The organism is Glaciecola sp. G7-5 (genome assembly GCF_055808975.1).
In genome coordinates, this window is record NZ_CM147892.1 from 1,960,833 (window position 1) to 2,191,518 (window position 230,686).

At 42.0% G+C, this 230,686-nt stretch carries 214 protein-coding genes, 2 tRNA genes, 3 rRNA genes and 7 pseudogenes (1 of these 226 running past the window's edge); 132 read left to right on the top strand and 94 right to left on the bottom strand.

The window, feature by feature from the left end; genetic code table 11:
- Window positions 1-1,341, top strand: the 3' portion of a protein-coding gene (locus AC0L6H_RS08435; RefSeq protein WP_473393752.1) for a two-component regulator propeller domain-containing protein. The gene continues 3,219 nt to the left of window position 1, outside the view; the window shows 1,341 of its 4,560 coding nt (coding positions 3,220-4,560); the start codon falls outside the window, past its left edge; the stop codon is at window positions 1,339-1,341.
- 68 nt (window positions 1,342-1,409) lie between these two features.
- On the opposite strand, the gene AC0L6H_RS08440 is transcribed toward AC0L6H_RS08435, so the two are convergent.
- Window positions 1,410-2,612, bottom strand: a complete 1,203-nt coding sequence (locus tag AC0L6H_RS08440; RefSeq protein WP_473393753.1) for an Nramp family divalent metal transporter — start codon at window positions 2,610-2,612, stop codon at window positions 1,410-1,412.
- Between the two features lie 101 nt (window positions 2,613-2,713).
- Here AC0L6H_RS08440 and AC0L6H_RS08445 point away from each other — a divergent pair, with 101 nt between their 5' ends.
- Entirely contained in the window at window positions 2,714-3,361 is a 648-nt protein-coding gene (locus AC0L6H_RS08445) for a UPF0149 family protein (protein ID WP_473393755.1), read from the top strand.
- Here AC0L6H_RS08445 and AC0L6H_RS08450 read toward each other — a convergent pair.
- Together AC0L6H_RS08450 and AC0L6H_RS08455 are read right to left on the bottom strand one after the other, a co-directional pair.
- Window positions 3,358-3,783 (bottom strand): CopD family protein, encoded by a 426-nt coding sequence (locus AC0L6H_RS08450; protein WP_473393756.1) that lies wholly within the window; start codon window positions 3,781-3,783, stop codon window positions 3,358-3,360. The two genes, AC0L6H_RS08445 and AC0L6H_RS08450, sit on opposite strands and share 4 nt — an antisense overlap.
- 78 nt (window positions 3,784-3,861) lie before the next feature.
- On the bottom strand, window positions 3,862-5,556 hold the full coding sequence (locus AC0L6H_RS08455) for a chloride channel protein (RefSeq protein ID WP_473393757.1): 1,695 nt from the start codon (window positions 5,554-5,556) through the stop codon (window positions 3,862-3,864).
- A gap of 126 nt (window positions 5,557-5,682) precedes the next feature.
- Here AC0L6H_RS08455 and AC0L6H_RS08460 point away from each other — a divergent pair, with 126 nt between their 5' ends.
- The 3 genes from AC0L6H_RS08460 (at window position 5,683) to AC0L6H_RS08470 (ending at window position 7,501) form a co-directional block, all read left to right on the top strand.
- Window positions 5,683-6,393 carry a DUF6776 family protein gene (locus AC0L6H_RS08460; RefSeq protein WP_473393759.1) on the top strand — a complete coding sequence of 237 codons (711 nt, stop codon included), beginning with the start codon at window positions 5,683-5,685 and terminating at the stop codon, window positions 6,391-6,393.
- A 145-nt stretch (window positions 6,394-6,538) separates the two neighbouring features.
- Window positions 6,539-6,883, top strand: coding sequence for an iron-sulfur cluster insertion protein ErpA (erpA, locus tag AC0L6H_RS08465; RefSeq protein ID WP_473393760.1), 345 nt, complete (start codon window positions 6,539-6,541; stop codon window positions 6,881-6,883).
- Window positions 6,884-6,928: 45 nt separating this feature from the next.
- Window positions 6,929-7,501, top strand: coding sequence for a glutathione S-transferase family protein (locus AC0L6H_RS08470; RefSeq protein ID WP_473393761.1), 573 nt, complete (start codon window positions 6,929-6,931; stop codon window positions 7,499-7,501).
- Window positions 7,502-7,547: 46 nt separating this feature from the next.
- On the opposite strand, the gene AC0L6H_RS08475 is transcribed toward AC0L6H_RS08470, so the two are convergent.
- Entirely contained in the window at window positions 7,548-8,513 is a 966-nt protein-coding gene (locus AC0L6H_RS08475) for a hypothetical protein (RefSeq protein WP_473393763.1), read from the bottom strand.
- Window positions 8,514-8,700: 187 nt separating this feature from the next.
- On the opposite strand from AC0L6H_RS08475, the gene tatA reads away from it, so the two are divergent.
- The 10 genes and pseudogenes from tatA (at window position 8,701) to AC0L6H_RS08525 (ending at window position 17,171) form a co-directional block, all read left to right on the top strand.
- Window positions 8,701-8,976: a Sec-independent protein translocase subunit TatA gene (gene tatA, locus AC0L6H_RS08480; protein WP_473393764.1), complete on the top strand. Its 276-nt coding sequence runs from the start codon at window positions 8,701-8,703 to the stop codon at window positions 8,974-8,976.
- Window positions 8,977-8,979: 3 nt separating this feature from the next.
- Window positions 8,980-9,276 (top strand): annotated as a pseudogene (gene tatB / locus AC0L6H_RS08485) (Sec-independent protein translocase protein TatB); the annotation flags it as partial.
- Window positions 9,277-9,385: 109 nt separating this feature from the next.
- Window positions 9,386-10,132 (top strand): annotated as a pseudogene (gene tatC / locus AC0L6H_RS08490) (twin-arginine translocase subunit TatC); the annotation flags it as partial.
- A 167-nt stretch (window positions 10,133-10,299) separates the two neighbouring features.
- Entirely contained in the window at window positions 10,300-11,136 is an 837-nt protein-coding gene (locus AC0L6H_RS08495; protein ID WP_473393765.1) for a TatD family hydrolase, read from the top strand.
- Window positions 11,137-11,165: 29 nt separating this feature from the next.
- Window positions 11,166-12,920: a sensor domain-containing diguanylate cyclase gene (locus tag AC0L6H_RS08500; RefSeq protein ID WP_473393767.1), complete on the top strand. Its 1,755-nt coding sequence runs from the start codon at window positions 11,166-11,168 to the stop codon at window positions 12,918-12,920.
- Complete coding sequence (locus AC0L6H_RS08505; RefSeq protein ID WP_473393768.1) at window positions 12,917-13,054, top strand: hypothetical protein; 138 nt, start codon at window positions 12,917-12,919, stop codon at window positions 13,052-13,054. The genes AC0L6H_RS08500 and AC0L6H_RS08505 overlap by 4 nt, the downstream gene beginning before the upstream one ends.
- Window positions 13,051-14,973: a sensor domain-containing diguanylate cyclase gene (locus tag AC0L6H_RS08510; RefSeq protein WP_473393769.1), complete on the top strand. Its 1,923-nt coding sequence runs from the start codon at window positions 13,051-13,053 to the stop codon at window positions 14,971-14,973. Before AC0L6H_RS08505 ends, AC0L6H_RS08510 begins: the two co-directional genes overlap by 4 nt.
- A gap of 41 nt (window positions 14,974-15,014) precedes the next feature.
- A complete protein-coding gene (gene hemB, locus AC0L6H_RS08515) occupies window positions 15,015-16,013 on the top strand; it encodes a porphobilinogen synthase (protein WP_473393771.1) in 999 nt (332 codons plus the stop codon).
- Window positions 16,014-16,032: 19 nt separating this feature from the next.
- Window positions 16,033-16,239 carry a hypothetical protein gene (locus tag AC0L6H_RS08520; protein ID WP_473393772.1) on the top strand — a complete coding sequence of 69 codons (207 nt, stop codon included), beginning with the start codon at window positions 16,033-16,035 and terminating at the stop codon, window positions 16,237-16,239.
- Window positions 16,240-16,289: 50 nt separating this feature from the next.
- Window positions 16,290-17,171 (top strand): hypothetical protein, encoded by an 882-nt coding sequence (locus tag AC0L6H_RS08525; protein WP_473393773.1) that lies wholly within the window; start codon window positions 16,290-16,292, stop codon window positions 17,169-17,171.
- 27 nt (window positions 17,172-17,198) lie between these two features.
- Here the strand turns inward: AC0L6H_RS08525 and panC are convergent, their stop codons facing one another.
- The 7 genes from panC to sfsA all read right to left on the bottom strand — a co-directional run bounded on the left by panC (window position 17,199) and on the right by sfsA (window position 23,285).
- On the bottom strand, window positions 17,199-18,047 hold the full coding sequence (gene panC, locus AC0L6H_RS08530; protein WP_473393775.1) for a pantoate--beta-alanine ligase: 849 nt from the start codon (window positions 18,045-18,047) through the stop codon (window positions 17,199-17,201).
- A gap of 25 nt (window positions 18,048-18,072) precedes the next feature.
- Window positions 18,073-18,867 (bottom strand): 3-methyl-2-oxobutanoate hydroxymethyltransferase, encoded by a 795-nt coding sequence (gene panB / locus AC0L6H_RS08535; protein WP_473393776.1) that lies wholly within the window; start codon window positions 18,865-18,867, stop codon window positions 18,073-18,075.
- Window positions 18,868-18,905: 38 nt separating this feature from the next.
- Entirely contained in the window at window positions 18,906-19,430 is a 525-nt protein-coding gene (gene folK, locus AC0L6H_RS08540) for a 2-amino-4-hydroxy-6-hydroxymethyldihydropteridine diphosphokinase (protein ID WP_473393777.1), read from the bottom strand.
- Window positions 19,427-20,755, bottom strand: coding sequence for a polynucleotide adenylyltransferase PcnB (gene pcnB / locus AC0L6H_RS08545; RefSeq protein WP_473394499.1), 1,329 nt, complete (start codon window positions 20,753-20,755; stop codon window positions 19,427-19,429). Before pcnB ends, folK begins: the two co-directional genes overlap by 4 nt.
- Before the next feature lie 90 nt (window positions 20,756-20,845).
- Window positions 20,846-21,847 (bottom strand): tRNA glutamyl-Q(34) synthetase GluQRS, encoded by a 1,002-nt coding sequence (gene gluQRS / locus AC0L6H_RS08550; RefSeq protein ID WP_473393779.1) that lies wholly within the window; start codon window positions 21,845-21,847, stop codon window positions 20,846-20,848.
- 104 nt (window positions 21,848-21,951) lie between these two features.
- A complete protein-coding gene (gene dksA, locus AC0L6H_RS08555; RefSeq protein ID WP_473393780.1) occupies window positions 21,952-22,398 on the bottom strand; it encodes an RNA polymerase-binding protein DksA in 447 nt (148 codons plus the stop codon).
- 185 nt (window positions 22,399-22,583) lie between these two features.
- Window positions 22,584-23,285 (bottom strand): DNA/RNA nuclease SfsA, encoded by a 702-nt coding sequence (gene sfsA, locus AC0L6H_RS08560; RefSeq protein ID WP_473393781.1) that lies wholly within the window; start codon window positions 23,283-23,285, stop codon window positions 22,584-22,586.
- A 50-nt stretch (window positions 23,286-23,335) separates the two neighbouring features.
- On the opposite strand from sfsA, the gene pepB reads away from it, so the two are divergent.
- Window positions 23,336-24,619 carry an aminopeptidase PepB gene (pepB, locus tag AC0L6H_RS08565; RefSeq protein WP_473393783.1) on the top strand — a complete coding sequence of 428 codons (1,284 nt, stop codon included), beginning with the start codon at window positions 23,336-23,338 and terminating at the stop codon, window positions 24,617-24,619.
- Window positions 24,620-24,632: 13 nt separating this feature from the next.
- On the opposite strand, the gene AC0L6H_RS08570 is transcribed toward pepB, so the two are convergent.
- Window positions 24,633-24,815, bottom strand: coding sequence for a helix-turn-helix domain-containing protein (locus AC0L6H_RS08570; RefSeq protein WP_473393784.1), 183 nt, complete (start codon window positions 24,813-24,815; stop codon window positions 24,633-24,635).
- A gap of 109 nt (window positions 24,816-24,924) precedes the next feature.
- Between AC0L6H_RS08570 and AC0L6H_RS08575 the strand changes: the two genes are divergently transcribed.
- Together AC0L6H_RS08575 and AC0L6H_RS08580 are read left to right on the top strand one after the other, a co-directional pair.
- Window positions 24,925-25,524 carry a YhgN family NAAT transporter gene (locus AC0L6H_RS08575; protein WP_473393786.1) on the top strand — a complete coding sequence of 200 codons (600 nt, stop codon included), beginning with the start codon at window positions 24,925-24,927 and terminating at the stop codon, window positions 25,522-25,524.
- Between the two features lie 49 nt (window positions 25,525-25,573).
- Window positions 25,574-26,179: a YjaG family protein gene (locus tag AC0L6H_RS08580; protein ID WP_473393787.1), complete on the top strand. Its 606-nt coding sequence runs from the start codon at window positions 25,574-25,576 to the stop codon at window positions 26,177-26,179.
- A gap of 30 nt (window positions 26,180-26,209) precedes the next feature.
- Here AC0L6H_RS08580 and AC0L6H_RS08585 read toward each other — a convergent pair whose 3' ends face one another.
- Window positions 26,210-27,313: a glutathione S-transferase family protein gene (locus AC0L6H_RS08585; protein ID WP_473393788.1), complete on the bottom strand. Its 1,104-nt coding sequence runs from the start codon at window positions 27,311-27,313 to the stop codon at window positions 26,210-26,212.
- Window positions 27,314-27,572: 259 nt separating this feature from the next.
- Here AC0L6H_RS08585 and AC0L6H_RS08590 point away from each other — a divergent pair, with 259 nt between their 5' ends.
- Together AC0L6H_RS08590 and AC0L6H_RS08595 are read left to right on the top strand one after the other, a co-directional pair.
- Complete coding sequence (locus AC0L6H_RS08590; RefSeq protein WP_473393789.1) at window positions 27,573-29,819, top strand: heparinase II/III domain-containing protein; 2,247 nt, start codon at window positions 27,573-27,575, stop codon at window positions 29,817-29,819.
- A gap of 608 nt (window positions 29,820-30,427) precedes the next feature.
- Entirely contained in the window at window positions 30,428-30,847 is a 420-nt protein-coding gene (locus tag AC0L6H_RS08595; RefSeq protein WP_473393791.1) for a YcxB family protein, read from the top strand.
- A 377-nt stretch (window positions 30,848-31,224) separates the two neighbouring features.
- On the opposite strand, the gene AC0L6H_RS08600 is transcribed toward AC0L6H_RS08595, so the two are convergent.
- Window positions 31,225-32,379, bottom strand: coding sequence for an IS110 family RNA-guided transposase (locus AC0L6H_RS08600; RefSeq protein WP_473391525.1), 1,155 nt, complete (start codon window positions 32,377-32,379; stop codon window positions 31,225-31,227).
- Between the two features lie 139 nt (window positions 32,380-32,518).
- Here AC0L6H_RS08600 and AC0L6H_RS08605 point away from each other — a divergent pair, with 139 nt between their 5' ends.
- The 9 genes from AC0L6H_RS08605 to AC0L6H_RS08645 all read left to right on the top strand — a co-directional run bounded on the left by AC0L6H_RS08605 (window position 32,519) and on the right by AC0L6H_RS08645 (window position 38,175).
- Entirely contained in the window at window positions 32,519-33,703 is a 1,185-nt protein-coding gene (locus tag AC0L6H_RS08605; RefSeq protein WP_473393792.1) for a DUF4062 domain-containing protein, read from the top strand.
- A 96-nt stretch (window positions 33,704-33,799) separates the two neighbouring features.
- Window positions 33,800-34,168: a VOC family protein gene (locus tag AC0L6H_RS08610; protein ID WP_473393793.1), complete on the top strand. Its 369-nt coding sequence runs from the start codon at window positions 33,800-33,802 to the stop codon at window positions 34,166-34,168.
- 659 nt (window positions 34,169-34,827) lie between these two features.
- Window positions 34,828-35,166 (top strand): hypothetical protein, encoded by a 339-nt coding sequence (locus AC0L6H_RS08615; protein WP_473393794.1) that lies wholly within the window; start codon window positions 34,828-34,830, stop codon window positions 35,164-35,166.
- Between the two features lie 121 nt (window positions 35,167-35,287).
- On the top strand, window positions 35,288-35,572 hold the full coding sequence (locus AC0L6H_RS08620; RefSeq protein ID WP_473393795.1) for a hypothetical protein: 285 nt from the start codon (window positions 35,288-35,290) through the stop codon (window positions 35,570-35,572).
- Window positions 35,573-35,695: 123 nt separating this feature from the next.
- Window positions 35,696-36,559 (top strand): hypothetical protein, encoded by an 864-nt coding sequence (locus tag AC0L6H_RS08625; RefSeq protein WP_473393796.1) that lies wholly within the window; start codon window positions 35,696-35,698, stop codon window positions 36,557-36,559.
- Between the two features lie 84 nt (window positions 36,560-36,643).
- Window positions 36,644-36,877 carry a ribbon-helix-helix domain-containing protein gene (locus AC0L6H_RS08630; RefSeq protein WP_473393797.1) on the top strand — a complete coding sequence of 78 codons (234 nt, stop codon included), beginning with the start codon at window positions 36,644-36,646 and terminating at the stop codon, window positions 36,875-36,877.
- Window positions 36,864-37,127, top strand: coding sequence for a type II toxin-antitoxin system RelE family toxin (locus AC0L6H_RS08635; protein ID WP_473393798.1), 264 nt, complete (start codon window positions 36,864-36,866; stop codon window positions 37,125-37,127). Before AC0L6H_RS08630 ends, AC0L6H_RS08635 begins: the two co-directional genes overlap by 14 nt.
- 63 nt (window positions 37,128-37,190) lie before the next feature.
- Window positions 37,191-37,697 carry a hypothetical protein gene (locus tag AC0L6H_RS08640; protein ID WP_473393799.1) on the top strand — a complete coding sequence of 169 codons (507 nt, stop codon included), beginning with the start codon at window positions 37,191-37,193 and terminating at the stop codon, window positions 37,695-37,697.
- A gap of 88 nt (window positions 37,698-37,785) precedes the next feature.
- Window positions 37,786-38,175, top strand: coding sequence for a RidA family protein (locus AC0L6H_RS08645; RefSeq protein WP_473393800.1), 390 nt, complete (start codon window positions 37,786-37,788; stop codon window positions 38,173-38,175).
- A gap of 385 nt (window positions 38,176-38,560) precedes the next feature.
- Here the strand turns inward: AC0L6H_RS08645 and AC0L6H_RS08650 are convergent, their stop codons facing one another.
- Window positions 38,561-39,715, bottom strand: a complete 1,155-nt coding sequence (locus tag AC0L6H_RS08650; RefSeq protein ID WP_473391525.1) for an IS110 family RNA-guided transposase — start codon at window positions 39,713-39,715, stop codon at window positions 38,561-38,563.
- Between the two features lie 173 nt (window positions 39,716-39,888).
- Here AC0L6H_RS08650 and AC0L6H_RS08655 point away from each other — a divergent pair, with 173 nt between their 5' ends.
- The 13 genes from AC0L6H_RS08655 to AC0L6H_RS08715 all read left to right on the top strand — a co-directional run bounded on the left by AC0L6H_RS08655 (window position 39,889) and on the right by AC0L6H_RS08715 (window position 46,425).
- Window positions 39,889-40,134, top strand: coding sequence for a hypothetical protein (locus tag AC0L6H_RS08655; RefSeq protein WP_473393801.1), 246 nt, complete (start codon window positions 39,889-39,891; stop codon window positions 40,132-40,134).
- Window positions 40,135-40,411: 277 nt separating this feature from the next.
- The gene (locus AC0L6H_RS08660) at window positions 40,412-40,594 is read left to right on the top strand and encodes a BrnT family toxin (RefSeq protein WP_473394500.1); all 183 of its coding nucleotides are present in this window, start codon (window positions 40,412-40,414) and stop codon (window positions 40,592-40,594) included.
- On the top strand, window positions 40,587-40,796 hold the full coding sequence (locus AC0L6H_RS08665; protein ID WP_473393803.1) for a BrnA antitoxin family protein: 210 nt from the start codon (window positions 40,587-40,589) through the stop codon (window positions 40,794-40,796). The genes AC0L6H_RS08660 and AC0L6H_RS08665 overlap by 8 nt, the downstream gene beginning before the upstream one ends.
- A gap of 101 nt (window positions 40,797-40,897) precedes the next feature.
- Entirely contained in the window at window positions 40,898-41,302 is a 405-nt protein-coding gene (locus tag AC0L6H_RS08670) for a hypothetical protein (RefSeq protein WP_473393804.1), read from the top strand.
- A gap of 25 nt (window positions 41,303-41,327) precedes the next feature.
- The gene (locus AC0L6H_RS08675; RefSeq protein WP_473393805.1) at window positions 41,328-41,645 is read left to right on the top strand and encodes a ribonuclease E inhibitor RraB; all 318 of its coding nucleotides are present in this window, start codon (window positions 41,328-41,330) and stop codon (window positions 41,643-41,645) included.
- A 79-nt stretch (window positions 41,646-41,724) separates the two neighbouring features.
- A complete protein-coding gene (locus AC0L6H_RS08680; RefSeq protein ID WP_473393806.1) occupies window positions 41,725-42,153 on the top strand; it encodes a hypothetical protein in 429 nt (142 codons plus the stop codon).
- Window positions 42,154-42,272: 119 nt separating this feature from the next.
- Window positions 42,273-42,752, top strand: coding sequence for a hypothetical protein (locus tag AC0L6H_RS08685; RefSeq protein WP_473393807.1), 480 nt, complete (start codon window positions 42,273-42,275; stop codon window positions 42,750-42,752).
- Window positions 42,753-43,067: 315 nt separating this feature from the next.
- Window positions 43,068-43,514: a DUF4240 domain-containing protein gene (locus AC0L6H_RS08690; protein WP_473393809.1), complete on the top strand. Its 447-nt coding sequence runs from the start codon at window positions 43,068-43,070 to the stop codon at window positions 43,512-43,514.
- A gap of 104 nt (window positions 43,515-43,618) precedes the next feature.
- Window positions 43,619-44,200, top strand: coding sequence for a hypothetical protein (locus AC0L6H_RS08695; RefSeq protein WP_473393810.1), 582 nt, complete (start codon window positions 43,619-43,621; stop codon window positions 44,198-44,200).
- A gap of 211 nt (window positions 44,201-44,411) precedes the next feature.
- Window positions 44,412-44,726 (top strand): hypothetical protein, encoded by a 315-nt coding sequence (locus AC0L6H_RS08700; protein ID WP_473393811.1) that lies wholly within the window; start codon window positions 44,412-44,414, stop codon window positions 44,724-44,726.
- A 121-nt stretch (window positions 44,727-44,847) separates the two neighbouring features.
- Complete coding sequence (locus tag AC0L6H_RS08705; RefSeq protein ID WP_473393812.1) at window positions 44,848-45,363, top strand: hypothetical protein; 516 nt, start codon at window positions 44,848-44,850, stop codon at window positions 45,361-45,363.
- Between the two features lie 404 nt (window positions 45,364-45,767).
- Complete coding sequence (locus AC0L6H_RS08710; RefSeq protein WP_473393813.1) at window positions 45,768-46,022, top strand: hypothetical protein; 255 nt, start codon at window positions 45,768-45,770, stop codon at window positions 46,020-46,022.
- Window positions 46,023-46,056: 34 nt separating this feature from the next.
- Window positions 46,057-46,425, top strand: coding sequence for a hypothetical protein (locus AC0L6H_RS08715; protein WP_473393814.1), 369 nt, complete (start codon window positions 46,057-46,059; stop codon window positions 46,423-46,425).
- Window positions 46,426-46,443: 18 nt separating this feature from the next.
- Here the strand turns inward: AC0L6H_RS08715 and AC0L6H_RS08720 are convergent, their stop codons facing one another.
- Genes AC0L6H_RS08720 through xdhA form a run of 7 tightly spaced genes read right to left on the bottom strand, consistent with a single transcriptional unit; the run spans window position 46,444 to window position 54,484 of the window.
- Window positions 46,444-47,649, bottom strand: a complete 1,206-nt coding sequence (locus tag AC0L6H_RS08720) for a urate hydroxylase PuuD (protein ID WP_473393816.1) — start codon at window positions 47,647-47,649, stop codon at window positions 46,444-46,446.
- A complete protein-coding gene (gene guaD, locus AC0L6H_RS08725) occupies window positions 47,636-48,958 on the bottom strand; it encodes a guanine deaminase (protein WP_473393817.1) in 1,323 nt (440 codons plus the stop codon). The genes AC0L6H_RS08720 and guaD overlap by 14 nt, the downstream gene beginning before the upstream one ends.
- Window positions 48,958-49,281: a hydroxyisourate hydrolase gene (gene uraH, locus AC0L6H_RS08730; protein WP_473393819.1), complete on the bottom strand. Its 324-nt coding sequence runs from the start codon at window positions 49,279-49,281 to the stop codon at window positions 48,958-48,960. The genes guaD and uraH overlap by 1 nt, the downstream gene beginning before the upstream one ends.
- Window positions 49,278-49,802 (bottom strand): 2-oxo-4-hydroxy-4-carboxy-5-ureidoimidazoline decarboxylase, encoded by a 525-nt coding sequence (gene uraD, locus AC0L6H_RS08735; protein ID WP_473393820.1) that lies wholly within the window; start codon window positions 49,800-49,802, stop codon window positions 49,278-49,280. Before uraD ends, uraH begins: the two co-directional genes overlap by 4 nt.
- On the bottom strand, window positions 49,802-50,692 hold the full coding sequence (xdhC, locus tag AC0L6H_RS08740) for a xanthine dehydrogenase accessory protein XdhC (protein WP_473393822.1): 891 nt from the start codon (window positions 50,690-50,692) through the stop codon (window positions 49,802-49,804). The genes uraD and xdhC overlap by 1 nt, the downstream gene beginning before the upstream one ends.
- The gene (gene xdhB, locus AC0L6H_RS08745) at window positions 50,683-53,037 is read right to left on the bottom strand and encodes a xanthine dehydrogenase molybdopterin binding subunit (RefSeq protein ID WP_473393823.1); all 2,355 of its coding nucleotides are present in this window, start codon (window positions 53,035-53,037) and stop codon (window positions 50,683-50,685) included. The genes xdhC and xdhB overlap by 10 nt, the downstream gene beginning before the upstream one ends.
- Window positions 53,030-54,484, bottom strand: a complete 1,455-nt coding sequence (xdhA, locus tag AC0L6H_RS08750) for a xanthine dehydrogenase small subunit (RefSeq protein WP_473393824.1) — start codon at window positions 54,482-54,484, stop codon at window positions 53,030-53,032. Before xdhA ends, xdhB begins: the two co-directional genes overlap by 8 nt.
- Before the next feature lie 254 nt (window positions 54,485-54,738).
- Between xdhA and AC0L6H_RS08755 the strand changes: the two are divergent.
- A pseudogene (locus AC0L6H_RS08755) lies at window positions 54,739-55,287 on the top strand (TetR family transcriptional regulator C-terminal domain-containing protein); the annotation flags it as partial.
- A 60-nt stretch (window positions 55,288-55,347) separates the two neighbouring features.
- On the top strand, window positions 55,348-56,286 hold the full coding sequence (puuE, locus tag AC0L6H_RS08760) for an allantoinase PuuE (RefSeq protein ID WP_473394501.1): 939 nt from the start codon (window positions 55,348-55,350) through the stop codon (window positions 56,284-56,286).
- A 12-nt stretch (window positions 56,287-56,298) separates the two neighbouring features.
- On the opposite strand, the gene AC0L6H_RS08765 is transcribed toward puuE, so the two are convergent.
- The 12 genes from AC0L6H_RS08765 to AC0L6H_RS08820 all read right to left on the bottom strand — a co-directional run bounded on the left by AC0L6H_RS08765 (window position 56,299) and on the right by AC0L6H_RS08820 (window position 71,581).
- Window positions 56,299-57,630: an NCS2 family permease gene (locus tag AC0L6H_RS08765; protein ID WP_473393826.1), complete on the bottom strand. Its 1,332-nt coding sequence runs from the start codon at window positions 57,628-57,630 to the stop codon at window positions 56,299-56,301.
- A gap of 54 nt (window positions 57,631-57,684) precedes the next feature.
- Window positions 57,685-58,053 carry a cupin domain-containing protein gene (locus AC0L6H_RS08770; protein WP_473393827.1) on the bottom strand — a complete coding sequence of 123 codons (369 nt, stop codon included), beginning with the start codon at window positions 58,051-58,053 and terminating at the stop codon, window positions 57,685-57,687.
- Window positions 58,054-58,076: 23 nt separating this feature from the next.
- A complete protein-coding gene (locus AC0L6H_RS08775) occupies window positions 58,077-59,324 on the bottom strand; it encodes an allantoate amidohydrolase (protein ID WP_473393828.1) in 1,248 nt (415 codons plus the stop codon).
- On the bottom strand, window positions 59,321-60,544 hold the full coding sequence (locus AC0L6H_RS08780; protein ID WP_473393829.1) for a pyridoxal-phosphate-dependent aminotransferase family protein: 1,224 nt from the start codon (window positions 60,542-60,544) through the stop codon (window positions 59,321-59,323). Before AC0L6H_RS08780 ends, AC0L6H_RS08775 begins: the two co-directional genes overlap by 4 nt.
- 9 nt (window positions 60,545-60,553) lie before the next feature.
- Window positions 60,554-61,372 carry a sulfite exporter TauE/SafE family protein gene (locus AC0L6H_RS08785; protein ID WP_473393830.1) on the bottom strand — a complete coding sequence of 273 codons (819 nt, stop codon included), beginning with the start codon at window positions 61,370-61,372 and terminating at the stop codon, window positions 60,554-60,556.
- Complete coding sequence (locus AC0L6H_RS08790) at window positions 61,372-62,973, bottom strand: gamma-glutamyltransferase family protein (RefSeq protein WP_473393832.1); 1,602 nt, start codon at window positions 62,971-62,973, stop codon at window positions 61,372-61,374. Before AC0L6H_RS08790 ends, AC0L6H_RS08785 begins: the two co-directional genes overlap by 1 nt.
- A gap of 7 nt (window positions 62,974-62,980) precedes the next feature.
- Window positions 62,981-64,162 carry an amidase gene (locus tag AC0L6H_RS08795; protein ID WP_473393833.1) on the bottom strand — a complete coding sequence of 394 codons (1,182 nt, stop codon included), beginning with the start codon at window positions 64,160-64,162 and terminating at the stop codon, window positions 62,981-62,983.
- Between the two features lie 51 nt (window positions 64,163-64,213).
- On the bottom strand, window positions 64,214-64,822 hold the full coding sequence (locus AC0L6H_RS08800; protein WP_473393834.1) for a nucleoside deaminase: 609 nt from the start codon (window positions 64,820-64,822) through the stop codon (window positions 64,214-64,216).
- Window positions 64,823-64,903: 81 nt separating this feature from the next.
- Window positions 64,904-67,240: a TonB-dependent receptor gene (locus AC0L6H_RS08805; protein WP_473393836.1), complete on the bottom strand. Its 2,337-nt coding sequence runs from the start codon at window positions 67,238-67,240 to the stop codon at window positions 64,904-64,906.
- Between the two features lie 375 nt (window positions 67,241-67,615).
- A complete protein-coding gene (locus AC0L6H_RS08810; protein ID WP_473393837.1) occupies window positions 67,616-68,983 on the bottom strand; it encodes an 8-oxoguanine deaminase in 1,368 nt (455 codons plus the stop codon).
- A 70-nt stretch (window positions 68,984-69,053) separates the two neighbouring features.
- A complete protein-coding gene (locus tag AC0L6H_RS08815; RefSeq protein WP_473393839.1) occupies window positions 69,054-70,430 on the bottom strand; it encodes a uracil-xanthine permease family protein in 1,377 nt (458 codons plus the stop codon).
- Window positions 70,431-70,462: 32 nt separating this feature from the next.
- Window positions 70,463-71,581: a hypothetical protein gene (locus AC0L6H_RS08820; protein ID WP_473394502.1), complete on the bottom strand. Its 1,119-nt coding sequence runs from the start codon at window positions 71,579-71,581 to the stop codon at window positions 70,463-70,465.
- A gap of 377 nt (window positions 71,582-71,958) precedes the next feature.
- Here AC0L6H_RS08820 and AC0L6H_RS08825 point away from each other — a divergent pair, with 377 nt between their 5' ends.
- The gene (locus AC0L6H_RS08825; RefSeq protein WP_473393840.1) at window positions 71,959-72,303 is read left to right on the top strand and encodes a VOC family protein; all 345 of its coding nucleotides are present in this window, start codon (window positions 71,959-71,961) and stop codon (window positions 72,301-72,303) included.
- A 46-nt stretch (window positions 72,304-72,349) separates the two neighbouring features.
- Here AC0L6H_RS08825 and AC0L6H_RS08830 read toward each other — a convergent pair whose 3' ends face one another.
- Window positions 72,350-72,565, bottom strand: coding sequence for a TIGR02450 family Trp-rich protein (locus tag AC0L6H_RS08830; protein ID WP_473393841.1), 216 nt, complete (start codon window positions 72,563-72,565; stop codon window positions 72,350-72,352).
- Window positions 72,566-72,596: 31 nt separating this feature from the next.
- Window positions 72,597-73,217, bottom strand: coding sequence for a 16S rRNA (guanine(966)-N(2))-methyltransferase RsmD (rsmD, locus tag AC0L6H_RS08835; protein ID WP_473393843.1), 621 nt, complete (start codon window positions 73,215-73,217; stop codon window positions 72,597-72,599).
- 75 nt (window positions 73,218-73,292) lie between these two features.
- On the opposite strand from rsmD, the gene ftsY reads away from it, so the two are divergent.
- The 3 genes from ftsY to ftsX are packed head-to-tail and all read left to right on the top strand — an operon-like array spanning window position 73,293 to window position 76,324.
- Window positions 73,293-74,612 carry a signal recognition particle-docking protein FtsY gene (gene ftsY, locus AC0L6H_RS08840; RefSeq protein ID WP_473393844.1) on the top strand — a complete coding sequence of 440 codons (1,320 nt, stop codon included), beginning with the start codon at window positions 73,293-73,295 and terminating at the stop codon, window positions 74,610-74,612.
- 51 nt (window positions 74,613-74,663) lie between these two features.
- The gene (ftsE, locus tag AC0L6H_RS08845) at window positions 74,664-75,350 is read left to right on the top strand and encodes a cell division ATP-binding protein FtsE (protein ID WP_473393845.1); all 687 of its coding nucleotides are present in this window, start codon (window positions 74,664-74,666) and stop codon (window positions 75,348-75,350) included.
- Window positions 75,347-76,324, top strand: a complete 978-nt coding sequence (gene ftsX, locus AC0L6H_RS08850; protein ID WP_473393846.1) for a permease-like cell division protein FtsX — start codon at window positions 75,347-75,349, stop codon at window positions 76,322-76,324. Before ftsE ends, ftsX begins: the two co-directional genes overlap by 4 nt.
- A 12-nt stretch (window positions 76,325-76,336) precedes the next feature.
- Here the strand turns inward: ftsX and AC0L6H_RS08855 are convergent, their stop codons facing one another.
- Window positions 76,337-77,575, bottom strand: coding sequence for an EAL and HDOD domain-containing protein (locus tag AC0L6H_RS08855; RefSeq protein ID WP_473393848.1), 1,239 nt, complete (start codon window positions 77,573-77,575; stop codon window positions 76,337-76,339).
- 11 nt (window positions 77,576-77,586) lie between these two features.
- Window positions 77,587-78,816, bottom strand: coding sequence for an EAL and HDOD domain-containing protein (locus tag AC0L6H_RS08860; protein ID WP_473393849.1), 1,230 nt, complete (start codon window positions 78,814-78,816; stop codon window positions 77,587-77,589).
- Between the two features lie 323 nt (window positions 78,817-79,139).
- On the opposite strand from AC0L6H_RS08860, the gene rpoH reads away from it, so the two are divergent.
- The 3 genes from rpoH (at window position 79,140) to AC0L6H_RS08875 (ending at window position 83,381) form a co-directional block, all read left to right on the top strand.
- Window positions 79,140-79,997: an RNA polymerase sigma factor RpoH gene (gene rpoH / locus AC0L6H_RS08865; protein WP_473393851.1), complete on the top strand. Its 858-nt coding sequence runs from the start codon at window positions 79,140-79,142 to the stop codon at window positions 79,995-79,997.
- Between the two features lie 223 nt (window positions 79,998-80,220).
- Entirely contained in the window at window positions 80,221-83,115 is a 2,895-nt protein-coding gene (locus tag AC0L6H_RS08870) for a zinc-dependent metalloprotease family protein (protein WP_473393852.1), read from the top strand.
- A 98-nt stretch (window positions 83,116-83,213) separates the two neighbouring features.
- A complete protein-coding gene (locus AC0L6H_RS08875; RefSeq protein WP_473393853.1) occupies window positions 83,214-83,381 on the top strand; it encodes a hypothetical protein in 168 nt (55 codons plus the stop codon).
- Between the two features lie 6 nt (window positions 83,382-83,387).
- Here AC0L6H_RS08875 and AC0L6H_RS08880 read toward each other — a convergent pair whose 3' ends face one another.
- From AC0L6H_RS08880 to pip, 3 genes are read right to left on the bottom strand one after another with little or no spacing between them, the layout of a single operon-like run.
- Entirely contained in the window at window positions 83,388-84,287 is a 900-nt protein-coding gene (locus AC0L6H_RS08880) for a bifunctional GNAT family N-acetyltransferase/hotdog fold thioesterase (RefSeq protein ID WP_473393855.1), read from the bottom strand.
- A 47-nt stretch (window positions 84,288-84,334) separates the two neighbouring features.
- On the bottom strand, window positions 84,335-84,772 hold the full coding sequence (gene dtd / locus AC0L6H_RS08885) for a D-aminoacyl-tRNA deacylase (protein WP_473393856.1): 438 nt from the start codon (window positions 84,770-84,772) through the stop codon (window positions 84,335-84,337).
- Window position 84,773: 1 nt separating this feature from the next.
- Window positions 84,774-85,754, bottom strand: coding sequence for a prolyl aminopeptidase (gene pip / locus AC0L6H_RS08890; protein ID WP_473393857.1), 981 nt, complete (start codon window positions 85,752-85,754; stop codon window positions 84,774-84,776).
- Between the two features lie 117 nt (window positions 85,755-85,871).
- On the opposite strand from pip, the gene AC0L6H_RS08895 reads away from it, so the two are divergent.
- The 9 genes from AC0L6H_RS08895 (at window position 85,872) to AC0L6H_RS08935 (ending at window position 98,852) form a co-directional block, all read left to right on the top strand.
- Window positions 85,872-86,528: a DUF2959 domain-containing protein gene (locus AC0L6H_RS08895; protein WP_473393859.1), complete on the top strand. Its 657-nt coding sequence runs from the start codon at window positions 85,872-85,874 to the stop codon at window positions 86,526-86,528.
- A 240-nt stretch (window positions 86,529-86,768) separates the two neighbouring features.
- Complete coding sequence (locus AC0L6H_RS08900) at window positions 86,769-87,818, top strand: hypothetical protein (RefSeq protein WP_473393860.1); 1,050 nt, start codon at window positions 86,769-86,771, stop codon at window positions 87,816-87,818.
- 10 nt (window positions 87,819-87,828) lie between these two features.
- Window positions 87,829-89,817 (top strand): CsgG/HfaB family protein, encoded by a 1,989-nt coding sequence (locus AC0L6H_RS08905; protein ID WP_473393861.1) that lies wholly within the window; start codon window positions 87,829-87,831, stop codon window positions 89,815-89,817.
- Window positions 89,818-89,831: 14 nt separating this feature from the next.
- Complete coding sequence (locus tag AC0L6H_RS08910; RefSeq protein WP_473393863.1) at window positions 89,832-93,608, top strand: hypothetical protein; 3,777 nt, start codon at window positions 89,832-89,834, stop codon at window positions 93,606-93,608.
- On the top strand, window positions 93,605-93,964 hold the full coding sequence (locus AC0L6H_RS08915) for a hypothetical protein (protein WP_473393864.1): 360 nt from the start codon (window positions 93,605-93,607) through the stop codon (window positions 93,962-93,964). The genes AC0L6H_RS08910 and AC0L6H_RS08915 overlap by 4 nt, the downstream gene beginning before the upstream one ends.
- Entirely contained in the window at window positions 93,961-94,389 is a 429-nt protein-coding gene (locus AC0L6H_RS08920; RefSeq protein WP_473393865.1) for a hypothetical protein, read from the top strand. Before AC0L6H_RS08915 ends, AC0L6H_RS08920 begins: the two co-directional genes overlap by 4 nt.
- An 11-nt stretch (window positions 94,390-94,400) precedes the next feature.
- Window positions 94,401-95,897 carry a transglycosylase SLT domain-containing protein gene (locus AC0L6H_RS08925; protein ID WP_473393867.1) on the top strand — a complete coding sequence of 499 codons (1,497 nt, stop codon included), beginning with the start codon at window positions 94,401-94,403 and terminating at the stop codon, window positions 95,895-95,897.
- 4 nt (window positions 95,898-95,901) lie between these two features.
- Window positions 95,902-97,869, top strand: a complete 1,968-nt coding sequence (locus AC0L6H_RS08930; protein WP_473393868.1) for a right-handed parallel beta-helix repeat-containing protein — start codon at window positions 95,902-95,904, stop codon at window positions 97,867-97,869.
- Window positions 97,869-98,852, top strand: a complete 984-nt coding sequence (locus tag AC0L6H_RS08935) for a hypothetical protein (RefSeq protein WP_473393869.1) — start codon at window positions 97,869-97,871, stop codon at window positions 98,850-98,852. Before AC0L6H_RS08930 ends, AC0L6H_RS08935 begins: the two co-directional genes overlap by 1 nt.
- Window positions 98,853-98,914: 62 nt before the next feature.
- On the opposite strand, the gene metJ is transcribed toward AC0L6H_RS08935, so the two are convergent.
- Entirely contained in the window at window positions 98,915-99,238 is a 324-nt protein-coding gene (gene metJ / locus AC0L6H_RS08940; protein WP_473393871.1) for a met regulon transcriptional regulator MetJ, read from the bottom strand.
- Window positions 99,239-99,377: 139 nt separating this feature from the next.
- Here metJ and metF point away from each other — a divergent pair, with 139 nt between their 5' ends.
- Complete coding sequence (metF, locus tag AC0L6H_RS08945; RefSeq protein WP_473393872.1) at window positions 99,378-100,262, top strand: methylenetetrahydrofolate reductase; 885 nt, start codon at window positions 99,378-99,380, stop codon at window positions 100,260-100,262.
- A gap of 175 nt (window positions 100,263-100,437) precedes the next feature.
- Here the strand turns inward: metF and AC0L6H_RS08950 are convergent, their stop codons facing one another.
- Window positions 100,438-101,778, bottom strand: a complete 1,341-nt coding sequence (locus AC0L6H_RS08950) for an IS4 family transposase (protein WP_473393873.1) — start codon at window positions 101,776-101,778, stop codon at window positions 100,438-100,440.
- A gap of 413 nt (window positions 101,779-102,191) precedes the next feature.
- Here AC0L6H_RS08950 and AC0L6H_RS08955 point away from each other — a divergent pair, with 413 nt between their 5' ends.
- Window positions 102,192-103,160 carry a virulence factor BrkB family protein gene (locus AC0L6H_RS08955; RefSeq protein WP_473393874.1) on the top strand — a complete coding sequence of 323 codons (969 nt, stop codon included), beginning with the start codon at window positions 102,192-102,194 and terminating at the stop codon, window positions 103,158-103,160.
- Here AC0L6H_RS08955 and AC0L6H_RS08960 read toward each other — a convergent pair.
- A complete protein-coding gene (locus AC0L6H_RS08960) occupies window positions 103,157-103,399 on the bottom strand; it encodes a YfhL family 4Fe-4S dicluster ferredoxin (RefSeq protein ID WP_473393875.1) in 243 nt (80 codons plus the stop codon). The genes AC0L6H_RS08955 and AC0L6H_RS08960 overlap by 4 nt on opposite strands.
- Window positions 103,400-103,730: 331 nt before the next feature.
- On the opposite strand from AC0L6H_RS08960, the gene AC0L6H_RS08965 reads away from it, so the two are divergent.
- Complete coding sequence (locus AC0L6H_RS08965; RefSeq protein ID WP_473393877.1) at window positions 103,731-104,624, top strand: hypothetical protein; 894 nt, start codon at window positions 103,731-103,733, stop codon at window positions 104,622-104,624.
- 54 nt (window positions 104,625-104,678) lie between these two features.
- Here the strand turns inward: AC0L6H_RS08965 and AC0L6H_RS08970 are convergent, their stop codons facing one another.
- Together AC0L6H_RS08970 and mutH are read right to left on the bottom strand one after the other, a co-directional pair.
- Window positions 104,679-105,872 (bottom strand): hypothetical protein, encoded by a 1,194-nt coding sequence (locus AC0L6H_RS08970; protein WP_473393878.1) that lies wholly within the window; start codon window positions 105,870-105,872, stop codon window positions 104,679-104,681.
- Window positions 105,873-105,960: 88 nt separating this feature from the next.
- Window positions 105,961-106,629: a DNA mismatch repair endonuclease MutH gene (mutH, locus tag AC0L6H_RS08975; RefSeq protein WP_473393879.1), complete on the bottom strand. Its 669-nt coding sequence runs from the start codon at window positions 106,627-106,629 to the stop codon at window positions 105,961-105,963.
- Between the two features lie 84 nt (window positions 106,630-106,713).
- Between mutH and rppH the strand changes: the two genes are divergently transcribed.
- From rppH to AC0L6H_RS09000, 5 genes are all read left to right on the top strand, one after another.
- On the top strand, window positions 106,714-107,247 hold the full coding sequence (gene rppH, locus AC0L6H_RS08980) for an RNA pyrophosphohydrolase (RefSeq protein WP_473393881.1): 534 nt from the start codon (window positions 106,714-106,716) through the stop codon (window positions 107,245-107,247).
- Between the two features lie 68 nt (window positions 107,248-107,315).
- Window positions 107,316-109,610, top strand: coding sequence for a phosphoenolpyruvate--protein phosphotransferase (ptsP, locus tag AC0L6H_RS08985; RefSeq protein ID WP_473393882.1), 2,295 nt, complete (start codon window positions 107,316-107,318; stop codon window positions 109,608-109,610).
- A complete protein-coding gene (locus AC0L6H_RS08990; RefSeq protein ID WP_473393884.1) occupies window positions 109,610-110,416 on the top strand; it encodes a sulfite exporter TauE/SafE family protein in 807 nt (268 codons plus the stop codon). The genes ptsP and AC0L6H_RS08990 overlap by 1 nt, the downstream gene beginning before the upstream one ends.
- Before the next feature lie 4 nt (window positions 110,417-110,420).
- On the top strand, window positions 110,421-111,275 hold the full coding sequence (gene lgt, locus AC0L6H_RS08995) for a prolipoprotein diacylglyceryl transferase (RefSeq protein ID WP_473393885.1): 855 nt from the start codon (window positions 110,421-110,423) through the stop codon (window positions 111,273-111,275).
- A gap of 13 nt (window positions 111,276-111,288) precedes the next feature.
- Window positions 111,289-112,173: a thymidylate synthase gene (locus tag AC0L6H_RS09000; protein WP_473393887.1), complete on the top strand. Its 885-nt coding sequence runs from the start codon at window positions 111,289-111,291 to the stop codon at window positions 112,171-112,173.
- Between the two features lie 9 nt (window positions 112,174-112,182).
- Here AC0L6H_RS09000 and nagA read toward each other — a convergent pair whose 3' ends face one another.
- From nagA to rapA, 6 genes are all read right to left on the bottom strand, one after another.
- The gene (nagA, locus tag AC0L6H_RS09005; RefSeq protein WP_473393888.1) at window positions 112,183-113,304 is read right to left on the bottom strand and encodes an N-acetylglucosamine-6-phosphate deacetylase; all 1,122 of its coding nucleotides are present in this window, start codon (window positions 113,302-113,304) and stop codon (window positions 112,183-112,185) included.
- Window positions 113,305-113,320: 16 nt separating this feature from the next.
- Window positions 113,321-114,322, bottom strand: a complete 1,002-nt coding sequence (gene nagB-II, locus AC0L6H_RS09010; RefSeq protein ID WP_473393890.1) for a glucosamine-6-phosphate deaminase NagB-II — start codon at window positions 114,320-114,322, stop codon at window positions 113,321-113,323.
- Window positions 114,323-114,614: 292 nt separating this feature from the next.
- Window positions 114,615-114,914, bottom strand: coding sequence for a hypothetical protein (locus AC0L6H_RS09015; protein WP_473393892.1), 300 nt, complete (start codon window positions 114,912-114,914; stop codon window positions 114,615-114,617).
- A 175-nt stretch (window positions 114,915-115,089) separates the two neighbouring features.
- Window positions 115,090-116,004 (bottom strand): DUF3530 family protein, encoded by a 915-nt coding sequence (locus tag AC0L6H_RS09020; protein ID WP_473393893.1) that lies wholly within the window; start codon window positions 116,002-116,004, stop codon window positions 115,090-115,092.
- A 143-nt stretch (window positions 116,005-116,147) separates the two neighbouring features.
- The gene (locus tag AC0L6H_RS09025) at window positions 116,148-116,795 is read right to left on the bottom strand and encodes a pseudouridine synthase (RefSeq protein WP_473393894.1); all 648 of its coding nucleotides are present in this window, start codon (window positions 116,793-116,795) and stop codon (window positions 116,148-116,150) included.
- Window positions 116,796-116,827: 32 nt separating this feature from the next.
- Window positions 116,828-119,656, bottom strand: coding sequence for an RNA polymerase-associated protein RapA (rapA, locus tag AC0L6H_RS09030; RefSeq protein ID WP_473393895.1), 2,829 nt, complete (start codon window positions 119,654-119,656; stop codon window positions 116,828-116,830).
- A gap of 396 nt (window positions 119,657-120,052) precedes the next feature.
- On the opposite strand from rapA, the gene AC0L6H_RS09035 reads away from it, so the two are divergent.
- A complete protein-coding gene (locus tag AC0L6H_RS09035) occupies window positions 120,053-121,435 on the top strand; it encodes a PhoH family protein (protein ID WP_473393897.1) in 1,383 nt (460 codons plus the stop codon).
- A 109-nt stretch (window positions 121,436-121,544) separates the two neighbouring features.
- Here the strand turns inward: AC0L6H_RS09035 and AC0L6H_RS09040 are convergent, their stop codons facing one another.
- The 5 genes from AC0L6H_RS09040 to AC0L6H_RS09060 form a co-directional block, all read right to left on the bottom strand.
- On the bottom strand, window positions 121,545-122,660 hold the full coding sequence (locus AC0L6H_RS09040; RefSeq protein ID WP_473393898.1) for an AI-2E family transporter: 1,116 nt from the start codon (window positions 122,658-122,660) through the stop codon (window positions 121,545-121,547).
- Between the two features lie 122 nt (window positions 122,661-122,782).
- Window positions 122,783-123,718 carry a formate/nitrite transporter family protein gene (locus AC0L6H_RS09045; RefSeq protein WP_473393899.1) on the bottom strand — a complete coding sequence of 312 codons (936 nt, stop codon included), beginning with the start codon at window positions 123,716-123,718 and terminating at the stop codon, window positions 122,783-122,785.
- 63 nt (window positions 123,719-123,781) lie between these two features.
- Window positions 123,782-124,039: a hypothetical protein gene (locus AC0L6H_RS09050; protein ID WP_473393901.1), complete on the bottom strand. Its 258-nt coding sequence runs from the start codon at window positions 124,037-124,039 to the stop codon at window positions 123,782-123,784.
- Between the two features lies 1 nt (window position 124,040).
- Window positions 124,041-124,466 (bottom strand): hypothetical protein, encoded by a 426-nt coding sequence (locus tag AC0L6H_RS09055; RefSeq protein ID WP_473393902.1) that lies wholly within the window; start codon window positions 124,464-124,466, stop codon window positions 124,041-124,043.
- 16 nt (window positions 124,467-124,482) lie between these two features.
- A complete protein-coding gene (locus tag AC0L6H_RS09060) occupies window positions 124,483-124,791 on the bottom strand; it encodes a DUF883 domain-containing protein (RefSeq protein WP_473393904.1) in 309 nt (102 codons plus the stop codon).
- Window positions 124,792-125,100: 309 nt separating this feature from the next.
- Between AC0L6H_RS09060 and AC0L6H_RS09065 the strand changes: the two genes are divergently transcribed.
- Window positions 125,101-126,147, top strand: coding sequence for a mechanosensitive ion channel family protein (locus tag AC0L6H_RS09065; RefSeq protein ID WP_473393905.1), 1,047 nt, complete (start codon window positions 125,101-125,103; stop codon window positions 126,145-126,147).
- Here the strand turns inward: AC0L6H_RS09065 and AC0L6H_RS09070 are convergent.
- Window positions 126,142-127,179: a 2-dehydropantoate 2-reductase gene (locus tag AC0L6H_RS09070; protein WP_473393907.1), complete on the bottom strand. Its 1,038-nt coding sequence runs from the start codon at window positions 127,177-127,179 to the stop codon at window positions 126,142-126,144. The two genes, AC0L6H_RS09065 and AC0L6H_RS09070, sit on opposite strands and share 6 nt — an antisense overlap.
- 336 nt (window positions 127,180-127,515) lie before the next feature.
- Between AC0L6H_RS09070 and AC0L6H_RS09075 the strand changes: the two genes are divergently transcribed.
- The gene (locus tag AC0L6H_RS09075) at window positions 127,516-129,987 is read left to right on the top strand and encodes a TonB-dependent receptor (RefSeq protein ID WP_473393909.1); all 2,472 of its coding nucleotides are present in this window, start codon (window positions 127,516-127,518) and stop codon (window positions 129,985-129,987) included.
- 62 nt (window positions 129,988-130,049) lie between these two features.
- Here the strand turns inward: AC0L6H_RS09075 and AC0L6H_RS09080 are convergent, their stop codons facing one another.
- The 3 genes from AC0L6H_RS09080 to AC0L6H_RS09090 all read right to left on the bottom strand — a co-directional run bounded on the left by AC0L6H_RS09080 (window position 130,050) and on the right by AC0L6H_RS09090 (window position 131,991).
- Entirely contained in the window at window positions 130,050-130,649 is a 600-nt protein-coding gene (locus AC0L6H_RS09080; protein WP_473393911.1) for a hypothetical protein, read from the bottom strand.
- 7 nt (window positions 130,650-130,656) lie between these two features.
- Window positions 130,657-131,355 (bottom strand): hypothetical protein, encoded by a 699-nt coding sequence (locus AC0L6H_RS09085; protein ID WP_473393912.1) that lies wholly within the window; start codon window positions 131,353-131,355, stop codon window positions 130,657-130,659.
- 75 nt (window positions 131,356-131,430) lie between these two features.
- Window positions 131,431-131,991, bottom strand: a complete 561-nt coding sequence (locus tag AC0L6H_RS09090; RefSeq protein WP_473393914.1) for a DUF2589 domain-containing protein — start codon at window positions 131,989-131,991, stop codon at window positions 131,431-131,433.
- Between the two features lie 483 nt (window positions 131,992-132,474).
- Here AC0L6H_RS09090 and AC0L6H_RS09095 point away from each other — a divergent pair, with 483 nt between their 5' ends.
- The 3 genes from AC0L6H_RS09095 to AC0L6H_RS09105 all read left to right on the top strand — a co-directional run bounded on the left by AC0L6H_RS09095 (window position 132,475) and on the right by AC0L6H_RS09105 (window position 135,470).
- Window positions 132,475-133,149 carry a choice-of-anchor E domain-containing protein gene (locus AC0L6H_RS09095; protein ID WP_473393915.1) on the top strand — a complete coding sequence of 225 codons (675 nt, stop codon included), beginning with the start codon at window positions 132,475-132,477 and terminating at the stop codon, window positions 133,147-133,149.
- A 247-nt stretch (window positions 133,150-133,396) separates the two neighbouring features.
- Window positions 133,397-134,077, top strand: a complete 681-nt coding sequence (locus AC0L6H_RS09100; protein WP_473393917.1) for a choice-of-anchor E domain-containing protein — start codon at window positions 133,397-133,399, stop codon at window positions 134,075-134,077.
- Window positions 134,078-134,273: 196 nt separating this feature from the next.
- Window positions 134,274-135,470: a serine hydrolase domain-containing protein gene (locus tag AC0L6H_RS09105; protein ID WP_473393918.1), complete on the top strand. Its 1,197-nt coding sequence runs from the start codon at window positions 134,274-134,276 to the stop codon at window positions 135,468-135,470.
- A 66-nt stretch (window positions 135,471-135,536) separates the two neighbouring features.
- Here AC0L6H_RS09105 and gorA read toward each other — a convergent pair whose 3' ends face one another.
- The gene (gorA, locus tag AC0L6H_RS09110; RefSeq protein ID WP_473393919.1) at window positions 135,537-136,895 is read right to left on the bottom strand and encodes a glutathione-disulfide reductase; all 1,359 of its coding nucleotides are present in this window, start codon (window positions 136,893-136,895) and stop codon (window positions 135,537-135,539) included.
- 235 nt (window positions 136,896-137,130) lie between these two features.
- On the opposite strand from gorA, the gene prlC reads away from it, so the two are divergent.
- Window positions 137,131-139,212, top strand: coding sequence for an oligopeptidase A (gene prlC / locus AC0L6H_RS09115; protein WP_473393920.1), 2,082 nt, complete (start codon window positions 137,131-137,133; stop codon window positions 139,210-139,212).
- A gap of 137 nt (window positions 139,213-139,349) precedes the next feature.
- On the top strand, window positions 139,350-141,161 hold the full coding sequence (locus tag AC0L6H_RS09120) for a PAS domain S-box protein (RefSeq protein ID WP_473393921.1): 1,812 nt from the start codon (window positions 139,350-139,352) through the stop codon (window positions 141,159-141,161).
- Between the two features lie 54 nt (window positions 141,162-141,215).
- Here AC0L6H_RS09120 and AC0L6H_RS09125 read toward each other — a convergent pair whose 3' ends face one another.
- The 3 genes and pseudogenes from AC0L6H_RS09125 to AC0L6H_RS09135 form a co-directional block, all read right to left on the bottom strand.
- Window positions 141,216-143,444 (bottom strand): EAL domain-containing protein, encoded by a 2,229-nt coding sequence (locus tag AC0L6H_RS09125; RefSeq protein ID WP_473393922.1) that lies wholly within the window; start codon window positions 143,442-143,444, stop codon window positions 141,216-141,218.
- A complete protein-coding gene (locus tag AC0L6H_RS09130) occupies window positions 143,444-143,611 on the bottom strand; it encodes a response regulator (protein ID WP_473393923.1) in 168 nt (55 codons plus the stop codon). The genes AC0L6H_RS09125 and AC0L6H_RS09130 overlap by 1 nt, the downstream gene beginning before the upstream one ends.
- A gap of 211 nt (window positions 143,612-143,822) precedes the next feature.
- A pseudogene (locus AC0L6H_RS09135) lies at window positions 143,823-144,071 on the bottom strand (DNA-3-methyladenine glycosylase I); the annotation flags it as partial.
- On the opposite strand from AC0L6H_RS09135, the pseudogene AC0L6H_RS09140 reads away from it, so the two are divergent.
- Window positions 144,059-144,391: pseudogene (locus tag AC0L6H_RS09140) on the top strand (M3 family metallopeptidase); the annotation flags it as partial. The pseudogenes AC0L6H_RS09135 and AC0L6H_RS09140 overlap by 13 nt on opposite strands.
- A gap of 189 nt (window positions 144,392-144,580) precedes the next feature.
- Window positions 144,581-145,066 (top strand): histidine kinase dimerization/phosphoacceptor domain -containing protein, encoded by a 486-nt coding sequence (locus AC0L6H_RS09145; RefSeq protein ID WP_473393924.1) that lies wholly within the window; start codon window positions 144,581-144,583, stop codon window positions 145,064-145,066.
- Here the strand turns inward: AC0L6H_RS09145 and AC0L6H_RS09150 are convergent.
- A complete protein-coding gene (locus tag AC0L6H_RS09150) occupies window positions 145,038-147,002 on the bottom strand; it encodes a putative bifunctional diguanylate cyclase/phosphodiesterase (protein WP_473393925.1) in 1,965 nt (654 codons plus the stop codon). The genes AC0L6H_RS09145 and AC0L6H_RS09150 overlap by 29 nt on opposite strands.
- An 8-nt stretch (window positions 147,003-147,010) precedes the next feature.
- Entirely contained in the window at window positions 147,011-147,238 is a 228-nt protein-coding gene (locus AC0L6H_RS09155) for a YgaP family membrane protein (RefSeq protein WP_473393926.1), read from the bottom strand.
- 576 nt (window positions 147,239-147,814) lie between these two features.
- Between AC0L6H_RS09155 and tmpT the strand changes: the two genes are divergently transcribed.
- Window positions 147,815-148,459, top strand: a complete 645-nt coding sequence (gene tmpT / locus AC0L6H_RS09160; RefSeq protein WP_473393928.1) for a thiopurine S-methyltransferase — start codon at window positions 147,815-147,817, stop codon at window positions 148,457-148,459.
- A 129-nt stretch (window positions 148,460-148,588) separates the two neighbouring features.
- On the opposite strand, the gene AC0L6H_RS09165 is transcribed toward tmpT, so the two are convergent.
- The 6 genes and pseudogenes from AC0L6H_RS09165 to AC0L6H_RS09190 form a co-directional block, all read right to left on the bottom strand.
- Complete coding sequence (locus tag AC0L6H_RS09165) at window positions 148,589-150,181, bottom strand: hypothetical protein (protein ID WP_473393929.1); 1,593 nt, start codon at window positions 150,179-150,181, stop codon at window positions 148,589-148,591.
- A gap of 361 nt (window positions 150,182-150,542) precedes the next feature.
- Window positions 150,543-150,785 (bottom strand): annotated as a pseudogene (locus tag AC0L6H_RS09170) (transposase); the annotation flags it as partial.
- A gap of 215 nt (window positions 150,786-151,000) precedes the next feature.
- The gene (locus AC0L6H_RS09175) at window positions 151,001-151,690 is read right to left on the bottom strand and encodes an EAL domain-containing protein (RefSeq protein ID WP_473393931.1); all 690 of its coding nucleotides are present in this window, start codon (window positions 151,688-151,690) and stop codon (window positions 151,001-151,003) included.
- The gene (locus AC0L6H_RS09180) at window positions 151,675-151,986 is read right to left on the bottom strand and encodes a hypothetical protein (protein ID WP_473393932.1); all 312 of its coding nucleotides are present in this window, start codon (window positions 151,984-151,986) and stop codon (window positions 151,675-151,677) included. Before AC0L6H_RS09180 ends, AC0L6H_RS09175 begins: the two co-directional genes overlap by 16 nt.
- Before the next feature lie 8 nt (window positions 151,987-151,994).
- A complete protein-coding gene (locus tag AC0L6H_RS09185; protein WP_473393933.1) occupies window positions 151,995-152,222 on the bottom strand; it encodes a YgaP family membrane protein in 228 nt (75 codons plus the stop codon).
- Window positions 152,223-152,413: 191 nt separating this feature from the next.
- On the bottom strand, window positions 152,414-153,103 hold the full coding sequence (locus tag AC0L6H_RS09190; protein ID WP_473393934.1) for a DNA-3-methyladenine glycosylase I: 690 nt from the start codon (window positions 153,101-153,103) through the stop codon (window positions 152,414-152,416).
- 245 nt (window positions 153,104-153,348) lie between these two features.
- Between AC0L6H_RS09190 and ubiE the strand changes: the two genes are divergently transcribed.
- From ubiE to ubiB, 3 genes are read left to right on the top strand one after another with little or no spacing between them, the layout of a single operon-like run.
- A complete protein-coding gene (ubiE, locus tag AC0L6H_RS09195) occupies window positions 153,349-154,128 on the top strand; it encodes a bifunctional demethylmenaquinone methyltransferase/2-methoxy-6-polyprenyl-1,4-benzoquinol methylase UbiE (RefSeq protein ID WP_473393935.1) in 780 nt (259 codons plus the stop codon).
- On the top strand, window positions 154,128-154,799 hold the full coding sequence (locus AC0L6H_RS09200; RefSeq protein WP_473393936.1) for a ubiquinone biosynthesis accessory factor UbiJ: 672 nt from the start codon (window positions 154,128-154,130) through the stop codon (window positions 154,797-154,799). The genes ubiE and AC0L6H_RS09200 overlap by 1 nt, the downstream gene beginning before the upstream one ends.
- Window positions 154,796-156,424, top strand: a complete 1,629-nt coding sequence (ubiB, locus tag AC0L6H_RS09205; protein WP_473393937.1) for a ubiquinone biosynthesis regulatory protein kinase UbiB — start codon at window positions 154,796-154,798, stop codon at window positions 156,422-156,424. Before AC0L6H_RS09200 ends, ubiB begins: the two co-directional genes overlap by 4 nt.
- Before the next feature lie 48 nt (window positions 156,425-156,472).
- On the opposite strand, the gene AC0L6H_RS09210 is transcribed toward ubiB, so the two are convergent.
- Complete coding sequence (locus AC0L6H_RS09210) at window positions 156,473-158,044, bottom strand: Ppx/GppA phosphatase family protein (RefSeq protein WP_473393938.1); 1,572 nt, start codon at window positions 158,042-158,044, stop codon at window positions 156,473-156,475.
- Between the two features lie 26 nt (window positions 158,045-158,070).
- Window positions 158,071-159,363: an ATP-dependent RNA helicase RhlB gene (rhlB, locus tag AC0L6H_RS09215; RefSeq protein ID WP_473393939.1), complete on the bottom strand. Its 1,293-nt coding sequence runs from the start codon at window positions 159,361-159,363 to the stop codon at window positions 158,071-158,073.
- 100 nt (window positions 159,364-159,463) lie between these two features.
- Between rhlB and trxA the strand changes: the two genes are divergently transcribed.
- A complete protein-coding gene (trxA, locus tag AC0L6H_RS09220) occupies window positions 159,464-159,790 on the top strand; it encodes a thioredoxin TrxA (protein ID WP_473393940.1) in 327 nt (108 codons plus the stop codon).
- A 437-nt stretch (window positions 159,791-160,227) separates the two neighbouring features.
- Window positions 160,228-161,493: a transcription termination factor Rho gene (gene rho, locus AC0L6H_RS09225; protein ID WP_473393941.1), complete on the top strand. Its 1,266-nt coding sequence runs from the start codon at window positions 160,228-160,230 to the stop codon at window positions 161,491-161,493.
- A 104-nt stretch (window positions 161,494-161,597) separates the two neighbouring features.
- On the opposite strand, the gene AC0L6H_RS09230 is transcribed toward rho, so the two are convergent.
- Window positions 161,598-162,656 carry an SMP-30/gluconolactonase/LRE family protein gene (locus AC0L6H_RS09230; RefSeq protein ID WP_473393942.1) on the bottom strand — a complete coding sequence of 353 codons (1,059 nt, stop codon included), beginning with the start codon at window positions 162,654-162,656 and terminating at the stop codon, window positions 161,598-161,600.
- Between the two features lie 242 nt (window positions 162,657-162,898).
- Between AC0L6H_RS09230 and purE the strand changes: the two genes are divergently transcribed.
- The 4 genes from purE (at window position 162,899) to AC0L6H_RS09250 (ending at window position 165,735) form a co-directional block, all read left to right on the top strand.
- On the top strand, window positions 162,899-163,387 hold the full coding sequence (gene purE, locus AC0L6H_RS09235; protein WP_473393943.1) for a 5-(carboxyamino)imidazole ribonucleotide mutase: 489 nt from the start codon (window positions 162,899-162,901) through the stop codon (window positions 163,385-163,387).
- Window positions 163,384-164,523, top strand: coding sequence for a 5-(carboxyamino)imidazole ribonucleotide synthase (locus AC0L6H_RS09240; RefSeq protein ID WP_473393945.1), 1,140 nt, complete (start codon window positions 163,384-163,386; stop codon window positions 164,521-164,523). The genes purE and AC0L6H_RS09240 overlap by 4 nt, the downstream gene beginning before the upstream one ends.
- 137 nt (window positions 164,524-164,660) lie before the next feature.
- A complete protein-coding gene (locus AC0L6H_RS09245) occupies window positions 164,661-165,179 on the top strand; it encodes a copper chaperone PCu(A)C (protein ID WP_473393947.1) in 519 nt (172 codons plus the stop codon).
- 88 nt (window positions 165,180-165,267) lie between these two features.
- Entirely contained in the window at window positions 165,268-165,735 is a 468-nt protein-coding gene (locus AC0L6H_RS09250; RefSeq protein ID WP_473393948.1) for a Dps family protein, read from the top strand.
- A 142-nt stretch (window positions 165,736-165,877) separates the two neighbouring features.
- Here AC0L6H_RS09250 and AC0L6H_RS09255 read toward each other — a convergent pair whose 3' ends face one another.
- On the bottom strand, window positions 165,878-166,210 hold the full coding sequence (locus AC0L6H_RS09255; protein WP_473393949.1) for an Mpo1-like protein: 333 nt from the start codon (window positions 166,208-166,210) through the stop codon (window positions 165,878-165,880).
- Between the two features lie 170 nt (window positions 166,211-166,380).
- Here AC0L6H_RS09255 and AC0L6H_RS09260 point away from each other — a divergent pair, with 170 nt between their 5' ends.
- From AC0L6H_RS09260 to AC0L6H_RS09280, 5 genes are all read left to right on the top strand, one after another.
- Complete coding sequence (locus AC0L6H_RS09260) at window positions 166,381-167,229, top strand: tetratricopeptide repeat protein (RefSeq protein WP_473393951.1); 849 nt, start codon at window positions 166,381-166,383, stop codon at window positions 167,227-167,229.
- 86 nt (window positions 167,230-167,315) lie between these two features.
- Complete coding sequence (locus tag AC0L6H_RS09265; RefSeq protein WP_473393952.1) at window positions 167,316-168,614, top strand: adenylosuccinate synthase; 1,299 nt, start codon at window positions 167,316-167,318, stop codon at window positions 168,612-168,614.
- Window positions 168,615-168,743: 129 nt separating this feature from the next.
- On the top strand, window positions 168,744-170,192 hold the full coding sequence (locus AC0L6H_RS09270; protein WP_473393953.1) for an aldehyde dehydrogenase family protein: 1,449 nt from the start codon (window positions 168,744-168,746) through the stop codon (window positions 170,190-170,192).
- A 49-nt stretch (window positions 170,193-170,241) separates the two neighbouring features.
- Window positions 170,242-170,658, top strand: coding sequence for a VOC family protein (locus AC0L6H_RS09275; RefSeq protein ID WP_473393955.1), 417 nt, complete (start codon window positions 170,242-170,244; stop codon window positions 170,656-170,658).
- A 143-nt stretch (window positions 170,659-170,801) separates the two neighbouring features.
- Entirely contained in the window at window positions 170,802-171,074 is a 273-nt protein-coding gene (locus AC0L6H_RS09280; RefSeq protein ID WP_473393956.1) for an HU family DNA-binding protein, read from the top strand.
- Between the two features lie 101 nt (window positions 171,075-171,175).
- Here the strand turns inward: AC0L6H_RS09280 and AC0L6H_RS09285 are convergent, their stop codons facing one another.
- Complete coding sequence (locus tag AC0L6H_RS09285) at window positions 171,176-172,549, bottom strand: Na+/H+ antiporter NhaC family protein (RefSeq protein ID WP_473393957.1); 1,374 nt, start codon at window positions 172,547-172,549, stop codon at window positions 171,176-171,178.
- A gap of 11 nt (window positions 172,550-172,560) precedes the next feature.
- Window positions 172,561-175,125: a penicillin binding protein PBP4B gene (pbp4b, locus tag AC0L6H_RS09290; RefSeq protein WP_473393958.1), complete on the bottom strand. Its 2,565-nt coding sequence runs from the start codon at window positions 175,123-175,125 to the stop codon at window positions 172,561-172,563.
- A gap of 312 nt (window positions 175,126-175,437) precedes the next feature.
- Between pbp4b and AC0L6H_RS09295 the strand changes: the two genes are divergently transcribed.
- Window positions 175,438-175,608: a hypothetical protein gene (locus tag AC0L6H_RS09295; protein WP_473393959.1), complete on the top strand. Its 171-nt coding sequence runs from the start codon at window positions 175,438-175,440 to the stop codon at window positions 175,606-175,608.
- 59 nt (window positions 175,609-175,667) lie between these two features.
- Complete coding sequence (locus AC0L6H_RS09300; RefSeq protein WP_473393960.1) at window positions 175,668-177,548, top strand: glycoside hydrolase family 3 N-terminal domain-containing protein; 1,881 nt, start codon at window positions 175,668-175,670, stop codon at window positions 177,546-177,548.
- An 11-nt stretch (window positions 177,549-177,559) separates the two neighbouring features.
- On the opposite strand, the gene AC0L6H_RS09305 is transcribed toward AC0L6H_RS09300, so the two are convergent.
- The 4 genes from AC0L6H_RS09305 to AC0L6H_RS09320 form a co-directional block, all read right to left on the bottom strand.
- Window positions 177,560-178,900: a M14 family zinc carboxypeptidase gene (locus AC0L6H_RS09305; protein ID WP_473393961.1), complete on the bottom strand. Its 1,341-nt coding sequence runs from the start codon at window positions 178,898-178,900 to the stop codon at window positions 177,560-177,562.
- 118 nt (window positions 178,901-179,018) lie between these two features.
- Window positions 179,019-180,203, bottom strand: coding sequence for an exo-beta-N-acetylmuramidase NamZ family protein (locus tag AC0L6H_RS09310; protein WP_473393963.1), 1,185 nt, complete (start codon window positions 180,201-180,203; stop codon window positions 179,019-179,021).
- A gap of 87 nt (window positions 180,204-180,290) precedes the next feature.
- Entirely contained in the window at window positions 180,291-181,244 is a 954-nt protein-coding gene (murQ, locus tag AC0L6H_RS09315; protein ID WP_473393964.1) for an N-acetylmuramic acid 6-phosphate etherase, read from the bottom strand.
- Window positions 181,245-182,831 carry a sodium:solute symporter gene (locus AC0L6H_RS09320; RefSeq protein ID WP_473393965.1) on the bottom strand — a complete coding sequence of 529 codons (1,587 nt, stop codon included), beginning with the start codon at window positions 182,829-182,831 and terminating at the stop codon, window positions 181,245-181,247.
- Between the two features lie 335 nt (window positions 182,832-183,166).
- Here AC0L6H_RS09320 and alr point away from each other — a divergent pair, with 335 nt between their 5' ends.
- The gene (alr, locus tag AC0L6H_RS09325) at window positions 183,167-184,261 is read left to right on the top strand and encodes an alanine racemase (RefSeq protein WP_473393966.1); all 1,095 of its coding nucleotides are present in this window, start codon (window positions 183,167-183,169) and stop codon (window positions 184,259-184,261) included.
- Window positions 184,262-184,385: 124 nt separating this feature from the next.
- On the opposite strand, the gene AC0L6H_RS09330 is transcribed toward alr, so the two are convergent.
- The gene (locus tag AC0L6H_RS09330) at window positions 184,386-185,738 is read right to left on the bottom strand and encodes a hypothetical protein (RefSeq protein ID WP_473393967.1); all 1,353 of its coding nucleotides are present in this window, start codon (window positions 185,736-185,738) and stop codon (window positions 184,386-184,388) included.
- Window positions 185,739-185,806: 68 nt separating this feature from the next.
- Here AC0L6H_RS09330 and AC0L6H_RS09335 point away from each other — a divergent pair, with 68 nt between their 5' ends.
- The gene (locus tag AC0L6H_RS09335; RefSeq protein WP_473393969.1) at window positions 185,807-186,742 is read left to right on the top strand and encodes a glucosamine kinase nucleotide-binding domain-containing protein; all 936 of its coding nucleotides are present in this window, start codon (window positions 185,807-185,809) and stop codon (window positions 186,740-186,742) included.
- On the opposite strand, the gene AC0L6H_RS09340 is transcribed toward AC0L6H_RS09335, so the two are convergent.
- The 5 genes from AC0L6H_RS09340 to ubiD form a co-directional block, all read right to left on the bottom strand.
- On the bottom strand, window positions 186,732-187,193 hold the full coding sequence (locus AC0L6H_RS09340) for a thioredoxin family protein (protein WP_473393970.1): 462 nt from the start codon (window positions 187,191-187,193) through the stop codon (window positions 186,732-186,734). The two genes, AC0L6H_RS09335 and AC0L6H_RS09340, sit on opposite strands and share 11 nt — an antisense overlap.
- 70 nt (window positions 187,194-187,263) lie before the next feature.
- Window positions 187,264-188,079: a substrate-binding periplasmic protein gene (locus tag AC0L6H_RS09345; protein ID WP_473393971.1), complete on the bottom strand. Its 816-nt coding sequence runs from the start codon at window positions 188,077-188,079 to the stop codon at window positions 187,264-187,266.
- A 127-nt stretch (window positions 188,080-188,206) separates the two neighbouring features.
- Window positions 188,207-189,556, bottom strand: coding sequence for a M28 family metallopeptidase (locus tag AC0L6H_RS09350; protein WP_473394503.1), 1,350 nt, complete (start codon window positions 189,554-189,556; stop codon window positions 188,207-188,209).
- Between the two features lie 112 nt (window positions 189,557-189,668).
- The gene (gene fre / locus AC0L6H_RS09355) at window positions 189,669-190,367 is read right to left on the bottom strand and encodes an NAD(P)H-flavin reductase (RefSeq protein ID WP_473393973.1); all 699 of its coding nucleotides are present in this window, start codon (window positions 190,365-190,367) and stop codon (window positions 189,669-189,671) included.
- A gap of 48 nt (window positions 190,368-190,415) precedes the next feature.
- On the bottom strand, window positions 190,416-191,885 hold the full coding sequence (gene ubiD, locus AC0L6H_RS09360) for a 4-hydroxy-3-polyprenylbenzoate decarboxylase (protein ID WP_473393974.1): 1,470 nt from the start codon (window positions 191,883-191,885) through the stop codon (window positions 190,416-190,418).
- 471 nt (window positions 191,886-192,356) lie between these two features.
- Between ubiD and AC0L6H_RS09365 the strand changes: the two genes are divergently transcribed.
- The 4 genes from AC0L6H_RS09365 (at window position 192,357) to rlmB (ending at window position 197,826) form a co-directional block, all read left to right on the top strand.
- Window positions 192,357-193,037: a tetratricopeptide repeat protein gene (locus AC0L6H_RS09365; protein WP_473393976.1), complete on the top strand. Its 681-nt coding sequence runs from the start codon at window positions 192,357-192,359 to the stop codon at window positions 193,035-193,037.
- Window positions 193,038-193,149: 112 nt separating this feature from the next.
- Entirely contained in the window at window positions 193,150-194,364 is a 1,215-nt protein-coding gene (purT, locus tag AC0L6H_RS09370; protein WP_473393977.1) for a formate-dependent phosphoribosylglycinamide formyltransferase, read from the top strand.
- 150 nt (window positions 194,365-194,514) lie between these two features.
- Window positions 194,515-197,007, top strand: a complete 2,493-nt coding sequence (gene rnr / locus AC0L6H_RS09375; RefSeq protein WP_473393978.1) for a ribonuclease R — start codon at window positions 194,515-194,517, stop codon at window positions 197,005-197,007.
- A 66-nt stretch (window positions 197,008-197,073) separates the two neighbouring features.
- Window positions 197,074-197,826: a 23S rRNA (guanosine(2251)-2'-O)-methyltransferase RlmB gene (rlmB, locus tag AC0L6H_RS09380; RefSeq protein WP_473393980.1), complete on the top strand. Its 753-nt coding sequence runs from the start codon at window positions 197,074-197,076 to the stop codon at window positions 197,824-197,826.
- Between the two features lie 22 nt (window positions 197,827-197,848).
- Here rlmB and AC0L6H_RS09385 read toward each other — a convergent pair whose 3' ends face one another.
- A complete protein-coding gene (locus tag AC0L6H_RS09385) occupies window positions 197,849-200,077 on the bottom strand; it encodes a YHYH protein (RefSeq protein WP_473393981.1) in 2,229 nt (742 codons plus the stop codon).
- 451 nt (window positions 200,078-200,528) lie between these two features.
- Here AC0L6H_RS09385 and rplN point away from each other — a divergent pair, with 451 nt between their 5' ends.
- The 17 genes and pseudogenes from rplN to rplQ all read left to right on the top strand — a co-directional run bounded on the left by rplN (window position 200,529) and on the right by rplQ (window position 209,040).
- A complete protein-coding gene (gene rplN / locus AC0L6H_RS09390; protein ID WP_473393982.1) occupies window positions 200,529-200,897 on the top strand; it encodes a 50S ribosomal protein L14 in 369 nt (122 codons plus the stop codon).
- Between the two features lie 12 nt (window positions 200,898-200,909).
- Window positions 200,910-201,224 carry a 50S ribosomal protein L24 gene (gene rplX, locus AC0L6H_RS09395; RefSeq protein ID WP_473393984.1) on the top strand — a complete coding sequence of 105 codons (315 nt, stop codon included), beginning with the start codon at window positions 200,910-200,912 and terminating at the stop codon, window positions 201,222-201,224.
- A 15-nt stretch (window positions 201,225-201,239) separates the two neighbouring features.
- On the top strand, window positions 201,240-201,779 hold the full coding sequence (gene rplE, locus AC0L6H_RS09400; protein ID WP_473393985.1) for a 50S ribosomal protein L5: 540 nt from the start codon (window positions 201,240-201,242) through the stop codon (window positions 201,777-201,779).
- Window positions 201,780-201,790: 11 nt separating this feature from the next.
- The gene (gene rpsN / locus AC0L6H_RS09405; protein ID WP_473393987.1) at window positions 201,791-202,096 is read left to right on the top strand and encodes a 30S ribosomal protein S14; all 306 of its coding nucleotides are present in this window, start codon (window positions 201,791-201,793) and stop codon (window positions 202,094-202,096) included.
- A gap of 12 nt (window positions 202,097-202,108) precedes the next feature.
- Window positions 202,109-202,501 carry a 30S ribosomal protein S8 gene (rpsH, locus tag AC0L6H_RS09410; RefSeq protein WP_473393988.1) on the top strand — a complete coding sequence of 131 codons (393 nt, stop codon included), beginning with the start codon at window positions 202,109-202,111 and terminating at the stop codon, window positions 202,499-202,501.
- A 14-nt stretch (window positions 202,502-202,515) separates the two neighbouring features.
- The gene (gene rplF / locus AC0L6H_RS09415) at window positions 202,516-203,049 is read left to right on the top strand and encodes a 50S ribosomal protein L6 (RefSeq protein ID WP_473393990.1); all 534 of its coding nucleotides are present in this window, start codon (window positions 202,516-202,518) and stop codon (window positions 203,047-203,049) included.
- Between the two features lie 9 nt (window positions 203,050-203,058).
- Window positions 203,059-203,412 (top strand): 50S ribosomal protein L18, encoded by a 354-nt coding sequence (rplR, locus tag AC0L6H_RS09420; protein WP_473393991.1) that lies wholly within the window; start codon window positions 203,059-203,061, stop codon window positions 203,410-203,412.
- A 9-nt stretch (window positions 203,413-203,421) separates the two neighbouring features.
- Window positions 203,422-203,925 (top strand): 30S ribosomal protein S5, encoded by a 504-nt coding sequence (gene rpsE, locus AC0L6H_RS09425; RefSeq protein WP_006007331.1) that lies wholly within the window; start codon window positions 203,422-203,424, stop codon window positions 203,923-203,925.
- A gap of 6 nt (window positions 203,926-203,931) precedes the next feature.
- Window positions 203,932-204,117, top strand: coding sequence for a 50S ribosomal protein L30 (gene rpmD, locus AC0L6H_RS09430; protein WP_473393992.1), 186 nt, complete (start codon window positions 203,932-203,934; stop codon window positions 204,115-204,117).
- Complete coding sequence (rplO, locus tag AC0L6H_RS09435; protein ID WP_473393994.1) at window positions 204,118-204,552, top strand: 50S ribosomal protein L15; 435 nt, start codon at window positions 204,118-204,120, stop codon at window positions 204,550-204,552. It abuts the gene before it with no gap.
- Between the two features lie 5 nt (window positions 204,553-204,557).
- Complete coding sequence (gene secY, locus AC0L6H_RS09440; protein ID WP_473393995.1) at window positions 204,558-205,868, top strand: preprotein translocase subunit SecY; 1,311 nt, start codon at window positions 204,558-204,560, stop codon at window positions 205,866-205,868.
- A gap of 46 nt (window positions 205,869-205,914) precedes the next feature.
- Window positions 205,915-206,031, top strand: coding sequence for a 50S ribosomal protein L36 (gene rpmJ / locus AC0L6H_RS09445; RefSeq protein WP_420672370.1), 117 nt, complete (start codon window positions 205,915-205,917; stop codon window positions 206,029-206,031).
- 155 nt (window positions 206,032-206,186) lie between these two features.
- Window positions 206,187-206,543, top strand: a complete 357-nt coding sequence (gene rpsM / locus AC0L6H_RS09450) for a 30S ribosomal protein S13 (protein ID WP_473393996.1) — start codon at window positions 206,187-206,189, stop codon at window positions 206,541-206,543.
- A 16-nt stretch (window positions 206,544-206,559) separates the two neighbouring features.
- A pseudogene (gene rpsK / locus AC0L6H_RS09455) lies at window positions 206,560-206,937 on the top strand (30S ribosomal protein S11); the annotation flags it as partial.
- Window positions 206,938-206,971: 34 nt separating this feature from the next.
- Window positions 206,972-207,592: a 30S ribosomal protein S4 gene (gene rpsD / locus AC0L6H_RS09460; RefSeq protein ID WP_473393998.1), complete on the top strand. Its 621-nt coding sequence runs from the start codon at window positions 206,972-206,974 to the stop codon at window positions 207,590-207,592.
- 20 nt (window positions 207,593-207,612) lie between these two features.
- Entirely contained in the window at window positions 207,613-208,602 is a 990-nt protein-coding gene (locus AC0L6H_RS09465) for a DNA-directed RNA polymerase subunit alpha (RefSeq protein ID WP_473394504.1), read from the top strand.
- Window positions 208,603-208,638: 36 nt separating this feature from the next.
- Window positions 208,639-209,040, top strand: a complete 402-nt coding sequence (rplQ, locus tag AC0L6H_RS09470) for a 50S ribosomal protein L17 (RefSeq protein WP_473393999.1) — start codon at window positions 208,639-208,641, stop codon at window positions 209,038-209,040.
- A 93-nt stretch (window positions 209,041-209,133) separates the two neighbouring features.
- Here rplQ and AC0L6H_RS09475 read toward each other — a convergent pair whose 3' ends face one another.
- Window positions 209,134-209,952: a hypothetical protein gene (locus AC0L6H_RS09475; protein ID WP_473394000.1), complete on the bottom strand. Its 819-nt coding sequence runs from the start codon at window positions 209,950-209,952 to the stop codon at window positions 209,134-209,136.
- 493 nt (window positions 209,953-210,445) lie between these two features.
- Here AC0L6H_RS09475 and AC0L6H_RS09480 point away from each other — a divergent pair.
- From AC0L6H_RS09480 to AC0L6H_RS09530, 11 genes are all read left to right on the top strand, one after another.
- Window positions 210,446-211,978: ribosomal RNA gene (locus AC0L6H_RS09480) — 16S ribosomal RNA — on the top strand.
- 112 nt (window positions 211,979-212,090) lie between these two features.
- Window positions 212,091-212,166: transfer RNA gene (locus tag AC0L6H_RS09485), tRNA-Ala, on the top strand.
- 19 nt (window positions 212,167-212,185) lie between these two features.
- Window positions 212,186-212,262: transfer RNA gene (locus tag AC0L6H_RS09490), tRNA-Ile, on the top strand.
- A gap of 664 nt (window positions 212,263-212,926) precedes the next feature.
- A 23S ribosomal RNA gene (locus tag AC0L6H_RS09495) occupies window positions 212,927-215,804 on the top strand.
- A gap of 446 nt (window positions 215,805-216,250) precedes the next feature.
- Window positions 216,251-216,366: ribosomal RNA gene (gene rrf / locus AC0L6H_RS09500) — 5S ribosomal RNA — on the top strand.
- Together the 16S, 23S and 5S rRNA genes with 2 tRNA genes alongside form the textbook arrangement of a ribosomal RNA operon.
- A 772-nt stretch (window positions 216,367-217,138) precedes the next feature.
- Complete coding sequence (locus AC0L6H_RS09505; protein ID WP_473394001.1) at window positions 217,139-217,810, top strand: ABC transporter ATP-binding protein; 672 nt, start codon at window positions 217,139-217,141, stop codon at window positions 217,808-217,810.
- Window positions 217,794-218,771, top strand: a complete 978-nt coding sequence (locus AC0L6H_RS09510; RefSeq protein ID WP_473394002.1) for an HlyD family secretion protein — start codon at window positions 217,794-217,796, stop codon at window positions 218,769-218,771. The genes AC0L6H_RS09505 and AC0L6H_RS09510 overlap by 17 nt, the downstream gene beginning before the upstream one ends.
- A complete protein-coding gene (locus tag AC0L6H_RS09515) occupies window positions 218,764-219,762 on the top strand; it encodes an HlyD family secretion protein (protein WP_473394003.1) in 999 nt (332 codons plus the stop codon). The genes AC0L6H_RS09510 and AC0L6H_RS09515 overlap by 8 nt, the downstream gene beginning before the upstream one ends.
- A complete protein-coding gene (locus AC0L6H_RS09520; protein ID WP_473394004.1) occupies window positions 219,759-220,967 on the top strand; it encodes an efflux RND transporter periplasmic adaptor subunit in 1,209 nt (402 codons plus the stop codon). The genes AC0L6H_RS09515 and AC0L6H_RS09520 overlap by 4 nt, the downstream gene beginning before the upstream one ends.
- On the top strand, window positions 220,964-222,217 hold the full coding sequence (locus tag AC0L6H_RS09525; RefSeq protein ID WP_473394005.1) for an ABC transporter permease: 1,254 nt from the start codon (window positions 220,964-220,966) through the stop codon (window positions 222,215-222,217). The genes AC0L6H_RS09520 and AC0L6H_RS09525 overlap by 4 nt, the downstream gene beginning before the upstream one ends.
- 230 nt (window positions 222,218-222,447) lie before the next feature.
- Window positions 222,448-223,476 carry an MBL fold metallo-hydrolase gene (locus tag AC0L6H_RS09530; RefSeq protein ID WP_473394505.1) on the top strand — a complete coding sequence of 343 codons (1,029 nt, stop codon included), beginning with the start codon at window positions 222,448-222,450 and terminating at the stop codon, window positions 223,474-223,476.
- 22 nt (window positions 223,477-223,498) lie between these two features.
- Here the strand turns inward: AC0L6H_RS09530 and AC0L6H_RS09535 are convergent, their stop codons facing one another.
- The 3 genes from AC0L6H_RS09535 to AC0L6H_RS09545 form a co-directional block, all read right to left on the bottom strand.
- Window positions 223,499-225,166, bottom strand: coding sequence for a PH domain-containing protein (locus tag AC0L6H_RS09535; protein WP_473394006.1), 1,668 nt, complete (start codon window positions 225,164-225,166; stop codon window positions 223,499-223,501).
- Window positions 225,159-225,713 (bottom strand): PH domain-containing protein, encoded by a 555-nt coding sequence (locus tag AC0L6H_RS09540; protein ID WP_473394506.1) that lies wholly within the window; start codon window positions 225,711-225,713, stop codon window positions 225,159-225,161. The genes AC0L6H_RS09535 and AC0L6H_RS09540 overlap by 8 nt, the downstream gene beginning before the upstream one ends.
- Window positions 225,714-225,803: 90 nt before the next feature.
- Window positions 225,804-227,450, bottom strand: a complete 1,647-nt coding sequence (locus tag AC0L6H_RS09545; protein WP_473394007.1) for a GGDEF domain-containing protein — start codon at window positions 227,448-227,450, stop codon at window positions 225,804-225,806.
- Between the two features lie 341 nt (window positions 227,451-227,791).
- On the opposite strand from AC0L6H_RS09545, the gene murB reads away from it, so the two are divergent.
- Genes murB through AC0L6H_RS09560 form a run of 3 tightly spaced genes read left to right on the top strand, consistent with a single transcriptional unit; the run spans window position 227,792 to window position 230,575 of the window.
- Entirely contained in the window at window positions 227,792-228,802 is a 1,011-nt protein-coding gene (gene murB, locus AC0L6H_RS09550; RefSeq protein ID WP_473394009.1) for a UDP-N-acetylmuramate dehydrogenase, read from the top strand.
- Window positions 228,799-229,812 (top strand): bifunctional biotin--[acetyl-CoA-carboxylase] ligase/biotin operon repressor BirA, encoded by a 1,014-nt coding sequence (birA, locus tag AC0L6H_RS09555; RefSeq protein ID WP_473394010.1) that lies wholly within the window; start codon window positions 228,799-228,801, stop codon window positions 229,810-229,812. Before murB ends, birA begins: the two co-directional genes overlap by 4 nt.
- Window positions 229,781-230,575, top strand: a complete 795-nt coding sequence (locus AC0L6H_RS09560; RefSeq protein ID WP_473394012.1) for a type III pantothenate kinase — start codon at window positions 229,781-229,783, stop codon at window positions 230,573-230,575. The genes birA and AC0L6H_RS09560 overlap by 32 nt, the downstream gene beginning before the upstream one ends.
- The last annotated feature ends 111 nt before the right edge of the window (window positions 230,576-230,686 follow it).

Here is a 230,686-nt window from a genome sequence, read left to right on the forward strand (position 1 = left end):
TTGAGCATTAGCAAAACCTTAGCGCAATTAATGCGTGGTAGCTTAAGCGTTACATCCACTGAAAACCATGGTTCGGTATTTACGCTGAGTTGGCCTACCGAGGTTTCACAAACACAGTGTGATGAGCAAAACAAGTCGGTCTTATCGAACGCGCAGGTGGTGCTTTTAGTTGAAGAGCCGGTGGTAAGAAAGATGGCACAAAGCTGCCTTTCGCGTCTTGGTATTGATTTTAACTTAGTAGAAAAGCCACAACAACTTACTATGCCAAGCACAACATCGAAAAAATTGCTTTATTTAGTAGATGAACCGCTACTAGACAATATGGACTGGCTAGTCGCACTAAAAGACTTTGCAGGTCAGCTAATTGTAATGTCAACCTTAACTAGCGATAGTTCAACGTGCCCATTGCAAGCCGCCGATTTCATCAGCAAGCCATTAGTGAGTTGCACTCTTTATCAAATACTACTGCAGCAACTTGGCATTGCTCTACCAGCCAAGCAGCAAATGTCATCTGCGATATTCGCTAATGCCTTTGCATTCAACGCTAAAATATTATTGGTTGAAGATTCAAAAATGAATCAGGAAGTGGCCAGCGGCATGTTAGCAATGTTTGGTTGCTCTGTTGAGATTGCTCAAAACGGCGCAGAAGCGGTAGATAAGGTCAAAAACCACCAATACGACCTAATTTTAATGGACTGCCAAATGCCGGTAATGGATGGTTATACAGCCACTCACCAAATTAGACATTGGGAACAACAAGAGAATAGAGTAGCGTCAAAAATCGTAGCATTGACCGCTGGTATGGGTATGAATTACCAACAAGATTGCTTAAATTCGGGCATGGATAAATGTTTACTTAAGCCATTCACGGCCCAACAGCTACTTGACATACTCAATCGTTATCTTGGCCATGCGTTGATTGAAAAAGAAAGTGGAAATGTTGATATTAATGAGCAAGCACTACGGCCAGATGTGAGTCTGTTATCTGTAGAGGGCTCACAAAATTGTTTAGACATGGAGCGTATTGATGAAATCAGACAAATTGAAAAACAATCAGGCCACCCAATTCTCTCGCGTATCATTAATATTTTTGAACAGGAAATGCAACATCATATCTTAGATATAAACGACGCTTACTCTAATCAAGATAGTGCTCGAGTTGCAGAAATTGCTCATGCTATGAAATCTCTTGCTGGCAATGTTGGCGCAGAAAAACTAAGAACGCATTGCCAAATGATTGAATTAGCAGGAGTCGGTGAAATTTTATCAAGCTGCCTAGACAATATGAAAGCGCTACAGCCTGCCTATTTAGAGAGTATGAAGCATTTAGCTAGTGTATAAGTCGAACACGATCAACGCATCCTTTGGGTGAAAACCATATAATGCTCTTCGTCTAATACGCTAGTCATTTAGAAAAAAAGCTTATAACTGGCTAAACCAAGGACAAGTAATATGACAATGCCTGCACAAAAGTTAGTCAAGTGACCGTTCTTATGACTACCTAAAAGCGCATTACTGTTGCATACCCACACCAATAGAATCGCTGAAATAGGTAAAAGTAAAGCATTAGCGGTTTGTGCTATGAGGATTAGTGCTATTGGTTTTAAACCGATACTTGCCACTGCTGTGCCGACGACGACGATGCTGACGGCAGTGAGCTTGAACTTACGATTGTGTAAATTAGCTTCCCATCCAAATAATCCGCTAATCGCATAAGCTGCTGCTAAAGGTGCCGTGATTGCCGATGTTAGGCCCGCAGCAAACAAACCAACACCAAAAAATAAACTGGCTTGATCTCCTAGTAATGGCACGAGCTGATTGGCAATATTGCTTGGATTAACCGCAATTTGAGCAACATAAAACGCGGTTACTGAACTTGAAAGAATCGCAAAAGTCACTAAGCCGCCAATGCCTATGCTGGCGAAGAGTTGTTGATTTTGTCGCCTTAATTCTTTTCTGTTAATTTGTGCTTTACTGCTTGAATTGCGCGCATCCTGTGCGCTCAAGCCAGCATGTAAGAATAGATTGTAGGGCACAATAGTGGTGCCAATAATCGCGAGCGCGAGCGCTATATTAGACAGCATTGGGGCTTGCATAAACAGGCCTTCGGTGAGTAATTTGATATCAACACCGACCAGTATCATTAGAGTGATAAACACCAGGCTCATAATCAATACCAGGCCAATTAGGCATTTTTCTACCAGTTTGTAATGGCCTGATAAAAGCAATAGTAAGGCTATACTCCCCAAAGATAGCGCCCACAAGCGAATTGAGCCACCAAAGTTAGCACTCAGCCCAAGTGCCGCACCCGTAATGTTTCCACCTTCGTATGCAGCATTACCTACACCAATCGCTACGATTACTAAAGCTGCGATTAACCATTTAAGCAAGGGATGTTGAATGCTTTGCATGATGGCTTCAGACAGTCCTATACCGCTGACGGTACCTAGCCTTGAGGCCATTTCTTGCAATATAAAGGTGGCGAATATTGCAAAAACTAATAGCCATATTAGGGCGTAGCCAGTTTGCGCGCCTACTAAAGTAGCGGTTGTTACGGTTCCTGGGCCAATAAAAGCAGCGGTTACTATTAAGCCTTTTATTCCTGCGCGCATTTTTCATCCTGTAATTAACGGTGTTAAAGCAAGCTTTGAACTTGTATCATTACACGCAATTGATGCGGTGAAAACCCTTAACATGGCAGACTTAGTTTTCTATGGATGTATCTAATTACCTTTATACTGATTTGTCGGTACTTTATGAAGACCCAAAACAAGCAGCATTTTTACATTCACAATATTATGTAGAGGGTTGTTTGCTTGGTGCCTGTGCTTGTCCAGAAATTCCCTTGCCTGATGTTTGGTTACCTTGGGTGATAAAGCATCATCAGCAAATCGAAAATGCACAACAGGCAGATCATATTACCGATGTACTGTTTGGCTTTTTTAAGCAGTGTTTGGCACATATGCACAACAACACGCTAGTTTTGCCTGAATATGCACGTTACGGCACAAATGATAAAGCACTAAGTGATTGGTGCGAAGGAATACTAATAGCCCACAGTGCGCGTGAGCGTTTTTGGGAAGGGGCTTGGCAAAAAATGCAGGCGCAAGCGCCCGAAAGAGCGCCTAAGATGGCAAAAGATTTAAAGCATTGCTTACTAATGTTTAGTACCTTTGCAGATCCACAAAAAGCGATTGAAGACGCAAATACTAAAGATGGTAGCGGAGATACTTTGGCAAGCAAGCTACCGCTTATTGCATTGAGTCTACAAGACACATTACGCCAATACGTAACTATATCGGGTGAGCTTGCAGCGTTTTTGCCAAACCAATTTGAGACCTTTCAAAAAGAAAGTGATTAAAAAGGTTTTACCACCGCTAATATCACAATAGCAAGAAGGGCGAGCACTGGTGCTTCGTTTAAAAACCGGTAAAACTTGGGGCTATGCGTATTGCTATTATTTAAGAAACGCTTCATTAGTACGTACAAATACATGTGATAAATATAAAACAAAATCACCACCGCTAGTTTTACATGCATCCACATGCTTGCACGAAACCATTCTCTGCCGTAGGTGTATATCAACAAAAGACCAAAAATCAATGTTAGCACTGCGAAAGGGGTAACGAACATCCAAAGTCTACGCTGCATAATGTTTAGCTGCGCTTTTACTTCAGGGGCGTCAGACTCGGCGTTATAAACAAAAAGCCTCGGCAAGTAAAAAATACCAGCCATCCATGCAACCATGAAAAAGATATGAAGGGCTTTGTACCACAGCAGCATAGTGCTTCCTTTTAGTGTGTGTCGTGTTTTTTATTATGGGAATGGCTTTGTAGGCATCGCCGCGTAAGCAAAGTATACCTAGTGTTGCTGGCGCAGCAAATAGGTATGCAGCATATTCCACGTAATAATGCCGCAAAGATTACCACGAGCATCTTCTTCGTTTAATTCGCTAGTGACTTTTTTTAAGTCGCTATGAACAGTTGAAACAATCGCTACGCCGCCATGGCGTTTTTTAAATAAAAGTTCATAGACTTCTGCTAATGTATTTTGGTCTGTTATTGTTTCGATTTTATGCTTGGCTAAGCTATGTTCTTCTTCTTTTGCGTTCATCGTTAACGACACCAACTCCCATTCTTGTGTTTCTTCGTATTGTCGCTTGTTAGCAACCAATTGGTTTGGGTTTTGCTGTAAGTACTCAAGCATGTCGGTGTCTGTGGCAGCGTAAAAATCTTTAAAGTCCGTCTTCATTAAGGCCATTACACCGGTATCTTGCAATTCATCCCTAATTGCCGTTGTAGTGTAAGGGAGGCCTTGATATTCAAGTTGCTGAATGAAAATCGAACGGTTGTTGCACAACTGCTTTGATGTCACATAAGCACTTACGATCGTAATTAGCGCTGGCAAAATAATTTGCTGCGTAGAACTTAGCTCCATGACCGCCGATAAAGCCGCCATTGGCGCATGTAAAACGGCCGCCAAAAACCCCGCTAGGCCAAGTAAAGCATAGTTAGTAGTAAGTTCAAATTGTGTCGTTTGTAAGCCAAGGTCTAAAACACTAATCAGCAACATTTGCAAAGGTTGTAAAAAAAGCACTCCAGCGAGTATGCCAATCACCATGACAGCACCTATTATGCCGCCAGGGACACCTAATGCGATTGCGATTAAAGCTAAGAAAAACTTTGCTAGGAACAAGGTTAATATAGTGCCAAGCGCCGGTGAACTGGCGATAAAAGTATTTATATTTACAAATTCGGCACCCAAGGCGCTTGGCATATAATAGCCTATACAGCCTGTGATAACGCCCGCTAATAACAAGCGTGTCATCATATTAAAGGGATGAAATAAGCGCATCGTCCACATAAGTTGTTTATTAAAGAAACTGGCTAAAAGACCAAGTAAAACACCTAAAATCACCAATATTGGATAATGCCAATATTCCATCGTTTGGAAACTCAAAAAGCTAAGTTCGGTAACATCGCCAAATACCAAGCGTGTTAATACCGAACCACAGGCGGCGGCTAACATGACAGGAACAAATATATGCACTTTATACTCGCGCATGACCACTTCCATAACAAAAATAACCGCTGCAAATGGTGTGTTAAACGCAGCCGCTATACCCGCCGCAATACCGCAACCTGCCAGAATTCGTAGACTATTAAAGGGAAATGCAAACCAGCGACCAATATAGTGACTTGCCGCTGCTGCTAAATGCACAGTGGGCCCTTCTTTGCCTACAACAAAGCCGCTCGCTAAGGCTAAAATACCGCCAAAAAACTGATTGATACTGGTCGCTAAGGGCATGTGCCCATAATACAACTTGAAACGATGAATAACGAAAGGAATCCCCATTCGATAGTGTTTAAAGCCTGTGATTTTGGCGATCACAATCACTATTGATATTGCAATTATTGGTAATATTATTAGTTGCCAACTAGGCATTGCGGTATAATTGCCAACAGAACCTAAAAGCGATGTTTGTAAAACCTCAAGGCACAGCCTAAACAGAATAATCACGGCAGCGGCCACAAATCCGGCGATCAAGCCCACCATGCACAGTTGAATGGAGGTTGACGGAATCGATAAGGCTAGCCGTAGAGAGTGTAATCGCACAATAGTAGACAAGTTAAGCAATACATGTCTTAAATCATAACACAAAACAATAGCTTAGGAGAGATTTTGGACCTACCAAAATATCGTAAAAAGATTGGTTTCGTGCGTTTCTATGCGCTGGCCTTGCTTATCATAGCGCTCACTTTTTACGCGGGTTACGAATTTGCAGGTATTCAAAAAAGTAACTTGACCGCACAAAACCGTTTATTAAATAAGAGCTTAAATAATTTGACCGCTGAGCACGAAGAAGTGCTATCGAATTATAATGTGCTTAAAGTTGAGTTAGATATTGCTCAATTAACGAATGATCGATCTCAAGAGGCCATTAAAGAAAGTATTAATAGGGAGCGAGCCTTAAAAGATCAGGTGTCGTTTTACCAACGCGTGTTAGCACCAGAAATAACACAAGACGGTTTTATCGTTCAGCGTATGGAAGTGTCGCCTACACGAAGTGAACGCAATTATCTAATAAAGATGGTGTTGTTACAGCACGAAAATATAAAAGCGGTCATAAAGGGCGCACTAGACATGCGCGTGTTTGGCAGTTTAAACGGCAAACCGATTAATTATAATATTTCAGCATTGCAAGATGACTCCAATGCATCTTTGGATTTCGCGTTTAAATATTTTCAAGTTATTGAGACGCGCGTCACCTTGCCTGAGGGCTTCACACCAGAACGCTTTGAAATTGCTACTGAAGTATTTAAGTACAATAAAAAACGCGGTGATTACACCACCGCGATCAAATGGGAAGAGGCCTTTGTAGATGCCGAGTGAATACTTGATTAAAACACTCAAGTATTAGATAATCCATCTATTAGGAATTAGTCAGTACTTTTTGGCATTTTCAACGTAAAATGCAGTTATGACCATTGCGTGTAAACGTAAATGAGCAAAAAGTAATAGAGTTGTGGAGTTAAAAATGTCAGCAGAAGTGGCAATGCCAATTGAATTTTCAGATGCCGCAGCAAGCAAAGTGAAAGCGTTAATTGCAGAAGAAGAAAATCCAGAACTTAAGTTACGTGTATATGTAACAGGCGGCGGTTGTTCTGGGTTTCAATATGGTTTCACCTTTGACGAGAAGGTCAATGAAGGTGATATGACAGTTGAGAATCAAACTGTTACCTTGGTGATTGATCCAATGAGCTTACAATACTTAGTAGGTGGTGTTGTTGATTACACTGAAGGCTTGGACGGTTCTCGGTTTTTCGTAAACAATCCAAATGCAAGCACAACATGTGGTTGTGGTGCGAGTTTTAGTATTTAACCCCGATTTTGCGCAGTTAATCGGCTAAAATAGAAGGTAAGAAAAATGCAGCTCTTTGGGTCTACAACTTCCCCGTATGCGCGAAGATTGCGCCTATTTATGCAAGATATTGCGCATGAATTTGTGCTTGTTGATATATTTAATAGTCGTGACCGGGCAGGTATACAGCGTGATAACCCCACTCTAAAAATTCCCATGCTTAAAGATGGTGAGCAAACGGTCTTGGATTCTGGAAATATTTACCGCTACTTACAAAACAAATTGGGCGCGCCAGGTTTAACGTGGGATCAGCAAAATCTGCTGACGATTATTGATGCTGCCAACGAGTCACTCGTGCAGCTTCTAATACTGAGTCGCTCAGAAATAGATGTAAGCAGTGACAAGATGTATTTCCGAATACAGCGTGAGCGCCTTGACGTTGTGTTTTCCCATATTGAACAAAAAGCTCAGCAAGGCGCTTTTGACAACTGGGATTACTTATCGATGAGCTTGTTTTGTCTACTCGATTGGGTGATGTTCAGGCAACTACATGACATTTCTTCATTTACCCATTTAGGTAAATTACACGCTCGATGGTCACAGCTTGCCATTTGCCATAAAACTGACCCAAGAGTATAGCCTTCAAGGTAAAGCCTTTAAGATATAGCGTTAAAGGTAAAGCTGCTTAAGTTGAAAAGTGGATTTCTGTGCGGATGGCCAAGCCCATTGAAGCGCGGAAATTTTCTTCTCGCAACCATAGTATAAAGGGTTCTACCTCTACAAAAAGCCAATCTCTCAATATTTTACGTTTATAGCGCAAGCTCACTAACATTTGTTCTTTACGGTAGGTAGGGCGTGAACCGCCGTCGATCGAGGCTGTAAATAAATAACTCGTTTCATTCTTCACCAGATGCAGAAATTGAAATTCATGACGCCACAGCCAATCACTTTTTTTATTGCGAAAACGAAAGCTGTTGTTTAGTTCAAATGCAGAAGCACTGTCGAATACATAACCATATTCGGCGTTAAACTCTAAGCCTAATTTATCATCAGAATAATAGTTCGTTTCGGCAAAATAACGTAAGGTTGCGTTTTCAGAAACATCAAAAAGATCAGAGTAACGTGCTCTCGTATATAATTGGCTGCCACGGCCAAATCCAATCCGATAGGACAATCTATCGGTGGTTTTGTTTTTAAATTGTAAAGCAAGTACCGCTTGGTCGCGATTGCCTAACTCATTGCCTCGCGCGGCTTTAACAGCTTGGTCGCGCACATCATCTTCTTGGTCAGATAAGAAGAGTTCAACGCGGTCTTCTAAGGCAGGTAGTTTTACCCGAATTTTAAATCTAAAATCAAGCTCGCTTAAATCCCCTGATCTCGGTTCCCAGCCAAATCGCAAGCGGCCACTTGTTGTCGCAGCCGTATTATTGTCGCCACCTTCGTGTTTAAACCAACGGTTAATCGCCCCTGCAGTTGTGTCAACGCCATAATTTAGATAGCAGTATTGGTCATCTAGCCATCCTAGTTGACCACAATAATCATAATTAATTCTCTCATTCGCAGGGGATTGCGCATTGCTAAAAGCGGCGTAAGTAGAAAGTAGCAGACTTAGCGATAAAAGAAGTGTCGAATAATAAGGCGTTTTGTACATGTTCGCTTTGATTCAGCCGCTTTTAGTAGGTGAAAATAAAATATTTTGCTACAGAAGTAGCAAAGCCAGTGATATTCGCTAAGTTCTGAGTATAATACGAACACAGCAAAGATTGTTATGCAAATTTTTATGAATTAAATGGGCAATAAGCTATCTTATTATCATAGAAAAATATTAAGGAAATATTATGGGTGGCATTAGTATTTGGCAGGTGTTGATTGTACTGGTGATTGTTATACTGTTGTTTGGCACATCTAAACTAAAGAACGTTGGAAATGACCTTGGGTCAGCGCTTAAAGGGTTTAAAAAAGCGATTAAAGAAGACGAGAAAGATGAAGGCAATAGCGCATCAACACAAGATGCCGATTTTGAACCTCTAGACAAACCGGCTGCAAAAAACGACGCCTCGCAAAGCGTTACTAGTGAAGATAAGAGCGCGCAAAAACAAACGAGCAAAGACTAATTTATGTTCGATATCGGTTTTTGGGAAATGCTGGTTATCGGGGTAATGGCCTTGGTCATTTTAGGCCCTGAACGTTTGCCCGGTGCTATTCGTTCCACGATGAATACCATCCGCAGTATCAAAGATGTTGCAAACGGATTTAAGCAAGAAGTTGCCAGTCAGCTCGATGCTCATGAACTGCATACCAACCTTAAAAAAGCCGAAAGTTTAGGCATGGAAAACCTAGGCAAAGATCTTCAGGACTCGGTTAACGAATTGCGAGCAGCAGCGGCATCAGTCCAGCGACCCTACAAAAAGCAAAACATAGATGCGCAAGAGTCCAAAGATCTCAGTACGGATAACACTGAATCTAATGATACACCAGCAAAGATAAGTGCGACCTCAACCGACCCATCAAAAAATAGACCTAATGAGTGAACCAAGCGGGTTAATCGCCCATCTAATTGAATTACGTTCAAGAGTGCTCAAAGCGCTCCTGTCGGTGTTTGTCGTGTTTTTATGCCTTGTTTATTTTGCGCAAGACTTGTATCGCTATCTGGCAATGCCATTAGTAGCGAGCTTGCCTGAAGGAGCAAGTATGATTGCAACCGATGTTGCTTCACCGTTTTTAGCGCCTTTTAAACTAACTTTAGTACTGTCATTTTTTGTTGCCATCCCTTTTGTGCTTTACCAAATTTGGGCCTTTATCGCGCCCGGGCTATATCGGCGAGAAAAGAAATTAATTGCACCTTTGCTTGCCAGTAGCACCTTATTGTTTTATTCCGGTATGGCCTTTGCGTATTTTGTGGTGTTTCCACTCGCGTTTATGTTTTTTAACAGCGTGGCACCCGAGGGCGTGCTAGTTAGCACCGATATTTCAAGTTACTTGAATTTTGTACTTAAGCTATTTTTTGCTTTTGGTGTGGCTTTTGAAATTCCCATTGCGGTTATTTTAATGTGCTGGACCGGCATGACTACCGCCGAAGCCTTAGGCAAAAAGCGGCCTTATGTCATTGTGGGTGCCTTTGTTGTTGGTATGCTACTTACGCCTCCTGACGTTATTTCGCAAACTTTACTTGCAGTGCCAATGTGGGTTTTGTTTGAGATTGGTGTCTTAATTGGTGGTTTATACAGTCGCAGTTCACAAGATGATTCGACAGAGGCTGAGGATGATGACCAACAAGCGCAATCTACAGAGAGTAAAAGCGACTTTGATGATTATGCGCATTCTGACAACCCTAATCACGATAGTTCTGACGAATTTGAATATGATGAAGATGAGCATGAAGATGAGCATGAGCAGCTTGATCCGAAGACTGACAAAGGGGCAAACAAGGGGTCATAATGAGCTGGATAGACGCAGGCGTAAATTTACTCGACCCTAGGTTTACGCTAAATGATGTATTGGCAAGATCTGAACAGGCAAATGTTAAACATTTGCTGGTTATCGCATCAACTATCGAAGAATCAGAACGTGCTCGCGTTCTTTGCTCGGAACAACAAGCAAAACGTCTCAAAAATTCGCCCGGTGGTGAACAACAAATACACGTCCAACTGGCCTGCACCGCAGGTATTCACCCGCATTACGCTGATAAAGCTACAAATGAATCTTGGGCTAAACTAAGCACCATTATTGCCGATAAACATATATCAGCGATTGGTGAATGTGGCTTAGATTTCAATCGTAATTTTTCGTCTCAAGCAAATCAGCTCTATGCATTTGAAAAGCAGTTAAGTATCGCTGCTGAAAATAACATGGGGGTGTACTTGCACGAGCGCGATGCATTTGAAGCACAAATGTCCCTCTTAGAACAATATGCACCGTCACTAAAGTTTATGGTAAGCCATTGTTTTACTGGCAATAAAGAGCAGCTTGACGCCTATGTGTCATTGGGTTGCTATGTGGGGATTACGGGGTGGTTGTGCGACGAGAAACGAGGCCAGCTATTGCAACAAGCAGTTAAAAGCCTACCGCTTTCGCGCTTACTATTAGAAACAGATTCTCCTTATTTGTTTCCTAAAACACTAAGACCGCGAAAGTCGAAAAATGAGCCTTGCTACTTGCCTCACATCGCTGAAACGCTTTCTAAATTGATAAATATCGACATATCAGTAATAGAAGACCATGCCTTCAAGAACGCACTAAATTTATTTTTTAGCGGGAGGGTGGCACACAAATAAGAGATTAATAAAACACATGGTTAGTAGTAGTGGCGAGTGAGTTTACAGCGATGACCAAAGTCAGAACAGCCAGCATCATTGCTGCTGTTTGCCTATTTGTTATGGCCCTATTAATACTGCCTTATAACCTTACCCAAATCAGTAAACAAAATTCTAGCGAATTACATGTAAGCTTGTTCATTGACGAAAGTTTTAGTGCCGATATTCGCGAGACCTTAGCACTGCAACAAAACAAATGGACACCCACCGATACTTTCAATTTTGGCTTGGATTCAAGACCACATTGGCTAAAAGCAAAACTTCCTAGACATAGCGCAAACGAGAATCGCTTTCTACTGATTAATTACGGACTCTTAGATCACGTCGATGTGTGGTTTCTAACAGCTCCTGACGAGGGCTCTGAGGTGATTGGCGCTTATACTACAGGTGATGCGCTTAAGTACTATGAACGCGTTATACATTCAGAGAAGTTCTTATTTGAAGTGCCACAAAGTGAAGGCGACATTTACATATACGTAAAAGCAAGAAGTAAAGGGCCGTTGAATATCCCCCTTGAACTGTGGTCAGCGAATGATTTCTTGGAGTATTCAAACCTTCAGAAGCTGTTCTTAGGTATGTTTTTTGGCTACATGATTGCGATGGGCTTAAGCAATTTGTATTTCTATGCGACCACCCGCAACATTCTTTTTGCCACATACGCAGGTTATGTTTTCTGTATTGCGATTGTAATGGCGACTCTTCAAGGAATAAGCTTTCATTACTTATGGCCAAACAGCACGTGGGTACAAGAATATGCGATACCTATGTTTGCCAGTATGACAATAATTTTTATTATTACCTTAACGACCAAACTACTCAAATTACGAGAACAAGCGCTTAGTATTTACAAAATGCTACACAATATTCGCTTAGTTTTTTTCGCTCTGTTATTTCTAAGTATTGTTTTTCCCTATTATTCTGTGCTGATTAAACTTGTGCTGGTATTACTGGTTATAACGACCTTTATTATTTTTGGCGCAGGGCTGCTCTTAGCAATTCGTGGCAGTGTAGTGGCGCGTTATTTCTGCGGTGCTTGGGGCGTTCTATTAGTGTCTGGTACATCCATTGCTCTAGAGAACTTTGGACTTTTTGAACCGCCTATTAACTCTAGTTACTTAATGATGGTTGGCGCAATAACCGAAGCACTCTTACTTGCATTAGCGCTTGCAGTTAACCTCAACGAACAGTTGGCCGCTTCTAAAAACGCGCGAGATCTTGCGCTTAATAACGAACAAGAAGCCATCGAAGCGAAAGATGAACTTATTAGGTTACAAGAGAAAAACCAAAGCGACTTAGAATACAGTATTGAAGAACGAACATTAGAATTAGAAATAGCACTACGCGAGCTATCTGAAAAAAACCGCGAGTTAGAAAAATTAAGCGCCATAGACCCGCTTACAGGGCTAATGAATCGACGTTACTTTGATAAGCGCATTGTTGCTGAGTGCAGACGAAGCAAACGAGAGCTCAGTACCTTGGGTTTCGCAATGTTAGATATTGATTTTTTTAAGAAGATCAATGACAACTTCGGACACCTCGCGGGCGATCACTGCCTCAAAGTGTTTGCGGCTATCCTAAAAGAAACAATAAAGCGGCCTTCCGACATCGTTTGTCGCTATGGTGGCGAAGAATTTGTGCTTATGCTGCCCAACACTGACAAAGATGGTTTGGTAAACGTATTAGAAAAAGTGCGTAAAGCGGTAGAGACAAAAAAATCCTTTTTGAAGGCCAAGAAATATCAATGACGGTAAGTATTGGCGCATGCAGTCGAATAGTCTTGTCTGAAGATGAAACGAGCCTGATTGTCGCGTTTGCAGATAAGCTGTTGTATCAGGCCAAGGCGTCTGGACGCAATATTGTTATGGTGGACAGCTTTTGATTTCTATCGAACATACGCGTTTTATGCCGCCTAAGTACAGCGCAACGATTAACGAATTACGCAAGTTTTTTGCTAAATATTGGCTTGTCGTCTTCATCTTTGGCTCGGTTGTCGTCTTCATGCAAGCCACCTTATTTTTGAGTAAGGAAGCAAAGGGCGATATTGCCATTAGCAAGTCATCCTTTTTTATCGACAATACTTATGAGCTAACTTTTTCGAGTGTGAACGCCCTACCAGATGAGCAGTGGAGAGAGCGAGATAATGAGTCTCTTAAATTTCGGCCCGCGAATGGTAAAATATGGCTTAAGATAGTTATTCCAGCGCAAAAAGAAAAAAGCGTGTATCTGCGCTTTAAAAATCCGTCGATAAATACTGTCGACATAAAATTACTCACAACAAGCCAGACCAATAAGGACCAGTCAGTGTTGGTGGGTGAATTTAACGCAGGCGATAGCAAAGCATTTCATACTCGGGATATAGCCTTACCCGAATTTGTTATTCCGCTTAATTTACCGCAACAAGCAAGTACTTTGTTTATTTCTGCAAACCCTGAACTTGCTACTGACTTGAACTTTGGCCTATGGAGCCCACAAGGTTTAATTGAATTTAATGACCATATTTCAATATTCTTTGGCATTGTATTTGGTTATATGGCCGCTCTATTTTGCTACAGCCTTACTATGTACGCGACCGTTCAAAAGAGCGAATATTTGTGGTACGGACTCTATCTTGGCGGCTTCTTGTTGCACGCAATGACGCTTAGCGGTTTTGCTTTTCAGTATTTTTGGCCAGAAGGAACGGGACTGCAGTCAGTCATGTCAGGAGTTTCCCTTAGCCTAAGCTTTTTATGTTTGGTTAAATTTACCCAAATAATTATTGCTACTAAGAGCAAACGTTACAATCAGGCTTTTAATTTTTTGGTGTATGGACATGCAGCTACGTGCCTAATGTCATTATTTACTCAAAACCCTCTGTTTTTGAAATTTCACTTGGTGGCGGTAGCGCTAACCGCCATTAGTGTGCCCTTTATATGCTCGTCGATTGCCAAAGAAGGTTCGAAAGTCGCTCGCTTTTTTGTTTTGGTATGGTTTGTCTACTTGGTGACCTCCTTGGTTGCTATTTTAGGGATACTGGATTACATCTATTGGCCATTAAATCATGTTTATACGCTAATGCTAGGCTTTCATATTGAAACCCTTTTGATTGGGTCAGCCTTGATATACGGATATAGAGTGACTTATATTCAAACTTTAAAGATGAAAGAGTTAGCACTGAAAGAAAAAGAGAAGTCACTACACGCTAAAAATCAGATCCTCAAGCTGCAGCAAGACGCTAAAGACAAACTTGAAAAACAAGTGAAAGCGCAAACGACTCAACTAGAAAGTGCTTTGAGCAATCTTTCTCTCGCGAGCTCTGAATTACAAATCATACGAAACCTAGATGGGCTCACAGGATTGCCTAATCGACTCGCCTTTGAAGAAGGTCTTGACCGATTGTGTCAATCGAGCCTAGAGTTGGGTCTCCCCTTATGCATTTGTGTTGTGGACATTGACCATTTCAAAAAGGTTAATGACTGCTATGGGCATATTGCGGGTGATGATTGCTTGCAGGCTTTTTCAGCCCATTTAAAAAATAACTTTGATCTTAAAGACTTCCATTATTGCCGCTATGGCGGAGAAGAGTTTATTATTGCAAGTCTGTTGCCTATAGAACAAGTACTCAAAACAGTTGAACATTTTAGGCTGACTCTCGAAGAAATGACAATAAAGTCTGGCGCGCATGACATCTCTATTACGACAAGTGCGGGTATTGCGAGTAAAAAGCTCAGCAAGGTCTCAGATTCACGGAAAGTGTTGTCGCTCGCAGATGAAAACTTGTATTTAGCGAAACACAAAGGACGTAATTTAGTAGTAGCTTAGGTATACTTGTATGTATACAAGTCCTCAAGAGAAATTTAATTATGTCAGGTATGTTACTCACCCGTCCTCGTCGACTTCGACGCTCTGCAGCCTTAAGAAATTTAGTTTCTGAACACGCGCTTTCAGTCAACGATCTTATCTACCCGATGTTTGTTATTCCCGGTGAAAAACAAACTGAGTCAATAGCCTCTATGCCTGAGGTTTTTCGTTTTAGTATCGATTTATTAATTGAAGAAGTAGCACAATGCGTGGCTTTGGGCATACAGCATTTTGCTTTGTTCCCGGTGGTGGGTGAAAATAAAAAATCGCTATTGGCCGAAGAAGCCTTTAATGACGATGGCTTAGCACAATCAGCGGTAAGGGCATTGAAAAAGCGATTTGGTGATGAAATTTGCGTGATTACCGACGTCGCCCTAGACCCTTTTACTACACATGGGCAAGACGGTATTATTGATGAAAGCGGCTATGTACTTAATGATGAGACCATAGACGTGCTCGTCGAACAAGCGCTTTCGCATGCTCGCGCCGGCGCTGACATCGTTGCTCCTTCAGACATGATGGACGGCCGAATTGGGGCGATTCGAGAAGCCTTAGAGGCCGAAGGCTTTATCAACACTTGTATCATGGCATATTCTGCAAAATATGCGTCGAGTTACTATGGGCCGTTCAGAGAGGCGGTCGGTTCTGCTGGTAATATCAAAGGTGGTGATAAAAAGAATTATCAAATGGACCCAGCAAACAGTGACGAAGCCATGTTGGAGATAAGCCTAGACATAAACGAAGGCGCCGATATGGTCATGGTAAAACCGGGTATGCCGTATTTGGATATAGTGCGTCGCTGCAAAAGTGAAATTAAGGTACCGACTTTTGCATATCAAGTGAGCGGTGAATATGCCATGCATCAAGCGGCATTTCAAAATGGTTGGCTAAATAAAGACGCGGTAATTCTAGAATCCTTACTCGCGTTTAAGCGTGCAGGAGCCGACGGTATTTTAACCTATTTTGCAAAGGCCGCAGCCTTGTTGTTAAATAGGGAGTAAGCCACGCGAGTAAGATTTTATGTCTAAACCAAAACTAGAACAAGCTGAGCAGATTGTGAGTAACGACAACGATGCTCTAGATGCTGATTTTGCCGCCAATAAAACACTCATGAGTAAACTCAAACGTTGGCGTTATGGATGGGGGGAACGTTGGGCTTTATTGCATGCCAATCAAGCTATTTATGTGATTGCCCTTGTTCTTTTTTTACCGCTGATGGCAACTTAGAAGAGCCTGGTACACAGCTCTGGTTGATAGGGTTTTTGGCTTTGTTTGCGATGGCCAGAGAACTGTGGGCAATTTTTATCAAGGTGTGGGAATCTACTTTTGGGCGCTTAGTTTTATTTGTGCTCTACGCGGCTATTGCTAATTTCACTTTGGCCTTAGCAGCACAGAAAGTCAATATTGTGATAGGCGCAGACCCAAGTTACCTTTACCACACACAAGGTTTAACCATGCTATTAATGCTCCCTTTGTGGTTAATGCTAGTGAGTATGGTGGCCATTGTTTGTATTTTTGGAATACTACAGTTCTTACGCTTAATAAAAGGTATTTTGGTGTCTTTGCGCATAATCGCAAGCAAATCAAAGCCAAAAGAGGCCTTCCCCAAAACCTTTAATATTATACGCCTAATCTTATTGGCGCCGGTCATTGTTACCATCGTGACGTCCTTATCTTGGTATACCGAGCAACTGCATTTAGACGATACTTTCGGCGGCTTTTATATTTCTAGCAAAGAAAGTAACGAAGCGAGGATCTTAATTGCTCAAAAAGGGATAGAGACTATTGATGAAGAGCTCAAAAACCTTGATTTGGGCAATGACGAAAGAGAAGAGTTACTGCAAGCAAAAGCGAAATTAGAAGCAGCACTGCAAGCGCGAATTAACAAGCAAGCAGAAGAATTAGCGCTTGAGGAAAGCGAGCCGCTAGTTAACGAAGAAGTAGAAGAGAAAACATATATTCTGGATAAATTTATTGCATCCTTTGTTTATCATTATGAGGCGTTTAAATTCTCTCATTGCGAAAAAACACCGGCTGAACGGGTTGTGTACATAAGTGAAAACGAAATACTCGTTGTTAAGAAAAACGACAAGCTCGATTCAGGTTATGATTTCAGTACTCGCACGTGTGTTGTGGCGCAAGTCAACTCAGGCCCCTGAAGTCATTAATTATTAGGCACTAACAAGTTATATTGAAAAACGTAAGTTATCGATTAGTCTTGTTTTACCACAAAACGCCGCCGCTAAGATCACCAAATCGGTATCTTCATGACCAACTTGCATAAGGCTTTGTGCATTTCTTAATTCAATATAATCTGGGTTGAATCCCTGTTGTGACAAACGGCTCTTAGCGCCAGCGATAAGTAAACTGAAGTCTCGTCTACCGGCAACTATGTTGTCTCTTAAATCTCTAATTTCTTGGTATAGGTTTGGCGCAAGTTCTCGTTGTGATGGTGTTAAATAGCCATTGCGCGAACTCATCGCTAAACCATCTGCTTCACGCTCGGTGGGTACACCGTGAATACTAAGATTCATCGATAAATCAGTAACCATAGCTTGGATAACCTGCAATTGTTGGAAGTCTTTTTCACCAAAAAAAGCATGGTTGGGTTGAACCATATTAAACAGCTTACACACAATGGTCGCCACACCTCTAAAGTGCCCTGGTCGACTTGCACCACAAATCATATAAGATAGGCCAGGCACTTCAACAAAGGTCTGCTGTTCAAGACCTCGGCTGTAAATATCTTCACTTTTGGGCATAAACAAAACGTCAACACCTAAGGCTTCAAGGGCTGCTTGGTCGTCTTCAAGGGTTTTGGGATAGGCCTCTAAATCTTCATCAGGGCCAAACTGAAGAGGGTTAACAAAAATCGAGACAACCACTTTTGTAGAGACTTTCTGGGCTTCTTTTACCAGTTTTAAATGGCCATTGTGAAGATTTCCCATGGTGGGTACAAAGGCAATTTCTTCTTTGCCTGTTTGCCATGTTCTTCGAAGTTGGCGTAACTCAGTTATTTCGCGAATCACTTGCATATAGGTTTAATCTCTTACCGCAATTTTATTCAAAAGTATGCTCTGGGCCAGGGAATGTTTGGGCTTTTACTTCACTAATGTACTGCGCAACGCTTTGAGCGATGTTGCCCGTTTCAAGCAAATAGTTTTTTGAAAACTTGGGCATATAATTTGCGCTGATCCCTAGCATATCGTGCATAACTAAAATTTGTCCATCGGTATTTGGGCCGGCTCCAATACCAATAACCGGGATACTTAGTTTTTCACTGACCATGCGGGCTAAGCTTGAAGGAACACATTCAAGTACGAGTAATTGTATGCCTGCTGATTCAAGCGCTACTGCAGCTGAGAGTAGTTTGTCGGCTTGGCTTTGCTCACGGCCTTGCACTCTAAATCCGCCAAGTACGTGCACTGATTGAGGCGTTAAACCTAAATGTCCACATACTGGTACAGAACGTTCAACTAAGCCCGAGATAGTTTCAAGCAGCCACTCTCCCCCTTCAACTTTAACCATACTGGCGCCACTTCGCATCAACGTGGCCGCATTTTTATAGGCAATTGAAGGTTCGCTGTAACTCATAAACGGCATATCAGCAATCACAAATGACTTCTCGGCACCTGCACGCACACACTTGGTATGATAGGCGACTTCGTCAACGGTGACCGACAAGGTGTCATCCATACCCTGTAAGACCATTCCTAAAGAGTCACCAATAAGGATGACTTCTACATTTTGTTGGTCAAACAATTTTGCAAAGCTGGCATCGTAAGCGGTTAAGGCAGCAATCTTCTCGTTTGATTGTTTCATTTTCAATAAGCTGGCGACGGTGTGCTTTTTCATATTGTGTACTCTAGGTGTCTAGGTGTGGTTTTGGTATTTTACAAGCTCAATGAGGCGAGGTCTAGGTCTATAACACCTGGTAAACGCTTTAAATTCTCAAATGAACATTGAGCGACCCAGAAGGCGATAGTTTTGCCGTCTTGCATGACCATATCAGGTTCAATTTCAAATAATGGCACCATTACAAACTCTCGTTCGGCCATACCATAGTGAGGTAGTGTTAACCTGTCATTATCCATAGACAAGTTATTGAATAATAAAATATCTAAATCTAAAGTGCGCGGTCCCCAGCGTTCCCCTGAACGGTTGCGGCCATGATCTTTTTCAATTCCTTGTAATACGTCTAATAGCTCGATGGGCGTTAAGCTTGTGGTAATTTTAATCACAGCATTTATATAATCAGGCTGGTTTTTCGGCCCCATGGGCGCACTGGCATATAGATGCGAGCAATGTTGAATGCTGATTTGCTCGTGCGCCTGTATATGTCCAAGCGCGGCGCGTATCTGCGCTTGAGGTTCATCAATATTGCTACCTAACCCAATATAAGCGACGTCTGACATCATCGGTTGACTTTCCTTTTACGTCGTTTACGTGGTCCTTTGTGAGGCAGATCATTTATCATTTTTGTACGTTCATTCTCACTAACTTCTTGAAAGCTTGTCCACCATTGTCCAATTTCAAGTAGATCTCCGCCTTCTACGCTACCACGTAAAAGCAAAAAGTCGTATGCTGCTCTAAATCGGGGATGAGTCAATAATTGCAAACATTTGCGCCCTTGTCTTCTTTGCAAACGCAATTGCAAACCCCAAATTTCTCTTACCGGAATGCTGAAGCGTTTGGGGATCATTATTCTGCGGCTTTGTTGGAATAAAACATCAGCGCTCGCTAAATTGATGGCATCGTGCAAGGGCATCGCAGACTCGAACATACGTTCTTGTGCACGTTCTTCCATGGGATACCACAAAAACGCCGCATATAAGAATGCAGGGGTAATGCGTTGATCATTGTTTATTCGATTGTCGGTGTTCTTTAGCATATTCAGAATAAACTGATATTCTTTGCTGTTGACGTCAGTCAGTAAAGGAGTCAACAGCGGGAATAGGGGGGTTAGCAAATTGTGTACTAACAAACTTTCGAAGGTCACGACTCCGGTGCCACTAAGCAAGAGTTTACTGACCTCTTCAAATAAACGGGCTGGCGGAATATTCGTCATCAAATGCGCGTTTTTCTTGATGCTGTTGGCCAGTTCTGTGGGCAAATGCATGTGTAATTTACAGGCAAAACGAACCGCCCGTATCATTCTTACAGGATCTTCTCTAAATCTGAGTTCGCTATCGCCGATCATCACGATGGTGCGGGTTTCAAGTGCCTGCATGCCGTTTGCGAAGTCTAGAATACTCTCGTCTTCTACATCAAAATACATAGCATTGAAGGTGAAGTCTCGTCGTGCGGCGTCTTCTTCTATGCTGCCAAAAATGTTGTCTCGGGTTAGTTGGCCTGCATCGGTTTTACTTGAGAGTACTTCTTTTTTATCTTTGCTCGGTTTAGCGCTTTTCTTTTCGGGCTTGTGTTCTTCGTCAGCGTTATCATCTTCACTATCGTGATGGCCTCGAAAAGTAGCGACTTCAATAATTTCACGACCAAAGGTAATGTGTGCAAGACGAAAACGTCTGCCAATTAGGCGACAATTTCTGAAACAAGCTTTGATTTGGTCGGGGGTCGCATTGGTGACGACATCAAAATCTTTAGGCTCTTTGCCCATAAGTTTATCGCGAATACAACCACCAACAGCATAAGCCTTGTAGCCAGATTTAATAAGCGTTTGCAACACTTTAAGCGTGTTTGGTGTTAAATCAGAATTGCGCATGCTATGGGCATCGCGCGGAATCACCTTAGGGTACAACTTTTGCACATTGGCCTCGTGTTCTTATTGTCAGCATGATGTTTGCTAAAGGCATGTAAATTACTTTCTTATTCTTCACTGTTTTTCATGGTTTGTCACATCCATATTCACTGCCCGTATATCTCGCGCTTTTGAGTATACGTCATTTGTTACCGAAATAAGAAGTTCTGTTTGTTTTGCTACTAGTTTTGGGTGCCAATTTATAATAGCCCAGTACAATAATTGTTCGATTGAGCCTGTCTTTGGTAAATGTGTTTCGGGCAGTCCTAAATATATTAGCGCCAATTTTATATTATTTATGGCGTTGCCATTGTCTACTGCTGGCGAATAATGTTGCTTTGACAATTTTTCATGCGCTTTTTGCACAATGATGGGTAAGTGCATGTAACGAGGGCTTGGTTTTTGTAAAGCTTGGTATAAAGATAAATGCACTGGGGTAGTATCAAGCAGGTCGCTTCCGCGAACGATGTGGTTTACCCCTTGTTCTATGTCGTCTACTACCACCGATAAATGATAAGAGAAAATACCGTCTGCACGTTTTAATACGGGATCTTCACTAGCCATTGCATGCTTAATATGCGTCATTCCCCACATGTCATCATGAAAATGTGTATTGTCGCTCGTATGAATGAAGCGGATTGCATTTTCTGCAAAAGGCAACCCCAGAAGCCGACAATGGCCATCATAAGATTGACCACGCGATCTTATTTGACTGCGAGTACAAGCACATGCATACAACAGCCCTTGCTTATTTAGTGAGTCTAAATAGCTATCATAGAGGGCATGCCGTTGGCTTTGAAATACAACATCGTCATCCCACTGCAAGCCATGTGCTTGCAGGCAATCGAGGATGGTTTTAATTGTGCTCTCATCTACCCTGGGGGTATCGATATCTTCAATACGTACAAGCCATTTGCCGTTATTTTGTTTTGCGTGTAAATAACTACCTAGGGCGCAAAAAAGTGAACCAAAATGCAATGGACCGGTGGGTGAGGGTGCGAAACGACCTACATACGCGCTTGGGATATGTTCAGGTACTGATGACGTTTTAGACGACAGCTTCGTTGTATTTGTCATGAATTTAGTGGCTTATTCGCCAGCACTTCAAGCGCTGATTGCTCAGCGCCCGTTTTGCGACGACCTAAAATAGACGAAAAAAATTCACTATTTTTCGGCAACACTTAGCCTTGTAATTGCTTTTCTTTTATTTCTGCCATGGTTTTGCAATCGATGCAAAGGTCAGCAGTTGGACGCGCTTCAAGGCGTTTAATACCAATTTCGATGCCACAAGAATCACAAAAACCAAAATCGTCTTCTTCGATACGTTTAAGTGTTTTCTCAATTTTCTTTATGAGCTTGCGCTCGCGGTCACGAGTACGTAGCTCTAACGAAAACTCTTCTTCTTGGGCTGCACGGTCTACAGGATCCGGAAAGTTAGCGGCTTCGTCTTGCATATGATGCACAGTACGGTCAACTTCTTGGCGTAATTGATCGCGCCACGCTTTGAGGATTAATCTAAAATGCTCTGTTTGAGCATCGTTCATATACTCTTCGTCTGACTTCTCTTGATAAGAAGATAATCCAGCCAGGGCTAATAACCCAATTGATTTGGTATTTTCTGTTGGCATTTGGCCATTCTCCTAAATTAAAACCGACCCAGCATACGTTTAAAACGTCCATATTTACGCGATAATCTTAACTTCGCTTGGTCATTTTCTTAAGGGTAGTGATACTACGAATCTATATATGATCACCACTACCAGAAAAATTCGAGGTCGGTAATATGAGCATTAAAAAAAAAAGCAATCTTTTTTTAATAAATAATCGGTATTTGACACGATAATTCAATATTCGTGTCGTTTAAGGTGCATGTATAGCAAAGTATTTTAACACCCGACGCTACCGCGTGCTCTAATGCTTTAGCATAGTCCGGATCGATATCTTCAGCAATCTTAAATTTAGTTATATTTTCGCGCATGACACAAAACAAGAGCGCCGCCTCTAAACCGTGTTGACTAATTTGGGCTAGTTCATAACAGTGTTTTTGTCCTCGTTTGGTCACGGTGTCGGGAAACATGCCAAGTTCACCTTGTGCTAAGGTCACTGACTTAACTTCTAAAAAACAATCTGGACAGGTGTCTTGTTGCAATAAAAAGTCGATCCGGCTTTGATTAAACTTTTGTTCTGGGAGAATGCTGTTATAGTGCGCCAGTTCAGTTATTTGCTGCTTTTGCAACGCGCTCTTGACCACTCTATTTGCGTTAGCAGTGTTAACGCAAATCTTGTTACCCGCGTCGTCACTGGCATATTCCCATGTATATCTATATTTACGCTTTGGATTGTTTGAAGAACTTAGGTAGACAATTGAATTGGGAGTGTCGCAGCCAGTCATAGCGCCGGTATTAGGGCAATGCACAGTGGTTATTTCGCCATTGGGTAATACAACATCAGCTAAAAAGCGTTTATAACGTTTTATTAAAACGGCCTGCGTTAAAGCTGAACTAAAGCTAAACATTTGTTATTCTTATCCTATCTAAATACTTAGTCCCCTATTGTGGAGCAATCATGTCGTATTTTACAGTCGAAATTAGTCAACAGTCCGCCCCAGCCCCTTATTCTTCTTCAAGCTTAGTGTCGTTTAAAGAAGGTGGTGCAAGGGTTCACATCCAAGCAGATGAAAGGTTTCCAGTCAGGGCCTTACAAAAAGCGACCCGCAAAATCGCAGCGCTTGGCGTTAGTGATATTCGTTTTGAAGGTGATTGGTCACAAGAAGAGCAAAGTATTTTTGTACAAAGTTTTTGTCAGTCTGACTTTAATGGGCATTTTGAATGGGCAAATCCTGATCACAAGGTTGAACTCGAAAATTATTTAAATGCGCTTATGTTTACCCGCAAATTGGTTAATCAAACGCCTGAAGAAATGAGCCCCGAATCTCTCGCAAACCAAGTAGAACAGTGGTTACAAGAAGTATCGGAAACTGAGCTTAAGATTAAGCGGATTACCGGCGAAGAGCTAAAAACGGCTGGTTGGATGGGCATTTACGAAGTAGGTCGCGGTAGTGAGCGTCCACCGGTATTACTTGAGATTGATTATTGCCCCAAAGGTGCAAATGAAGATGTGTCAGTAGCGCTTGTGGGTAAAGGTATCACCTTCGACAGTGGCGGTTATAGCATAAAATCTAGTGAAGGAATGCTAGATATGAAATGTGACATGGGCGGCGCGGCTACCGTCGCTGGTGCACTTGGTTTGGCTATCATGCAAGGCTTGAATAAACGCGTGAAGTTATTTTTGTGTTGTGCAGAAAATCTTATAAGCGGACATGCCTATAAACTTGGCGACATCATAAAATATAAAAATGGCACAAGCGTAGAAATTGTGAATACTGATGCCGAAGGGCGTTTAGTCCTTGCCGATGGCTTAATGGCGGCGAGTGAGACTAAAGCGAGTTTAATTATTGATGCTGCTACATTAACCGGCGCAGCAGTTGCGGCTGTTGGCAGAGAATATAACGCATTATTTAGTTTGCATGACCAAGCGAGTGAAACCTTTTTAGCAGTTTCAAAACAAATGAATGAACCTCATTGGCGTCTACCTTTAGCCTTATGGCATCAAGAGCAATGCCCATCACCTTTTGCTGATACTGCAAATAGTCGGGCTCAAAAGGGTGGCGGGGCCGGTGGTGCATCGAATGCAGCAGGCTTCTTATCGCGATTTGTGGATCACCAAACAAGTGCTTGGTTACATTTAGACATTGCAGCGGCTTACAGTCGCAATGCTACAGAGTTAATGCCTGCAGGTGGCACAGCAATTGGTATTCGTTCAATTGCACACACCCTATTGCAAGCATAAGCTTGCGATTGGCTTAAATTCCGCCAAGGCGTTCTGCTAGTTCTTTGTATCTAGCTACATCGCCTTGGTCGAACATGGGCTCGTCTTTGGCGTTTTTCTCTTTACTTAGCAGTAAACGTTCACGTTCAAGTCGCAAAACTCTTGATTCTTGAACAGATAAATAACCTGCGACCTCAGTGACTGACATTAATGACATTATTTTCTCCGGATACTTTCTTGTACTTATGGTTTACAATGTAACGACCAAGTACGCATAAATCTTAAATTAAATTACACACTATCTTTATTAGAAGGCCCCCGCGTTAATGTTTGAAGTTCTCTCTGCCGCCACTTTACTCTTTCTTATAATGGACCCTTTAGGTAATTTACCGATTTACATGTCGGTCCTTAAATCGATAGAAGCTAAACGCAGAACATGGGTTATTTTCCGCGAACTTTGCATTGCTTTAATCATTTTATTTGTCTTTTTATTTAGCGGTCAAAGCCTGCTTAATTTTCTGCAAGTAGAACAAGAAACAGTGAGTATTGCCGGCGGTATTATTTTGTTCATAATTGCCATCAAGATGATATTTCCAAAACCCGGTGGCATTATGAACCTACCTGAAGGCGAAGAACCGCTTATTGTTCCATTGGCGGTTCCTATGATTGCTGGGCCTTCTACTATGGCGGTGTTAATCTTGCTAGCCAATCAGCAACCTCACAAAATGATTGAATGGAGTATCGCGTTATTTTTGGCATGGGGCTTAAGTGCACTTATACTCATGCTGAGCGTGCCAATTCATCGCTTGTTAACAGACAAAGGCTTGCGTGCTGTTGAACGATTAATGGGGATGATACTGGTTATGGTAGCGATTCAAATGTTACTAAATGGTATGGCTGATTATATTCAGCATGTGAATGCGTAGCTGTTAAGCAAACTTCAGGTCGTTAAGTAAATAATAATAGGATGAGTAAATGAAAATGCAAGACGCCAAATTGAGTACCTTTGCTCAAATTCGAGAGTTGCCCACACCGAATGACATCGTATTTGCTTGCGCGCTTATGCAACGCATGTTGCCTAATTATCAATTGTTTAGCAAAGCAACGGGCTTTGGCGATCCACTTATTGCAAAGTCTATATTAAACCTTGTCTGGGAATGGTGCATGTCGCCGAAAAATAAATTTAATGCGCCAGTACAATTAGAGAAGTTGGAAGAAATCATTCCTGATGTAGAAAACTTTGACAGTTTTGGTGTTTATCCTGCACTTGATTACTGCATGGCATTAAGCTCAATGTTATTAAGTTTTAGTAAAGAACATGAGCATGTTGCCGTCACTATAGCAAAGCTTAGTCAAGGCTCTGTTGAAGCTTTTATTATTGCGACATCTGAGAGTGAACTTGATAGTCAAGAAATTAAACAAGACCCCCTGATGGAATATGAAATAGCTACACAATTGAGCCTGCTTGAATACTGTCGGTCGAACAAGATCGTTAAGGATTTTGTGAAAGAATTACGTGCTGATATTATCGCTGAGGGCGTAAGTAATTTGGGCTTAGAAGTTCAAAGAGTAGCTTATTAAGCATTGTATACAAGCACACATTAGCCAAAACTAGCGTCCTTCAACGATCAGTAAATTATTCTCGCGGATTAAAGGGAAGGTGATGTTGCTTTGTAAGGCATCGTAACCGCCTAATTGCTTCAATAATGGGTCAACCGCTATTTTATCTTCACGGTTGAAACTCTGGTAAATAGCTAATACCCGCTGAACCTTCCATTGTGTGAAGGTTCTTACAGCTCGTTTTTCGCAAACCCCGCCAATCTTAAAGTTATGTTCCCCAAGCATACGTGGCATCTTTCGTTTATCTGTATTTTGCGCTATCCAGTGCTCATTAATTTTCACTGTATCTAAAGCAACGGGCCAAAACTCGTCAAACAAACGTGTAAGCAAAGGAAATAACGTAGGGGGGATCTCATCATCCGTAAGCCACTGGCCAGGTTTACGGGTGACTTCGTTCATTCGTTCAACCCATTTTGCAACATTCGGTGCGATGCGTCTCATTAGCTTTCCTGGATATGGGTCGCGATATAAGTGTGCGTAAAGCGGCCCCATTAAGCCAAAATCACCTATACAAGGACAGCTTCCTAACAAATAGTCGTGATGCGCAAAATGGGCGTTGAGAGTGGGTAAAATATGCCCTTCGTACCAGTTTTCAATCTCTGGTATGCTGCGGGCAGTAATACCAAGCAAGGGAACATAGCCCTTAAACTTAGCGCCTAGCTTTTTACCCACAAATCGGCGCACAAAAGCGGGCATATTAGGAAAGGCAATTTGCCCAAATTCTTCATAGATAAAAGGAAAGTTATCGTGATTCCAGCGGTAGTGCATGGCGGGTATTAACAACCACTCATCAGCCCACATTTCAATAAGGGCTGAAATTAGTTTTTGTTTTGGCGTTGTGGGCTGTGCACTTGGATGGGGTTGCTCGGCCTCAACCGCATCAATAATGGCAGATGTATCTTGAATATATTCGTCGTTTGGCGTTTTTACTACTGGAATAAATTGAACGCCTGTTTTGGGAATGATGATATTTTTATATACTTTACGAGATGAAAATACTTCTTCAAAAGGCAGGTTTTTAAAACGTAAATAAGCGCGCGCTTTGCCTGTATACAAGGACAATGGCGCGCCGTAAAGCACATATTTTTTCGACATAGAGGCATATCCTTGATTTTGTATTAGCAGCAAAATTATATAGTTAAGATAGCACAAGCCTGATTAAAAACGTCTTTGTTAAATTGCCTTTATGACAGTTTGTGTTTAGCGTTATTGAAACGCTGAAGCCTTCTATAAAAAATGTTCCTTCCTGATGAAAAGCACATATTATGTTCGAAAAGACTATTTCAATTAGAATGATGCACATGATAATCTGTCTTTCTGAATGTATGTAGCATTAACATGGACTTACTTAATAATGAACGTATTACCTATCCGAAGCTTTCTATTTTTGGTGACCACGGCAATTGTGTCACTTGCTATGCCTAGCCATGCTGGTGAGCATCCTAACCTTATTTTGACCAAAGCCGGTGTTGAAAAAATCCGCGCAAATTTAGGTAACGTGCCTTTGTTTGATGCCACCCTTGCCAAAGTGCAGGCTGAAATAGATGCAGAAATTGCCAAAGGTATCGACACGCCAATCCCCAAAGATTTCTCGGGTGGCTACACTCATGTGCAGCACAAACGTAACTTTGTTGCGGCGCAACAGGCGGGTGTGCTTTATCAAATTTTACAAGATGAAAAGTACGCAAAATACGTGCGCGACATGTTGTTTCAGTACGAAGAGATGTACCTTGACCTTCCTTTGCACCCGCAAGAACGTTCTTACGCTCGTGGTAAATTATTTTGGCAAAGCCTAAATGACAGTAACTGGCTTGTGTATATGAGCCAAGCCTATGACACCATCTATAATTATTTATCAGAACAAGAAAGAAGCGTATTAGAGAAGAACTTGTTTCGTCCTTTTGCTGACTTTATCTCTTTAGAAAACCCCGCTTTTTACAACCGAGTTCACAACCACAGTACTTGGGGCAACGCCGCTGTTGGTATGATTGGTTTAGTAATGGACGATGAAGAGTTAATTCAACGCGCATTATATGGAATAGAAGACGATGGCCTTGAAATAGGCGGCATAGACAACGACGGCGGCACCATAAAAACGGCTGACCAAAGAAAAGGCTTTTTAGCTAATTTAGAAGAACCCTTTTCGCCCGACGGTTATTACACTGAAGGTCCATATTATCAACGTTATGCAATGTATCCTTTCTTAATTTTTTCTTTAGGCATGCACAACGCCAAGCCTGAACTTGCCATTTTGGAGCATAAAGACGGTGTTTTATTAAAAGCGATTGACGCCTTGTTAAACTTAACCGATGCCGATGGTGAGTTCTTTCCACTTAATGACGGTCAAAAAGGCATGTCATATTTTACTTCGTCGCTAGTCACTGCTGTTAACGTAGGTTATCACTATGGCGAACAAAACCCGCAGCTGTTAAGTATTGCTGAAAAACAAAATGAAGTATTGCTTGACCAGTCAGGTTTGTCGGTAGCGATGGCAATTCGCGACGGCAAAAGCCAGCCCTACCAAAAAAGCTCAGTTAATTTAACTGACGGCCCCAATGGCGAACAAGGCGGCGTGGCGATATTACGCCATGGTAATGAAGACCTCACCTTGGTATTTAAATATGCAGCGCAAGGGTTAAGCCATGGCCACTATGACAAACTTTCGTTTTCATTATTTGAGAAAGGCGACGAAGTCTTGCAAGACTACGGCCTTGCACGCTTTGTGAATATTGGCCAAAAAGGCGGTGGTAACTACCTAAAAGAAAACAAGACTTGGGCAAAAACAACCATTGCGCATAATACGCTTTCGCAAAACCAAGAGATGCACTTTAAAGGAAGCTATGCTGAAGGCAGCAAACATCATTCAGAACTACATTTTTATGATGCGTCGAAAGAAGACGTGCAGGTAGTCAGTGCTACTGAAGAAAACGCCTACCCTGGAACACATATGCAGCGCAGCTTTGCGATGATAAAAGATGAAAACTTTGAAAATGCGTTTTTAGTAGATATCTTGAAAGTAAAATCGAAAACAAAGAATCAATACGACCTTCCGTTTTACTTTATGGGGCAGGTAATTGATATGAACTTTGAATACCAATCGCCAGAGCATTTAGTGCCACTGGGTAAAAACAATGGTTATCAGCACCTTTATTTAGAAGGTAAAGGTAAACCTGCTAGCAATAACACCAAATTGTCGTGGTTAGGAGATAGTTCTTATTACACATTAACATCGGCAACCAACATTACCGATGAACTTATGTTTACGCGTATAGGTGCTAAAGACCCAGAGTTTAACTTACGTCGTGAAGCCGGCTTTATGATCCGCAGAAATGACGCAGGTGATACATTGTTTGTCTCGGTAATTGAAGCGCATGGCGGCTATAGCCCAGTGTCTGAAAGCTCAATAAACTCAAGCAGTAACATTGCCAATGTTAAGGTGTTGTATGACAGCGATGCATACACCGCGCTAAGTATTACAGACCTACAAGGCGCCACTCAAGTATTTATACTCGCGAATGAAAATGCAGATAAATCTGCCGCACATACGCTAACTATAAATGACGAAGAGTACAGCTGGAAAGGCCCCTACTTTTACAAGTAGAGAAAATTAGACCCAAAAAATGCCAGCAGGAGAGTGCCGAAACATTGAGGCACTTCCTGCCTGCTTCTTATGAATTTTCGCGCTATTTCTAAATGGAGCAGGGGTAACGCTAAAGCAGGAATGTATTGTTTTGGCCAAAGCAGCCCGCAAGTGACAAGACGCAAACATCAACTGTGACCGGATAAGATCATAAGCGGCCATTTAGTACTTAGTTCACAAAGCGCTAATTACAAAAAATAAGTTAAGAAACTAGTGTCGAAAACGGCAATTTCACCAAATTTCATTCTAAATCGTAACTCAAACCACTCATTAACATCTTCAATACGGTTATCTGCAAAACATTGCAATAAGTCGTGTTCCCAAAACGCGGCAAATCTAAATTATTGATTTTACTTACCGTAGCTAATATATTGCTAGTACAGAAAATTGATACGCGGCCAATGAACAATTTGATTTGCTGGTTGTGTTCGGATAATAAATTGTTATACATACAAGAGGTAGAGTTACAGGATGATAATCACTTTTCAACTTGAGCAAGAAGAGTACAAAAAATTCACCAAGTTCGCTTTAAAACGAGCTTGTGGGAAAAAAATGAAAAGAAGTCATTTGTGCTCAATTTAATTATTTGGTTTCTACTCGCAGTAGTATTTATGGTTGTTTTTCAGGCGATAAGTAAAAAGAGCTTTAATTTTGACATTCCTACAGCGGTTATAGTTTTGTTGCCTTTTATAATTGGAGTCGGCATTTATCTCTTAGAGGTGCTAAAGCTTCAAAAAGGTACATTGCCTAAAATTGATGGTTTTTTGCTTTCTAAAAGTACTATTGAAATAAACGAGGATGGTCTGCATGCTTCAAAAGAAAGCGCCAATTCATTTTTCAAGTGGAGTGTTATTGAATCAATTAGCGAAAATGACGGCGATTATTACCTATTTTTAGATAATCTTTACGCGATTATTGTTCCGGGTACAGCTTTTACTAGTGAAAAACAAGCCGGTGAGTTCAGAGGGTTAATTGAGAAGTATGTATAACAAATGCATCAAGTCGGATTTGCCACAAGAGCGTTGCCAAACCGCTTATGCAAAGTGTTGGTATGACTCTTCATGTCAAATAAAACGAGCAGATCCCGCCTTTTTTTCAAAGCTTCTTAATTACAAAATAAATTGAGTTAATGCATCAGATGAAGCCAGTAATATTCGTCGGTTATCTTTGCTGGTATACGTGGGTTGCTAGTTGCCTAGCCTATCCAACCTTACTGTTTGCGACGTTGTACCTATCTTCTCTCTATGCTCGGGGATTATTGTAAGCCGTAGCCATCAATACCAATCCAACACTTGTCGAAGGTTGTACCGCTTCCGCGGCCTGACCCAACACATTAACTCAAAACCTTTTATGATGCCGGCGTGCGCTACGCAGGCACTCTTGCTAATCGTTTGCGAATATCAACAGCAGGCAACACAATTTGCTTAGCAATCGCCCAAATATAGGCCACCATTTCTCTAGCAATAGCCACTTTAATGACGTTGTGATGTTTACCTTTCTGCATCAATCTTTGATAGCGCTGACACAGCCTAAGCTGTGCTTTCCAAGCGGTATCAATCACTATTTTAGGCAATCCTTCTTGTCGCCGTTGATGCTCTTTAGACACTTTTGCGGGGTGACGATAACTTTGCGCACCCTCGATTAATAGTCGTCGTGCCCGAACATTACCAGTTTTAGTAATGTTGCCGAGTTTTCGCTTGTCGCCACTAGAATGCTCACTAGGTACTAAGCCTAAAAAACTCATGAGTTGTCTAGGATGCTCAAATCGAGTGAGGTCACCTAGTTCAGCCACCATACCAGCAGCGACGAGCAAGGCGACACCGCGCATGGCTTGAACGGCTTTCACAACGGGAAAGTATCGCCACTGCAGAATGTGGTGAGCAAGTTGATTGTCTAGCCGTTCAAGCCGAGCAATCCGCTCACCAATGGTATTGAGACTTTCTTGCAACACAATGTGCTGAGCGGGATGGGGCAGCACTAACTCAGCCAACCATCGTAAATGTTTAGCCGACCAATTTGCGGTGCCAGGGTAGTTAATGTCATTGCGCAGTAGTAACGCTTTTAATTGTCTTCGGGCATCATTTAAGTCCCGCATAGCAATTTCACGGATGCGAGATAAATCTCTGACGGCTTCATCTTCGGGCTCGGGAACGTAGATGGGTGACACATCACAGTTCTTTACAGCATAAGCGAGCTTGAGAGCATCACGCTTATCTGTTTTGATTTTATCACTGGGTTTTTTAGGAATGAGTGATGGCGCAACAACGTAACATGGGTGGCCTAAGGAAGTAATAAGCCGGTATATCCAATACCCACAAGGGCCTGCTTCATAAACAAAATGCAAAGTCGCATTAGGAAACTTAGATTCAAATTGTCGAATAAGCTTTTTAATCGACGCTTTTGCGGTGGCAATTCTGCCATGCTGGGTCGCCTTACCTTGAAACCCATCTTCTAGCGAAGCGACTTCAATAAACTCTTTATGAGTATCCATTCCAACGAAAACTATGCTATTTTTAGTCATGCTGACCTCCAGTATTTAATGGTTCGAACATTAATTATGGCTCTGGTCTCGTTTTAAACGCAACTAACCCACGATATCTGGAGGTCAGTACCTTATGAAGAGTCATTATGTCTATGCATCAAAAAATTAAGGACAACTAATGGCAGGATTAAAAATATTTGTTTCATCCACTTGTTACGATCTATCAGTAGTTCGTTCACAATTGAGGATATTCATACAGAATCTTGGTCATGAACCAGTAATGAGTGATTACAATGATATTTTATATGACCCTAGAGTTCATACTCATTCTAGCTGTGTTGACGAGGTCGCCTCTTGCGATATGGTTGTTCTCATCGTCGGTTCAAGATTTGGTGGAAAAACTGTTCCCCAAGCTGTTTCCAAAATCGATTTTGATGTATTAAAGAAAGAAAGCAAAAGCACCGATACATTAAGTTCAAAAGAAAATCTATCAGTAACGCAGCTGGAAATACTAAAGGCTGTCGAATCAGGTATACCGGTCTTCACATTTATTGATAATGGCGTATGGCATGATCATGCCACTTACGAAAAAAATAAAGATAAAAAAATAATTGGGGATATTGAGTTTCCCTCAATTCAAAAACCTGAAACGGCTGGTTTTATATTTGAGTTCATTAATTTTCTAAGGCATCGGGCGAGGGGGAATAGCGTCTTCCCCTTCACTAAACTTCAAGATATTGAAGAAATATTGAGGCGGCAATGGTCGGCTTTATTTCAGAAATTACTACAAGAGCAGAGAAGCCGATCTATTGAGGCTAAGAGAATTGATAATTTGAGTGATCAATTCGAAGACCTCAAAACGGCAATCCTGACGTCTATAGGCTCATCGAATGAAAAGGAAGTTGCTCGAGGAGTTGTTAGGTTTAGGCGATTAATGGACTTTATTCGAGGTCTTGGCTTAAAAGATATGAATTTTGTTCTTAAAGGGCGTAATAGCTGGGATGACCTCCTGAAGTATGTGGAGATTGCTGAAATAATAGATGCAAATGAGTTGCCTGATGAATTTCGTTACGTGAAGCGCTCTCCAGGCCCTCGGGCAAGAATGTACCTTATAAGAGAAGATCGAACATTCTATGAGTTACGCGCTCCTTCAGACTATTTCCACAATATGTCTCTCGAATGGGAAGCCTTCATGGATTTGCCCGAAGATGTTCGAGAAATTATTATAGATGCGTTGAGTGAAATGAGAATGAGCTCAGGTCCTATTCGATATATTCGCGAACCATTCGATTTCCATTTTGAGTCATGGTTAAGGCAAGAGCATCTAATCCCAGACGATGAAGACCGCGACCCTGATGCATAACAAGTCAATCAACTTCGCGCCTACGGCGCCGGACGCAGAAAAGCTGCGCCGGTTATTGAGACGTTATGAGTCCAGACCCAATTAAGAGGAAGCGTCATGTTCAAAGTAGCTAAGACCCAGCACATATTAGCTGTAAATGACTTTGATTCTGCTGTGAAATACTTTGTAGAGAAGCTCGGCTTTGCCTTGGATCAGACTATCGGCGGCTGGGCATTCTTGCACCTTGATAGCTTTTACTTGATGGTTGGTGACTGCCGCGGCGAAGTGCCTGCTAGGGACACGAACAACCACTCACTATTTGCTTATGTGAATTGTGAAGGGATTGATGAACTTTATAGGCAGTACCAAGAGAATGGAGTTGAATTTAACCAAAAGATTGCTGATAAGCCTTGGGGATTGAGGGAGTTTGGGGTCGAAACCCCTGAAGGGCATAGAATCATGTTTGGGCAATCAATCAGTGTATAGGACTCATAACAAAGTGCAGCAGTTCGCGCCTGACGGCGCCGGACACTCGCTTCGCTCGCGCCGCTGTGCACGGCGTTATGTGAGCGTAGTTTGATCGTTTTTTGGTTGATTCTTGGGGGCGTGTTGTTTGTGATATACGCCGCAGCATTTGATTCTATTCTTGAGTATCAATTTGAAAATTATAATGAAGATTGGGTAATTGAGGGTAGAAGCAGAGGCTATACATTTAAGCCCAAGCGCAGCAGCACAATGATTAAGTGGATAAATTTTAATCCTAATAATAATCTCCCTTATTGGGCAGCGAATGATACACAGGCATCCATTTTAATCACAAGACTAAAATGGATAAATAGGATTTGGTTTGTTTATATAATTTTAACTTTTCCTATAGTAATCGTTTTTAGGTGGTGACTTTTGTATCGTGAATTCGAGACACATAACAAGGAAATTAAAGCGGACATTACCAAAAGCGGGCAACGCCGCTTAATTTAGTGTTGAGGTTGTAGAATTACTCGGTTTCTCGTATTTCATCTTGAAATAAGGGATAGCAAATGCATTGTTTGAGTCGAGTTCGTCCTTTACAAAGCTATACAGGAGGTCGAAAAAATGATGATTTTCACCAAAATAGAAATTCTACAGCCTCGTTATAGGTACAAGTGATGACGGAAGGCGAATTACAAGCTGAAAAATTAGAGCCATATAAAAATAGAATAAAGAAGTATGCCTTTCCAATAGCATGCATATCTTTACTTGTTGTTTATTTTACAATTAACCCAAATATATATTTTTGCTTTGCTGTGTTCTTTGGTTTGTTAATTATGGCAATAGATGAATATTGGCAAGCTGCTAAAATATTAAATAACGAAGAAAAGCTTAATAAATTAAAAGCTATTACTGGTAAACGTGAGGCGGCTGTTTTCGTTAATGGTGGTATTATCCGTGAACTAAAACATATGCTTATAGTAGGGGCTTTAATTGCTATATGGTTTTATTTTTAACAAGTACATATAACAAGGCCATTAAATTCGTTCCGGCCATAAAAAGCATGGCCTCCACCCGACTGCCTAAGCGTTGCTCCGGCATCCGTTTATGGCGGCGTTATATGCCATCGGAGCCCTAGTGTACATTCCACTCATTGGTACTAATATTCAGGATATACCATCGGAAACTTTCGATCTGATTATCAAAGATTTAATAGCAGACGGGTGGCGAATGGGTAAGCCATTTTGGGGAGTGGCGGGTTCCGTGGACTATGAAAGAGTGAAGTTTAGAAAAGGTTTCAGAACCCTTTTATTGGAATACGATAATTGGACAGAGGGCGAATTGGCGGGGAATAAGGGAATCGTTACGGAAATTGCAAAAAGACATAATCTAAAAATTAATCGGACACTCTCTTCAATATGACGTATAACAAACCGATCAAGCTCGCTCACTCCGCTCGCTGGGACAATTCCTCGTATGCGGTTTCGCGATTTGCGCATGCAAGTAATTGCCCCTTTTCGGGGTGTTAGGCACTAAGAAAGCAGTATGAATAGAATACTTATATTTGTTTTGGCCATGGGAGTGTCAATGTTTGGTTTTGGGAAAGATAAGAGTTTAATTGAAGTTAAATTCTACGAAGGAAAGAGCAAGGTTCCTTTTGCGGTATCTAATGTGCCAATTGAACAACTGCCTGATACCTTTGAAATAGATACGACCATGCACTTAGGTGAGGATGACTGGAGGGTCTTAGGGGCTGAACCAGCCGAAAAAATCAAATTCAAGAAAAGTGGTAAGTTAAACCTGTATATGGCTAAAAGTGAGATAACTCAGATTGACCCAAATGAGTTGCTTTATAGCTTACCTACAATAAGTAACGATATTGCTGGTGTCGAAAATGCCGAATTACTAGAAAATATTGCAGTGTTCCGAGAAGACGATTGGAGACAGTTCGAGTTTGTGATGAGTAGCTATGAATCTACTATTGATGAAGAGCTTGGTCACATAAAAAATATATATGAAAATCACAGAGAGGGCGTTGGGTTTAAGAAATTACACCTTCGAGAGAGAATAGTAACGCCACTAGAAGATAGCTCTCTAACTCTAAGTTTGATAGAAGAGTCCTTTGATATTGTTGAAAAGTACAACGGTGTAGCCTTCAATAATGCAGCTGCAACTATTGTTGGCGGTTTTGCACTTCAAACCAAATCAGGCTGGCTGCTATGGGGGCAAGCTAGTGAGTCAGGTAAAGTCTTAGCGTTGAATGTCAGTCAAACAAGAGAATCCAACATAGCTGGCATTTCAGATAAGATCGATAAATTCACAGAAAAACACAGTCTGTATCTAATTGATTGGCCAAGGTTGTTTTGGTGTGGGCCCAAAAAATTAAATTTCTCGGCCTATAGTGAGTAATGCATAACAAGGTAATGTGCTCAGATTCGTTGATGTTTTAGCGCTATAACGTTATAGTGCTAAAAATTGAATCTGGAGGATTTCATGAGCACACTATCAAAACGTTCAACTGTCTATTTCGAGCCATCAATACACAATGCCCTAAAAATGAGAGCTGCATCTAGTGATTCGTCTGTGTCAGAATTAGTTGATGAGGCTGTTCGTTTATTAATGAGAGAAGACCAAGAAGATTTCGCTGCGGTGAAATCAAGAGTTGGCGAAGAAGAAATAAGTTACGAGGCGCTCATCAATAGTTTGGAAGCTGATGGGAAAATATAAGGTCACATTCAAAAAATCAGTCCAAAAGGACTTTAAGTCTATACCCAAATCCGATGTTATTAAGATATTAGCGAAAATCGATACTCTTATGCAGAATCCAAGAAGAGTAGGAGCAATAAAACTTAGTGGCAGTGATTTATACCGAATACGTCAGGGCCTTTACCGAATTGTTTATGAAATAATAGATCAAGAGTTAAAGGTGTTAGTAATAAAAGTTGGTTCCAGATCTGATGTTTATAAGCGTACATAACAAAACCATGAACCGGATTTTTGGAAAAGTCTCAAAAACCGGTTATGGTAAGCGTTAGCAGCCATGAAATACTTGGTATTATTTGTTGTTTTATTCTTTTCTATTGAGCTTTGTGCAGAAAAGTTTGGAGGTTGGGAGTTCACTATTCCTAAAGGTAGCCCTTTTGTGCTGAATCCAATCGAAAACGGCTTATATCTGCAATTTTCTGGTGAGATTACTTTCAATGCGAAAGTCGTAGCAACCATAAATGAAGCTGGCGAGGCTTATATTTTGTCGGTCATCCCACCTGATGAAATAGTTAGTTTGTTGCCGTCAAGGAAAATTGGAAATTTGCAGTTGCCGAAATATATTCAATTATTAAATAACGATGAAATGTTATCGTCTTTGAATATGAATAAATATATAAATTCAAAAAATTCAGAAATCATTATCGGTAGCGCTGAAATTACAATAAAAGACTTAAAAAGTGGGGCTGATTGTGGTGTCGCCACTTTTTTTGCCTTTAATAATTCAATTGCTAAAATGGAGTATTCTAGAAGCTATGAGGTTGTTAAAAGCCCGAGCTGCTAACAAAAAAATTAAAGCGTACATTGGCAAGAGCGGCACGAACCGCTTATGCAAAGTGTTAGATGCACATTAACTTAGAGGAATATTGAAAATGGCAATTGAGAAGAAAATCTATCGAAGTGGTCCGTTCAAGGATTTCATTGCACAAGGTATTCGAGTTGGAAATGTTCTTTATATGGCAGGGCAAGTTGGGATAGATAGTAACGGCTCGGTTCCCTCAGACATTGCCGAGCAAACGTCTATCGCCTATTCAAATATGAAGGATGTATTATCACAGTTCGGGGCCGATATGAGCAATATTGTTGATGAAACCTTCTTTGTTACTAATATGGACGAATTGATGGGAAACGTTGAAACTGTTTATGGGCAAAGAGAAACTGCATATGGCGGTATGCCAGAAGTTAGTCAAACAGTTGTGCAAGTAGCGGCACTTGTTCAGCCTGAACTCAAAATTGAAATTAAATGTATTGCTCATCTTTAGTGAGGGCATCTAACACATATGAACCGGATGTTGACAAGAAAGGACAAACCGCGCACGCAAAGTGTTGGTATGACTCTTCATGTCAAATAAAACGAGCAGATCCCGCCTTTTTTTTCAAAGCTTCTTAATTACAAAATAAATTGAGTTAATGCATCAGATGAAGCCAGTAATATTCGTCGGTTATCTTTGCTGGTATACGTGGGTTGCTAGTTGCCTAGCCTATCCAACCTTACTGTTTGCGACGTTGTACCTATCTTCTCTCTATGCTCGGGGATTATTGTAAGCCGTAGCCATCAATACCAATCCAACACTTGTCGAAGGTTGTACCGCTTCCGCGGCCTGACCCAACACATTAACTCAAAACCTTTTATGATGCCGGCGTGCGCTACGCAGGCACTCTTGCTAATCGTTTGCGAATATCAACAGCAGGCAACACAATTTGCTTAGCAATCGCCCAAATATAGGCCACCATTTCTCTAGCAATAGCCACTTTAATGACGTTGTGATGTTTACCTTTCTGCATCAATCTTTGATAGCGCTGACACAGCCTAAGCTGTGCTTTCCAAGCGGTATCAATCACTATTTTAGGCAATCCTTCTTGTCGCCGTTGATGCTCTTTAGACACTTTTGCGGGGTGACGATAACTTTGCGCACCCTCGATTAATAGTCGTCGTGCCCGAACATTACCAGTTTTAGTAATGTTGCCGAGTTTTCGCTTGTCGCCACTAGAATGCTCACTAGGTACTAAGCCTAAAAAACTCATGAGTTGTCTAGGATGCTCAAATCGAGTGAGGTCACCTAGTTCAGCCACCATACCAGCAGCGACGAGCAAGGCGACACCGCGCATGGCTTGAACGGCTTTCACAACGGGAAAGTATCGCCACTGCAGAATGTGGTGAGCAAGTTGATTGTCTAGCCGTTCAAGCCGAGCAATCCGCTCACCAATGGTATTGAGACTTTCTTGCAACACAATGTGCTGAGCGGGATGGGGCAGCACTAACTCAGCCAACCATCGTAAATGTTTAGCCGACCAATTTGCGGTGCCAGGGTAGTTAATGTCATTGCGCAGTAGTAACGCTTTTAATTGTCTTCGGGCATCATTTAAGTCCCGCATAGCAATTTCACGGATGCGAGATAAATCTCTGACGGCTTCATCTTCGGGCTCGGGAACGTAGATGGGTGACACATCACAGTTCTTTACAGCATAAGCGAGCTTGAGAGCATCACGCTTATCTGTTTTGATTTTATCACTGGGTTTTTTAGGAATGAGTGATGGCGCAACAACGTAACATGGGTGGCCTAAGGAAGTAATAAGCCGGTATATCCAATACCCACAAGGGCCTGCTTCATAAACAAAATGCAAAGTCGCATTAGGAAACTTAGATTCAAATTGTCGAATAAGCTTTTTAATCGACGCTTTTGCGGTGGCAATTCTGCCATGCTGGGTCGCCTTACCTTGAAACCCATCTTCTAGCGAAGCGACTTCAATAAACTCTTTATGAGTATCCATTCCAACGAAAACTATGCTATTTTTAGTCATGCTGACCTCCAGTATTTAATGGTTCGAACATTAATTATGGCTCTGGTCTCGTTTTAAACGCAACTAACCCACGATATCTGGAGGTCAGTACCTTATGAAGAGTCATTATGTCTAGGAGGCTTAGTGTTGAATCCAGCTTTTTCCGTTGTTGTAAGTGTTATAGGACTTAAAAAATGGAAATCACACACTCTCATTTACTAGGTATAGTCTTAGTCGTTTACGGGCTTTGGATTTTGGTCAAAGGTGAAGTGTCTTTTGAGTTCGGTATAACAAATGGGGCTCGCAAATCTGAATTTATTTATTCGAAATTCAGCAAACTTCAAGGAACTGCTGCGCGAGTGGTCGGTCTTGCTATTTCAGCTGCAGGGGTCTGTATTCCTATTTTCATTCCTTCCAGCCAGCTACTTATGCGGTTGTGATGAAAACGTCCTATAACAAAAACTCAACTAAGCACTCGCTGGCGCTCCCGGGGACAATCACATGGCGGCCTTCGGCTATTGTGCGCACCATGTGCCCTTCCGTTAGTTAGATGTTAACTCTCAAAAGGTTGTTTTTTACTCACAATGTAACTACACTGTAATTATGGATGATTATAAATTTGAGTGGGACGAGAGTAAATCTGAGTTAAATTTGAGGAAGCACAGAATATCCTTCGACGAGGCTATATCTGTATTTTCTGATAAGTTATAAAGGCTTATTCCAGATCCTGATAGTTCTTACGGAGAAGAGCGTTTTATTATTTTGGGTGAAAGCTCAAAGACCCGCTTACTTGTTGTTTGCCATTGCTATCGAGATAATCAAGGAGTTATTAGACTAATTTCAGCCAGGCGCGCGGACAAACGAGAGCAGAAAAAATATAAGGAGTTTCGTCATGCGTGAACATTACGATTTCAGTGACTCGATCCCTAACCCTTACGTAAAGAAACTGAAAAAGCAGATAACGATAAGGCTAGATCAAGACGTAATTGGCTATTTCAAAAAGCTATCAGAGAAAAATGGGATCCCATACCAAAACCTTATCAATTTGTATCTTAAAGACTGCGCAGAAACAAACAAAGAGCCTAGTGTTGAGTGGAAGTGAGAGCTAACAAAAAAAATTGAAGACGGATTAGACATTTTGGAAAAACGCCAAAATGCCTCTTAATTTGGTGTTATAGCTTCCAAGGGTGGAACAAGTAAGTTATGGAACTACATCAAGCAATAGAGCTTTTTCAGAACCAAGTTTCTAACATGGATTCATTGTGGGCGTACTATTCGTCTGCTGCGTTAGCAGTATTAGGCTTTACTGTTGCGTCTGAAAAAGCGACGAGGTCAAGACATGAAATATCTGCAATTCAAATCGGATTTTTCCTGTTTTCTTTTGGGAACTGTATCGCTATTGCAGGTTCTCAAGCTACATTGATTGAATTAGGCTACTTAATTCAAAAGGCTGGCGGTTCCGAAAACTTGGCTAGTGCATTTAGCGTTGAGGCAGTAGTTAGTTTTCAAGTAGTGGTAACTGTTGCGATATTAGCTGTTATTGAAGTTACGTACCGCTATAACAAGTCAAGTCAGCAGGACGCGAAAAAAACGTGCGCTTCTGCTTGAGGCGTTATGTGCCAAGGAGTATTAGTTGAAGTTTCCAAATGATGCTGACGGGGATGTTCTTAGACGATTAGAAGAATCCGGTTTCGATTTTTCGATAGCTTGGGAGATTGATTTCATGGTTGATTTTGATAGCTGGCCGCCTTCTCAGGATGCTTTAGATATCTTAGAGAAAGAATATGGCGCTATCGAAGTATATGCTCCAGATGACGACGGTGATGGATATATCTTATTTAATATTAACTCGCCTGTATCTTACGACCTGATAATGGATACGCAAAAAAAAGCCTCGGCGATGGTATTCAGTTTTGGCGGAGTTTGTGAATCTTGGGGAGTCTTGCAGTAATGGCATATAAAAATGAAGACTGATATCTCAAAAAAGCGCTGAGCTAGCGCTCCCTTTTGTATTAAGAGTAAGGAAAGCTATGAGAATAATTTTAACTATTTCATGTTTAATGTTGGCATCCTGCGAGATTAATACCGTCAAAGAACATTCGAGTGACGAAGATTTTAATCAAGAAGTGCTTTCGGGAGCGTGGGGATGGGATCAAGGACAATGCCAGAATAACCCAATGACAATTTCGTTTTCTGATGACGGTACATCAATGTTCCACGAGTCTCATAAAGGTATGTACTTGGGAGATCCTGATGAATCATATGAAAGGTCGAGATATATTATTCACTCCCAAACTAAGGGCCTTCTCACGACATCGATCGAAAATGAAGATCGAAAAGACGATGATGGTAACTTTGTTTCATGGGACCTAGTCATTCAAACTGACTCCACCTTTTGTTGGCACAGAACTGATTGGTCTGCAGGAAGCTGCACTAAGAGTATGATCAAGTGCAAATAACTCTTAACAAACTAAACCACATCAGCCTGCTGCGCATGCCAGAACTCCGTTACGGTGTTTCACGCCTACACTTCGGCTGGTATTTTGGGCGTTCTGTCTAAAAGGATGATTAAGACTCAGTGGGTAAATTAGAACCGTTTTTTGCAATCTCGTCATTTGTAGTGTTTTGGTTTTTATTCCATATAGTCTTTCTTTGGTACAATTTTTTAGTTGTTGACTGCGGATACTATTCAGAGTTTTGGCGAGAGGGTAATCTTCTATCACCGATCGTGTCTTTTATGATTGGTATAGGATTGTTTGCCGTGTATTTTTTTATTAAATTAGTTTCAACATATAGGCGTGCTAAGAAAGATTCGTTTCTCTGGTTAGTTGCATTTTTGCTTCCTATAATGAGTTTTTATGGCGTTGATGATTTTAATAAATTTATGACCTTTCAGAATGGTTCTGTTCCAATCAGTGAGTACATTGGTTTAGAAAGTCTTTCTGATTACCAAAAGTCTAGATACGATTTGGAGCGGGAAGGTTACCTACAGAACAAAGAAAGGTTGGTCAAATATGGTAGGTACTGTAGTGCTACAGATTTTTATCAGCGGACATAACAAATAATGGCCTTGCACTCATACTATTTGCTTTTTTTGTGCTTGGTGGGCAAAGACAACAGGCCGCAGTGCACTGGGATGGTTTTTATTGGGGCTGTTTTTCCACATTTTTACTGCAATCGCACTTTTAATAAAAACCGAGCGCAGCACATAACAAACGCTTTAAAATAGACGCCTAACAGTTGGCTGGCGCTCATTCTTCGCTAAGTTTAGCCAACGGCTATTCGTCATTTATGTGGAGCGTTATGTACTTATAGGAATTTTGGAAAAGCACCAAAAACCGGTTGTGGAAAGTGTTAAACATAAGGATATATTGTGAGCGATGTTGTTTTTTGGTCAATAGTTAGTTTTTTGAACTGGGGTGCGTCTGGTGATGACGAGTTAGTAATTGATCCCGCGGTCGTCGAATTAATGACATATTCTGCGCAAGACATTATCGAATTTGAGGAAATACTTGCAGACAAGTTGTACCGGCTAGATACCTTAGCGCACGCAAGGAATATTGGTGAAGAAGCCTATACAGACGGGAGTAATTATTTTTCGGCAGATTGGTTTTTGTATTCCCGTTGCGTTGTTGTTGCAAATGGCAAAGAATTCTACGATTCAGTCTTACAACAACCTAAACACTTTCCAAAAGATCTTGAGTTCGAATCTCTACTTTTAATCGGACCCGAAGCATATGAACGAAAAACTGGTAATGAATACACGCATTCGACCAAACTCAGCTATGAAACATTTTCAAATAAGGCTGGGTGGCAGTAAAGTGTATAGCAAAAGATGAAGGCGGGTTTTGGCAAGAGCGGTCACCATCGGTTATAAAAAGTGGCATGTTTTGCCTGTACTTAATAGTTAAATTATGAATAATCATGAAATACATTATTGCACTATCTGTAGCTCTAGCACTTTTATCAGGCTGCAAATCTACCGAAAAACTTACGCCTGTTTCTCAAATAAAGCCTGGGGTAGCAAAGGAAGGGACACTTGCCAATGTCAAACTAATCTCAGATGCTAGAGCTGGCTTGGAGAAAGTTGTTGGCTCAGAAATCAAAGACTCAGAGCTACTAAAATTTATAATTCAGCAACCTGTCGGAGACGTTGGTTCTCGTTCATGGCGAGAAATGTGGATTGTAAAAACATCAGAAAATACATCTCAATATCTGATGACATTTACTGAGTCAGGTTTGGATGCAGCAGATTTTGAGATTAAACCAATGGAAAGTGATAGAAACAGTAAAACGTGTCCAAGTAATATCGCCAAATTTCCGATTGGAGAAACAACCTCGGATCATGTAATTTCATGCTTGGGAAAACCTCAGCATGAAGATTACAACCCAGATGGGCGTTTTGTTTTTCTCTATGAAGCCAAGGATAATGTTATATTCACCTATCTTTTCGGCAAAGATAAAAAACTTATAAAAATAATTGGTTATGAAAATACTAGCGACTAGAAACATAACATCATAAATGGAGAAATCACGGACGAACCAATGTTTGATCCTTCATCTCTTGACGACTCGTATGTGGATTTTGGCAAATGCGGAGCGAAACCATTGTAAGTATTAGGTGCCAAGCGGGCCATGGTACACTGGTTAATTAAATGCGACCAGACAAGCTGCCGCGTGAATAGGGGGTTAACCATCATTAGGATTCGAACATTTCATGAAACGCCAAGCATCTAGAAAAACAGCTTTTATTGCTGGAACAATTTTTAGTTTACTAATGCTTCTAAGCGGAGCTATAAAAAAATCATTCGAGTTGCCAGAGAGCATAGAAGGCCTCGGTGTTATTTTGTTTATGGCTATTGTTCTTTATGGTTTAAATGTTTATGTTTTTGGTACTAATGAAAAGCCTAAAGGAAACAAGTGGAATCTTGCCGACTCCAAATACAAAGCCCAAATTCAAGAGTCAGTTATTAGGGCTTTATACGCGATACTCGGAGCAATAATAGGCGTAATTCCGTTGAGTGTTTTTTAGTAATGTTGAAGAAATAAAACAATCAATTCAAACAGACACTCACTAAATTGCGCGCTTCGCTAGTGGCCTTCAATTAGGTGTTAACTGACTTCTAGCCTTTTGGTTTAAATGGATTCAATGAATGGAAAAAACAAAATGGTATAAAAACCCAGAAATGATAGTGGCTTTGTCTGCTTTGTTCATTGGCCTTTTAACTGCCGTTATATCTGTCTATTCAGCTTATGTAGACCGACAATATGCCAGAGCTTCTGTTTGGCCCAAATTAGAGATATTTAGAAGTTATAGCGGCAAGGAATTCAGTTATGGGGTTGCCAATCGGGGCACGGGCCCTGCACTTATTCAGTATGCAAAAGTTAGTGTTGACTCAAAGGCTATCAAACGATGGTCAGAAGTCAGTGTATTCTCTAATATTGTCCAATCCCATATAAGCAGCATAACTGTGCCATCTGAGCAAACTGTCACACCTCTTCTCTATCGTGGAGAGCTTATCTCAGATATCTTATTGCTTGACGCACAGCTCAGCATAGAACTTTGTTACTGTTCTATATATAAAGAATGCTGGACAGTTAATCGTTCAAACGAAACTCAAGCAGTTATGCAATGCGAAGTAAGTTCTGAAGAGGCATTTGAGCAGTGAAACGTCAGTTAACAAAATATGAACCCAATTTTGTTAATTAAACAACGGAGAATAAAGCAATGGAATTAAGAATTAACGGCAAAAGAGTTCAAAATCCTATAGCAGTAGTTTGCCTGGTTTTGTTCTCGATATTACTGGTCGGAGGCATAGTAGGCCTCGTGTTATTCGTCATCTTACCTTTGATTGGAATAGTTTTGTCAGGATTCTTAGCATTAGTCATCGCAATACTGATCCCAATAATATTTTGGCTGATAATTCCTGTGATAATGTTGTCTATTATTGGGTGGTTTTTTGGGAAAGTCTTTAAGTAAGTTTAATCTTATGAAAACTATAGAAAATGTCAAATTTTGCGATACGTGTGACTAATCTACATATGCAGTACTGTATACAAGGAGTAATTTAAGATGGTTGGATTTATAGGCGCTGTACTAATAGTAATCGGCCTAATTAATATAAGCTCAGGAAACCCAGTATTCTTCGGATGGTTAGCAACAATCGTCGGCGCAATTTGCTGTGTTTCTGCTTTAGCTGGGCCTTACAAGGGTCGTAATTGGAATAAAAAGAATATTGCGAGTGGCGTTTCAGGTGGTCTTGCTGGTGGTAGTCATCATTCTGGTTCAGATTCTTCTGGAGGAGATGGCGGTGGTGGCGGTGACTAAATTAAAACAAGTAAATTAAAATTAGGAGAGGAATATGTCAGATTGCATCACACGCTTTTTCGAAGCATGGCAAATTGAGGAAGCAGAGGCGCGACTCGCTAAATTGAATGGTTCGGTGACCGAAGCTATACAATACGATGATCCACGAACACCCGAAACTGTCACCGGTATTGCAGCATTAAATAATTACTTAGGTATGTTTAGCGCGAATGCTCCAGGATGGTCAGCAAAAGTGATTAAAACGGATATGGTCGCCGATGTTACACGCGCTACAGTCGCATTTGGTGGAAAGGGGCCCGATGGCTCAGAACAAGTTCAACTAGGCCAGTATTTTGTGGAAAAAGATAAAGATCTAATATCACGTATGGTGGGTTTTGTTGGCACAGGCGCGCAAACGAGCTAACAAACAAGTAAAAATAATTTATTTTGACTCTAGCCACTTCACCAGTACCAGCCTTTCTTGCTCTGTCATATTGGTTTTATTCATTAGGGGCATGTCTTTGGTGACCGCTGTGCGGTGTACAATAAGGTCGGCTTTTGCTTCTATTTGTGCCCATGTGTCAAACATAACCCCAAGTGGTGCTGTTGTGAAAATAGGGTCACTGGGTGCTGCGGCGTGGCAACTGCTGCAATGGGTCGAGACAATATTTACTACTTCGCTTTGAATTGGGCTTAGCGTTTCTGCGCTTGCGCTATTTGCATATTCAGTGCTGCTTGACGCCACAGGTTTAGGCCACGATACGAAAAGCGCAAGCGCTGCCATCGCTATTGCACCAATAACTAAAATAGAAGGTTTATTTACGCCATTGTGTTTAAGGTTGAAAAAGTGGCGAACATAAGCTGATATCGCAATGATACAGGCCAGTACTAACCAATTTAATTCATGCTGGTAGGTCATTGGGTAATGATTGCTGATCATGACAAAAAGCAGTGGTAAGGTAAAATAGTTGTTGTGTACCGAACGTAACTTCGCGTTTGCACCCCACTTAGGATCGATTTCTTTTTGATTGGCAACAGCATCAACCATTTTGCGTTGTGCCGGCATAATATTAAAAAACACGTTTCCTACCATAATTGTGCCCATAAGTGCGCCAACATGAATATATGCGCCTCGGCCACTAAATAATGACGCCGCTACCCAACATGACAATACAAGCAGTATAGATACAAGCAAAGCACACATTTTAGAGTGTAAGGCTAATTTACTCCGGCAAGCTAATTCATATAAAGCCCAACCTATCACAATAAAAAGTAGTCCAAAAATAATGGATTGCGCTGGCGTGAGTGCTTGCACCTTAGGGTCAATCAAATAAGCCGATGCGCCAAAGTAGTAAACCAATACAAGCAAAGCCATACCACTTAACCAAGTGGTATATGCCTCCCATTTAAACCAATGCAGAGTGCTTGGCATTTTTTCTGGACCGTATTGATATTTTGCAACTTCGTAAAAACCGCCACCGTGAACGGCCCATAAGTCGCCTTTTATTCCTTTTTCTTGCTTCCATTTTGGTGGCGTACGCAGGCTATTGTCTAACCATATAAAATAGAATGACGCGCCAATCCACGCAACGCCTGCAATTACATGAAACCATCTGACCAACAATGATAACCAATCAAGCCATGGCATAAATTCTCTCCTGTGCTAATTCTTTACAATTTACGCCAGCAATGTAGGTAGCTTCTACTGCGCGGTCATCGCCTAAAAAACTTAACGCAAATACGATATCTTCGGCGCTTTCACAGGCCTGTAAACGCAGTGCGCTAAGTTCATTGAAGTTAGGGTTTAGTACTATAAAATCGGCAACACTATTTGGGTTTAAGTTACCTATTTGGTCACTTAGTCCATATGCGCTGGCTGGACCTTGCGTCATCATATACAAGCCTGCTAATGCGCTTAGCGGGCGCTGTTGTAATTGGCTGATTTTATAGGCCTCACCATAGGTACGTAACATGTTAAATGTGGTGCCTGCGCCAACATCTGTTGCTAATGCAATAGAAACATTGTGTTGTTGCGCTTTTTCAAGGTCAAACAAACCACTGCCTAGAAAAAGATTAGAGGTAGGACAAAATACCGCGCTTGCCCCTGTTTCTGCTAAGCGCTCCCATTCGGATTCATACAGGTGTAAACAATGACCAAACAAGGAACGCGAATGCACCATGTGGTAATGGTCATACACATCCAAATAGCTTTTGTGACCTGGATATAGCTCTTTAACCCAACTGATTTCTTGATGATTTTCTGATAAATGCGTTTGTATAAATACGCTTGGATGCTCTTTTGCCAGTTCACCTAATAGGGCAAGTTGCTGTTGCGAACTGGTGGGGGCAAAACGAGGGGTTAAGGCATATAAATTACGCCCTTGGCCATGCCATTTGTTGATCAAATCATTGCTTTGGATTTGTGCAGATTCTGGCGTGTCTTGTAAAAAATCAGGGCAATGTCTGTCCATGCAAACTTTGCCAGTGATAAACGCCATATTGTAGTAAGAAGCCTCACTGAACAAAGCGTCAACGGAGTGAGCGTGAACACTGGCATAAGCAAAGGCGGTTGTTGTGCCGTTATTAATAAGCTGTGCGATAAAGTGCTTAGCTATTTTGTTGCAATAACTAGGTACTGAAAATTTTTGCTCTGTAGGAAAGGTATAGTTTTCTAGCCACGAAAGTAACTGGTCACCGTAACTAGCAATCATCTCGGTTTGTGGATAGTGGATATGGCTATCTATTAGGCCAGGCAGAATTAAACGGCCACTGTAGTCTATTTCGACGCAGTGTTTATAAAGTGCCTTTATCGTTGGAAAATATCCCACCGCTATTATCTTTCCACCCTCTACAACCAGTGCGCCGTCTTTGAAAAATGTCGCGTTGTCTTCAGGCTCTGTGGTGGCCTTTTGAAAGTGTAAAATACTCGCCCTATATAATACTAATCCTTGATTCACTAACTACCCCTATACGAGCTAAAGCCAAAAGGGGATATCAAAAGAGGGACATGGTAGTGGCCTCCATCGCTTTGCATTTCAAAGCAAATATCAACATGAGGATAAAAACTAGCACCGTGGGCGCTGAGTAAATACTCTTTACAATAAAACCGCAATGAATATATTCCAGAGCTAAATTCAATATCTCCCCAATCACTAAAGCGACCATCTTGGTTGGTAACGCCGCTTACTTCTTGTCCATTGGGCAGGGTTAGCACGAGCTTCATGTTGCTCGCTGGTTTGCCACTGGTGGTATCTAATACATGGCTAGATAAACTAATCATGGTTGGGGTTCCTCAATACTTAGTAATTTATGTATACGCAACAAGGTTATTTTCATTTGCTCATTTGCGGCGTTAATAATTTCTTCTTCAGTTGTGTTACCTATACGCAGCTCTAATTGCGCTAACATTTCTGTTGCCGACAAGCCCGTGGCGCATATGATAAAAATAAAGCCATGTTTCTCTAGGTAGTCATGATTAGCTTTTTGCAGGCTAAGTAGCGTCTCTTCACTGGCCGCCGCTGCACCTATTTGCTCAACACTCGCCATCGATTTTGTGTGGGCAAACTTAGCCCGCAAACTACTTATGTCTCCTATCATGGGGTGGCCTTTAAATGCTTCTAGCAGATCTGCATCTTGCATTTTTTCCCACTGCCTTACTGCGATTCTTTCAATGTTGTTTATTGATGTATAAGGGCGTGCTTTGACCATGAGTGTTGACCAGCGACTAGACGTACAAGTTTGCATAAACCAGTCAAGCGCATCATCAAAAGGGAGAGAATTTAGGTCATTAATTGTCGTCATTATTTGTTTTCCAAAACGCCAAGCGATGTTTGCGAAGGGCGCTTGTTAATATTACCTTTAGCGTCGTTTGCATGCAGCAAACGGATGAGTTGTGCACTTATTGAGATAGCGACTTCTATAGGTCGTTTACCGCCAATACTCAAATCTCCAACAGGGCTTGTTAGTTTTTTAATGTCGGTTTGGTTGAAACCGCGATGCGCTAGCTTATGCACAAAACGTTTGGCCTTAGTTTGCGAACCTATCATGCCTATATAATCTAGTTGTTTATGTTTCAAGGCAGTTTTGACTAACTCATAATCTAATTGATGATTGTGAGTTAGAATTAACACCCAAGACGCTGGCGCTAGTAACGTGACTTCTTCGCAGGGGTCGTCATTTATAATGGCCCTTACATTGCTATTGGCCTGGGCAATCGACATTGCAGCACTATGCACGCCTTGGTCATCAAGACTGCTTGTGAAGAATGATTCTCGGTTGTCTATCCAATCAATTTGAATTGGTAATTGAGCTAGTATGGGAACCAAAGCTTGTGCAACGTGGCCTGCGCCAAATATCGCCAACTTTTGCTGGTGTGCAAGCATGACCTCAAAAAGCACTTTCACAGCACCACCGCAACACTGGCCTAATTTACTCGACAAGGGATAGGATTCTGTTTTTTGAAGCGCTTTTCCTTTTGCTAAGTATTCTCTGGCTTTATTAACAACCTCGTATTCTAAATGTCCGCCACCAATCGTATCAAACTGGTTGTCATCACTAATGACCATCTTGGTACCTGCGTCACGAGGGGTCGAGCCGGCGCTTGATAGTAAGGTCACCAAAACATAGCCACGGCCCTGTTGCTCGCATTCGTTCAAGGCCTGATACCAAGGCTTTTTACTGCTTATTTGCATGGAGCCTCCTGAGCTTTAAAAGCGTCGTTGTTTTGTATATCAACAACGGCAGCTAAAATCCGCTCTGGTGTTGCTGGTGCGGATAAATCTGGGTCAACGCTATAATTGCTGATGCTCGATATCGCGTCTTTTAATGCACACCAAACTGAAATTGCCAGCATAAAGGGCGGTTCACCCACCGCTTTGGAATGGTAAATGCTATCTTGGGCGTTGGGTCTATCATAGAGCTTTACATTGAATACTTCGGGAGTATCACCAATAGAGGGTATTTTATAGGTCGCTAAATTATTGCTAATTAGCTTACCGTTACTATCCCATTTTAAATCTTCGTTTGTTAACCAACCCATACCTTGAATAAAGCCGCCTTCAATTTGTCCTTTATCAATAGCGGGGTTAATGCTGTTGCCTACATCGTGTAAAATATCAACGCGGTTAACAATGTTTTCGCCGGTGAGCGTGTCAATTGTGACTTCGCTAACCGAGGCACCGTAGGCGAAATAAAAGAAGGGGCGACCTTTTGCGGTTTCGCGATTGTAGTCAAGCTTGGGCGTTTTATAAAAGCCACTAGCCGACAAGGAAACACGAGCAAAATAGGCCTTTTGTATCAAGTCTCGCCACGGCAATGAATGTGAGCGACAATGAATATGACCCTCTGCAAAATAAACGTCATTTACGTCTCCTCCTACTTCATCTGCATAAAACTCAGCGAGTCTGCGTTTAATCACAATACAGGCGTTCTGTGCGGCTTTACCGTTTAGATCGGTGCCGCTTGATGCCGCTGTTGGAGATGTATTAGGCACTTTATCAGTACGAGTTGCCGTAATATCTACTTCACTGCTATTAACGCCAAACTCATGCGCTACAATTTGGCAAATCTTGGTGTGCAGGCCTTGTCCCATTTCAGTGCCGCCATGATTGGCTTGAATGCTGCCATCTGTGTATATATGTACTAGCGCGCCGGCTTGATTTAAGTGTTTTGCCGTAAACGATATGCCAAACTTAACCGGTGTTAATGCTAAGCCTTTTTTAATAACGGGACTATTTTTGTTAAATACTTCTATTTGTTTACGGCGCTCCCAATACTGACTGCTATGTTCGAGATCATTGATAATATCAGGTAGTAAGTTGTGCTCGACTTCCATTCCATAAGGTGTTGTATTACCGCCATTGGCACCATACAAATTCATCTTTCTGACCTTTAATGGGTCTTGGCGTGTTTCTCTGGCAATGCGATCCATCATTTGTTCAGCCATGATCATGCCTTGTGGCCCACCAAAGCCCCTAAATGCGGTATGAGAAACTTGATTTGTTTTCAAGCGGTTTCCTCGAATAAAGCAATTTCCGATGTAGTAAGCGTTGTCAGCATGAAACATGGCTCTATCAACAATCGCATCAGATAAATCGGGCGAATGGCCACAGTTGCCATTTAGTTCAATCTGAGCGGCGCTAATGATGCCTTTTTTGTTATAGCCAATGGTAAAATCATTCTCAAAGGGGTGTCTTTTGCCGGTGGCTACCATGTCTTGGTAGCGCGGTAAACGTAACTTAACTGCGCAGCGTTGTCTTGTTGCAAAAATCGCTGCTATACACGCCCATTGGGCAGCTTGGGTTTCTTTGCCACCAAATCCGCCTCCCATTCGGCGCATGTCAACGGTCACCTTATTGAGCTTTACGTTGAGTACTTCAGCAACTAGCTTTTGTACTTCGCTCGGGTGTTGGCTCGATGCATAAATCAGAATTCTATCTTCTTCTTCGGGCACAGCCATGGCTACGTGGCCTTCTAAATAGAGGTGCTCTTGGCCGCCAATACTAAGCTGTCCTTTACTAATACAAGGCGACTCTTGCAAGGCTTTTGCTAGATTACCTTGTTTCATCTCATGGGGAGGCCGTACGGTTGAATGAATCGCTTTAGCTTGGTCAATGGTATGCACACCCGCGCTGCCTTTGGTATTTACTATCGCTTTAGTTGCACCGATGCGCGCTTGTTCAACGGTGTTGGCAAGCACCGCAAATAAGACCTGCCCATGGTATTTTATTTCACCGTCTGCAAATATTGGATCGCCTTTAAACACCGGGCCAATATCTGTATGTCCGGGTACATCGGCAAGGCTAATAACATCTATTACTCCAGGACTTGACCAAACCTCTTTTAGTTCTAGTCCCATAAGCTCGCCGCTGGCGCTCTGACTTAAGCCAACGGCTGCGTGTTTAAGGTTTGCAGCAACAGGCAAGTCATCAACATAGTTGGCAGTGCCGCAGACTTGTCTAATAGCGCTTTCATGAGCTGGTATTTTCGCTTCACTTGAGTCAGTGCTTTGCTTAAAAGGCTGAATGAGTTTACGCATGATTCACCACCCTCGTAACAATAGTATTAGTTTTGCTTGTAGTCTCTAACCAACATCTGTGCCAAAGATTGCCTAAGATCTCGCGACGGTAGTTAGCACTAGCGCGCACATCATCTATGGGAGAAAACGAATCCTGCAGCGCCTTTTTACCCAAGCTTACACATTCTTTATTCGACCAGGTTTTACCTAATACACTATGTTCTAATGATGGGCTTGAGTCTGGTGTGGCTGCTACGCCACCAAAGCCGGTGCTTATTGCGGTGACTTTGTCATTCTCTAGAGTTAGATTGATAGCCATACACACCGCTGAAATATCGTCTTCCATACGCTTTGATACTTTGTACACTACCAGCGTTTGATTTGCCGACGCCAAGGGAATGTGAATTGTTTTTATCCATTCATTCGCGTGCATTTGGGTTTGTTTATAGCCTTTGTAGAACTCTTTTAGTGCAATTTGCCGCGTTTTTTCACCATTATCGAGCACCAGCGTTGCATTTAAGGCAAGCAATAAAGGCGGCATATCACCAATAGGAGAGGCGTTTGCAATATTGCCTCCCAGCGTTGCTTGATTGCGAATAGGAACGCTAGCAAAGCGTTCGAACAGTTCTTGCGCAGCGGGGAAATGCTGAAGGAAAACAGCTTGTATATCTGTTAGTGTACATGCAGCGCCAATTTCTAATTGCGCTTTGCTTAGCTTTATTTGCGATAATTCAGGCACATAACTAACGCTGATTAGCTTGTCTAAAGGCTGTAACTGTTGAGTGTGTAGCAAGGCTAAATCAGTACTGCCAGCCACAAGATGTGCCTTTGGAAAACGGCTAAGGCATTGCGCTAGCTCTTCACGCGAGCGAGGTAACAACAGGTTGTCACTCGAAATCGTGTCACTTGTTGCAATGCTTTGTAGTCTATTGATAATCAGAGAATGGTCGTCAGACGCCATGCTGTTTGGTGACTTGTTGTTGGTCGCTTCTAAACCCGCGTTAATTATAGGTTGATATCCGGTGCAGCGGCATAAATTACCAGACAAGGCATTCACAATATCTTGTCGCTGCGCTTTATTATGATGTTGATAAAAGGCATATAAAGACATCACAAAGCCAGGAGTGCAGAATCCGCATTGGCTTGCATTAGCGTTGACCATTGCTTGTTGTACTGGGTGTAGAGTATTACCAGAGCGCAAATATTCAACGGTAAGAATTTGTTTGCCGTGTAAGGCTGACAAAAAGGTAACACAACTATTTATCGCTTTAAATTCAACGGGTTGGGGAGTGCCTTCACGCTCTGAAACTTTAGCGCTAACGACTGTACACGCGCCGCAGTCACCTGACGCGCAGCCTTCTTTTGTGCCGCACAGTCGTTTATTATCACGTAAAAAATTGAGCAAGCTAAGGTCAGCTTTTTCATTTTTTATTTCGACTAATTGTTCGTTTATAAAAAACTGAATCATAGTGTGTTAATCCGTTAGTAGATTATCTTCAGTAGCATAGTATGTAGTTAATGCAAAAACCAGATGCAAAAACTAGACCGAATGGTCAGTTTTCTGGCTAAAATAATCGCCTTGGATAAAAAACCAAATAAGGATAGGCAGGCCCTATTCAATTTATTATGATAGTAGAAAAAACAGAGCAGGGAAGTAAATTAACGGTGAAAGAGAAAGTTAAGTCAGTCAGCAGTATTGGTGAAAAAAGACGCTCGTTAATTATGTCTTCAGCGCTGAAAGCATTTGCTGAAGATGGTTTTAAAGGTGCGTCAATACAAAAAATTGCAGATGCAGCTAAACTACCAAAAGCAAATGTACTGTATTATTTCCCTTCAAAAAAAGCACTCTACTCACATGTGATGCAAGAAATATTAAGCATGTGGAATTCAAGCTTCGATAGCGTCACTGTTGATGACTGCCCGGCTCAATCCTTAGCAAATTACATTGCAGAAAAAATGGAAATATCGAGGCTTCATCCTTATTCATCAAAAGTCTTTGCTATTGAAATCATTAATGGCGGCGCAAACTTAGATGACTCTTTTAAAAAGAGTCATCGTGAATGGGTTAGCGGGCGTATTGCTGTTATTAATGCTTGGATAGAGGCCGGCAAACTCGACTACATACACCCTGAGTATTTGCTTTATAACATTTGGTCAAGTACCCAGCATTACGCTGATTTCTCTTCACAAATATGTCAATTGAGAGGCAGTGTTATGCGCAAAAAAGACTTCGCAGAAGCAACCAATACTGTTGTAAATATTATTCTCAAAGGATGTGGATTGGCAGTGCCAATTGCTTACACTAATCAATTAAAAAGTAGAGTTTCGCATATGACAACCGCAACGACAGCAAACGAATATCCGCGTGATCTTATTGGTTATGGTGAAAAGCCTGTTCATCCTAAGTGGCCAAACAATGCAAAAATTGCTCTCCAATTTGTCATCAACTATGAGGAAGGCGGTGAAAATTGCGTGCTTCATGGAGATAGCCATTCTGAAACATTTTTATCTGAAATAATTGGCGCACAAGCCTATGAAGGGCGTCATATGAGTATGGAGTCTTTGTACGAATACGGCAGTAGAGCAGGTTTTTGGCGTCTACATCGATTGTTCACTAATCATGCCTTTCCGGTCACTGTGTTTGGCGTGACAATGGCAATGCAGCGCCACCCTGAAGCGGTCAGTGCAATGCTCAAGTCGGGTTGGGAAATTGCGAGCCATGCAATGCGATGGGTGCATTTTCAAGATATGCCTGAAGAGCAGGAAGAGGCGCAAATCGATGAAGCAATAATCCTTCATGAACGCTTAACTGGCAGTAAGCCAAAGGGGTGGTATACAGGTAGAACAAGTCCTAATACCTTGGCTTTGATCGCCAAGCGTGACGACATTATGTATTGCGCCGATTCCTATGCTGACGATTTACCTTACTATGACTATCACTATGAAAAACCGTTATTGATGGTCCCTTATACACTAGATACCAACGACATGAGGTTTGCGTCACCACAAGGGTTTAATACTGGGGATGATTTTTACCAATATATAAAAGATGCCTTTGACGTATTATATGAAGAAGGGCAAACCCAACCCAAAATGTTATCCATTGGCTTACATTGCCGAATTATTGGGCGTCCTGGGCGATTGAAAGCCTTGGCTCGTTTTCTTGACTATATTGCCACACACGAAGACGTGTGGGTTTGCACGCGCCAACAGATTGCCGAGCATTGGCTGGCGCATTACCCGCCCAATTTGCCAGCCAATAAGGGCTAACGCTTTTTACTGCTATTTTAAATCCAACACGTAGCGAACTAAGAAAATAATTGCCATTATGTAAGTAATGGTATTTACTTTTTTGTAGTCTCCTATGCCGACTTTAATGCCTACATAAGTAATAAAGCCTAGCGCGATACCTTCACTAATGCTAAAGGTGAGTGGCATAGCCATTAACGCGATTGTTGCGGTGGCCAGACTTGCCATATCGTCAAACTTGAGTGAGCGGATAGAATCCATCATAAAAATGCCCACCATTACCAAAGCAGGCGTAGTTGCCATAATCGGGATGACTTTCATAAGCGGTGATAAAAACAAGGCTAGTAAAAAACATATCGCAACGACAACCGCTGTTAAGCCTGTGCGCCCACCAGCCGCCGCCCCTGCGGCTGATTCAACATAGCTTGTCACCGGCGATGTGCCCAAACCAGCACCTACTACACTGGCGGCAGCGTCGGCTGTCATCGCTTTGCCCATTTTGGGTAAATCGCCATTTTTGTCAGTCAAATTAGCGCGTTTCGACACGCCAATCAGTGTGCCTATGGTGTCAAACATATTCACAAACATTAAGGCGAAAATGAGATCCCAAGTAGCTGCGAAATTTTCGATTGGATAGCTAAGATCCATTGCTAGAAAGGTACTCGATATTGGTTCAGGCATGCCAACAATGGCTTCTGGCATGGCAGTTAAATAACCTGTTTCAGTGGGGATGAATATGCCGATTATGGTTAGCGTAATAATGGAAAGTAAAATGGCCCCGGTCACTTTTTTGATGACTAATATGATGGTAAAAATGATGCCTAGAAAAGCGAGTAAAACGGCAGGCTCTGATAAATCACCTAAACTGACAAAGGTGGCTGGGTTGTCGACGATTAAACCAGCATTTTTTAAACCGATGAAGGCGATAAAAAGCCCAATGCCGCACTGTACGCCAATTTTCAAAGAAGAAGGTATTGCATCGGCTATCTTTTTTCGTACGCCTGATATTGTGAGCAACATAAACAGCACGCCATTGTAAAACACAATGCCTAATGCAGCTTCCCAAGGAATTTCACGGCTCATACAAATGGTGAAGGCAAAAAATGCGTTTAAGCCCATGCCAGGCGCAAGGGCTATTGGATAATTTGTTAGCCAAGCCATCAGCAAGGTGCCAATACAAGATGCGAGCGCGGTCACGGTAATCAAGCCCGCGACAGGCATGCCGCTTAAGCCTAAAATACTAGGGTTGACTATCAATATGTAAGACATGGCGGCAAAGGTCGTAAGCCCTGCAATTACTTCGGTTTTGATTGTTGTATTGTGTTGACTTAAGTCAAACATCTTATCAAGCAAGCGACTTGTCATTTGGTATCCTTACTAGGGTGTAAATTATTAAAAAGTAGTAAACCTGATTCGTTTCTAGGTAGTCGAGATACCGTCTGGTAATGTTACAAAAATAGAGTGTCGTACTTCGTTATTAAGGGCTTTACTGCAGTGCCCTTGTCCCCATGTGTCTTCAAGCATCAGAACAGAGCCTGCGCCAAGTACTAATTTATCGCCGTTACTAACCGTGAACTCTGCTGCACCTTTTATAATGAAGAGCAATTGCCTAGCAGGCGCTGGATGCCACTTAAAATCATAGTTAGCAGGTGTTTCTCTAAAGATGACATCGCCTGCAGCAGATTTGCTTGATAACAAACCAATAGGGCCGCCATCACGCAAGGGGATATCGATTTCTCCCAAAACACTGTTGCCAACATCGTCAGTGTATATTCTTGGCACAATCATTAATTATTCCTTTTAACTAAGCTCTATGGCCTAACATATACTTTCATAAATTCATGCAAGGTACGCAGAGTTGATGCGATATCCTCAGTAATTATTGCTTCTTTTGGATTATGACTAATGCCTTTTTCACAGCGTGTGAATAACATCGCTACAGGGCATATATCAGCCATGGCCATGGCGTCATGTCCTGCCCCCGATAACAACTCAAATGGTGACATACCGGTTTTTGCCATCGCCTGTTTTAACGCGTTTATGAGAGATGGCTCACAATGCACCGCAGGGGCTTCGTGAGTAACAGCAATGTCTATCTTCAGTGAACGCTTGGCAGCAATAAGCGTGATCGAGTCAATGATTAGCTGTAAACAGTTGTCACGTTTATCATCGCTTTCGCTACGTACATCAATACTAAATTCTGTGTAACCCGAAATAACGTTAACAGCGTTAGGGCGGTTAACAATTTGACCAACGGTCGCAACCACTTCAGCCTGTTTGGCTTGTTGCTCAACAGCAAGGATCATTTGGGCAACGCCCGCTAAAGCGTCGTTACGGTTTTGCATAGGTACAGTGCCAGCATGTCCAGCCATACCGGTTACCGCAACCGACAGGCGTTTTGCACCCGCTATTGCATTGACTACCCCTACCGCAAGATTGTTTGCTTCTAACACCGGGCCTTGTTCTATGTGCACCTCTAAGTAGGCGACTAATGAATTAGGATCTACTTTGCAGCTTTCAACTAGGTCAAAATCAAGGCCAAATTCGTGCATGGCTTGACGTAAACTAATTCCATCTTCATCGGCTAAGTGTTCCCATTGTTTTTGCCACTTACCGGTGAGCGCTCGACTCCCTAATAATGTTGAGCCAAAACGCGTTCCTTCTTCATCGCAGAAACCAACCACACTGATATGAAATGGAAATTGATAGTGTGAATTATGCAAAAAATTAATTAAAGCGATTGGCAAAAGCACGCCAAGCATGCCGTCATATTTTCCACCATTAACAACGGTATCAAGATGGCTACCAAATAGTAGAGTCTTCGCATCGGGTGTTGCGCTTTTGTATTGTCCCCATAAATTGCCCACGCCGTCTTGCCATGTGTGCATGTGCGCTTGCTGCATCCATGTGGCTACTAGCTCATTTGCGATTTTGTGTTCAACGCTTAGGTACCGACGGTCAAGGTAGTCTTTGGATTGACTCACTTGGCTTAATTCCTGACAGGCTTGCATGACCCAATCGGCATGTTCGTCTATGCTAGCGCCAAAAAAGCTTTTCATGCTTTGTGTGCCGAATAAACAGCGTACGCGGCATCAACCGCTTCACCTGCTGATAATTTGTGACCCGCGCGGCGTAACACTGTTTCAAGTGATTGCAAGGTATGATAAACCGCGTCGGGGCGGGCGTTGTAGCCCATAGTGCCAATGCGCCAGATACGACCTTGCAGAGGACCAAAACTGGTACCAATTTCAATATTAAAATCATGAAGCATGCTGCCGCGGATTGCTTCGCCTTCTACAACATCTGGAATATAAACACCCACCACATTATTCATTTTGTTCGATAGGTCACCAAATGGTGCTAAGTTTAAACCCCGAACGCCAGCTAACATGGCATCTCCGGCGACTTTGTGACGAGTTATGCTGTCGTCTATTCCTTCTTCTAACAGTTGTAATGCGCATTCACGAGCACAGTAGAGCATTGACGAAGCTTCGGTATGATGGTTTAAACGCTCTTCACCCCAGTAGTCCATTATCATTGGAATGTCGAAATAATTAGAACGTATTCTTGAGGCCTGACCATCTACATGCGAGGTATTGCGTATCCCGGCTTCAACGTGGCGGCGTTTATTTACAATATCTAAATAGCGCTCACCAAAGGTTACCGGCGCACTGCCCGATGGGCCGCCTAAACATTTCTGCAATCCCACCGAGACTGCATCTAATTGCCATGCGTCGGTTTCAAAAGGGTTTCCACCAATCGATGCAGTCCCGTCAGAATAGAATATGGCATCGTACTTACGACACAAGGCACCAATTTCATCTAGGGGTTGCAGCATTGTTGTGGAGGTATCACCTTGCACAACGGCCACTACTTTGGGTCTTACGTTTTTGATTGCGTCTTCTATTTGCTCAGGTAAAAAAACCTCTCCCCATGGTACTTCGATAGTGTGCACTGTAGCGCCGGCGCGCTGCGCTATTTCTGCTAATAAATGGCCAAAGCGCCCAAATATAGGCACTAAAATGTCATCTCCAGGTTCTAAAACAGAGACTAATACTGCTTCGATACCAGCACGTGAGGTGCCGTCAATCAAAAATGTTTGCTGATTTTTAGTTTTAAAAACACGCCTGTATAAAGCCATGGTTTCGTTCATGTAGGATGTCATTACCGGGTCATATTGACCAACCAACTGAGTTGACATTGCGCTGAGTACTCGTGGGTAACAATTGATGGGTCCTGGACCCATGAGTAAGCGTGGAGGTGGAGTTAATATAGACATTCAATAATCCTATAAGAAAAGTTGAGATAACATACGCACGCCAGTAATTAGCAGTACCACAGCAAATATTTTTTTCAGCTTTGTTGCATTTAATTTACTTGCTAAATGCGCGCCAATTGGCGCAAAGATGACCGTTAAAGGCACGATACATAAAAAACCAACAAGATTAACGAGCCCTACGGTACCAACAGGTGCATCGCTTGGCGTAACGCCAATTACAAGCATGGTGATTGCTGCAGGCAATGAAATAATTAGGCCTACGGCCGCGGCGGTGCCAACAGCACGATGCGCGGGATAATTGCAAAAGGTTAAAATAGGAACTGTTAAGGTGCCGCCGCCAATGCCTACGAGCGAGCTAAATAAACCCACACTGCCGCCCATAGCAGCTTGCCCTGCTTTACCTGGTAAGTTTTGGAATAAAGCGGTTTTACTGCCAAACAGCATATTGACTGCAGAAAGTGTAGCGATAATGCCAAATAAAGTACTAAGCACTTGGCCGTTGACGCGGGTAACTAAATAGCTTCCAAGCAATACGCCAAGTAATATAAATCCGCCCCAAACTTTGAGTAAAGCAAAATCAACGTTGCCTTTTTTATGGTGTGCTCGTATTGAGCTTATTGATGTTGGTACTATGGTCGCTAATGAGGTGGCTGTTGCAATGACCATTGCAGAGTCAGCGGATACGTCAAATGCTTGAAAGAGAAAATACAGTATTGGCACAATAACAATACCGCCGCCAACGCCTAAAAGACCGGCTAACAAACCCGCAACTATGCCGGTGGCGATTAAGGCCGCTAAGGTGGGTAAGTTACTTAGTAATAACTCCATTAAGTTTCCTTATTTTCTTCATTGTTTTGTGCAAATGCGCTACCGTCGCTTCTTGGATCAGTGGCTGCTATTGTGCTTGTGTCGTTTAATGCGACCACCGCACCGGCGTGACCCATTAGTTCATTGCACGGCGCTACAATGGCAATGTCGTGTCCCATGTGGGCTAAATCGTCAGCAACTGATTTTGCTAAGTCGTCTTCTATCTTCAAGTTATGAGAGGTGTCTCCCCAAGTGCGTCCAAGCAACCAACGTCCTTTGGACACTGCTTCAGATAAGGCTAAATCTTGATATACAAAGCGAGTAAATACTGCCGCTTGCGTTTGGGGCTGGCCTTCTCCTCCCATCGTTCCATATGACATACGCCTGCCGTCTGCCAACTCAGCAAAGGCGGGGTTTAGAGTGTGAAAAGGCTGTAGTCCCGGAGCTAGCGCTTGTAAGTCATTCGGATCTAGAGAAAAAGAGGTTCCTCTGTTGTTCCATACTATTCCGGTTGAAGGGCTGACTATACCACTCCCAAATTCCCAGTATAAACTTTGAATGTAGCTCACCATGCGTCCTTCACTATCGCAGGCACCCATCCAAATAGTATCGCCATGTTTGGCAGCAACAGGCCAAGGCGAGGCTTGTTTGAGTGATATATTAGCCAGCATATCGTTTATGCTTTGCTCACTTAGTAAGTGAGCTACATCTATTGGCGAGCGAGAAGGGTCGGTGACAAGTTCGTTTCGCTTTAAAAATGCTTGTTTTGTGCATTCAACCAACACATGTACATGATCGAGTTCTGTTTCAACCCTGTCTTTTAACTTGTCGTAAAGCGCTAAAATTAAGAGCGACGCAATGCCTTGCGTCGGGTTGGGTAAGTTATATAAGACCCCAGCGCTGGTTTTTAAGCTGATAGGCTCAACCACCTTAGCTTGATAGTCTTTAAAATCGCTTAAGTCAATAGGGGAGCCTGCTTGAGCAAGATCAGCAGCAAGCTTTTTCGCAATATCGCCATGATAGAAGTCGTCAAGCCCATTTTGTGCAAGCGTTTCAAGGGTGTTTGCTAATAGTGGCAGCTTAATGGTTTGACCTTTACGTAGTGCTTGACCATCTATTAGAAACTGCGCAAACGCGCTATCGTGAGCCATTTCATCAAAGGTTTTATGGCTAGCATCAGATAAACTTTGGGTTACTTCAATTCCTTGCCTAGCGTCATTTATCGCGTCATTTAAAAGAATCGACAAATCTTGCGTAGGCTGCCAATTGGCACTGATTTCGAGCGCTTTGCTCCACCCTGCTACTGCGCCAGCCATGGTAAGCGCGGCCTTAGGGCCACGGCTAGGGATAGAGCTGAAGTCAGCGTATGCATCTAATGTTGCGCTTTTGGCTGCAACCCCTGCAGCATTAATCGCTACAGGCGCTTTGTTGGGCTCACTTATTAACCAAAATCCGTCGCCGCCGAGTCCGTTCATGTGGGGGTAGTTGACGGCTATTGAGGCACTAGCGGCCACCATGGCTTCAATTGCTGTGCCGCCATTTTCGAGTATTGCTTTGCCGGCCTGTGTCGCCGCAAAATGAGGTGCAGTAAATGCAATGGATTGTTTCTGTTTGCTGGTCATATTTTGTCTACTTATCTTTTTTAGACTGCTTTTTTAGCAGTGTGCGAGCAATGTGCAGGAGGGCTAAATCACTGCCCTTTTTCCCAATTAATGATACACCACATTGTGCCTTGTCTATGCTAAATAGTGGCAAGTGAACTTGCGGTAAGCCGGATAACCCAGCAATTGCTGTAGAAACCATTAATTCATTGCGGTAATTTGCCATTTCGCTACTTGCTGTGTTTATAAGTGGCGCTCGCCCTGGCGTTGTGGGTAATACTATTGCGTCGTAATTTAGAAACAGCTCGTCAACGTATTCTACAAACTCTTGCTGTGCCTTTAGTGCCGCGTTCTTTTGTTCAACGCTTATGCTTTTGCACCACAAAAAACGTTCATTGATGTCGCTTGCAAATGTGGGTGAATGTTGCGTAATCCATGCACCATGTTGTTGCCATATTTCATAGCCTTGTAATATTCTGAATGTTTCACTTATTCCCATGCTATGCATATCGGTATCGGTAAATTCAACCGAAGCATTGCTCAGCTGGGCTAGCCATTCATAAATCTCTTGGCCTTGCTCTGCTTTATCGATGAGGGTTGATAGACCAAGTAATTTTAAGGGGAATTGCATTGTATTTTGCGGCTTGGCTAGCAGCACTTTACAAACGCTAATCAGGTCCTCAATGGAGGCGGTCATCCAACCTACTGTATCGAAACTTGGGGCGAGTGCCACCATGTTGTCAGTGGCTATTGCGCCATGACTTGTGCGTAAGCCAAATAATCCATTATAACTTGCGGGCACTCTTATTGAGCCACCAGTATCGGTGCCCAAACCAATATCGGCGAGTCCTTTGGCAACGGCGTAGGCAGAACCACTTGATGATCCTCCAAGAATTCTCTCTGGAGAGATAGGATTGAGTAGCGCAGGATAATGTATGTTTTGGCCATTTAAGCTATACGCTAATTCATCGGTAAGGCTTTTGCCAAGGTAGTGCGCACCTTGCTGTAAAAGCGTTAGCACGGCGCTGTTGGTGTTTTTTGGAATTGGGTGCGTCGCTAGCCAATCAGGATTGCCCGCGGAGGTTGGTAAGCCTTGAATATCAAACAAATCCTTTACCACTAAACGAAGGTTTGCCAATTGCTCGCTCTTAGCCTCAATAGTATGAGTTTGTGTATTAACTAGCGCTGTATTGATAAACGACAATGGCATTTTCTCTGTTTACTGGTCACATATTTATAGTGTGATCTTTGTTTAAATAAGTTACTTCCAAAAAGAAATATGCAGGGCGGCAATTTCTGCCACGGCTGCATCTATAGGGCCCCATACTTTGATGGCTTTTTGGCCTTTGGAAAACACATAACGACTAGGTACATCTAGTGTTGGATTTTCACTGTGATTACCTGTTAAATCAAGTAATTGTCGTTCTGACATACCATAAACGAGGCGTCCTATATTCGCCCAATATTGAGTACCAGCGCACATAACGCAAGGCTCTGCGGTTGAATAAAGCGTCATTCCCCATAGTTCATCAGCGCTAAACCGTTTCGCTGCGCGCTGCGCTAAGGTAGATTCTGCATGGGCAACAGAACTGATGTTACCTTGCTCTAAAACAACGGTCTCGTTGTCCCTTGCGACTAAAATGGCACCAAAGGGATGATGCCCCTTATCCATCGCTTCTTTTGCTACGTTATTAGCATGCCGTAAGTGGAGCAGCATTTGCTGAGGGCTTGGGTCTTTGCCCTCAAGCATTTTTTGCTTGTTTGAGCTAGCCATAGTGTCGCTAATACCTATGCGCGAAAAACAAGCCGATAGAAGTGACAATGTACCCAGTTTCATCACTAGTCTACGCTTATTGTGACTATCGTTCATGTTTTAAAACTCCTTGGCAATGACGATGTAGTGTAATTTTATTCTAACTACATCTATCAACAAACTATGACAACAACGGGCTTATTCGAAGTTATATCTAACGCGCAGCATAACTTGTCTTGGTGGAACGTATTGAAAACCCGTTTCATTTACACCAAAAACATCTGTCATTGCTGAGTTGATACCGTCTTCATCTAGTAGGTTGTAGGCCATTAAATCGACTCCCCAAACGTCACTAGGGTCATCGTAAGACACAGTGGCATTTACCAAGCTATAGGCATCAACAGGATCAACTTCTGGGTTATTAAATACGCGTTGCTCAAACGACCCCCTATAAGTGTACTGCAGTGACGCTAGTACATAGCCGCCATTATCCAATTCATCCTCATACGAAAGTGAGATATCAGCGGTAAGCCCCGGTGTTTTTGCTAGTTCGTTACCACTTAAGTTTTGCAAAAATCCAGCAACGTCACGGGTAGCACCGTGTATTTCTTCTTTTGCAGGAGTAACGCCGTCAGCAAGAAATACATCTTCAATCAATAAACGGTTATCTAGTGCCATGTAGTCACCAGATACTTCAGACTCCATCGCGGCGAGTTTTACATCTAAGGCAAAGTTGTCGGCAATGAGCGCGGTTAATTCAAACTCAAGACCAAAGATTTCTGATTCTGGAATATTCGATACACCGCTTCCAAACTCATTAAAGTCAGAAGCTTGAAACTGTAAGTTTGTATAATCGTAGTAAAACGCTGCAAGGTTAGTGCGCACTCTTGAATTCATCAAATCAGTTTTATAGCCTACTTCAAATGCGTCTATCGTTTCATCTTCGAAAGCTTCTCTTACTAAAGCGTCATCGCCTTCAGAAAAGGTCAGGTTACTGCCGCCTGGCTTTAAGCCGCGGGTATATGAAACATAGGTCATTGCATCTTCACTATTATCCCATTCAACGGCTATACGGCCGGTTAAGTCTTCGGTTTTTGGATTAATAAATGAGGGCGTAGGGCTAAAGAAGTTAGATACGGTACTTTCAACTTCATCTTTCGTGTAGCGAAGGCCTGTAATCAGGCGAAGCGTGTCAGAAATAGGGTAGGTCGTTTGACCATAAAATGACAATGATTCACGTACTGGATTAGAATCAGATATAAATCCTCGGTCGCCACCAAAAACTTCTGGAAAAGTACTGGCGTAACCATCCAAGAAGCCATCACGTCCTACATCTAGTTCTTCACGAATCGTTATTTCGATGTCAGTATCTAAATAAAATACGCCGACGAGCCAATCTAATTTGCCAAATAAGGGTTCGTTAGAAATCACGTTTATTTCTTGTGTATAGGTCGTTTGTACGTTGATTTCTGGATTGAATTGACTGATTTGGATCTCAGGATTAGTTAAAAATGAGTGGCGGTCATTGTCACGTACAACGGTAATGTCATCTTTTTGGTAACTACTCAATGATTTTATCACTGCAAAACCAGCGTCCCACTCGGCAATAAGGCCAAATATTTGCGAGTCTAGTTCATAAGAGGACTCAGTATCTTGCGATAGTTGTCTTGCGCCTAGGGTTGGGTCGTCGATACCTTTAATACCGGCGCCATTTGATTCGCCTTTAAAAAGTTGAGCGAGTAATCTAATGCTCAAGTTGTCAGTCGCATTATACAACCAGTCTGTACGAAATGATAAGTTGTCGGTATTGTCCATGTCTTCACCCACAAAGGTTTCGCCGGGTTCGGTTACGCTTGGACCATTGTAAACGTTTTGAGTATATCCATCTTGACGCACCATGCTAACAGAACTACGCATGGCAAGGTCGTCTGTTAAAGGGACGTTTATTGTAGCGCGTAACTTTCTGAGATTATCTGTGCCTAAGGTTAAGTCGGTTTTTCCGGCAAAGCCATAAAAATCAGGCGCGGTATTAATGATATTTATGGCGCCACCGGTAGAGTTTTGGCCAAATAAAGTGCCTTGAGGGCCTCGTAATACTTCAATTCGTTCGATATCGATAAAGTCAGTTTGCAGTGCATAGGGTGAAGCAATATAAATGCCGTCCATGTGATACGAAACAGACGGGTTTGCCGTTGCGTTTTGGTTTGCTTCGTTGCCCACGCCGCGAATAGAAATAATGGTTTTAAAGCCTTCGTTTTTCGCTACCGTAACGCCAGGCGCAACCGCACTTAAATCAACAAAAGAAGATATGTTTTTTCTATCTAAACTATCGCCAGTAAATGCGGTAACAGCTTGTGATAAGTCTTGTAGACTTTCACTGCGTTTTTCGGCAGTAACGATAATTTGTTCTATGGCTCTTTCTTCTTTTTCTAAGGCCGAATCTTTTGGTGTTTGTGCAAGTGCTGTAAAAGCGAGAGCGTTTGACACGGCTATTGCGATTGCCAATGGTTTTAAGGTAGCTTTGCGTTTTATCATGTTGTTTTTCCTGAGGTAAATGTAAATTGTTTTGGCAGTTAGTGTGTCAACTCCATTGCGCGCCGCGTGCTTATTGTTATTTTTTCTGACTAAACGGTCAGTTATGATTTGCAGGAAGAATGCCAATTTCTTGACCATTTGGATGGTATTTTTTCTTGTTATCTAAGGTGTTGATTTTTAATGGGTTCTTTGAGTTTTATGAAGTGAGTGCTGGCGTTTGATAGTCAGCCCCGTGTAGAGTTAGTAGTTTAGTGTGCGCCCGAATTGTGCAGTAAAAGGCTTAGTGCACAATGGAGGAGCGGGTAAGAACCAGGGTAGGTCGTTACTTCGATTGTTAAAATAACTTTCCAAACGCCTTTTATGAGCGGAACTTGCTTAGCTTTTTTGCTGTAGTTTTTTGGCTAAACTTTGATGGCGTTGCATAATGTCATCGTTAATCATTTTTACGTGCTCGCTATTTTCTATTCGCATTTTGCCAGCGACCATTAACTTACTTACTTTGTATACACCGCAAGTGACAATTGCCGCGATAGCATCACCGGCACCAGAAAAGCGCAGTTCATTTAAATCATAAAATGCGATGTCTGCTTGCTTCCCAGGCGCTAACTCTCCTATATCACTGGGATGCAATACAGAGGCTGAACCTTTTGTTGCCCAGTTAAGCACTTTTTCTGCGGTAATGCGCTGTGCGCCATACTTCAAGCGTTGTTGCAGCATTGATTGGCGTACTTCTTGGCTTAAGTTAGAACAATCATTTGAGGCTGAGCCATCTACCGCCATACCAATCTTACAACCCGCCGCTTCAAGCTCTAGAGTAGGGCAAATACCAGATGCTAAAAGCATGTTTGAAGTAGGGCAATGTGCAATACCAACCTTGTTGCGCCCCAAGACCTCTATTTCTTGTTGATTAAAGTGAATGCCATGTGCTAACCACGTTTTATCACTTAGCCAACCGCATTTTTCTAAATAGGCTAGAGGACGCATACCGTATTGACGCAAACAAAAGCTATTTTCGTCTTCTGTTTCTGCCAAGTGCGTATGTAATAGTACCTTGTGTTCTTGTGCCAATATGGCGGTTTCTTTCATCAATTCGCTGGTGACCGAAAATGGAGAGCAGGGCGCTAGGGCAATATTGATAAAAGCGCCTTCATTTCGTTGATGATAACGTTTTATAACACGCACGCTGTCATCTAGAATCGCTGCTTGGTTTTGTACAACGGTATCAGGTGGTAAACCACCGCTTGATTCGCCTAGACTCATAGAGCCACGGGTTAACATGGCTCTGCAACCGGTGTCTTCTAAGGCCGCTACTTGCACATCAATTGCGTTTTCGAGGCCATTGGGAAACACATAGTGATGATCGCAAACCATGCTTGTACCCGAGAGCATAAGTTCGAGTGACGCTAGTTGTGTTGCGCTATGCAGCATATCTTCGTCTAAGTGTTGCCATACTTTGTATAATGTTTTTAGCCATGGAAACAAGGGTTTATTTATAGCTTGTGGTAAACACCGGGTGAGCGTTTGATAAAAATGATGGTGGGTATTTATCAATCCCGGCGTTAGCACTAAATTGCTGCAATCCATCACTGCGTCATACTGAGTTTGTGGCTGTAATCCACTGGCAACACATTCAACAATGATGCTGCCGCGTACAACGACTCCTCCATTTGCGTCTATATCATTCGCGGTGAACACAGCGTGGGGGGATTTTAACCAAATCGTTTTTTCTGTTGCATTTAACATTGTTGTTTAAGAACCTTATTTATACTTTTAGGGCGCTCTTTCTTTGGGACTCGTTTCAAGGGGCTTTTGTCTATGGGGCTTTGACTGCGCCTTGTTTTTGTATTGCCTTGACATCTTTGCTTTGATTGTCTGGTAATATCAAGGTCATAATAATTGCAGTAAACCCGGCCGTAGATACAGGCGATGATAAAATGTTTTTCAATAAATCGGGCATGTCAGACAATACATCGGGCACCAACATAATCCCAAACCCCAGGCCAAATGAAGTTGCAATAATTAGGCTACTTCTTCGGTTAATCGTTTGACTTGCTATTATTTTTATACCGGCAACCGCAATGGTAGCAAACATCACTAGTGTTGCACCTCCTAGCACTGGCTTAGGAATATTTTGCAGAATCGCGCCAAACATGGGAAATAGACCCAAAATAATAAGAATGGCAGCAATGAAATAGGCGATATACCTGCTTGTCACTCCAGTAAGTTGGATGACCGCATTGTTTTGACCAAACGTGGTGTTGGGAAATGTGTTAAACATGCCTGCCAATACCGAGTTTAGCCCATCGGCTAGCAGGCCATTTTTAATCCTTTCAATATACTTTTTTCCTTTAATCGGTAAACCACAAAAGAGACTGTTTGCGGTAAGGTCTCCGGCTGTTTCAATGGTGCTAAGCAAATACACTAATGCCACTGGTATAAAAACACTCCAACTAAAATCAAAACCATATTTAAAAGGAATAGGGAATGCTAACAATGGCACATCTTCGGCAAACTGAAATGCAGAAAGGCCACTAATATAAGCAATAACAACGCCTACAATTATGCCAATAAATATTGCTGATAACCTTAACCATGGATGGCGCGAGTTATTTAGACCTATGATAATAAATAGCACAAGCATTCCCAATAAAATATGGGAAATATCACCAAAACTAGGGGAGCCAAAGCCACCCGCCAAGTCGGTCATGCCAACTTTAATCAAGGATAAACCAATAGTGGTGATGACAATGCCAGTTGTTAGCGGCGTAATAATTTTTTTCACGTACTGGATAAAGAAGCTCATGAATATTTCAACAAACGCGCCTAAAAAGGTAATGCCAAACATCATCGCTAGTATTTCTTCATTACTGCCGCCTTGGCTTTTTACCAATAAGCCACCGGTGATAAATGCGCTTAAAAATGCAAAACTAGTGCCTTGTACTGCAATCATGCCACAGCCAATCCCACGATATCGTCTTGCCTGGACTGCAGTGCCAACGCCCGAAATGATAAGCGCCATACTTATTAGATAAGGTATTTCTGAATATAAACCTAAGGTAGAGCCTATGACTAGGGTAGGAGTAATAATGCCTATAAAGCTCGCGAGAACATGCTGTACAGCGGCCGTTAAGCTCTCTTTAAAAGGGGGCTTATCGTCTAGTGCAAAAATGATGTCTTGATTGGATTTCATTGATTTTCTCTAATGCTGTGTTTCATATATGCCTATTGCGCTAGTGCCGCTAAATGATGCAGTTCTTTTAAAGATGGTAATGGAGCATCTGGGTTGTAGAAAAGTCGGTTTAAGCGCCCCAGTAGATTCACGGCTCTGGTATTGTCGTGTGCTTTTTTGCGCGTAAAGCTTTCGGTTTGCAAAAACTCCCATGGCTTCAAATCAAGCTGCGCAATGTCTTCAGTAGTTACACCAGCTCGTTCTATGGCGCTGATTATTCTTTCGGTCTTACTTTCGTTACTGCTGATAATGTTTTTTGAAAAATTAGCCTGCAAAGGCTCAGATAAAACATTGATCGTAAAATTAATCGCATCCCAAATTTCGTCGTGGCTAATATGGCTCGTTTTTGGTGCAAAATAACCTAGCACCTCCCATTCGAATTCAGCGCCGTGCTGAGCAATTGAGCTTTTAGTTACTTTTGAGAACGATAAGTCAGGTTTTGCGCCAATATTGTATGCATCTAAAGAAAGCGCCAAGCAAATTACAATGTCACCAAATTCAGCTTTATTATGGTAAACAGCCTCAAACGCGCAGCGTTTTACACCCATCCAACCATGCACAACCGGTGGTATTGCCACAAAGTCGAGGACTTCATTGGGTAAATCTTCACCGTAGCGTTCGATAAAAAGCGATGACGGATCTAAATGTAGAATTTCGTCGGGCACCCACACTTCATATTCTTCTCTGTTGTCTGATTTCCCGCGACTTTTTATGCCATATGAAAGGTTCATAGGTCTGCAAATGTCACGGTCTTCGTTAATGCGGTGAAAGTATTCTGAACGAAAGCGCTTTATGTATGGCGCATCTTTACCCGACAAGGCCGCGGTTGGGTATCTAAAGCCAATGTCACTGTGGTCAATAATATGAAAACCATCTAAAGCCTCAGTTAGTTTACCCTTTACACCACTGGCAGCTTTGTAGTTGTCTAGCACAATACTTCGCTCGGGTTCAATCGTTAAGCGCTGTCCTGCTGCATTGACAAATTTTGGCGTTTTATGAAACTGGTAATTTTCAAAGCCAAGTTCGGTCACAAAGTCCTGTCTGAAAATAGATAGTTCAGCAAATAGGGCTTTATGATTTCGTATATGTTTAAATAATGGCCGGCTTTTTATGTCCACAATGACTCTTCTTTATAGGGTAGGTAAAATTCAGTTAGTGGATATTCCTTGTTTTGGTGCACAAGCAACAATATTGCGTTCGATGTGTGCGCTAAAACCACTAAACTACTACTTTGCTATAAACTATGCATTTACGATGCCATAGATAAAATAAAATTAAATGCATATAAAACAGATGGATATGATTAAAATAAAATTGTCCATATGGTCAGTTATTTTGAGTTTTGATTATTTTGGTGCAATTGTAATTTTGTGGATAAGTGCGTAACGAATGCTCTGTTACGCTGTATAATGTTAAGTTAGACGTTTTTGGATATTGTTATGAATTCATGCATATCATTTGCAAAGCATAAGTTAACCAAGGAAGCATAATGGATGTAATAGATATTAAAGCGTTTGTGCCAAGTAAAGATTACGAAATATCAAAGGCATTTTATTCGTCGATAGGATTTAACTCAGATTATGTTACCGATGATTTAACCCTTTTTACTAATGGCGAGTGTCAGTTTTTCCTTCAACGTTTTTATAACGAAGATCTGGCGAAAAACTTTATGCTACAAGTGTGTGTCGCAGATATAAATTCAGCGTTTAAACTATGCTCAAAGTCTCCACAAAAAACGAAGATAAGCCCTATACAAAAAGAACCATGGGCTAAAGTATTCTATTTATGGGGGCCGGTAGGTGAGCTCTTACATATTACGGAATTGGCTCGCTAATTCTCTATTTTTGCATCTATAGCTGAGCTTACTAGTCAGGTGGCTCTCACTTCCAACCTTGTGTCCAGTTTTCACTATCTTTTAGGTCACGCCAGTCTATATCGATGTCGCGTTTAGACATAAGCGCTTGCAAAACACAATGTGTCACGACCTGTTCTTCATCAATCAGTACTTTAACAACCATAAAATGTTTTTCTTTATTCAATGGTTTGTTGGCGGTCCACTTGCTATTTAGCAGTTTTTTGGGATTGAACTTATTCATACCGCTAATTTCCTGATGAAGTAGTGTTTGTCTAGGTGGCAATTCGCTGAAATAAGCGAGCATTTACTTGACTGGTTTTGATTTCCTTTTGCAAAATAAAATCTGCAGGTAAATCATAGTTGTCACGATGACCAGTTTCTATATAGATATAGGCTCGCTCAGCCAATAGATCATCTTGTATTAACTTTTCTATACTTGCTTTGACCATGTCTTTTCCAAAGGGAGGGTCAATAAAAACGATAGTAAACTGTTGGCGACCGAAATCATGTGTAAGTGCACTGGTATTGCATACTGTTGCGTTTTCTGTTTCACGCAGTGTCGTTAAGTTATCGCTAATTTGTGCCGCTACGCTTCTATCTTGCTCTACAAATACGGTGTGAGCAGCGCCTCTTGACAGTGCCTCTATCCCCAAACTACCACTTCCTGCAAACATATCTAGGCACTGGGCCTGGCTCACCGCTGTCATTAACCAGTTAAACAAGGTTTCTTTAACCCTGTCGCCGGTGGGCCGTAAGCCTTCACTCATTAGCACTGGCAAACGCCTACCGCGATGTTGGCCTGCGATTATTCTGACTAAACCGCGGCTAGTCTTGGTATTTTTTTGTCGTTGTGATTGTGCTGATGGCTTTCTGCGTTTTGGTGTTGGTGACATAAGGTAACAAAGTGGTATGATTAGGTATTAATTGTCCCATCATATCAATAATTAAACAGCGAAGCGTAGACAAAGATGTCAAAATTATTCAATTGGTTTAAAAAAGAAAAGCCAAAGCAAGACAGTAGCGAGCCTGATGCACAAGCGCAAGAAGAAGAGTTAGCATCCACAGAACCCGAGATTGAGCAAAGTCAAAGCGAAGACGACAGTAGCGCCGATGCCAAAGATGCGACTGATAAAAAGCCTGATGCAGACAAAAACGAAGATGATCCAGCGGCTACCGCTAAACATGAAGCTAAAAGCGCTGAGGATTCTTCTACAACGAATGAAGCGCCGACCGTTATACATCAAAGCGAAGCAGCTTTGACTCCTGAGCCAATAGTACCTGCAGAACAAGCAGTGAAAGAAGCCACTGAAGAAGCCGAGTTAGAGACCCAAACATCAACAAAAGACCAAAGCGAACCCAGTTTGTTTGCGCGCTTAAAAGCAAGCTTAAGCAGAACAAAAAATACCATTGGTAGCGGTTTTACGAGTTTGCTATTAGGTAAGGCGATTGATGAGGACTTATACGAAGAACTCGAAACACAGCTTCTCCTTGCTGACGTTGGCATGACAACGACCAACAAAATTATTAGCGAACTGACCAAAAACGCAAAAAGCTCACAACTTAAAGATGGCGGTGCCTTATCAGAAATGTTGCGTGAGCAGATGCAAACTATCCTTGATACCGTAAATAAACCACTGGATTTTAGTTTAGCGACTGACGAAAACGGAAAAAAACATCCCTTTGTGATTTTAATGGTAGGCGTTAACGGCGTAGGCAAAACGACCACCATAGGCAAATTAGCCAAACAATTTCAAGCGCAAGGCAAATCAGTTATGTTAGCCGCTGGTGATACTTTCCGGGCTGCGGCAGTGGAGCAGTTGCAAGTATGGGGAGAACGCAATGATATCGCGGTAGTTGCCCAGCATACTGGGGCCGACAGTGCTTCAGTGATATTTGATGCGCTAGAGTCAGCGAAAGCGAAGAACACCGATGTGCTCATTGCCGATACCGCTGGACGTTTGCAAAACAAAGACCACTTAATTGAAGAACTGAAAAAAGTCGTGAGAGTGATGAAAAAGCTAAACCCTCAAGCGCCTCATGAAATCATGCTTACCCTCGATGCGAGCACAGGGCAAAACGCGGTCAGCCAAACCCGAATATTTAACGAGGCGGTTGGCATTAGTGGTATTAACCTTACTAAACTCGATGGCACAGCAAAAGGCGGTGTTATATTTGCACTAGCCGATGAGTTTGCCATTCCGGTCAGGTATATTGGTATTGGCGAAGGAATTGATGATTTGCGAAGCTTTGAGTCAAAAGCGTTTGTTGATGCACTTTTTGCAGAGTAAGCAGTACACAAATAATAACAACGGCGTCTCTTTTATTAACCAAGGTGCACAATGATAAAGTTTGAAGGCGTTAGCAAAACTTATCCCGGTGGTCAGCAAGCCCTGAGTAAAGTCAATTTTCATATTGAACAAGGGGAAATGGCTTTTTTGACAGGCCATTCTGGCGCTGGAAAGAGTACATTACTTAAACTCATAAGTTTGATGGAACGCCCAAATGTGGGGCGAGTGCTAATAAATGGGCACGATCTTGGGCAAATTAAGCGCAAACAAATTGCTTATATTCGTCGCGATATAGGCATGATTTTTCAAAGCCACCAATTGCTCATGGATAAAACCGTGTTTGATAATGTCGCCCTACCTTTAATTATTGAAGGCCATACCCGCAAGACCATTATGAAGCGAGTCGATGCCGCACTTGAAATGGTAGGCCTTCGCAGTAAAGTGAGGAATCTTCCAATAACGCTTTCAGGTGGAGAACAGCAGCGAGTGGGTATTGCTCGGGCAGTGGTTAACCGGCCGCCTTTGTTGCTGGCTGATGAGCCGACCGGGAATTTAGACCCAAAACTATCAATGGAAATTATTCGTTTGTTTGAAGATTTTAACAGTGCTGGTGTATCGGTCTTTATTGCGACCCATGACTTGGGCCTAATTGCGCGAATGAAATACAGAACCTTAACCTTAAAAGGTGGGCGCATGATTACCGATGGATTATCGCAAACAGATGAGGGTTGGTCATGAGTTTGCTATTTAAAGGGCGTCATCAAGCTTCAAATCAACGTGTGGGTATAGTGCAACGGTTTTTTATGTTCTTTGCTGACCACTTTCGCCAAAGTATTAATAGCCTAGGTGAGTTATATCGAATTCCCTTTGCTTCTTTGATGACCATTGGTGTATTGGGTTTTAGTATTACCTTGCCAAGTACCTTATACATCATGGTCGAGAACACGGAGAAAGTCACCGACCAATGGCAACAAGCCTCAGAGATTTCATTGTTTTTACGCGAAGGCGTGACCGAGACTCAGGCCCAGCAGCTCATTGGCCGCTTAAATAGTTGGAACGAAATAAGCAGTCTTGAATACGTGTCTTCAGAACAAGCGCTAGATGAGTTCCAACGTTTATCTGGCTTAGGCGAGGCCTTGGATTATTTAGATAAAAATCCTTTGCCCGCGGTCGTTTTAGTTATGCCTACGTCAAAGCATGCTACGCCAACAGCCGCAGGTCTTTTACTCGATAAATTACGCAAAGAGCGAGAAGTCGATATAGGCAAGTTAGACATTGAATGGTTAGAACGTTTGTACGGCTTATTATCTATCGCAAAAGAGTTGGTGTATTTACTCGCGATACTGCTCTTTTTTGCTGTCGTACTAATTATCGGCAACACCATAAGGCTGAATATTCTAGGTAAACGAGACGAAATTTTGGTCATGAAATTGGTTGGTGCGACAGATGCGTTTATTCAACGTCCTTTTTTATATACCGGTTTTTGGTTTGGATTATTAGGTGGCTTAATGGCGTGGGTAACCGTGACCATCATTCTTGTTTGGATTGGGTGGAGCCTTGACGAGTTTATGCAGCGCTACCAGATTCAACTTGATATTACTGGCTTAAATTTTCCTGCATTAGCTACAATGCTTGTGGTGTCTGTATTGCTAGGCTTAATGGGCTCATTCTTGTCAGTGCAGAAACATGTAAACGAGATTGAGCCTAAGTAAAAGCTAAAGGCCCTAGCGGATACCTCTGGGTTGGGTTTCTGGATAATGAGGTGAAATCGCTAGGGTCATTTGATTTTGCCATTTAACTGACTGGCGATGGATTTCGAACATGTCTTCTTTGGTCATCAGTAGCTCTATTGAATAAGCAAAAAGCGATGCCCAATCACCCGCTTCTATTGACTTAGCACTGGCTAAAATAGTCCAGTACGCGCCTTTATGTTCAAGTAATGCTTGTGTAATGCGTTCATCAAGTTCAAGCGATACAATCAGCCCTTCCATTTCTTTGCTCAGTATTACGTCGATTAACGAGAAGAGCCCCACTAGAAAAGCGGCCATTGCATCTGACTCACCTTCTATTTCAGCATCCAATAATTCACAATATTTGGCCCGTGTTAGGGATAAATTAAGCAGTTCATTTGGTTTGTCCGAATTTAGCCCCGCCAAACTTACGATTGCGACAAAACGTCTAACTTTGAGTTCACCCAAATAGCTTAGCGCATGCCTAATAGAGCTTATTCTATGGGATTTATTCACTAGGGGATTGTTAATAAATTTAATCAACAAGAAAGAGAGTGTTGGGTCTCGCTGAAAAATGCCTTCAAGTATTTTTGTATCAAGTTCAGGTTTTGCGATTTCAGTCATTAATTGCATATATGCAACTTTACTGGTCGGCAGTGGCTGAGTGTCTAATTCGCCTCTCTCTAAGAAAAAGAAACCTTGAAGATAATCTACTTTTAGGTTTTGACATTGTTCATATTGAAAAAGAGAATGCACGTTAGTGGCAATTATTTTTACCTTAGTGGATGCCAAACTCTGTTTTAATGTTTCAATTTCAGAGGGAGTATTGTCCATTATATTTAACTTAACAAAATCTGCATGTGCCATAAAATCAGACCAATGTAGTTGATGTTGATTGGCAATAAGCTTAAAGCCTTTCTTCTTTAATTTAGCAATTTGATCGATCAATGAGGGATTGGGTTGCATATTAATTTCGGAGATTTCTATAATAATCTCGTCTGAATTGAATAGCTCGCTAAATTCTTCAAGTCCTTCGGGCAGCAAATTAATTACCGTCATGTTGACTTGCATAAGCTCGTCGATGCTTAAACCAACATGGGGATCGTCATTTATCGTTAGGTTGCTGAAATCGAGTGGGAAGCTGCCACTTAAGCCGTTACGATAAATGAATTGATAGGCAAAAATTTCTTTGTTCAGGTTAAAGATAGGTTCTCTGGCAAAAACATTAATCATGATCGGGAGCCTCAGTTAAACGTTGATTTCATTTGGTTTGCCCATTGCACTGACTCATAATACATCGTGAACATGTCGCCCAACTCAATATTCAAGTCTTTCGATATCAAGTCTATGAGTGGCCAATTCGCGGTTTCAAAAGCAACGCAAAGTTGAAATTGCTTTGCTAACAAGCCGTTTGTATCTTCACTACAAAGTACCTTTTTAATGACATCCGAAAAAGGGAGGCTGGACATCACTTCATCCATGGGTTTGTCGAGCAGGGCATCAAGCAATGAGAACAAACCTAAGATAAAGCTATAGGGAGGGTCTTCCTTCATTTTTGTTGCTTTTGCTAACATTTTGCAAAAGTGCGCGCGGCATAAACTAATTGATATAAGATCAAGTGGTTTGTTGCTTTTGAGGTTCGCTATGGCCAGAAGGGCAATAAACTTTTTCAGCTCGATTTGACCTAGGTACTTAAGTGCATGCTCTAATGAATCGATGCGTTGTCTTTTATTGAAAAGAGGGTTGTTAATAAATCGCATTAGCTTAAAGGCCAAACCAACATCTTTTTCAAAAATCGCTTTTATTTTCTTTACGTTGAATTCAGGAGAAACACTAATTCCGACTAATTCTACGACTGAGCTAATCGATACCTCAATATTTTTGTGTTTTACCATTTCAGGGCGAGATAAAAAATAACCTTGGAAATAATGAAATCCCGCTTTCTTTAAATGTTCGAATTCATCATGTGTTTCTATTTTTTCGGCGATAAGCGTCTTGCCTTGTAAACAGAATTCTTTAATCTTTTTTTCTACAGCGGGGTTATTTAGGTCTATGCGCTCGACTTCTAGCTTAATATATTGAACATAAGGCATTATCGACTCCCATTGCTGGTTGAAGTCATAATCATCGAGGGCTATTTTATATCCGAGGTTTGAGATATGTTCACAAGCAGCAATAAGTTCTGGAGTCACTTCAACTGTTTCAACAATTTCAATAACAACATTTAGGGGATCTAAGGTTGACGGAAAACGATACAACAATGTGTCTTGATGAAAGTTGATAAATGCTGGTTTGTTGTCTGTAATTGTCTCAACACCCACTGACAAATGACTACCCGCAAGCATGCTACTGGTTGCTTCATCGGGCGGTATATCTGGGAAACAATTTTTAACACCATTTCTAAACAATAGTTCGTAAGCGAAGACTTTTTTATTTTTGTCGTATATCGCTTGGCGGGCTACGTATGCAAACATTAGATACCTTTTTAAAATTAACACTTACAACACAATAAGCGCTTTACGTCCGAGTCTTGTCAGCGCGGCACCGGATTATTATAATTATTGGGTGCCGGTCAGTGACCATTAATTTTGTTTAATCAACTATTTGCGCACTTTTTATTTAAAAAGAGTACAATAATGTCGATATAGCCCTTGAGTTTTTGAACTTAAACCTTATATTTAACCGAATAAGTAAAATATGAAATTTTTATATCGAACTTAAGGTCTAATATGTGGTCATATAATTAACACATAGTCGATGCAACCTTTTGGTATCGATGCAAAGAAATGAGGTAACAATGAACCAAGACATTCAATCTTCTCTAGCCTTAACGGTCTCAAACGGCGGTAGTATTGAGAGCTACGTACAGGCTGTGTCTAGCATAAAGATGTTATCGGCAGAAGAAGAAAAATCATTGGCAATTCGTTTGTTTGAAAACGAAGATTTAGAAGCAGCCCGAAAATTAGTTATGTCGCATTTACGCTTTGTTGTGCATATTGCTAAATCATACTCTGGGTATGGCTTGCCACAAGCTGATTTAATTCAAGAAGGTAACATTGGTTTAATGAAAGCGGTCAAGCGTTTTGATCCAAATGTAGGCGTGCGTCTTGTTTCTTTCGCGGTACATTGGATAAAAGCTGAAATTCATGAGTTTGTGTTAAAGAACTGGCGTATTGTTAAGGTTGCTACAACCAAAGCGCAACGTAAACTGTTCTTTAATTTGCGTAAAGCGAAAAAGCGCTTGGGTTGGTTCACACATGCCGAAGTGCAAAAAGTAGCTGAAGAGCTAAATGTAAGCCCTAAAGAAGTATTGCAGATGGAATCGCGCATGGCGAGCCAAGATACTGCATTTGACTTAGGTAATGACGACGATGAGTCTACCGCGTTTAGTCCAGCGCAATATTTAGAAGACAAAAGCACTGATGTTGAAGCATCTGTTATCAATGCTGATATTGATGAGGCAGCCTCAAAGCGTCTTTATTCGGCTATTAGAACGCTAGATTCACGTAGCCAGCACATAATTGAAACACGTTGGCTTGCAGATGATAAATTAACCTTGCAAGACTTAGCTGACGAATACCAAGTCTCAGCAGAACGCGTTCGACAAATTGAAAAGAACGCAATGAAAAAGCTTCAGGCGGCGATGTACGCATAGCCGGTTGGACAATAGATAACGAAAGGGCCTGATATAAGGCCCTTTTTTTGTGCGCGATTAATACACAGTCTTCATAGATATCGTATATATTAAATTACAAATCGCGCAATACAAGCCAAAGCGAAGAGCGGTAGTTGTATTGCAAATCTTGCATTCGTCTCAGCTCATGCTTATTCTGTATTGGTGAAATAGCTAAGGTTTAGGCCTCAATAAAGGAATTTTTATGCTCGGTCGCACAACACTTATCATCCTCTTTGTTTTGATTACGCTTTTTTCATATTCTAGCGTGTTCGCGTCTGGTATGAGTGACGTTCTCCCCGCTCATTTGCAACAAGTGAAGCTACAAGCGCTACAACGCAGCGTTGCACCAAATAAACGACTGTTGTCAGCTCAAGAAGATGGTGAATACCGCTTTGCACTGTCTTTAAAGCAAGCAAATATTAACCTTCGGATTAAAAATATTGCGCAAAATAAAACGGGTTCCCAGTCGTTTGCTTCTTCTTTTAAAACAAACGGTAAGGACTATTCGCTTATATTTACGCAAGGTGAAAGTGGGGGCTTTGGAGAGCTAATAGGCAACGGCCAGCATTTAATTATTGAGCAACACCAAAACCAAGTGTATGTTTTTGATGTAGGGTTGTCTGGCTTAACGCCAGGTGTTTATGAAAATGACACTATAGGTAAAGCTGTTAGTCAATCTGCCTTTCGTGCGCCTGCGCTTAGTGCTCAAGCGAGCTCTAATGTATCCATAGTAGACGTCATGCTGTTGTACACGCAAAATATTGTAGATACTTTCCCCGGCGACATGACCGACGCTTTGCTGGAGCACTTAGTCTTTAAAGCGAATCAATCTTTTGTCGACAGTCAGATTGATTTGCGTTTACGTTTAGTGCATACCGAGTTTGTCGATTACCCCGACCCTTCAAGTATTGTGGCGTTAAATGAACTACGCGCCGCCCTTGATAATAATTCAAGTACACAAACAGTGCCTTCCTTGTCTCAAATAGCGCAGCTACAGCAGACCTTTGGAGCTGATCTGGTTTCGATGATCCGCACACATGATCTTAATGAGCGTGAAGTTTGTGGAATTGCTATGTTTCCTGATCCTGCCGTCGATTTTCTCGTTAATGTGAGCAATGTTGGTATCAGCGGTGGGTCTAATTGCATAGATACCTTCACACATGAGGTTGGCCATAACTTTGGTGCAGGGCATCAACGCAGCGCTGGCGCCAGTGTTGGCGCACGCGAAGCGGCAGGTGCCTTAATAGTTGAAGGTAAATTTAATACACTAATGAGTTCTATTGGCACTGGCGATGTAAATAGAGACTACGGTCTACCGGTATTTTCAAACCCAAATATTACCTGTGGTACTTTGCCTTGCGGTGATGCAGCGACTGCGGACAACGCCGATACTATTAACTTTTTCGCGCCCATCAATGCAGCGCTCCGTGCTGGTGTCATTGAAACGCCAATTGAGTCGTTTTTTCAAAGTGTGACAGACATCGACGGTGACACCGTAATTGATCAAAACGATGCTTTTCCTTTCGATTCAACGGAAAGCCTCGATTCTGATGGAGATGGCGTTGGTGACAACGCAGATGCTTTTCCAAATGATGCAAGTGAACAACTAGACACAGATCAAGATGGTTTGGGTAACAATAGCGATGCTGATGATGATAATGATGGTGTCATTGATATAAACGATGACCTACCGCTTGACGCCGGCAATACAATCGATGCCGATGGTGACGGCGTAGGGGCAAATGAAGATGCACTAGACAATAATCAACAAGAGTTCCAAAACAGCGATGACGATTTTATCGGCGACCGCAACGACCTTGACGATGACAACGACGGTGTGCCAGATTACTACATTCCTACTACCTTGGCAGAAAGTGAAGCTTGGGTCGTTAGTGCAGGTAGCGACAATATTTTGCGTTTTAATAGCGAATCGGGTGACTTTATTGCTAGCTTGTTAGAAGTGCCTATTGGTGGCTTCTCATTTCGTTCAGATGCGGTTCTATCAGTATCACAGCAACTTTACTTCATTAGTTTTAGCGATGTGCTTGCTTTTGATAGAAATACCAATTCAGTGCGAGAGGTAATTAATAGAAGCCGATTAAACACTAATTTTCCGGCACATCTATTGTTCCAAACGGATACTAATTTATTAATTAATAACGGACTTGGTACTAGCAATATAGAGCCATTTAGGTTGATGAGTACAGGAAACTTAAGCGGCAATGTTGCAAGTGATGAAGCGGTTTGGCGTGACATGCTGCTGTTATCTAACAATAGACTTGTTGTGGCTGAAAGAAGCAGCAATAGATTGCTTTTATTAACTGCGAACAATCTAAATGTTGCGCCGCAGGTATTTAGTACGCAAGGCTTAAACAAGCCAGAACATATGACCTTAGCCAGTAACGGAGATATTTACGTAAGCAATGCTGGAAGCAAAGATGTAAGTCGTTTTAGTAATACAGGTGCTTTTTTAGGTACTTTTATAACGGCCGGTAGCGGTGGCCTAGGCAAACCAGGCTGTATTACGACCGGACCGCAAGGCGATGTTTATGTATGTAGCGAAGATAGTGATCAAATTCTTAAATATGATGGTCAGACAGGCGCTTTTTTAAATGTGTTTGTAGAGACTGGCGCTGGGGGTCTTAAACAACCCGTTAGTTTAGTTTTTGCGGGCCTTGCCCAAGACGAATTTAGAACCAATGGGGAGCACGATAGCGATGGTGATTTAGTCAATAATATTGACGATGATTTACCCCTTGATTCAAGCGAAACTATTGATACAGACAGTGACGGCATTGGTAATAACGCTGATAGCGACGATGACAACGACAGTATCCCTGATGCCTATGAAACAGCAAACAATATGAACCCACTAGATGCAAGTGATGCACAACTAGATAACGATAATGATACCTATAGCAACTTACAAGAATTTGAGGCGGGTACCAATCCTAATGACGCAAATTCTGCTCCCGACCCTGTGCTTCTCCCTGTGCCACCAGAAGAAAGTGGCGGAGGCGGCGCAATGTCTTTCCTCTTTTTATTGTATGTGTTGAGTGTGTATGTACGACGTCGCCATAAGTCCCTCATGAATTGATGAAATTGCAGGCGCACGCGAGGAGTTTTTCGAATGGATGAAACAAAGCTTGTTCTTATAATTAGCGACAAGCTATGGATAAACAAAAGGATTAAACGATGAGTAAATTGACAAGATTGAGCGTTCTTACAGCTTTGTTGGTTTTAGCCCTGTTGTGCTATACCTTTGGTTTTGGTGAAGGTATTTTAGGCTTAGTCGTACTTGGCGTGTTATTTGAATGTTTGTTTTGGTTTCAGGCTTTTCGACGAAAAAAACCTAAAACCTAGTTGCTTTTAAACAGGCGGCAGTATCCAGTACTGCCCTGTAAACTCAGCCACGGCTTGGTCGCCGTCATAAATTTCTACACGTAGTGAAGCCGGGCATTTTTTACCTTTTTCGAGTAATTCAAATTTCGTCCTCAGGGACTCTATGTTACAAATACCTCTAGGTTTCATCGTGATTGGCTTATGATAGTGAATGTCAGCATCACCTAGCACAATCTCACCATTTAAGCCTTTTTGCTTCATTTGCAAAAACAGCATACCCCAACCAGTTAAGGTCGCCAGAGAGTATATACTTCCTGCAAACATAGTACCGTGAAGGTTTATATTCTTATTGAGTGAGGCACGGGTTTCTATTGTGCGTTCAGTGTATTGGTATAGCTTTATTCCCATATGTTCGCTTATAGGAATTTCTTCGTGCCATGTGCGTTGGAGTTCGTCACACCATTGGGGATGCAATACGAGCACGTTTTTATCTATTAGATTTTTTACCATTTGTTTGCGCTTTAGTTTGCCCAGCTCAGTAGGCGCATCATCAATAACACTAAAGCCTTGGTTGGTAAAAAACTCTATGGATGATTGTCTAGAATTGGTTACTGCACGCTCTGCACCTAAATCACGCGACACCTGTTCTAAAGCTTCTAGGATAATTTGGCCCACGCCTTTGCGCCGGTATTCTTTATCGACCGCTATGTGCCTAATTTGTGATTCTTCACTGGTATTTAGATGAACGCGACCACAAGCAACAATTTTACCGCTGGCGGTTTTTACGACTCTATGTTCGCTTACAATTTCGTATTCATCTTTTTCAGAACCTTCGGGATATCCCCATGGTTCTCTCAGCCATTGCCACCTAAAATGAAAATAGCGATCAAGCTCTTCTTGAGTGAGGGGGGCACTAACTGTAAACACAACGCCTTCCTTTAACTATCAGTAGTGATAACATAAACAAACGAACTCTAGACTTTCAAAGTAAAGGTAGCAGGTCCGTCATTTAATAGTTCAACTTGCATATTAGCACCAAAACGACCGCTTTGGCATGTTCTATAGGTTTGATTATAATGCGCAACAAACTCGTCGAACAATGCTTTCCCCAGAGCGGGCTCTGCACTATTAGAAAAGCCCGGTCTATTGCCCTTTGATGTGTCGGCAACCAAAGTAAATTGAGACACAACTAACAATTCGCCATGGGTATCACTCAGGCTTAGGTTCATCTTATCGTCTGCGTCAGGGAATATGCGAAGCATGGCCACTTTCTTGGCGAGTTTTTTGACGTTGTCAGCGCCGTCGCCTTTTTCAACACCCAGCAATAAAAGAATGCCGGCATGTATTTGGCCAATGGTTTCACCAGCAACGCTTACTTTGGCATATTTAACACGCTGTATTAATCCAATCATATTACTTTTGCATCAACAAGCTTTGCATTTGGCCAAGGGCATTTTGCAGCGCTTCCCGTATTCCTTTCTCGGTCACGCTATGTCCTGCGTTTTCTACAATAGTAAGGATGGACTGCGGAAGTGCTTGATGTAAAGCTATTGCGGACTCGCATTTACAAACCATATCGTATCTACCATGAACAATTTGCATGGGGATATTGGTGATTTTATGCGCATTGTTTAGTATGTGATTGTTGGGCATAAAGCAGTTATTTAATAAATAATAACACTCTAATAAAGCTAATGAATATATTTGCTGATTGGAAGCGTAGTCGTCAGCCGATTCTGTCATTTTTTTCAGTTTCGAAATATTACCTTCCCAGTTAAACCAGCGACTTGCAGCTTGGTTTCTTATTTGTTCATCTTGGTGAGTAAGCTGACTGAAGTACCACTGGCAAAGATCCTGCTGCTGGTTGACAGTTCGGTTTGCTTCGCTAAACCCTTCTGTGTACCCTTCGATAAAGTCCGCATATTCATTTGGAAATACTTGGCTTGCACCTTGAGAGCCAGATACGAACCATTTGGCGTCGTCTGGGCGTGCTAAAAAAATCCCCCGCAGAATTAAGCCCGAGACTCGTTCTGGATACGCGATAGCATAAGCAAGACCTAAGGTTGAACCCCAAGAACCACCAAAAACTAGCCATTTATCGATATTGAAATGTGCACGTAAGGCTTCAATATCGTCGATGATCTTATTGGTATCGTTATTCTCGATATCAGCAAAAGGTTGGCTACGTCCGCATCCTCGCTGGTCAAAGGCAATCAAACGTAAATCGAAACCTTCAAATAGGGCTTGGTAGTTTTGGCCAATGCCTGCCCCTGGACCACCATGTAAAAAAAGTGTTGGAAGCCCCTCAAGATTTCCTGATTCCTCTACATGTAATGTGTGTCCATCTGAAGTCGGGAACTTACAAGATTTTACTGACTTAATACCGTCCAACATTGCTATTTCCTTGTGTATTACCACGATGTCTATTATCTTTCTACCAAACTTATACGTTATTATTGTTAAGATTGCACAACGTTGTTCTTTTTAATAAGCATTAATTTGGAGAAAAACATGCTTCGTAAAATTTTATTACCAGTAACCGCTATTATTGCACTGGGAGGTTGCGCTTCTGCGATTCAAGACACCTACTTTAACATGTGGGAAAAAGTAGGTGTTGAAAAACGCGAGATACTTGTTGACCGAGTCGAGGCTGCGCAAGAAACACAGCAAGAAGCGCAACAAGAGTTTACTAGCGCCCTTGAGGAATTTAGTGCCTTGATCAATTTTGATGGTGGCGAACTCGAGGACGTTTATAACAATTTAAACGACAAATATGAAGCTAGTCGTGATGCTGCTAACGATGTTACCAATCGTGTTGATAAAGTGCAAAGCGTGGCTGATTCGTTATTTAGAGAATGGCAGGCAGAAATTGAGATTATCTCTAATGCAAAGCTAAAACGTGAAAGTCAGCGAAAACTAAAAGACACTGAACGTAAATATGATTCTTTGTTAGCGTCTATGCGCAAGGCTCAAGACAGCATGACACCAATATTAACGGCCCTGTACGACAATGTTTTATATCTAAAACATAACCTTAATGCCGATGCAATTGGTGCGTTGCAAGGAGAGTTCACCACGATCAAGCGTGACGTAAATGTGTTGATTGAGGAAATGAACGTGGCTATTTCACAATCTGACGATTTTATTAAGTCACTTAAAAATCAATAGCTTAAAGCAAAGTATTTATTGAACTGTTCGTTTTCTTTCAATAAAGGCGTGCTTAAAAGCGTTAGAATAATGCGTATTTAGTTTAATACTAGGGGCATTATAAAAAACTAGTAAAACAGTCGAAATTCTTCTTTGAATTGATCTATACTTTCGAGGTGTCGCAATATTGCGCCACCTTCCCAATATGTTTATTGGGCATTTATAGATGATATTGTCCTTATAAGCGAAAAGGAATTCAAAGTGAATCTACCTAAGATTTTATTACTGGTTTGTTTATTGTTGGCTCACAACTTAGCGCAAGCGGGGCAGGTTGACGCCACCGGTTTAGGCCTGATCACGCAAAATGATGTAAGTAAAGCACGACAAGCGGCAATTGAAGACGCTAAAAGACTGGCAGTTGAACAACTGCTAGGAAGTTACATTAGTGCACGCACTGAAACAAAAAACTTCATGTTGGCAAGTGAAAAAATATACGCCACAACTAAAGGACGCTTAGATCGCTTCGATATTTTAGAAGAATCCAAATTAGATAATGCTACTTATCAAGTCAAAATAAGAGCCTATACCGACTCCAATGCCATAGCAAAAGAAGCTGTAAAACTTATTCAACAAAATAAGTGGAGTAAAAAACCTCGTATTAAAATAAAAGTAGAACTAGCTCAACAAGACAATATAAATTTGCAGGCTAGGTCTGCGGTGCTCGCAAATTTATCACAAAACTTGAGTAATGAAGGTTTTGTCGTTTTAGATGAAAAATCACCTTTAGGGGCTAGTTTTGCGCTGGTGCTAAACATAAATGCTAGTGCTACAAAAAGCGAATTTCAAGGCATGAATATTAGTACCAATGAAATGACTGTTTCTGGTTCCTTGCTAAACGCTGCGACATTATCACAAATTACTTCTGTATCTTTTGCTGACAAACTAGCCGGAGGTGCCAGCGCGAGTTTTACTAAAATGGCTGAGAAATTAAGTAAGCGGATAGTTCTCAAGGTAAACATGCAAACTAAGTTCGCTTGGTTGAGCAAGCTTGAAATGCCTATCATGATCCATATCCAGGGTGCCGATACAAAACAAATTAGCGTATTGGAAAACGAATTACAAAATGCGGTTGTTGGGTTAGATGGGATGCGTACTGAAACTAAGCAACAGGATGACTATATGTTTAGCGCTACTTATCTGGGCTGGCCTGAACAATTATATGAGCAACTTAGCCAACTTTCGAAAAGACCAGATATCACTTTTACCGTTGTAGGTTTTGAGCAAGCAACGCTTACCTTGTCGATGAAATAGGAAATATATAATGAAAAAACTACTTATTGCGGCTATCGTTGCCACAACCCTAACTGCTTGTAACTCTACCTCTAAAGGCAAGCAAGAATTCGACACTGCAAATCAGTTAGCGGCGGCAAACAAATATGAAGAGGCAATTGCTTTTCTAGTACAAGCGGTGCAAAAAAATCCTAAAAATGCTGAATACAAAAATGCCTTAAGCACATTAAAACAAAAGTATGAGTCAGACTCTCTTGCAAAGATAAATCGCATATTAAATAGTGAGTTTACGAATGCTGACCTAGCTGAAGCTGAAGCACTCGTTGCCAATCTTAAAAACAATGCAACCTCAACAGACCTTACAGAGCCCCTTGTATCAAAAGTACAAGAGGCAAAAGAAAACTTATACGCTGATTTAGCCCGTCAATATGCGAGTGCCAAATCGGCGTATGATGCCGGGGACCTTGTAAAAAGCTATGCCGCTTTTCAGGCGATAGATGAAAAGTTTGCTAATTATGAAGATGTGGCCTTAAGGCTTAAGTCGATTCGTCAAGAAGTCAATAAAACGTATTTAAAACATGCCAGTGACGCAATAAAGGCTGACGACTTCCAAACAGCGACCAAGCGACTTAACGAGATTTTGAAAATAAACCCAAATAATAATATTGCCAAGGGTTTACTTGTTAAAGCGAGTCAAAACAATACACCTTCTTACTTTTTCACCAAAGCACAGCAAGAGATTAGCAATCAAAATTGGGCGGGCGCACTTACTTATTGTGCGAAGGCGCTAGAGCTAGATAGGAATAATAGCGAGTGTTTACTATTAAAATCTCAAGCCACAAGTGAACTTAATGTAGCAAGTGAAAAAGGCTTTTTAAGTGCAATTCAAGAAGGTCGCTTGATACAAGCGAAGAAATTACTTTTAACGCTTAAAGGCAACGCTGTCAGTGCCCCTGCGTTACTAGAAGAATACGCCAATGCCTATAGTCAAAAGGCCGATTACACCGCGGCACTATATGCTGAAAAAGGTCAATATGCCATGGCATGGACTTTATTAATGGGTATTCAAGAAGTGAACCCTAGTTATCCTGATTTGTTTAATCGCATTAGGCAAGCTGAAGATGCGATTGGAAATAGAGCAAAACGTTCTATCGCGGTATTTGATTTCAATAGCCCTAGCGAAAGTGATGACGCTGGTGTAATCGTGGCTAACAATCTTATTTCTCGATTATTTAACAACGCAAGTAACGATATAACTATATTAGAGCGTGAAAACCTCAAATCGATACTAGAAGAAATGAAGTTAGGACAAATTGGCGTGGTTTCTGAAAGCACAGCGAAAGAAATGGGCCGAGTTTATGGTATTGATTACGCGATAATGGGGTCGGTCTTATTGTACAAGGTTGATGAGAATAGTTCGCAAAGTACAAAAACAATTCGCTATCAAACAGGTGAGAAGATTTCTGACAATATCGATTATTTGAATTGGCAGGCGGCTAACCCAAATCCGTCAAAATCCGCATTAAAGACAGCGCCAATGGCAAAAGTATTAACACCTGAGTTTGGTCAAACAGAATATGAAGTTACCCAGACTAAAAAAGTTGGGTTTATTCAGTTGTCATTCAGAATCGTTGACGTGCTGACCGGTGAAAACACGCGCGTAGATACGATTGAGCGCAAACTACAAGTAGAAGATACTGCCAATGCCGGGGTTGCTGAAGCGGGCGTGCAGTTTGATCCAATGAATATCCCGACTGATACCGAAATATTGCAACAATTAACAGAGGAAGTTGTTGAATCGATGGCTAGTGATGTTTTACGCCCATTACAACAACTCGAAACTTTCTACTTTAATCAAGGCCAAGACAGTGAAAAACGTTCTGAAATTGAAAATGCAGTTGAATATTACACTTATGCGATTTTTAACGAAAAATTGAAATCAGTGTCGTCTTCGCCTATTACACGTGAGGCTAAAAGCCGTATTGATAATCTACTAGAACAGCACACATTCTTAAACTAAGCAGGTTGGCAAATATGGGCAAGGTTATCAAATTAGCAGAGTATTTAAGGGGAGTCATTTTCACCCTTATGTTGCTAATTCCAACCCTTACGTATGCGCAAACTCAAGAACAATCGTTCATCGGTGTTTTTCAATTTGTGGCCACCACTATTGATGTGGTTGGCCTTGAAGATGATGTGGCGTATAGCATTCGTAACGAGTTACGCAAATCGCCGAGTTTAACGCTGATAAACCAACGTGAGCTTGAGTTAGCACTATCTCGAAACGATATAGAGCAAAAGTTTAGCGCATCTGAAGCCGTCAAAGCGGCGACTATATTAAACCTAAATTATATAGTAATTGGTGAAGTCACTCGCGATGGACAACAAATTGTGGCAAATGTTGAAGTCGTCTCCCCCGCCTCTAACAAATCTATTGGTAGCTTAAAATTTACTTTTAATAACCAAGCTCAAATTGCCTTGCAAGCCAATTATATGGGTGAAAGTATTATTGAGATAATAGACAATCATCAATTGGATTTGCAAAGCAACAGTGCCAATGAAGACCTTGATTGGCTTGAAAATATTGCCGCTGATTACCGAGGTGGACTGGTATCCATATTGTGGACCTTAAAAAATCCTGAAACTGAGTATTTGGGTTTTAATATCTACCGTGCTAGTAATGAAAATGGCCCATTTAGCTATGTTTCAAGTGAGGTTGAACAAGAAGCAAAAGATAACCCTGGTAACAAAGCAGGTACATATTACTATCAGCTAAGCATGATCAATGGTGATGGCGACGAAATTCGTAGTCAACAACTTGTTAGTGTTGTGGTTGCGGCTCAAGTCAGTTCTAGCTTAGAGCCTCCTACTGTCGTTAATGTGACTGAACGCGTAAATGGTATTAGCTTGTCATTTTTCCCCAGTGCCGAAAATCGAAACAAAGGCATTTTGGGCTATGAATTGCTACGTAGAGCCGCTGGTGAAGGCTGGCAGGTTATTGATGCATATAACGTTGAGCAAGCAAACTCGTCTAAGCAAAAAAATAGTTCATCCCAAAATAGTCTTGAGAAGCTAACCTTGTCGCAGCCCGAGTCTATGAAAACAAAAGGCCCAGTCTACTATGGTGTTCGTGCATTTACTGCAACAGAAAAAGGGCAGATTTCAGAAGCCATTGCTTATACAGCGGCCAGTGCGCCTGTATTACAAGTGCTGTCTGCTGATAGGCAACGTGAAGTCGTATTTGGATGGGCGCCTGCGAGTGCGGGATTTGGTTATCGAATCTATAAACGAAACACTCAAAGCGATGACTGGCGATTACTGACAGAAATTAAGGGCATTGACCAAGTTAGTTATACCGACACTGACTTTAGCGATGAAGATCAAACTTTTGAATATGCTATTTCTGTCTTTGATGATTATGGTGAAACACAGATATCACCAGTAGTATCTGTGACAAGTAAAACCGTATTAAGTCCACCAAAAGAGGTAAAAGGTGTATCTGGCTTATCTAAGAGGGCGCAGATCAGCTGGCAATTAAATCTAGATCCTGATGTGGTAGGTTATTCTATATTTAGAGGCCCATATAGCGAGGAAGAAGAACTTACCTTGAAGCGAATTGGTGAAGTTAGAGACCCAATGGCAACATCTTATATTGACGAATCAGTTCTTCTCGACGGCACCCAATACTATTACTCAGTTGCAGCAATTAATAAATTCGACCGTTCAGGCCCCGTAAGTAAGGCCGTATTAGTTACCACAAAGACTCCTCCAAACCCACTTGAGGCATTGCAGGCAAGTTTGGTTGAAGGAGATATTGAGTTGTCATGGGAACTGCCAAAAGATATAAGCATTGAAGATATTCAGTATGTCCATATTGAGCGAAGTTTTGATGGCCAGAACTTTGTCAATATCGCGAAGATACCTGCAGAGCAAACTTCCTATATTGATACAGAGCTCTTAGCTGGCGCAAAGCAAAGCTACAGAGCGACTATCTCAGATAACGACGGCCTAAAAAGTAAGCCAAGCTCAGTAACTGAAGTTGATGTGACGGTGCCATTAGTCTTGCAACTTGAACAAGATAACGGCCTTCGGAAAATAGCGTTTTCGTGGGTAAATGCCAGCGTACCAGCAAGCATTAAAGTTTACCGCGGTAGCAGCGAAAGCTCATTAGAATTATTAGTGGAGCTATCGGAATATGCCGATAACCGTTACGTTGACGAACAAGAGCTTGTGGATGAGCAACAGTATTTTATTAAGATTGAAGCGTGGTTGTCAGGTGTCAAACTCGCTGAGTCAAACACGATAATGACTACGACAAAAGGGATAGAGGCACCCAAAAACTTAAGCGCCCAAAGTGGGCTTGCTGGAAAAATAGTCTTAACTTGGGACCCAGTAGAAGACAGTAGCATTGCTAAATATGTGCTGTTTCGGCGATCTTTGTCACAACAAAGCAGTGAGCTAGTATCTATTGCAGTAATTGATGACCCTAGCGTAAGTAGCTACACCGATATGAAGTTTGACAAGATTCCCCCTGCACAACAGAGCGGAGAGAGTATAGCGGATGGGCTTGAATATGAATATGCCATTGCCAGTAAGAATATATTTGATGCGACAGGATATATAGGCAATACCGTTATTGCAGCAAGTAAGCAACCACCAAAGACTGTTGCCGATGTTGATGTTAGCGTAAACCCTGATGATATTGAATTAACTTGGTCTTTGCTTGATGAAAGCGATTTACAATATATTATTATTGAACGAAAGTGGCCTTTTGAGAGCGACTTTTCTGAATTGGTAAAATTAGAAGCAAACGTGAAAGCGTTTAGCGACAATGAGATATATCCATATATCAGTCCAGAATACAAAATTAGCTTAACAGACAGCGATAATTTGAGCTCAGCGGACTACCTAGTAAACAATATTAACAATCCAAACCAGACTAACTTGCAAGTATCGAAAGACGGTATGTTGCGACAAGTACAACTTACTTGGGACACCAGCAACCCAAATGTTGAAATGACGCTTGAACGGCGTACCGTAGATGCAGACTTTAGGCCCGTGACAACCGTAGAAAGCTCCGTTCAAAGCTACAGCGACGCAAATGGCTTGCTCGATGAAACCGTATATGAGTATCAACTAACGGCTCAAACCAAGGGCTTAAATCCCGTAATACTCGGGAAATCTAATATTGTCAGTGCAAAAACCAAGGCGCTACCTATGCCACCTTCTTTACGTGCACAAAGTGGTGGTGTCAAAAGTGTGGTCCTGACGTGGGACATGATAAATGATCCCGACGTGGCTGGATATCATCTCTATAAAGTAGATGCCAATGGCAAACTCGATAAGTTAGAAACACTAAACACGAATCAAACGACGTTTACTGATGAAGGTAGCTTTTTTTCAAAATTAAGCGATGGTACGCAATACCAGTATAAAATAGCGAGTTTCAATAGCTATAATGTTGAAGGGCCACATAGCGACGTGGTCGTTGCACAAACCAAAGCACTTCCCGGTATTCCTATGGGAGTTAGTGCTGAGCTTGATTCGTCCAGCCCTAATGTGAGCGTCGTTGTTAATTGGGCGCAAAATTCAAAAGAAGATATTGTTCAATACGAAGTACATCGTGGCAGTAGCTGTGCGCGAGTCAGAGCACTGGTAAAAGTGAAGGCGAGTGAAGCTAGTAGTTACACAGATACCGACCTTAGTGATGGAAGGTCGTATTGCTATAAAGTGAAAGCGATAGACGCAAGCGACCTAGAGAGCGCGCTTTCTTTAGGCGCAGAGATTACTCTGGCGGAGGTAGCACAATGATGAAATTATCCCTTTTTTGTTTATCGCTTTTAGTGGTGATAACTCAGCCTCTGTTGGCTCAAGACAATAAAAGCTCTAATTCCTTACAAAGCGATGAGTTACAAGAAATTAAAGCGAACTACGAAAAATGTGTGTTTGATAAGGGCAGGATAATCATGCTCCATTCTAGTTTTAAAGACGCAATAGAATATGCACCCATGGCTTGCAGAAAACAGCTATTAAAGTCAAAGAAATACTTGTTAGACAGTGCATTTAAAGTAGATGTTATAAATGAACTGGTGAGTTCAATCGAAGAGGGAGTGCGTATTGATTTGGTCAATATGCTTATTCAGGAATTGCAAAAGGACACAAAATGAAACGCTTGAGTTTAGTACTTTGTATATTGTGGAGCGCGACAAGTTTTGCACAAGACGGCTTGATCGTCGCCAGTGGTTTTGGTGCTGCTGACTTAACTAAAGTCCCGTTAGAACAACAAGCTCAGATGATGGCCAAACGAGCGGCGAAAGTTGACGCTCAACGTAATTTGATAGAACAAATCAAAGGCTTGCGTTTGACGAGTGGCACAACTATGGAAGACTTCGAGGTCAGTAGTGACATTGTTGCGACGCGCGCAAAAGGTATTTTGCAAGGTGCTTTTGAGCTTGACACGAGTGTGAGTAAAGAAGGCGACGCTATTTTAGCTGAAGTGAAAATGGCGATTTGTATAGATAACAGCGCTTCTCAATGTAAAGACAAAATCACACTCAGCGATATTTTGTTGAAGCACAACGACAAATCTTAAAGGCTAAGCTTATGAGTAAATGCGCCTTTGCTTGTTTAAGCTTCACCTTTTGTAGCTTATTTCTCGCCTCTGGAAAGTTAATTGCAGTTGATACTGACTATACGCAAAGTTCAGCTATTGCTACTTTCCAGCAAAACGATGATTTCGTAGATGAACTCGACGCAGAGTTTGATGATATTGAAGCGAGCCTTGAAAACCAATTTCTTCAAACTGACGCGCAATTAGAAGCGCGCTACGATGCCGTTCACAAAGCAATCCAATTAGCCTACACGAAACAAAGCGCAAAGATAGAAGTACATTGGCCGACCGATGTTGTTGTGCCAACAGGTAGCGTTTGGGTTGCTTATAGTAATGACTACCAAGAAAGGCTAGTTTATGATTTTGAGCAAGGCTTTTATGAGCTAGAAGTCAGCGCATCTGATAACCCACAAGAAAGCTTAACTAGACTTGCTCAATTTGTCGACAGTGTCTCAAAGGATGAAGCTAATACACTAGAGTCGCTCGATGTATTTAAGCATGCTATTGAAAAGGAAGTGCTACAAATTGAGCCATTGCTTTATCAAGAAACTCAGTCGATAGAAAGCGCTGAAAGTAAAAATGACAAGCTAAAAAAAGAGGCAAACCGAGAGGTCGCTAGAGTCAGGCCGCAAGATGAAAGCGCCAAACCAGACAGCAAAATCTCTCAATTGACACTATTATCGAGCAAGAATAACTACAATATATTGGCTTCATTAAGTCCCGATACGCCTAAACTCGATGTTGAGCAATTGCTTACGCGCTTAAAGTCGCGCGATAGTAAAAACACTGTCACAGCTATTAATCAAATAGGAGAACAGGCAACAAACGACGAAAGTTCAGCACAAGCTATACTGACCAATGATGCTCCCGATTTAGTTGAAGCTGGATTAGCGCTCAGTGAAACTTCGTCAGGTTGGAAGATAAAAATCCCTTTTGTGAATGGCTATCAAAAAACCTTGATAGATCAACAGATGCAGACGATTAATGAAATGTCGAGTCGTTTTGATGTGAATGTGTCATTGATATTAGCCATTATTGAAGCTGAATCAAGTTTTAATCCTATGGCCACGTCGCATATTCCGGCCTTTGGTTTGATGCAACTGGTTCCGCAAACTGCTGGTGTTGATGCCTATCGACATATCTACGGTGAGCGCAAAGTTCTGTCGCCAGACTATTTATATGATATCGAGAATAACCTGAAACTGGGCACCGCTTATATAGATTTATTACAAAGTCGCTACTTACGAGGGATTGACGATACACAAAACAAGCTCTACTCCATGATCGCAAGTTACAACACGGGGGTTGGCAATCTCGCGCTTACAGTTAGTGGTGAAAAAAGCATACGAGGTGCAATTCCACTCATCAATAAGATGGAAGCAAACGAGTATTATGCTTTTTTGCAGGAAAATTTACCTGCGCTTGAAACGAAACGCTATTTGGACAAAGTCATTTCAAATAGTCAAAAATATAAACATCTGGATGAGTAATAAAATGGCCCAAATCCAACCTTCAGCGAAACTTAGCTATGCTGTCATATTGTTCACTCTTTTACTTTTAAAGGGCTGTGGCTCAACGCCGGCAAGCAATGATACTGAGCAAGGGCCAATAGCAAACTCTCAAAGTAGTAAAACGATGGGTGAAGAGAAAACAATAAGTACTGAGCTTGATCTTGCACAAAGCTTAGTTAGCGAATCTTCGCCAACGCTTGATTTTAAAGATTATAAACTTGATGAAAACGACGACGATAGCTTTCCTCAGCGCCTTGCACTCATGCCGTTTAGTTCAAAAGAGGAGGTGAGTGACGATATCATGCTCATGCTGCGTCAATCAGTTTTTAGTCACCTATCTAGTACGAACTATATTTTTGTGCGTCCTCAAGAAGTTGATCAACGTATCGCTATGTTGGATCAACAAAAGCAGTTTACCCCTTCTGATGCTGCCACTCTTGCCAGCATTTTAGATACCGATGCAATACTTTTGGGCAAGGTATTGAGCTCAGATGTTACCTATGTGGGTGTTGCTGCACAGATTTACTTTGAAGTAGAGATGAGTTTAGTAAGTAAAAGCGGCCGCGTACTTTGGTCTGAAGTATTTAGTGAGCGTTCTTTAGAAGGCGGTTTTTCGGCTGATCCCTTTAGCATGCTATACAGTTTAGCGGTAACTGCTATGCATGTTGGCCAAGAAAATTTATTTGCGGTATCTGATAAAATTGGTCGCCAAGTTGCCAATGCAATTGTGCAACCGAAGGGCGCATTTGCTGCCAATAAATTAGTTATTGAAAGCGTTATTCATGACGCTGCGAATAAGACGCTAAAGTATGGAGATATTCTAAAAGTAGGTGTGAAAGCGCCTGCAAACATGTCAGTGAGTGTTTCTATTGAGGGTATTACGGAGCTATTTGACGCTAAACAAAGTGACCCAGGTACCTATTTTGTCGATATACCCATCAATTCAAAATGGAATGGTGATAAGTTGCTGTTGACCGCTTTTGTGCTTGATCAGACTGGCAAGCGGGCACGTAAAATTAGTCATTTAGGCTTACTAAATATCGACAACACCGCCCCGCTTGCAGTTACAGGTATTGACGCAAATCTAGCTGCCGACAAACTCACACTTAAATGGCAAGAAATAGAAGAAGAACTAAAGTATTCAGTTTATGAAATTATTAATAATGAGAGGGTTCTATTGGTACAAACGAATGAGCCCCACGTCAGTTTTAGTAAAGAACATCGACCATTTCAAACATATCAATATGCGGTGATTGCCACAGATAAGGCACACAATTCAAGTGATGAAACGAGCATAAACGAACGTTTTATGCCATCTAATGTGCTCAAGCAAGCGGCCGTTATCAGTCGCTCGAAGTTACCACTTACTATTGATAAAGATTCGAGGTTAACTAAGCTTTACAGCCCATACTTAGTTGATAGCAATACTTTAGTATCTAGTGGTGCCATTCTTTTTATTGAACCGGGCGTTGTGTTGGAATTTACGCAAACAGGTATATTGGCAATCGAAGGTAGTCTCAAGACTTATGGTTTAGAACCTGTTGTATTTAGGGCAATGTCTAACAAGCAACAAGACCAAAGCTTTATTCGAATTAATTCTACTCGCCATATCGAGTTAGATGGCTTTATCATCGAAAATGCAGGTATTGGACTCGAGGTTATAAAAGGTAAACCAAGCGTGCAAAACTGCGAAATAAATAACAGTAATTATACGGCCTTGTCTATTAGTGGTATGGCAAATGTTGAAGTTGAAAACTGCCTAATAAATGGCAGTAATACCAGCGCGGTGGTTGTTGCTGATAACGCGCGTTTGAAGATAGAAAACGCCACTTTTACAAATAATTTTCCGTTTCACATACAAAATTCGTCAACCTACCAAGTTGATGCTCGCAATAATAAGTGGCAACCTGAAGCTGATGCCATCACCATTTTAGGGAATGTAAAATACTAATGAATATACAAAAAACATGTGGAATATTGTTCTGTTTATTCGCCAGCACGGTAGCCAGTGCGCAAACATTAGGTGAATACAATGAGTGGTTGTCGGTCTCCTCTAAGGTTAATTGGAGTTCAGGTATTGTGAGTGCCGAAGGTTTTGGTGTTGCGCCTGAAAATAAGCGTGAACAGGTCGGCAAATTGCTTGCGTGCAGAGCAGCGATAACCGATGCACAGCGTAACTTACTTGAAGCTACCAAAGGCGTTAACGTGACTGTTGATACCAGTATTTCAAAAATGGCGTCGCAATACGATACAGTCAAATCGGCGGTTGAAGGTACGGTAAAAGGCGCGACTATTATTGAAAGAAGCATGGTAGATGATATCACTTGCAAGGTGATAATGCGTTTGTCTATTGGCGGTAGGTTAAGTGCCAGTGTTTATGACCAAACGATTCCCTCCTCAAACTCGCTAAGCCTATTATGGGATGACTTTTGGCAAGGAGAGTTATCTTTAGGTTTGTTTTCATCTGCGAATGCCGCGCAAAGCCCTGTTGTCACGGAAAATATAAGAGAATTTGAGTTGTTAGATAAGCGCGTTAGTAAGCTAGAAAGCAGTATACTAACTATTAGTCCTGCACTGGCCAACGCCAAGACCGAAGATCAACCGACAGGCATTATTATTGACGTAAGGGGCAATCGCTTTGTACCCTCAATGACCCCCGAACTGCAGCAGGCTGACGGAAAGCTGATATATCCATCAACACAAGATAAACAAAGCTTAATTGCTTCAGGCAAACTGCTTTCGTTGTTTTCACGCAGCATAGAGCACGCGATGAACCACCCCATTGTAGGTGACAAACCATTATTACTAAAAGCCAATGTAGATAACAAACAACCGTCTAATGTTAGGCTAACTGCGCAAAATAGTGCTAGATTGATAGCACTGGCGAAGCAAAACTTTTTTGCCACGCCAAAAATTATCATTGTATTAGACTAACGAGGCTTTTTTTAACTAAGGTGGGACAGCCCATATTTATAGGATATAGGCTGCTCTAAAGATTAGTCTTGGGCTTCGATTTCAGCGACATCGATGCCCATCGCTTCCATAATTTTTCTAGCTTCTAGTGGAATTCTATAATTATTGTCTTTTTTCAAATCGACATCATCGGGAAGCGGTTGACCTGTAAAAGCATGTAAAAATGCCTCACATAGTAATTCAGAGTTAGTTGCATGGCGCAAATTACTGACTTGTCTACGCGTTCGCTCGTCGGTTAATACTTTTAAGACCTTGATAGGTATCGACACAGTGACCTTTTTTACTTGCTCGCTTTTTTTACCATGCTCTGCATAGGGATGAATGTATTCGCCGTTCCATTTAGCCATTGTTTTTGTCGTTATGTGGTTAAGTTATAATAAAATTCTAACTGTTCTAGAGAAAATATCAATCTAGACGTCTAAATTGCTTGACGTCTATCCAATATACTCGTAATTTAGACGTCTAAACGTCTATTTAAGGTTTTTCATGGTTTCTTACGCTCAGGGTATCGATGCCCTCAATCAGTCTTTAAGCGAATTACGCGACATCGATGTCTCATTTGAATTTTTTCCACCCAATACCCAAGCGATGGAAGACACTTTGTGGAAGTCCGTTGAAAGACTTGCACCACTTAAGCCTAAGTACATGTCGGTTACCTATGGCGCGAACAGTGGCGAACGAGACCGCACTCACTCTGTTGTTAAAAAGATACAAACAGAAACCGGTGTTTCTACAGCCCCCCATTTAACTTGCGTAGATGCCTCAGAAGCTGAGTTAAGAGCAATTGCGAAGGATTATTGGGATACGGGGGTTAGACGTATCGTAGCGCTTCGTGGAGACCTTCCTGAGGGCATGGAAAAGCCCGCACTATATGCGTCGGATTTAGTTGGTATTCTAAAAGATGTGGCTGATTTTGATATTTCGGTTGCTGCTTATCCAGAAAAACATCCAGATGCACCAAATGATCAATTTGACCTTCTTAACCTAAAGCGAAAAATAGAAGCCGGTGCAAATGAGGCGATTACTCAATTCTTTTTTGATACAAGCGTTTTTCTACGTTTTCGAGATCGCGCCGCTGCGGCTGGCATCGATGCGGATATTGTGCCAGGGATATTGCCGGTGACAAACTATCAAACCTTGGTACGTTTTGCGGGAATGACCAACGTACATGTTCCAGGTTGGTTACATAAACTATACGATGGCTTAGATAAAGATGACCAAGCAACGCGTAATTTGCTTGGTGCTAATATCGCCATGGACATGGTGAAAGTACTGGCTAAAGAGGGTGTCAAACATTTCCATTTCTACACCTTAAACAGAAGTGAACTCAGCTATGCGATTTGTCATATGCTCGGCCTTCGTAAAAATTAAGCCGTAGGTTTATCTAGTTATTCTTGCGAACTGTAATGCCGTTCGCTTAAGCGTTTTACGCCAATGGTCATGCTCGCGAAGGCGAGTATCTCCTCAAAAGCTTAGTAAATCCAATAAAAGCCTGCGTTTTTGCGTGTGATTTTAGAGATTCTTGCCTTCGCATAATACTGTTCGCTTAAGCATTTTTTTGTAAGTGTTTCGACTTCTTGGTAGCGTATCTCCGCATGACATTGGTCTTCTTCTCTCTGGGGTTACTTCGCCGTTTTTCTCTTGGTAGAACAAAGTCCTTTAACACATTCGTTAGGTCTTTCATTCTCGCGGGAATGGTATGTAGGCTATTTGTTGTAGCGAGCATATAATAATCATATAAAACAATACGTAAGGCTGCTGTAAAGCTTATCCTTGTTGGTCTTATACCGACCTCCACTGCTGTCAGCGCTATCTCATGTCGCACTAAATTATAGGCGATTAACATGCCATATAGTTCTTGATAAACAAGGTCTTTTTTCTTACTTCGCAGTACCAATGCATTTTGAAGCATGGATACTTTGACTTCTCGATAACCCAGCTCAATTTCCCAACGTTCTTTGTATAACTCAATAATATCTTTGGCTGAATAATCTTCATGAGGCAGATTCGTGGCAAGTTTTACTTCTTTATCGCGACCTATATTAAAGGTGATAAGCCTCATACCCCAGTGCCTTGGCAGGGACTTATCCTTTCTCCTTGCACTGCTGAGGTCACGCTCAACATAAGCATCATTGGACGCATATTTTTGCTTAACCGTATACTTAAGGTTTTTTTTGATAGGAGTTACCCAGAACCTCTGCTGTCCATTGTTCTCAATGTCAATCAACAGCTTTGCTGAGTGATAGAGCTTATCCATAAGTAATATGCTGTTGTCGGACACTTTTGATACCAGCTTTGCGGCATGACTCAACTCCGGCTCATTAAACTTGGAGGCTTGAGCATCTAGTATCAAATGATTCCGCACATTCATAAGACAGGTCAATTGCATGACAGGATAACCTGACTTAGCATCACTTTGATTGAGTACCGAGCCAAAGTGCTCCCTTAGTTCTGGTGTATCTTCGGTGCGAAGTGTCGTTCCATCAATCGATAAGACTTGCAAACCTTGCCAATTATCTTCCACATGGGTTTGCTTATTCCAGTGCTGTGCACTTAATTCAAATAGCGTTTTGACGGGTTGAAACCCTAGTCGCTGCCTTGCATTACTCAATGAGCTTCGTGCCGCCAACAAGTCATTATTAAGACCCTTTGAACTAAATGCTAAACGAGTCGCTACCTCTTGGATCGATTCCTGGCGTAAAAGTGACATACCGACAACCAGACGAAGTACCTGTTGCGGTGGTAATTTTCGTCGTCTTATGGAAACATTATCACTTAGTGAAAGTGCTTGTTCTAACCATTCAGTTGGGAGTGGCGCATTAAATACATTGATTTTGTTGTGAAGACATTCTTCAGAGAAAACTGTGGCAAGGCCTTGAGTGAGCATAATAATCAAACTAAGTTTTGAGTGCCCTTAGTTTGATCTCATTTTATGCCTAGTCAAGGTGCTTTGGCTACTATAAAAACTGACTGATCAATTCTTAAACGATCAGTATTATGCCTTCGCAAGAACGACGCTTGTTAGGACTCGTGCTTAACCGCTCAGCATTATGCCTCCGTGGGAATCGCGTTTTTGATGTTTTTTGCTTAATGGTCGGATGAGGAATGCGTGGATATGCGAGGACTGCAGATGCTAATGTACTGGGCTTGTGGCGCGATAAACGGTTCTTAAGCTTCAGTACACTTGTGCATACTGCATTCCCGCTGATAAACTATGCTCCATCAAATAAATCACGATGCTTTCAACAGCGTGGTTTCCCCTTAGTTTAATTGCAAGGCCTTAAACGCTTCTGGAGCAACGTGGACATATTAGCTAAATTACAAGATTATGGGCAAATACGACTCCCTTTATTAAAGTCAATTGGTATTAATTTTGCGAAAGACTTAAAAGGGGAGCGAATCACCATCATTGCTGGGCACTTAGCTTATGTGAGCTTGCTCTCTTTGGTGCCTGTGATTATGGTCATTTTTATGTTCATGTCGGCATTTCCCGCGTTTGCAGAAATTCGAGTTGAGTTTGAAGAATTCATTTTCACTAATTTTGTACCTACTGCCGGAGACGTTGTACAAAACTATATGGCGGAGTTTGTTGGTAATGCTTCAGGCATGGGAGCGGCAAGCATAATTTCCTTGTTGGTGGTCGCAATACTTTTGATTTCAAATATTGATAAAACCTTCAACCATCTATGGAAAACTCAAGTACAGCGCCCTGTTATTTTTACCTTCGCGATTTATTGGATGATTATTACGCTAGGGCCCTTGCTTATTGCAGTGAGCTTGATTGTTAGCTCATATGTAGCCGGCCTTGCAACCTTTGCCGATGATTACACGCCGGGCTTTGGAACTGCCGCCCTTAAATTGGTACCTTGGGCCTCGGCAATCGTCGCATTTATGCTTTTGTACATGATTGTGCCAAATAGGCCAGTGCGCGCCAAATACGCATTTTTTGGTGCTTTACTTGCGACGGTTCTGTTCGAATTAACGAAAAAGGGCTTTGCCTTTTATATTTCAAACTTCCCTTCCTATGAGGTTATATACGGCGCGCTCGCAACCATTCCTATATTGTTTGTTTGGGTCTATTTATCGTGGATAGTTGTATTGCTTGGTGCCGTATTTACTTACAGCGTAACGATGACCTGTGAAGCATTAGAGCAAGAGGAGGCGTCCAAAGATGATGGGACAGCCTACACTGAATCGGATGACGACAGTGACGTTGCCAGCGATTCAGTAAATCAGGATGAGGCAGAGAAATCTCAGCCAATCTCTTAATGTAAGTTGGTATATTTAACGGCGAGTTGATCGAGTGTCTCTACGCGGTTTGGATCACTTTCAATACATTCAACCGGACATACGGCAACACAACTTGGTTCGTCGTAATGGCCAACACACTCAGTGCAGCGGTCAGGATCTATTTCAAAAATCTCATCGCCCATGGAGATTGCTTCATTTGGACATTCTACTGGACACAGATCACAGTTAATGCATTCGTCGGTAATGTACAGTGCCATAATTTTTTGCCTTTAGTTTACAAATTTACCACTTGAGTGTAGATTAATTAAACAATGGACATATTGATCTTGGTCAAGCAAGTTAAGTTTTTGCTAATGTGTCAGGTATTTTTACAATGTCGAATTATACTTTTGAGTGCTTTACTCTAAGCCATTGAAACTAACTCTAAAAATGGATATGGCCCAAAAGTTGCTGAACTCTCAATAATGCATATCCGCGAGCGATTTTTCGATTCGTGCCCGCTGCGATATATAGCTTCGCCTTAGGGAATACAGATTTATCCGAAGTACTGAGGCATCAACAATAGTTGTTTATGTACGAGGAGTATTTATGTTTACCAAAAATAAAATTGTATTAGCGCTAGGACTTACCGGCATCATACTAGGTAATTGCGCAAATGCGGCAATCATTGGTGTAGAGCTCGAGGGTGATGTTGCCTTAGAAGCCGGTTCTTTAAGCTTAAGCGCGAATGAAAGCGATCCAGCAACACTAGACTTAACGCGTTCATTGTCTGAGGATGCGGCATTTTCGCAAGGAAACGCAAAAGCTAACAATAGTGGCTGGTTTTATGTCACTGCTTCTGCTCAATCTAACGCTCAAGCGATATCTACCCTAACTCAAACCTATACCTTTGAAAACGATGGCGATGGTGGATTTTTCGATTTCAACTTTGTTGTTGAAAACGGCTCTTTGTCAGCTGATTGTACTGGCGATGGTTACGGTTACGGCAATGGCGTCATTCAAGAATTTAACGAAGGTTTTGAAACCCAAGCTATAATAGGCATAGGCTGCGAAGACGACACCGGTTCTGCTGCTGCTGGCTATGCTGCGCAAATTGCTATTGATGGTGGGGTTCAATTTGAAAGCACTGCTTTGCTCACATTAGATGCAGGCGTTCATTCATTACAAAAAACAGGTACCGACCTAAATACAGGAAGTTCACCTACCGATGGTTTTTACAATTGGGGCGAACAAGCCTTCACTATCGACCTAGGATTTATTGCAGCCAACGACATTGTTGAGATTGTTTATACGGTCATGACCAATGCTTCGGGTGACGAGTTTGGTACATCTTATGCTCAATTTAACGACCCCTTTTCAATTAATCAGCCTGGAACGAGCATTACTCGTAACCCAATGAATGTTGTTAGTGCACCAAGTACGGCATTGTTTTTAGGTTTATCCTTATTTGGATTTGCAGCCTATCGTATAAAAAATAGATAAGTTAGCCACTAGCCCTTAAAAAAACGCGACAGTGTGTCGCGTTTTTTTAATTCCTTACTTGTTGTCCGCCATGCACCCATCCACTATCTTCGTAATCGAGTCAGCCTGCTCATAATCTGCATATTTTTGCTTAAACTGAGCTAAACGTTCATGTAAGGCGTTATTGGTGAGTGCAAATTGCAGCGCAGCATCAATGTTTACTTTCGTTTTATCATTCATGGCTAAAGCGAGTTTTTGGACGCTAAGTTTTTTGGCGAGAATGTTTTGTTCAAGTTGCGTTGGCAACAGCAATGACGGTATCGCTCGAAGTAACCCCTCACTGACAAGTCCATGGCTCCCATTGCTAACAAGTAAGGCTGTGTGTTCAAACATGCTGTCGATATGAACCGCTTCGTGTGAAAGTGTAATATTTTTGTGTTGCTTCGCTAGAGTCTGAATATCTTCTGCTGCATTTGGAATATATAAAATGCTACGAATAGGTAGCTTGGCCAAAGCAGTCATCAATGGGATTATCTGCTGTGTATAGGGCTGTAAGTATACAAAAACGATTTTTTCATCAGTGCTAAATGAAAACTTTCTTCCTTGGTCAGTACTACTTCGAGGTCCATAATAAACGGTATCGCTACTTCGCTCATAATGATCAGTTTCGGCAAGAGTGCATAAAAAATGTGTTGCTGGCCTAAAAATGTCATATAAGCGTGAAATAGGTTTTGCTTTATGCAAAGCGAGGACTTTATTGATACTTTGTAAAACGCGTTTATATCTGGCTAGCACTTGCTTGCTCGTTACTTTGTCTACTTCTTGAAAAAGTACAGGATAGTCGGTATCGGGTGGAACAAAAAAACCGTTGCCAAAAGTAGCTACTTTAATATTTAAGCATGCCGCTGCAACTAACGCACTAGGGCTGTGATCACAAATCAATAAATCGGGCTTTATAAGTTGGAATAAATTCAACCATCCGTTTACTAAGCCGGTAAGTGACTGCTCACTACTGTAGCCAAGATTGTAAATTATATCGCTATAGCTATGGGTGGCATCTAGGCTTTGTGTTTTGGGTGCTGAAAATAGCGGGCTTTGATAATAGCTAATGTCAAGATCATGAAAAACGAGGTCGACCGAGGGCAAATTTCTACCAATAATAGATACCTTGTAATCCTTTGACAAAAAGGCAATGACAAGGTTACGAAAGCCCATCACATGGCCAAGCGCTGCGCCTAGTTCCCATGTTAAAACAATATGTTTGCTCATAAAGGCCCTCGCCATTTAATGTCTAACTTCGTGTATTTTGCATGGTCTTCGCGACAACTTCTTACATTTGCGCAATGAGTTACGCTTTTTAAAACGCGTTTTCAAGAATTTGCTGCGTAAATTCTTTACGTAAATAAAAACCTCGTGGCCGCGTTAGTATCGTCGCCCCGTTAGGACCTGTTGCTTGGGTAAGCGCTTTACCGTCGGCGGCTTTTGGTCTAATTTGGAGAACTTGGCCAATCCTCGCGGTAATATGTTCAACTTTACCCAATGTGATCATATCCATCAACTCTTCCCAATCCTGTTGCAATAAAAGGAGTTCTTGTTCACTAGGTTGCCATAAAATAGGCGAGCCGATTACGCGCATTTTAGGTGAAATATCACGCTCACCTTGAATGGGGACCCATAGGACTCGTTGTAATTTGTTGCGAACACTAGAATTTGACCACGTTACGCCGACCAAATCTTGTAGTGGGGCATAGCAAACATAGGTTGTTTCTAAGGGGGTTAGTGAATGACTGAGCGGCAGAGTTTTTAGTTCGATGCCTAGCTCTACAAAATCTTGTTCAGGTTTGCTGCCTGCGCTGGCGCCAAGATAGGCTTCAATTAGCTGTCCGGCCCAGCCTTTATGGCGCTTAAAATTTACCGGAACGCTCACGCCCAATTCTTTTGCAACGTCCCCAAGCGTTAGCCCCGCCAACTGATTTGCGCGCGTCATAAGTACTTCAACAGAGCTGGGAGGGGTTTGTATTTTCACAAAACTGCAACAATTACTTTGATTAAGGCCAAGAATATGAAAGAATGCTAGTATATCAAAAAACAACCGCGCCAGGTAATCTAAGTGATTGATACCGAAGGGTTCCGCGCGAATGTTGGCATCATAATCTGTAATAAATCAGGACAAGTTTTCTGGGCCAGAAGATACGGCCAACATTCATGGCAATTTCCACAAGGTGGAATTGACAAAGGCGAGACTGCCGAAGAGGCAATGTATAGAGAGCTCAACGAAGAAGTTGGGCTGGTAAAAAAAGACGTAAAAATTGAGGCAGTGTCGCGTAATTGGTTACGCTACAAGCTGCCCAAACGGCTTGTGCGTAAGGGTACCGATCCGGTATGTATTGGGCAAAAGCAAAAATGGTTTTTACTGTCACTCACATGTAATGAATCTGATGTAGATTTAGCACGTACCGGTCATCCTGAGTTTGACGATTGGCGCTGGGTTACTTATTGGTATCCCATCCGTAACGTTGTCTCATTCAAACGCGATGTTTATAGGCGCGTGATGAAAGAGTTTGTGCCCTACGTGATGCCTACTTCAAAAAATCCATCCGCATCAACTCGCCGGAACAGAAATAAACGTAGGCAAAAACCTTAACGCGATAAAGAATAGGGTTCGTATCAGTGTTTTTAATTGCCTCACGCTAACATTCTATAGGGAAAATTATGCTTACCGTCCTTAAACAAATCATCCAAGAAGTAGGTCACATCCCTGACTTACAACAAGCTCTGATGCGTTTAGTTGAAATGGTAAAAGACGCCATGAATGTGGATTCTTGCTCAATTTATTTGACCGATTATAGCAAACAAGAACTTTATTTAACCGCAACCGTGGGGTTAGACAAAGACGCTGTGGGTAAAGTTAAAATTGGTTTTTATGAGGGCTTGATTGGATTGGTGGGCGACAGAGAAGAGCCTATCAATATTGAAAATGCGCATCAACACCCAAGATTTAAACATTATCCTGAAGTAAAAGAAGATAACTTACACGCTTTCATCGGCACGCCTATTATTTACCAGCGCAAAGTATTAGGTGTTATTTCAATGCAGCAAGAAAGTATTCGCCGTTTTAGTGAGGACGAAGAAGCTTTTTTGATCACGCTGGCAGCACAGATTGCGCTGGAAATTGTAAACGCAGAATCTTTAGGTACGCTAAATTTAGATAACAAGCTGATAGCCAATGAATCACGGGTTGTGAACGGAATACCCGGCTCATCGGGATTGGTGTTAGGGCGAGGCATTGCCTACAATGCGAAGCACGATTTAAGACAACACATCGCGAAAAAATCTGATGATTTGGCAGGCCAAATTGCGTTATATAGGCAAGGGGTTGAAAAGACTCGCGTTGAAGTAGATAACTTGTCAGCACAAGTTAAAGGCAATATGCCTGAAGACGTGAGCGCTATTTTCCAGCTCTATCATCAATTGTTAGACGCCAATAGTTTAGGTCGTGAAGTAGAAGCAAAAATTCATGAAGGTTGGGATGCAGCGTCCTCGCTTAAGTTCGTTGTTGAAGATTATGCCGCTCGATTTGAACGTATGAGCGACCCTTACATGCGAGAGCGCGCGGTAGATATCATTGACCTTTCTAACCGCATACTCGGCAATATTGTTGGTGACAGTAACCAACAATTTTTGCTCGACAAAGACAAAGCAGAAAACGGCAATTACATCTTAGTCGCCCAAGAAGTTAGTGCACCGATGCTAGCTGAATTTCCTCGCCACTTGTTAGCCGGAATTATTTCCATTAAGGGCTCAAACAATAGTCATGCCGCTATCATGGCCCGTGCCATGGGAGTGCCTGCGGTGATGGGCTTACAAAAAGTATCGCTTAAGGTCCTTGACAACCAAGACTTGTTTTTAGACGGCTACTCGGGTGAAGTGGTACTTAACCTTACTGAAAAGAATCGAATTGACTATCAACTACTGATTGAACAAGAAGAAGCGCTGCATAGTAAAATAGCGGCAGAGTCTGATAACCCGAGTGTTACGCAAGACGGCAAACGAATTTCACTTTTAGTGAATGCTGGGTTGTCAGCAAATGTCGAAATGGAACAATTTATACAAGGCGATGGTGTTGGATTATACCGCACCGAAATTCCCTTTATGATGCGAGAACGTTTTCCTTCTGAGCAAGAGCAGTATGCTTTGTATCATAGTTTACTTAGCGCTCACCCGAGTAAAGAAATTACTATGCGTACGCTTGACGTGGGGGGAGATAAGCCGCTTTCCTATTTTCCTATTGTTGAGGATAATCCTTTCTTAGGTTGGCGTGGTATTCGACTAACATTAGATCACCCTGATATTTTTCTTGTGCAAGTACGGGCAATGTTACGGGCGAGCGTTGGCCTTTCAAATTTACAGATATTGCTTCCCATGATTTCAAATGTAAGTGAAGTCATTGAGGCAAAGCGCCTTATTAAACAAGCATTTTTAGAGGTGAAAGAAGATGCTTATAACGCAGGGAAATTGTTATCAAAACCTGCAGTTGGTGTCATGTTAGAAGTCCCCGCGGTGATTTTCCAAATCGAGCAGTTGGCGAAACATGCCGATTTCTTTTCAGTCGGTACTAACGACTTAACCCAGTATTTATTGGCGGTAGATAGAAACAACGCGCGCGTATCGACCCTGTATTCCAGTTACCACCCCTCAGTGTTAAATGCCTTGCAACAAATTATCAATCAGAGTAATAAAGTAAATATCCCAGTTACTGTGTGCGGCGAACTTGCTGGTGAACCGGCAGGAGCGGTCATTTTGATGGCGATGGGTTATCGTAAGCTGAGTATGAATGCTCACAGCCTACGGAAGATTAATTGGGTGTTGCGAAATACCAATATTACCGACATGCAAGGATTGTTAGGTATTTTGCTGCGCCAAGACACAACTGACCAGGTTATTGCATTAATTAACGATTATCTAGAAACGAAAAACCTAGCTGGCCTGATTCGGGCAGGAGCTTAATGGAAGCGGTAGTAATATTCTTCTTATTGTGTTTGGTTTTAGGCGCTATTGTCGGTATTTTTGCAGGCCTTTTAGGCATTGGTGGCGGTCTCATTATCGTACCTGCCTTTTTATTCATGGCCCAACATTTATTAGGTATTGATGTAGAACATGGTATGCCAATGGCGATTGCTACATCCCTCTCTACGGTCATTTTTACTGGTTTGTCCTCAGCCCGGACACATTTGAAAATGGGTAATATTGATAAAAATATTGTTCTGTATTGCGCCATTGGTATTGCCCTTGGTGCTAGTTTGGGGGCTTTTTTTGCGACTAAAATTTCAGGTGTTTTACTACAACGAATATTTGCAGGTTTAGTTATTGGCATCGCTTTGCAAATGATTTTTGGGCGTAATCGCGTTTCATCCACTAGCTTAAGTAATCCAGCGCTTAGTGTCATTGGCTTGGGTAGTGGTTTCATTTCGGCGCTGATGGGTGTTGGTGGAGGGGCTTTGCTAGTGCCTATCCTCGTGTGGTTTCAAATAAACATTAAAAAAGCTATCGGCTGTGCAGCACTGTGCGGCGTTGTTATTGCCACTTTTGGTACGGTCAGTTTCATTTACACGGGCTTTAATAAACCGTATTTACCTGAATATGCTTTGGGCTATGTATATTTGCCTGCAACCCTTGGGATTGTCATTACGTCGATGATCACCGCCCGAATTGGTGCTAAACTTACGGCCAAATTAGACACCCACAAATTAAAGAGAATTTTCGCAGTATTTTTGGTACTGGTGAGTATTCGTATGATCATAGGATTAGAATAACAACATGAACGAACAAGGCTATCTAACTTTCCCCAATATAGATCCTATTATTTTTGAAATAGGACCGATAGCGCTTCGTTGGTATGGTCTTATGTATCTTATTGGCTTTGCGGCAGCTTACTGGTTGGCATCGAGAAGACTTCCTAGAACCCCATGGAGCAAAGACGAGCTAAGTGATCTACTGTTTTATTGTTTTCTCGGCGTTATTGTAGGCGGGCGTTTTGGCTACGTAATGTTTTATAGCTTTTCCTCATTTTTAGAAAACCCCTTGTATCTATTCAAGATTTGGGAAGGCGGAATGTCTTTTCATGGCGGCTGTTTAGGGGTAATCGTCGCTGCTTATATTTATGCAAGGATTAAGCATTGGTCATTTTTAGCGGTCGGTGACTTTATTGCGCCGCTTGTCCCTATAGGTTTGGGCGCCGGTCGTATTGGTAACTTCATCAATGGTGAATTATGGGGTCGTGAAACCACGGTTTGGTGGGCCTTTGTCTTTCCAGATGCCGAAAATCCGCGCCATCCTTCGCAACTTTATGAGTTCTTTTTAGAAGGTGTGGTGCTATTTGTTATTTTATGGCTTTATTCTGCAAAACCTAGGCCGGTTGGCTCTGTGGGTGGCTTATTCTTGTTCGGTTACGGCGTGTTTAGATTCATTGTAGAATTCTTTAGAGAGCCAGATGCGCATTTAGGCCTTTACGATGTTGGTTTAAGCCAAGGCCAATTGTTATGTATTCCTATGATGCTTGCGGGTTTAGGCCTAATTATTTACGCAAATAGAAGCGGTGTAAAAGGTCCTTTGCCAGAACATGCAAGCACAAATGCGACACAATCTAAAAAAACGAATAAAAAGAAAAAGTAAGAGACAAGTCAATATGCTTAAGCAAAACAACGCCGGCCAACACAATGTTAGTCAATATGAAGACCTATGCAAAAAGGTGATTGAACAAGGCCAGTGGGTCGAAAATAAACGCACGGATATACGTTGTTTAACGCTTATTAATGCAGATTTAGAATACGATGTAGGCAATAATCATTTCCCCTTAGTGACGACTCGTAAATGCTATTACAAGGCGGCGATAGCAGAATTGCTAGGGTATTTACGTGGCTATGATAACGCGGCTGATTTCCGGGCTATAGGTTGCAAAACCTGGGACGCTAATGCTAACGAAAATGCCGCTTGGTTAGCAAACCCAGCACGTAAAGGAACTGACGACATGGGGCGTGTCTACGGTGTACAAGGACGCAGTTGGCAAAAGCCAGACGGTAGTTCTCTTGATCAGTTAGCGAAAATTGTGAACAACTTAAGCCAAGGTATAGATGATCGCGGCGAGATTTTAACTTTTTACAATCCAGGTGAATTTGACTTAGGTTGTTTGCGTCCTTGCATGCACACTCATACCTTTTCGCTGTTAGGTGGCACATTACATTTGACCAGTTATATGCGTAGCTGTGATGTACCCCTTGGCTTAACTTTCAATATGCCCCAGTGCTTTGTCTTGTTGGCACTTATGGCGCAAATTACTGGGCATAAAGCGGGGAAGGTTTATCATAAAATTGTTAACGCCCATATTTATGAGAACCAACTTGATTTAATGGAAAACGTGCAGCTCAAACGAGAAGCGCTACCAATGCCGAGTTTACGCATTAATCCCAAGATAAAGTCTTTACATGATATTGAGACTTGGGTGAGTACCGATGATTTTGAGGTCGTTGACTATCAAAGTCACGACCCTATTTCTTATGCCTTTGCGGTATAGCAGGTAATTCTAATTTGCATGCTTAGTTTCGCTAATAAGTTGAGTGACGTTTAGATCCTTATCCAACACTACCCATTCAACATCGTATCCCTGTGCGACTCTTCCTTTGCTTTTGCCTAAGCCCAAAAACGCTGCAGGGGTTGTAGATGCCATAGTCAAAGCGTCAGTCATGGGATGTCCCAGAAGATTAACCGTGTTTTGCACGGCCGTTTGCATATCAAGTGCAGAACCGGCTAACGTGCCGTTTTCCAGAGTCAGTTTATTGCCGCTACGCTTAATATCCATGCCAGCAAAGGGTAAGATATCTTGATCGCTTCCAACATGACTCATCGCATCAGTGACAAGCATAATACGCTTACTTGTTTTACATTTTACTGCCAACTTGCAGCTAGTAAGGCTTACATGTTCGTTGTCAACGATAAGACCACAGTACGCGTCATCATTTAAAAGTGCTGCCCCAACCATGCCACTTTTTCGGCCTTGTAAGGGCGACATCGCATTAAATAAGTGAGTAAAGCCCGTTGCTCCAGCATCAAGCGCATCGAAAGTTTGTTGATCACTTGCATTGGAATGCCCAAGGCACACAATTATACCGTGACTAACTAAGTTCTTGATGGTACTTGGGAGAACGTTTTCTGGAGCAACGGTAACACAAACTCGGCCAAGATCTTTTCGCATGAAAATACGCAGTTCTTCATCTGTTATATCTCTAATATGTTCGCTTGGATGAATGCCTCGGCGTGGCACACTTAAATGCGGGCCTTCAAAATGCACACCAACAATCCCTGGCACACCAACATCAATTGCTTGCGCAATGGCATCTGCGGCCTGTTGCATTATATTGATGTTGTCGGTAATTAATGTGGGTAACAAAGCACCAGTGCCATATTGACGGTGAGCTTCAGAAATACAGCGCAAGGTAGTTAAGGTGGGTTCATTATTGAATAACTTGCCTCCACCACCATTGACTTGTACGTCAATATAGGCTGGTGCCAATATCCCTTGAACGCAAATATCAGCATCGTTTGCTTCACCCGGCACAACACTTACAACGCTACCATTGTCAGTGGTAATTAGCTGCTTGCTTTGAATGACGGAGCCATTAAATAGTTTTTCGACAAAATATTTCATATTAGTGATGATTCTTTTATAAGGTCTTAGTGACTTTTTTAAGACCGGGTGGTTGATCTGGATTTAAGCCCATTTGCCGCGCAATTAATTCGATATCAAGGTAAAAGCGTTGCATCGCAAGCAAGGGTAAACACCGCTGGTGGCAGTTATCTGTTGTTATATCCATTAGGGTTGTTTTGGCACCTCTGCTATTGATATCTTGCATTAAACCTTGATGCGCATCAAACGATTCATCTCTTATCAAGATATTAATGATAGCAAGATGCTTTTCAACCAAAGCAACCGGTCCATGCAGAAATTCAGCGCTGCTAAATGCTTCAGCATGTATGAGCAGCACTTCTTTTAGTTTAAGGGCTATTTCTCTCGAAATGGCATAGCCGAAACCTCTTCCCAATACTCCGCAGTGTTTAAGGTCATCTAAATCCGATTTTTGTAAGCAAGCTTCGCCAGTGATTATACTTTTAAGTTGCATAGGCAGCTCTATGAGTGCAGCTAATAAGCTTTGGTCATTTTTCCACGACGCGACGAGGTGGAGTATTGCGCTTAGTGTCGCTAAGTAGCTTTTGGTAGCCGCGACCGCTTTCTCTTCCCCTGCTCTTAACGGAATTTCGGCATCGACTATTTCGCTCAAAGGAGAGTGGGGCGTGTTTACTAAGGCTATCGTCATTGCAGCGCTAAGTTTTGCCGCTTTCGCTTGGGCGATAATATCAGGGCTTCCTCCAGATTGAGAAATGACCAGCACGAGGGCCTTATCAAGTTTGAGATTCTTGTTGTAAATACTTTGTACTGAAGGCGCACAAGAGGAAACCGGAATACCCAGTTCGATTTCTATTAAGTATTTGGCAAATACGCCTGCATGATCAGACGAGCCTCTTCCAACAATATACACAAACTGAGGATCAAACTGCCTTATCTTTTCAGCTAGATTAAGCATGATTTCGCTATTTTCGGTCACTTGTTGACTAATAACATCGGGGGTTTGCTTGGCTTCATAGGCCATTAACGTATTACTAACCATTATAATTTCTCGTTTTTTAACGTAGATTTAATAAAGTGTATAGCACCAACTGCAGGACTGCTATTAGCGAGGACTATTTTCTTTCGTATATCGCTGTCAATAAAGTCACGTATGACTATTTACGGCCATCTTGGTATTGTATCTTGGCAGGGATGGGGGTTTTCCAGAGATAAAAAAAGCTGCAGTCACGAAGATGCAGCCGGTTCCTTTGAGCCAGGTTGAGCATTACACAAGTCAGGTGATTGCAGAATATTTCAATGTGACTGCTTGATTTGGTCACATACGCGATGGGTCAGGGGCGCATACCAACAACATCCAAAGGATAGGCTTTTTCGTTTTCTAAATAAGCCAAGCAAAATGCGACTTCTTCTTTGAGTATTTCGTCGCTAAGCAAAGTGGCCGCAGAAACAAATTGTGTTTCATGAAATAGGTGCCAAAAAAGTCGTTCTTTGTGAGTATAAAGTTGCGTTTGCGTTTGCTCAATTTCGGACCACTCTTCTAGGGTATCCCATAAAAATATTTCAAATTCTCGGTAAGGGATTTTAGCATGCCAAAAACCGCGAATATAATACGCGAGCTGAGTTGATTTCATATTTATAAAGGCTTGTACTTGCACGAGCATACCGCCAAAATAATTAAGTTTTAATTAGTATAGTCGGCATTTCGAAAAGCACTGCTTTATATTGAATTAATTATTTTTAACATTAGCCCCACGTTTTAGTTTGCGTGTTTCACTAGCGAGGCTAAAAAGAGAATACTCTATGTGCTTACCAACCTAAAGAATATGTCCAACTTACAACTTCTTTTGACAAATAATCATGCTGATTCATTCCTAAATTACCTCCAATGATATCACGTTGACGATACATCGCTTTTAACGCGACTTTAGAAGCAACGATACGCTCAACTGCAGTTTGTTTGGCCCAACTATTGTCAGAATCGCTAACTAAATCTAGAACAGGCATGGGCAGTGTCGCTAACTCTTGCGGTACTTGTTGGTTTTGTTCTGGTTCTGGCCAATAAGGGTTGTTGACGATTAATGCATCAATTTGTGTATTGTTTGATTTTGCAAATAATGTGATTAAACCTGATGCGCTTGTGCCGCTTGCATACATCACTTTATAACCCGGTTGCTGGGCAAACTTTTTATTAATAGCGTCATTAAGCAGGTTTAAAAAATACAAATATTCATCGTAAGTATAGGGCAGACTAAGTGCTTGCAGACTATTTGCTTTAAGGCCTGTTTGTGGCAAATTTACTTGGCTTATTTCTGTTGCTACTGGCTCTTCAATTTCTTGCTCTTGACTGGCATCAACCGGCTCATCTGTTTCAGTTTCGCGGTTTTCATTAGCACTAGTGGTTTTAATATAGGCTTGATTTGGCGTTATCAGTACTGTATGCCAACCCCAATCAGGTAGGCGCTTTGCTACGGCGTGCAGAGTTGGGTCAATTTGACCTTGAGCTTGAATTTCACTGACTAGAATGGCCACTCCTTTTACGATTGGCTGGCGAGCACTATAGCGAATAAACGGTAGTTCAACAGCTTCACCCTTCATGTTTATTTCTAGCATTGAGAGCGCTTGACTTGGCACGAAGTAAGACAAATCTTCTAGGTTACTAGTTGCCATAGACTGCGGCGCTGTAGGCGCTTGTGCAAAGGCATAAAGCACTGACGAAGCCAATAACAATCCTAGTGTATAAGCTATACTTGTTATTGCTTTAGTGGTAGCTTTATGTGCTGAAATTCGCTCTAGCATGTATATCAATCTGTTTACAAAAGGTTCTCGATATAATGCGTATCGGCCTAAAGCGCTAAACAATAAGATTAAAAGGTGTAGGGTGTCTCGAAGTATAGGCTGTCGCCACTTACAGGGTGAGTAAAGCTAATGTTAAAGGCGTGCAAGCAAAGTCTTTTGGACATCGCTTTGCCGGCCTCACTGGCATACAATTTATCACCTAATATTTCATTACCCATCGCCAACATATGCACGCGCAATTGATGAGAACGGCCAGTAATAGGGGTCAACTTTATCAAGCTAGAACGTGCGTCGCTATTGATTAACTCCCAATGTGTACAGGCGGCTTTTCCATTTTCAACATCAACCATTTGTTTCGGTCTATTGGGCCAGTCGCAGATTAAAGGGAGCGTTATTGTACCTGAGCTGTCTTTAGGTTTTCCAAGCACCCGCGCATAGTAGGTTTTCTTGACTTCTCGCATTTCAAATTGCTTTGAAATATGACGATGTGTGTCTTTGTTCAGCGCCATAATCAATAGGCCTGAAGTCGCCATGTCGAGGCGATGGACAATGGTCGCACTAGGCCATACTCTCTGCGCTCTTAATTGCAACGAGTCTTTATGTTGAAGTGCTTTACCCGGCACGGTTAACAAACCACTTGGCTTGTTAAATACAATTAGGTGCTCGTCTTTAAATACCACCTCAAACATAGGAGAAAGAGGTGGATTGTAGTCCATCAATGGCCTTGTCATGTTTACGTTTTTTAGACCTACCGGGGGTTATTTACCACAACACGTACACTGTCTAGTATAGGCTGGGCGTCATTGATGGTTTTAATCAGTTTTTCTTTTTGATCTACTAAGAAGTCGATTTCCTCTTGGCGGATCGATGGATTACTTATTTTTAGTTCACTCAATCTATCAATTTCATCATTGAGTTCGTATTCCATATTGATAAGCGCTGCTTTTTTCACATTGCTTAATTCTTGATTCGCCACCTCTAAACAGGCTGAGATAGTCTCTGATATTGGCGTCGCTAATGCGGTCATTAGCTGATTTGCCATTTTAGGTTTCACCTTAAATATGCTTGTGAACTCTTCATCGACAGGTGTTAATTTTGCATCTAAACAAACTTTTGTGGGCGTCGCTGGTAAATATCTGTAAAGCTGCAAGGCTGGCGGTGCAGACGGATTTAACACAGCGATAATTTCAACCCAATAGGCACCCACGGGAGAGCCTGGCTTATTAACAAAACATAAACTACTTTTACCAATAACATCCGTTAATACAGAATCTATACATTGGGTGACCAAAGTACTGTCTGGGTTGATAAAGGTCAGGTGCTCAAGTTGCGTAGCCGTTTCACGCTTATAGGTGATTTCTAGTCCCTCATCGGAAATACTGCTAATGGGGAACAAAGTATTTTCAGTTTGCCTTAAAATAAAGCTATGGGCGTCTTTTTCTTCTTGCACAATACCTAAACTATCAAATAAGCGCGTCATAAACTTAAGCATCGACACCGGATTCTCGGCATATACAATTTGCTCAAGCACTTCTTCACTGGCGCTATTGCCTTTGGCATTTATCTCAAGCAAACGGTCGCGGCCTTCTTCTATTTGACGTTTTAAAATTTCAGTCAATTGATGGCCTTGGGCAACCACATCATTCCAGTTTTCGATATCACTGGGTGTGGCAAGTGCGTGATGCAAATCATCTTCTAGGCGTTTATATACGTCGGCGCCTACAGGGCACGTGGCATCGAATGCTGCTAACCCTTCGCTGTACCAGTTAAATAGTACTTCTTGAGCGGTTTCTTCAAAATAGGGCACATGCAAGTTGATGTCATTTTTTTGCCCTATACGATCTAAGCGTCCAATACGTTGTTCAAGTAAATCGGGGTTAAGCGGTAAATCAAATAGCACTAAATGACGCGAAAACTGGAAGTTACGACCTTCGCTGCCTATTTCGCTGCACAACATGACCTGAGCGCCTTTTTCATTTTCAGAAAAGAAATGTGCGGCTTTATCGCGTTCTATAATACTCATACCTTCGTGAAAGACGGTGTGCCTAATGCTGGTTTTGGCCCGCATATATTCGGCTATCTGCAAGGCCGTGCTGGCATAGGCACAGATGACCAAGACTTTCTCGTCTTTATTTTGCTCAAGCATATCGATTAAAAAGCTGACTCGTGGGTCGTAGCTTGGCCAGGCTTCATCAAGCATTAAGCTTCGTTCTGGGTGAAGAGCATGTTCTATGTCGTCTTGTTCAAGCAGGCTTAAGGCGTACTCTTTGGGTAAGCGAAGTTTTGCCGGATGGGTGATTCTTGCTGGGAATCCCTTAATAGCAGCGCGTCTGTTTCTAAACAACAGGCGGCCAGTTCCATGTTGGTCGACTAAGCGCGTGACCAAATGATCGCGGTCTTCGCGATTGCTCAAATCAAATTCATTAAAATCGATATTGGGTACGACCTGTTTGAGTATGGATATCTCGGTGTTGTCTGGCTCGCGATCTTCAATAAGCGGCGTAACCGCTTGGGCTAGCTCACTATAGCCTTGTTCTTGGCTTAAAAATTCTTCGTAATCATAAAAACGGGCTGGATCAAGCAAGCGTAATCTTGCGAAGTGACTTTGATGCCCAAGTTGGTCCGGGGTCGCGGTAAGCAATAGCACCGACAAAGCAATTTGACTAAGTTTCTCAATGGATTGATATTCAGTAGAAACGTCGTCTTGTGACCAATGTAAGTGGTGCGCTTCGTCAACGACTAATATGTCCCATGAGGTCGCGCAAGCTTGCTCAAGTACCTTTGGTTGACTAATAAAGTGTTGGCTACACAATACAAGTTGTTCTTGGTCAAAGGGGTTTTCACCGCTTTCTTTTACTGCTTCTATACGTTCATCGTCAAACACTGAAAACGCCAGGTTAACCTTGCGAAGCATTTCAACTAGCCACTGATGTACTAGCGAATCAGGCACTACAATAAGCACGCGCTGGGCGCGGCCGGTAATTATTTGCATATGAATAATCAGCGCCGCTTCGATGGTTTTACCTAAACCAACTTCATCAGCAAGCAATACACGAGGAGCAAAACGATTACCTACTTGATTGGCAATATGAATTTGATGGGGTATTAGTTCAACGCGTGCACCTACTAAGCCAACAACACCAGAATTGGCAAATTCATTTTGTTGCAGCCAGCATCTATAGCGGGTCTCAAACCAATTTGGATCGTCAAATTGTCCATGAAACAGTCGTTTTTCGGGTTGGTTGAGTTTAACTTGAGGGTCAAGGGCAACTTCAACCACGTGAGCGATTTCTTCGTTATCAGTACGCAGGCCAACGTAGGTTAGTAAATTATCTTGCTCAACCACTTCGTTGATCGTGATTTCAAACCCATCAATATGTTTAACTTTTTCGCCAACGCCCAGCACTAAGCGTGTTACATGGGCATTTGATTTGGCGTATGTACGCTCTTCGCCTACCGCTGGGAAAAGGATCTTGACGCTGCGAGCATCGGCAGCCATAACGACTCCTAAACCCAAAACAGCTTCGCTATTACTAATAAAACGTTGACCTACATGAAAAGACTGAAGTTCGCTCATTACAACCGATTTGTTGACTAAATTTATGCGCCAATTGTAAACCCTATAAGGGGGCAATGTCAGCCTTTAATGTAAAGTTATGGCTATATGGGGCACTAAATAAGGATTTTATTCTTATCGCCTAATGAATTTAATTTCCATAATATTGCAGAAGTTTAATGACCATTGTTTGAAAATTTATTATGGTGTGTTACACCAAAGCTATAAATCGTTCGGCAACACTTTCCTAGTTATGATTATTTTGGAGTCATGAATGCCTGCTATTAGATTCGTAAATTCTTCCGCGTCAATTATCCTACACCTGCTCTACACATCGCCTTTTACATCAAATCTTAAAAGTCTATTTGCTCATCAAGAGGAAGCCATAAGCAACATTTATATTGAAGGAGCATGTTAATGAACAACCCTAGCGAAAACAGAAATCCTCGAGTACTAGATACTTCAGCTTTGGTTCATGATCCAAAAAGTCTATTGGCATACAAAGATGATATTTATATTTGCCTAACGGTTTTAGAAGAGCTTGATAATCTTAAAGAGCGGACCGACAAAAATGTCAGTCAAGATGCGCGTGTTGTTATACGTATGCTTGAAGATATTATTAACGGGCACACCTCCGAAGAAATGGAGAAGGGCATTGAACTGCCTTCTACTGAGTCAGCCATACGCGGCAAGTTGTTTATTGGCATAGATACACAAATAGATTTTGCAAATGAATTGAAGCATGCAATCGGCAGTGATGCCGACAACCGGATTATCAATTTCGCGCTTCATATGCAAAAACAGCTAAAACAAAATGTGACGATAGTCAGTCGTGATATTAATATGCGGCTTAAAGCAAGAACAATAGGAGTAGATGCAGAAGACGTATTGGTTGATAACCAAATTTCTGATGTCGATTTACTGTATACCGGCGTTCAGGCCTTTGACGGCGATTTATTTGACCAAATAAAATCAGACGACGATTTCAAATTATCTGGAGATGTTTATAAATTCCCCGCTGACATTTTCAATGATGAAGTGCAAGCCAACATGTATTGGTACGATAGCGCTGGGCATATTGGGCTGGTTACAGAAGTTGCAGAGGGTAGTGTTTTCACAAAGTTATTACCTCGGCAACAAGAAAAAATTTGGGGTATTTCTCCTAAAAATCCACGACAATCTGTTGCACTCAGTCAGTTAACCGACCCTTTCTATGACCTCAATATCATTCTTGGTCCAGCGGGCTCAGGTAAAACATTTTTGGCGATTGCAGCAGGATTACACCAAGTTCTAGAAACAAAACAATATAAAAAGATTGTGGTCGTCAGAAGTAGAGACTTTATGGATGATGATCCTGGTTTCCTCCCTGGCGATTTGACAGAAAAGTCCCTGCCTCTACTAGCGGGGGTGACTGACGCATTGATTTCTATGCATTCACATGGCAGCGACGAGAAGAGCACGCGCGCAACCATTGAGCATATTATTGAACGCGCTAACATTGAATTTACCAGTATGGCGTATTTTAGAGGACGTTCTATTGATGATGCGGTGTTAATTATTGATGAAGCTCAAAACATGACTCGAGCACAGATGAAAGGAATGCTTAGTCGCGGAGGCCGAAATTGCCGAACGATAGTCCTAGGAAACCTCGCTCAGATTGATGATCGTTTTGTTACGCCTGCTTCTTCTGGAGCAAGTGCGGCGGTTAACATTTTTCGACATTATGAAAAAGGAAGTGTGTTAATTTTTGATGAGGTTGAACGCAGCAGTCTCGCTGAGTTTACCGAGCGAAATATGTAAGATGAATAATGTAAGTTAAGGTGGCGGGATTGCTCGCCATCTTCTTTTCATGTGCCCCCAGCAACCCTTTTGATATGTAGCTTTTGCGCCAATGCTATCGTCTACGCCCCTAGGTTGACAAAAATTCAACCCAAGGCTTAGTGTTTTTGGATTGGTCTAAAAGCAATTTAATGCACACTAGTATGGGGACGGCAATAATAACCCCCGTCAGCCCCCACAACCAACCGGTTAACAGCAGCCATAAAATAATAATGAGTGGGTTTATTCTCATGTGCTTCGCTAATACTAATGGTGTAAAAAATTGCGATTCTAAAGTGACAATTAAGGTGACGCCTGACAACACAAGTACGGTATTAAGGTCTAGTCCCCATTGCACAAAAGCACCGATAGCGATAAGCACGAGCGCTAATATTGGCCCAACAAATGGCATGAAATTTAGCAGGCCTACCAGAACGCCGAGCAACAGCGCGTCTTGAAGATCCATTGCAAACAAAAATGTACTCACAATAATTGCTAAGCTAGTGTTGATAAGGCTCACCGTTAAAATGTAACGAGAAAGCTGTTGTTGCGCCTTTAACGCAAATAATTTTACGGTATTGCGTTTGTCCTCATGGACTAATAATTCAACATACTGTTGAAACAACTGCGGCGAATAGATAAGCGTAAATAGGATGAGTATCAACACGGTGAAAAACTGAAATAGAACGAGAGGCGCAGATACTGCAAGATCGCTTGCTAAGGAGAATAAAGATTCTTTTAAGCGTTTTTCAAACACTTCAGCGCTTTCGACTTCGGATTTTTTAGGTTCAGGTTCATCCGAGCTAAACCAATCAAACCAGCTTGCTTCTTCTTTTGTTTCTACTTTTGTTTTTGTTGTTGAATTATCAATAGCCTCATCAATCATATCGATTTGTTGCGATACTTGATCAGATAGTTCAGGCAACAGTTTTGCCCATTTAGTCATAGGCTCCTGAAGCTGTGTGACCAGAAACGACGCCGGTACAACCAATGCGGCTAAGAGCAAGAAAGCGCCAATGGGTCGAGGCACATAAAATCTCTTCAATAGCTTTACGCCAGGACTTAGTAACAGTGATATCAAGCCAGTAATAAGCAAAAGTAAAATGAGAGCTTGCGCCACGTAAAGCGTATAAACAAGGGCTAAAACCGTCAGTGTGCATAAGCACACCGATGTTGTTGAAAGACGGTGTTTAGCTACATCTTGCATGACTGTTAGTTCCTAAGTGTCGTTTACGTAACGAAGTTTAATATTGCCAAGTATATCCATTTTTAATTACTTTTGTATCTTGGTTTATGCTGATAAGCTAGCGAAAAAGCACTTTTGGTCTACTAGTTGTTTAAACTTCTAATATGACTGTAATTAAGTAGCGCAACAAATACGCTCCCGCCAACCGCATTCCCAAGCAGTATGACTGCAATTGCAGGGACTACATCAATCAACAATATTTGTGAAGAAGTAAACAAAGCAACTAAAAGCTCAACTGAACCCGCTATTGAATGATGCAAACCACCAATACCAATTAGAAAGGTAGCGATATAAATACATAAAATTTGGCTTGAAGTGGAGTGTGTAGAGAGGATTGTCCATGCGCCAATCGCCATCAGCCACCCGGCTAAAATGGCACTCACGAATAAGCTCCCATAATCATAATCCAGCACATGTTGCGCAATGATAAGATAGCCTTGCTGTGCATGAATTACACTGTCTGCTGCCGCTAGCAATGCCGATATTAAAAGAGCGCCGCTTAGGTTGCCTACAATAACCGTTGTCCAAAGCAGTAAAACTTTTTTGACTGTTGTTAAGCCCTCAAGTAAGGGGTAAACGGCAGTTGCTGTATGTTCCGTAAATAATTCTGTGCGACTCAATATACATAAAACGAATCCGAGTGGATAAACGAGCGCTACCAGTACACGGTTCATTCCGCTTAAATCGCCAAGGATACTTGCCATTACACCAACGGCGATAACGGTGAAGCCGATGATCATGCCTGCTGCGACCGACGACATAAAGAGTCCCCATGCGGGACGTTCTATTTGCGATTTGCCTTCATGTATGGCCAGTTGCAATATATCGTCTGCGTGTCTAAAGGTTTCATCATTGCGTTTTACTATCACGTGTTGGTAATGATCCGATTCACGTTTACGTTGCTTAGCTCTGTCGTTACCTGCTTGCAATGCTGATTGTTGAACAAGTCGTTCATTAATTTTTTGCATTTCTTTAGGAAGTCGCTCTGACTTTTTTGGTTTTTCGTTTGATTGGTCCAATTTTATCTATTCCCTTTTGCCTGTAGCAGGTGTTTAAAAGTGCCATGCATTATGGTTTTTAGATTACACGGCCAACCATAGTGAAACGACGTGTTTGATTGCAGTGTGTTTGCTCATTACGGATGTATTTCCATCATCCTTAATCATTCCATTTGCGACCCCTGCACCGAATGCTGCAAACAAACCTTTAGGCGATAACAGCAAACGTTTGACACGTGCTTTTGCTACTAAGGTGCGGTGTTTATCAAGAGCTGCTGCGGCGTTAAACGATTGTTCGCATCGCTCTAGTTCGAGAAGTTGCTCATTCAATAGACGCTTCATGTTACTGCTCCTTGTTAAAAGCTGAAAAGCTTCTTTGTAGCCCAACTAAATCCCAGGTTTGCTTTAGCTGCTTGGATAAGAAGAAGGCTAAACATAGGTTTAATATGATTGCGGCTGCAAGCGCCAGTGCAACTGATGGAATAATGTTGTAAATTGCAAGACCGATTGCGACGTTAATCAGCAGCCACAAGGTGATGGCGATACACAAAACGCCCAAAGCCAAGCAAATAGAAAGCAGAATGGCGCTGAGGCTAACTTTAGCCTCAGCGATCACCAGACTTTTGGCAGCGAGTACTTTGTCGACTTTTGTGCCGACCAGCTCTTCAATACTCGCCAGTGTTTTTGTGAACGAAGCGTATTGAGCTTCATTGCTAGCCGCAGTATTGGAACGAGCTGTATTTTGCTGAGTTTCGCTTGTATGGTCCATTATCGTAGGCGCTCAATTATTTGCGCTTTAAGAAACTTGATAGCAGCATGCCTGCCGCAAACGCAATGCCCGCCGTCGCAACTGGATTTTCAGATGCGTATTTTTTAACTGGCGAACCTTCCCATTTTGCCTTCAATTCTTTCTGTTTTTCATCCAGCGACTGTGAACTTGCTTGCGCTGTCTCGCGGATCCTTTCTTCAGCTTGAGCTGCTTTATCGCTCAAGGTGTCAACAGAATCATGTAGCGTATTTTTTAGCTTATCGGAAACTGGGTGTTCAGAATTTGATTTTTTCTCATCATTGGTCATTTGTGATGCTTGTGCCATGTTAATTTCCTTGTATTGTCGTTTCAAAATAATGTAGCCTCTGCTACGTCCACCTTACTGATAGCAATATATGCACCAGCATGATGACAATATTTTGTTGAGTGTATTCAATGTGTTAGTGGAATTTGTGATATCTTTATTTAGATTGCTTGAAAATATGTCAAAGTAGCGTGAAAAATATTCACAAAATATCTTGTGCAATAATTAGGGACGTATTTGCCCTATTATTCGTCTTGGCCAAACCGACGTTTAATGCAGCAGGCAGTAAAACAATAAGCGCAATGACAACATTTAATTGGAAGAAATAAAATGACGACAAATGAAACACAGGTCTTGCTTTCAGAATTAGAAAACTATTACGCACTGTTTATTGCTCAGCTTCCGCAAATTGGGATGGGCATACTTCTATTTGCCATTTTCTACGCTTTATCGGGCCCGCTCTCTAGAATGCTAATTAAACCTCTGAAGTATGCGCATACCAGCCAACTAATAAATGTTGTGATTCGCCGATTAATCAGTCTAGTCATCGTTCTTTTTGGTTTGTATCTGTTTTTAAGAATGGCAGGTTTAAGTGCTTTTGCCGTTGCAATTTTAAGTGGAACCGGGGTTGCTGGCTTGATTATTGGCTTTGCCTTTAAAGACATTGCTGAAAATTTCATGTCAAGCCTGCTGTTAAGTATACAAAAACCATTTAAATTATCAGATGTGATTGAAGTCGATGGTCACTTAGGCGTGGTCAAACAAGTGACCGCTCGCGCAACAACCCTGATTGATTTTGATGGTAATCATATTCAGATCCCCAATGCTACGGTATACAAAAATACGATACGAAATTTTACCGCCAATCCCAACTCAAGAGGTAGTTTCATTATAGGAATTGGCTATGACGCTGATGTTAATGAGGCTCAGAGTATTGCAGCTAAGTTGTTAGGAGAAATGGATGCAGTTTTAGATGACCCTGAGCCACAGGTTCTGGTTGATGAGCTTGCTTCGTCCACCCTTAATTTGAAAGTGTACTTTTGGACAAATACGCATAAATATAGTTTGTTAAAAGTGGCTTCTCTGGCGATGAAAAAGACAGTCAATGCCTTTACTCTTGCAGGGATAAGTATGCCTGATGACGCTCGAGAGGTCGTTTTTCCAGATGGACTACCGTTAATTCAAGGCAATAGTGACGATGCTCAAATCCCAGGGATAGCTGGCGACAGGCCTGCGTTAAAAATCACACAAAAACCAACTGCCCAAGCGAGTGATGCTCAGGGACTGGATGAAGAAGACCTTGAAAGTGACGATAATGACATTCGCAAACAGGCTCAAATAGCAAGAGAGCCAGAACAAGGACAAAACATCTTATAAGCTATTTTTTGTTATTGCCGCTTGAATTTGGTTTGGACTCAATTTAGGGGAGCCACTTGCAGTTGCTTCAGCAGATTTGACTAAACTCACGATTGCGCTGTTGACTGGTGTTGCGACCTTATACTTTTCGCCTAAACTGACTATCTCACCATTGAGATAGTCTATTTCCGTTTTTCGCCCTAACATAAAATCTTCATACATCGATGAGCGGGCTTTTGGGTCGATTTTTAAGGTCGCACTAGCTACACGTTTAAAAAGCCAATTTGGCAAAGCTAGAATGTGTGGCATTAGACTAGGGACAACCTTTCCCATCCGAGCCGGTTTTATTCCAGCTGTCTTCATCACGAGCAAGGCCTCAGAAATAACTTGTGTCATTATTTTGCGGTAAGCACGATCGTTCAGTTGATTCAACAATGGTACGCCAGATAGTGCGTTTACTGCATTATTTAAGTTTAAAATTAACTTACCCCACTGCACTCCCGTTAAATCTGGATAAGTATTAATGGGTAAGTCAGCTTTTGCAAAGGCTTGCAGTAAGGCTAGATATTCAGTGTCAGCAGCTTCAATGGCAATATTTCCTTCAGTACCACAGTGAAAACTCCCTTTGTCGTTGTAAGAAACATTAAAAGGAACCATGCCTTTGACTACAGTGTGGTGCGGAAGAAGTCTCTTCAAAGTATCAATATTCTTAGTTCCGTTCTGAATACTAACGATGATCGCGTTGGCCCTTGCGTGTTTGAGAATCGAGGCCGCAGTCAGCGCTGTATCGCCACTTTTTACCGTTAGTAGAATATAGTCTGCTTGTTCAATTAAGCTGATGTCACAAGTGTAGTGTATTTGCGAAAACGCGAGGTGTTGATTTCGTCCTTGCCAGTCAGTGACCTGTAATCCGTGTTGATGCAGTTGCTTTTGTATTCGCTGACGCCCCACTAATAAAGTGTCAACACCTGCTGCCAATAAACAGCCACCTAGATAGCAACCTATGCTACCAGCACCTACAATCGCAATAGTACAAGAGTTATGCGCGTTCATCTTAGTCGTTACCCATCATATGCTCTGCAATTATGTTAGTTAATTTAAAAGGGAAAAGTTAACGCCCTAAAAGGCCTTGTCATATTCTTTTAAGTTACATTAATTTGGATGTACATGCTAAAAAATCCATAAATAGTTGATTAGCATTTATATCAAACTTTGTACGCGGCTAAATTTAACGGCTCAACCGTGCAGGGGCTACTCAATTGCTTATTGAGGAATTGAGCTGGTTCATTTTTCTCAAAAAAAGCACAATTATTCTTGAATTTTGCCTTGTTTGTTATAGTATAACATTTAATAGTTGGTACATTATAACATCTTAGAGTCGAAAGGATTATGAAGAACATCGTTAAATTATCATTGATAGCTGTTTCAATCGCCAGTGCATTTGGTGCAGTTGCAAATACCATTACCGGAGAAGTCAAAGATGAAAATGGTAATGTATTAACATCTGGCTTCGTCCAAATTATGGGGACAAATAAACGAACGCCTATTGGTAGTGATGGTAAATTTGAATTTACCGGCGTTAAAGCGGGGCAGGTTGAGTTGCATGTTTCTTCCGTTAAGCATATTCATTCAAGCGAAAAAGTGTCTGTGTTCGCAGAACAAACCGTAAATGTAGACATTCAAGTAGACACGTCGAGTATTGAGGTCTTTGATGTTAGTGCGAGCGCATTTCACGCGTCTAATATTGAGTCGGCGGCACCTGTGAGTATTTTAACCGGTGAAAAGCTAAGACAACAACAAGCCAGTACCTTAGGTGAGACCCTAAAAAATCAAGTTGGCGTACATTCAACCTTCTATGGTGGAGTGACAAGCTCACCCATTATCCGTGGTCTTGACGGCCCCAGAGTACTAATAACGCAAAATGGAATGGATGCGGCTGACGCCTCAAGAATTGGCCCCGACCACTTAGTGTCGACCGAATCTTCTACTGTGCAACAAATTGAAGTGCTTCGAGGGCCTGCTACTTTGTTTTACGGAAGCGGCGCTATTGGTGGTGTCGTCAATATGGTAGATACACGTATTCCAGCAGACAATTTAAGTGAAGGACAAGTTACTGTCTCACGCAATTCAAATAATGCGCAACATGCCTTTGACGGCGAATACAAAACTGGCACTGACAATATCGCAGTCCAAGTTTTGGGTTTTTATCGTGACAGTAGTGACTATCGAATAAATGGATTTGCTGAAAGCGAAGGAGCGCATGAAGACCACGATCACGAAGATGAAGCCGAGGGTACATTTGGTGTTGTCGAAAACACTGCCTCAAGAACCAAAGGTATTACAATAGGAAGTAGTTATCTTTTTGACGACGGCTACGTTGGCTTTTCAATGGAACATTTGTCTAGCTTATATGGGATCCCTGGTCATGCCCACGAAGAGGAACATAACGACGAAGATCATGACGAAGAGGACCATGATGAGCTAGCGCATAGCGAAGAAATCGTGCAGGCTGACCTCCAACAAAATCGCTACCAGCTAGCGGGCGAATTTCAACTTAGTTCGCCGTTGATTAACGCGGTAAATTTTGGCATTGCCTACACTGACTACCAACATACCGAACTTGAGAATCAAATTCCTGGTACACGTTTTTCAAATGAATTGTTTGAAACCCGAATAGAAATTTTGCATCAAACTATGGCCGGATGGCGCGGAGGCATTAGTTTACACACTAAAATGTCGGACTTTGCCGCCGTGGGAGAAGAGGCATTCACGCCTCCATCAGATACTAAGTCTTTTGGGATAGGCTTGATTGAAGAAAAACATTTTGGAGACTGGCTCGTGCAGCTTGGCGGGCGTATAGAAAAAGTAAATATTACCGTGCCAAGTGTATTTAGCCCAGACCTTGAATTGTTAGAAAGTGGACATGACGAGGATGAAGATCACGACCATGAACATGAACACGAAGATGGCTTAACAATGGATTCATCCGATTTAAGCTTTGTGCCGGTATCACTTTCTGCAGGCGTCGTGTGGGACTTGGCAAAGGGCTATAATATGGCCGTTTCTTTTGTCCACGCAAATCGAGCGCCATCAAGTGCAGAACTTTTCTCTTTCGGCCCACATATTGGTGCACAAACCTATGAAGTAGGGGCTCTATATGAACTTCACGAGGGAGCCTTTGAGTTTGAAGGCGATAAGCCCAACATGGAGACATCGAATAATCTAGATATTTCGTGGCGTAAATTTGGAGGTGACTTTGGTGCTGTCCTAAACATTTTCTATAATCAAATAGACGACTACTATTATGCCGCTAACACAGGCTTTACGGCTGAGTTTGAACATGCCCATGAAGATGAAGATCACATTGAGGACATGCACGATGAAGATGAGGAACAAGGTGATGCGCTGCCAGTATATGCTTACCTTGCTGCTGATGCTGATTTATACGGAGCAGAGGTTCAGCTCAGCTATAATGTAAATAGCAACTTTACTTTAACCGCGCAAGGCGACTATATTCGTGCAAAAGTGAAGCAAAGTGAGACTGGAAATTTACCCAGAATACCGCCCATCAAAGCAATTATTAGTGCTGACTACAAGACGCAAGATTTTACATTGATGGCGCAAGTAACCCACATGTTTGAGCAAAACAAAGTCGCTGAGCTTGAAAGTGCTACCGATGCCTACACTTTAGTAGATATAAATGCATCGTATTATACTAGTCTGCTAGATACAGACGCTGAACTGTTTTTAAGGGGGCGCAATTTACTTGATGAAGAAGGACGCGTACATACTTCTTTTTTGAAAGACTTAGCACCCATTCAGGGACGTTCTTTGGAACTCGGAATAAGGCTAAATTTTTAGCCTTTAGCAAACCAATGGAAGTTTTCAAATACAGCATACGAAAGCTTATTGCGTCAATTTGACTATTCACGCAATAAGCTTTCGGAAACTTGAGGCATAAACTGTAAGACGTCAATATCACGCGTAATTAACAGCTTAATGTCACTTTCTGATAGTAGTCCTTTCAATTGTACGGCGCTGTTTTTCAGTTGTTCATGATGACATATGACATACCAAATACGGTCAACAAACACACCAACATCCTCGCTGGTCACATACTGTAAAGTATGCCCATTGTTGGCACTAGATTGAGCTAAAACACTGAGGAGCTGGCTTATGCTCTCGCTTGCTTGTTCAACCTTAGTACTTGCCGTATGAACAGCGTCTTGCAGACTGCTTTGCAAATCGAACATAAGCTGCGAAGCGATAGCTGTTTGTACTTTGCGTCGATTCGCTCTTACTTTAGTGTCAAAGACAGGGGTAATTATTTTCGCTTTAATACCCGATAAACTCGCACTTTTCGGTATTTTATTTTGTACTAAGAGGTTTTCTGCGCGCTCTATCCACTCGAATAAACGCGGTAAAAACTGCGGATCTTTTAATTCCATTCGTTTCACTAAAGCTGGAAACTCTAGCAAGAGCTGATTAGAATTTTCGACTAGAATCACCTTAGAACGAAACATGATTATATTACTCAGGCAGAAGCTTACGGCTGATGCTACCGTCACTATGCTCTACTTTTTGCCACTCCATGCCGTCTTCAGTTATCTTCATTTTAATATGTACAATATGCTCGGGCTTTTGCTCTCGCAGTAAATGAGTTTCAGCAACAACGTTCATATCGCCTAAGGTTGTGCGCTGCGTATTTTCAAGAATCACTTTCTCAGCGGCTTTTTTGATGCGCTCGACTAAAGTAGTTTCATTTACGTCATAGGCATCTTTAATTAATTTGTTCTCAACTGCGATACGCGTGATATCGGATGCTAGTTTGTCACTATATTCAGCTACTGGAACCAATTTTCTGGTTTGGTTTATTTTGGCTTCTAAGTCTTTAGCGCTGTTAGTTAAGACCGTTCTCACTTCTTGAGAGGCTTGCCTAGGTAGACTCGTTCGGCCTAAATTCTTAGTGATTTCGCTATATATCGCTTTATTAAATGATTGGTTATTAATGATATCTACATTCTCAACCAACTCTTCTTGGGTTGATTCAATAGCAAATGGAATGTCTAGTTCAACATCGGCAATACGCATGCGCGGCACCGAAAAGTGCTGAAGCAATTCATGCTTTGCATAGTCTTCGGCCAGCTTTACGGTTTGTACGTCAGCCATTACGCGTGCGTTAGATAAGCTAGATATAATACTTCCAAGGTAATCGTTTAGCTTTGGCATGTAATATCCTTATTAAACTGATTATATTAGCCAAAGGGCAAGGTAAGGGAAGTTAACGCCCCTTGACTAATAGTGCTAGGTTGTTGACGCAGGTTCAATGCTAGCAATGCTATCTTCAAGCATAGTCAATATACGATCTAAACCTGCTGGTATTTCATCATTCACAGCCGTAACTTTTACCCCTAGATTATAGGTTTTTTCTACCGTTGTGCCGCGCGTTGACGTTCTCTTGTATGACGCTGATGCTTTAAAATTAACAATTTTGTAGTTAATTCCAAGCTCTGCGCTTGCTGCAAACTCACTCGAAACACTGGCCGTTTCTGTGGAGGTTAACTTTGCATTAAAGTCTATCGTCATCTCTTCAATGCGCAGCGCAGGAATAGTTAGCATAGTTAAAAAAGGTACTTTTATTTCAACGTTTTTGGTAATAAAAGCGGTACCGGCTTCATTAGGCACCGACTTTTCAAAGGCGAAATCGACATACCGTAATTGATTGCTGTCATCAAATCCTACATCTTGAATAAAGCTGACTTGTGACATGGAAGCGGCGTGTTGTGCCTGAACTGCTGCTTGTAGCGGACCACCAATATAGACGCTAAAGTCAAGGCTGTTAAGTTCTTGTACTAAATTAGGCATAAAATCTTTCCTTGTTTGCTTGCTGACAGTTGATATTGTTTCCCCTTACAACGACAGCTGTTCAAAATATCAACAACTTTTAGTCGCGTCAATGGCCTCTTTAGACTTAAATCGTATAATTTTTGTACAGTTAGTGCAGATTTATTATTAACCCGTTTTCTTTGGACTTCCTTACTTCAAAAAAACATTTAGCACTTATATCACCAAATAAGGCTAAATTTTTAGCCTTTAGCTAGTTTTTTTCTAGCTGAAAAACGCAAAAAAGAACCTCTTTTCGGTCCTTTTTATGTACGCGAAAGAAGCGAATAAACAACCCAAAAGTGTCAGGTAATTTTACATAATTGTATTTTTAAAAATTCGGCAATGTGTAGGTATTTGTATTGTATGTTAAATAATTAGTGGCTCGTTTGTTGCTTAGTTTTTCTACAACAATAATTGTGTCTATGTTAGATACAATAAACAACTGTTTACAGGAATAGATAAATGTTAAAGAAAATCCTATGTGGGGCTGCATTACTTTGTGTCACTGGTTTCTCTAGTGCCGCCGTCATTACACAAGAGTTTACGGTCGCACGACAACTTACCAACTTTACTAACACGATATCATATAATCTTTTTGATGATATGGGTGGAACTCGCCAATTAGAATCTGTCGAGTTTACCTTGCTTGCTAGATCAAGTGGGATTGCTGAAGTGGAAAACCGCAATGCTACTTCAACAAGAATTACAGCAACGCTTTCTACCGATATCGCTCTTGTAAACACAAGTGGTGTTAAACTCGTTGAAGCTGCTCCTTTTCTTACTCGTTCTGAATTGCTAGCCGCGTTTGATGGTGTAATCGATTTTGATGGTCCTTCTGGCGTAGAGTTTTTGAATTTGAACACAAACGACTTTAGTAATTTGTTAATCAACGATGCGATGGCGTTAATGGATTTTGTAGGTGCTGGTACTACTTCAATCAATTTTACAGCTAAAGCGTTGAGCCAAATTACGGGCGGCGGTAACTTAACGAGTAGCTTTACGACTTTTGCATCAGGTGACGTTAAGGTAATATACACTTACAGTGACGTACCTGTTAATGTAAGTGCTCCTGCTCATGTGGCACTTGTTCTGTTAAGCTTAGTTGGTTTTGCTGGAATCAGAAAGTTTAGGAAATAATTACGCTTTCGAAGTCTTAAGACGACAATAAGACGCCCTCAACCGAGGGCGTTTTTTTTGGAAAAAAATAACAAACCCCTATCTGAAGGGGCTTGTCGGCAATTTTTACAAAAGCAAAAAATGTTATTTTGTTATTTTATAAAAGGCTGAAATACATACATAAAAAACATGGCATAGAACGTGCTAAATATTGGTTGGTGGTGGCAAATTGCCATCGATGTAACTAACGATATAAGGGCCTTCCCAGATGTTAAAGCAAATACTATGTAGTACCGCTTTATTGTGTATAGCCGGATATGCAAATGCAGGAGTTGTTACTCAAAACTTCACTGTAGAAAAAACAACAACTAATTTTAAAGAGCAGGTTGAATACGAGCTTTTTGACACCTTAGGGGGTCAGCGTAAGCTTGAATCTGTCGAAATTACTCTTTTAGCAAAAGCTGAAGCTCACGCTGAAGCTGAAAATAGAAGCAGGAGCAGTGCCGATACGGTTACCGCTACGGTCTCTGCTATTATTGCGCTGATTGACTTAGCTGGCGACATTATTATTGAAGCTGCACCCTCAGAGTCCTCAACAAAAGTCTTAGCTGTTTACGATGGCGTAAGTGATTTTGATGGCCCTTCTGGGTCAACCTTTGTCGGACTTGATGCCAGTGAGACAGTCAGTAAGTTCTTTACCGACACAGCGTCCTTACTTGCGTTTATCGACATGGGTACATCAACCAGTAGCGTAGAGTTTGACGCTAGCGCATTAAGTAAGGTGACCGGTGGCGGTAATTTAATGTCGGGCATTAGTACCTTTTCAAGCGGCGCCATAACCATAGAGTACAAATACTCAGACTCAGTTGAAGTTTCTGCACCAGCGCATCTTGCACTTTTAGGGATGGGCTTGTTAACGTTGGCAGGATTACGAAAGTTCAAAGCTTAATAAATTGATACTGTAATAGAAAAACCGCCAAATATTTGGCGGTTTTTTTTGATGTAACTTTATTCTCTATCGCCTTTCTTATATTCAAATCTACGCGTAGCTTCTTCACACACATAAAGATTATGTTAATCTACAATAAGTTTATGTGCTGGCTAGTGCTTAGGTCATCTACTCGCCTAGAAAAGGAAATATCATTGTGAAAAACAACACCGTTTTGCGTACCGTCGTGCTCATTGTTGGAAGTTTACTGTTATTACTATCTGTATTCCTTTGGTGGATGGGTCCCGATTTTCGCGCACTGCTGCTTGACCCGCCAAAAGATAAACAGATTTTGTTTTGGACCCAAAGCCAACGTGATTTGGGTTTTAAAATGTTAGATGAAGTGCCGTTTCTGATAGAGTCACGACAAATAACACCCAGCACGAATGTTCGCGCCTTACCAGAAGGCGAGCCACTTTCTCTTAGTGAGGATATGAACGCCTTTTTTGATGAGCAGAACCTTTCAGGCATGCTTGTTTTGCATAAAGGTAAGATACGTTATGAGCAATATGGCTTAGGTCACTCTCCTGATAAACGTTGGACAAGCTTTTCGGTGGCTAAATCCTTCACTTCTAGCTTAGTCGGTATCGCGATTAAAGAAGGGCACATTAATAGTATTAACGATAGTGTTTCTAGCTATATTAATGGCTTAGAAGGTTCGGCATATGATGATGTAACCATTGCCCAGTTATTGACCATGACTTCTGGTGTAAAGTGGTATGAGAATTACTCTGATCCAAATTCTGATGTTGCTAAATTTAATAACCACGCAGCGCAAGACGGTCTTCCCACCATCGTAAGTTATATGCGTAAATTAGAAAGAGCGCATCCACCCGGTGAAACTTGGCTATATTCTACTGGCGAAACCAATCTTATTGGTATATTGGTAGCACAAGCGACAGGACGTACATTAAGTGACTATCTTAGTGAAAAAATTTGGCAGCCTTTTGGCATGGAAAACAAAGCAAGCTGGTTATTAGGGCCCGATGGCAACGAAATTTCAGGCTGCTGTATTCAAGCAAGCTTAAGAGACTATGCCCGTTACGGCTTATTCATACTTGAAAATGGCAGTGTAAATGGTGAGTCGGTGTTACCTGAGGGCTGGATTGCTGAGGCTACGACCAAAAAGACGGAAATTGGTAAAGCAGGCAGAGGCTACGGTTATCAGTGGTGGACCTTTGATGATGGCAGTTTCACTGCGCGGGGAATTTTTGGGCAAACCATCTTTATTGACCCAACGCGTGATTTGGTGGTGGCAATGAATGGAAACTGGCAAGTGGCAAGCGATAACGCTCTGAATGATAAAAGGTTTGAATTTATTGATAAAATTAGAGCTAGCATTGACCGTGACTAGCTAATAAAAAAGCTTAGCTTTTTAGGGCTAAGCTTTTTTATTAGATTTAAAGACAATACAAGTCGTCTAGCTTAGCGTAACAAACTCCTCTGCAGAGGTTGGATGTATCGCAACACAGGCGTCAAAATCTGCTTTCGTCGCCCCCATTTTCATGGCTACGCCAAAGCCTTGTAAAATTTCATCCATTGCATAACCAATTCCGTGTAGGCCAACGACTTTTTGTTCTGGGCCTGCGCAAATAAGTTTCATTTTAGTTGCTTGTCGATGGGTGGTTACTGCGGTATACATTGCGGCAAAGCTTGAATTATAGACCTTTAGATCATCTCCATATTGCTCTTTTGCCTCGGCTTCAGTCAAGCCAATTGTACCTATGGTAGGATGGCTAAATACAACCGTGGGAATGAGATCATAGTCCATGTGCGCATCGTGTTGATTATTAAATAATCTTTCAGATAGTAATCTCCCGGCTTTCACTGCAACTGGGGTCAAGTCCACTTTTCCGATATTATCGCCAACCGCATAAATAGTGTTTGCGCTGGTATTTTGGTATTTATCGACTTTAATGTAGCCTCGTTCGTCAAGCTCAACATCAGTATTGTGAATATCAATTTTATCGTTAGCGGGTTCTCTTCCAATTGCCCAAATCAGGACGTCGGCTTCTAGACTGCGATCGCCATTTAAATGAACTTTTAAACTTTTGTCTGCTAATTCTTCTATCTTTTCAACTTCAGAAAAATTATGTAATTGAATGCCTTCTTCTTGCATCATCTCGCTAAGCGTGTCTGATAACATATCATCAAAACTACGCAGCGCTTTGCCGCGGCGCACAACTAAATGGGTTTCACTCCCTAAAGAATGTAACACGCCTGCAAGTTCTACTGCGATGTATCCGGCGCCAACTACCACAACGCGCTTAGGTTGATGCGCCAACGCGAAAAAGCCATCAGAATCGATACCAAGTTCAGCGCCAGGAATGGCAGGCTTTATAGGGCGACCGCCAGTGGCGATGGTGATGTGATCGGCAGTATAGACAACGCCATCAACGTCAATAGTGTGGTTGTCGATAAACTTAGCGAAACCCTTTATTAAGGTAACGCCATTGCCACCTAAAACACGGTCGTATGATTGATGAATGCGCGAAATGTAAGCATCTCGACTCTCTACCAATTTTTCCCAACTAAATTTGTTTAGGGTAACGTCAAAGCCGTAATCGGATGAATATTTGTGAATAGCTTCGGCCACTTGTGCCCCATACCACATTGCTTTTTTAGGCACGCAGCCTACGTTAACGCATGTGCCACCAATATCTTTTGCTTCAATAATCGCTACCTTTTGGCCATAGCGGGAAGCACGATTAGCAGAGGCAATACCGCCACTACCGCCACCAATACAAATGTAATCATAATGCGTGTTTGAATCTGTCATAAATTCCCAATAAGTCGTGGTGTTGAAAGAAGAATTCTAGCTTGAATCATAAAACCATGTTCAAGCTGAAATAATAAGAGTATGCCCACTAGACCGAGCAATTCAAGTTTTCATTGCATTTTTCATTATGCTGTCTTATTGGGAATATAAATATTCACCAATTTGTGTGTTGTAATCTGTTTATCTAACCCCACTGAAGTATACTTGTTATCTATTTTCGAAAGAGCGTATTTTCATGAGCATAAATAAAATATCGAGCGACCAAGCATTAAGCGACTTGTCTAATAATCCCGTTTTCTCTGCCATTGACCCTAGTTCTGTAGTAACAGATGTTAAGGATGCAATCGCCCATTGTATGTCGGTTATCGAAGAAACTGTTGAATCAGCTGAGGTGTCTTTTGCCAATGTGGTAACTAAACTTGAGGAGGCAGACGATCAATTAGGCCATGTTTTTTCTCCCGTTTCACATATGAACTCAGTCGTTAGCAGTGATGAGCTTCGCGCCGCCCATGATGCATGCTTGCCTTTACTATCAGAATACTCGACCTATGTTGGGCAACACCAAGGCTTATGCGATTTATACAAAGCCTTAGCTGACTCTGATGAATTTGATACTTTATCGCTCGCGCAGCAAAAAGTAGTGACTAACGCGGTACGAGACTTTGAGTTGTCGGGCGTAGCTTTACCCGATGATAAGAAAAAAGAATATGCTCGCATCAGTGCGCGTTTATCGGACTTAGCATCGCAATTTTCAAATAACCTTATGGACTCAACCTTAGCTTACACTAAACATGTAACGAATAAAGAAGACTTGGCGGGCTTGCCACAGAGCGCCTTAGACGCAGCCATGCAAGCAGCTCACGAAAAAGATCTTGAAGGTTATCTATTTACTTTAGATATTCCGAGTTATTTACCCGTCATGATGTACTGTGAAAACCGCAAATTAAGAGAAGAGATGTATAGGGCATACGTAACGCGTGCGTCAGATCAAGACGGTGACAGTGTCGCCTCAGAAGCTGGTAAATTTGATAATGCTGGCATTATCGATGAATCCCTTGCGTTAAAACACGAAATTGCCAACCTTCTGGGTTTCGAAAATTATGCAGACTATTCACTTGCCACTAAAATGGCTGAAAATACAGAACAAGTCATTCATTTTTTAGAAGACTTAGCAAAAAAATCAAAACCTCAAGCGCTGAAAGAAAAGCAAGAAATTGAACAATTTGCATTAGAAGAATTTGGCGCATCTGACCTTCAAGCTTGGGATATTAGTTTTTATGCTGAAAAGCTTAAACAAGCTAAATACTCGGTGTCGGATGAAGAATTAAGACCCTATTTCCCAGAGCGAAAGGTCCTTGGTGGTTTATTTAAAGTAGTGTCGCGTTTGTTTGGTCTTGAGGTTAATGAAGTTAGCAACGTCGATACATGGCACAAAGACGTACGCTATTTTGAAATTACAGATAAGCTAGGCCAATTGCGCGGCGCATTTTACTTAGATTTGTATGCCAGAGCTAAAAAAAGAGGTGGCGCTTGGATGGACGATTGTCGAGTACGTCGAACCAAACTTGATGGCAAACTACAAACCCCCGTTGCCTATTTAACCTGTAATTTCTCAGGCCCGGTGGGTGACAAGCCCGCATTATTCACTCATGATGAAGTGATTACTTTGTTTCATGAGTTTGGACATGGCATTCATCATATGCTGACGAAAGTAGACGTAGCTGGTGTATCTGGCATCAATGGCGTTGCGTGGGATGCGGTTGAACTACCTAGTCAGTTTTTGGAGAACTGGTGCTGGCAGCCCGAAGCCTTAGCCTTTATTTCTGGGCATTTTGAGACTTACGACCCACTTCCACAAGACCTACTTGATAAAATGTTAGCTGCGCGTAATTTTCAGTCCGCTATGCAAATGGTAAGGCAACTTGAGTTCAGTTTGTTTGATATTAAATTACACCAAGGTTTAAAAGAAAATCAAACTGTGCAGTCCGTTTTAGACGATGTTAGAGAGCAAGTGTCGGTCAGTATCCCGCCACGTTTCAATCGCTTCCAAAATGGCTTTGGGCATATTTTTGCAGGTGGCTACGCGGCTGGCTATTATAGCTACAAATGGGCTGAAGTACTTTCCGCAGATGCTTTCTCTCGCTTTGAAGAAGAAGGCATTTTCAATCAACAGACTGGGCAAGACTTCTTAAATTGTGTGTTGGAGCAGGGTGGGTCAAAAGAACCGATGGAGCTATTCAAGGCATTTAGAGGGCGTGAACCAAACACTGATGCTCTTATCCGTCACTCGGGTATTGAAAGTGCAGATCTAGCGTAAGCGGCCGAAATACGCACGCAGATTAAGTGACCAAAAATAAGTTACTGAGCGTACTCTACTTTTAGCGAAGGTTATGTTTACACTTCACAAATTGAAGACTATGCTCGGTTGGGTATTGACTGCTTGATAGGTGCTTTATGTTGGAACAACTGACCGCGTATACATTTGCGCATTTTATCGAAAGACTACCGGTAGCCATTGCCTGCTTTGATGAAGAACGGCGGTATATTGCACTTAATGAAGCCTGCGCTGAAATCAATGGGGTCGCTCGCGAAAAAACCTTGGGTAAACCAATTGAAGAGGTGGTTCCTGATTTAGTTGACGTTCTCACCCCGATATTTGATAAGATTTATTTTCATGGTGAGCATATTAAAAACACGCTCGTTGAAGGTAAAACTCCCGCATCCGATAAGTCTCGATACTGGCTAGCCAGTTATCAACCATTGCCCCTCGCCTCAGGTAAGAAAGGGCTGTTAGTTACCGCTGAAGAGGTTACTCAACAACTCTTTGCGACTAAATCGGCTGAGACTAACAAGCGCTTATTAACCGACGTGCTCAATAGCTTATTCACCTTTGTTGGGCTTATGGATGCTGATGGTATATTGATAGACGCCAATAAAGCACCTCTTGATGCCGCTGGCATTGAACTTAAGGATGTAAAAGGTAAGCACTTTTGGGACTGTTATTGGTGGACCTATTCTGATGAAACGGTTGCCCGTATAAAGCTCGCGGTTAGCGATGTGCAGCAAGGTCAATCTGTTCGCTTTGACATTATCATACGAGTTGCCAGTGGTTTTCTATGGATTGATTTTATGATGGAGGGGCTCTACAACAGCGAAGGTATCTTAACGCACATCATTCCATCTGCTATAGATATCAGTGAGCGAAAAAAAGCAGAAGATAAACTAAAGCTCTCTCAATCTCGCTTTGAAATGGTAATCAACAGAACCGTTGATGGTTTAGTTGCTTGTGATGAAAACGGACTCATCCGCTTTGCAAACCATCCATTTGAAGAGATGCTAGGCAGAAAAGTGAAAGTACAACACGAGAGTCTTTTTGACTTTGTTGACGATAAAACCATTCGCGCTCGCTTTGTCGCATTAGTCGACAATGTTAGGATTAATGGTGCAGAGGAGGTGGTGAAGAATGCCAGCAAAGAGTTGACGCAAGATATTTGTGTATTAAAAACCAATCACAATCCGGTTGAAGTAGCCCTTTCTCTTTTACCTGATGGTGACGCAGTCCTTTATTTAGCAACCGTCTCAGATGTTTCGGCCTTGTACAACGCTAATAAGGCTCTAGAGAAGGCGCTAGAAGAAAAAACAGTGCTACTTAATGAAGTGCATCATCGCGTTAAAAATAATCTCCAGGTAATGTCTAGTTTACTGAGTTTACAAGCAAATAATGAAGGCACAAATGCGGCAACAAAGTCGGCTTTGCTTGATAGCCAGCGGCGTTTACAGTCAATGGCGTTAATTCATCAACTTCTCTACGAACGCGAGGATTTCCGCTATGCTAATTTGCAGCAATTTACTGAAAAATTGATACAGCTATTACAAGACTCAATGGCTAATGGTGGCCGTATAAGCGTGCAAAAACGCTTTGCTAGCGAGCCGATAATACTTACGCTTAACCAACTCGTTCCTTTTGGATTCTTAGTTACCGAATTGGTGACCAATGCATTTAAGCATGCATTTGTGAAAACAATGACTCAGGCGCCTACTATTATAGTCGCTATGTCAGCAGAAGCTAAAACTATTCGCCTTGAAGTGGCTGACAATGGCTGTGGGTATGAGGTTCAGGACGATACAAAAAACCAACTTGGCTCCCGCGCGACCCTCGGCAGTGATTTGATTGCCATTTTTTCGCGGCAACTACAGGCAAGTATCACCACAAACTCAGATAATGGGGTGACTCATGTCGTTACTTTTACTGCACAAAGCGCATAAACTACATCATGCGCTATTGTTTATCTCGCGGTGTTGCGACAACTAGTTTAGTTATCAATTCTCCAAGAATTTTAATAACTCGTGAATAGGCAAGGGTTCTGAATAATAAAAGCCTTGCATAGTGTCACAACCCATTTCAAGTAATATATCTTTTTGTTCCTGAGTCTCAACACCTTCGGCGACCACGTTATAGCCCAGTCCTTTACCCAAATCCACAATAGCGCGAGTAATTTTATTTTGTTTAGTATTCGTAGTTAACGAGCTTACAAAGCTTTTATCTATCTTCACGATATCAACCGAATAGTCATGAAGCTTAGAAAGCGATGAATAGCCTGTACCAAAATCATCAATCGCAAATTTAAAGCCTTTTTCTTGTAAGTGCTTAATTGTGCGGTCACTTCTGCTACTGTGTAAGATGGATTCTGTAATTTCAATGACGAAACCCTTAGCATCTAGTTGATAGTCTTCTAGTAACTCGCAAACGGCTTTAAAAGTATGTTCATTTTGTAATTGTTTTTCAGAAAAATTAATATTGACGTCAATATATCCGTAACCTGCCTCTATTAATTGTTTTTTCACCAAAAAACACTCATTAATGACTAAAAAGCCGAGGCTTTGTATTAAATTGCTTTCTTCGGCAACAGGGATGAAAACATCCGGTGAGATAAACCCTACATGACTGTCGTACCATCTACACAAAGCTTCAACACTCGTTATCTTGCCAGTGCGGTCGACAATAGGCTGCAAGTATACCGACAAAAGCTTTTCATTCACCGCTGCTGTTAAACCTTGTTCAATGAATATGCGGTATTGTGTTTGACTCGCCAAGTCTGCGTCGTAAAACCTGAAGGTATTTTTACCTTGTTTTTTGGCATGGTACATCGCTGAATCGGCTTGGCGAAGCAGGGCTTGTGGGTCAAACTGTTCGGCCTCAGAATAGGCGATACCTATACTACAGGACATCGGTATTTCACGGCTATTAATAACAAAGTCAAGGCTTAATAAATCAAGTACTTTTTGCGCGATATGGCCCAATTCTTCTTCGTCAAAATCCCCTGTAATGATGGCAATAAATTCGTCACCACCAATACGAACTAAATGGTCTTGCTCTCTAAATACCGATTGTAGCCTGCTAGCGAACTCTATTAATACCTTGTCTCCGATTTCGTGCCCAAGTGTGTCATTGATATTTTTAAATGCGTCTAAATCGATAAAAAATAAGGCGCTGTTATTGAAGTTGATGTCTTCACTCATCGATTTAAGTAACTTATTTAAATAAGCTCTGTTGCCAAACCCTGTTAGCGTATCTGTAAATGCGATTTTGTTTAAACTGCGTTCAGCTTCAACCAAGCGTGTAATATTGGTTAATGTAAGCACTGATTGCTCATTTTCATCAATAGTCTTCACGTTACTGACGCTTAACATGGCGTGCACTAAACTACCGTCTTTACACTTTAGGGTTACTTCAGTTTGTCGATTGACTTGTTTATTTGCGCGCGCTTCTTCGATGACACTGGTGTCGTCCTTGCGTTCTTGGAGTATAAAGTCGCCGATAGTTTTACCAATAATTTCATCTTTCGAATAACCAATCATATGTGAATAAGCAGGGTTAATATCTAGAATAAGATCTTCTTCGTTGAGAATTAACATAGCCTCTTGCATTTGACTCAGCACAGAGTTACTAATTTGGATTTTGTCGCTACTTTTTTGTTGCTCACTGACGTCCTGAATAGCGCCAATTTGAACAGAACCATTGGCGTAGCTAATGTTACTTAAAAATACATCTACATACTGTTTTACGGAGTCGTCTTGTTGTTTTAAACGCGCACGTTTATTAAATGGCGTACCCTTAGAAAGTAATGTATCTAGCGCTTCAGCATCGCGTGGCATAAACAAAGATAAGAAGTGTGTTTTGGCCATATTCTTTTTGAAACCAAGTTGCGCAAACTTCATTGTTTGAGGCACCATCGAAAATGCCTGTGTGGAAGGGTCAAATTCAAGAACGTCTAAGTCAGCGGCCTTCATTGCGACCTTTAAACGCTGCTCCGAAGCGGCTATTTTGGTTTCAAATTCAAGCCTAATTAAAGCGGTATTGATAACCGCTTTTACTTCACGTACGTTATACGGCTTTAAGATATAGCCGTAAGGGTTCGTTTTACCAATAAGTTTGATAATCTTGTCGCTAGAATAAGCGGTCAGGTAGATGATAGGTACATTGCTAATTCTGTTTATGCGCTTAGCTGCATTGATACCAGACCCACCATTTTCAAGATTAATATCCATTAACACAACGTGTGGTTGAGTTTTTTTACTAAAGCGAGCGCTTCATCTTCAGAGGATGCGAGCCCAGCGATCTTAAACTCATGCGTTTCCAGTTCTCTAGATAGATTTAAAGCTACAATAAGCTCATCTTCAACTATTAATACTTTTACAATACGGCCTTCTAACATGCTTCGCTCCTAGCGCTTCCTGCGCTGTTAAAAAATGAAACTGATACTCGTATAGGCTGAAATCAGGTCTATATTGGATTATTGCATTTGTTTTAATAAACCGTAGATAACGGTGTGTTTATATACCGTCTTTATTCTATAGTAAAGAGGAGGTGAGGTAGTTAAGTAGAATTACCTAGATATACGCATTTTTTAATAGCTACGCCTTGCCTTATGTTTTGCCAACATAATTATCTCCTGAGGAGTATGCGATCAGCATGCTCAGCTCTTGTAAAGAGTAGCCAGATTCTTTTCTCCATTGATTAAAACATGTTTGAATCGCAAGTTGAGAGCGTTTGCTGTTAATACCGCCGTCTATTAATTTGTGCGCTCTTAAGTAGCCTTCAACATCTCTGGATAATATGTAGGTATCTTTGCCAATGGCTCTTAATGCATATGGGCCAGTATTCAGTGTTAGACGAAGTGAGAGAGCAAGTATCGGTGAGTATCCCACCGCGTTTCAATCGCTTTCAAAATGGCTTTGGGCATATTTTCGCAGGAGGTTATGCTGCAGGCTACTACAGTTATAAATGGGCAGAGGTGCTTTCTGCAGATGCATTCTCTCGCTTTGAAGAAGAAGGGATTTTTAATCAACAAACCGGCCAAGACTTCTTAAATTGTGTGCTAGAGCAGGGTGGGTCAAAAGAGCCAATGGAACTATTTACGGCATTTAGAGGGCGCGAGCCAAATACAGATGCCCTTATTCGTCACTCGGGAATTGAAAGTGCTGAAGTGGCGTAGTCATACATGCGGATTTAGTAACTACTACTAGCTTATTGAGCATGCTCGACTTTTAGCAAAGGCGATGTTTACACTTCGCTAATTGGAGACTATGCTCAGTTAGGTATTGACTGCTTGATAGGTGCTTTATGATGCAACAACTAACAGCGTATACATTTGCGCATTTTATCGAAAGACTACCGGTAGCCATTGCCTCTTGCATCAGGGGAGACCGGGCTGTTAGTCACAGCAGAAGAAGTCACACAACAACTGTTTGCCACCAAATCGGCTGAAACCAACAAGCGATTATTAACCGATGTGCTCAATAGTTTATTCACGTTTGTTGGGCTTATGGATGGTGATGGTATTTTGTTAGATGCTAACAAAGCCCCCCTTGACGCCGCTGGCATTGAACTTAAGGATGTAAAGGGCAAACTATTTTGGGATTGTTTTTGGTGGACTTATTCTGATGTGTCTGATTTGTACAACGCAAATAACGCTTTAGAGAAGGCTCTAGCAAAAAAAACAGTGTTGCTCAATGAGGTTCATCATCGAGTGAAAAATAATCTGCAGGTAATGTCTAGCTTGTTAAGCTTGCAAGCGAATAATGAAGGCACAAACGCCGAAACAAAGTCGGCATTGCTCGATAGCCAAAGGCGATTGAAACCTATGGCGTTAATTCATCAACTTCTATAGCAGTTGATACATCTTCTGCTTGACTTGCTAACAAGCTATCGGTAATTTCTTTTGCTGGGCTGGGACGAGCAAAGAAAAAACCTTGCCCAATCCGACATCCCAGTTCAATCAGCTTTTGGGCTTGCTCTTCGGTTTCTATTCCTTCAGCGATAATTTCAGTGTCTAAGCTATGGCACATCGATATTATACCTTTAACTACCTTTTCACTGCGTTTATCATCAAGCATGGCAGAAATAAATGAACGGTCAATTTTTACATAATCCATGTCAAGTTCCCGCAAATATGAAAATGAACTCATACCTGTTCCAAAGTCATCTATCGATATTTTGACACCCAGTTCATGTAAGGAAGTAAATGCGTTTTGGGTGACTTTTATGTCAACCATGCTAGCACTTTCTGTAAGTTCAATTTCTAGCAAATGGGCTGGTAATTTATAAAGTGTTAATTGCTCTGAAATGTAAGGAACAAGATCAGGATCGGCTAAATTATAGGCTGATAAGTTTATCGAGATAGGAATCGATTTTATTTCTGTTTTCCACACACTTGCTTGGCGAATGGCATCAGCAATGACAAACCGACTAAAGCTATGGATGACATCACTTTGTTCAACCAAATCGATAAAATCCGCAGGACCTAGCAAACCTTCCTCAGGGTGTTGCCAGCGAGCTAGTGCTTCCGCACCGATGATACTGCCATCGGATAACGCGACTTTTGGCTGATATACTAATATAAATTGGCGCAATTCTAGTGCTTGTGTTAGTTGACCGCGCAAGAGTACTTGTCGTTCACTAAATATGGGTAATTGTTTTTGGTAAAATTCAAAACCGCTACGTAGTCTCTTCGCCTGATACATGGCAATGTCTGCGTGTTTACAAAGTGTATCGAGTTTATCACCATCTGCTGGACAACAAGCAATACCAATACTGGCACCTACGACAAATTGTGAATCGGCTAAAAGAACGGGCTGGGAGCAGCAACTCAATATACTTTGAATTAGTGGGCCAATGTCCCTATCGTCCCGCATATCAAACCAAATAACAAATTCATCTCCACCATATCGTACTAATAAATCGTTCTCCTCAATTGTACTTTGTAAGCGCTTAGCAATTATTTTTAAAAGCTCGTCGCCAATACCGTGACCAAAAGTATCATTAACATCTTTGAACTTATTTAAATCAATAATTAGTAGTGCGCCAATTGACGAACTCTTAGTAGCGATTTTTGCTAGCTGAGTTTCTATTGTGCTCTTAAAAAACTCATGTAGGTATGTACGATTTTTAAGGCCAGAGAGGCTGTCATGCATTGCTAAAAATGCAAGTTTTTGATTGTTTTCTTCAAAGCGGCGGGTAATGACTGCTGACATCGTTAAGGCTGCCCATACAGCTAACCAAAATGTTAAAAATGCAGTTATAGATAAGCGTTTTGCCACGAAATTGAGGGCTTCTTCAATGCTACTAATTTCGTAAATAACTAACAATGAAAGCTGATTAGATTGACTTCTTTTAAATTGCCAAAATAAATGTTTGTCATCTAAGACAAATGAGCCTCGTGCAAATTCAGGAAAATTGAGCAAGCTCAGTTCTGCATGTATGGCTGACATATGCGATGTCTTACTACTTGCCTCTAAGTCATTTAGTTTCAATAGCTCAAGGCCAAAAACATTGTCAGCGATGCTTAAGTACGCGTGCTGACTTTTAATGGTGTTTAGGAGTTCATCTGGGTCAGCAATAAGCTCATGCAATCGTTCAGACTCATTAAATAGCCACTGGAACTGTTTGTCGAAGTGCTTTACTTCAGTTTTCTCGGCTAAATCACTCGCTAGACGATAGGCCACTACGATAAATATTATTGAAACAAGAACGGCGAGAATAATAGAACCAAAAATTAATCTTCGCCGAAGACTTGTGTCACTAATAACTGTGTGGAGACTAGACAATGAAACGCCTACAAATTGGTATTTTTGTACGTTGATATATTGGCTAGTTTATATACTGGGCACCAGCCGACAGCAAACGATATGAAATTTAATACCGCAAAAACAACAATGACGATTTGTAGGAAAACATCACCGATCTGCTCTGCCCAGAAAACAGCAAAGACAATCATTGCGATACTAATGCCTCCTCGAATAATACGGTCGGCTAAGCATAAGTTTTTTTGAGGTAATTGCATGGTAGGCTACCCATTCTTTTTAATAAGTAGCTCTGTATCGGTCAATAAGTTATATCGATGAGTTAAAAATCGCTTATGTGATTCCAACATAATTATCCCCACTGGAGAATGCAACGAGCATGCTCAGTTCTTGCAAGGAATAAGCATCTTTTTTCCATTGATTAAAACATGCCTGAATTGCCGTTTGTGAGTATAGCCGTCATCGCAAATTGCCAACGAGATAATATTATTAACGTCTCGTTCATACTATTGCTCCCATAAAATTAACTTATCGTATAAAACTGAGTTATTCGGTAAGACGACTCAGCACATACCGTAGCAAAACAAATGATTTTTTAAGTTATTGATTTAATTGTTTTTTATTTAACACTCATTGTGAGGGAAGCTAATGATGCCAAATTTGAAAGTTAAATGTGTCATTAGTGACATAATGACAGGCTAATGAAAAATATATATGAATTTAACCATTTAACTCATAATTTCTGTCTCAGTCGGAATAGTCATAGACATTTAGCTTTTAATGAAATAATTTGCAGATATAAAGACTCAATTAAATAAAAGGATGGGAAAAGTTAAATGGAACCAGATTTCTGGCATACAAGATGGAATAACAACGAAATAGGTTTTCATGAGAAAAACGGTAACGCACTATTGAAGCGATTTTTCTCTGAGCTAACGCTAAAGCAAGGAGACACAATATTTGTCCCATTATGCGGAAAAACTCAAGATATCCCTTGGTTATTGCTACACCATATCAACGTAGTAGGTGTTGAGCTAAATGAGTCAGCGGTTAAACAGTTATTTGTTGACATGAATATTGAACCAGATATCTACGCTTTAGAAGACTTTAAATTATATCAAGCCGAAAACCTTAAGATTTATGTAGGCGATTTTTTTGCACTTACAACGCAGGAGACTGGAGAACTTAATGCTATATATGACAGAGGTGCGTTAGTCGCATTACCCTATAATATGCGCAAAATGTACTGTGATAAACTCAAATGTATCGCTCCTAAAGCGAAACATTTAACGATTTCATTTAGCTATCCTCAAGAACAATTTAAAGGGCCTCCATTTAGTGTCAATGAAGATGAAATAAAGTCGCATTACCAAGAGAACTACACCATAAGTACACTTTATTATTCGCTCGTAAAGGAACCTTTTAAAGGTTTCGAAAATGTGCACGAATCGGCTTACCTATTATTGCCAAAGATAGGTTGACATTAAATGTTGCTTTATTTGGGCAGTGCTGATTAAGCGAAATCCTTTTACACGCTCAAGTGACGCTTAGTACCAAAACGTTAACCAACTTGTGCTTAAAACGGGTTTATGCGTTTCAAAAACGCCCTATCAGTTGCCAAAACAGTGTTGCCGTGTACCATATTTGGTGGTTTCAACATCGTAACATCGCAATTTTTTTTGCTCTTGATGTTGTGGCTTCCAGTTAAATAATGCATCGTATGAAGCATTAATTTGCGCACGTCTCGCTGCTTCCCTTGCATTGGCTTCGTCCCAGATCGCTTGTTGTATTGCGTCTTCGCGCATTTTCCTGTTGTAATGCCGTTGCCAAGAGTCATGCGCGCGTGGCAGTATTTCAGGGGGTATTACAGAACAAAGGCTTTTAGTCGATACATTCCATTGAGCAAAGCGCTTTGCTAGGGCTATAAAATCAGCTTCTGCTACTGTTAACTTGCTCCAGTCATGAGCAATATTTTTTGCATACCATATAGCCGCATTACAGTTCGAACCTTCACGAAAATCGGTATCGGAAAAGGTTTGATTTCGCCACATCCACTGCTTTGCAAAGGCTTGCAGTTCTCTCTCCTGATTTAATTTAGGTTTGCTCTCACGAAATTCAATATCCGCGCCATAGGCCTGAAATAAACGGATATCCTGGGCTTCGATCCAATTACTTAAATTATCTGGCATGGCCGGACATACTTGTCCTGCTTTTTGTGCACTTTCGAATTTTATTGCCCATGCAATTGCGTTATCAGGTATTTTTCCTTCAATCAAACTGAGAGGAGTACGATTGACGCCGTTAAATATGTAGCTATAAGCAATTTGGCAAGCGTCAAGAGAACCCAAACGCTCTTTGTCGTTGCGAGATAGCAGTTGTTTGCGATGCGCGTCGCGCGTGTAAGCTAGACTAGCTTGCTCTTTATTAGCAAGCTCCTTTTGTGGCAGTTCTGTTTCTGCCGTGAGCATAGCTGAAGCTGACTTTTCTGCGTAACCATTTGCATCATAAAACGCCATAAAAGCAGGTTTGAGCTCGTTAGGTATCACAGAGCAAACGCTAGGCTTGTTTTTTGGACTATAACGAAGATTGTTTTCTAAATTGTAGACAATAAGACCCCAAGGCAAATAATGAGTAATTTGCGATGCTGTCATTGTCGGAGCGTCTGAGGCATATCGGCGTCCTTTAAAATGCAGTGTACGAGCTGCATTCCTGCAGATTTCCATCGGTAAACTAACCTTTTCTAAACTCACGTCTTCAAGGGTAATTCCTTCTCCTGCTGCACCGAAACAGTCACCAATCTCACTCATAGCAAAACGAATTGCATTATACGGCGGCGTTTGTTTAAAAAATGCCTGTGTTAATGGGCCGGCCCCCTTCATCCGATTAGGGCCAGTGAGTTCTTGAACCACCATCTGATTTGTATCTAAACCACAATCTCTCGTGCCATCTAAGCACTTGGCAAATTTTTCAAGATCCAAATACTGACGATTATTGGCAAACTGCGGTCCTTCGATATACCAAGCTAGGATCATTGCACCGTCTGTGTAAAATGGTAAAGCGTTGGTTCTTGGATTTGGCTTAAGAAAGTTTTCAGAAATTAGACAATTAGGGTTTTGTTCGAGCGGAGACCATTGAGTTTCGGCGTTAACAGCGTTGCAAAAAGCCATACATACAACAACAAAAGATAATAGTTTTAAAAACACGCTGACCTCTCTAACACCTTCAGACAAATTTGAAGTTGGTGGAAAAATTTGGCTATTTTTGTATCAATTAACCAGTCAGAAAGCAAGCTTTTATAAAGCTAGCAATTTGTCTTTGCTTCTTACTTGCGAGTGCAGTAGAAATAATCAGCTTGACAATAGGGGCGTCTATACGAGAAGACATAGACGCCCCAACCCAAACAACAATGTATGCTTTGAACCATTAATTTGTTTAAAGTAGAGGGTGAACAAAACCAACACTACAAGTGAGGCGTCTACGACAAATAATATACATCGGCCTTGACGTTGATGATGCAAATTTTTACGGCTGCGCTCTAGAGCCATCTACATCTAGTGGCAAATTGAGGTAACTGTTTTCCATGTCGCGTTGTACTAAACCGACTTTTTCTAAATATCGAGCAATGCGTTGGCTGATGGTATGCACCAGTTCGACCATGTCATCATGCGTTGGGGCCTTTATTCGGGTAAATGTCGTGCCACCCCATGGATTTTCACTTACTGCACCTTCTAAGAACAGCATATGAAAATGGATGTTCAAATTGAGGGCGCTACCGAAGCGTTGAATGAGGGTAACAGCCCCTGTTTTTTGAAGAGATGGTAGGCAAAAAGGTAAGAGTGCAGCACGAAAGTCTGTTTGATTATATTGACGACAAAACCATGCGCGATAGGTTCGCCACTCTAGTTGATAGTGTCGTTACCAGAGGGGTAGACGAGCTTGTTTAAGACAACAATAAAGAATTAACACAGGATATTTGTGTATTAAAAACCAACCTAAATCCGGTTGAAGTTGCATTGTCCCCCTTACCCAATCCGACATCCCAGTTCAATCAGCTTTTGGGCTTGCTCTTCGGTTTCTATTCCTTCAGCGATAATTTCAGTGTCTAAGCTATGGCACATCGATATTATACCTTTAACTACCTTTTCACTGCGTTTATCATCAAGCATGGCAGAAATAAATGAACGGTCAATTTTTACATAATCCATGTCAAGTTCCCGCAAATATGAAAATGAACTCATACCTGTTCCAAAGTCATCTATCGATATTTTGACACCCAGTTCATGTAAGGAAGTAAATGCGTTTTGGGTGACTTTTATGTCAACCATGCTAGCACTTTCTGTAAGTTCAATTTCTAGCAAATGGGCTGGTAATTTATAAAGTGTTAATTGCTCTGAAATGTAAGGAACAAGATCAGGATCGGCTAAATTATAGGCTGATAAGTTTATCGAGATAGGAATCGATTTTATTTCTGTTTTCCACACACTTGCTTGGCGAATGGCATCAGCAATGACAAACCGACTAAAGCTATGGATGACATCACTTTGTTCAACCAAATCGATAAAATCCGCAGGACCTAGCAAACCTTCCTCAGGGTGTTGCCAGCGAGCTAGTGCTTCCGCACCGATGATACTGCCATCGGATAACGCGACTTTTGGCTGATATACTAATATAAATTGGCGCAATTCTAGTGCTTGCGTTAGTTGACCGCGCAAGAGTCCTTGTCGTTCACTAAATATGGGTAATTGTTTAAGTACGCGTGCAGACTTTTAATGGTGTTTAGGAGTTCATCTGGGTCAGCAACAAGCTCATGCAATCGTTCAGACTCATTAAATAGCCACTGGAACTGTTTGTCGAAGTGCTTTACTTCAGTTTTCTCGGCTAAATCACTCGCTAGACGATAGGCCACTACGATAAATATGATTGACACAATAACGGCGAGAATAATGGAACCAAAAATTAATCTTCGCCGAAGACTTGTGTCACTAACCACGGTGTGGAGATTAGACAATGAAACGCCTACAAATTGGTTTTTTTGTACGTTGATATATTGGCTAGTTTATATACTGGGCACCAGCCGACAGCAAACGATATTAAATTTAATACCGCAAAGACAACTATGATGATTTGTAGAAAAACATCACCGATCTGCTCTGCCCAGAAAACAGCAAAGACAATCATTGCGATACTAATGCCTCCTCGAATAATACGATCGGCTAAGCATAAGTTCTTATGAGGTAATTGCATGGTAGGCTACCCATTCTTTATTATAAGTAGCTCTGTATCGGTCAATTAGTTATTTCGATGAGTTAAAAATCGCTAGCTTTAGTCTATTTTGTGTTTACGCGAAATTGCTAAAACTTGAAGTCCTTATAGCGTTTCATTCATATTGTGTTTAACTAATAAAAGCTTGGTCGCAGATAGTGGTCAATAATGGCCTATGTGACCCCAACATAATTATCCCCACTAGAGAATGCAACGAGCATGCTCAGTTCTTGCAATGAATAAGCAGACTCTTTTCTCCATTGATTAAAACATGCCTGAATTGCTGTTTGTGAGCGCTTACTATTGATGCCGCCATCTATTAACTTGTGTGCTCTAAAGTAGGCTTCAACGTCTCTGGAAACTATGTAAGTATCTTTGCCAATAGCTCTCAATGCATATGGGCCAGTATTTCCACCAAGACGCTCACCGTGCGTTTTTAAGTATACCCATAGTCCAATAGTATCTTCGCTATCCCAGTCGGCGAGCCATTTGCCCACGCTCCCATGCTGGTTAATGATATCTTTGAGCATTAAGGCATTACTACGAATGGTACGAACTTTATTCAAATTCCTGATGATGGCGGGGTCGGTCGCCTTTTTTTCTAACATTTCATCGGGCATCATAAGGATTTTATCTATATCAAACTGCCAAAAAACCTCCTCGAAATTAGGCCATTTTTGCCTAACCACACGCCAAACAAAGCCCGATTGAAACACTTTTTTAGTCAGTTCAGACAGGACTACTGCGTCTTCAACTTTATATAGCTCTTGCTTACTTTTAGGTTTTGTTAGCAATTTATTAAGCGCGGAATGTCCACCTTTTCGTTTTGCAGCACGCGCATAGATTGTTTGAAATTTTTCCATTACAAAACCTGTATTTTTGTATTTACTTTACCCTATCCGAAAACGAAGGTTTTTGCAGATGAGATCAGTTTAAAATTTAAATAGACAAATTGTATCAGTGAATATAGGTGAAACTCAGCGACTGGACTAGTTCATTATATAGGAAGCGATAAGAAATAAGCCTACTCTTTTATGCGCCAAACGACTATCAGTTATTGGCGCATTAGGCTACACTCTCATCTTATTAATTGCGATGTCGAGCCTATATGTCTAACATAACCGAAAACTCCACTCCTGAGACAAATACCGCTACCACTGATTTTGGTTTCACTCGAGTGGACACTGCAAAAAAAGCCGATATGGTTGCCGAAGTTTTTCATTCTGTTGCAGCCAAATATGACGTCATGAATGACTTAATGTCATTTGGTATTCACCGTGTTTGGAAGCGTTACACGATTGATTGCAGTGGCGCGCGCAGTGGCCAAAAGGTCTTAGATCTAGCCGGTGGAACGGGCGACTTGGCGGCTAAATTTAGTAAAATAGTGGGGCCAACAGGCTCTGTGATTCTTGCCGACATAAATCACTCTATGTTGAAAGTGGGCAAAGAGAAACTCACCAACAAAGGCATTGTTGGAAACGTGCAATATGTACAAGCAAATGCAGAGGTGCTGCCTTTCCCTGATAATCATTTTGATTTGATCACGATCGCCTTTGGCCTGCGTAACGTCACCGATAAATCAAAGGCATTAGCATCAATGTATCGCGTATTGAAACCAGGTGGGCGCTTGCTTGTGTTGGAGTTTTCAAAACCCACAACCGAGGCATTGAGTAAAGCCTATGATGCTTATTCATTCTATTTGCTCCCGCAAATGGGCAAGCTGGTCGCAAATGATGCCGATAGCTATCGTTACTTAGCTGAATCTATTCGTATGCACCCTGATCAGGATACGCTCGAACAAATGATGAAAGATGTGGGCTTTGAGCAAACCAATTACCACAACATGACAGGCGGTATTGTAGCCTTGCACCGAGGGTATAAATTTTAATGCTTGCGCCGCAGGTCTTAAGTGCAGGTATAGAAGCTTCGCTTAACAAAGCATTGCAATGGTCTTCTAATAGCGACGCACTGTTATCACCGCTAGCTGGTAAGCTGTGTATTATCTACATACAGGAACTCGATACAGCGCTTCGTTTTAGCTTTTTTAAGCATGAAGTAAATGTGGGGGTTGATACCGATAAGCTATATTCAAGTTCGCCCGAAGATGACGACCCAAGCGCTCTACAAGACAACGAATGTTGGGTCAGTATTTCTCTGTTTGCCATCGATAAACTTAAACAAAATAATCAAATGACCAAATTGATAAAGTCGGGCAAGTTGGATTTCGCTGGCGATCTTGGAATTTTGCAGGGCCTAAGTCGCTTGTTTGATAAAATTGACATAGATATCGAAGAGGTTTTATCGACCTACCTAGGTGATGCTGCGGCGTATCAAGTAAATAAAACGGGCCAACAGGCACTTGCTTCGATAAAAAGTCAAATGAGTATTTTTGTACAAACCTTAGCCGATACTGCACTTGATGAAAAACCAATTGCGCTTAGACCAATTGCATTAGTGAATTTTAGCGACGAAGTAAATCAGTTAAGGGAAGATGTCGACAGGTTCGAGGCCAAGTTACAGAAATTAGAAGAGAAAATTAATAAAGGGAAAGCGCAATGAGGTATCGTCGTTTTGTCCAAATTGGTGGTGTATTACTCCAACATGGTCTTGATGACCTTATTCCGAAACGTTTTCGTCCTTGGTATTTTAGATTCGCACGGCGCTGCCTTTTTTGGTGGCCGAATAAACTCAAAGGCGAATCAGAAGGTAAGCGTCTGCGTCTAGCGCTACAAGAGCTTGGCCCTGTATTCGTTAAATTTGGGCAAATGCTGTCAACACGGCGCGATTTATTGCCCAATGAAATGGTAAACGAACTAACGCGTTTGCAAGATAAAGTCCCGCCTTTTGATTCAAGTGCCGCTGAGGAAATTGTTAGAAAGGCCTTGGGGCTTAAAAAGCTAGACGAATTATTTAGCGAGTTTGATCATGAGCCCTTAGCGTCGGCTTCGGTAGCGCAAGTGCACGCGGCTAAGCTAAAACTAGATGATAAAGACGTTGTTGTAAAAGTGTTGCGTCCCAATATCAAACGAACGATTGAAGCCGACGTCGATTTATTGATATCTATCGCCAAGTTAGTGCAAGACTGGCTGCCTGATGGCAAACGGTTGCGACCCGTAGAGGTGGTAAAAGAATACAAACGCACTATTTTAGATGAACTTGATTTATTGCGTGAAGCGGCAAATGGCATTCAAATTAAACGCAATTTCACTGACTCAGATAGTCTTTACGTTCCTCATATTTATAGCGACCACTGCCGCGTAAACGTAATTGTGATGGAGCGAATATATGGCATTCCAGTTGCTGATATCAATGCCTTACGGTTGCAAAATACCAACCTAAAATTACTTGCGGAACGCGGCGTAGAAGTGTTTTTCACGCAAGTATTTAGAGATAGTTTTTTTCATGCCGACATGCATCCTGGAAATATCTTTGTGTCATACAATCACCCCGAGAACCCCAAATATATTGGTATTGATTATGGTATTGTGGGCACCTTAAACAAAGAAGATAAGCGTTATTTAGCTGAAAATTTTCTAGCCTTTTTTAATCGCAATTATCGTAAAGTGGCAGAGCTACACGTTGATTCTGGTTGGATCCCCGCAGACACCAACATAGATGATTTCGAAATGGCGATACGCACAGTGTGCGAACCCATCTTTCAAAAACCGCTCGCAGATATTTCTTTTGGGAATGTGTTGCTGCAACTGTTCAACACAGCTAGGCGCTTTAATATGCAAGTTCAACCGCAACTTGTATTGTTACAAAAAACCCTTTTATATGTAGAAGGCCTTGGACGCACCCTATATCCGCAGTTAGATTTGTGGCAAACCGCGAAACCCTTCCTTGAAAAATGGATGAAAGAGCAGATGGGGCCCAAAGCGATGTTTAATCAAATTAAGGAAAATCTGCCATTTTGGTCTGAAAAATTGCCTGAAATGCCAGATTTACTTTACGATACCTTGCGTCAAATGAAGCAATATCCATTGCAAGCTGAGCAACAGCATCAAGCGAATATGGCCTTGCAAAAGAATATTGAACGAGCTCGTACCCTGAGCAGAGTCGCGGTGACCTTTTCACTAGCGGCTGCAGCATTATGGGTGTTTGAAGAACATTGGTTGTTTAGTGCTGGAGGCGCAATCATAGCGGGTCTTGCATGGTACTTTTCGTTTAGGCGTTTACGATAGTCTAGCTTGTGCTTTTGTAAGCATGCAATGAGTAATTAAAAGCGCAATTTAGTCGTTCCATTCTATCTGTTCTGTTTTGCCATCATTTTGCTGTGACGACAACAACAAACGCCAACCGGCTTTGTGTTGCATCCAACATTCATGCAGCAGTTCGGTATGGATCAAGGGATGCTTGATTTTTATATCAGTTGGCAATACCAACAGCCAATCATGGCCTTTTATTTTTAAGGCCACCTCTGGAATCGCTGAACTTTTGCGTCTTCCCACTAAAATGATAGCTATTCTCAATATACGCAGGCTACATTCCAACATGCTACGCAAATCATCACTGTAGTTTGCTATTGCTTTCATGTCGATAGGTTGCTTATGCATGCTGACTAAGTCTCTTATCATCATACGTTGCAAGGTAGTGAACCCCGTTATTTCAACATGATTTAAAATGTAAGCACCGTGCTCATGATAGGATTTGTAGCCGATATGCAGACCGAGTTCATGTAATGCTGCAGCCGCACCCACTACGCCGTGGGCATCGTAATCACAAAACGAAGTTTGTTCGCACATTTGATGGCATAGGCCTATCGCAGTGTCACGTGCTCGTTGACTGTGTGCTGGGTCAATGTGAAAGCGCGAGATTAACTGATTAAGACCTTGGGTGCGTCTGTCTGTTCGATGATAGCGGTCGAGCATGCCATAGATAATACCTTCTCGCAGCGCGCCGCCGGCGATCTGCATATTATCAATATTGAAGCTTTCAAATAGCGCAATCAAAATAGCCAAGCCACTGGGGAATATGGCTCGCCTCGCGGGTGGCAAACCGTCAATCTCTAGCGTTGCTATTTGTTCTTGGGCAATGCATATTTCGCGTAGTTCATATAAATGGTGTAGGCGGATTGCATCGTTAATACCTTGTTTTACTAGTATTTGAGTTACCGCCTGAGGTGTGCCTGATGCGCCTAAACATTGTTGCCAGTCAAAGCATAAAAAGGAGTCTTTGTGTTCACTTAAGATAGTAAGAGCGGCCTGATACGCATTTTCAAAATTATTTTTTGTGAGCTTACCTTCAGGAAAGTATTTTTCCATATAGGTAACACAGCCCATATTCATACTTGTAAGGTGAACTGGTTCGATATCACGACCTAGGATCACTTCGGTACTAGCGCCACCTATGTCAATGACCAAACTATTGCCCTGGTTTGCAGAGGTATAGGCAACACCTAAAAATATTTGCCGCGCTTCTTCTTCGCCACTAATGACCTTTAATTTATGCTTGAGAATAGCCTCGGCACGCTTTATAAAGTCACTGGCGTTAACCGCTAGACGCAAGGTTGCTGTGGCTACAATTTGTATATTATCAGGTGGGATGTCTTGGAGCTTTTCTGCAAAATTAGTTAAACAAGCCAATCCTCTTTCTATGGCGTCTTCATGTAAATGATTGTCTTCATTTAGGCCCGCAGCAAGACGCACCTTATGTTTGTTTTTACCAACAATTTGCACGCTTCCTGCGAGTACCCTTACAATAACCATATGGAAACTGTTTGAGCCTAGGTCGATTGCGGCGTAATACTCATCTTGACGAGAATAAGTACTAAATTCACCCATTTTTGTTTTATCTACAAACATAGACGCGTCTCTACTTCTATTTCATATTAAGGCTTTTTTCTTGGGCCGCGTGATGGGCCCTTACCTTGGCGGTTGTCTTTTCGAGGTCCGCCGCGCGTATTACTGCGACCCCGTGCAGGCGGTCTGCGCTGAAATTTGGGCGTTGGGACATCATCCAATAAGTTTAACGGATTATAGTCTGTTACTAGTATGTCATGTCCAATATAGGTTTCTATTGCAGGTAAGTTTTGTGCGTAACGCTCACATGCAAAACTAATCGCTTTACCGGTTTCTCCAGCACGACCAGTACGACCAATGCGATGTACGTAATCTTCTGCGTCATCAGGCAGGTCGTAATTAAACACGTGGGTTACTTTCTCAATATGCAGTCCACGGGCTGCAACATCTGTTGCCACTAATATGTCGAGTGCGCCACTGGTGAAGTCTTCAAGAATAGTAAGACGTTTTTTCTGTTGTACATCGCCACTTAATAGGCCTACGCGGTGACCATCGGCAATTAGCCAGGCTGCAACTTTGTCGCAATCGTGTTTCGTATTGGCAAATACGATGGCTTTGTCAGGCCACTCTTCTTCTATTAGGGTAAGCAATAATAAGGCTTTATCTTCGTTACTGGGATAAAAAAGCTCTTCGCTGATGCCAACACCTGTTTTAGTTTCGGGCGCAACCTGAACATGAATAGGGTTGTTCATATGCTCATACGCGAGTTCTTGTACTCTGAAACTTAAGGTTGCAGAAAATAACATACTTAAGCGCTTCGTTGGCTCAGGCATGCGGTTAAACATGTAACGGATGTCTTTAATAAAGCCTAAATCGAACATTCTATCCGCTTCATCGAGCACGGCTACTTGGATATTTTTTAGATTAAATACGTCTTGTTTGTAGTAATCGATGATACGGCCGCAGGTGCCAATTAAAATATCTACCCCTTTTTCTAGCTGTTGGCGTTGACTTTCGTAACCTTCGCCACCATAAATAGCAGCAACAGACAGTCCAGTATGTTTACTGAGTAGCTCTGCGTCATTAAATATTTGTACCGCTAACTCACGAGTTGGTGCCATAATAATAGCGCGAGGGCTAGTACCTTTGTCACTTTGAGGGTTTGTGAGTAAGTAGTGAAAGGTTGCGACCAAAAAGGTAATGGTTTTACCCGTACCAGTTTGGGCTTGACCGGCAATATCACTACCAGCAAGCAATTGAGGTAAACTCATCGATTGAATAGGTGTGCACTGGGTAAAACCAGCCTCATCTAAACCCGCTTGTACTTGCGGATGAATCGAAAGTGAAGAAAATAGCGTATCAGTTAAATGTGTTTGTGGCATAGCTTATAGCTTTTCGATGCTTGCATTAAAAACGACTTCTGTATCACACTGTAGACAATGCTGAAAGTAATCAGCAACAATTCCTAAACCGGAGAAAAGAATGAGCGATAAAATTCTCGTATTATCAGACGAAAAATTCGAAGCCGATGTAATTAAAGCGTCAGGTCCTGTGTTAGTTGATTTCTGGGCAGAATGGTGCGGCCCCTGTAAAATGATCGCCCCTATTCTAGAAGAAATAGCGAACGACTACGAGGGGAAGTTAACAGTTGGTAAGCTAAATGTCGAAGAAAATAACGAAACTCCCCCTAAATATAGTATTCGTAGTATTCCTGCGTTGCTCCTTTTTAAAGACGGAGCGCTCGCTGCGACTAAGGTCGGTGCGGTTTCTAAGTCTCAATTGAAAGAGTTTCTTGACGAGCACATATAAAAAAATAAAAACGGGCAAGCACCTTGTTTGCCTGTTTTTGTCCACCTTTTTAGCTAATATGGCTAATGCATACAAAAAACTGGACGATATTTAATTTAAGTGTTACTTTTAGTTAACTCACCAGCGATATATGTCTGACATCGTGCATAGCATGACGAAGATTCACCTTTTACTATGGCATAGCTTTGTTATACAACCTAAACGTCTTACGTTATATGTTGTTGATAAATACCATTACCTTATAAGTTCTTGTTACACAGCTATGTGCGAAGGCATCAAAAAAGACAGATATCACGTATGCAAACTAGCTAAAGTTGGCACTTGAGTAACATCTTTTTCAAGCAATCGTTACTATACATATTCCTTAATAAAGATGTGACAACGGCCCTAATTTTATAAATTTGACAACTCGTAAAAACAAAAACAGACCCCCCAATATGAATTTAACTGATTTAAAAAGTAAACCTATCAGCGAATTAGTAGCATTAGCTGAAACCATGGGTTTAGAAAACCTAGCCCGCGCCCGCAAACAAGACATCATTTTCTCAATTTTAAAATCTCACGCCAAAGGCGGTGAAGATATTTTTGGTGATGGTGCCCTTGAAATACTCCAAGATGGCTTTGGGTTTTTGCGCTCAAGTGATTCTTCCTACTTGGCCGGGCCTGACGACATCTATGTTTCTCCAAGTCAAATAAGACGCTTTAACCTGCGCACTGGCGATACTATTTCAGGCAAAATAAGACCACCTAAAGACAGTGAGCGTTATTTTGCTTTACTTAAAATACGTGAAGTCAATTTTGATAAGCCAGAAAACTCACGTAACAAAATATTATTTGAAAACCTTACGCCTTTGCACGCGAACGAACGTTTGCGCATGGAGCGAGGTAACGGCAGTACAGAAGATATTACTGCACGAGTACTCGATTTAGCTTCTCCGATTGGACGTGGCCAACGTGGTTTGATTGTTGCGCCGCCAAAAGCGGGTAAAACCTTATTACTACAAAATATTGCTCAATCTATTGCCGCAAATCATCCAGAATGTGTGCTAATGGTATTGTTAATTGACGAACGCCCAGAAGAAGTAACAGAAATGCAGCGTTTGGTGCAAGGAGAAGTGATTGCTTCTACCTTCGATGAACCTGCCAGTCGACATGTTCAAGTTGCGGAAATGGTCATTGAAAAAGCTAAGCGTTTAGTAGAACATAAAAAAGATGTGGTTATTTTACTCGACTCAATCACACGTTTAGCGCGAGCTTATAACACAGTTATCCCTTCATCGGGGAAGGTACTTACCGGTGGTGTTGATGCAAATGCCTTGCATAAACCTAAACGGTTCTTTGGTGCAGCACGTAACGTGGAAGAGGGCGGTAGTTTGACCATTGTTGCCACGGCGCTAATTGATACCGGCTCTAAAATGGATGAAGTCATCTATGAGGAGTTTAAAGGTACGGGTAATATGGAATTGCATCTAAACCGTAAAATTGCCGAGAAACGCGTATTCCCAGCAATCGACATTAACCGCTCTGGTACACGTCGTGAAGAACTACTTACCACCAAAGACGAACTCCAAAAAATGTGGATACTGCGCAAGATAGTGCATGAAATGTCAGAAATAGATTCAATGGAGTTTTTGATTAGCCGCTTGTCTATGACCAAAACAAACGATGAGTTCTTTGACAGCATGAAACGTCAAAAAGGCTAAAAAAGCGTAGGCGAAAATAAGAAAAAATTGATTAATAAGGAGCAGCGAAACGCGCTCCTTTTTGCTTTTTAGGTGTCGCTAAGTTTTAGTAGATGCTCAGAAGCTTAGTTAGGATAATCGAACACAGCAACGGCATTGCCATTAAGGGCACCTAAATATAGCTTTCCTTCATGTTCTGTTACCCCGCTAATATTAGTAAAGGCGCTGGTCGTTTGATAGTTATGTATAATTTTGCCCGATAAATCGACACCAATAACAAAACCATAGTGACTTTCTTGCTTTAATCTATTTGCAGGTATAGCACCAATAATACGGCGCAAAGTAGGGATTGAGGCTAGTTTTTCAACTCGCCAATCACGCAGGGCAATTAACGCCACCCAAATGGTATTATGTTTGTCTAAATACAAGTTGTCGGGCATTGCCGGTAAGGCGTCTAGAAATACTTCCTGTTGCCCTTTTTTGGGGCCCGTTAAGTAGTATTTTAACAGTCTTGAACGTCCCGTTTCAGACACGATGATAAACTCATCATTAGGTCCGACTACAACGCCGTTGCTAAAAAATAAATTTTCTATAAGTAGCTCAGTTGTTTTGCTTGAAGGCGAATATCTGAAAATTCTACCTGTTGCGCTAGCTTCGATGAAATCATAAAGGTAGTTGTCTAAACCAAACTTCATACTAGCGTCAGAAAAGTATATATCGCCATTTTGTGCAATGGCAAGGTGGTCTACTAACAATAGTGGCTTGTTCTCAAAGCTATCGACTAATATTGTAATCTTGCGTGTATCATCAATTTTTATGAGCCCTTTAAGCGCATCAGCAACGATTAAATTGCCTTGTGAGTCAAAACGTAAACCCAGTGGTCTACCACCAGTGTTTACATATTCTTCTACATTATCAGGCTCATCAAGCGGGAATCTTACGATTCGCCCATCGCTAAGCCCTGTGTATAACCAATTATTGTTACTAATGATAAGGTCTTCTGGACCGTCAATACCGCTGGTGAGAATCGTTGCCGCATCTAACTCGCTATTGCGTGCTAGGCTGCCGGTAAACGAAGACAGCATATCAGGGCGCCAGAGCACTGGGTTAACTGGTGATACTAAATACATCAACAGAGGAATTAAGATAGCTAGCAATGCTGTAATTGTGAGAAGCTTTTTCATTTAATTGCTCGATATTTAAGTTTGCAATGCCCATATAAGATAACATCTTTTGCTGCGATTAGGCTTAAGCGCTACATTTGTCCTTAACTAAGGCACTATATTTACGGCCTAAAATAAAAAAGGGCAGCAAGGGTCGCTCTTTTTTGTGGTTTCTCGTATAATCTCGCTCTTCCGTTATTCCCACAAATGCCATAGCAAAGTTTCTATGGTGTAGATCATTCATTTTATAAAGAGAGTTTTCGATGGCGCAAGTAGCAATTGTTATGGGTTCACAGTCAGATTGGCCGACGATGCAAAAGGCCGCGCTGATGCTAAAAGAGCTTGGTGTAGAGTTTGACGCGAAAGTTGTTTCAGCCCACAGAACACCTGACTTACTTGTAGAGTTTTCGAAAAGTGCCGAAGAAAAAGGCATTCAAGTGATTATTGCTGGTGCTGGCGGTGCGGCTCACTTACCCGGCATGATTGCCGCACACACACACTTACCCGTGTTAGGTTGCCCAGTACGATCTAGCCAATTAAGCGGTCTTGATTCGCTATTATCTATTGTTCAAATGCCGAAAGGCGTTGCGGTGGGTACCTTAGCCATAGGTGAAGCTGGGGCTGCAAATGCGGGTTTGTTGGCAGCTCAAATAATCGCTCTACAAAATAAAGAAGTACGAGACAACATTGTCGCCTTTCGAGATAAACAAACACAAACCGTACTTGTTAATCAAACCTTGGAGCTTGAATGAAAGTACTCGTTCTTGGCGCCGGGCAACTAGCGCAAATGATGTATTTAGCCGCAGCACCTTTAGGTGTAGAAGTACTGGCGGTTGATGTTAAAGACAATGCGATTGTTAATCCTGTTAGCAAACTGAAACATGATTTTGACTTAAATACCGCTATTGAAGAGGCGGATGCGATAACCGTTGAGTTTGAACACATACCGGAGCCTTTGCTTTCAATTGTTGAACAAAGCAGCAAGTTGAAGCCAAACTTACAATCGATTATGGCCGGTGCAGATCGCGTGCGTGAAAAACATTTGTTAAATAAACATCATGTAGCAAATTGCGAACATCTCATCGTTGACTCATTAGATCTACTTGATGACATTACTACTCAACTTGGTGAAAAAATAATTTTTAAAGCCAGTCGTGATGGCTATGACGGATATGGCCAGTGGAGAATGCAATCTAGTAAAGACATTAGCAGTTTAAAAGAAGCCTTTGCAAAACTAGATTTACAAAAAGTGCCTTTAGTGGCCGAAAAAATGTCCTTTTTCGATCGAGAAATTTCCATCGTTGGCGCACGTGACGCGAAAGGTAATATCCGTTGTTATGAAATTGCTGAAAACCTGCATTTCGAAGGTCAATTACACGTATCGGTCGCACCTGCGAAAAATGTGAGTGATGCGGTGTTAAGCAGAGCTACTAAAATATTCACTGATATTGCAAACGGCTTAGAGTACGTTGGTGTATTAGCAGTAGAGCTATTTCAAATTGGTGATGATTTACTCGTCAATGAAATTGCTCCGCGCGTTCACAACTCTGGTCATTGGACGCAAGACGGCGCGGACACCTGTCAGTTTGAACAACACATTCGTGCAGTTTTAGGCTTTGGGTTAGGCAGTACCGCAACATCGCAAGTAACAGCCATGGTCAATATTATTGGATGTACAAGCTTTAGCCGAGACCTGATTTCTATTGAAGGCTGTCATCTACATTGGTATGGTAAAACACTCAGAGAGAAGCGTAAAATGGGGCATATTAATGTGGTAGCCTGTAACTATACTGAACTTGGTGAGAAGCTAAATAACCTAATGGCGCACCTACCAGAAGCTTCCTTCCCACTTTTAGCCGCTGAGGCCAAGCGCCTGCAAGAGGCTTAACGACAAACAATAAGGCCATACAGCAAGTCTTATACTTAGATAATGTATGGTCGATTCACTTATTTTGCACGTAAAAGCAGTGCGGTGTATTTTTGCTCTCCCTACGACTAATCATATGAACGTAATAAGGAATTTTTATGACTACCAATATTAAATCGACTTTGCTTTCGCTACTGACCTCAGGTTTATGTGTTTTAGCCATATTGGCGCTGTTTCTATTTACGCTCTCAGATGCAAAGGCCGGCAGCCACAATGAGTCTTCTGATGAATCTATGGCGAGTTTGGTGAGCATTGATGAACCATGGGCGCGTGCCACCTTTGCGCTAGCTAAGACGGGTGCAGCTTACATGTCAATTACTAATAACAGCAACACTGTTGTTGTTTTATCGTCAGTATCTGTCTCAGATAGTATTGCAATGACAACTGAACTCCATCACACAATAATGGAGGACAACATGATGCAAATGCAAGAACTCGAGGACGGCATAAAAATAAAAGCCAATGCTACGGTTGAATTATCCCCCGGCGGGATGCATATAATGATTATGGGGTTAACGGGCCCATTGAATAAAGGTGAGTCAATCAGCATTGATTTGCATTTTGAGGATGGCTCATCTTTAACAAAGGTATTTCCCATACTAGATAAACGCAATTAAGGCGCTTCCTAATTAAATAAGGTGCGCGGCTTTAATCTGCGAATATTCAAGCTTATTTTTTCTTTAATCACAAACGAAAGAGGGATTTATGTCAACTATAGATATTGGAATTAACGAGACTGATCGTAACGAAATTGCTGATGGTTTAAAAAAGTTACTCGCTGACTCATATACGCTTTACTTACAGACCCATAATTTTCATTGGAATGTAACAGGACCACAGTTTAGAGAGCTGCACTTAATGTTTGAAGAACATTACACTGAGCTTGCCGTCGCGGTTGATGATATTGCAGAACGCATTAGAACCTTGGATGTGGTTGCTCCTGGTACTTATAAAGCGTTTGCCGAATTAAGCAGTATTAAAGAAGTTGATGGTGTGCCAGCGGCGTCTGAAATGGTAAGTTTATTATTGCAAGGACATGAAGCCGTTGTTAAGACTTGTAGAGATGTACTGAAATTATCACAACAAGCGGACGATGAGTCTACATCTGCCTTGGTATCTGATCGCATGCGCGTGCATGAGAAAACAGCTTGGATGCTAAGAGCAATTCAGTAAAAACTCATCACAAGCGTCGTTCCCGCGGAGGCGGGAATCTGCTAACATATCCTCTAACTATCTGATTTTACTGCGTTCGAAGGAGGTTCCCGCCTTTGAGGGAACGACGTTTCTGGCGTTTTTTAACGACGTTCTTGGTGGCTTATTTGCTTGTTGGTGACTCACCCGACAACGATACTTTACCAACGAGTATATCCTTAAACATCACCCAGTCGCCCATTAAGCTGTAAAGTGGATATTTAAACGTGGCTGGTTTGTTATGCTCGTAGTAAAAATGTCCAACCCAAGCAAAACCATATCCTATGACTGGGGCTGCCCATAAAAGCACGTATTGTTGAGTAATAATCACAAAGCCAATAAGTGCGAGTATTAAAGATGAACCAATAAAATGTAATAAGCGACAGGTTGAGTTTGCGTGCTCGCTTAAATAATATGGATAGAACTCAGAAAAGCTGCTAAATCTTGTTTCGCTCATAATATTAATACCTTCGATTGTACTAGTTATTTTTATTGACCTAAGCTAGACATCATATTCTTGCATATCGCGCTCAACGTCAGCAAAGCTATTATTTAGTTAAATATATTGAAAAAGCAATTCTAGACGCCATACTACCTTCATACGCGATAAACAGAAATAAAAATAATATGAATCAAAACACCGTTGCACTTACTTTAGAAAATTTTCGTCCAATTATGACCGAGGAGTCTACTCAACGACTTGTTGTGGTTTATTTCTGGGCACAGTGGGATGAACCTTCACTTGCGCAACTAGACGTGATGAATCGTTTTGTTAGCCAATACCCTACTGATATCTTACTCGCAACTGTCAACTGCGAAGAGCAAGCTGAAATCGTTCAGCAATTTGGGGTAAAGGGCCTACCTACAACAATTTTAGTCAAGGATGGCCAGCCAGTTGATGGTTTCGCTGGTCCGCAAGATGAAACGCAATTACAAGCTACATTTGCCAATTACTTACCAAAGCCAGAAGATGAACTCTTCAATCAAGGTCTGGCATTTATTGCTCAAAGTGACTACCAGCAAGCGTTTGGGGTCCTAAAACAAGCCTATGAAATTAATGACTCCCGAGCTGATATCAAAATAGCTTATGCTGATGCGTGTGTTGAAACTGCAAATCTAGAGCAGGCAAAAACCTTGATTAGTACAGTTGGTTTAGTTGACCAGCATGCAGAGTACCATGCAGTGGTAGGTAAAATTGAATTAGCAGAGAAAGCGTCAGAATCCCCTGAACTATTAGAACTTCAAGAAAAGCACGCACAATCTCCAGACGACCTCGCAATAAAAGTCGAATTAGCAGTGCAGTTACAACAAGCGCATAGGTCTGAAGAAGCACTTAGTTTATTGTTTGAAGTAGTCCAAAAAGACATTAGTTTTGGTGATGCAAAGAAAACCATGCTCGATATGATAAACGCACTAGGCGACGGCGATCCTTTAAAGTCAGCCTTTAGGCGCAAGTTATATAGCCTCTTATACTAAAAGGGATGATCTTATTGGCTAAATATAGATGCTAGACAATATTTTTTTGCTAAAATCGCGGCCTAATTTAATTATTGTTCGTAATCATGGCTAAAAATGTTGTTGTACTTGGCACCCAATGGGGTGACGAAGGCAAAGGAAAAGTAGTTGACTTGTTAACTGAGCGGGTCTCTTATGTTGTTAGATATCAAGGTGGTCACAATGCTGGCCACACTCTCGTTATTGACGGTGAGAAAACCGTTCTTCATTTAATCCCTTCAGGTATTTTACGTAGTAAAGTAACGTGCGTGATTGGAAACGGCGTGGTCTTAAGCCCTGAAGCCTTATTAAAAGAAATGAAGATGCTCGAAGACAAGGGTGTACCTGTTAAAGAGCGTTTAAAAATAAGCGAGGCTTGCCCTTTAATTTTACCTTTCCACATTGCACTTGACGCCGCGCGCGAAACCGCCCGTGGCGACAAAGCGATTGGTACAACCGGCCGTGGCATTGGTCCTGCTTATGAGGACAAAATCTCTAGACGTGGATTACGTGTAGGTGATTTGTTTAACGCCCAAGACTTTGCGCTTAAGTTAAAAGAAGTCATGGAATACCATAATTTCATGCTGACTGAATACTACAAAGCCGAGGCCCTTGATTTCGATACAGTACTTAAAGACGCATTATCTGTGGCTGACTTACTTAAGTCGATGGTTGTAGATGTAACTGAGTTGCTTGAAAATGCACGGCTAAATGGTCAGCCTATTATGTTTGAAGGCGCACAAGGCACCTTGCTTGATATCGACCACGGCACCTATCCTTATGTGACCTCGTCAAATACGACGGTTGGTGGTGTTGCCACGGGTGCCGGCTTTGGTCCACTGCATTTAGACTATGTTTTAGGCATCGTAAAAGCCTATACTACGCGTGTCGGTTCTGGACCGTTTCCAACTGAATTAGATTGCGAAGTAGGGCAGCACTTGGGTGTGAAAGGGCATGAATTTGGCGCTACAACAGGTCGAAAGCGCCGCACCGGTTGGTTTGATGCGGTTGCCATCAAACGTGCTGTTCAGTTAAATTCAATCACCGGTTTCTGCTTAACCAAACTTGATGTACTTGACGGTCTTGAGACCTTACGTATTTGCGTTGGATATAAAGACGCTCAAGGTAATGTAAGTACAGTGCCTCCACTTGCCGCAGAAGGCTACGAAGCGATTACACCAGTGTATGAAGATATGCCGGGATGGAGCGAAAACACCTATGGCGTGACAACGATAGAGGGATTACCTAAAGCCGCACAAGATTATATTAAGAGAATAGAGACCCTAAGTGGTGTGCCGGTAGATATAATTTCAACCGGCCCTGACAGGGCTCATACAATGGTACTTAGAGACCCTTACTCAGTTTAATACTAAAAGCTATCGCTGAAAAAGTCTGCATCAAAGCGCCAAGGCGTTTTAGCAGGCTTTTTTATTGTCGAAAATCCAACAAGTATTTGCTAGTATCGAGGCCAATCTTCGGGATGGAGTAATGCACTTATGTCACAAAAAATAGCAGCTGTTTCAAATTTAACGCAAGAACAAAAGAGCGCAAGTGGCGAAGTACTACAAGGCATAGGGCCTATTGTGGAGCTAAAAAGTAAATTAGACGCTTATTTTTGTTCTGGCGCGACAAAAAGTCTGGCTTGGAGAAAGCGCCAATTAAATGCGTTTTTGCAGATGCTGAAAGCCGAAGAAAAGTCTATTTGTGCAGCTTTGCAACAAGATTTACATAAATCATCAGAAGAAGCATTTATAACTGAAGTCGGCTATTTGATAAAAGACGTAAAACATCTACTTAAGAATGTCGAGAAATGGATGAAAGCAAAATCGGTGGGTACACCTATGCTCGCCGCACCGGGTAAAAGTTTTATTAAGCCTGAAGCCTTAGGCACATGTTTGGTTATTGGCGCATGGAATTATCCCTTTCAATTATCTTTGAGTCCGATGCTGGCTGCGATAAGTGCTGGCAACTGCGTAATAGTCAAACCATCAGAGTTAGCACCAACAACGTCTTCCCTAATCGCTACTTTGTTACCTAAATACTTAGATATGAATGCCGTGGGCGTAGTGGAAGGTGGGAAAGAGCCTACGAGCGCACTTCTTGCTTTGCCCTTTGACAAAATATTTTATACAGGTGGCGAAACCGTTGGCAAAATTGTCATGAAGGCAGCGGCCCACCATCTCACGCCAGTCACGCTAGAGTTAGGTGGTAAAAGCCCTTGCATTGTAGATAAAAACATCAACCTGGAAACTGCTTGTAATAGGATAGTGTGGGGTAAGTTAATGAATGCAGGGCAAACCTGTATCGCACCCGACTATTTGATGGTGCATCAGAGTAATCTAGACAACGTGATAGATGCTCTTAAAAAAGTCATTATCAAACAATACAAAAAGAATGTTGTTAAAAACAAATCCTACGGGCGTATTATTAATCAGAAGCACTGCGAGCGCCTAGTTGGTTACTTAAAAGACCAAAATATTGTGTTTGGTGGTGAGTATGATATCGAGCAAAAATTTATTGCACCGACTATCGTTTTAAATCCCAGTCCTGATAGCCCTCTAATGCAAGAAGAAATCTTTGGGCCTATTATCCCCGTGCTAAGTTTTAGCGGTCGTAGCGACATGCTGTCATTCATTAAAGCGCGGGCTAAACCCTTAGCGGCCTATGTTTTTACAGATGATAAAGAGTTTGAGCAGCGCTTTGTCGATCAAATAAGTGCCGGTAGCATATGTATCAATGATACCTGCGTCTTTATGCTAAACCCTGAACTTCCTTTTGGTGGCATTGGGATTAGTGGTATGGGACGTTACCATGGCAAATTTGGTTTTGATTCTTTCTCGCATCAAAAATCGATATTACGACGTAGCTTTAGTTTTGAGAACTCACTGAGATACATGCCCTTCAATCGATTTAAATTATGGATCTTGCGTAAGTTTTTAAAATAAAACGGCAAGTCTTTTAACACCAATACCATTTCTAACAAGGGAAATAAAAATGTTGCGTCCATTTCATCTCGCAATTCCGGTAGACAGTCTTGATGATGCCGACCACTTCTATGGCGGTGTATTAGGGTGTGAAAAAGGTAGAAGTGACGATCATTGGATTGACTGGAATTTTTTTGGTCATCAACTCGTGACTCATCTAGTCGATAAAATGCCGGCTAGAATACCAAGCAATGAAGTTGATCAAAAAGCGGTACCGGTGCCGCATTTTGGTATTGTGCTAGATGAGCAGAATTGGCGTTTAGTCATTGATAAAATTGAGGCGAATAATATTGAATTTCAAATTGCCCCCTATGTACGTTTTAAAGGAAAAAGTGGTGAACAAGGCACTTTTTTCTTATTTGATCCCGCCGGAAATGCGCTTGAATTTAAGTATTTTGATGATTTAGAACAAGTTTTTTCAACATAAATCATAGAAATTACGGTTTTTTTGCTTATTTTACGAGATATCAGTTGAGTAGATATTGATCTTAGGGCGTAAATACCATCTAATAAGCATAACTGCTAGGACTTGCAGTCACATAAACCTCATAAAGAAGAGAAAAAACAACTATGAATAAACAAGATTTAATCAATGCCATCGCTGAACAAGCAGACTTATCTAAAGCATCTGCTGGAAATGCACTTAATGCAATTACCGACACTATCACTGCTGCTTTAGCTAAAGGCGATGCGGTTACTTTCGTTGGTTTCGGTACCTTCTCTGTAAAAGATAGAGCTGCACGTACTGGTAGAAATCCACAAACTGGTGCAACTATTCAAATTGCAGCTGCTAAAGTACCAGGCTTCAAAGCTGGTAAAGCACTTAAAGACGCAGTTAACTAAGATCCATTTCAATAGCTGATCCCTTTCTGGAATGTGTAAAATGTAAAACGGCTAGCATGTGCTAGCCGTTTTTTGTTTCCAAAAGAAAAATACATCAGTCTCTAGAGCATCGCTATGCTCAGCGCAATATATCCAATGATTGTAACTGCCCCTGTGACCAGTGCATAAGGTAGTTGGGTTTTTACATGAGTGAGCAAATCGACACCTGCCGCTAAAGACGAAACCGCAGTAGTGTCAGATATGGGTGAGCAATGATCGCCAAAAATGCCACCGCCTAGAATCGCCGCTAAGACGAGTTCTGGGGGTAAGCCAAGACTTTCTACCAATGGCATACCAATAGGGATGAGAATCGCAAAGGTGCCCCATGAAGTGCCTGTAGTGAATGAAATGATGCCGCCGGCAATAAACAACATAGGGACCACTAACACGAGTGGTAAATAGTCACCGACTAGACCCGAGACAAAGACCCCCGTCCCCAATACTTTTAAACTTGCGCCTAAGCCAATTGATAGCATAACAATCGTTACCAATGGTAGAAGCTCACTCATCCCAGCAAAACCAAGTTTAAACGCACCTTGGTGACTTGTTTGCTTACTAAAGACTATTAACGCATAACCTACTATGCAAGCTAAAAAGGTAGCGTAAAGTACTGACCGACTGCCGCTACCTTGCGTTAGGTCGCCGTTACCCGTCCAAAACATAAAGCCAATCATACCCAATATCATGACGCTCAAAGGCAGTAGCATAAACCTTGCTTTGGTTGGGGCGGCGACCTCTACTTTGGTATCTATACGTTCTAATTTACGTTCAGCGTCCTTCATGGGGCCATGGACTTTATCAGCGAAAATAGTATAAGCCACAATAATCAAGGTTAACCACGCATACAGGTTATAGGGCAGAGTATTCCAAAGCACCATGAGAGGGTTGCCTTCTAGCTCGTATGCACTAAGTAAGCCTAAAATGTATGCGCCCCATCCGTTTAACAAAATAAGAATACAAACCGGTGCACTTGTGGAGTCGATGACGTAAGCAAGTCTTGCCCTACTCATCTTGAATTTATCATATAGGCCACGCGCCATGATGCCAGCGGTAAGCACACTTAGATTAGATTCAATAAAAATCGCCACGCCTGTAAGCATAGTAATGCTGCCAGCACGACGTTTTGTTTTAGCAATGCCCGAGGAGACCAGTTTATTTACAAAGGCCGCAACCCCTCCTGAATCTCGCATGAAAGCTAATAACGCGCCTACCAACAAGCTAAATAAAAGAATACGTGCATTGCCTTCGTCACCCACGGTTGAGACGATTCGCTCAATGGTATTGATAGGTGTTAATAATATGCTTTGCTCCTGCACTTTCAAAAGCAGTAAGGCCTCAGAGGTGACAATCGACAGCAGTAGAGCCAATATTACTTCTTTTTTCCACAGTACAACCGTAATCGCTACAAGTGGGGGTAAAATACTCAACCAATCCAATGGCGTACTCCTTAATGCTTATTGTCTGTGGCAGTTTGTGCCAGTACTGCTTCGTACACAAGTGTCATGATGTTGCCATAACGTGCGCTAGGGTAATCATCTCCAACAAACCGTAATCCATCATCTTGCTCATTGATAGGTGAATGCTTTTTGTTTGTTAAGTATATAATCGCCAATTCTAACTCAGGGTCGATAAGGGTCGCTGTGCCTGTCCATCCAGTGTGTCCAAATGCATTGGTACTTGCATAAGGTCCAAAATGCCACTGCGTTTCTGGCGATGCTAAACGCCAACCAAGGCCAATTGAATCTCTTAAAAACTCAGGGTGAATAAATCGGTTTAAGGTATATTGTGAAAATAAGTGCACATCGTTGTAGCCACCACCATTAAGAAGCAGTTGGGCAAGCACCGCCAACTCTTTTGCTGTTGAAAATAATCCCGCATGACCCGCAACACCCTGCATCGAGTAATAGGCTTTTTCATCGTGCACTTCACCTTGTAAAACATAGTTTCTGACATTGTCAAAATCTATTCGTCCGCCACGTGTATTCCCTTGAATTTCTGTGGCAGCAAATTGTGAGGCAACTTTTCCTTTTGATAAGGGAACAAACATGGTGTTGTGAAGGCCCAAAGGCGCATAAATTTCATTTTCTACGTATTGATCGAGTGGAATGTTGGTAATGCGTTCTACTAATAAGCCAAGGATCATGAAGTTGGTGTCACTGTAGTTTTGCTTACTACGCCGGGCATTACTAAAGGGAACTTGATTCAACAGAAACTGACTGGTAAGTGCTTTGTCTTGCGAAAAGAAGGCCTCTCCCAATGGGTTGTCACTCTTGAAAAATGGCACGCCGCTATTATAGCCTGAAGCGTGTGAGAGTAGGTCAGCTATGGTACGTGTGTCTCTCCCGTCGCCTTGGTATTCGGCCAAATAGTTAGCAATCGGCGTAGTCAAAGATAGTTTGCCTTCATCCACCAGTTTCATTATTGCAAGCGTGGTTGCAAATACTTTCGTATTTGACGCTAGGTCAAACAAGGTATCGTTATCCATGGGAGTCGGGTTTGCCAACACTTGTCCATTTTCATCGTATTTAAGAGCGTAGCCATAAGCTTGCTGTTTAATAATTTGGCCCTTGTGCACAACCACAATACTTGCACCAGGAAAACCATTGTCGATGTCACTTTGAATAAATTGATCGAGCTTAGAAAAGTCGAAGCCTTTGGTTTCTGAGTCTAGGCTTGGGTAGGGAATGCTAATACTAATTTCACTCACTTCGCTATTGCTATTTTTACGCATATTTTCAACGCGGATGGTGTTAATACCATTTTGCGTGCGTTTGGCGATTGAAAACGATTGTGTTGTTTGATTAGCTTGACGAAAAACATCGCCTACGTTTAGCTTTTGGTCGTTAATATAGATATCGGCGGACTCAATTCCCTCGCTTGTAAGTTGCATACTACCTTTGTTTGCAATGGCTAAAAACGAGGCGCGATTATTATTATACAGTCGCAGCGTATCATCTTGTGTCGCTGAAAATTTCATTAACAGCTGACTTTGATGCTGCACAATGTCATCGACCGAACGCACTTCACTTTCATATTCACTCATTAATGCGCTAAGTTGCGGCTCAAAATATTTCTCGAGCAAGGCAAATAGTGTCGCTGTGGTGTTGTGCTCTGCCTGATAGCTCACTTGCCAAGGCACGAAATGCATTTGAAAGGCCCCTAATACGTCTTGCGTTTGACGGTCCAGTATACCGGTTTCGTTTATATCGTAACCATAAGTACTCAAGGCTTTTTGTAGTAAGCCTATACTTGGGGCACGTTGATTAAACAATTGCCAATATTTTGCGACAGTATCGTTGTCATACCAAGCGCCTACACCGGCTTCATAGAGTTTTTGCCATGGAAATCTCGGGCCTGGATCATTTTTACGAGAGGGGGCTATATCTGAATGTCCTATTACCGCGGTTGGGCTAATATCGGGGTTGCGCGCCAAAATATCTTGAGAAAGCTTTATTAACAGTTCAATTTGCTTATTTTCAAACTCAGGAAAAATACACAAGGCTTTAGGCTTAATAAAACCAGCGGGCACATCGCGCTCAACACATTTGGGGACATTCACGATTTCAATGCCAATAGAGGAGTCATTTAGGCCGCTGCGACCTTGCCAGTAACTGCGCCCAGCATGCCAGGCACGTTCGTTCTCATCCACTAGTTGCAGTACTTCGATCGTTCGCTTTGGATAACTAGGGTCATTTTGCATCGGGATTAAATAATGAGAGCTAACACCGCCGCCTTCACTAACTAGGTAATTAACCGATTCTTGATAATTTACTGCCGTAAAATGCATAACCAGTGACTTCACTCGATAGCTATAGTTGCTGGACTTTAACTGACTCACCTCGTTGCTACTTGTACAACTGAGCAGTAGCCCCATAACAGCAAGCATGATGAAGCTAACTTTAGCTTTTCTGTTTTCTAGAAAACCGCAAGACAAACTGCCACGTAGTACCTTTAGTGGCCATTTTGCTGCGAGAAGTGTAATAAGGAAAAGTGATGTGTTGCTTTGGCTCATGTTAGTATTGGGCTCTATTGTTATTATAAAAAAGTGTGCGCTCACATTGACAACGTAGTTACGCTATTTAAAGCTAAGATTGAAGGCGTCAATTGTACATTAATTGTCTGACTTATCTAAGGTCGCCGCGCTGTCTTGCTATGGTTTTAATTGTTATTTTGGCCTTGCTCTGTGTCATACTATGTAAATAATCTATTTCAACAGACAATACAACAAGATAAACACATAAGATGGCGAAATAACAAGCGCATGATAAGTATAGAACAAGTAAATGGAAAAATGCACACAATCAAATTTGAGGGTTTAGTTTGTATGATAACTCGTCTAATCGAATCGTTTAAAAGCTTGTTATTGACGATTTCACTTATTCTTATAGCGATGCTTGCTATATCTACGCCGAGTGCTGCACAAATTCCATTACAAAACCAATTTAAAAATGTCGATTTAGAGCTTCGGGCGAAAATCGCACAAAAGCTTTTTTAGATTTACGTTACTATTGCGTTCCTAAAGCCCAAGGATATTGTCAAGAACCTCTGCTTGAATTGCCAGATGAACTCGCATTTATGCTGTCACAATCTAAAGTTGGTGGCGTCATTTTGTTTTCAGAAAACTTAGCAAGTCCGAAGCAGATTGTTGAGCTTGTGCATCAACTTCAGACTTCACAAATACCGCAATCACTGAAAGATGCTATGCTCAGCGCAAACCCGGCAGATCCAAAATCGGCAAAGCCACAACGCAATTCATATCAGCCCTTGTACATTGGAATTGATCAAGAAGGCGGGCGTGTTTCGCGACTGCCTCAAGATGCTTTTTTAGGTTTTGCCGGCAACATGGCAATTGGAGCTACGGCAAAAGAACATAAGAATATTTTTGCAAGCGCAAGTGCGACAGCAATAGCGGAACATTTGAACATGTTGGGGATCAATGTGAATTTTGCGCCGGTACTGGACGTCAATAATAATCCACAAAACCCCATTATAAATGTACGCGCCTATGCTCAATTTCCCAAACTTGTCGCAGAACTTGGTGCAAGTGCAATAAAAGCGATGCAGGCGAAAGATATTGCGGTAGCGGCCAAACACTTTCCTGGGCATGGCGATACGCATATAGACAGCCACGTAGGCTTGCCGCGTGTTGAACATAGCCGTGAAATGATCAATAAAATTGACCTATATCCTTTTCGAAGTGTTATTGCTAATCATAGTTCGCGTCCCGACATGATTATGACCGCTCACATACAATATCCTGAACTAGACAACACCCCATTTGCCAATTACAACAATACCAAGGGGGCCAATACCAAGAATGAAAGCGAATCCACAGAAACAGTAGTGCCTGCAACTTTATCTAAAAAAATATTAACCGGTATTTTACGCGATGAATATGCCTACGATGGCCTCATTGTGACCGATGCCTTAGACATGAAATCGATTACCCAGTATTTGTCACCTATTGACGCAGTTATCCAATCCTTTAGTGCAGGTGCAGATATAACACTTATGCCATACCATATCAGCTCACCTGAAGACGCAATAGGTTTTTTGGATTGGCTAAACGAGCTGACTATTTTTATTTCACAAGATAATGATTTGCGGGCTTTGGTTGACGCATCTTACAATCGTATACTCAAGCATAAAGCGAAGCGCAATTTAGCGAAGCGCGCACTTCTTCCTCTTGAAGAAAAATTAGCAAAGCTAAAAAACCCTTTATACCAAGACGCAAACAAATCGCTTGCTGAAGCCTTATCAAGGGCTTCGTTTACCAAAATAAAGCAATTGCAATCGCCATTATCGGCTGAACAAAAACTGTTGGCTCTTATGCCTGATAAACTCAGGTGTGAAGCATTTACAGTTTATTGGCAAAAATTAAGTGAAAATACGACGATTAGCTGCGTGAGTATGCTTAGTCAAAGAATACCTAATAAAGAAAGTATCGATGGAATTGATGCTATCGTAGTGGGGGATGTGTCACCACAACTAGCCTTTTATGAAAGCTCAGCCCACGAAAATATTACAGCTGATGAGCGCAAAGACATGCATGAGCAGCAAAGACAACTGAATATACTGCTTGCAAGTGCAAAAGCACTAAACAAACCGCGAGTACTAATCAAAATGCGTTCTCCTTATATTTCGTTGGAGGATCTAGCCTTATATAATGGTATTTTTGCCAGTTACGACTATCAAGTGGCGATATCTCGCGATGCTACAATGGTCCTTGATGAGACGATCATCGGTGCAGAAAATAAAAATGCTTCATCGCAAGACAAGTTATATAGCCCCGCATTTGAAAGCATTGTTAAGGTGATCACAGGTCAACAAAAAGCGCTTGGTAGTTTACCTGTTAGTTTGTCTTCTGAAGTAATTGAACACTTACCTGAACTAAAGCTGCATAAAGAAGTTCCCTCTGATACAGCCGAGCAATAAGTACATATAACTCAGCTCAACGATAATAGCTTGCCATTGAGTAGAGCAAATAGTACTTCGTTTGGTGCATCTTTTTTCGCGAATAAACAATAAGCCTCTTGTTGTAGAACAAAACTATTTTCTTCATGCAAGGGCTTCGCCATTAGACAAACATCTAGGCTGGTCTCTTTGTCTATATAGTTTTCTGGATCATCGAAATACAAATAGCCTTGGCGCAGCAGCTCAATGTACTTATCTGCAGTCAAGCACAGTGATTCACTTGCGCTAAACACTTTTCCTTGCACAAATTGCATACCTTGTGCGTCAAACTCAACTAAGCCTGCTTGGGTATGTAAATCACCCACAAAATCAATTATAAATTTGTCTGAATAGCGGGCAGTTTGTTTGATGCTAATACCTGCTGTGTAACTCTGCTTCCCGTTGAATGATAGACGCCGAATAACTAAGCTAGATAAAGTTTCAGATACATTTTCGGGGATCGCAAAGTAGTCATCGATCGACAAGCTATCAAGGCCACTAGTTTCTTTATTGCTGTTTTGTAGCAGGTACTCAAATGCACATAGCATTGCCCGAACATTCATTTCCCGCGCGATTTGACGATTATTATCGTTTCTAGCAGCGCCTGACTCGATTAGTATAGTACTGACTTTTTTGGCGGCGATATTGTCACCAAACGAACGTGTTGAGTAGGTGTCATCGTATCTTGCGACACAATTAGGAATATGTGCTTGAATGGCCTTGTTCATGTGGGCAATAAGGAGCATTGCACGTTTGCGCGCGCCATCTATTGTTTTACTCTCATCAAAAGCAGGTGCTAAGAATGCAATTGTGGCAGGATTGGTGTTGGCGCCACATTGATAATAGGGTGATTGGTCATGCAAATTAAATCCAATATCTGGCGCGAGTTGTTCGACCATCGTCATGAGCAGCTTGCCTTCAGGACTTTGTAATTCGCGTGCATCACGATTTATATCGATGGCTTGTGCGTTTTGTCGAATGCAGCGTTGAGCGCCATCAGGGTTTAGCATAGGTAGAATATGCAATGTAAATGCACTCTCCCAGCCCGCAAGGCCGCCATTGTTGTTTGACAATAAGCTGTCTATTAGGTCAAACACTGCAGCTGTTGCTGTTGCTTCATTGCCATGCATTTGGGTCCATGCAAATATGACGAGTGGTCCATTTCCCAAGCTTAAAAGCTGCAAAGGGCGTTGTTCAAAGGAATGCCCTACTAGCTGAACATCTACCTTTGGATGGTCTTTTAAGCACTCAATAATGGGCGCGATATCTGCTTGCACTAAATGGCTTTTGTTTAAGTTAGCTAAAAAACGAGAAATAGTTGAGGCTGCGGGCATAGATATATCGAGTAAAAAAATGATGTGCTAAACATACCCAATTATGACATGAGTCTCAAGCAGTGAAGACTAGCTCGCGGCTTTCATTCTAAAATGTAAAAGGAGCGTAATTGTAATTTTATTCCTCGTAAAGCAAATAAGGTCTGCGTTTTACCTTGTATTGGCTTAAGTCTGCTTGCCAACTGCCTCGAATCTCATCTATGGAATGTCCCGCTTCAATCGCTTTTCTCAACTGGTCGGTACCGGCTAGCTTATCCATAAAGCTAGGGGAGCTAAAAAACCGCTTATCTTGTTTCTTAAATGCTTGATAATATTCAATAAATAAGCGTAAATCCAGGCCTTGTATATTACTATGTTGTAAGTCTAGTCCGTATACTTGCGTATTCATTAATTTTGGCTTAGGTGCGGCGTAGGGTTTCGACACGGGGGTAAAAGAAAAGTCTCCCAATCGAACCTCATCGTGACCGGTCACCTGAAAAGCAAAGTCAGTTCCTCTTCCTATACTGACTGCGCTAGGCTCAAAAAAGCACAGTGAAGGATAAAGTCGAATGGCTTGGTAGTTCGGTAAGTTGGGGCTGGGTGCGATTGGCAGTTCGTATTTCATGGATTTATGATAGCCAAGCATGCTCACTACATTTAAATTTAGCTTGTCAGCATTCGCAATCCACTTCTCGCCTTTTATCATTTGGGCGAGTTCACCTACGGTCAATCCATGAAGCACAGGGATGGGGTGCATACCAACGAATGACTGAAAATCCATATCCAAGACGGGCCCATCTATAAATTCGCCATTTGGATTAGGTCGGTCTAAGACAATAAACTCTACATTATGCTCAGCGGCCGCCTCCATCATGTAGTGCATGGAACTGATATAGGTATAGAAACGAGCACCTACATCTTGGATGTCAAAAATAATAGTATCGAGGCTTAGCATAAGATCGCTAGGTGGTGTTTTATTTGGACCGTAAATTGACTGAATAGGGATGAGCGTCTCTGCATCTCTGCCGCTATCGATGTGTTCGCCTGCGCCTTTATTCCCTCGTACGCCGTGCTCGGGTGCAAACATCACTATCACATTTACTTTATTTGTAAGCAGAAAATCAACTAAGTGCTGGGCCTGTGTTGGCCCCTTTGAAGGTGTAGTAAACAACATAGAAGTTTGATTTACCACCAGACCTACCCGTTTTCCTTTTAGCGCTGGTAAGTAAGCCTGGGTATTTTCAGCGCCCAGGATAAGTTGTGGAAGTTCACTTGCAGTTTCTATAGTGCGAGGGTTTTCTTTGTTCCCTGTACTGCAAGCCATTGTTATTAAGCAATAAAGCGCAATTAAAAGACTTTTTGGGAGATATTTTTGAGGGTGCGCATTCATAAGACCTTGAGCCTCTTGTTGTTAATCTGCAAAGGGTTCTTCAATGGAATTTCGTAAATGTCCTTGTTTACTTGTGAGTATTGCCTTTGCGCTTGGAGCATCTTGACCACTCAAAATCATCAAAATGGCTACTTTGGCACTGTTATCAGCTTGTTCTAAAGAGCGTTGTGCAACTTGCAAAGTACACTGTGTAGCTTGCATTACAATTCGGATTGCTCTGGCACGTAGCTTTTCGTTGCTTGCATTCACATCTACCATTAAATTCTCGTAGACTTTGCCAAGTTTAATCATGGTAGCTGTGCTCAACATATTTAAAATAATTTTTTGAGCGGTCCCTGATTTCATTCGTGTAGAACCTGTTAAACACTCAGGTCCTACCTCAGCGCATATGCTAGCGTCAGTCATGTCGAGCATCGGTGATGTTGGATTGCAAACGACACTTACGGTTTTACAGCCAAGTGACTTAGCGTAAGCCAATGCACTTATTACATAAGGAGTGCGTCCGCTAGCGGCAATCCCAACTACAGTATCTTTACTTGAAAGGGCAACATCCTTAAGGTCTTTGATACCTGCTTGTTCACTGTCTTCTGCGCCTTCTACAGCATGCATAAGGGCTTTTTCTCCCCCGGCGATAATGCCAATAACCAAGTCATCACTGACACTAAAGGTAGGTCTGCATTCAACGGCGTCAAGTATACCTAAGCGCCCACTTGTACCTGCACCTATGTAGATCAAACGCCCACCATTTTGAATACTGCTTAGCGCAAAGTCGACCGCACTGCTAATACTGGGCAAGGTCTTCTCAACGGCTAACGCCACTTTTTGGTCTTCTTGGTTAATGACCTTGAGCAAATCAAGGGTATTAAGTGTATCAATTTCCATTGTTTCAGGATTGCGACCTTCCGATACTAGGGTATCGAGTTGCGCAATGAGAGTCTGAGTGCTTGATGTTGCATCTGATGGAGATTGAGTCATTTATGCTTCCTCACGGGCAAAAGCACGCGCATTTTTAGTACTTCCAAGGCAACAAACTAAGGTGGCAACCCCTGTAGAAATAAGCAATTGATAGGAGAAGTTCAAACTAAACTGCCAAGTTTCAGGTAAATATAAGGTTTGTATGTATGGCTGCATAAGCACCGGAATTGAAAACCCTATGATAAGCGCCGCAAGTATAGAGCCTGCAGATCCGCGTTTAGTAAATAATGCAGTAAAATAAATACCTAATAAACCGCTATAAGAAAAAACCATGACGCTTAATGCAAAGGCGAGTAGGGGGGTATCAGTATACTGCTGCCAATAATAACAAAGGCCAGCCATGGCGCTCAATAATATAGCAACTATCCCCATGCTAATGCGTCCTGCTCTAACAAGGGACGCTTCACTGGGCGTGACTTTCTTGATTAGACCACAGTAAAAGCCGCGATATAAATCTTGCACTGCAACAGAGGACATACTGTTTAATCCTGAATTTAAAGTAGATAGTGCAGCCGCCACAATACCTATTGTTACTATGGCTTTAATCCCATTAGGTAAATCAGTAAGTACATAGTACATAAAGATGGTTACCGTTTGACCAACAAACTCTGGTGTGGGGGCACCTTCTTTACCTGTGTGCATCAAATCTGGGCGTTGATAATAAACAAAGAGGAGCAGTCCAATACATACAAATATAAGCACAACAGGTATGCCCATAAAAATAGAACTAACTAAAGCGCGCGTCGCACTTTTTGAATCTTTGCAAGTTAGCATGCGCTGGGTAACATCTTGGTCTAAGCCAAAAGCCGCAATGTTGAGTAAAACAAAGCCGGTGACTATCGACCAAAAACTAAATACGCCAGCACCGCCTAAGTCAGTAGTGAAATTTAACAGTGTCAGTTTAGACGATTGACCATCACCAGGGGCGGCCAATACTGCCCATATTGTACTGAAGTCAGCAGGGATACTGATAAACAAATAAGCGAGTACTAACAACGCAGCACTTACATAAACGATAGCCTGAATGACATCACTATAAATAACACTACGCACGCCACCATACATAGTGTATGCAAAGCCGACGGTGGCGATTAGAACAATAGACATCACTACATTAGTCGCTTCAATATTGCCAAATAAAATCATCGCAACCGCTATAGCCGCCATGTAAAGCCGGGCACCACTTGCAAAAAGTCTACCGAGTAAATAAACAGAGCCTGCTTGGTATTTCGATTTTTCGCCAAATCGTTGAGCGAGTAATTCATACACAGTAAATACTTTGAATTGATAAAATTTTGGCAGTAAAAAATAAGCTACGAAGCCAGCCGCGATAAATCCCGCAATATTTGTCGCCAAATATGTTAAATCACCGCGATAACCTTGGTCAGGCCCACCTAAAAATGTCGCTGCAGATTGTGACGTAGCCAGCACCGATACGCCCACCAACCATACCGGCATTTGATTTCCAGCTAAAAAATAGTCTTTGCTTGATTGCGCCTTGCGGTTAAACCAAATCCCAGTGACGACTAAAAGCAGCGCATAAGCGACAAATACCGTCCAATCTATAATTGAAAACTGATCAATCATTAGACGAATGCTGCTTTGAGGTTAGGGTGGCAAGCTTATGCGAAGTGAGCTTTGAAGTGGACTTACACGTAACGACTAACATCCATGATTCCTTATAATTATTTATATATTCTGCCACGATGAGTTTTACTAGGCTTTGGGTAACGTCAATCGTGCCTGTGCTTGCAATCTAATTGAAGATGAAACAGTAAATAGGAATTATCTATAAGTCAATATTACGCTAAACTACGTAGCTAGTTAAGTCGCTTTATGCTTGTGCGGGGAATAATCAAACCTTTACAACACCATGTGCACGCGAATATGTATCCTTAAACAAAACAGGTTTGGAGAAAAATGTGAGTCGTAAAACCCTAGCGAATATAGACCTGAAGGCTCTGCATGAGAACCTAGATATACTTATTAGTCTGGCTCAAGGGAGTAACATTGTCGCGGTAGTAAAGGCAAATGCGTATGGTAATGGTGCCGTTGAAGTCGCACGCTCCATTGAATCTAAAGTTGATGTCTTAGCCGTAGCATTTTTGGAGGAAGCGCTTGAGTTATCGACAGCGGGTATTACAAAACCAATCTTGATCTTACAAGGTCCACACGAAGAAGGTGAGTTTGCGCACAAGAGCCAAACGCCGCTCATTTGGATGCTACATAGTGAGTGGCAATTAAAAGCTTATCAAAAATACCTCCAAAACAATGCCGCTTTTTCACAGCACAATAATGCTTGGCTAAAATTTGATTCGGGTATGCACAGGCTTGGTCTGCCCTTAAATCAACTACAAAACCTATTGACAACATACAAAGCAATAGTTAATTCCAATACTGCATTAGTTACTCATTTGGCTAATGCTGATGAACCGCGTCAAGGTGATGCTATTGCACAAATAGATAGATTTCTAAGTGCCGCACAAAAAGCCAATTTACCTCTTTGTATTGCCAACTCAGCCGGCAATATTCGTTTTGCGCAAGCGAGGCGAGACTATGTGCGCTTGGGTATTGCGATGTATGGTTCAACGCCATTTCAAGCAGATGACAATCCAATAAACTTGCAAGCCGTCATGAGCCTGGAGTCATCTATCATGAGTCTGAGAACTATACCCAAAGGAGATGCCGTGGGCTATGGTAGCACTTGGCGAGCGGCGCGAGAGTCGAAAATTGCGACCGTAGCGCTAGGTTATGCTGATGGCTACCCTCGCCACGCTCCAACAAGTACACCAGCTTGGTGTAATGGACGTCGTATTCCTTTAGTTGGTCGTGTATCAATGGATATGTTGACCTTTGATGTAACAGACTTAGAGGAAGTAGCGGTCGGCGATACAGTTCAATTGTGGGGCAAAGACTTAGCAATAAACGATGTAGCTGAGCATATAGGTACGATTGGGTACGAACTGATGACCCGTATATCGCAGCGAGTACCGCGGCGTTATTTGCCAGAAGCCTAGCAGTACTGCTTAGAGCTTAGCTGTAAATGTGCTTACCATCATCCTTTTGAGGTATATGTAAACTCACCACTTGAGGTCGATAGTACTGATCTCATCACTGATATAAAGTTTGCGATCAGCTAATTCAAAAAGCGTGCAAATACTCCTTCATTGCGTTATCTAGTAGTGCTTGCATTTTTAGGCCTGCAAAGGCTAGGTTCTCATCTTTAGCGTCTTCGACCGCTACTTGGGCGGCAACAACAAATGCTCTCCCACCCCGATAGTGCGGCAAACATACGTAAGCAAGAACCACATTTTCGGTTGTTGAACGTGTTTCACTTGGTCCCCATCCAATTTTCTGGAAAACCCGCCACTGTCCTTTGCTTGCTTGGTCTAATACTTTCTTGGCGTGGGTGGGTGTAATATCAGCATTGTTTCCATCGATTGTTTTGGCAATGGCTTGTTGGAGCATTGTTGAAATACCCAAGGTCATCCCGGCAAATTTCGATGGCTCTTGACTATGACCGCTTCCATAAAATAGCGTTTCGACATCATCAACAACTAAATAAGGGTGTGCGGTTTGTGCATCGAGCGAATGCATTGCTAGGCGTTTTAGCCACTCCGCTTGTGCTAAGGTGCTCATGGGTTTGTTACCTGTTAAGCCACAATCTTGGCACCTATAGGGCAAATAGCCTGGGTCTTTGGCCGCCTCATTATTCATAGTTAAAGCAAATTCTTTATCTCCCTCGCGGCTTCGCCAGGTAGCGGCTTTTGGGCTAAACGCGATTGGACCATAGGCGCCTCTAAAATAAATGTGCGGTGTACTTAGTTTCAACCATTCGTCATAGAATAAGCTAGTTAAATAATCACGAGTAGCTAAATTTGCAAAAAAGCTTGCCATGGCATTACTGTTTCCGTCAGCTTTAGAAAATGCCTCATAGCTATTAATACTTGTTATCATATCGGCAATATGGTGTTCTCCTACCATGCCATGAGTTAGTTTGGGATAACTTTCTATTGACGGATGTTGCTTACGCAGTTGCGCAATTGCGCCGGTAAAGGCGAAGATCTTTGACGAACTCCAAGGCTCGTATAAGTCGTTTTGCGTATTGTCATTGGCTAAATAGCGATAAGCCATTGAAGCGTTTTGCTGCTTTATGTCAATCAGCAATATCCGACCTTCTTGAGCGGGGGAAGTAAAAAATGTCCAATCGTGAGAAATTCGTTTTTCCCAGCCATAGTTGGCATAATTCACATCATTGCTGTTAGTGTGAGTGCTAGAACTTGCCTCTGGCAATCTACAGGCAATATTTTTTGTGCTTTGATCTTGCGGTAAAAAAGGGGTTGCATTCATGGTGAACTCGTAAAAGTGATTTTTTTCTTGGTTTTGCTGTGTGACCGCTCTTGAGGCATTCAATGTTTCTTTACGCTGATTGCAAGCCTGAATAGCAAAAGCTAAACATAAAAGTACGCAAAGGTATTTTGCAAAATGTTTCATAAGTAAGATCCAACTAAATATGGGTTGTTTGTAGGATTTGGCTTATTATAGGAACGCTAGCGACGGGTTTGTCAAAGCCTATTTATAAAGAGAATGCAGTTATGTGGATTATTAGTATCGATGGTGGCGGCACAAAATGTGAAGCGGGATTGTTTACTCTACAAGGGGAGTTAGTTGCGAGCGCGATGACCGGCCCGGCAAATTTGTATGCAAATTTTGCGGGCGCAATTCAGGCGATTGAGCAATGCTGTGACATTTTACTGCGCAATTATCAGGTTCAACATAAAAGTGTTATTTTAAAACGAGATTGCTTTTTAAGTGTTGGTTGCGCCGGGGGTGGTGTTGATTCTATAAAACGACAATTTAAGCAATGGCAGCATGATTTTGGTGGTGCAGCACTCAATACTGATGTCTATGCTGCTTGTTTGGCGGCGAATGAGGGACAGTCGTGCGCCTTGTTTGTTATTGGTACAGGGTCTTGTTTAGCAATCTTTGATAGCGAAGCTTGCAGAGATGATAATATCGGCGCTAGCGTAAAACATATCGGCGGTCATGGTTTTTTACTTGGTGATAACGCCTCTGGTGCGTGGTTGGGGAAAAAAGCGGTGAGTTGGTATCTTCAAGCACTCGAAACGCCAAACGATGAAAATAAATTGTTTTCTTTACTCGCGAGCGAGTTGGGTAGTGATACGAGTCAAATAATAGAACGCTATGGCCAAGCCCCCGCGCGCGATTTTGGCGCACTCGCTCCGAGAATTTTATCTTTGCAACTCAGTAGTGAGATTGTCGATGCATGGCTAGATGAAGGTGCACAGTATGCAGCACAATTGCTAAGCAGCCATCGACCCCCTTCTATACCTATTTTTTTGACTGGAGGCTTAGCAAAAGTTTATCAGCCACTTGTTGGGAACTTGCTTCAGGAAACGATTTACCTTCCCTCTCAAAATGCCGTTTATGGTGGCTTCTTAATGGGCAAGAAGTGTTTAAATATCACTACTGCGTAAGGCTATTTATTACTTTGCGTAAATTCTCTTGATATTCCGCTGGGTTGAAGGTGAGGGGCATTTCAGTAAGCTTGTCTCCATTAGGCCTAAGAACTAAAACTCTGGGAAAACCAACTAAAGCATAGGTCTTGGCAAAGGCAGCACCTTCTTTGCTATCGTAATCAAGCCTAGCGTAAACTAAGTCTTGGTCAATCTGCCTAGCGACCTTGCTGTTTGCAAACACCTGCGTATTTAGTTTTCGACAACTTGGGCACCAGATTGCAGAATAGTCAGCGAGAATAAGCTTTCCTTCTTTTTGTGCGAGAACTTTTGCCTGTTCAAGACTATGAATAGTGAAGGAAAGTTCTGCAACAGCTTGTTTTCCTAAATAGCTTTGTACCCCTTTGTTTCCAAAATATACCAAAGCAACTACCGCTATAATGGCGACGACTTTGATAAGTAGCTTGTTCATGTATTCATCATCCTAGAAAAGACTTATTGATACACCATAGACCCAGACACAACTAAAAACATTTCAAATATTACCACTTCCTGACGATTTCTTCGTATAGTGCCTCGTCTAATGTTACCCCTTCAAAGGTGTCTGCTGCTAATAGTCTATCTAGCTCGCCTGAACGTTTAAGTGCCGCCAGCGAGGTATTGAATTCATCAATAATTTTTTGTGCATCGGGAGTATCTTTTTTAATCGCTAAACGCAGCTCAACCTGGTAAAGGGCTTCACTAGATAAGAAAAGTTTTTCACCTTTACTATGGTTTAACAAATTGTCGAAAGCTTCGAGCATAAACTTATCTGCAATGATGTATTCAACCCGGCGCTCTGCGAGCTGTTTTATATTGACCAAAAAATCAGGTGTACGTGCCCATCTTACCGACCGTTCGGCTCTTAGCATGTCTGTGTTAGCAAACCTATTTTCTATGCCCAAGGTCATTCTATATACTTTATCAAGTCTATTGGCGTCGATAGCTTTTGCGCGTCTAGATGCTATATGCAAAGGCAATGTTAAATAGGGTTCAGAATACAGATATTCGGCTCGTTGTACGTTCAACGAATAGTGGTCAATAAATCCTATGTATTTCCCATTTCGCAGGCCGCTTCCAGACCATGCTTGTGTGGTCACATCAATATTCACAGAATAGTTTTGTAAGACCTTATTCACAATGGTATTGGCTCGCGCGGGATAGGGCGCTTTGTCTATCAGGGTAGGTACAACGTTACCAACTAAGGCTAATTGTTTTGTGTTAGCGTGGGTAGAAAAAGCAAAGCATGTGGCCACTATTATTAGTGTGGCCAGCATGCTTTCTAAATAGTATCGGGTAATTGTATTGCTAGTGCTCAATAGAACCTCGTCAAACGTCATGTAGTGAAGGTTGCGTAGACGCAACAGTGCTTGCTTACTTTAAACGATAAATGAACGAGATTGGATTTTTTTATTGACGAAATAACAAAAGCAAAATCCAGCTGCGTTATTCGCCAAACGCTCCTGCAGCGCCCGGATAAACAACTGGGCTTTCAAAACCTTCTTCGCTGACGCTCGCCACACCAAAGAAATAATTGTCGATAACCACATTTTCTAAGGTGAATTCAGTCACCTTGCCTACCTCACGGCTAAATTGCCATTGAGGCGCATCAGTTAAGCGCCAATAGATTTTATAGCCAGCGAGTTGCGGGTTTTCATCTTCAGGTAATGCTTCCCACGATAGGGTGGTCGATGGTTCGACCGCGCCTTTTATTGACACGCCTATCGGTGGTTTAGGCGCCCATGACATGCCGGCCAATGAAACCGCGTTTAATGCGGTGAGTTTAGCTGCATAATCAAAGTCGACACCGTCAATAGTGTCACCGTATTCAGTACCGTTTTCGGTTCGCAAGTCTTGGTGTTGACGCGTGTAGTTCTCGTTAGTTTCCATAATTCTTACGCCAGCAAAGCCCAGATCATTAAAAGGGCGATGGTGGCCTCCGCGTCTAAAACGGTCAAGGCGATAAACAACCATGGTATCGAGGTTTTCTATATATTGATCAGCCATTTTGTCGATGTAACGTGCAAGATTTCGGCTAGGGGAGTCGACTTCGCCGCCGGTAAGGCGACGTAAATTAGCTTGTTCTGGCGTTTCTGTTTGCCTAGTACCTTCAGCAAAAATGCGCGCAGTGGTATTGTTAATTACGCCATTGACACCTTCGATGTTGCCAATCATATCGTTGTTAAGCACTGCTTTGAGCTGCCACTTATTATCACGCGCATATTCGGCCAGAATTTTGCCACCAAATAATCCTTGCTCTTCGCCAGCGAGCGCTGCGTAAACAACGCTTCCATGGAATTTATATTTACTCAAGACACGCGCCGCTTCGAGGGTGCCGGCAACGCCCGAGGCATTATCATTGGCTCCTGGCGAATCACTGCTAAAGTCCATTACATCACTCACGCGTGAATCAATATCGCCGCTCATCAAAACAAACCTATTTGGGTCGCTGATGCCTTTTTGGATTGCAATTACACTAACAACTTCTGTAGCGTCGGGGATTCTTTTTTCGCCAGAAATCACACGTGATTGATAAAACACTTCTAAGCAACCACCACATTGAGCAGAAATGTTGTCGAACTCTGCCTTGATCCAGCGCCGAGCAGCGCCAATCCCGCGCGTTTCTGATTCGGTTTCTGATAAGGTGTGGCGAGTCCCAAAACCGACCAATGTTTGTATGTCTTGTTCTATGCGCTTTGCTGAGGTTGCGCCTGCAATATCGTATAAGTCTTGTGGGCTAGGGGAAGATTCATTCGCCTGAGCAGTGCTTGTGCTAAAAACACCAATAATCGTCATCGTTGCCAAAGCAGCTGCACGGCAGGGCAGCAGATTAAGACATCTATTTTTACACGACAAAACAAAACGATTACGCATAACAAAACTCCCAGATTCTTATTTTAAATTGGATTTATTTCAAAAATGCGAATGCATCTCCAAAGAGATCCTCTTGCTCAAGGCCAAGAGGTAAAAAAGCCTGCTTGACTACTGCTGCCATTTCAAAGCGTCCTGCAACATAAACCTGTACGTCTTTCAGTGACGGATAATCAGCAATTACAGCTTCGTGTACCAAGCCCGTTTTTCCTGCCCACATTGCTTCTTTAAACTCTACAACAGGTACAAAGGTGAAGTTGCTATGAACTTTAGAAAGTTCGTTTAACATATCAGCTTCATATAAGTCAGCCGGCTTCTTTGCGCCCCAATACAAGGTAATGGGCCTATTTTTTTGCTGGTGGAGGCAATCAAGTACTATCGATTTTGCATAAGAATAGCCCGTGCCACCGGCGACGACAATTGCAGGTTTATCACTATTACGCAAAAAAGCATTGCCAAGACCAAGTTCAACACTAAGTGTTTTTGAGGATTTAGCTAATTGAATGACCTCATATGCATAGGGGTTATCGGGTGTCGCGCCAATATGAAGCTCTATGAGAGAATCATTGTTTGGCATATTAGCGATGGAAAAAGGGCGTTTGTCTTTTTCGCCCATAACAACTTGTAAATATTGGCCTGCTTTAAATGTTACATTTTCTTTTGCGTCTAATATAACTTTCAGTACAAATGGGCTTAGCGGCTCTATACTTAGCACGCTGGTGTGAATAGTGGTCATTGTGTTCCTATTTATATATGAGTGAAACGTTGTGCCTGCTATAACATTTTACGATAACAGGTCGAGCGTTTCCCAAATATCATCAATTTTTTGTTTAACTTCAGCATCCATGATGATTGGGGTTCCCCATTCACGGTCTGTTTCGCCGGGCATCTTATTGGTTGCATCTAAACCCATTTTCGAGCCTAAACCTGAAACCGGAGAGGCGAAGTCTAAGTAGTCTATTGGGGTATTTTCAACTAAGGTTGTGTCACGAGCTGGGTCCATCCGAGTAGTAATTGCCCAAATAACATCATTCCAATCACGCGCGTTAACGTCGTCGTCACATACTATCACAAATTTGGTGTACATGAATTGTCGTAAAAACGACCAAACACCCATCATTACTCGCTTAGCATGCCCAGGGTATTGTTTTTTTATGGTCACAACAGCCATTCGATACGAACAGCCTTCTGGTGGTAAATAAAAATCCACAATCTCGGGGTATTGTTTTTGCAAAATAGGGACAAACACTTCGTTTAAGGCAACGCCTAAAATGGCCGGTTCATCGGGTGGACGGCCGGTGTAAGTAGAATGGTAAATAGGATTGTCACGATGCGTGATATGGGTAACGGTCATCACTGGGAAATCATCAACTTCGTTATAATAACCAGTGTGGTCGCCGTATGGACCTTCAGGCGCCATTTCATCTTGTGCAATGTAGCCTTCAAGAATAATCTCTGCAGAAGCGGGTACTTGTAAGTCGTTTGATATTGAAGCAACCACTTCTGTTTTGTCGCCTCGCAATAATCCAGCAAAAGCATATTCAGAGAGCGTGTCAGGAACGGGTGTAACGGCACCTAAAATGGTTGCCGGATCGGCGCCTAGCGCAACAGAAACAGGATAAGGTTCACCAGGATGCGTTTGGCACCATTCTCTAAAGTCTAATGCACCTCCACGATGGGATAACCAGCGCATGATAATTTTGTTTTTTGCAATGACTTGTTGGCGATATATTCCTAAATTTTGACGTTTCTTGTGAGGCCCACGCGTTACCGTCAATCCCCATGTAATTAGTGGAGCCGCATCGCCTGGCCAACAACGCTGAACCGGCAACATAGCCAAATCAACGTCGTCTCCGGTAATGATATTTTGTTGACAGGGAGCTTTTTTTACCACTTTAGCAGGCATATTTAATACCTGCTTAAACACGGGGATTTTACTCATTAAGTCTTTTAAGCCTTTCGGTGGTTCTGGCTCTTTCAAAAAGGCGAGCAACTTTCCTACTTCACGAAGTGCTTCAACTGACTCTTGCCCCATACCTAAGGCGACGCGTTTAGGTGTCCCAAATAAATTGGCCAACACAGGCATTCTATGTCCTTTTGCATTTTCAAAAAGAATAGCGGGGCCGCCAGCACGGAGCGTTCTGTCTGCAATCTCTGTCATTTCTAAATCAGTATCAATTTCCATTGATACACGTTTTAGTTCACCCATTTTTTCGAGTTGCTCAATAAAGTCACGTAGATCTTTATATTTCATCGGGATACGTTCTCGGTAAAGTCCAATATGTAGTAAATGTTACAGTATTTTTGCGATTATCGTTTACTTGAGGCAAAAAAAAGCCAAGCAAATGCTTGGCTAAGAATTTACGGTTCTAGGGTTGAGACCGAAAAACGATAAGTGTTGGAACAAACTGTCTAATCTACGATGAATACAAAAACGCGAGAAACATTGAAGAATGATTTGGCGATTATAGCTTAAATTAGATAATTTTTGCGTCAATACTTATTATATGAGATGAAAACACTAATAAATGCGATAGTCAACCGCTAAAGCGAATGTTCTAGACTAGAAACACATTTACTATACTTTTTGGGACTATGTACTTTACTCCGCCGTGTTATTACTTTCACTTGTGATTCCCTATAATGTGGGCAATTGCATTCATACAATAACATGATGTGCCGATACTAAAATATTGATAGTGGTTACACTCGGTAGGATTTTTTGATGGTGCTGTTAACGCAAATATTTTTAAAAACTTGGGCTTGGATAGTAAAGCGCTTTGCGTTGTCATTGATTACGCCTACCATTTTGATCGTAACCTTGCTAAGTGCCTCTGCCCAGTCACAAGAATTAGAGGCCGTTCAGGTTTATTCGCAAGATGAGCTCATTCGCTTAATAAATAGCAATCAACATTTAAACCGAATCAAGGCAGACCGCTGCCAAATAGTTGAAGACATAGAAGCAAGAGCTGACATCATGCAAGTGCCAGCCTTCCAATTTTTATGGGGCGATATGTTGGCGTGGGGTGTTTGTGTTGACAACAATCCTGCGCAAGGTATTTATTTTATGCGCGAAGCGGCCAACCAAGGCCTTATGGCAGCACTAGAACAACTCGGGCGCTATCACAATACGGGGCAATTTGTACAACAAGACAAAAAACGTGCGGTTATGTACTTACGTGAAGCTGCAGCCATGGGTAATTTATCTGCCCAAATGCAGTTGGCCGATTTATTTTTAGACGGTTACGGTAGTCCATATGATTTTGAAGACTTATATCATTGGTTATACAACGCCGTTACCGATAATAACGAATTGCATCGTAAAATAAACAGCTATATGCAAGCGCTAGAAAAGATGATGCACCCTAAAGCGGTCAGAAACGCGAGAAAAGTTTACTCACAGTAATAAAACCTTGTCACTTTGTTCTATGTCATAATTATCTAATTAGCCTGCTTACCTTCTGTGTATTTTATGCTTTAATGAACGCATATGAGTTTATTAAATGGAAGCTTCGCTAATGTCATCAGACCCATCTTCAGCACAATACAATACCTTTGAATTAGGAACCCCGTTTTCTTCATCAGCGACCAAAGTTTTGCTCTTAGGGTCAGGGGAGCTCGGTAAAGAACTTGTCATAGAGTTAAAACGTTTAGGCTGTGAAGTAATTGCATTAGACCGCTATCCTAACGCGCCCGCTATGCAAGTTGCCGACCGTTCATATTGCATTTCAATGCTCGATGGCGACGCTTTGGAGAAAGTCATTCGCAGTGAAAACCCAAACTATGTTGTGCCTGAAATAGAAGCTATCGCGACGGATAGGCTGCTCGCGCTAGAAGCGGACGGCTTTTGCGTCGTCCCCAGTGCAAAAGCGGCACATTTAACAATGAACCGAGAAGGCATAAGACGCCTGGTAGCTGAAGACCTAGCCATTCCAACATCAAACTATCGTTTTGCCGCCACTGAAGAAGAATTTGCGAGCGCGCTTGAAGAGATTGGTTATCCGTGTTTAGTTAAGCCGATTATGAGTTCGTCGGGCAAAGGGCAGAGCTTGTTAAAAACAGCCGATGATGCAGCTAAAGCGTGGCAATATGCACAAGAAGGCGGTAGAGCCGGGAAAGGTAAGGTCATTGTTGAAAGTTTTGTCGACTTTGACTATGAGATAACCTTACTAACGGTTAGACATATTTCGGGCACAAGCTACTGTGAACCCATTGGACATCGACAAGAAGACGGTGATTATCGTGAAAGTTGGCAACCGCAAGCAATGAGCGGTATAGCGTTAAAACGAGCACAAGAAATAGCCTGCAGCGTGACAGATGCTTTAGGTGGTCGAGGTTTATTTGGGGTAGAACTGTTTATAAAAGGCGATGATGTGATCTTCAGTGAGGTATCGCCAAGGCCGCATGATACCGGAATGGTAACAATGATATCCCAGGATTTATCTGAATTTGCTCTGCATGCTCGTGCATTTTTAGGCCTCGCCATCCCCACAATAGGATTTAGACAAGCTTCTGTTTCTGTTGCTTTATTAGTCGAAGGGGAGTCAGCAAATGTCAGCTTTGGTAACTTGGCAGAGGTGCTGTCGCTTCCTGACACTGAGTTAAGACTCTTTGGAAAACCTGAGGTACGAGGTAGAAGAAGAATGGGTGTTGCACTGGCCAGTGCTGAAAATGTCGAGATTGCACTAGAAAAAGGCTTACATATGGCGGCGAGTCTTTCGACGAGTTTATAACAAACATGCTTTCCTGTTCATGCTATCTGGCTTAAGCGGCTTGCCCCTAATTACTTCATAGATACGATATTTTTGTGTCATTGTCGTAAAAATTTAGGGGCGATAACTTAAAAAGGTGTTATTCGTTAATCAATCGTTTATACTTTAGCCATGAAGAAAGAAAACAAAACAGTAAAAAATATAAAAACGAATATCCCCGAAACAAAAAAATCCGCTTCTAAAGTAAAAAACGACTCCAAGAAATCATCAGCAAATACTAGTAAAGACCCGCACTTCGCGCGCGAGCAAGTAAAGTATGAAAACCCCGTTGCGAGTAGAGAATATCTATTAAGCATGTTGGCTGACAACGCTAAGAAAAATGGTGGTGGTTTAGCATATGCTGAGATTTGCCAGATGTTAAATGCGACTGATGAAGATAGCCGCATAGGTATCCAGCGTCGTTTGCGTGCAATGGAGCGTGAAGGCCAAGTCTTGTTTAACCGAGACAAAAAATATGAAGTTCAAGCGCAAGAAGATTTAATACGAGGCCGCGTGATTGGTCATCGAGATGGTTTTGGCTTTTTAAAGCATTCTGATACCGAGAAAGACTATTTTATCACCATAGGACAAATGTCCACCTTGATACATGACGACATAGTGGAAGGCGCCCTCAGTCAAAGCGACCGTAAGGGGCGCGCTGAATTCCGCGTAAACAGAGTCATAGAACCAAGAAAAGACCCAATAGTTGGACGTTATTTCGTTGAGCAAGGCGTGAGTATTGTTATCCCTGACGACAACCGCATATGCCATGAAATCATGATCCCCAAAGAGCATACCAACGGCGCAAAACAAGGCCATGTAGTGGTCGTTGAAATAACGCAACGTCCGCGAAGGAATATGAATGCCAGCGGTAAAATCATTGAAGTCTTAGGTGAACATTTAGCGCCGGGTATGGAAATAGAAACAGCCCTGCGCAATTTTGACATCCCTCACACTTGGCCAAAAGCCGTCACTGCGGGTGTTGCCAAGTTAAGTGAATCGGTTCCAGAAGAGGCCAAAGAAGGCCGCGTTGATTTGCGTGAGTTACCCCTTGTGACGATTGACGGCGAAGATGCAAGAGACTTCGACGATGCCGTTTATTGTGAGCCCCAAGATGACGGTGGTTGGAAGCTTTGGGTCGCCATTGCCGATGTAAGTTCATACGTTAAATTAGGCACAGCGCTAGATAACGAAGCGCAAAATAGAGCAACCTCGGTATATTTTCCTGAGCAAGTAATTCCTATGTTGCCTGAGGCTTTATCCAACGGCTTATGTTCGCTAAATCCTGAAGTTGACCGCCTTTGTATGGTGTGCGAAATGCACATAGACGCACGTGGCAAGTTAGGGGATTACACTTTCTATGAAGCAGTGATGCGCTCGCACGCGCGGTTCACTTATACAAAAGTCTGGAACATTTTAAACGGTGACGAAAAACTACGTGAACGTTACAGTGACAGAGTAGAAGAACTCGAGCATTTAAATGATTTGTACAAAGCACTTAAGCGGGCTCGTCAAAATCGCGGTGCCATTGAATTTGAAAGCCAAGAAACCAAATTTGTGTTTAATGCCCATCGGAAAATAGAACACATTGTTCCCTTAGTAAGAAACGACGCTCATAAAATCATCGAAGAATGCATGATTATGGCGAATGTGTGTGCGGCGCAATTTATTGAAAAGAACAATGCGGAAGCACTATTTAGAGTCCACGACAAACCTGACGAAGATCGCTTAGTTACTTTTAGATCTTATCTCAAAGAAGTGGGGATTGACTTTAAAGCGGGTAATGAACCCACGCCAAAAGACTTTGCACTTGTTGCCAGTAAAATTGAGAACAGAATTGACAAAGAGCTCATTCAAACAATGCTCTTACGTTCGATGAAGCAAGCCATTTATGACGGTAATAATTTAGGGCATTTCGGCTTAGCATTAGAGGCCTACGCACATTTTACGTCTCCGATAAGACGTTACCCTGATTTAGTTGTGCATCGCGTAATAAAAGCGATTATCAATAAGCAGCAAGGTAATAAAGCATGCAAAGGTGCAAAATTATATACCGAGCAAGAGATTGAAAACTTGGGCGAACAGTGCTCGATGGCCGAGAGACGGGCCGATGACGCGACCCGTGATGTATCAGACTGGCTGAAATGCGAGTTTATGCAAGATCACGTTGGTGATGTATTTGAGGGTGTGGTTGCCTCGGTAACCAATTTTGGTCTATTTGTTAGAATTAATGATTATCAAATTGATGGCTTAATCCACATCACTTCCCTTGCTAATGATTTTTATCACTACGACCAAGTCAAGCAGTGTTTGGTTGGAGAAAGTGGTGGTTTAACTTATCGGCTTGGTGACCCTTTGCGCATCAAAGTTGTTGCGGTCAACCTCGATGAACGTAAGATTGATTTAATGGTTGATGGGCAAGAAAAGCAAGCACGAGCTCAGCGCAAAAAGAGCCGTTCAAACTCAAGTGCAAAAGCAAGTGCCGGTTCAACTGGCAAGCCAAGTAGAGACTCAGCGAGTAAAGCGCCTGCAGACAAGCGCGCGCCAGCAGCCAAAAAAGGAAAACGCAAAAGCGGACCTAGTTCGAAACGCACGAAATCTTCGCGTTCGAAGCCTAAACGTTAACATTTAAAGAGTATCGTTGACGCTTAAGCTTAGCAGTTAAGCGTCAATACCTTCAGGAAGCAAAGCATGGCACAACAAGAATTTTTATACGGAATACATTCAATTGCTTCGGTACTTGAAAACGAACCAGAACGTTTACTCGAAATTATGATTGCTAAAGGACGCTCTGATGACCGCATAAATGCAATTGTTAGTGCAGCAAGAGCAAACGGTATTGCTGTGCAGTTTGTTCATCGAAAAACACTTGATGAAAAAAGTAATGGCGAGCAAAACCAAGGCTTATTGGCACGCGCAAAACCGGCTAGAGTGTTAGATGAAGCTGACTTAGACACTATTTTAAAGCGGGTTGAAGCGTCAGCGAGTGACACGCCTTTTTTGCTGATATTAGATGGTGTGACGGACCCTCATAACTTAGGTGCTTGCCTGCGTAATGCAGATGCTGCAGGTGTACAAGCCGTTATTGTACCAAAAGATAACGCCGTTGGCCTTACGCCGGTGGTGCGCAAAGTTGCTGTAGGTGCTGCAGAAACTGTGCCCTTAATACAGGTAACCAACTTAGCGCGAACCTTAAAGCATATTCAGCAGCAAGGGGTCTGGGTTATTGGTACTGCAGGCGAAGCAGAACAACTTATTTATGATTGTAAAATGCAAGGCCCAATCGCCCTTGTGATGGGTGCTGAAGGGAAAGGCATGCGCAGGCTTACGCGTGAAACCTGCGACGAATTAGTGAAACTGCCCATGGCTGGCGCTGTGTCGAGTTTAAATGTGTCTGTAGCCAGCGGAATTTGTTTATTTGAAATTGTTAGACAGCGCGCATAAGCATCAGCGCGCGCCGCGTTGGCTATTTGGTAAAACTTGCGTCTGGCGTACCGCTAAAACAAGCAAGGACATAAGGGTAACTATCGGTAATATAGTAAGCATATTGACCGTCAACTTCCATACCGTTACATTCGTCTAAATCACCAAGGCCTTCAACGTATTCATAGTCGTCTCTAAAGGCACCATCATAGTCGCCTCCGGGGGCTGCAAGGCTGCCATCTTGATTTACCCTAGCACCTTGCCTTAAGCGATAACTTGATTTAGCTTTTCGAATACCTTCGTTTGCAAAACCACTTATTTCGTCGCTGTTAATATATGAGCCATATATGGGAAAGCCATCAGCAGCAAACCCAATAACCGGGGAGGCTTGGCTATTGTCGTCAGCAAATAGCGCAAAAGGAGAGCCATGGTAGTGGTAGGTACCATCGGGCTGGGCATGTGCGTTATGGGTGTCTACTCTAAACCCATTTGTTGGATGCATTGGGTCGTAACGCCAAGGTGTTGTGGCATCATTACAGCCAATTTTCCCATCGCCTACGCCAAAGCATCCGGCTGCAAGAAGATCTACTTTAACGCCATTTAACAATATTGCGTTATCTACATTAAGGCTTAAAGGAGTTGTACTTGTCGCTTTTGCTGGGGTTGTACTTATTTCAAATACATCATTTTGTTCAGATACATTATTAGGGAAGGCATTGCCGCCGTCGTTAAAATCGTGATTTGGAATAGCATTGGTGCGAAAAATACATTTTTCGTTAGTAACTTCAATACGCAAATCACCAACAAACATCAAATCTCTGGCAACGTCATTAGCATTTGAGGTGTATGTAGAAACATAGCTTGCACAACTGCCATTTTGATTGGTTAAAATTGCATTAGTGATATTAATTGCATCGCCATTGTTGGTAGTTACTATGTCGTCTGCGAAGGCCTTTAAGGCTGCTAAGTCTGCACTAGCTGAGGGCTCACTAATTTTATTTTCTTGTTCAGAAAAATCGTCAGCGATATCGAAAAGCTCATTCGTGCCATCTGCATATTCAATGAGTTTAAAACGACTATTTCTGACTGCGAACCCAGTCGTAGAAGCGGATTCGAATTGCGTAAATATAGTATCTGAACTCGTTGCTGTCGCGTCAGAAAAGGTAGCTGCAAAACTCACGCTGTCATGCACTGTGCTTAGCTCAGAACCGGCTATGTTTGCGATGGTCGCAAATAAGTCAGTTGCCGTAACCAGTGCTGGTTCGCGCTCACCCACGCGTGTGACACCTTTGCCAGAAACGAACAAGGGCACTGCTAGACCGCCTTGATATAAGCTCCCTTTTGCATGTCCTGAAATATAGGCTGCCGTATCAATGACTCTATTGGGTGTACCGTTATCACCCATAAAGATGATAATAGTGTTCTCCCGTACACTTGATTCTAAGCTATTTATGAGCCGGCCAATTTCGGTATCCATCGCTTCGATGGCCGCTAAATAATAGTCCCTGCGATTAGTTTGAATATCTGATGCGTTACCGCTTAAGTTTCGGCTATGCAGGTTTGAAGGTGGTAAATGAAAAGGGCTATGCGGTGCGGAATACGCAACCCATGCAAACCATGGGCTTGTTTGTTGGTTTATCCATTCGATTGCAAGGGTGCTTATATGACTCGTATGGTAGATAGTAGAGTTTGTAGTATTACCATTTATTGTCAAGGACCAATCGTTGTAGTCGTTAAGGTTCCCAATATTACCCGCGTAGTAATCTATACCAAGATCATTTGGATGAGAGCTTAGCGCATTTCCACCACCTAAATGCCATTTACCAAATACCGCAGATTGATAATTTACATCAGGTACTTGCTGCTCAATATATGATTGTAGTAGCTGATGATCATCACTTAACTGGCCGGGTACATAAGTAACACCGTTATTCTGTGGGAATTTACCCGTGATAATCGTTGCCCTTGTCGGGCTGCAGGCTGGGGTAGCCCACGCGTTATCAAATACTAGGCCCTGGCTGGCCAATGCGCTTAAGTTTGGTGTGTTAGGTAGGTCGGTACTAAGACTATATTCTGCTGAGGCGTCTAGCCCTTGATCATCCGATAAAATAAATAAAATGTTGGGTGCATCAGATGGTGTTTCGTCTGGCGGTGTGGTTACAGGTGGTGTGACCGGGGGTATTACAAGTTCTGGTGTTGAATCGCTGCTACCACCGCCACAACCAACAAGTAAAAACGTAACAAAGTAAAAAGTAGAAAGTAAAAATCGCATGTGGCGCTCCGGAAAAAACTGTCGAGTGTGTTGTATTCATGATTACTATACATACAGACAGGAGCCTTTTATTTCTATTTACGCAAACTTTACATAATGTCTATTTAACGATAGTGTTTAGAGCGGCTATGAGCACTTGATTTTAAATCATCATGACCCATATATAATCAGTAATAAAATATTTTTGTAGCTGTTTAAGCCTTACCTCATCTCACTTCAGCTGCTTTTAAGCGAAGTCACGAACGTAAATACCAAACATTTATCAATTATCTTTAAATTAGACTACACCTAAGGCATGTTTTCTGTTATAGTTTCGCGCCCTTTTTGTGGGGGTATGGTCTATTTTTTCTATTAATACCTTGTAATTGTTACAAATTAACAAGGAATTAAAAGAGCTAATAGCAGATAAGCGGCTCAAGAGAGTCATAATATTTAACAGCGGAGCACTAACATGATCCAAATGCAAACTACCCTAGATGTAGCCGACAACTCAGGCGCTCGTAGGGTTCAGTGTATTAAGGTTCTTGGTGGCTCGCATCGCCGTTATGCACATATAGGCGACATCATTAAAGTTGCAGTGAAGGAAGCTATTCCTCGCGGCAAAGTTAAAAAAGGTGACGTTTTGAATGCAGTGGTGGTGCGTACTAGGAAAGGCGTTCGCAGAGCAGATGGTTCTACTATCCGTTTTGATAACAACGCAGCTGTTTTGCTTAATGCAAACAAGCAACCTATTGGCACGCGTATTTTTGGCCCGGTCACAAGAGAACTTCGTGGAGATTCATTCATGAAGATCATCTCATTGGCCCCAGAAGTACTATAAGGAGTCACGATAATGGCTAGAAAAATTCGTCGTGATGATGAAGTAGTCGTATTAGCGGGTAAAGACAAAGGCAAGCAAGGCAAAGTTTTGCGGGTTTTAGCGTCTGACGACCGTGTATATGTAGAAGGCGTAAACATTGTTAAGAAACACCAAAAAGCAAACCCTCAAGCGGGCGAGCCAGGTGGAATCATTGACAAAGAAGCTTCTATTCATGTTTCAAATATAGCGTTAGTTAATCCGGCAACGGGTAAAGCTGATCGCGTTGGTTTCCGTACCGAAGACGAAAAGAAAGTACGTTTCTTTAAGTCTAACGGCGACCTAGTTTAACTATTGGAGAGTACGATGGCGAAACTGCATGAGTTCTATAAAGAGACCGTAGTAGCCGATCTTGCAAAGCAGTTCGGGTACAAAAGTGTCATGCAAGTCCCTCGGGTAGAGAAAATCACCTTAAACATGGGTTTAGGTGAAGCAGTAGCAGACAAGAAAGTCCTTGAATCAGCGCAAGCTGATATGGCGGCTATAGCTGGTCAAAAGCCGGTTGTCACTGTTGCTCGAAAATCTGTAGCGGGCTTTAAAATCCGTGAAGGTTATCCGATTGGCTGTAAAGTAACCTTGCGCGGCGAGCGTATGTGGGAATTCCTTGAGAGATTAATTTCTATCACTATTCCACGTATCCGTGACTTCCGTGGTCTTAACCCGAAATCTTTTGACGGTAAAGGCAACTATAGCATGGGTGTGCGTGAGCAAATCATCTTCCCTGAAATCGATTTCGATAAAGTGGATAAAGTGCGCGGTATGGATATTACTATCACTACTAGTGCTGAAACTAACGAAGAAGCCCACGCTCTATTGAGCGCGTTCAGCTTCCCGTTTAGAAAATAAGGTGTAGGGTTATGGCAAAAGAATCAATGAAGGCGCGCGAAGCAAAACGCGCCAAGCTGGTTAAGAAATATTCTGTTAAACGTCAGGCGCTTAAAGCGACTATCAGCGACGTGAATGTTTCTGAAGAAGAGCGTTGGGATGCTGTTCTTAAGCTACAACAACTTCCACGTGACTCGTCAATTTCACGCAAGCAAAATCGCTGTCGTGTAACTGGCCGTCCACATGGTTTCCTACGCAAATTTGGTCTTTCTCGTATTAAGCTTCGTGAAGCTGCAATGCGTGGTGAAGTCCCTGGCCTTAAAAAAGCCAGCTGGTAAGGAGTAGCACATATGAGCATGCAAGATCCTATCGCGGATATGTTTACCCGAATTCGTAATGCCCAACAGGCATCTAAAGTTACGACTTCTATGCCTTCTTCGAAGTTACGTGTTGCTATTGCAGCATTGCTTCAAGCAGAAGGGTATGTTGAAGGTTTCAACGTTATTGAGGGTACTAAACCTACTCTAGAAGTAACCTTGAAATATTTCGAAGGTAAAAAAGTAATTGATACAATTCAAAGAGTTAGCCGTCCTGGTTTACGCATCTATAAGAAAAAAGATGAGTTACCTAAAGTGATGGGCGGTCTTGGGATTGCTATCGTGTCTACCTCAAAAGGTGTGATGACTGACCGTGCAGCGCGTAACGCTGGCATGGGTGGTGAGATCATCGGTTATGTAGCATAACGGAGGAATAGAATATGTCACGTATAGCAAAATCCGCTGTGAACATCGTGTCTGGGGTAGAAGTTTCTATCGCAGGTCAAGAAGTCACAGTTAAAGGTACAAAAGGCACCTTAACTCGCGTGTTTAACGACGCAGTAGCCATAAAGCAAGAAGACGGCACATTAACTACGGCTCCTAAAGAAGGCGTAGCAAATGGTTGGGCTCAAGCTGGAACGGCAAACTCATTGTTAGCATCTATGGTTAAAGGTGTGACTGATGGTTTTGAAAAGAAACTTCAACTAAATGGTGTTGGTTACCGTGCTTCTGCACAAGGTAGCAAACTTAACCTTACGTTGGGCTTTTCTCACCCTGTCGCTTACGATATGCCTGAAGGCATAACCGTACAAACTCCTACACAAACCGAAATCATTGTTTCTGGCACTGATAAGCAAGTTGTAGGGCAGGTAGCTGCGAATATTCGTGCTTACCGTCCACCAGAGCCTTATAAAGGTAAAGGTGTTCGTTATGCTGATGAGAATGTTCGTCGTAAAGAAGCTAAGAAAAAGTAGGTGGGTGTTATGGATAAGAAAACAGCTCGCTTACGTCGCGCAACTCGCGCACGTAAGAAGATCAGTGAACTAGAAGCGACTCGCTTAGTAGTGAACCGTACACCGCGCCACATATACGCTCAGTTAATCGCTCCAAGCGGTTCTGAAGTATTAGCATCAGCTTCTACTGTTGAAAAAGACCTTAAAGGTTCTTTGAAAGCAACAGGTAACGTTGAAGCTGCAGCGGCGGTTGGTAAAGCGATTGCACAACGCGCTATCGAAAAAGGTGTAACGAAAGTTGCCTTCGATAGAAGTGGATTTAAATATCACGGTCGTGTGAAAGCACTGGCTGATGCCGCTCGTGAAGCGGGCCTTCAGTTCTAGGAGTTTAAAATGGCTAAAGTAGAAGTTCAACAACAGGGCGACCTGTTAGAAAAGCTAATCGCTGTAAACCGTGTTTCTAAGGTAGTTAAAGGTGGTCGTATCTTTAGCTTTACCGCATTAACAGTGGTTGGTGATGGCAATGGCCGTGTAGGTTTTGGCTACGGTAAAGCACGTGAAGTTCCTGCTGCTATTCAAAAAGCAATGGAAAAAGCACGTCGCAACCTAGTTGATGTTGACCTAAACGGAAACACATTACAGCACCCAATTAAAGGGCGTCACTCAGGTTCTAAAGTTTACATGCAGCCTGCATCAGAAGGTACTGGTATTATTGCCGGTGGTGCGATGCGTGCAGTTTTAGAAGTTGCTGGTGTACAAAACGTTCTTTCTAAATGCTACGGCTCAACCAACCCAATCAACGTGGTACGCGCGACAGTTAATGCGCTAGTAGAAATGAACTCTCCGGAGAAAATTGCTGCGAAACGTGGATTACCGGTTAACGAGATTTTGGGGTAATTGAACATGGCAAAGACGATTAAAGTAAAGCAAACTAAAAGCTCGATCGGTCGACTGCCTAAGCACAAAGCAACATTAGTTGGTTTAGGCTTACGCAAAATTGGTCATGTTCGTGAACTTGAAGATACACCAGCCGTTCGCGGTATGGTAAACCGTGTATTTTACATGGTTGAGATAGTGGAGGAGTCATAGATGAAACTTAATACCCTTGCTCCTGCACCTGGAGCTAAAAAAGTAGGTAAACGTGCTGGTCGCGGTATCGGTTCTGGCTTAGGCAAGACTGGTGGACGTGGTCACAAAGGTCAAAAAAGTCGTTCAGGCGGAAGTGTTAAGCCTGGATTCGAAGGTGGTCAAATGCCTTTACAACGTCGTTTACCGAAATTCGGTTTTACGTCGCGTGTATCTTTTGTGACTGACCAAGTAACATTAAGCGAAATTGCTAAAGTTGAAGGTGATGTAGTATCACTAGACACTTTGAAAGCTGCAGGTCTTATCAAAAAAGAAATGCAGAATGTCAAAGTGATCTTGAGCGGTTCAATCGACCGTGCAGTCACCATTAGTGGCCTTGGGGTAACCAAAGGCGCACTAGAAGCAATTACAGCTGCTGGCGGTAAAGTAGAGGAATAACCTAAATGGCAAAACCAGGACAGGGATCAAGTACAGGTGGCGGTTTGAGCGAATTATGGTCTCGCCTGCTTTTCGTACTTGGCGCAATCATAGTGTTTAGGCTTGGGTCTTATGTACCCATCCCTGGTATTGACTCTAACGTGTTGTCTCAAATTTTTGAGCAACAAACAGGTACTATTGTAGGCATGTTCAACATGTTCTCTGGTGGTGCTTTAGAAAGAGCCTCGGTACTAGCTTTGGGTATAATGCCTTACATCACAGCATCGATTATTATGCAGTTATTAGCTGCTGTGCACGAGCCGTTTAAGGAATTAAAGAAAGAAGGCCAATCTGGCCAACGTAAAATCAGTCAATACACGCGTTATTTAACACTTGTATTAGCAACTTTCCAATCTGTTGGGATTGCAACTGGTTTACCTTCAATGATTCCTGGCTTAGTGACCGATCCTGGCTTGGCTTTCTATTTTACAGCAGTCGTAAGTTTGGTTACCGGTACCATGTTCTTAATGTGGTTAGGTGAACAAATTACCGAACGCGGTATAGGTAATGGTATATCTATTTTGATATTTGCCGGAATAGTTGCAGGCTTACCTACAGCTATTGGTCAAACTGCAGAACAGGCACGACAAGGTGAAATAAACTTGTTGTTCTTATTCGTGCTAGTCGCCATTATCATCGCATTAACGTATTTAGTTGTGTTTGTTGAACGTGCGCAGCGCCGCATTGTGGTGAACTATGCTAAGCGTCAACAAGGCAGAAAAGTATTTGCAGCGCAAAGCTCACATTTACCGCTTAAGGTAAATATGGCAGGTGTAATTCCACCTATCTTTGCATCAAGTATTATTTTGTTTCCGAGCACTTTGTCGGGCATGTTAGGCCAGAACGAGAACTTCTCGTTTTTAGCTGATGTTGCTTTGGTATTGTCACCTGGACAACCTTTATACGTTATGCTTTACGCAGCGACGATTATATTCTTTTGCTTCTTTTATACAGCATTACAATTTAATCCTCGCGACACTGCTGATAATCTAAAGAAATCTGGCGCATTTGTTCCTGGGATTCGTCCTGGTGAGCAAACATCACGTTACATTGATAAAGTGATGACAAGGTTGACCCTAGCCGGTGCTCTCTATATTACCTTTGTTTGTTTAGTGCCTGAATTCCTGCTGCTATGGTTTAACGTTCCGTTTTACTTTGGTGGTACATCATTACTCATTATATGTGTAGTGGTAATGGATTTTATGGCTCAGGTGCAGACCCATTTGATGTCACATCAATATGGGGATGTTCTTAAAAAAGCTAATCTTAAAGGGTAGGCCATAAAGGCCCATTCTTTACGTTAGCCAACTACGGAGTGATGACATGAAAGTTCGTGCATCCGTTAAAACGATTTGCCGTAACTGCAAAATCATTAAGCGCAACGGTGTTGTAAGAGTGATTTGTTCAGCAGAGCCTAAGCATAAGCAAAGGCAAGGTTAATCGTCTCTTTTTGAAAAGAGATTAAACATGGTTTTTAATATCGGGCTGCTGTACTAGCGCCCGAGCTCTAAAACCTTTATTTGCAATTTTGTTACTGGGTAAGTATCCTATCGGGCTTTTTAGGCTAGTAACATTTATTAAGAGGAGTGCTGTTAATGGCCCGTATCGCTGGCATTAACATTCCTGATCACAAGCATACAGTTATCGCTTTGCAAGCCATTTATGGTATTGGGGCAACCCGCGCAAAAGAAATCTGTGTAAACGCAAGTGTATCAGAGTCTACCAAAATTAAAGATTTGGATGAGACGACAATAGACAAACTTCGTGACGAAGTAGCCAAATTTATGGTTGAAGGTGATTTACGTCGTGAAGTTTCCATGAGTATTAAACGTTTGATGGACCTAGGTTGTTTCCGTGGCATACGCCACCGTCGCGGCTTACCTCTACGTGGTCAGCGCACTAAAACTAATGCGCGTACCCGTAAAGGTCCTCGTAAACCTATTAAAAAGTAAGCGAGGCAGTTAAGTTATGGCTAAAACACCTACAAAAGCGCGTAAACGCGCCAAACGTCAAGTTGCTGATGGTATGGCTCATATCCATGCATCTTTCAACAACACGATTGTGACAATTACTGACCGTCAAGGTAATGCGCTAGCATGGGCAACATCTGGTGGTTCTGGTTTCCGTGGTTCACGTAAATCTACTCCGTTCGCAGCGCAAGTTGCAGCAGAGAGAGCAGGCATCGCAGCCCAAGATTACGGCTTAAAGAACATTGAAGTGTTCGTAAAAGGTCCTGGTCCTGGTCGTGAATCTGCGATTCGTGCATTAAATGCGACTGGATACAAAATCACAAACATTACCGACGTGACGCCAATACCTCACAACGGTTGTCGTCCACCTAAAAAAGCGTCGCGTATAAGCGAACAGTTGGAGAAAGATCATGGCAAGATATTTGGGTCCAAAACTCAAACTTAGTCGTCGTGAAGGAACCGACCTGTTCCTTAAAAGCGGCGTAAGAGCAATAGAAAGTAAGTGTAAAATTGATCAGCCTCCTGGTCAGCATGGCGCCCGTCGTGGCAGATTGTCTGATTATGGCGTTCAATTACGCGAGAAGCAGAAAGTTCGTCGTATGTACGGCGTGCTTGAGAAGCAATTTAGAAACTACTACAAAGAAGCTGCACGCCTTAAAGGCAATACAGGTGAAAACTTGTTGCAACTTCTAGAACAACGTCTTGATAACGTTGTTTACCGTATGGGTTTTGCAAGTACACGCGCAGAAGCACGTCAACTTGTAAGCCACAAGGCCATCCTTGTAAACGGTAAAGTAGTTAACATTCCATCTTTCAACGTAAAAGCTGAAGATGTGGTAGCTGTTCGCGAAAAAGCGAAAAAACAGGCTCGTATTGTGGCTGCACTTGAATTAGCAGACCAACGCGAAAAACCAACATGGTTGGAAGTTGACAATACTAAAATGGAAGGCACGTTTAAGCGCGTTCCTGAAAGAACAGATTTGTCTGCCGAAATAAACGAACAGTTGATTGTCGAACTTTACTCTAAGTAAAGACTAACTAAAGAGGATACATTGTGGGTTCAGTGACCGAATTCCTAAAGCCAAGATTAGTTGAAATTGAAAACGTTTCACCTACTCGTGCAAAAGTAACGTTAGAGCCATTAGAGCGTGGTTTTGGCCATACTCTAGGCAACGCACTTCGTCGTATCCTGCTTTCGTCTATGCCAGGTTGTGCAGTGACGGAAGTAGAAATTGACGGCGTGTTACACGAGTACACTGCTAAAGAAGGCGTGCAAGAAGATGTTCTTGAGATATTATTAAACCTTAAAGGTTTGGCGGTATCTTTAGAAAACAAAACCGAAGCTACCTTAACATTAGTTAAGTCTGGTGCAGGTCCAGTTCTTGCCGGCGACATTCAGCATGACGGTGACGTAGAGATCGTTAATCCTGAGCACGTGATTTGTAACTTAACTGGCGAAGCTGAGTTAAGCATGCGTATCAAGGTAGAAATGGGTCGTGGTTATGTACCAGCATCTACTCGTCGTTCCTCTGAAGACGATGATCGACCAATTGGTCGTTTGTTAGTTGACGCTTCATTCAGTCCAGTAGAGCGTATAGCTTACTCTGTAGAGTCTGCTCGTGTTGAACAACGCACAGACTTAGATAAGCTTATAATCGATATGGAAACTAACGGAACATTAGATCCGGAAGAAGCCATTCGTCGCTCAGCTACTATTTTAGCTGAACAGTTAGATGCATTCGTAGAATTACGTGACATCTCTGTACCAGAAGCTAAAGAAGAGAAACCAGAATTCGATCCGATTCTACTTCGTCCTGTTGACGACTTAGAATTAACGGTTCGTTCTGCTAACTGTTTGAAAGCCGAGGCTATCCAATATATTGGTGACCTTGTACAGCGTACTGAAGTTGAACTTCTTAAAACCCCTAACTTGGGTAAGAAGTCACTTACAGAAATTAAAGATGTACTTGCTTCTCGTGGACTATCTTTGGGCATGCGCCTAGAGAATTGGCCACCAGAGTCAATCGCTGAAAAAGATTAATCAGAATTAAGCTGATTTGTAAAGAAGGATAAGACTATGCGCCATCGTAAGAGTGGTCGGCAGTTAAATCGTAATAGCAGCCACAGAATCGCTATGTTTAAAAACATGGCTAGTTCTTTGGTAAAACACGAAGTTATTAAAACTACGTTGCCAAAAGCGAAAGAATTGCGTCGAGTTATAGAGCCATTAATCACACTTGCTAAGAATGACAGCGTTGCAAATCGCCGTCTAGCTATGGCAAGAACGGCTGATAAAGAAGTGGTAGGTAAATTATTTAATGAACTTGGTCCGCGTTACGACGCTCGTCCAGGTGGTTACACACGTATCCTTAAATGTGGATTCCGTGCTGGTGACAATGCTCCTATGGCATACGTTGAATTAGTTGACCGTCCAATTACTGAAGAAGTTGCTGAAGAAGTTGAAGCAATCGAAGAGTAAGCGGTAAATAAATTAAAAAGCCCGGTTTTTACCGGGCTTTTTATTACCTTAAATTTTTATAAGAATACGATGTTCTTTAATTAAAACTGAAAATTAATGTTGAAGTTTTTTCGTTGCTTGTTCATCTTTATAATGTTCTTCGATAACAGCTACGATAGCTTGCTCACTCAAGCCTCCTTTAATAGCGGACAAACGTACTCGTTCAGAGTCAATATTTCGTTGTTGTGCCAATTCTACAAGTCTTTCAATGGCATCAGGATATTGTGCTAATTGTTCAACCGAAACGATAATCATGTTTTCTGATTTAGTTTCATCGTCAGTCACCGTAGCTAACAAAGCGTCAAGCACATATTTTCCTACAAATGGAACTTCCTTTATTGTTGTTATCAAAATTTCCATTGTTTTCGATGGATAGGCTTTAACTAGCTTCTGCGCAATTTGGTCAGCTGAATCAGGTTCTGCCGTTACTGCCGTTCTTACAATTGCGTTAAACTGCTCGGGGCTGTATTCACAAGCAGCACTGGTAGCCGTGCCTGCGTAGCTGGGTTCTGCATTTACTGCAATTTCCACAATTTCGGTTGGATTAGCTACCTTGTATTTATTTGCTAATACGATTATTTCGTCAACATACATAGGTTTAGAGCTAACACTTGCAGTAATGATTTCGTGATAATTTTCGGGATAAGCACTAAAAGCTATAGAAACAAACTCCGCAGTTCGTTGAGGATACCTATCAAGAAGGCTCTTTAAGGTATTACCAATTGAACTACCGCCGCTTACCTGTTTTTTGAAGAATTGAATGGATTGTTGGCTTGGTTCCATTATTTTAGTTGTATCGTCTGCAAAAGCCGCATGACTCATGAGACTGCCTGTAATCATTAAGGACAAGCCTAGTGTTACTAATGCCTTCATTTTTTAATCGCCTCAGCAGATAACTGCTTATACTTCTCTATATTCTACTATCGGCAAACTCTTTTGTTTTGCCAATACTTTAGGTGTTAAAAATTAACAGGCTGTTAACTTACGCCTATTAGGAAATAAATTCAATATTTTAAGCGTATTGTGCTTGACCTTTTGGTATTAAACTTTACAATGCGCCCTCTTTCAAAAAGTGCCAAAGCACGGTGTTTTGAAAGTATGCTTTTAGCAAAAGATTTAGTGTGTTTATTTTAAATAAAGTTCATTTTTTTCTTTTATAAAATAAATGCAAAAAACTTTACAAAAAGTGTTGACAAAATTTGCGAGTGACGTAGTATTCGCATCCCGCTTGAGGAGAGGCATAGTCCACCTCACAGCGAGTTAGCCGTCAGGCTAACAATGTTCTTTAACAATTAGTAGCAAGACAATCTGTGTAGGCACTCGTCAAGAGTGTCTGCGACAAAAATTTATTTGTAATTTCAGTATTTAATTGAAGAGTTTGATCATGGCTCAGATTGAACGCTGGCGGCAGGCCTAACACATGCAAGTCGAACGGTAACATTTCTAGCTTGCTAGAAGATGACGAGTGGCGGACGGGTGAGTAATACTTAGGGATCTGCCCTTTGGAGGGGGATAACCATTGGAAACGATGGCTAATACCGCATATTACCTACGGGTAAAAGGGGGCTTCGGCTCCCGCCAAAGGAGGAACCTAAGCGAGATTAGCTAGTTGGTGAGGTAAAGGCTCACCAAGGCGACGATCTCTAGCTGTTCTGAGAGGAAGATCAGCCACACTGGGACTGAGACACGGCCCAGACTCCTACGGGAGGCAGCAGTGGGGAATATTGCACAATGGGGGAAACCCTGATGCAGCCATGCCGCGTGTGTGAAGAAGGCCTTCGGGTTGTAAAGCACTTTCAGTTGTGAGGAAAGGTGTGTGGTTAATACCCATATACTGTGACGTTAACAACAGAAGAAGCACCGGCTAACTCCGTGCCAGCAGCCGCGGTAATACGGAGGGTGCAAGCGTTAATCGGAATTACTGGGCGTAAAGCGCACGCAGGTGGTCATTTAAGCCAGAAGTGAAAGCCCCGCGCTCAACGTGGGAAGGCCTTTTGGAACTGAATGACTAGAGTCTTGGAGAGGGGAGTGGAATTCCAGGTGTAGCGGTGAAATGCGTAGATATCTGGAGGAACATCAGTGGCGAAGGCGACTCTCTGGCCAAAGACTGACACTCATGTGCGAAAGTGTGGGTAGCGAACAGGATTAGATACCCTGGTAGTCCACACCGTAAACGCTGTCTATTAGCTGTTTGTGGATTTAATCCGTGAGTAGCGAAGCTAACGCGATAAATAGACCGCCTGGGGAGTACGGCCGCAAGGTTAAAACTCAAATGAATTGACGGGGGCCCGCACAAGCGGTGGAGCATGTGGTTTAATTCGATGCAACGCGAAGAACCTTACCTACTCTTGACATACAGTGAACTCTCCAGAGATGGATTGGTGCCTTCGGGAACACTGATACAGGTGCTGCATGGCTGTCGTCAGCTCGTGTCGTGAGATGTTGGGTTAAGTCCCGCAACGAGCGCAACCCTTGTCCTTAGTTGCCAGCATTCAGTTGGGCACTTTAAGGAGACTGCCGGTGACAAACCGGAGGAAGGTGGGGACGACGTCAAGTCATCATGGCCCTTACGAGTAGGGCTACACACGTGCTACAATGGCGAGTACAAAGGGAAGCGAACCTGCGAGGGTAAGCGGACCCCTTAAAGCTCGTCGTAGTCCGGATTGGAGTCTGCAACTCGACTCCATGAAGTCGGAATCGCTAGTAATCGTAGGTCAGCATACTACGGTGAATACGTTCCCGGGCCTTGTACACACCGCCCGTCACACCATGGGAGTGGGTTGCAAAAGAAGTAGCTAGTCTAACCTTCGGGAGGACGGTTACCACTTTGTGATTCATGACTGGGGTGAAGTCGTAACAAGGTAACCCTAGGGGAACCTGGGGTTGGATCACCTCCTTACCAAAAGTCAACGATGTTTTTGACTGAGTGCTTACACAGATTATTTTGCTACTAAGAAAAGAAGAGAAACCATACCTTACCGGTTTGTTATCGAGTAATTGATAGACAAGACGGGGCTATAGCTCAGCTGGGAGAGCGCCTGCCTTGCACGCAGGAGGTCAGCAGTTCGATCCTGCTTAGCTCCACCATCTACTACAGACGAACAGCAGGCTTGTAGCTCAGCTGGTTAGAGCGCACCCCTGATAAGGGTGAGGTCGGCAGTTCAAGTCTGCCCAAGCCTACCAGTTTGGTAGCGTATATTTGGTATGGTAAGTAAACCTTAATGAATAAGGTCATGTTTGTAAAAACGAGAGATTATTCATTAGGGTTTTTAAACTCTCAAAAGCAAAAAAGGGGTCAGTGTTACTTATTGACGTTTTTTTGCGAATAAGATGGCGAAGTGTTATTAACACTGACCCCATTTTAGCTCTTTAACAATTTGGAAAAGCTGATAAAAAAAGTAATCTATATTTAAAAGTAAGAGAAGTGATGAAAATTGCTTGTATGTACATGAAAGTGTGACATACGAAACGATTTTCTCAAGAGCTACTCTATCTGACAAAATGTAAATTCGTGCAAGTGCAAAGAAGACATAGAATGCTCACAGAGTACTGTATGCCCTCATTGCGCAAGATTTCCATTCACACAAGCGGTGAATGAAAATTTGCACGAACGATTAGCAAAACTTGTCACCATACGATTTAACGCGCTTTGAATTACAAAAGCGAAGCGTTAAATAAACACGATTTCCATGATACGGCGAGCTTAATAAAGAAGATAATGTGAACGCATTCTCCACTTTAGCGAGCGAATAACTGTTCAGCAGGGTTCCCCTGCGGTTAAGACAGTTATGGCGCCCACTTGCGTAAGCAAGTGCTTGTGGTAAAAAGCGCTTTATAAGGGTTGTATGATTAAGTGACTAAGCGTATACGGTGGATGCCTAGGCAGTTAGAGGCGATGAAGGACGTGTAAGTCTGCGATAAGCGTTGGGAAGCTGACAAAACGCGTTATACCCAACGATTTCCGAATGGGGAAACCCAGGTCTTAGGACCTATCGTTAAGTGAATTCATAGCTTAACGAAGCAAACGAGGGGAACTGAAACATCTAAGTACCCTTAGGAAGAGAAATCAAACGAGATTCCCCTAGTAGCGGCGAGCGAACGGGGAGCAGCCGAATCAGTATGATGTAGCAGAATGTGTTGGGAAGCACAACGATACAGGGTGATAGTCCCGTATGTGAAGCATCATATTGGTCATATTAAGTAGGTCGGGACACGTGTTATCCTGATTGAAGATGGGGGGACCATCCTCCAAGGCTAAATACTCCTAACTGACCGATAGTGAACCAGTACCGTGAGGGAAAGGCGAAAAGAACCCCTGTGAGGGGAGTGAAATAGAACCTGAAACCGTATACGTACAAGCAGTGGGAGCAGACTTGTTCTGTGACTGCGTACCTTTTGTATAATGGGTCAGCGACTTATATTTAGTAGCAAGATTAACCGTTTAGGGGAGTCGTAGCGAAAGCGAGTGTTAACTGCGCGTTTAGTTGCTAGGTATAGACCCGAAACCCGGTGATCTAGCCATGGGCAGGTTGAAGGTTGAGTAACATCAACTGGAGGACCGAACTCACTGATGTTGAAAAATCAGGAGATGACTTGTGGCTGGGGGTGAAAGGCCAATCAAACCGGGAGATAGCTGGTTCTCCCCGAAATCTATTTAGGTAGAGCCTCGGACGAACACCATTGGGGGTAGAGCACTGTTAAGGCTAGGGGGTCATCCCGACTTACCAACCCTTTGCAAACTCCGAATACCGATGAGTGCTATCCGGGAGACACACGGCGGGTGCTAACGTCCGTCGTGAAGAGGGAAACAACCCAGACCGCCAGCTAAGGTCCCAAAATATTGCTAAGTGGGAAACGATGTGGGAAGGCTAAGACAGCTAGGAGGTTGGCTTAGAAGCAGCCACCCTTTAAAGAAAGCGTAATAGCTCACTAGTCGAGTCGGCCTGCGCGGAAGATGTAACGGGGCTAAGCAATATACCGAAGCTGCGGATTTGTCTTAGGACAAGTGGTAGGGGAGCGTTGTGTAAGTGGATGAAGGTGAGCTGTAAGGCTTGCTGGACATATCACAAGTGCGAATGCTGACATGAGTAACGATAATGGGGGTGAAAAACCCCCACGCCGGAAGACCAAGGTTTCCTGTCCCATGCTAATCAGGGCAGGGTAAGTCGGCCCCTAAGGCGAGGCAGAAATGCGTAGTCGATGGGAAACAGATTAATATTTCTGTACTTATATAGTGAGTGAAGGAGAGACGGAGAAGGCTAGGCAAGCATGGCGTTGGTTGTCCATGTGAAAGTGCGTAGGGCGTAGAATTAGGCAAATCCGGTTCTACATTAAACCTGAGACACGAGACGAGTGACTAAGGTCGCGAAGTTGTTGATGCCCTGCTTCCAGGAAAATCTTCTAAGCGTATTGCTATATGAACCGTACCCCAAACCGACACAGGTGGTCAGGTAGAGAATACTAAGGCGCTTGAGAGAACTCGGGTGAAGGAACTCGGCAAAATAGTACCGTAACTTCGGGAGAAGGTACGCCCCTGTTTGTGATGGACTTTACGTCCTAAGCGAATGGGGGCCGCAGTGACCAGGAGGCTGGGACTGTTTATTAAAAACACAGCACTGTGCTAAATCGAAAGATGACGTATACGGTGTGACACCTGCCCGGTGCCGGAAGGTTAATTGATGGGGTTAGCGTAAGCGAAGCTCTTGATCGAAGCCCCGGTAAACGGCGGCCGTAACTATAACGGTCCTAAGGTAGCGAAATTCCTTGTCGGGTAAGTTCCGACCTGCACGAATGGTGTAACCATGGCCTCGCTGTCTCCACCCGAGACTCAGTGAAATTGAAATTGCAGTGAAGATGCTGTGTACCCGCACCTAGACGGAAAGACCCCGTGAACCTTTACTACAGCTTGGCACTGAACATTGACCCTACATGTGTAGGATAGGTGGGAGACTATGAAACGTTGTCGCTAGATGACGTGGAGTCAACCTTGAAATACCACCCTTGTACGTTTGATGTTCTAACACTGGTCCCTTATCGGGATTGTGGACAGTGTCTGGTGGGTAGTTTGACTGGGGCGGTCTCCTCCCAAAGTGTAACGGAGGAGCACGAAGGTTGGCTAATCCTGGTCGGACATCAGGAGGTTAGTGCAATGGCATAAGCCAGCTTAACTGCGAGACAGACACGTCGAGCAGGTACGAAAGTAGGTCATAGTGATCCGGTGGTTCTGTATGGAAGGGCCATCGCTCAACGGATAAAAGGTACTCCGGGGATAACAGGCTGATACCGCCCAAGAGTTCATATCGACGGCGGTGTTTGGCACCTCGATGTCGGCTCATCACATCCTGGGGCTGAAGTCGGTCCCAAGGGTATGGCTGTTCGCCATTTAAAGTGGTACGCGAGCTGGGTTTAGAACGTCGTGAGACAGTTCGGTCCCTATCTGGTGTGGGCGTTGGATGATTGATGGGAGCTGCTCCTAGTACGAGAGGACCGGAGTGGACGAACCGCTGGTGTTCGGGTTGTGATGCCAATTGCATTGCCCGGTAGCTACGTTCGGAATCGATAACCGCTGAAAGCATCTAAGCGGGAAGCGAGCCCAAAGATGAGTCATCCCTAGCGATTTAATCGCTTTGAAGGGTTGTTGTAGACTACAACGTTGATAGGCAGGGTGTGGAAGCGTAGTAATGCGTTAAGCTAACCTGTACTAATTGCCCGTAAGGCTTAATCATACAACACCTTATAAAGTGCAAATATTTATTCACTGCTTTTGTGAATCAATATCTTGCGCAACCATGTGTGCATGTTCCATGGGAACGGTAGGACATCATCGGTAGCTAATGTGTTGTTGTGACAAGTGACTAATCAAGATGTGAAATAGAGTAGCGTCTCTTACTTACTAAAATAGTAGATGTTAAGCACATGGTGACGATAACAAGTCGTCATCCCTGCGCAGGCAGGAACCTCCTTGGGCAACCGCGGAGTGTCAAACATCTATCCCATTACTTTTTTTATATTCCTCACTGTTGAGGAGGTTCCCGCCTTCGCGGGAACGACGGTACTTCGTCGTAAATATGAAGTGTCGTATCAGCTTTTTCAAATGAAAGCGCGTTGTTTTGATAACGGCGTGCTAAGTCGGAGCCCCTCAATCAAGTTGAGGGCGCTTCGCGCTTTTTTGTCTGGCGACAATAGCGATACGGTACCACCTGATCCCATCTCGAACTCAGAAGTGAAACGTATTAGCGGCGATGGTAGTGTGGGGTTTCCCCATGTGAGAGTAGCACATCGCCAGACTCCCAATTAGAAGAACCCGCATAGCAAACGCTAGCGGGTTTTTTTACGTCTAAAGAATATGCAGTTCACCTTTCGGCGAATAAGTGAAACGTATTAGCGGCGACCCCATCCGGGGCAAGGGTGAGTGTGGGGTTTCCCCATGTGACGAGCTTGCAGGGACTGAGCACATCGCCAGACTCCCAATTAGAAAAACCCGCATAGCAAACGCTAGCGGGTTTTTTTACGTCTGCAGTTTGTGCAAAACCCCCATTTTCAACGCAAATACCCTCGTATTCAACACAAAACCCCGCACATTCAACGAAGAAAGGTCATTCCTGCGCAGGCAGGAACCCCCAACATTACACGGCAAAAGCCAAACATCTATGGGGTTTGCTAGGCTGTTGAGGAGATCTTCGCCTGCGCGAAGATGACGGGGGTGGCAGCGATGATGACGGGGGTGGTAGCGCAGATGACGGCGTAGGGTTGCGGTGATGACGTATGCGGTGCAGTGATGACGGCTTAGGGGGTGAGATGATGAAGGAGTGGGTTGCGATGCTGAAGGTGGTGGTTGCGCAGATGACGGAGTTGGTTACTAAAGCGGCGAAATAGGTTTGAGTAATTTCGCAAGCTTGTGCTTTTTCGCGGTAGGCCCATAAAGATGCAAAGCCTATTAAAAATCTAAAACGTGACAAAATGAGTATTTATTAGTCAGCCTAAGCGTTAAACTTTTGTATACTTTCGATTACTAGGGTTTAATACTAATTATATAAAACTATAATAAGACATAACTACTATGCTCGCGTTATCTAACATTAAAAAGACCTTTCAAAATGGTGAAGAAATAGTCACCGCGCTCGATGACGTAAGTATTGAGATAAAAGAAAATGAATTTGTTGCGATAATGGGCAGTTCAGGGTCGGGTAAGTCTACCTTAATGAACGTATTGGGGTGCTTAGATACGCCAAACAGTGGCATATATAAACTGGATGGACAAGATGTAGCGAGTATGTCTGATGACGAATTATCGAAAGTTCGCAATCAGCATATTGGGTTTATCTTTCAGACATTTCACTTGTTATCCAAACTTGATGTTGTAGGGAACGTTAAATTACCACTTAGGTATACGACTGCCGAGGATACAGAAGCAGATACTAGAGCTTTGGCACTTATCGAACGTGTAGGATTAAGTCATCGTAAACATCACAAGCCATATGAAATGTCGGGTGGACAACGCCAACGGGTAGCAATCGCCAGAGCGCTTATCAATAATCCAAGTGTTATATTAGCGGATGAACCCACCGGTAATCTAGATTCTAAAACATCTAACGAAATAATGGCCTTGCTTACTGAGCTTCATAAGCAGGGACAAACTATCGTTATGGTAACTCACGAGGATGAGATTGCCGCTTTCGCGCAACGAGTTATTGTGATGAAAGATGGCAAAGTGATTGGAGAAAAATCATGAAACATATGCTCATACTATTGTCGGCAGTCTTTTTAATTTTAACCTATTCGCAGCCGAACCTTTAATACTGACAGGACAAATAGGCTCTTCAGCAAAGCAAATTGTAAATGCTCCTCAGGGCAATCGCTGGCAATTGCAAATCCAATGGATGAAAGAAGAAGGAAGCATCGTTCAAAAAGGCGATTCTGTTGTGGTATTTGATGGTGCAAGTGAACAGGCACAGCTTACTTCAAATCAAGAGAATCTTGATAGATATGAATTGGAATTTGAGCAACTAAAGATAGAACAAGCACAAACAGTGACAGATGCAGAAGGTAGGTTGAAAGTCGCTAAGATGAGGGTTGAAAAAGCTAAAATTGAAGCCTCGGTACCAGGCTCTGAAGTGTCGGCACTCGACAAAGCCCAATATGAACTAGCCCTTCATCGTGCCATGCTAGAGCAAGTAAAGGCAGATGAGGCACTAGATAGAGCGTTACAAGAACAAAAAGCTGAATTGGCTAAAAAGAAAGTAGATATACTTAAAGCAAGAGAAGAGATTGCCTACTTAAAGAATATTCTGAGTAAACTCAATGTCGCTGCAAATGTGACAGGTCCGGTGACCTATGCAATACACCCGTGGTATGGAACAAAACTTACTGCAGGCATGAATGTTAGACCTAGTTGGAAAGTCTTAGATGTGCAGTCTACAAGTAATTTTCAAATAGAAACATGGGTCCATGAGATAGATGCGGTTGATTTAAATGAAAATATGAGTGTCGACATTATTTTAGACGCTTATCCCGATATACAATACAAAGGCAATATTGTGAACTTATCGAAACAAAGTGAGAAAAAGGCGCAGTGGAGTAAAAGCGCCTATTTCCCCGCTATCGTAAAGTTTGAAGAAACCCCCGAGCTTAATTTACTGCCTGGCATGAGTGTTAGATTGTTAGTAAACAAAAAAGAGGCGCCAAATGCTTAAGCTAATAAACATAGCCATCATAGGTGCCACTTTTGTCTTATCGGCATGCTCTAAACAAGACAGTGTTGAGGACAATAACACGCAGCAATCAAGCTATTCTATTTCTGCACCAGCAGAACTGGTGTCCTTACAAGAAATAAATATAACGCCACCCAATATATCTCGCATGTGGGAATTTAAAATAGAGTACCTGGCAAAAGAAAATGCGCTAGTTAAAGAAGGGGATACACTTATTGTATTTGACGGCCAAAGGTTGAGGACAGACCTTGTGACTCGTCAAAGCGATTTAGATGCGAGGGTTAAAGAAGCTGAACAAAAGAAACTCGAAAATGAAGCAAAACTCGAACAATTAATTTTAGACCTAGCGGAAGCTAAAAAAGACAAAGACATTGCAAAACGGAAAGTGGAAATAACCGATGTATCTCGCTCTCAAATTGAGCGCAAAAAGCAACAAGCGGAATATGAGATTACAACAGAACTGCATCAGCAAGCGTTCGCTCGCATGGAGCAACACAAAGTCTCAATGGCTGTTAATGAGCAAGTTCAGGCCGCACGAATATCGAAAGCGCAATCAAGAGTTGATGAGATAACAGAAAGTATCAAACAATTAGAACTTACTGCTCCAAAGTCTGGCATGGTGGTATTGGTGCCCGATAATGAAGAAAAAAAGCCCGCCGTTGGAGACACTGTATTTATGGGAAGTCGACTTATTTCATTGCCATCTTTAGACAATATTGCCGTCAAAGTTGAATTCGATGAATCTTATTCTCCAGCAATTAAACTAGGCGACAAAGTGCGAGTCACTTTAGACGCTTTTCCCGAAAAGCCGTTTACGGGTAATATTTCAGAAATAGGCAAAGCTTATCGCAATAAATCGCAAAATAATCTAAAGATAGTATTTGATGCTTGGGTAACATTAGAAGATCTAGATTTAAATATTATGCGTCCTGGCATGAAAGCGACAGTCGACATGGTCGAGAAGTCATCATGAAGTTAAGTAAATTTATCATTATCGCGACAGCTATTTTGTTGGTTGCTTGTGCAGAAGAAGAGCTTAGTACAGTACCTCTATATCAGGTAACAGAACGTGATTTCTCCATCGATGTTAGTGGCTTTGGGGAGATAGAAGCCGCGCAATCCCAAAAGATCATGACGCCAGGGCGACGGCCTATGACAATAGCATGGTTGAAAGCAGAGAATTCAATTGTTGAGGAAGGTGAAATTATCGCTCGCTTCGACGCTCAGCAGATTTTAAAAGATAGTCGCGAAGAAGAACTCGAACTTTTGAGTTTAGAACAAGATATCGTTAAAAGTAATGCCGAACAAAAACAAGTAATACAAGACATAGACTCTGATCAAGTATTCGTCAGACAAGAATTTGAGTTTGTCGATCGCTTTGCAATCGACGACTTACGCATCTATTCACAACTTGAGATTATCGACACTTTCGCCAACCGCGATTTTTTGGAAGCAAAAGATGACTTCTTAAAATGGAAAGAAACCAGCGTGGTTGATCAACATAGTAGCCAAATGGCGGTACTGGATATTCTCAAACAGGGTCGACAGACTAAATTCGATCAACATCAGCTAGCTTTGTCGAGCCTTGAAGTCGTGTCTCCTTACAGCGGCTTGCTGGTGTATGAAAAAGATAGACGAGGTGAAAAACCGGCTATTGGGCAAACGGTTTTCCCTGGGCGTGCGATTGCTCAAATACCCAACCTCGATAGTATGCAAGCAAGCTTATTTGTACAAGCTAATGACGCAATCGACTTAGCTGAAGGGCAAGCTGTAAGTATCCGTTTAGACGCCTTCCCTGAGCATAATTTCGAGGGTAAGGTCGCTAGCGTGTCAGGTTTTCCTAGGAGTATCGAACGAGGAAATCCGGTTACCTATTTTGAATTGATCATCGAACTGATTGAGCAAGACAAGTCTATGATGCAACCTGGACGAAAGTTGACCGCCCAAATAGAAGTTAAAAAGGCTTCTAGCAGCTTAGTCATTCCTTTGCAGTCGCTACACTTTGAAGACGGCAATAGTTACGTTTACCTCAAAGATTCAAACATGTTTGTAAAGCGTAAAGTAAGTAGCGGGCGTAAAAATCTATACCTAGTAGAGATTACTGATGGCTTGAATAAGGGCGATGTGATTGCGCTTAGCATACCAGAAGGACAGTTAGTTAAGGATAGCGATATATGACTAAATATTATTCACTTATAAAAGATGCCATTGGTGAATTATTAGGCCAGAAATTAAGGACATTTTTAACCTTATTAGGCATGATATTTGGTGTTGGTGCCGTTATTGCTATGCTAAATATTGGTGAGGGCGCCGAAAATGAAGCGCTTAAATTAATCGATTCTATGGGTGTGAACAATATCATTGTGAATGCCAAAGAATACGAAAAAGAAGAGCTAGTCGAGATTAGAGAGGAAAGTTTAGGTCTAAATTTAGGGGATGTTGAAGCCGCGTTGTCGACCCTACCTTTTATTGAAGGTTATAGCGCATCAAAAATTATTGACGTATACGACGTTTATACCGACTACAACAAGAGTCAAGCACAAGCATGGGGCGTGACGGTTAGTTATTTTACAAATGCCAATATGTCGCTCGCCGCCGGTCGATTTATTAATGAGTCAGACAATGATGCCTTGGCACAAGTAACCGTGCTAGGGGCCGACGCAGCGGCGGAATTATTTGCCAATACCGGCTATAAAACGAGTGATATGATTGGCAAATATGTAAAAGTGAATCACGTTTGGCTAAGAGTCGTTGGCGTGATAGCACCGCCCCCAGGCAACAAGACTGAGTTCCAAGGGGTCAAGATTGGTGGCGACCGTTATCGTTTGTTTGTGCCCTTAAGTGTTAGTGTTAATAAGTTCTCGAGCGACACCTTAGCCAGTGAAATCGATAGCGTTAAATTAAACGTGCTTAAAGGTAGCGATCCTGTGATTGCCGCTAAGGCAATTAATAGTCTTATAAAAATGCGTCATGGCGGGCTAGATGATTATGAGCTAGTGATCCCCGCAGCATTGCTAGAACAGCAAAAACAAACCCAGCAAATTTTCAATATAGTCATGGCTTGTGTAGCGGGCATATCACTGCTTGTGGGCGGTATTGGCATAATGAATATTATGTTAGCAAATGTTATGGAGCGTACCAAAGAGATTGGTCTATTGCGTGCAGTAGGCGCAACACAAAACGATATTCGGCAGCAGTTTATTGCTGAAAGTTTCACTATTTCAGTGCTCGGTGGTCTATTGGGAATTGTGTTTGGACTAGTACTTTCTGAGGTCATTGGCTTTTATTCAGGTTGGGCGGTTAGCTGGTCTTTAACTGCCATCGTACTTTCCTTGAGTATTTGTATGATTGTCGGTGTTGGTTTTGGCGTATTTCCCGCAATAAAGGCGAGTAAACTAAATCCTATTGACGCCCTGCATAGTGATTAATATGGATTCGCTAGCGACATCAACTAGGCAGCAAGGTAAATTTATATGATTGATAGATCGCAATCAAAAATGGTGCTTGGCATAACACTTCAAAATTGTCTGTAATAAGCTTAATTTTGAAGTTAGCAGGTCTAAAAAAATAGACCAAAGGCGGCGCAATAGTGACAATAAATAGAACGAATACAAAACAACAAAAACAACGGCTTCTTACTCCTAACGCCAATAGCAAAATAAAGTACATAGACACCAATGCGCCATTAGCTGGTAAATGGGAAGAAGTCGCAGAAGGTATATTATGGTTGCGGATGCCACTTCCTTTTGACCTAGACCACATCAACTTATACCTTATTGAAGAACCAGACCTAAACGGATATGCACTGATTGATACAGGGATTGGTAGCAAAAAAACACAAGCACTGTGGGAAAGCATACTATGCGACCTAGGAAAGCCTATTACTAAGGTTATCTGTACCCACATGCACCCTGACCATATTGGTATGGCAGGTTATTTGGTTGAAAAATTCCGCGTCCCTTTTTATATGTCACATTCTGAGTATTTTGTAGCCAGAGCCATTTCAGCAGGCGCCAGAGGTGCCAGCGATTGGCAAGACGACCAATATTTAGTGCGTTGTGGTATGTCAAAAGATTACGTCGCCAACGCAAAACGAAATAGGCAAGAGAATAAGGGAGTAGGAGGAATCATTCATCCTATTCCCATACAATTTGAGCGCATGCAGGCAGGCGATGAACTCCAAATAGGCAAGTATCAATGGCGCGTTATTGTTGGGCGGGGTCATTCACCGGAACACGTATGCTTATACAATGACACGCTAAATGTGCTTATTTCAGGTGACCATGTTTTACCTATTATTTCGCCTAACATCGGCGTATACAGCACAGAGCCAAACGCGAACACTTTAGCGCAATATTTGAACACGCTTCCACAATTTTATGATCTTGACGATGACGCGCTTGTGTTGCCCTCTCATAAGCAACCCTTTTACGGTTTGCATTGCCGCGTAAAAGAACTCCTTGAACATCATCACAAGCACCTAGAAAATTTAAAAGCATTTTGTAAAACACCTCGCACTATTGAGGCATGTTTGCCGGTGCTGTTCAATCGTGAGTTAAATGAGCACAACATGTTTTTTGCTATTGCAGAGGCTTATTCTCATCTAAATTATCTATATTTTGCTGGGATATGCTCGCGTAAACTAAATGGTGACGGTCAATATTTATTCACCTTAATAGACCAGTAAACCAGCGAGATATAATTTTCGCCTACATCCATGATGGTTTATCTCGCGCCAAAATAAGCAATGCTTTATCCACTTGGGCACGGGCTGTCGCCTCAGGAATAAGCGGGACTTTGTGCGCGCCAGAAGCTAACACGTAACTAATATCAGCTAATTTACGTGGGCGCATAAACAGGCTTTGTTTGTAGACTACTTGTTGTGTTTTTCCAATGGGGAAAACGTAGTAATTAACGCCCAATAGACCCTTACGAATATAGACAAATTCATCTTTAAAATAATAACCCCATCGCCACCAACGCAAATAGACAGCACCTAGCATCAATGCATTAAAGATAAGCAATACTGTGCACACAGTGATGTTTAGCTCGCTACCATTAATAACCACGCCATTCACAAGTACTAAGATAGGTAATACAGTAAACGCTAAAGCGCGAATAATAAAACGTTTTGAAATTGCTTCAAACTTAATTTGGCTGAATGGGCTAACCTCAAATGCATCGCGAATAAGTGCCTGCGATTCAGCTTTTGTTACCGATGGCACAATGAGTTTACTGGCATTGTTAATATTGCCTGCTTGGCCGCCACCCGCTACATGGCTAGTATTTTGTTCAAAGCGTAAATTAGTGCGTTTTATGAGTATGTCTAACCAATCTTGTTGCTGCACTGCAATTTGTATTCTACTTAAACGCATTGACACTTCGTGCTTGGTAAGAAGGCCGCTGCGACGAATATAGCGCTCGCCCAGGCGACTTAATTTATAGTCATAAAAAACAAAAATTGAGCCGATTACAGAAAACGAAACAATTGCCAACATAATCAACATAACCAAAGACAATATGTGCAATATGAACAGGCCGATACTTTGACTCTCATAGTCGAGATAAGAGACGATATCAAAGCCAATACTTTCTAAAAGTGTCCCAATGTTTTCACCGATAGTGCCGTAAAAAGGCGCTAAAAAACCTAAGAATATCCAAACCCTGTTATTTGATATTCCATGAATAACTAGGTCGCTCAAGGAGCGCTCGTTCAATAATATTTCTTGGCCTGACTTTGCGCTGCTGTCACTGTGAGTATTTGTTTCTAGCGTTGGCTCATCGGTTTTGATCTGCAAAATCATTTGCTTAAAGCTTTCTGCTAAATGCAAGGGCAGCGCAACGATCTTCGCTTCTTGCTGTGCAGAACCTGCAGTATCTAATTCAATAAATGAATATTTATTGAAACGATAATAAATAGGCTGAACAATTTTTACATTTTGAATTTTTTTAAATGGCAAGTCTAAGTGAGATTTTTTGAATATGCCTTGTTTGATCTCAACGCGATCCTTCGTGAATTTGTAAAAGTAGAACCAATATTTACCGATACTCAACAATAAAATGATAAATAAGAAAACGCACACGCCTATAGCAAGATATATTGGATGTTCTTTAATTGTTGAGTAACTCGCTGCGAGTGCGGGCAAAGAATACAAGAGCACACTATTAACCAGTACATAGATGGTCTTTACGAAAAAATATAAAATGGCAAGAGGAGATACCCTAGACCATTCTTCAGTGCGCATACTCGCAATTTTGGCGTTTAATTCTGGTGTGATTTCAGCGCTGATATCCATATCAAGATTGCTGTTTTCTTGTGTCTGGGCATTATTTTTATTGTCACTACTTAGCGAACTGCCCTCGCTACTGTTAGACATCAGCGGCCAAATCCTTATGGTCAAGGATAAATTGACGTAATGAGATAGCATCATCGTGTAACAGGCCGGGTATATTAAAGGTATGCGACACACCGCCTGCGCTAAAAACTTGCAGTGTAGCTAAACCGGCTTTTCTTTCTATTGGCCCACGTTTAATTTCAATATGTTGAATTCGCAAAATAGGCTGACTAACTAAGCTCCTAAAAATAAGGCCTGACTGATAATTGAGGTCGTGTTCTCGCAGTGAATATTGTTTTAAGGGGTCGGCAAAGAAATGATAGGTCAGGTCCCAAAGAGTAATTAATCCAATTAGGAGGTAGGCATAAACCACCTTTTCTTGAATCTCTTCGGGTAAGGTAAAGAGTAAGCCACTTGATACTAGCGCAAGCACTATAGCTGCGAGCAAACCAAAACACGCACCCCAAATTAAATTTATCTGTCGATATTTGGGAGATAACGAAACTAAGCTAAGGTTTTCAGTACTGATTTCTTTTACTGGCACTTCGTTATTAGAAAATGCAGCTATATCGTCAGATGGATGAGTAATTTCAGACAAAAGTGTAATCCCATTTATTAGGCTAATTTACATAAGCTTTGACAGGCTAGTTTACTTGTACTTGCGGGTTTGTAAAGATACCTAACATTCTCCTACGACTACTCGGTTTCGCCCTTGTTCTTTAGCAGCATACAAAGCTTCGTCTGCACGCCTTACAATATCCATCAGTGCCTCGTTCGCTTGCGGCGAGACCAAGCCGATACTTGCTGTTGTGGAAAGAGTGAGGCCAAGTTGATTCCCAATGCTAGGCAATTTCTCATTTAAGGCTTCAAACACATCACAGGCTTCTTTAATCGAGGTGTTAGGTAAAATAATCAAAAACTCCTCGCCACCAATACGCCCGCAAATATCTGATTTGCGAAAACTACTCAAACACAATTCACCAAAGGCTTTTAGCACTTTGTCGCCAACGGGGTGGCCGTAACTGTCGTTAATATTTTTGAAAAAGTCTAAATCAACAATGGCGACACAAAACGGTTTAGAGATGCGCGCAGATAAATCTTGATGATGATTTAATAAGGCCAACACGCGAGTGCGGCTGTATAATCCAGTAAGTGCGTCGGTATGTGCTATTTGCTCAAGACTAATACGGTGTTTGCGCCCACGCAAAAACAACAATAGTAATAAGGATGATACGCATACGAGCAAACCAATAACAATAAAATACAAACGATTCAGCATTTGTTTACTTTCAATTTGTGCATTTTTCCAATGATTTTCTTGCTTCAGTTCGATGTTTTCTTGTTGTTGCAGTTCTAACTGAAAATTCGCGTGCATGTCGAGCATGCGTTTTATTTCAGAAACGGGCTGATGCAAATCACGGTCTTTTAAAACCGTTTGAGTCAGTTTAAAGGCAGCTTCAAATTCATTTAGTTGGCCGAGCAAATCAGCACGGTGTAATTGCAAGGCTTGGTTGAGGTAAAACGAACTGTGGGCCTTATTGGCAATACTAAACGCTTTTACAAGATGGTCTATGGCCAAATTCATATTGTCGACACTTGTGTAAGCCCTACTTAGCAATAAATTGAGCGTTGCCAGTTGTGTAAAGTCCTTATCTGGGGCAATTGACGTAGCAAATTTCAGGTTATCGATACATTTTTGGTATTGTGAGGTGTTAAGCTGCGCTTCACCCAAATATTGAAAATATCGCGAACGCACAGATGCGTCATTCGATGCAATAATATCGTTTTCTAAGCCAGCTAAATTAAGCAGCGCTTTGTCATTTTGATTGCTTGCCAACAAGCTAGATGTAGCCAGGAGCTGGCTGGCAATAACCTTGTCACTTGCACCTAGCAGAAGATATTTATCTAGTGCTTGTTGAACGTAACTTAACGCAATACTGTGTTCGTTGCGGGATTGATGGATATTTGCAATGTCATAGGCGATATCGGCCACGAGATCTTGCTGATTGGTGGAAGCAGCCAGTCTAAATGCAAACTGCAAGTCTTGTAGTGCTGAAATATTAGCGCCTGCTTTGCTATCAAGTTTCGCTCGTACTAGTAATCTACTAATCAGTGTTCTGGGGTGTTTACTAAAATCTGTGTTGTCGATGGCATGGGTTAAAAGCAGGCGTGCTGTCGATAACTCACCTCTGTCTATCAATGCATGGACTTGTTGGTCTGCATCATCAAAAAGCTCGCTATCGACCTGAGATGGATAACTAAGTCGTGCACTGGGCAGCTTGTTTGTGAATTCATCAAACGCGCTAATGTTGGCGTAAGTTGCCACGCTCAGAATGGACAAAAGCAAGGAAATAGTAAATGAACATTTCTGGCGTTTGGAGCCCAAAATAGGGGTATTTAAGAATCGCTTTCGTTTGTTCGTTATACGCAAAGCTAGCGTAATTTTGTACGCGCACAACTTTATAAAATATTTTGTGTTCACATTAAAACCTACGATTTGTGCATAGCACCAAGCAAAATAAAGATACCCGTTGATTTTGCGCGTTGCTGACTCAGTTGGTGATATATTAGGCCGTATGCCGCTTTGCACGAGTTGTCATTATTCTTTATACACTCGCGTGTTTTTCTGTAACAATATAAACAAACAAAACAACAAGACCTTCACTATTGGATTCGCTCAAGTCTTTACATACATTTTCCTTGCAAGCGCATTGCTTGGCTATTAAGACCATCGATTCGGTTGATAGTTTAATTCGTGCTATCGATGAAATAACAAATAGCAAAAGAAATACAGAATATTTGGTGCTTGGAGAAGGCAGTAACACTGTATTTGTTGAAGATTACCCTTTTATGATTATTCGCAATAAAATAAAGGGTATTAAACTTAGTGAAAGTGAAAGCGACTACCAATTAGCAGTGGGCGCGGGAGAAAATTGGCATGAACTCGTTTCGTTTTGTATGCAAAATGATGTTGGTGGCTTTGAGAATTTAGCGCTTATCCCAGGTACGGTTGGTGCTTCGCCAATACAAAACATTGGCGCTTATGGAGTTGAAATAGAGCGTTTCATCGACAAAGTCGAATTTTTAGATACCACGACATTAACGCTAAAAAGTTTTTCAAAACAAGAATGTAAATTTGCTTATCGCGAGAGTGTTTTTAAACGTCAAAAGCTAAATCATCGTATTATTACGCGCGTCTTTTATAGCCTACCGAAACGCTACACTTTAGAAACAAGTTACGGTCCGCTTAGTCATCTAAGCGCGCCAAGCCCTAAACGTATATTTGATGAAGTTGTATCCATTAGGCAAAGTAAATTGCCTGATCCTCTAGAGTTTGGCAATGCAGGTAGTTTTTTTAAAAACCCGGTTATTAGCACATCGCACTTTATTGAATTATCCAAAACCTATCCTACTATGCCAAGTTACGTGGTGAATGCCCAAGAGGTAAAAATACCCGCAGCATGGTTAATTGATACATTAGGCTTTAAAGGCAAAAAGGTGGGCAATATCGCGTGCCATATCAATCAACCTTTAGTGTTAGTTAACTTAGGCGATGGTAAAGGCGCAGAGCTGCTTACATTAGCTCGCGAAATAAGAGATGCTGTAAAAAATACCTTCAACATAGAATTGGAAAACGAAGTGCGGCTTATGGGTAAAAAAGGACGAGTGATTTTATGAACAATGCAGGCCCTAAAAGTACACAGAGTAGTCATGCTTTTCGAACCCAATTGATTAAAAAACTACAAGACGGTTCTTTTCAATCGGGTGAAGCCCTTGCCTCTGAGTTTGGTGTAAGCCGCAGTGCTATCTCTAATCATATAAGAGCTTTGAATGCACTTGGGCTTGAGATATTTAGCGTTAAGGGGCGCGGATATAAGCTAGCTTCAGGTTTAGAACTGCTCTCGCACGATGCAATTTTCGAGGCATTACCTGAGGAAAGTAAAAACAAAGGTAATTTAATTTTAGTTGAAAATTTTGTTGGTTCTACTAATGACGTCGTTAAAGAATTATCGCGTAAAGCTTCAGCACCAGAGTCTGGTTTTTGCTGTTTAGCGGAAGCACAAAGCGCAGGTAGGGGGAGGCGAGGACGAACATGGGTTTCACCATATGCGAGCAGTTTGTATATCAGTATGCTCTGGCGATTTGCCAGTGGTTACCAAGCCATGGCAGGCTTGAGTTTAATGGTAGGCGTAGTTGTTAATGAAACACTCAAAGACCTTGGTGTTGATGATTGCCAATTAAAGTGGCCTAACGACATTTACTATCAGGCGCAAAAGCTAGCCGGCATATTAATTGAAGTAGAAGGCCAAATTGGGGCAAGTGCCTCGGCTATAATAGGCATTGGTGTTAACGTAAAATTACCCATTGATGTATCAGGCATCGACCAAGCTTTTACCGATCTAGCCAGTATTAGCGACAAAGATATTAGTCGAAATAGCTTTGCAGCCCTACTTATTGAAAAACTCTGGCAAGCGCTACCTATCTTTGAAAAAGATGGCATGGCACCGTTTATGAATAAGTGGCATACAGCGGATTTGTATTTTAACAAGCCCGTAACGCTTATTTCGGGAGATAATACGACAACTGGCACAAGCAAAGGTATAGACGATACTGGGGCATTGTTACTTGAAATTGATGGCAAGATAGAAGCTTTTCATGGTGGAGAAATTAGTGTTAGACCGGCCTAGCTTACTGCTCGATATTGGCAATACCAGCATTAAATATGCCTGGTATCAATTTCCTAATGCGATTGCTGACTTGCATGTATTACGTACCACCATTGAAAGTTTGCCCGAATTACTCGAACAGGCTTCTGCGTGCTGGCTTTGTAGCGTTGTAGCGGGGGAAACCAATCAGTTAGTGAAAACGCTTTGTAACGAAGCCAACATTCCTTTTACGCAGGTTATGACTGAGGCAACGCAATTTTCAGTCGTCAATGCCTACGCAAAACCCCAAAATATGGGAACCGATCGGTGGATGGCGATTATCGCAGGCAGTGCACTTTGCGACAAAGGTGAAAATAGTCATTATATTGCGATAGATGCCGGTACAGCCATCACCTGTGATTTCGTTGTGGGAAATAAGCATTTAGGTGGCTGGATAGCGCCAGGCTTAAATATGGCGCGTGAGGCCGTGGTAAGTAAAACCAAAAGGGTATTTGACCAAGAACAAATCCTCAGCACCTTGAGTGTGGGTATTGATACACCTCAGTGCGTTGCTCAAGGGGCATTAGCGCAACTCAGTGGTACTTTAACGCAAGCTTGCAAATTAATGCAGACTTATTGTACAAAGTTTGAATTGTATATTAGTGGCGGTGATGCGGCATTGCTCATAAATGCATTTATGACTTTAGAAAAAGATAGCCAAAATTTTACGATTAATTATTTAGAAAATTTAGTGTTAATTGGCTTGGCCAAAGTTGCCCACGAAAATATAGCCCAAAATGGCTAATTTACTAGCAGATTTCGTCTCTTTTCTAAGCAAACGAACATTAATCGAAAAAAAACCTATTTTTTTCACAAAAGACACTTGCACAACAACAATTCTTACTCTAGAATCCGC

Excerpts from the sequence above, each read along its gene's own strand:
- AC0L6H_RS08440 (WP_473393753.1), bottom strand. The coding sequence starts at position 2,612 with ATGCGCGCAGGAATAAAAGGCTTAATAGTAACCGCTGCTTTTATTGGC.
- AC0L6H_RS08445 (WP_473393755.1), top strand. The coding sequence starts at position 2,714 with ATGGATGTATCTAATTACCTTTATACTGATTTGTCGGTACTTTATGAA.
- AC0L6H_RS08450 (WP_473393756.1), bottom strand. The coding sequence starts at position 3,783 with ATGCTGCTGTGGTACAAAGCCCTTCATATCTTTTTCATGGTTGCATGG.
- AC0L6H_RS08455 (WP_473393757.1), bottom strand. The coding sequence starts at position 5,556 with ATGGTGGGCTTGATCGCCGGATTTGTGGCCGCTGCCGTGATTATTCTG.
- erpA (WP_473393760.1), top strand. The coding sequence starts at position 6,539 with ATGTCAGCAGAAGTGGCAATGCCAATTGAATTTTCAGATGCCGCAGCA.
- AC0L6H_RS08470 (WP_473393761.1), top strand. The coding sequence starts at position 6,929 with ATGCAGCTCTTTGGGTCTACAACTTCCCCGTATGCGCGAAGATTGCGC.
- AC0L6H_RS08475 (WP_473393763.1), bottom strand. The coding sequence starts at position 8,513 with ATGTACAAAACGCCTTATTATTCGACACTTCTTTTATCGCTAAGTCTG.
- tatA (WP_473393764.1), top strand. The coding sequence starts at position 8,701 with ATGGGTGGCATTAGTATTTGGCAGGTGTTGATTGTACTGGTGATTGTT.
- AC0L6H_RS08495 (WP_473393765.1), top strand. The coding sequence starts at position 10,300 with ATGAGCTGGATAGACGCAGGCGTAAATTTACTCGACCCTAGGTTTACG.
- AC0L6H_RS08505 (WP_473393768.1), top strand. The coding sequence starts at position 12,917 with ATGACGGTAAGTATTGGCGCATGCAGTCGAATAGTCTTGTCTGAAGAT.
- hemB (WP_473393771.1), top strand. The coding sequence starts at position 15,015 with ATGTCAGGTATGTTACTCACCCGTCCTCGTCGACTTCGACGCTCTGCA.
- AC0L6H_RS08520 (WP_473393772.1), top strand. The coding sequence starts at position 16,033 with ATGTCTAAACCAAAACTAGAACAAGCTGAGCAGATTGTGAGTAACGAC.
- AC0L6H_RS08525 (WP_473393773.1), top strand. The coding sequence starts at position 16,290 with ATGGCCAGAGAACTGTGGGCAATTTTTATCAAGGTGTGGGAATCTACT.
- panC (WP_473393775.1), bottom strand. The coding sequence starts at position 18,047 with ATGCAAGTGATTCGCGAAATAACTGAGTTACGCCAACTTCGAAGAACA.
- panB (WP_473393776.1), bottom strand. The coding sequence starts at position 18,867 with ATGAAAAAGCACACCGTCGCCAGCTTATTGAAAATGAAACAATCAAAC.
- folK (WP_473393777.1), bottom strand. The coding sequence starts at position 19,430 with ATGATGTCAGACGTCGCTTATATTGGGTTAGGTAGCAATATTGATGAA.
- gluQRS (WP_473393779.1), bottom strand. The coding sequence starts at position 21,847 with ATGACAAATACAACGAAGCTGTCGTCTAAAACGTCATCAGTACCTGAA.
- dksA (WP_473393780.1), bottom strand. The coding sequence starts at position 22,398 with ATGCCAACAGAAAATACCAAATCAATTGGGTTATTAGCCCTGGCTGGA.
- sfsA (WP_473393781.1), bottom strand. The coding sequence starts at position 23,285 with ATGTTTAGCTTTAGTTCAGCTTTAACGCAGGCCGTTTTAATAAAACGT.
- pepB (WP_473393783.1), top strand. The coding sequence starts at position 23,336 with ATGTCGTATTTTACAGTCGAAATTAGTCAACAGTCCGCCCCAGCCCCT.
- AC0L6H_RS08570 (WP_473393784.1), bottom strand. The coding sequence starts at position 24,815 with ATGTCATTAATGTCAGTCACTGAGGTCGCAGGTTATTTATCTGTTCAA.
- AC0L6H_RS08575 (WP_473393786.1), top strand. The coding sequence starts at position 24,925 with ATGTTTGAAGTTCTCTCTGCCGCCACTTTACTCTTTCTTATAATGGAC.
- AC0L6H_RS08580 (WP_473393787.1), top strand. The coding sequence starts at position 25,574 with ATGAAAATGCAAGACGCCAAATTGAGTACCTTTGCTCAAATTCGAGAG.
- AC0L6H_RS08585 (WP_473393788.1), bottom strand. The coding sequence starts at position 27,313 with ATGTCGAAAAAATATGTGCTTTACGGCGCGCCATTGTCCTTGTATACA.
- AC0L6H_RS08590 (WP_473393789.1), top strand. The coding sequence starts at position 27,573 with ATGAACGTATTACCTATCCGAAGCTTTCTATTTTTGGTGACCACGGCA.
- AC0L6H_RS08600 (WP_473391525.1), bottom strand. The coding sequence starts at position 32,379 with ATGACTAAAAATAGCATAGTTTTCGTTGGAATGGATACTCATAAAGAG.
- AC0L6H_RS08605 (WP_473393792.1), top strand. The coding sequence starts at position 32,519 with ATGGCAGGATTAAAAATATTTGTTTCATCCACTTGTTACGATCTATCA.
- AC0L6H_RS08610 (WP_473393793.1), top strand. The coding sequence starts at position 33,800 with ATGTTCAAAGTAGCTAAGACCCAGCACATATTAGCTGTAAATGACTTT.
- AC0L6H_RS08615 (WP_473393794.1), top strand. The coding sequence starts at position 34,828 with ATGACGGAAGGCGAATTACAAGCTGAAAAATTAGAGCCATATAAAAAT.
- AC0L6H_RS08625 (WP_473393796.1), top strand. The coding sequence starts at position 35,696 with ATGAATAGAATACTTATATTTGTTTTGGCCATGGGAGTGTCAATGTTT.
- AC0L6H_RS08630 (WP_473393797.1), top strand. The coding sequence starts at position 36,644 with ATGAGCACACTATCAAAACGTTCAACTGTCTATTTCGAGCCATCAATA.
- AC0L6H_RS08635 (WP_473393798.1), top strand. The coding sequence starts at position 36,864 with ATGGGAAAATATAAGGTCACATTCAAAAAATCAGTCCAAAAGGACTTT.
- AC0L6H_RS08640 (WP_473393799.1), top strand. The coding sequence starts at position 37,191 with ATGAAATACTTGGTATTATTTGTTGTTTTATTCTTTTCTATTGAGCTT.
- AC0L6H_RS08645 (WP_473393800.1), top strand. The coding sequence starts at position 37,786 with ATGGCAATTGAGAAGAAAATCTATCGAAGTGGTCCGTTCAAGGATTTC.
- AC0L6H_RS08650 (WP_473391525.1), bottom strand. The coding sequence starts at position 39,715 with ATGACTAAAAATAGCATAGTTTTCGTTGGAATGGATACTCATAAAGAG.
- AC0L6H_RS08655 (WP_473393801.1), top strand. The coding sequence starts at position 39,889 with ATGGAAATCACACACTCTCATTTACTAGGTATAGTCTTAGTCGTTTAC.
- AC0L6H_RS08665 (WP_473393803.1), top strand. The coding sequence starts at position 40,587 with ATGCGTGAACATTACGATTTCAGTGACTCGATCCCTAACCCTTACGTA.
- AC0L6H_RS08670 (WP_473393804.1), top strand. The coding sequence starts at position 40,898 with ATGGAACTACATCAAGCAATAGAGCTTTTTCAGAACCAAGTTTCTAAC.
- AC0L6H_RS08680 (WP_473393806.1), top strand. The coding sequence starts at position 41,725 with ATGAGAATAATTTTAACTATTTCATGTTTAATGTTGGCATCCTGCGAG.
- AC0L6H_RS08695 (WP_473393810.1), top strand. The coding sequence starts at position 43,619 with ATGAAATACATTATTGCACTATCTGTAGCTCTAGCACTTTTATCAGGC.
- AC0L6H_RS08700 (WP_473393811.1), top strand. The coding sequence starts at position 44,412 with ATGAAACGCCAAGCATCTAGAAAAACAGCTTTTATTGCTGGAACAATT.
- AC0L6H_RS08705 (WP_473393812.1), top strand. The coding sequence starts at position 44,848 with ATGGAAAAAACAAAATGGTATAAAAACCCAGAAATGATAGTGGCTTTG.
- AC0L6H_RS08710 (WP_473393813.1), top strand. The coding sequence starts at position 45,768 with ATGGTTGGATTTATAGGCGCTGTACTAATAGTAATCGGCCTAATTAAT.
- AC0L6H_RS08715 (WP_473393814.1), top strand. The coding sequence starts at position 46,057 with ATGTCAGATTGCATCACACGCTTTTTCGAAGCATGGCAAATTGAGGAA.
- AC0L6H_RS08720 (WP_473393816.1), bottom strand. The coding sequence starts at position 47,649 with ATGCCATGGCTTGATTGGTTATCATTGTTGGTCAGATGGTTTCATGTA.
- uraH (WP_473393819.1), bottom strand. The coding sequence starts at position 49,281 with ATGATTAGTTTATCTAGCCATGTATTAGATACCACCAGTGGCAAACCA.
- uraD (WP_473393820.1), bottom strand. The coding sequence starts at position 49,802 with ATGACGACAATTAATGACCTAAATTCTCTCCCTTTTGATGATGCGCTT.
- xdhC (WP_473393822.1), bottom strand. The coding sequence starts at position 50,692 with ATGCAAATAAGCAGTAAAAAGCCTTGGTATCAGGCCTTGAACGAATGC.
- xdhB (WP_473393823.1), bottom strand. The coding sequence starts at position 53,037 with ATGCGTAAACTCATTCAGCCTTTTAAGCAAAGCACTGACTCAAGTGAA.
- xdhA (WP_473393824.1), bottom strand. The coding sequence starts at position 54,484 with ATGATTCAGTTTTTTATAAACGAACAATTAGTCGAAATAAAAAATGAA.
- puuE (WP_473394501.1), top strand. The coding sequence starts at position 55,348 with ATGACAACCGCAACGACAGCAAACGAATATCCGCGTGATCTTATTGGT.
- AC0L6H_RS08765 (WP_473393826.1), bottom strand. The coding sequence starts at position 57,630 with ATGACAAGTCGCTTGCTTGATAAGATGTTTGACTTAAGTCAACACAAT.
- AC0L6H_RS08770 (WP_473393827.1), bottom strand. The coding sequence starts at position 58,053 with ATGATTGTGCCAAGAATATACACTGACGATGTTGGCAACAGTGTTTTG.
- AC0L6H_RS08775 (WP_473393828.1), bottom strand. The coding sequence starts at position 59,324 with ATGAAAAGCTTTTTTGGCGCTAGCATAGACGAACATGCCGATTGGGTC.
- AC0L6H_RS08780 (WP_473393829.1), bottom strand. The coding sequence starts at position 60,544 with ATGTCTATATTAACTCCACCTCCACGCTTACTCATGGGTCCAGGACCC.
- AC0L6H_RS08785 (WP_473393830.1), bottom strand. The coding sequence starts at position 61,372 with ATGGAGTTATTACTAAGTAACTTACCCACCTTAGCGGCCTTAATCGCC.
- AC0L6H_RS08790 (WP_473393832.1), bottom strand. The coding sequence starts at position 62,973 with ATGACCAGCAAACAGAAACAATCCATTGCATTTACTGCACCTCATTTT.
- AC0L6H_RS08795 (WP_473393833.1), bottom strand. The coding sequence starts at position 64,162 with ATGCCATTGTCGTTTATCAATACAGCGCTAGTTAATACACAAACTCAT.
- AC0L6H_RS08800 (WP_473393834.1), bottom strand. The coding sequence starts at position 64,822 with ATGAACGATAGTCACAATAAGCGTAGACTAGTGATGAAACTGGGTACA.
- AC0L6H_RS08805 (WP_473393836.1), bottom strand. The coding sequence starts at position 67,240 with ATGATAAAACGCAAAGCTACCTTAAAACCATTGGCAATCGCAATAGCC.
- AC0L6H_RS08810 (WP_473393837.1), bottom strand. The coding sequence starts at position 68,983 with ATGTTAAATGCAACAGAAAAAACGATTTGGTTAAAATCCCCCCACGCT.
- AC0L6H_RS08815 (WP_473393839.1), bottom strand. The coding sequence starts at position 70,430 with ATGAAATCCAATCAAGACATCATTTTTGCACTAGACGATAAGCCCCCT.
- AC0L6H_RS08825 (WP_473393840.1), top strand. The coding sequence starts at position 71,959 with ATGGATGTAATAGATATTAAAGCGTTTGTGCCAAGTAAAGATTACGAA.
- AC0L6H_RS08830 (WP_473393841.1), bottom strand. The coding sequence starts at position 72,565 with ATGAATAAGTTCAATCCCAAAAAACTGCTAAATAGCAAGTGGACCGCC.
- rsmD (WP_473393843.1), bottom strand. The coding sequence starts at position 73,217 with ATGTCACCAACACCAAAACGCAGAAAGCCATCAGCACAATCACAACGA.
- ftsY (WP_473393844.1), top strand. The coding sequence starts at position 73,293 with ATGTCAAAATTATTCAATTGGTTTAAAAAAGAAAAGCCAAAGCAAGAC.
- ftsE (WP_473393845.1), top strand. The coding sequence starts at position 74,664 with ATGATAAAGTTTGAAGGCGTTAGCAAAACTTATCCCGGTGGTCAGCAA.
- ftsX (WP_473393846.1), top strand. The coding sequence starts at position 75,347 with ATGAGTTTGCTATTTAAAGGGCGTCATCAAGCTTCAAATCAACGTGTG.
- AC0L6H_RS08855 (WP_473393848.1), bottom strand. The coding sequence starts at position 77,575 with ATGATTAATGTTTTTGCCAGAGAACCTATCTTTAACCTGAACAAAGAA.
- AC0L6H_RS08860 (WP_473393849.1), bottom strand. The coding sequence starts at position 78,816 with ATGTTTGCATACGTAGCCCGCCAAGCGATATACGACAAAAATAAAAAA.
- rpoH (WP_473393851.1), top strand. The coding sequence starts at position 79,140 with ATGAACCAAGACATTCAATCTTCTCTAGCCTTAACGGTCTCAAACGGC.
- AC0L6H_RS08870 (WP_473393852.1), top strand. The coding sequence starts at position 80,221 with ATGCTCGGTCGCACAACACTTATCATCCTCTTTGTTTTGATTACGCTT.
- AC0L6H_RS08875 (WP_473393853.1), top strand. The coding sequence starts at position 83,214 with ATGAGTAAATTGACAAGATTGAGCGTTCTTACAGCTTTGTTGGTTTTA.
- dtd (WP_473393856.1), bottom strand. The coding sequence starts at position 84,772 with ATGATTGGATTAATACAGCGTGTTAAATATGCCAAAGTAAGCGTTGCT.
- pip (WP_473393857.1), bottom strand. The coding sequence starts at position 85,754 with ATGTTGGACGGTATTAAGTCAGTAAAATCTTGTAAGTTCCCGACTTCA.
- AC0L6H_RS08895 (WP_473393859.1), top strand. The coding sequence starts at position 85,872 with ATGCTTCGTAAAATTTTATTACCAGTAACCGCTATTATTGCACTGGGA.
- AC0L6H_RS08905 (WP_473393861.1), top strand. The coding sequence starts at position 87,829 with ATGAAAAAACTACTTATTGCGGCTATCGTTGCCACAACCCTAACTGCT.
- AC0L6H_RS08910 (WP_473393863.1), top strand. The coding sequence starts at position 89,832 with ATGGGCAAGGTTATCAAATTAGCAGAGTATTTAAGGGGAGTCATTTTC.
- AC0L6H_RS08915 (WP_473393864.1), top strand. The coding sequence starts at position 93,605 with ATGATGAAATTATCCCTTTTTTGTTTATCGCTTTTAGTGGTGATAACT.
- AC0L6H_RS08920 (WP_473393865.1), top strand. The coding sequence starts at position 93,961 with ATGAAACGCTTGAGTTTAGTACTTTGTATATTGTGGAGCGCGACAAGT.
- AC0L6H_RS08925 (WP_473393867.1), top strand. The coding sequence starts at position 94,401 with ATGAGTAAATGCGCCTTTGCTTGTTTAAGCTTCACCTTTTGTAGCTTA.
- AC0L6H_RS08930 (WP_473393868.1), top strand. The coding sequence starts at position 95,902 with ATGGCCCAAATCCAACCTTCAGCGAAACTTAGCTATGCTGTCATATTG.
- AC0L6H_RS08935 (WP_473393869.1), top strand. The coding sequence starts at position 97,869 with ATGAATATACAAAAAACATGTGGAATATTGTTCTGTTTATTCGCCAGC.
- metJ (WP_473393871.1), bottom strand. The coding sequence starts at position 99,238 with ATGGCTAAATGGAACGGCGAATACATTCATCCCTATGCAGAGCATGGT.
- metF (WP_473393872.1), top strand. The coding sequence starts at position 99,378 with ATGGTTTCTTACGCTCAGGGTATCGATGCCCTCAATCAGTCTTTAAGC.
- AC0L6H_RS08950 (WP_473393873.1), bottom strand. The coding sequence starts at position 101,778 with ATGCTCACTCAAGGCCTTGCCACAGTTTTCTCTGAAGAATGTCTTCAC.
- AC0L6H_RS08960 (WP_473393875.1), bottom strand. The coding sequence starts at position 103,399 with ATGGCACTGTACATTACCGACGAATGCATTAACTGTGATCTGTGTCCA.
- AC0L6H_RS08965 (WP_473393877.1), top strand. The coding sequence starts at position 103,731 with ATGTTTACCAAAAATAAAATTGTATTAGCGCTAGGACTTACCGGCATC.
- AC0L6H_RS08970 (WP_473393878.1), bottom strand. The coding sequence starts at position 105,872 with ATGAGCAAACATATTGTTTTAACATGGGAACTAGGCGCAGCGCTTGGC.
- ptsP (WP_473393882.1), top strand. The coding sequence starts at position 107,316 with ATGCTTACCGTCCTTAAACAAATCATCCAAGAAGTAGGTCACATCCCT.
- AC0L6H_RS08990 (WP_473393884.1), top strand. The coding sequence starts at position 109,610 with ATGGAAGCGGTAGTAATATTCTTCTTATTGTGTTTGGTTTTAGGCGCT.
- lgt (WP_473393885.1), top strand. The coding sequence starts at position 110,421 with ATGAACGAACAAGGCTATCTAACTTTCCCCAATATAGATCCTATTATT.
- AC0L6H_RS09000 (WP_473393887.1), top strand. The coding sequence starts at position 111,289 with ATGCTTAAGCAAAACAACGCCGGCCAACACAATGTTAGTCAATATGAA.
- nagA (WP_473393888.1), bottom strand. The coding sequence starts at position 113,304 with ATGAAATATTTTGTCGAAAAACTATTTAATGGCTCCGTCATTCAAAGC.
- nagB-II (WP_473393890.1), bottom strand. The coding sequence starts at position 114,322 with ATGGTTAGTAATACGTTAATGGCCTATGAAGCCAAGCAAACCCCCGAT.
- AC0L6H_RS09015 (WP_473393892.1), bottom strand. The coding sequence starts at position 114,914 with ATGAAATCAACTCAGCTCGCGTATTATATTCGCGGTTTTTGGCATGCT.
- AC0L6H_RS09025 (WP_473393894.1), bottom strand. The coding sequence starts at position 116,795 with ATGGACTACAATCCACCTCTTTCTCCTATGTTTGAGGTGGTATTTAAA.
- rapA (WP_473393895.1), bottom strand. The coding sequence starts at position 119,656 with ATGAGCGAACTTCAGTCTTTTCATGTAGGTCAACGTTTTATTAGTAAT.
- AC0L6H_RS09035 (WP_473393897.1), top strand. The coding sequence starts at position 120,053 with ATGAACAACCCTAGCGAAAACAGAAATCCTCGAGTACTAGATACTTCA.
- AC0L6H_RS09040 (WP_473393898.1), bottom strand. The coding sequence starts at position 122,660 with ATGCAAGATGTAGCTAAACACCGTCTTTCAACAACATCGGTGTGCTTA.
- AC0L6H_RS09050 (WP_473393901.1), bottom strand. The coding sequence starts at position 124,039 with ATGAAGCGTCTATTGAATGAGCAACTTCTCGAACTAGAGCGATGCGAA.
- AC0L6H_RS09055 (WP_473393902.1), bottom strand. The coding sequence starts at position 124,466 with ATGGACCATACAAGCGAAACTCAGCAAAATACAGCTCGTTCCAATACT.
- AC0L6H_RS09060 (WP_473393904.1), bottom strand. The coding sequence starts at position 124,791 with ATGGCACAAGCATCACAAATGACCAATGATGAGAAAAAATCAAATTCT.
- AC0L6H_RS09065 (WP_473393905.1), top strand. The coding sequence starts at position 125,101 with ATGACGACAAATGAAACACAGGTCTTGCTTTCAGAATTAGAAAACTAT.
- AC0L6H_RS09070 (WP_473393907.1), bottom strand. The coding sequence starts at position 127,179 with ATGAACGCGCATAACTCTTGTACTATTGCGATTGTAGGTGCTGGTAGC.
- AC0L6H_RS09075 (WP_473393909.1), top strand. The coding sequence starts at position 127,516 with ATGAAGAACATCGTTAAATTATCATTGATAGCTGTTTCAATCGCCAGT.
- AC0L6H_RS09080 (WP_473393911.1), bottom strand. The coding sequence starts at position 130,649 with ATGTTTCGTTCTAAGGTGATTCTAGTCGAAAATTCTAATCAGCTCTTG.
- AC0L6H_RS09085 (WP_473393912.1), bottom strand. The coding sequence starts at position 131,355 with ATGCCAAAGCTAAACGATTACCTTGGAAGTATTATATCTAGCTTATCT.
- AC0L6H_RS09090 (WP_473393914.1), bottom strand. The coding sequence starts at position 131,991 with ATGCCTAATTTAGTACAAGAACTTAACAGCCTTGACTTTAGCGTCTAT.
- AC0L6H_RS09095 (WP_473393915.1), top strand. The coding sequence starts at position 132,475 with ATGTTAAAGAAAATCCTATGTGGGGCTGCATTACTTTGTGTCACTGGT.
- AC0L6H_RS09100 (WP_473393917.1), top strand. The coding sequence starts at position 133,397 with ATGTTAAAGCAAATACTATGTAGTACCGCTTTATTGTGTATAGCCGGA.
- gorA (WP_473393919.1), bottom strand. The coding sequence starts at position 136,895 with ATGACAGATTCAAACACGCATTATGATTACATTTGTATTGGTGGCGGT.
- prlC (WP_473393920.1), top strand. The coding sequence starts at position 137,131 with ATGAGCATAAATAAAATATCGAGCGACCAAGCATTAAGCGACTTGTCT.
- AC0L6H_RS09120 (WP_473393921.1), top strand. The coding sequence starts at position 139,350 with ATGTTGGAACAACTGACCGCGTATACATTTGCGCATTTTATCGAAAGA.
- AC0L6H_RS09125 (WP_473393922.1), bottom strand. The coding sequence starts at position 143,444 with ATGGATATTAATCTTGAAAATGGTGGGTCTGGTATCAATGCAGCTAAG.
- AC0L6H_RS09130 (WP_473393923.1), bottom strand. The coding sequence starts at position 143,611 with ATGTTAGAAGGCCGTATTGTAAAAGTATTAATAGTTGAAGATGAGCTT.
- AC0L6H_RS09155 (WP_473393926.1), bottom strand. The coding sequence starts at position 147,238 with ATGCAATTACCTCAAAAAAACTTATGCTTAGCCGACCGTATTATTCGA.
- tmpT (WP_473393928.1), top strand. The coding sequence starts at position 147,815 with ATGGAACCAGATTTCTGGCATACAAGATGGAATAACAACGAAATAGGT.
- AC0L6H_RS09185 (WP_473393933.1), bottom strand. The coding sequence starts at position 152,222 with ATGCAATTACCTCATAAGAACTTATGCTTAGCCGATCGTATTATTCGA.
- AC0L6H_RS09190 (WP_473393934.1), bottom strand. The coding sequence starts at position 153,103 with ATGGAAAAATTTCAAACAATCTATGCGCGTGCTGCAAAACGAAAAGGT.
- ubiE (WP_473393935.1), top strand. The coding sequence starts at position 153,349 with ATGTCTAACATAACCGAAAACTCCACTCCTGAGACAAATACCGCTACC.
- AC0L6H_RS09200 (WP_473393936.1), top strand. The coding sequence starts at position 154,128 with ATGCTTGCGCCGCAGGTCTTAAGTGCAGGTATAGAAGCTTCGCTTAAC.
- ubiB (WP_473393937.1), top strand. The coding sequence starts at position 154,796 with ATGAGGTATCGTCGTTTTGTCCAAATTGGTGGTGTATTACTCCAACAT.
- AC0L6H_RS09210 (WP_473393938.1), bottom strand. The coding sequence starts at position 158,044 with ATGTTTGTAGATAAAACAAAAATGGGTGAATTTAGTACTTATTCTCGT.
- rhlB (WP_473393939.1), bottom strand. The coding sequence starts at position 159,363 with ATGCCACAAACACATTTAACTGATACGCTATTTTCTTCACTTTCGATT.
- trxA (WP_473393940.1), top strand. The coding sequence starts at position 159,464 with ATGAGCGATAAAATTCTCGTATTATCAGACGAAAAATTCGAAGCCGAT.
- rho (WP_473393941.1), top strand. The coding sequence starts at position 160,228 with ATGAATTTAACTGATTTAAAAAGTAAACCTATCAGCGAATTAGTAGCA.
- AC0L6H_RS09230 (WP_473393942.1), bottom strand. The coding sequence starts at position 162,656 with ATGAAAAAGCTTCTCACAATTACAGCATTGCTAGCTATCTTAATTCCT.
- purE (WP_473393943.1), top strand. The coding sequence starts at position 162,899 with ATGGCGCAAGTAGCAATTGTTATGGGTTCACAGTCAGATTGGCCGACG.
- AC0L6H_RS09240 (WP_473393945.1), top strand. The coding sequence starts at position 163,384 with ATGAAAGTACTCGTTCTTGGCGCCGGGCAACTAGCGCAAATGATGTAT.
- AC0L6H_RS09245 (WP_473393947.1), top strand. The coding sequence starts at position 164,661 with ATGACTACCAATATTAAATCGACTTTGCTTTCGCTACTGACCTCAGGT.
- AC0L6H_RS09250 (WP_473393948.1), top strand. The coding sequence starts at position 165,268 with ATGTCAACTATAGATATTGGAATTAACGAGACTGATCGTAACGAAATT.
- AC0L6H_RS09255 (WP_473393949.1), bottom strand. The coding sequence starts at position 166,210 with ATGAGCGAAACAAGATTTAGCAGCTTTTCTGAGTTCTATCCATATTAT.
- AC0L6H_RS09260 (WP_473393951.1), top strand. The coding sequence starts at position 166,381 with ATGAATCAAAACACCGTTGCACTTACTTTAGAAAATTTTCGTCCAATT.
- AC0L6H_RS09265 (WP_473393952.1), top strand. The coding sequence starts at position 167,316 with ATGGCTAAAAATGTTGTTGTACTTGGCACCCAATGGGGTGACGAAGGC.
- AC0L6H_RS09270 (WP_473393953.1), top strand. The coding sequence starts at position 168,744 with ATGTCACAAAAAATAGCAGCTGTTTCAAATTTAACGCAAGAACAAAAG.
- AC0L6H_RS09275 (WP_473393955.1), top strand. The coding sequence starts at position 170,242 with ATGTTGCGTCCATTTCATCTCGCAATTCCGGTAGACAGTCTTGATGAT.
- AC0L6H_RS09280 (WP_473393956.1), top strand. The coding sequence starts at position 170,802 with ATGAATAAACAAGATTTAATCAATGCCATCGCTGAACAAGCAGACTTA.
- pbp4b (WP_473393958.1), bottom strand. The coding sequence starts at position 175,125 with ATGAGCCAAAGCAACACATCACTTTTCCTTATTACACTTCTCGCAGCA.
- AC0L6H_RS09295 (WP_473393959.1), top strand. The coding sequence starts at position 175,438 with ATGATAACTCGTCTAATCGAATCGTTTAAAAGCTTGTTATTGACGATT.
- AC0L6H_RS09305 (WP_473393961.1), bottom strand. The coding sequence starts at position 178,900 with ATGCCCGCAGCCTCAACTATTTCTCGTTTTTTAGCTAACTTAAACAAA.
- AC0L6H_RS09310 (WP_473393963.1), bottom strand. The coding sequence starts at position 180,203 with ATGGCTTGCAGTACAGGGAACAAAGAAAACCCTCGCACTATAGAAACT.
- murQ (WP_473393964.1), bottom strand. The coding sequence starts at position 181,244 with ATGACTCAATCTCCATCAGATGCAACATCAAGCACTCAGACTCTCATT.
- AC0L6H_RS09320 (WP_473393965.1), bottom strand. The coding sequence starts at position 182,831 with ATGATTGATCAGTTTTCAATTATAGATTGGACGGTATTTGTCGCTTAT.
- AC0L6H_RS09330 (WP_473393967.1), bottom strand. The coding sequence starts at position 185,738 with ATGAAACATTTTGCAAAATACCTTTGCGTACTTTTATGTTTAGCTTTT.
- AC0L6H_RS09340 (WP_473393970.1), bottom strand. The coding sequence starts at position 187,193 with ATGAACAAGCTACTTATCAAAGTCGTCGCCATTATAGCGGTAGTTGCT.
- AC0L6H_RS09350 (WP_473394503.1), bottom strand. The coding sequence starts at position 189,556 with ATGACGATTATTGGTGTTTTTAGCACAAGCACTGCTCAGGCGAATGAA.
- fre (WP_473393973.1), bottom strand. The coding sequence starts at position 190,367 with ATGACCACTATTCACACCAGCGTGCTAAGTATAGAGCCGCTAAGCCCA.
- ubiD (WP_473393974.1), bottom strand. The coding sequence starts at position 191,885 with ATGAAATATAAAGATCTACGTGACTTTATTGAGCAACTCGAAAAAATG.
- AC0L6H_RS09365 (WP_473393976.1), top strand. The coding sequence starts at position 192,357 with ATGGTGCTGTTAACGCAAATATTTTTAAAAACTTGGGCTTGGATAGTA.
- purT (WP_473393977.1), top strand. The coding sequence starts at position 193,150 with ATGTCATCAGACCCATCTTCAGCACAATACAATACCTTTGAATTAGGA.
- rnr (WP_473393978.1), top strand. The coding sequence starts at position 194,515 with ATGAAGAAAGAAAACAAAACAGTAAAAAATATAAAAACGAATATCCCC.
- rlmB (WP_473393980.1), top strand. The coding sequence starts at position 197,074 with ATGGCACAACAAGAATTTTTATACGGAATACATTCAATTGCTTCGGTA.
- AC0L6H_RS09385 (WP_473393981.1), bottom strand. The coding sequence starts at position 200,077 with ATGCGATTTTTACTTTCTACTTTTTACTTTGTTACGTTTTTACTTGTT.
- rplN (WP_473393982.1), top strand. The coding sequence starts at position 200,529 with ATGATCCAAATGCAAACTACCCTAGATGTAGCCGACAACTCAGGCGCT.
- rplX (WP_473393984.1), top strand. The coding sequence starts at position 200,910 with ATGGCTAGAAAAATTCGTCGTGATGATGAAGTAGTCGTATTAGCGGGT.
- rplE (WP_473393985.1), top strand. The coding sequence starts at position 201,240 with ATGGCGAAACTGCATGAGTTCTATAAAGAGACCGTAGTAGCCGATCTT.
- rpsN (WP_473393987.1), top strand. The coding sequence starts at position 201,791 with ATGGCAAAAGAATCAATGAAGGCGCGCGAAGCAAAACGCGCCAAGCTG.
- rpsH (WP_473393988.1), top strand. The coding sequence starts at position 202,109 with ATGAGCATGCAAGATCCTATCGCGGATATGTTTACCCGAATTCGTAAT.
- rplF (WP_473393990.1), top strand. The coding sequence starts at position 202,516 with ATGTCACGTATAGCAAAATCCGCTGTGAACATCGTGTCTGGGGTAGAA.
- rplR (WP_473393991.1), top strand. The coding sequence starts at position 203,059 with ATGGATAAGAAAACAGCTCGCTTACGTCGCGCAACTCGCGCACGTAAG.
- rpsE (WP_006007331.1), top strand. The coding sequence starts at position 203,422 with ATGGCTAAAGTAGAAGTTCAACAACAGGGCGACCTGTTAGAAAAGCTA.
- rpmD (WP_473393992.1), top strand. The coding sequence starts at position 203,932 with ATGGCAAAGACGATTAAAGTAAAGCAAACTAAAAGCTCGATCGGTCGA.
- rplO (WP_473393994.1), top strand. The coding sequence starts at position 204,118 with ATGAAACTTAATACCCTTGCTCCTGCACCTGGAGCTAAAAAAGTAGGT.
- secY (WP_473393995.1), top strand. The coding sequence starts at position 204,558 with ATGGCAAAACCAGGACAGGGATCAAGTACAGGTGGCGGTTTGAGCGAA.
- rpmJ (WP_420672370.1), top strand. The coding sequence starts at position 205,915 with ATGAAAGTTCGTGCATCCGTTAAAACGATTTGCCGTAACTGCAAAATC.
- rpsM (WP_473393996.1), top strand. The coding sequence starts at position 206,187 with ATGGCCCGTATCGCTGGCATTAACATTCCTGATCACAAGCATACAGTT.
- rpsD (WP_473393998.1), top strand. The coding sequence starts at position 206,972 with ATGGCAAGATATTTGGGTCCAAAACTCAAACTTAGTCGTCGTGAAGGA.
- rplQ (WP_473393999.1), top strand. The coding sequence starts at position 208,639 with ATGCGCCATCGTAAGAGTGGTCGGCAGTTAAATCGTAATAGCAGCCAC.
- AC0L6H_RS09475 (WP_473394000.1), bottom strand. The coding sequence starts at position 209,952 with ATGAAGGCATTAGTAACACTAGGCTTGTCCTTAATGATTACAGGCAGT.
- AC0L6H_RS09505 (WP_473394001.1), top strand. The coding sequence starts at position 217,139 with ATGCTCGCGTTATCTAACATTAAAAAGACCTTTCAAAATGGTGAAGAA.
- AC0L6H_RS09515 (WP_473394003.1), top strand. The coding sequence starts at position 218,764 with ATGCTTAAGCTAATAAACATAGCCATCATAGGTGCCACTTTTGTCTTA.
- AC0L6H_RS09520 (WP_473394004.1), top strand. The coding sequence starts at position 219,759 with ATGAAGTTAAGTAAATTTATCATTATCGCGACAGCTATTTTGTTGGTT.
- AC0L6H_RS09525 (WP_473394005.1), top strand. The coding sequence starts at position 220,964 with ATGACTAAATATTATTCACTTATAAAAGATGCCATTGGTGAATTATTA.
- AC0L6H_RS09535 (WP_473394006.1), bottom strand. The coding sequence starts at position 225,166 with ATGTCTAACAGTAGCGAGGGCAGTTCGCTAAGTAGTGACAATAAAAAT.
- birA (WP_473394010.1), top strand. The coding sequence starts at position 228,799 with ATGAACAATGCAGGCCCTAAAAGTACACAGAGTAGTCATGCTTTTCGA.
- AC0L6H_RS09560 (WP_473394012.1), top strand. The coding sequence starts at position 229,781 with ATGGTGGAGAAATTAGTGTTAGACCGGCCTAGCTTACTGCTCGATATT.